Source organism: Chiayiivirga flava, from assembly GCF_014202825.1.
GTDB classification, from domain to species: domain Bacteria; phylum Pseudomonadota; class Gammaproteobacteria; order Xanthomonadales; family Xanthomonadaceae; genus Chiayiivirga; species Chiayiivirga flava.
Genome location: NZ_JACHHP010000003.1, coordinates 84,229 through 314,914 on the forward strand (window position 1 = coordinate 84,229; position 230,686 = coordinate 314,914).

The 230,686-nt window shown below is 68.7% G+C and carries 180 protein-coding genes, 6 tRNA genes and 1 pseudogene (1 of these 187 cut by a window edge); 93 read left to right on the top strand and 94 right to left on the bottom strand.

The features are described 5' to 3' along the window. Positions 1–275: 275 nt before the first annotated feature. Entirely contained in the window at positions 276–1,976 is a 1,701-nt protein-coding gene (locus tag HNQ52_RS08940; protein ID WP_183960799.1) for an AMP-binding protein, read from the bottom strand. Between the two features lie 126 nt (positions 1,977–2,102). On the opposite strand from HNQ52_RS08940, the gene HNQ52_RS08945 reads away from it, so the two are divergent. Then, positions 2,103–2,564, top strand: a complete 462-nt coding sequence (locus HNQ52_RS08945; protein ID WP_183960800.1) for a nuclear transport factor 2 family protein — start codon at positions 2,103–2,105, stop codon at positions 2,562–2,564. A 25-nt stretch (positions 2,565–2,589) separates the two neighbouring features. Here the strand turns inward: HNQ52_RS08945 and HNQ52_RS08950 are convergent, their stop codons facing one another. Next, positions 2,590–3,390, bottom strand: a complete 801-nt coding sequence (locus HNQ52_RS08950; RefSeq protein ID WP_183960801.1) for an MOSC domain-containing protein — start codon at positions 3,388–3,390, stop codon at positions 2,590–2,592. A gap of 106 nt (positions 3,391–3,496) precedes the next feature. Between HNQ52_RS08950 and HNQ52_RS08955 the strand changes: the two genes are divergently transcribed. Next, a complete protein-coding gene (locus HNQ52_RS08955; protein ID WP_183960802.1) occupies positions 3,497–4,570 on the top strand; it encodes a hypothetical protein in 1,074 nt (357 codons plus the stop codon). Further along, entirely contained in the window at positions 4,567–4,866 is a 300-nt protein-coding gene (locus HNQ52_RS08960) for a hypothetical protein (RefSeq protein WP_183960803.1), read from the top strand. The genes HNQ52_RS08955 and HNQ52_RS08960 overlap by 4 nt, the downstream gene beginning before the upstream one ends. Before the next feature lie 47 nt (positions 4,867–4,913). Here the strand turns inward: HNQ52_RS08960 and acnA are convergent, their stop codons facing one another. Continuing rightward, on the bottom strand, positions 4,914–7,748 hold the full coding sequence (acnA, locus tag HNQ52_RS08965; protein ID WP_425486487.1) for an aconitate hydratase AcnA: 2,835 nt from the start codon (positions 7,746–7,748) through the stop codon (positions 4,914–4,916). Positions 7,749–8,186: 438 nt separating this feature from the next. Here acnA and HNQ52_RS08970 point away from each other — a divergent pair, with 438 nt between their 5' ends. The 3 genes from HNQ52_RS08970 (at position 8,187) to acnB (ending at position 11,530) form a co-directional block, all read left to right on the top strand. Next, the gene (locus HNQ52_RS08970; protein ID WP_183960805.1) at positions 8,187–8,471 is read left to right on the top strand and encodes an AbrB/MazE/SpoVT family DNA-binding domain-containing protein; all 285 of its coding nucleotides are present in this window, start codon (positions 8,187–8,189) and stop codon (positions 8,469–8,471) included. After that, positions 8,468–8,869: a PIN domain-containing protein gene (locus HNQ52_RS08975; protein ID WP_183960806.1), complete on the top strand. Its 402-nt coding sequence runs from the start codon at positions 8,468–8,470 to the stop codon at positions 8,867–8,869. Before HNQ52_RS08970 ends, HNQ52_RS08975 begins: the two co-directional genes overlap by 4 nt. Positions 8,870–8,944: 75 nt before the next feature. Beyond that, complete coding sequence (acnB, locus tag HNQ52_RS08980; RefSeq protein WP_183960807.1) at positions 8,945–11,530, top strand: bifunctional aconitate hydratase 2/2-methylisocitrate dehydratase; 2,586 nt, start codon at positions 8,945–8,947, stop codon at positions 11,528–11,530. A gap of 97 nt (positions 11,531–11,627) precedes the next feature. On the opposite strand, the gene rapA is transcribed toward acnB, so the two are convergent. After that, positions 11,628–14,483 (bottom strand): RNA polymerase-associated protein RapA, encoded by a 2,856-nt coding sequence (gene rapA / locus HNQ52_RS08985; RefSeq protein WP_183960808.1) that lies wholly within the window; start codon positions 14,481–14,483, stop codon positions 11,628–11,630. 67 nt (positions 14,484–14,550) lie between these two features. Continuing rightward, positions 14,551–16,560: a M13 family metallopeptidase gene (locus HNQ52_RS08990; protein WP_183960809.1), complete on the bottom strand. Its 2,010-nt coding sequence runs from the start codon at positions 16,558–16,560 to the stop codon at positions 14,551–14,553. A gap of 276 nt (positions 16,561–16,836) precedes the next feature. Between HNQ52_RS08990 and HNQ52_RS08995 the strand changes: the two genes are divergently transcribed. Continuing rightward, positions 16,837–17,676 (top strand): outer membrane beta-barrel protein, encoded by an 840-nt coding sequence (locus HNQ52_RS08995; protein ID WP_183960810.1) that lies wholly within the window; start codon positions 16,837–16,839, stop codon positions 17,674–17,676. 94 nt (positions 17,677–17,770) lie between these two features. Here the strand turns inward: HNQ52_RS08995 and HNQ52_RS09000 are convergent, their stop codons facing one another. Together HNQ52_RS09000 and HNQ52_RS09005 are read right to left on the bottom strand one after the other, a co-directional pair. Beyond that, positions 17,771–19,396 carry a DUF11 domain-containing protein gene (locus HNQ52_RS09000; RefSeq protein ID WP_183960811.1) on the bottom strand — a complete coding sequence of 542 codons (1,626 nt, stop codon included), beginning with the start codon at positions 19,394–19,396 and terminating at the stop codon, positions 17,771–17,773. Positions 19,397–19,597: 201 nt separating this feature from the next. After that, complete coding sequence (locus HNQ52_RS09005) at positions 19,598–21,640, bottom strand: M13 family metallopeptidase (RefSeq protein ID WP_183960812.1); 2,043 nt, start codon at positions 21,638–21,640, stop codon at positions 19,598–19,600. A gap of 231 nt (positions 21,641–21,871) precedes the next feature. Between HNQ52_RS09005 and HNQ52_RS09010 the strand changes: the two genes are divergently transcribed. Next, positions 21,872–23,083, top strand: coding sequence for an endonuclease/exonuclease/phosphatase family protein (locus HNQ52_RS09010; protein WP_183960813.1), 1,212 nt, complete (start codon positions 21,872–21,874; stop codon positions 23,081–23,083). 42 nt (positions 23,084–23,125) lie between these two features. On the opposite strand, the gene HNQ52_RS09015 is transcribed toward HNQ52_RS09010, so the two are convergent. The 3 genes from HNQ52_RS09015 to HNQ52_RS09025 all read right to left on the bottom strand — a co-directional run bounded on the left by HNQ52_RS09015 (position 23,126) and on the right by HNQ52_RS09025 (position 25,629). Then, positions 23,126–23,416 (bottom strand): hypothetical protein, encoded by a 291-nt coding sequence (locus tag HNQ52_RS09015; protein ID WP_183960814.1) that lies wholly within the window; start codon positions 23,414–23,416, stop codon positions 23,126–23,128. Between the two features lie 22 nt (positions 23,417–23,438). Next, on the bottom strand, positions 23,439–24,638 hold the full coding sequence (gene purT, locus HNQ52_RS09020; RefSeq protein ID WP_183960815.1) for a formate-dependent phosphoribosylglycinamide formyltransferase: 1,200 nt from the start codon (positions 24,636–24,638) through the stop codon (positions 23,439–23,441). Between the two features lie 136 nt (positions 24,639–24,774). Next, the gene (locus tag HNQ52_RS09025; RefSeq protein WP_183960816.1) at positions 24,775–25,629 is read right to left on the bottom strand and encodes a hypothetical protein; all 855 of its coding nucleotides are present in this window, start codon (positions 25,627–25,629) and stop codon (positions 24,775–24,777) included. A gap of 199 nt (positions 25,630–25,828) precedes the next feature. Between HNQ52_RS09025 and HNQ52_RS09030 the strand changes: the two genes are divergently transcribed. Together HNQ52_RS09030 and HNQ52_RS09035 are read left to right on the top strand one after the other, a co-directional pair. Continuing rightward, complete coding sequence (locus tag HNQ52_RS09030) at positions 25,829–28,225, top strand: DUF1631 family protein (RefSeq protein ID WP_183960817.1); 2,397 nt, start codon at positions 25,829–25,831, stop codon at positions 28,223–28,225. Between the two features lie 161 nt (positions 28,226–28,386). Further along, positions 28,387–28,824: a phasin family protein gene (locus HNQ52_RS09035; RefSeq protein ID WP_183960818.1), complete on the top strand. Its 438-nt coding sequence runs from the start codon at positions 28,387–28,389 to the stop codon at positions 28,822–28,824. A 238-nt stretch (positions 28,825–29,062) separates the two neighbouring features. Here HNQ52_RS09035 and HNQ52_RS09040 read toward each other — a convergent pair whose 3' ends face one another. From HNQ52_RS09040 to trxB, 6 genes are all read right to left on the bottom strand, one after another. Beyond that, positions 29,063–29,692 (bottom strand): TetR/AcrR family transcriptional regulator, encoded by a 630-nt coding sequence (locus HNQ52_RS09040; protein ID WP_183960819.1) that lies wholly within the window; start codon positions 29,690–29,692, stop codon positions 29,063–29,065. A gap of 43 nt (positions 29,693–29,735) precedes the next feature. Continuing rightward, positions 29,736–29,993: an acyl-CoA-binding protein gene (locus HNQ52_RS09045; RefSeq protein ID WP_183960820.1), complete on the bottom strand. Its 258-nt coding sequence runs from the start codon at positions 29,991–29,993 to the stop codon at positions 29,736–29,738. A 216-nt stretch (positions 29,994–30,209) separates the two neighbouring features. Then, positions 30,210–30,428 (bottom strand): translation initiation factor IF-1, encoded by a 219-nt coding sequence (infA, locus tag HNQ52_RS09050; protein WP_183960821.1) that lies wholly within the window; start codon positions 30,426–30,428, stop codon positions 30,210–30,212. 127 nt (positions 30,429–30,555) lie between these two features. Next, complete coding sequence (gene aat / locus HNQ52_RS09055; RefSeq protein ID WP_183960822.1) at positions 30,556–31,287, bottom strand: leucyl/phenylalanyl-tRNA--protein transferase; 732 nt, start codon at positions 31,285–31,287, stop codon at positions 30,556–30,558. Continuing rightward, the gene (locus tag HNQ52_RS09060; RefSeq protein WP_183960823.1) at positions 31,284–32,435 is read right to left on the bottom strand and encodes a GNAT family N-acetyltransferase; all 1,152 of its coding nucleotides are present in this window, start codon (positions 32,433–32,435) and stop codon (positions 31,284–31,286) included. The genes aat and HNQ52_RS09060 overlap by 4 nt, the downstream gene beginning before the upstream one ends. Positions 32,436–32,669: 234 nt before the next feature. After that, entirely contained in the window at positions 32,670–33,623 is a 954-nt protein-coding gene (gene trxB, locus HNQ52_RS09065; RefSeq protein WP_183960824.1) for a thioredoxin-disulfide reductase, read from the bottom strand. 241 nt (positions 33,624–33,864) lie between these two features. Between trxB and HNQ52_RS09070 the strand changes: the two genes are divergently transcribed. The 8 genes from HNQ52_RS09070 to HNQ52_RS09105 all read left to right on the top strand — a co-directional run bounded on the left by HNQ52_RS09070 (position 33,865) and on the right by HNQ52_RS09105 (position 43,174). After that, positions 33,865–34,932, top strand: a complete 1,068-nt coding sequence (locus tag HNQ52_RS09070) for an alanine dehydrogenase (RefSeq protein ID WP_183960825.1) — start codon at positions 33,865–33,867, stop codon at positions 34,930–34,932. 410 nt (positions 34,933–35,342) lie between these two features. Beyond that, on the top strand, positions 35,343–37,703 hold the full coding sequence (locus HNQ52_RS09075; protein ID WP_183961174.1) for a DNA translocase FtsK: 2,361 nt from the start codon (positions 35,343–35,345) through the stop codon (positions 37,701–37,703). 617 nt (positions 37,704–38,320) lie between these two features. Further along, positions 38,321–38,986 (top strand): outer membrane lipoprotein periplasmic chaperone LolA, encoded by a 666-nt coding sequence (gene lolA, locus HNQ52_RS09080; RefSeq protein ID WP_183960826.1) that lies wholly within the window; start codon positions 38,321–38,323, stop codon positions 38,984–38,986. Between the two features lie 348 nt (positions 38,987–39,334). Further along, a complete protein-coding gene (locus tag HNQ52_RS09085; RefSeq protein ID WP_183960827.1) occupies positions 39,335–40,690 on the top strand; it encodes an AAA family ATPase in 1,356 nt (451 codons plus the stop codon). A 5-nt stretch (positions 40,691–40,695) separates the two neighbouring features. Beyond that, the gene (locus tag HNQ52_RS09090; RefSeq protein ID WP_221282031.1) at positions 40,696–41,082 is read left to right on the top strand and encodes a fluoride efflux transporter FluC; all 387 of its coding nucleotides are present in this window, start codon (positions 40,696–40,698) and stop codon (positions 41,080–41,082) included. A 118-nt stretch (positions 41,083–41,200) separates the two neighbouring features. Further along, positions 41,201–41,596, top strand: coding sequence for a DUF805 domain-containing protein (locus HNQ52_RS09095; protein WP_183960829.1), 396 nt, complete (start codon positions 41,201–41,203; stop codon positions 41,594–41,596). Between the two features lie 96 nt (positions 41,597–41,692). Then, a complete protein-coding gene (gene serS / locus HNQ52_RS09100) occupies positions 41,693–42,973 on the top strand; it encodes a serine--tRNA ligase (RefSeq protein ID WP_183960830.1) in 1,281 nt (426 codons plus the stop codon). 111 nt (positions 42,974–43,084) lie between these two features. Continuing rightward, positions 43,085–43,174: transfer RNA gene (locus HNQ52_RS09105), tRNA-Ser, on the top strand. Between the two features lie 41 nt (positions 43,175–43,215). Here HNQ52_RS09105 and HNQ52_RS09110 read toward each other — a convergent pair. From HNQ52_RS09110 to HNQ52_RS09170, 13 genes are all read right to left on the bottom strand, one after another. Further along, complete coding sequence (locus HNQ52_RS09110) at positions 43,216–43,527, bottom strand: hypothetical protein (RefSeq protein ID WP_183960831.1); 312 nt, start codon at positions 43,525–43,527, stop codon at positions 43,216–43,218. Between the two features lie 230 nt (positions 43,528–43,757). After that, positions 43,758–44,645, bottom strand: coding sequence for an exodeoxyribonuclease III (locus tag HNQ52_RS09115; protein ID WP_183960832.1), 888 nt, complete (start codon positions 44,643–44,645; stop codon positions 43,758–43,760). A 95-nt stretch (positions 44,646–44,740) separates the two neighbouring features. Next, positions 44,741–45,925 carry a CaiB/BaiF CoA transferase family protein gene (locus HNQ52_RS09120; protein ID WP_183960833.1) on the bottom strand — a complete coding sequence of 395 codons (1,185 nt, stop codon included), beginning with the start codon at positions 45,923–45,925 and terminating at the stop codon, positions 44,741–44,743. Between the two features lie 109 nt (positions 45,926–46,034). Next, positions 46,035–47,879 (bottom strand): glycoside hydrolase family 127 protein, encoded by a 1,845-nt coding sequence (locus HNQ52_RS09125; protein ID WP_221282019.1) that lies wholly within the window; start codon positions 47,877–47,879, stop codon positions 46,035–46,037. Then, positions 47,876–50,656: a ThuA domain-containing protein gene (locus tag HNQ52_RS09130; protein ID WP_183960834.1), complete on the bottom strand. Its 2,781-nt coding sequence runs from the start codon at positions 50,654–50,656 to the stop codon at positions 47,876–47,878. Before HNQ52_RS09130 ends, HNQ52_RS09125 begins: the two co-directional genes overlap by 4 nt. Further along, the gene (locus tag HNQ52_RS09135) at positions 50,653–52,809 is read right to left on the bottom strand and encodes an SUMF1/EgtB/PvdO family nonheme iron enzyme (RefSeq protein ID WP_183960835.1); all 2,157 of its coding nucleotides are present in this window, start codon (positions 52,807–52,809) and stop codon (positions 50,653–50,655) included. The genes HNQ52_RS09130 and HNQ52_RS09135 overlap by 4 nt, the downstream gene beginning before the upstream one ends. A gap of 216 nt (positions 52,810–53,025) precedes the next feature. Next, positions 53,026–53,970: a ribokinase gene (locus tag HNQ52_RS09140; RefSeq protein ID WP_183960836.1), complete on the bottom strand. Its 945-nt coding sequence runs from the start codon at positions 53,968–53,970 to the stop codon at positions 53,026–53,028. Beyond that, positions 53,967–55,241, bottom strand: coding sequence for a serine hydrolase domain-containing protein (locus tag HNQ52_RS09145; RefSeq protein WP_183960837.1), 1,275 nt, complete (start codon positions 55,239–55,241; stop codon positions 53,967–53,969). The genes HNQ52_RS09140 and HNQ52_RS09145 overlap by 4 nt, the downstream gene beginning before the upstream one ends. A gap of 86 nt (positions 55,242–55,327) precedes the next feature. After that, positions 55,328–57,517, bottom strand: coding sequence for a TonB-dependent receptor (locus tag HNQ52_RS09150; protein WP_183960838.1), 2,190 nt, complete (start codon positions 57,515–57,517; stop codon positions 55,328–55,330). A gap of 230 nt (positions 57,518–57,747) precedes the next feature. Continuing rightward, positions 57,748–58,632: a LysR substrate-binding domain-containing protein gene (locus HNQ52_RS09155; protein WP_183960839.1), complete on the bottom strand. Its 885-nt coding sequence runs from the start codon at positions 58,630–58,632 to the stop codon at positions 57,748–57,750. A gap of 55 nt (positions 58,633–58,687) precedes the next feature. After that, complete coding sequence (locus HNQ52_RS09160; protein WP_343059285.1) at positions 58,688–61,129, bottom strand: sodium:solute symporter family protein; 2,442 nt, start codon at positions 61,127–61,129, stop codon at positions 58,688–58,690. Continuing rightward, positions 61,126–61,965, bottom strand: coding sequence for an HpcH/HpaI aldolase/citrate lyase family protein (locus tag HNQ52_RS09165; protein ID WP_183960840.1), 840 nt, complete (start codon positions 61,963–61,965; stop codon positions 61,126–61,128). The genes HNQ52_RS09160 and HNQ52_RS09165 overlap by 4 nt, the downstream gene beginning before the upstream one ends. 116 nt (positions 61,966–62,081) lie before the next feature. Next, positions 62,082–62,408, bottom strand: a complete 327-nt coding sequence (locus HNQ52_RS09170; RefSeq protein WP_183960841.1) for a hypothetical protein — start codon at positions 62,406–62,408, stop codon at positions 62,082–62,084. Between the two features lie 74 nt (positions 62,409–62,482). Here HNQ52_RS09170 and HNQ52_RS09175 point away from each other — a divergent pair, with 74 nt between their 5' ends. From HNQ52_RS09175 to HNQ52_RS09205, 7 genes are all read left to right on the top strand, one after another. Next, positions 62,483–65,671, top strand: a complete 3,189-nt coding sequence (locus HNQ52_RS09175; protein WP_183960842.1) for a M36 family metallopeptidase — start codon at positions 62,483–62,485, stop codon at positions 65,669–65,671. An 81-nt stretch (positions 65,672–65,752) separates the two neighbouring features. Beyond that, positions 65,753–66,592, top strand: a complete 840-nt coding sequence (locus HNQ52_RS09180; protein ID WP_183960843.1) for an SAM-dependent methyltransferase — start codon at positions 65,753–65,755, stop codon at positions 66,590–66,592. 76 nt (positions 66,593–66,668) lie between these two features. Next, a complete protein-coding gene (locus HNQ52_RS09185) occupies positions 66,669–68,657 on the top strand; it encodes a choice-of-anchor Q domain-containing protein (protein ID WP_183960844.1) in 1,989 nt (662 codons plus the stop codon). A 123-nt stretch (positions 68,658–68,780) separates the two neighbouring features. Next, complete coding sequence (locus HNQ52_RS09190; RefSeq protein ID WP_183960845.1) at positions 68,781–69,350, top strand: hypothetical protein; 570 nt, start codon at positions 68,781–68,783, stop codon at positions 69,348–69,350. A 100-nt stretch (positions 69,351–69,450) separates the two neighbouring features. Further along, positions 69,451–70,050 (top strand): DUF1579 domain-containing protein, encoded by a 600-nt coding sequence (locus tag HNQ52_RS09195; RefSeq protein ID WP_183960846.1) that lies wholly within the window; start codon positions 69,451–69,453, stop codon positions 70,048–70,050. 218 nt (positions 70,051–70,268) lie between these two features. Next, positions 70,269–71,207 carry a hypothetical protein gene (locus HNQ52_RS09200; RefSeq protein ID WP_183960847.1) on the top strand — a complete coding sequence of 313 codons (939 nt, stop codon included), beginning with the start codon at positions 70,269–70,271 and terminating at the stop codon, positions 71,205–71,207. Between the two features lie 163 nt (positions 71,208–71,370). Beyond that, positions 71,371–72,513 carry a phytase gene (locus HNQ52_RS09205; RefSeq protein WP_221282020.1) on the top strand — a complete coding sequence of 381 codons (1,143 nt, stop codon included), beginning with the start codon at positions 71,371–71,373 and terminating at the stop codon, positions 72,511–72,513. Between the two features lie 40 nt (positions 72,514–72,553). On the opposite strand, the gene HNQ52_RS09210 is transcribed toward HNQ52_RS09205, so the two are convergent. Continuing rightward, positions 72,554–74,785: a ligand-binding sensor domain-containing protein gene (locus HNQ52_RS09210; RefSeq protein WP_183960848.1), complete on the bottom strand. Its 2,232-nt coding sequence runs from the start codon at positions 74,783–74,785 to the stop codon at positions 72,554–72,556. Between the two features lie 87 nt (positions 74,786–74,872). Further along, a complete protein-coding gene (locus HNQ52_RS09215) occupies positions 74,873–76,354 on the bottom strand; it encodes a tetratricopeptide repeat protein (protein ID WP_183960849.1) in 1,482 nt (493 codons plus the stop codon). A 346-nt stretch (positions 76,355–76,700) separates the two neighbouring features. Between HNQ52_RS09215 and HNQ52_RS09220 the strand changes: the two genes are divergently transcribed. Beyond that, positions 76,701–79,616 (top strand): extracellular catalytic domain type 1 short-chain-length polyhydroxyalkanoate depolymerase, encoded by a 2,916-nt coding sequence (locus tag HNQ52_RS09220; RefSeq protein WP_183960850.1) that lies wholly within the window; start codon positions 76,701–76,703, stop codon positions 79,614–79,616. A 209-nt stretch (positions 79,617–79,825) separates the two neighbouring features. On the opposite strand, the gene HNQ52_RS09225 is transcribed toward HNQ52_RS09220, so the two are convergent. Next, positions 79,826–80,812: an aldo/keto reductase gene (locus tag HNQ52_RS09225; protein WP_183960851.1), complete on the bottom strand. Its 987-nt coding sequence runs from the start codon at positions 80,810–80,812 to the stop codon at positions 79,826–79,828. A 181-nt stretch (positions 80,813–80,993) separates the two neighbouring features. On the opposite strand from HNQ52_RS09225, the gene HNQ52_RS09230 reads away from it, so the two are divergent. From HNQ52_RS09230 to HNQ52_RS09250, 5 genes are all read left to right on the top strand, one after another. Continuing rightward, the gene (locus tag HNQ52_RS09230) at positions 80,994–81,500 is read left to right on the top strand and encodes a DUF1993 domain-containing protein (protein ID WP_183960852.1); all 507 of its coding nucleotides are present in this window, start codon (positions 80,994–80,996) and stop codon (positions 81,498–81,500) included. 284 nt (positions 81,501–81,784) lie between these two features. Beyond that, on the top strand, positions 81,785–82,255 hold the full coding sequence (locus tag HNQ52_RS17655) for a DUF4236 domain-containing protein (protein WP_183960853.1): 471 nt from the start codon (positions 81,785–81,787) through the stop codon (positions 82,253–82,255). Positions 82,256–82,296: 41 nt separating this feature from the next. Continuing rightward, positions 82,297–82,875 (top strand): hypothetical protein, encoded by a 579-nt coding sequence (locus HNQ52_RS09240; RefSeq protein WP_183960854.1) that lies wholly within the window; start codon positions 82,297–82,299, stop codon positions 82,873–82,875. A 465-nt stretch (positions 82,876–83,340) separates the two neighbouring features. Further along, entirely contained in the window at positions 83,341–84,309 is a 969-nt protein-coding gene (locus HNQ52_RS09245) for a hypothetical protein (protein WP_183960855.1), read from the top strand. 70 nt (positions 84,310–84,379) lie between these two features. Beyond that, entirely contained in the window at positions 84,380–84,856 is a 477-nt protein-coding gene (locus HNQ52_RS09250; RefSeq protein WP_183960856.1) for a hypothetical protein, read from the top strand. A gap of 476 nt (positions 84,857–85,332) precedes the next feature. On the opposite strand, the gene HNQ52_RS09255 is transcribed toward HNQ52_RS09250, so the two are convergent. From HNQ52_RS09255 to ccmA, 12 genes are all read right to left on the bottom strand, one after another. Further along, positions 85,333–85,418: transfer RNA gene (locus HNQ52_RS09255), tRNA-Leu, on the bottom strand. 62 nt (positions 85,419–85,480) lie between these two features. Further along, complete coding sequence (locus tag HNQ52_RS09260; protein ID WP_183960857.1) at positions 85,481–86,053, bottom strand: cysteine dioxygenase family protein; 573 nt, start codon at positions 86,051–86,053, stop codon at positions 85,481–85,483. Positions 86,054–86,115: 62 nt separating this feature from the next. Continuing rightward, positions 86,116–87,228: a homoserine O-acetyltransferase MetX gene (gene metX / locus HNQ52_RS09265; protein ID WP_183960858.1), complete on the bottom strand. Its 1,113-nt coding sequence runs from the start codon at positions 87,226–87,228 to the stop codon at positions 86,116–86,118. Next, entirely contained in the window at positions 87,225–88,451 is a 1,227-nt protein-coding gene (locus tag HNQ52_RS09270; protein ID WP_183960859.1) for a c-type cytochrome biogenesis protein CcmI/CycH, read from the bottom strand. The genes metX and HNQ52_RS09270 overlap by 4 nt, the downstream gene beginning before the upstream one ends. Then, a complete protein-coding gene (locus HNQ52_RS09275; protein WP_183960860.1) occupies positions 88,451–88,897 on the bottom strand; it encodes a cytochrome c-type biogenesis protein in 447 nt (148 codons plus the stop codon). Before HNQ52_RS09275 ends, HNQ52_RS09270 begins: the two co-directional genes overlap by 1 nt. Positions 88,898–89,259: 362 nt before the next feature. Continuing rightward, the gene (locus HNQ52_RS09280; RefSeq protein ID WP_183960861.1) at positions 89,260–89,799 is read right to left on the bottom strand and encodes a DsbE family thiol:disulfide interchange protein; all 540 of its coding nucleotides are present in this window, start codon (positions 89,797–89,799) and stop codon (positions 89,260–89,262) included. Further along, on the bottom strand, positions 89,799–91,775 hold the full coding sequence (locus tag HNQ52_RS09285; RefSeq protein ID WP_183960862.1) for a heme lyase CcmF/NrfE family subunit: 1,977 nt from the start codon (positions 91,773–91,775) through the stop codon (positions 89,799–89,801). Before HNQ52_RS09285 ends, HNQ52_RS09280 begins: the two co-directional genes overlap by 1 nt. Positions 91,776–92,031: 256 nt before the next feature. Continuing rightward, positions 92,032–92,493, bottom strand: coding sequence for a cytochrome c maturation protein CcmE (ccmE, locus tag HNQ52_RS09290; RefSeq protein ID WP_183960863.1), 462 nt, complete (start codon positions 92,491–92,493; stop codon positions 92,032–92,034). After that, positions 92,490–92,681, bottom strand: a complete 192-nt coding sequence (gene ccmD, locus HNQ52_RS09295) for a heme exporter protein CcmD (protein WP_183960864.1) — start codon at positions 92,679–92,681, stop codon at positions 92,490–92,492. The genes ccmE and ccmD overlap by 4 nt, the downstream gene beginning before the upstream one ends. Then, complete coding sequence (locus tag HNQ52_RS09300) at positions 92,678–93,427, bottom strand: heme ABC transporter permease (RefSeq protein ID WP_183960865.1); 750 nt, start codon at positions 93,425–93,427, stop codon at positions 92,678–92,680. The genes ccmD and HNQ52_RS09300 overlap by 4 nt, the downstream gene beginning before the upstream one ends. Continuing rightward, on the bottom strand, positions 93,424–94,107 hold the full coding sequence (gene ccmB, locus HNQ52_RS09305) for a heme exporter protein CcmB (RefSeq protein WP_183960866.1): 684 nt from the start codon (positions 94,105–94,107) through the stop codon (positions 93,424–93,426). The genes HNQ52_RS09300 and ccmB overlap by 4 nt, the downstream gene beginning before the upstream one ends. After that, on the bottom strand, positions 94,100–94,753 hold the full coding sequence (ccmA, locus tag HNQ52_RS09310) for a heme ABC exporter ATP-binding protein CcmA (protein WP_183961178.1): 654 nt from the start codon (positions 94,751–94,753) through the stop codon (positions 94,100–94,102). Before ccmA ends, ccmB begins: the two co-directional genes overlap by 8 nt. A 189-nt stretch (positions 94,754–94,942) precedes the next feature. Between ccmA and HNQ52_RS09315 the strand changes: the two genes are divergently transcribed. The 6 genes from HNQ52_RS09315 (at position 94,943) to HNQ52_RS09340 (ending at position 106,469) form a co-directional block, all read left to right on the top strand. Then, on the top strand, positions 94,943–99,103 hold the full coding sequence (locus HNQ52_RS09315; protein WP_183960867.1) for a S8 family serine peptidase: 4,161 nt from the start codon (positions 94,943–94,945) through the stop codon (positions 99,101–99,103). Positions 99,104–99,113: 10 nt separating this feature from the next. Beyond that, entirely contained in the window at positions 99,114–100,262 is a 1,149-nt protein-coding gene (locus HNQ52_RS09320) for a pyridoxal phosphate-dependent aminotransferase (RefSeq protein WP_183960868.1), read from the top strand. 101 nt (positions 100,263–100,363) lie between these two features. Continuing rightward, positions 100,364–101,170 (top strand): amidohydrolase, encoded by an 807-nt coding sequence (locus tag HNQ52_RS09325; RefSeq protein ID WP_183960869.1) that lies wholly within the window; start codon positions 100,364–100,366, stop codon positions 101,168–101,170. Continuing rightward, positions 101,167–104,157 carry a ligand-binding sensor domain-containing diguanylate cyclase gene (locus HNQ52_RS09330; RefSeq protein WP_183960870.1) on the top strand — a complete coding sequence of 997 codons (2,991 nt, stop codon included), beginning with the start codon at positions 101,167–101,169 and terminating at the stop codon, positions 104,155–104,157. The genes HNQ52_RS09325 and HNQ52_RS09330 overlap by 4 nt, the downstream gene beginning before the upstream one ends. Positions 104,158–104,166: 9 nt before the next feature. Continuing rightward, positions 104,167–104,886, top strand: coding sequence for a CsgG/HfaB family protein (locus HNQ52_RS09335; protein WP_183960871.1), 720 nt, complete (start codon positions 104,167–104,169; stop codon positions 104,884–104,886). 155 nt (positions 104,887–105,041) lie between these two features. Next, positions 105,042–106,469 (top strand): hypothetical protein, encoded by a 1,428-nt coding sequence (locus tag HNQ52_RS09340; RefSeq protein ID WP_183960872.1) that lies wholly within the window; start codon positions 105,042–105,044, stop codon positions 106,467–106,469. 27 nt (positions 106,470–106,496) lie between these two features. Here HNQ52_RS09340 and rluB read toward each other — a convergent pair whose 3' ends face one another. The 4 genes and pseudogenes from rluB to HNQ52_RS09360 all read right to left on the bottom strand — a co-directional run bounded on the left by rluB (position 106,497) and on the right by HNQ52_RS09360 (position 110,775). Next, positions 106,497–108,101, bottom strand: coding sequence for a 23S rRNA pseudouridine(2605) synthase RluB (gene rluB / locus HNQ52_RS09345; RefSeq protein WP_183960873.1), 1,605 nt, complete (start codon positions 108,099–108,101; stop codon positions 106,497–106,499). Positions 108,102–108,115: 14 nt separating this feature from the next. Further along, a pseudogene (scpB, locus tag HNQ52_RS17430) lies at positions 108,116–108,964 on the bottom strand (SMC-Scp complex subunit ScpB); the annotation flags it as partial. 28 nt (positions 108,965–108,992) lie between these two features. Beyond that, a complete protein-coding gene (locus tag HNQ52_RS09355; RefSeq protein WP_183960875.1) occupies positions 108,993–109,913 on the bottom strand; it encodes a segregation and condensation protein A in 921 nt (306 codons plus the stop codon). 244 nt (positions 109,914–110,157) lie between these two features. Further along, positions 110,158–110,775: an L-threonylcarbamoyladenylate synthase gene (locus HNQ52_RS09360; protein WP_183960876.1), complete on the bottom strand. Its 618-nt coding sequence runs from the start codon at positions 110,773–110,775 to the stop codon at positions 110,158–110,160. A 110-nt stretch (positions 110,776–110,885) separates the two neighbouring features. Between HNQ52_RS09360 and HNQ52_RS09365 the strand changes: the two genes are divergently transcribed. Genes HNQ52_RS09365 through HNQ52_RS09375 form a run of 3 tightly spaced genes read left to right on the top strand, consistent with a single transcriptional unit; the run spans position 110,886 to position 112,293 of the window. After that, positions 110,886–111,185, top strand: coding sequence for a YciI family protein (locus tag HNQ52_RS09365; protein ID WP_183960877.1), 300 nt, complete (start codon positions 110,886–110,888; stop codon positions 111,183–111,185). Between the two features lie 8 nt (positions 111,186–111,193). Next, positions 111,194–111,457: a BolA family protein gene (locus tag HNQ52_RS09370; RefSeq protein WP_183961179.1), complete on the top strand. Its 264-nt coding sequence runs from the start codon at positions 111,194–111,196 to the stop codon at positions 111,455–111,457. Beyond that, positions 111,454–112,293: a peptidylprolyl isomerase gene (locus HNQ52_RS09375; RefSeq protein ID WP_183960878.1), complete on the top strand. Its 840-nt coding sequence runs from the start codon at positions 111,454–111,456 to the stop codon at positions 112,291–112,293. The genes HNQ52_RS09370 and HNQ52_RS09375 overlap by 4 nt, the downstream gene beginning before the upstream one ends. Positions 112,294–112,805: 512 nt before the next feature. Here the strand turns inward: HNQ52_RS09375 and queF are convergent. Then, complete coding sequence (gene queF / locus HNQ52_RS09380; protein WP_183960879.1) at positions 112,806–113,195, bottom strand: preQ(1) synthase; 390 nt, start codon at positions 113,193–113,195, stop codon at positions 112,806–112,808. A gap of 116 nt (positions 113,196–113,311) precedes the next feature. Between queF and smc the strand changes: the two genes are divergently transcribed. The 4 genes from smc to epmA all read left to right on the top strand — a co-directional run bounded on the left by smc (position 113,312) and on the right by epmA (position 121,318). Continuing rightward, a complete protein-coding gene (smc, locus tag HNQ52_RS09385) occupies positions 113,312–116,815 on the top strand; it encodes a chromosome segregation protein SMC (protein ID WP_183960880.1) in 3,504 nt (1,167 codons plus the stop codon). Between the two features lie 7 nt (positions 116,816–116,822). Beyond that, the gene (gene zipA / locus HNQ52_RS09390) at positions 116,823–117,596 is read left to right on the top strand and encodes a cell division protein ZipA (RefSeq protein WP_183960881.1); all 774 of its coding nucleotides are present in this window, start codon (positions 116,823–116,825) and stop codon (positions 117,594–117,596) included. Positions 117,597–117,937: 341 nt separating this feature from the next. Then, positions 117,938–120,328: an NAD-dependent DNA ligase LigA gene (gene ligA, locus HNQ52_RS09395; RefSeq protein ID WP_183960882.1), complete on the top strand. Its 2,391-nt coding sequence runs from the start codon at positions 117,938–117,940 to the stop codon at positions 120,326–120,328. A 27-nt stretch (positions 120,329–120,355) separates the two neighbouring features. Then, positions 120,356–121,318: an EF-P lysine aminoacylase EpmA gene (gene epmA, locus HNQ52_RS09400; RefSeq protein ID WP_183960883.1), complete on the top strand. Its 963-nt coding sequence runs from the start codon at positions 120,356–120,358 to the stop codon at positions 121,316–121,318. Positions 121,319–121,329: 11 nt separating this feature from the next. On the opposite strand, the gene HNQ52_RS09405 is transcribed toward epmA, so the two are convergent. Continuing rightward, positions 121,330–123,054 carry a sensor domain-containing diguanylate cyclase gene (locus HNQ52_RS09405; protein WP_183960884.1) on the bottom strand — a complete coding sequence of 575 codons (1,725 nt, stop codon included), beginning with the start codon at positions 123,052–123,054 and terminating at the stop codon, positions 121,330–121,332. A 135-nt stretch (positions 123,055–123,189) separates the two neighbouring features. Then, positions 123,190–123,984 carry a hypothetical protein gene (locus HNQ52_RS09410; RefSeq protein WP_221282021.1) on the bottom strand — a complete coding sequence of 265 codons (795 nt, stop codon included), beginning with the start codon at positions 123,982–123,984 and terminating at the stop codon, positions 123,190–123,192. A 106-nt stretch (positions 123,985–124,090) separates the two neighbouring features. On the opposite strand from HNQ52_RS09410, the gene mtnA reads away from it, so the two are divergent. The 8 genes from mtnA (at position 124,091) to HNQ52_RS09450 (ending at position 134,559) form a co-directional block, all read left to right on the top strand. Then, the gene (mtnA, locus tag HNQ52_RS09415) at positions 124,091–125,149 is read left to right on the top strand and encodes an S-methyl-5-thioribose-1-phosphate isomerase (RefSeq protein ID WP_183960886.1); all 1,059 of its coding nucleotides are present in this window, start codon (positions 124,091–124,093) and stop codon (positions 125,147–125,149) included. Continuing rightward, a complete protein-coding gene (locus tag HNQ52_RS09420) occupies positions 125,139–126,116 on the top strand; it encodes a glycosyltransferase family 2 protein (RefSeq protein WP_183960887.1) in 978 nt (325 codons plus the stop codon). Before mtnA ends, HNQ52_RS09420 begins: the two co-directional genes overlap by 11 nt. A gap of 1 nt (position 126,117) precedes the next feature. Then, positions 126,118–126,510, top strand: coding sequence for a GtrA family protein (locus HNQ52_RS09425; RefSeq protein ID WP_183960888.1), 393 nt, complete (start codon positions 126,118–126,120; stop codon positions 126,508–126,510). A gap of 246 nt (positions 126,511–126,756) precedes the next feature. Next, positions 126,757–128,391 (top strand): isovaleryl-CoA dehydrogenase, encoded by a 1,635-nt coding sequence (locus HNQ52_RS09430; RefSeq protein ID WP_183960889.1) that lies wholly within the window; start codon positions 126,757–126,759, stop codon positions 128,389–128,391. Further along, the gene (locus tag HNQ52_RS09435) at positions 128,388–129,596 is read left to right on the top strand and encodes a M23 family metallopeptidase (RefSeq protein WP_183960890.1); all 1,209 of its coding nucleotides are present in this window, start codon (positions 128,388–128,390) and stop codon (positions 129,594–129,596) included. The genes HNQ52_RS09430 and HNQ52_RS09435 overlap by 4 nt, the downstream gene beginning before the upstream one ends. Continuing rightward, positions 129,593–130,741, top strand: a complete 1,149-nt coding sequence (locus tag HNQ52_RS09440) for a DUF1615 domain-containing protein (RefSeq protein WP_183960891.1) — start codon at positions 129,593–129,595, stop codon at positions 130,739–130,741. Before HNQ52_RS09435 ends, HNQ52_RS09440 begins: the two co-directional genes overlap by 4 nt. Before the next feature lie 153 nt (positions 130,742–130,894). Then, entirely contained in the window at positions 130,895–132,145 is a 1,251-nt protein-coding gene (locus HNQ52_RS09445) for a PQQ-dependent sugar dehydrogenase (protein ID WP_183960892.1), read from the top strand. Between the two features lie 224 nt (positions 132,146–132,369). Then, positions 132,370–134,559 carry a M3 family metallopeptidase gene (locus tag HNQ52_RS09450; protein WP_183960893.1) on the top strand — a complete coding sequence of 730 codons (2,190 nt, stop codon included), beginning with the start codon at positions 132,370–132,372 and terminating at the stop codon, positions 134,557–134,559. A gap of 517 nt (positions 134,560–135,076) precedes the next feature. Here HNQ52_RS09450 and HNQ52_RS09455 read toward each other — a convergent pair. Next, a complete protein-coding gene (locus HNQ52_RS09455) occupies positions 135,077–136,456 on the bottom strand; it encodes a serine hydrolase domain-containing protein (protein ID WP_183960894.1) in 1,380 nt (459 codons plus the stop codon). Positions 136,457–136,725: 269 nt separating this feature from the next. Here HNQ52_RS09455 and HNQ52_RS17435 point away from each other — a divergent pair, with 269 nt between their 5' ends. From HNQ52_RS17435 to HNQ52_RS09500, 9 genes are all read left to right on the top strand, one after another. Next, positions 136,726–138,801 carry an amidohydrolase family protein gene (locus HNQ52_RS17435; protein ID WP_183960895.1) on the top strand — a complete coding sequence of 692 codons (2,076 nt, stop codon included), beginning with the start codon at positions 136,726–136,728 and terminating at the stop codon, positions 138,799–138,801. A 286-nt stretch (positions 138,802–139,087) separates the two neighbouring features. Then, positions 139,088–140,350 carry an AAA family ATPase gene (locus HNQ52_RS09465; protein WP_183960896.1) on the top strand — a complete coding sequence of 421 codons (1,263 nt, stop codon included), beginning with the start codon at positions 139,088–139,090 and terminating at the stop codon, positions 140,348–140,350. Positions 140,351–140,388: 38 nt separating this feature from the next. Beyond that, on the top strand, positions 140,389–140,796 hold the full coding sequence (locus HNQ52_RS09470; protein WP_183960897.1) for a hypothetical protein: 408 nt from the start codon (positions 140,389–140,391) through the stop codon (positions 140,794–140,796). A gap of 1,254 nt (positions 140,797–142,050) precedes the next feature. Next, entirely contained in the window at positions 142,051–142,401 is a 351-nt protein-coding gene (locus tag HNQ52_RS09475; protein ID WP_183960898.1) for a hypothetical protein, read from the top strand. A 282-nt stretch (positions 142,402–142,683) separates the two neighbouring features. Continuing rightward, entirely contained in the window at positions 142,684–144,492 is a 1,809-nt protein-coding gene (locus tag HNQ52_RS09480) for a restriction endonuclease (RefSeq protein WP_183960899.1), read from the top strand. Between the two features lie 178 nt (positions 144,493–144,670). Continuing rightward, a complete protein-coding gene (locus HNQ52_RS09485; protein WP_183960900.1) occupies positions 144,671–145,018 on the top strand; it encodes a hypothetical protein in 348 nt (115 codons plus the stop codon). A 7-nt stretch (positions 145,019–145,025) separates the two neighbouring features. Beyond that, positions 145,026–146,090 (top strand): hypothetical protein, encoded by a 1,065-nt coding sequence (locus tag HNQ52_RS09490; RefSeq protein WP_183960901.1) that lies wholly within the window; start codon positions 145,026–145,028, stop codon positions 146,088–146,090. A gap of 226 nt (positions 146,091–146,316) precedes the next feature. Next, positions 146,317–148,923, top strand: a complete 2,607-nt coding sequence (locus HNQ52_RS09495) for a hypothetical protein (protein WP_183960902.1) — start codon at positions 146,317–146,319, stop codon at positions 148,921–148,923. Positions 148,924–149,294: 371 nt separating this feature from the next. Beyond that, the gene (locus tag HNQ52_RS09500; protein WP_183960903.1) at positions 149,295–149,717 is read left to right on the top strand and encodes a carboxypeptidase regulatory-like domain-containing protein; all 423 of its coding nucleotides are present in this window, start codon (positions 149,295–149,297) and stop codon (positions 149,715–149,717) included. 45 nt (positions 149,718–149,762) lie between these two features. On the opposite strand, the gene HNQ52_RS09505 is transcribed toward HNQ52_RS09500, so the two are convergent. Together HNQ52_RS09505 and HNQ52_RS09510 are read right to left on the bottom strand one after the other, a co-directional pair. After that, entirely contained in the window at positions 149,763–150,338 is a 576-nt protein-coding gene (locus HNQ52_RS09505; RefSeq protein WP_183960904.1) for a cytochrome b/b6 domain-containing protein, read from the bottom strand. Continuing rightward, positions 150,335–151,000, bottom strand: a complete 666-nt coding sequence (locus tag HNQ52_RS09510; protein WP_183960905.1) for a dioxygenase family protein — start codon at positions 150,998–151,000, stop codon at positions 150,335–150,337. The genes HNQ52_RS09505 and HNQ52_RS09510 overlap by 4 nt, the downstream gene beginning before the upstream one ends. A 133-nt stretch (positions 151,001–151,133) precedes the next feature. On the opposite strand from HNQ52_RS09510, the gene HNQ52_RS09515 reads away from it, so the two are divergent. The 4 genes from HNQ52_RS09515 to HNQ52_RS09530 all read left to right on the top strand — a co-directional run bounded on the left by HNQ52_RS09515 (position 151,134) and on the right by HNQ52_RS09530 (position 156,549). After that, positions 151,134–151,694 carry an RNA polymerase sigma factor gene (locus HNQ52_RS09515; protein ID WP_183960906.1) on the top strand — a complete coding sequence of 187 codons (561 nt, stop codon included), beginning with the start codon at positions 151,134–151,136 and terminating at the stop codon, positions 151,692–151,694. Further along, complete coding sequence (locus HNQ52_RS09520) at positions 151,678–152,673, top strand: hypothetical protein (RefSeq protein WP_183960907.1); 996 nt, start codon at positions 151,678–151,680, stop codon at positions 152,671–152,673. Before HNQ52_RS09515 ends, HNQ52_RS09520 begins: the two co-directional genes overlap by 17 nt. A 783-nt stretch (positions 152,674–153,456) precedes the next feature. Next, positions 153,457–153,753 carry a hypothetical protein gene (locus tag HNQ52_RS09525; protein WP_183960908.1) on the top strand — a complete coding sequence of 99 codons (297 nt, stop codon included), beginning with the start codon at positions 153,457–153,459 and terminating at the stop codon, positions 153,751–153,753. Positions 153,754–154,626: 873 nt separating this feature from the next. Then, on the top strand, positions 154,627–156,549 hold the full coding sequence (locus HNQ52_RS09530) for an InlB B-repeat-containing protein (RefSeq protein ID WP_183960909.1): 1,923 nt from the start codon (positions 154,627–154,629) through the stop codon (positions 156,547–156,549). Positions 156,550–156,874: 325 nt separating this feature from the next. Here HNQ52_RS09530 and HNQ52_RS09535 read toward each other — a convergent pair whose 3' ends face one another. From HNQ52_RS09535 to HNQ52_RS09545, 3 genes are all read right to left on the bottom strand, one after another. Beyond that, positions 156,875–157,525 carry a hypothetical protein gene (locus HNQ52_RS09535; RefSeq protein WP_183960910.1) on the bottom strand — a complete coding sequence of 217 codons (651 nt, stop codon included), beginning with the start codon at positions 157,523–157,525 and terminating at the stop codon, positions 156,875–156,877. 181 nt (positions 157,526–157,706) lie between these two features. Then, positions 157,707–160,256 (bottom strand): hypothetical protein, encoded by a 2,550-nt coding sequence (locus HNQ52_RS09540; protein ID WP_183960911.1) that lies wholly within the window; start codon positions 160,254–160,256, stop codon positions 157,707–157,709. A gap of 156 nt (positions 160,257–160,412) precedes the next feature. Next, entirely contained in the window at positions 160,413–162,152 is a 1,740-nt protein-coding gene (locus HNQ52_RS09545) for a hypothetical protein (RefSeq protein ID WP_183960912.1), read from the bottom strand. Between the two features lie 313 nt (positions 162,153–162,465). Here HNQ52_RS09545 and HNQ52_RS09550 point away from each other — a divergent pair, with 313 nt between their 5' ends. Beyond that, positions 162,466–162,768, top strand: coding sequence for a hypothetical protein (locus HNQ52_RS09550; protein WP_183960913.1), 303 nt, complete (start codon positions 162,466–162,468; stop codon positions 162,766–162,768). An 85-nt stretch (positions 162,769–162,853) separates the two neighbouring features. Here HNQ52_RS09550 and HNQ52_RS09555 read toward each other — a convergent pair whose 3' ends face one another. Beyond that, the gene (locus HNQ52_RS09555) at positions 162,854–163,450 is read right to left on the bottom strand and encodes a DUF1579 family protein (RefSeq protein ID WP_183960914.1); all 597 of its coding nucleotides are present in this window, start codon (positions 163,448–163,450) and stop codon (positions 162,854–162,856) included. Between the two features lie 260 nt (positions 163,451–163,710). On the opposite strand from HNQ52_RS09555, the gene trmY reads away from it, so the two are divergent. From trmY to HNQ52_RS09570, 3 genes are all read left to right on the top strand, one after another. Next, positions 163,711–164,310 (top strand): tRNA (pseudouridine(54)-N(1))-methyltransferase TrmY, encoded by a 600-nt coding sequence (trmY, locus tag HNQ52_RS09560; RefSeq protein WP_183960915.1) that lies wholly within the window; start codon positions 163,711–163,713, stop codon positions 164,308–164,310. After that, the gene (locus HNQ52_RS09565; protein ID WP_183960916.1) at positions 164,307–166,004 is read left to right on the top strand and encodes an MFS transporter; all 1,698 of its coding nucleotides are present in this window, start codon (positions 164,307–164,309) and stop codon (positions 166,002–166,004) included. The genes trmY and HNQ52_RS09565 overlap by 4 nt, the downstream gene beginning before the upstream one ends. A gap of 187 nt (positions 166,005–166,191) precedes the next feature. After that, positions 166,192–167,016, top strand: coding sequence for a carboxypeptidase regulatory-like domain-containing protein (locus HNQ52_RS09570; protein WP_183960917.1), 825 nt, complete (start codon positions 166,192–166,194; stop codon positions 167,014–167,016). A gap of 56 nt (positions 167,017–167,072) precedes the next feature. Here HNQ52_RS09570 and HNQ52_RS09575 read toward each other — a convergent pair whose 3' ends face one another. Further along, complete coding sequence (locus HNQ52_RS09575) at positions 167,073–167,795, bottom strand: SEL1-like repeat protein (RefSeq protein ID WP_183960918.1); 723 nt, start codon at positions 167,793–167,795, stop codon at positions 167,073–167,075. Between the two features lie 123 nt (positions 167,796–167,918). Then, positions 167,919–170,111: an RCC1 domain-containing protein gene (locus HNQ52_RS09580; protein ID WP_183960919.1), complete on the bottom strand. Its 2,193-nt coding sequence runs from the start codon at positions 170,109–170,111 to the stop codon at positions 167,919–167,921. A 297-nt stretch (positions 170,112–170,408) separates the two neighbouring features. Between HNQ52_RS09580 and HNQ52_RS09585 the strand changes: the two genes are divergently transcribed. Further along, the gene (locus HNQ52_RS09585) at positions 170,409–170,846 is read left to right on the top strand and encodes a pyridoxamine 5'-phosphate oxidase family protein (protein WP_183960920.1); all 438 of its coding nucleotides are present in this window, start codon (positions 170,409–170,411) and stop codon (positions 170,844–170,846) included. A gap of 24 nt (positions 170,847–170,870) precedes the next feature. Here HNQ52_RS09585 and HNQ52_RS09590 read toward each other — a convergent pair whose 3' ends face one another. After that, the gene (locus HNQ52_RS09590) at positions 170,871–172,259 is read right to left on the bottom strand and encodes a S8 family peptidase (protein ID WP_183960921.1); all 1,389 of its coding nucleotides are present in this window, start codon (positions 172,257–172,259) and stop codon (positions 170,871–170,873) included. A 246-nt stretch (positions 172,260–172,505) separates the two neighbouring features. On the opposite strand from HNQ52_RS09590, the gene HNQ52_RS09595 reads away from it, so the two are divergent. After that, a complete protein-coding gene (locus HNQ52_RS09595; RefSeq protein WP_183960922.1) occupies positions 172,506–174,410 on the top strand; it encodes a tetratricopeptide repeat-containing diguanylate cyclase in 1,905 nt (634 codons plus the stop codon). A gap of 38 nt (positions 174,411–174,448) precedes the next feature. Here HNQ52_RS09595 and HNQ52_RS09600 read toward each other — a convergent pair whose 3' ends face one another. Beyond that, positions 174,449–175,849, bottom strand: coding sequence for a delta-60 repeat domain-containing protein (locus tag HNQ52_RS09600; protein WP_183960923.1), 1,401 nt, complete (start codon positions 175,847–175,849; stop codon positions 174,449–174,451). A 189-nt stretch (positions 175,850–176,038) separates the two neighbouring features. Here HNQ52_RS09600 and HNQ52_RS09605 point away from each other — a divergent pair, with 189 nt between their 5' ends. Beyond that, entirely contained in the window at positions 176,039–176,536 is a 498-nt protein-coding gene (locus HNQ52_RS09605) for a GNAT family N-acetyltransferase (RefSeq protein ID WP_183960924.1), read from the top strand. A gap of 46 nt (positions 176,537–176,582) precedes the next feature. Here the strand turns inward: HNQ52_RS09605 and HNQ52_RS09610 are convergent, their stop codons facing one another. Beyond that, positions 176,583–178,244 carry a proprotein convertase P-domain-containing protein gene (locus tag HNQ52_RS09610; protein ID WP_183960925.1) on the bottom strand — a complete coding sequence of 554 codons (1,662 nt, stop codon included), beginning with the start codon at positions 178,242–178,244 and terminating at the stop codon, positions 176,583–176,585. 125 nt (positions 178,245–178,369) lie between these two features. On the opposite strand from HNQ52_RS09610, the gene HNQ52_RS09615 reads away from it, so the two are divergent. The 4 genes from HNQ52_RS09615 (at position 178,370) to HNQ52_RS09630 (ending at position 185,554) form a co-directional block, all read left to right on the top strand. Further along, on the top strand, positions 178,370–181,315 hold the full coding sequence (locus tag HNQ52_RS09615; protein WP_246387759.1) for a ligand-binding sensor domain-containing diguanylate cyclase: 2,946 nt from the start codon (positions 178,370–178,372) through the stop codon (positions 181,313–181,315). Positions 181,316–181,418: 103 nt separating this feature from the next. Further along, positions 181,419–183,884: a winged helix-turn-helix domain-containing protein gene (locus HNQ52_RS09620; protein ID WP_183960926.1), complete on the top strand. Its 2,466-nt coding sequence runs from the start codon at positions 181,419–181,421 to the stop codon at positions 183,882–183,884. A 123-nt stretch (positions 183,885–184,007) separates the two neighbouring features. Continuing rightward, entirely contained in the window at positions 184,008–185,168 is a 1,161-nt protein-coding gene (locus HNQ52_RS09625; protein ID WP_183960927.1) for a hypothetical protein, read from the top strand. Between the two features lie 101 nt (positions 185,169–185,269). After that, complete coding sequence (locus HNQ52_RS09630) at positions 185,270–185,554, top strand: hypothetical protein (RefSeq protein ID WP_183960928.1); 285 nt, start codon at positions 185,270–185,272, stop codon at positions 185,552–185,554. A 66-nt stretch (positions 185,555–185,620) separates the two neighbouring features. Here HNQ52_RS09630 and mgtE read toward each other — a convergent pair whose 3' ends face one another. The 9 genes from mgtE to HNQ52_RS09675 form a co-directional block, all read right to left on the bottom strand. After that, a complete protein-coding gene (gene mgtE, locus HNQ52_RS09635; protein ID WP_183960929.1) occupies positions 185,621–186,982 on the bottom strand; it encodes a magnesium transporter in 1,362 nt (453 codons plus the stop codon). Positions 186,983–187,068: 86 nt separating this feature from the next. After that, positions 187,069–188,283 (bottom strand): acyltransferase family protein, encoded by a 1,215-nt coding sequence (locus tag HNQ52_RS09640; RefSeq protein WP_183960930.1) that lies wholly within the window; start codon positions 188,281–188,283, stop codon positions 187,069–187,071. Next, entirely contained in the window at positions 188,280–189,578 is a 1,299-nt protein-coding gene (locus tag HNQ52_RS09645; RefSeq protein WP_343059294.1) for a class I SAM-dependent methyltransferase, read from the bottom strand. The genes HNQ52_RS09640 and HNQ52_RS09645 overlap by 4 nt, the downstream gene beginning before the upstream one ends. After that, complete coding sequence (locus HNQ52_RS09650) at positions 189,575–190,684, bottom strand: hypothetical protein (protein WP_183960931.1); 1,110 nt, start codon at positions 190,682–190,684, stop codon at positions 189,575–189,577. The genes HNQ52_RS09645 and HNQ52_RS09650 overlap by 4 nt, the downstream gene beginning before the upstream one ends. Continuing rightward, positions 190,681–192,150, bottom strand: a complete 1,470-nt coding sequence (locus tag HNQ52_RS09655) for a GMC oxidoreductase (protein ID WP_183960932.1) — start codon at positions 192,148–192,150, stop codon at positions 190,681–190,683. The genes HNQ52_RS09650 and HNQ52_RS09655 overlap by 4 nt, the downstream gene beginning before the upstream one ends. 139 nt (positions 192,151–192,289) lie before the next feature. Continuing rightward, the gene (gene ptsP / locus HNQ52_RS09660; protein ID WP_183960933.1) at positions 192,290–194,017 is read right to left on the bottom strand and encodes a phosphoenolpyruvate--protein phosphotransferase; all 1,728 of its coding nucleotides are present in this window, start codon (positions 194,015–194,017) and stop codon (positions 192,290–192,292) included. A 7-nt stretch (positions 194,018–194,024) separates the two neighbouring features. Beyond that, positions 194,025–194,294, bottom strand: coding sequence for an HPr family phosphocarrier protein (locus HNQ52_RS09665; protein ID WP_183960934.1), 270 nt, complete (start codon positions 194,292–194,294; stop codon positions 194,025–194,027). After that, complete coding sequence (locus tag HNQ52_RS09670) at positions 194,287–194,679, bottom strand: PTS sugar transporter subunit IIA (RefSeq protein WP_183960935.1); 393 nt, start codon at positions 194,677–194,679, stop codon at positions 194,287–194,289. The genes HNQ52_RS09665 and HNQ52_RS09670 overlap by 8 nt, the downstream gene beginning before the upstream one ends. A 205-nt stretch (positions 194,680–194,884) precedes the next feature. Then, positions 194,885–195,193 (bottom strand): EF-hand domain-containing protein, encoded by a 309-nt coding sequence (locus HNQ52_RS09675; protein WP_183960936.1) that lies wholly within the window; start codon positions 195,191–195,193, stop codon positions 194,885–194,887. 329 nt (positions 195,194–195,522) lie between these two features. Here HNQ52_RS09675 and HNQ52_RS09680 point away from each other — a divergent pair, with 329 nt between their 5' ends. Both HNQ52_RS09680 and HNQ52_RS09685 read left to right on the top strand, forming a co-directional pair. Continuing rightward, positions 195,523–196,449 carry a M48 family metallopeptidase gene (locus tag HNQ52_RS09680; protein ID WP_183960937.1) on the top strand — a complete coding sequence of 309 codons (927 nt, stop codon included), beginning with the start codon at positions 195,523–195,525 and terminating at the stop codon, positions 196,447–196,449. 61 nt (positions 196,450–196,510) lie between these two features. After that, positions 196,511–197,029, top strand: coding sequence for a TFIIB-type zinc ribbon-containing protein (locus HNQ52_RS09685; RefSeq protein WP_183960938.1), 519 nt, complete (start codon positions 196,511–196,513; stop codon positions 197,027–197,029). 15 nt (positions 197,030–197,044) lie between these two features. Here the strand turns inward: HNQ52_RS09685 and HNQ52_RS09690 are convergent, their stop codons facing one another. Both HNQ52_RS09690 and HNQ52_RS09695 read right to left on the bottom strand, forming a co-directional pair. Next, positions 197,045–198,109: a DNA topoisomerase IB gene (locus tag HNQ52_RS09690; protein ID WP_425486488.1), complete on the bottom strand. Its 1,065-nt coding sequence runs from the start codon at positions 198,107–198,109 to the stop codon at positions 197,045–197,047. Further along, positions 198,096–198,365: a hypothetical protein gene (locus HNQ52_RS09695; protein WP_183960939.1), complete on the bottom strand. Its 270-nt coding sequence runs from the start codon at positions 198,363–198,365 to the stop codon at positions 198,096–198,098. Before HNQ52_RS09695 ends, HNQ52_RS09690 begins: the two co-directional genes overlap by 14 nt. A gap of 416 nt (positions 198,366–198,781) precedes the next feature. On the opposite strand from HNQ52_RS09695, the gene HNQ52_RS09700 reads away from it, so the two are divergent. Next, entirely contained in the window at positions 198,782–199,450 is a 669-nt protein-coding gene (locus HNQ52_RS09700; protein WP_183960940.1) for a superoxide dismutase family protein, read from the top strand. 99 nt (positions 199,451–199,549) lie between these two features. Continuing rightward, positions 199,550–199,969, top strand: coding sequence for a GFA family protein (locus HNQ52_RS09705; protein ID WP_183960941.1), 420 nt, complete (start codon positions 199,550–199,552; stop codon positions 199,967–199,969). Here the strand turns inward: HNQ52_RS09705 and HNQ52_RS09710 are convergent. Continuing rightward, positions 199,960–200,925 (bottom strand): LysR family transcriptional regulator, encoded by a 966-nt coding sequence (locus HNQ52_RS09710; RefSeq protein WP_183960942.1) that lies wholly within the window; start codon positions 200,923–200,925, stop codon positions 199,960–199,962. The two genes, HNQ52_RS09705 and HNQ52_RS09710, sit on opposite strands and share 10 nt — an antisense overlap. Positions 200,926–201,062: 137 nt before the next feature. Here HNQ52_RS09710 and HNQ52_RS09715 point away from each other — a divergent pair, with 137 nt between their 5' ends. From HNQ52_RS09715 to HNQ52_RS09750, 8 genes are all read left to right on the top strand, one after another. Next, positions 201,063–202,085: an aldo/keto reductase gene (locus HNQ52_RS09715; protein WP_183960943.1), complete on the top strand. Its 1,023-nt coding sequence runs from the start codon at positions 201,063–201,065 to the stop codon at positions 202,083–202,085. Between the two features lie 25 nt (positions 202,086–202,110). After that, positions 202,111–203,130 carry a zinc-binding alcohol dehydrogenase family protein gene (locus HNQ52_RS09720; protein WP_183960944.1) on the top strand — a complete coding sequence of 340 codons (1,020 nt, stop codon included), beginning with the start codon at positions 202,111–202,113 and terminating at the stop codon, positions 203,128–203,130. A 138-nt stretch (positions 203,131–203,268) separates the two neighbouring features. Beyond that, on the top strand, positions 203,269–204,708 hold the full coding sequence (locus HNQ52_RS09725; RefSeq protein WP_183960945.1) for a redoxin domain-containing protein: 1,440 nt from the start codon (positions 203,269–203,271) through the stop codon (positions 204,706–204,708). Further along, positions 204,705–206,540: an excinuclease ABC subunit UvrC gene (gene uvrC, locus HNQ52_RS09730; protein ID WP_183960946.1), complete on the top strand. Its 1,836-nt coding sequence runs from the start codon at positions 204,705–204,707 to the stop codon at positions 206,538–206,540. The genes HNQ52_RS09725 and uvrC overlap by 4 nt, the downstream gene beginning before the upstream one ends. 6 nt (positions 206,541–206,546) lie before the next feature. Then, positions 206,547–207,149, top strand: coding sequence for a CDP-diacylglycerol--glycerol-3-phosphate 3-phosphatidyltransferase (gene pgsA / locus HNQ52_RS09735; RefSeq protein WP_183960947.1), 603 nt, complete (start codon positions 206,547–206,549; stop codon positions 207,147–207,149). Between the two features lie 70 nt (positions 207,150–207,219). Beyond that, positions 207,220–207,295: transfer RNA gene (locus HNQ52_RS09740), tRNA-Gly, on the top strand. Positions 207,296–207,395: 100 nt separating this feature from the next. After that, positions 207,396–207,469 (top strand) — tRNA-Cys (locus HNQ52_RS09745). A gap of 87 nt (positions 207,470–207,556) precedes the next feature. Beyond that, positions 207,557–207,838 (top strand): DUF4326 domain-containing protein, encoded by a 282-nt coding sequence (locus HNQ52_RS09750; protein WP_183960948.1) that lies wholly within the window; start codon positions 207,557–207,559, stop codon positions 207,836–207,838. A 4-nt stretch (positions 207,839–207,842) separates the two neighbouring features. Here HNQ52_RS09750 and HNQ52_RS09755 read toward each other — a convergent pair whose 3' ends face one another. Continuing rightward, complete coding sequence (locus tag HNQ52_RS09755; RefSeq protein WP_183960949.1) at positions 207,843–208,154, bottom strand: (2Fe-2S) ferredoxin domain-containing protein; 312 nt, start codon at positions 208,152–208,154, stop codon at positions 207,843–207,845. A 150-nt stretch (positions 208,155–208,304) separates the two neighbouring features. Then, positions 208,305–208,619, bottom strand: a complete 315-nt coding sequence (locus HNQ52_RS09760) for a hypothetical protein (protein ID WP_183960950.1) — start codon at positions 208,617–208,619, stop codon at positions 208,305–208,307. 214 nt (positions 208,620–208,833) lie between these two features. Between HNQ52_RS09760 and HNQ52_RS09765 the strand changes: the two genes are divergently transcribed. Continuing rightward, positions 208,834–208,920: transfer RNA gene (locus HNQ52_RS09765), tRNA-Leu, on the top strand. An 88-nt stretch (positions 208,921–209,008) separates the two neighbouring features. On the opposite strand, the gene HNQ52_RS09770 is transcribed toward HNQ52_RS09765, so the two are convergent. From HNQ52_RS09770 to HNQ52_RS09780, 3 genes are all read right to left on the bottom strand, one after another. Then, a complete protein-coding gene (locus tag HNQ52_RS09770) occupies positions 209,009–210,139 on the bottom strand; it encodes a hypothetical protein (RefSeq protein WP_183960951.1) in 1,131 nt (376 codons plus the stop codon). 216 nt (positions 210,140–210,355) lie between these two features. Beyond that, the gene (locus tag HNQ52_RS09775) at positions 210,356–210,607 is read right to left on the bottom strand and encodes a hypothetical protein (protein WP_183960952.1); all 252 of its coding nucleotides are present in this window, start codon (positions 210,605–210,607) and stop codon (positions 210,356–210,358) included. 72 nt (positions 210,608–210,679) lie between these two features. Further along, on the bottom strand, positions 210,680–210,910 hold the full coding sequence (locus HNQ52_RS09780) for a hypothetical protein (RefSeq protein ID WP_183960953.1): 231 nt from the start codon (positions 210,908–210,910) through the stop codon (positions 210,680–210,682). Between the two features lie 213 nt (positions 210,911–211,123). On the opposite strand from HNQ52_RS09780, the gene HNQ52_RS09785 reads away from it, so the two are divergent. Then, positions 211,124–212,770: an FMN-binding glutamate synthase family protein gene (locus tag HNQ52_RS09785; protein ID WP_425486489.1), complete on the top strand. Its 1,647-nt coding sequence runs from the start codon at positions 211,124–211,126 to the stop codon at positions 212,768–212,770. A gap of 18 nt (positions 212,771–212,788) precedes the next feature. On the opposite strand, the gene HNQ52_RS09790 is transcribed toward HNQ52_RS09785, so the two are convergent. After that, positions 212,789–214,444 carry a DUF11 domain-containing protein gene (locus HNQ52_RS09790; RefSeq protein WP_183960954.1) on the bottom strand — a complete coding sequence of 552 codons (1,656 nt, stop codon included), beginning with the start codon at positions 214,442–214,444 and terminating at the stop codon, positions 212,789–212,791. 157 nt (positions 214,445–214,601) lie between these two features. Between HNQ52_RS09790 and HNQ52_RS09795 the strand changes: the two genes are divergently transcribed. Then, positions 214,602–214,676 (top strand) — tRNA-Val (locus tag HNQ52_RS09795). A 100-nt stretch (positions 214,677–214,776) separates the two neighbouring features. On the opposite strand, the gene HNQ52_RS09800 is transcribed toward HNQ52_RS09795, so the two are convergent. From HNQ52_RS09800 to HNQ52_RS09815, 4 genes are all read right to left on the bottom strand, one after another. After that, positions 214,777–215,367, bottom strand: coding sequence for a hypothetical protein (locus tag HNQ52_RS09800; RefSeq protein WP_183960955.1), 591 nt, complete (start codon positions 215,365–215,367; stop codon positions 214,777–214,779). Between the two features lie 63 nt (positions 215,368–215,430). Continuing rightward, the gene (locus HNQ52_RS09805; RefSeq protein WP_183960956.1) at positions 215,431–216,627 is read right to left on the bottom strand and encodes an MFS transporter; all 1,197 of its coding nucleotides are present in this window, start codon (positions 216,625–216,627) and stop codon (positions 215,431–215,433) included. Between the two features lie 117 nt (positions 216,628–216,744). Next, the gene (locus tag HNQ52_RS09810) at positions 216,745–217,971 is read right to left on the bottom strand and encodes a DUF4785 domain-containing protein (protein ID WP_183960957.1); all 1,227 of its coding nucleotides are present in this window, start codon (positions 217,969–217,971) and stop codon (positions 216,745–216,747) included. Between the two features lie 16 nt (positions 217,972–217,987). Next, positions 217,988–218,839 carry a hypothetical protein gene (locus HNQ52_RS09815; RefSeq protein WP_183960958.1) on the bottom strand — a complete coding sequence of 284 codons (852 nt, stop codon included), beginning with the start codon at positions 218,837–218,839 and terminating at the stop codon, positions 217,988–217,990. A 330-nt stretch (positions 218,840–219,169) separates the two neighbouring features. Here HNQ52_RS09815 and HNQ52_RS09820 point away from each other — a divergent pair, with 330 nt between their 5' ends. Then, on the top strand, positions 219,170–219,679 hold the full coding sequence (locus tag HNQ52_RS09820) for a hypothetical protein (RefSeq protein WP_183960959.1): 510 nt from the start codon (positions 219,170–219,172) through the stop codon (positions 219,677–219,679). Next, a complete protein-coding gene (locus HNQ52_RS09825; RefSeq protein WP_183960960.1) occupies positions 219,679–220,611 on the top strand; it encodes a glycosyltransferase family 2 protein in 933 nt (310 codons plus the stop codon). The genes HNQ52_RS09820 and HNQ52_RS09825 overlap by 1 nt, the downstream gene beginning before the upstream one ends. A gap of 232 nt (positions 220,612–220,843) precedes the next feature. On the opposite strand, the gene HNQ52_RS09830 is transcribed toward HNQ52_RS09825, so the two are convergent. The 9 genes from HNQ52_RS09830 to HNQ52_RS09870 all read right to left on the bottom strand — a co-directional run. Continuing rightward, positions 220,844–221,524, bottom strand: a complete 681-nt coding sequence (locus HNQ52_RS09830; protein WP_183960961.1) for a DUF2461 domain-containing protein — start codon at positions 221,522–221,524, stop codon at positions 220,844–220,846. Then, a complete protein-coding gene (sbcB, locus tag HNQ52_RS09835; RefSeq protein ID WP_183961195.1) occupies positions 221,521–222,951 on the bottom strand; it encodes an exodeoxyribonuclease I in 1,431 nt (476 codons plus the stop codon). The genes HNQ52_RS09830 and sbcB overlap by 4 nt, the downstream gene beginning before the upstream one ends. Continuing rightward, positions 222,948–225,557, bottom strand: a complete 2,610-nt coding sequence (locus HNQ52_RS09840) for an EAL domain-containing protein (RefSeq protein ID WP_183960962.1) — start codon at positions 225,555–225,557, stop codon at positions 222,948–222,950. The genes sbcB and HNQ52_RS09840 overlap by 4 nt, the downstream gene beginning before the upstream one ends. Before the next feature lie 117 nt (positions 225,558–225,674). Then, positions 225,675–226,889: a TraB/GumN family protein gene (locus HNQ52_RS09845; protein WP_183960963.1), complete on the bottom strand. Its 1,215-nt coding sequence runs from the start codon at positions 226,887–226,889 to the stop codon at positions 225,675–225,677. Beyond that, the gene (locus HNQ52_RS09850; protein ID WP_183960964.1) at positions 226,886–227,785 is read right to left on the bottom strand and encodes a carbon-nitrogen hydrolase; all 900 of its coding nucleotides are present in this window, start codon (positions 227,783–227,785) and stop codon (positions 226,886–226,888) included. The genes HNQ52_RS09845 and HNQ52_RS09850 overlap by 4 nt, the downstream gene beginning before the upstream one ends. A 528-nt stretch (positions 227,786–228,313) precedes the next feature. Further along, complete coding sequence (locus HNQ52_RS09855) at positions 228,314–229,342, bottom strand: agmatine deiminase family protein (protein WP_183960965.1); 1,029 nt, start codon at positions 229,340–229,342, stop codon at positions 228,314–228,316. A gap of 4 nt (positions 229,343–229,346) precedes the next feature. Beyond that, a complete protein-coding gene (locus HNQ52_RS09860) occupies positions 229,347–229,691 on the bottom strand; it encodes a hypothetical protein (RefSeq protein WP_183960966.1) in 345 nt (114 codons plus the stop codon). 322 nt (positions 229,692–230,013) lie between these two features. Continuing rightward, positions 230,014–230,139, bottom strand: coding sequence for a type B 50S ribosomal protein L36 (gene ykgO / locus HNQ52_RS09865; protein WP_091238229.1), 126 nt, complete (start codon positions 230,137–230,139; stop codon positions 230,014–230,016). Positions 230,140–230,223: 84 nt separating this feature from the next. After that, positions 230,224–230,686: the 3' portion of a DUF72 domain-containing protein gene (locus tag HNQ52_RS09870; RefSeq protein ID WP_183961184.1), read on the bottom strand. 317 nt of this gene lie beyond the right edge of the window; only the last 463 of its 780 coding nucleotides appear in the window; the start codon falls outside the window, past its right edge — the gene reads right to left on this strand; it ends in the stop codon at positions 230,224–230,226.

Consider the following 230,686-nt stretch of genomic DNA (forward strand, 5'->3'; position numbering starts at 1 on the left):
CAGAGCAGAGCAGAGCAGAGCAGAGCAGAGCAGAGCAGAGCAGAGCAGAGCAGAGCAGAGCAGAGCAGAGCAGAGCAGAGCAGAGCAGAGCAGAGCAGAGCAGAACGCGGTCGTATGCTGATCGCAGTATGGACGGTTGCCCCGCCCGCGCAGTCTTGCGACCGGCTCAGTAGTGGCGCTACGTCGAAGCGATCCTTCTCCCGCGCAGCGGGGGAAGGTGCCGGCAGGCGGAAGGGGGCCGCTCTTCTGTGTATCGACAACGCACCGCGCAGCAATCAGTGCGCGGCCGTCTCCACCTTTGCAGCGGTCGCGCTGTCGCGCAGTTCACGCCGCAGGATCTTGCCGACGTTCGATTTCGGCAGCTCCGACCGGAACTCGACGTAGCGCGGCTGCTTGTAGCCCGTGAGCTCCTGCCGGCAATACGCCTTGATCGCCTCGGCCGTGAGCGACGGGTCCTTTTTCACCACCACGATCTTCACCGCCTCGCCGGACTTGTCGTCCGGTACGCCCACGGCGGCCACTTCGAGGATGCCCGGCATCTGCGCGACCACGTCCTCGATCTCGTTCGGATACACGTTGAACCCCGAGACCAGGATCATGTCCTTCTTGCGGTCGACGATGTAGAAGAATCCGCTGGCGTCCATCTTCGCCATGTCGCCGGTGTGCAGCCAGCCGTCCGCGGTGATCACCTTGGCGGTTTCTTCCGGACGCTGCCAGTAGCCGGCCATCACCTGCGGACCGCGCACGCACAGCTCGCCGACCTCGCCCTGCGGCAGCTGCCTGAATTCCTCGTCCATCACGCAGCATTCGGTGGACGAGATCGGCAGGCCGATGGAGCCGTTGTACTCGGCAAGATCGAGAGGATTCATGCAGGCCGCGGGCGAGGTCTCGGTGAGGCCGTAGGCTTCCACGAGGGTGGAGCCGGTGACCTTCTTCCAGCGTTCCGCCACGGCGCGCTGGACCGCCATGCCCCCGCCGAGCGACATCTTCAGCGGCGAGAAATCGAGCTTGTCGAAACCGGGGGTGTTGAGCAGGCCGTTGAAGAGGGTGTTGACGCCGGTGATGGCGGTGAAGCGGCGCTCGGACAGCGCCTTGACGAAGCCCGGCATGTCGCGCGGGTTGGTGATCAGGTGGTTGAGCCCGCCGATGTTCACGAAGACCAGGCAGTTCGCCGTCAGCGCGAAGATGTGGTACAGCGGCAGCGCCGTGATGATCGACTCCTCGCCCAGCGCAAGCCCGGTGCCGAGCCACGCGCCCGCCTGCTGCATGTTGGCGATGAGGTTGGCATGCGTGAGCATCGCGCCCTTGGCCACGCCCGTGGTGCCGCCGGTGTACTGCAGGAAGGCGATGTCCTCGTGCCGGATGTCGACCGGCGGCAGCGTGTTCTTCGCGCCGCGTGCGAGCGCGTCGCGGAAGCGCACGGCATGTGCGATGCGGTAGTCGGGCACCACCTTCTTCACGTGCCTGAGCATGAAATTGACGATGGCGCCCTTCGGGAAGCCGAGCATGTCGCCGATGCCGGTGGTGATCACGTACCTGACCGGTGTGTCGGGCAGCACGTCGCTGACGACCTTGGCGAAGTTGTCCAGCACGAGGATCGCGGACGCACCCGAATCCACGAGCTGGTGCTTGAGTTCGCGCGCGGTGTACATCGGGTTGGTGTTGACCACCGTCAGGCCGGCGCGCAGCGCGCCGAACAGCGCGATCGGATACTGCAGCACGTTCGGCAGCATGATCGCGACGCGGTCGCCCTTCTTGAGCTTGAGGTCGTGGATCAGATAGGCACCGAAGCTGGCGCTGAGCGTGTCGATCTCGCGGTACGTGAGCACCTTGCCGAGATTCTCGAACGCGGGGCGATCGGCGAAGCGGTCGAGGGCGCCTTGCAGGATCGCGGGAATCGACGTGTACTGGTTGACGTCGATGGTCGCCGGCACGCCTTTCGGATAACTTTGCAGCCAAGGCCGATCCGCACTCATGCTCCGCTTCCTCCCTGTTCGTGTTTCGACTGCTTCTTTTTGAACGACCGCTGCGCGTGAAACGTGCGGAACGCGGCTTTTCAAGGATTGGAGCACACGCCCCCCACCCCTGCAAGGCGATCTTTCGTGAAAGACACGACCAATCGATGGCTCGGTGCGACGGGCCGCAGCGTCGCCCTCGTCGTGCTGTTGTGCATGCTGCTTGCCGGCTGCGGCAGGGCGCCGGCGGAGGAGCGCCTGCGCGATCGGTTCGAGGCCATGCGCACCGCGATGCTCGAGCGCAGGCCGGGCGATTTCATGGACGGCGTGGCCGAGGATTTCGTGGGCGAGGGCAATGCCGATCGTGCTGCATTGCACAACATCCTGCGCGCGCAGTTGCTGCGCAACAGCAGCCTGGGTGCCACGATCGGTCCGCTGGACATCGTCGTGGACGGCGACCGTGCCACGATGCAGTTCACGATGGTGCTCACCGGGGGCGCCGGCGGGTTCATTCCCGAACGCGCGAACGGCTGGTCGGTGAAGAGCGGCTGGCGCGACGGCGACGACGGCTGGCAGGTCTACTTCGCGCAGTGGGAACCGGTGTTGTAGCCGGACCGGGCGCGCGCGGCGCGGATCATGCCGGCTCCAGCACCTCGACCGGATCGCCGACGCGCACCGTGCCGATGCCGCGCGGGATGAGATTCTGGCCGAAGGTGACCCCACCAGGACTGCGGCGGTAGCCGACGAGCGTGCGCAGCGGTTCGCCGGCCGGGTCGCGCTCGCCGGTCGCGGGGTCGACGGTGGTGAAGACGCAGCGCGTGCAGGCCTTGACCACGTCGAACTCGACCGCGCCGATGCGGATGCGGCGCCAGCGGTCTTCCGCGTGCGGTTCGGTGTCGGACACGACGAGGTTGGGCCGGAAGCGCTGCATCGTCACCGGCGTCGCCAGTCTGGCGTTGAGGGCGTCGAGCGCGGCCTGCGAGAGCAGCAGCAGCGGAAAGCCGTCGGCGAAGCTCACCTCGTCCCCCGCGACGGCGTAGGCCGGATCGACCGGGCGCCGCGCGCCGTCGTCCATGAACACCAGACGCGCAGGCCGATCGAGCAGGCGGCTGATCCACGCGTCGGCGTCGGCATCGGCGGCGATCGCGTCCACCGTCGAACCCCAGACCGTCACGCGCGGACGCGGGGCGGCGTACTGCGGGTGGGCCCGGAGCGAGGTTCCGGAGGCGTCGAGCACCAGCACGTCACCCTCCGCATCGGCGCGCAACAGCACGAGCCTGCCGAGCTCGCGGCCGGTGAGAGCTCGCCCCGACATGTCGACGACCATCCAGCGGCGGTCCTGCGACAGCCCGCGGGGCGTCACGTCGACGGCATCGCACGCCTGCGCGGCGGCGGACTTGAGCGGGTAGCGGTACAGCGCGGACAGCCGGGCCATGGCACGTGTTCGGCAGATGGGGGCGCGCATGGTCGCACGATGTCCGGATTCGCGACGCTGTGCTGTTTGCTTCCGGTGTCCTTCCCCAGCACGAGGCTGACCCTCCATGTCCGGATTCCTGCGGTTGCTCTGCATCGCGGCGCTGGCGCTGACGTTTCCGGCGCAGGCCGCGCCCGTCGGCACCGCGTTCACTTACCAGGGCGAGCTGCGCCTCGCCAACGCGCCCGCCGACGGCACGTTCGACTTCGAGTTCGCCCTGTTCGACGCGCCCGATGCCATCGCACCGCTGGCCACGTCCGCTGCGCCCGACACGCCGGTGCAGGGCGGCCTCTTCACCGTGGCGCTCGATTACACCGACGTGCCGTTCGTGCAGGCGCAGGCCTATTTCCTCGAAGTCCGCGTGCGCTCCGGCAGCGACAGCGGCGGCTTCCAGGCATTGTTGCCGCGGCAGCCGATCACGCCGGTGCCCTACGCGATCAGCGCGCGCAGCGTGCAGCCCGGCGGTGTGGAGGCCGCGGCCATCGCGCCGCGGGCGGTCGGACAGGCGCAGCTTGCGGACGGCTCGGTCACGCTCGACAAGCTTGCGTTCGTGCCCGGCGACATCCAGGCAGTGGTTGCCGGCGACGGGTTGCTCGGCGGTGGCGGCAGCGGCGTCGTGGCGCTGACCATCGACCCGGCCTACACGCAGCGCCGCATCGGCAATGCGTGCGCACCGGGGTCGTACATCACCTCGGTGGATGTGCAGGGCGTGGCGACGTGCGGCGCGCCGAACGCGCAATCGCGCGTCGCAGGCACGCAGTTCATCGAGGAAAACTCGCTGATCGCGATTCCCTCGCAGCAGTTCGTCCAGCTCGCGCAGGTCGCGCTGCCGGCGATCGCCAGCGGCGCTATCGCCGTCACCGGGCACGTGCGTCTGGAGCATTCGGGCACGGCGCGCGAGTTGGTTCGCCTGACGATCTTTTCGGGCGGCTGCCCGCCGACATCGACGAGCCGCATCGGCGAGGCGCTGCACACCTTGCCGACCCGCGCGGCCGGCGCCGCGGACAGCCACCTAGTGTCGATGACAGGATTCCGCACGGGCAACTATTCGGGCGGCGGCGTGGTGGCGCTCTGCGCGTACCGCAACGGTGTCGCGGGTGCGGTGTCGGCGTCGACACGCGGCCTGGTGGTGCATTGGTGAGCGCCGTCCGTCGCTGGCGATGGGCGATGCTCGGCGGGGCGATCGCGGCCGTGTTGCCGATGGCGTGGCAGGCCGCGATCGCCGCCCCGTCTGTGGGCGACGTCTACGTGCTGCAGCCGTCGCGCCCGCTGGGCGGTGGCGGCGCGTCGGCGGGTGGACTCTACCGGTTGCAGGGCGCCGTCGCGCAGCACGACGCGTCGGTCACCAGCAGCGGCGGCGCGTACGCGGTGCACGGCGGCATCCGCCGTGCGCGTGCCGCGCCCGCGTCGGCGCTGTTCTCCGACGGCTTCGAATGAATTCCGTGCGGTCGGCCCGGTGACGGCGCCGACCGCACGACTGTGCGTCAGGCTGCCTTGCGCGTCGCCAGCTGCCGCAGCACGTAGTGCAGGATGCCGCCGTGGCGAAAGAACTCGACTTCCTTCGGCGTGAGGATCAGCACCTGCACCTGGAACTTCAGCTCGGTGCCGTCGCTGCGTCGCGCGCTGACCGTCGCATGCTTGGCGGCGCCGTCGTCGAGTCCGCCGATGTCGAAGATCTCGTCGCCCTTCAGGCCCAGCGTCTGCGCGTTCTGTCCGTCGAGGAACTGCAGCGGCAGCACGCCCATGCCGACGAGGTTGGAGCGGTGGATGCGCTCGAAACTCTCCGCAATGACCGCTTTCACGCCGAGCAGCAGCGTGCCTTTCGCGGCCCAGTCGCGCGAGGAGCCGGTGCCGTATTCCTTGCCGGCCAGCACCACCAGCGGCGTCTTCGTCGCCGCGTATTTCATCGCGGCGTCGTAGATCGCGAGCTTTTCCGGCGCGCCGCTGCCGCCGAAGTACAGCGTGTTGCCGCCTTCCTCGCCGCCGAACATCAGGTTCTTGATGCGGATGTTGGCGAAGGTGCCGCGCACCATCACGTCGTCGTTGCCGCGCCGTGAGCCGTACGAGTTGAAGTCGGCCGGCGCCACGCCGCGCGACTGGAGATACCGCCCCGCCGGCGAATCCTTCTTGATGTTGCCGGCCGGCGAGATGTGGTCGGTGGTGATCGAATCGCCGAACAGGCCGAGCACGCGGGCGCCCGCGATGTCCTTGATCGGTTCCACGTCCATCGTCATGCCGTCGAAATAGGGCGGGTTCTTGATGTAGGTGGAGCCGGCATCCCACGCGTAGATGGCGCCGTCGGGCGAGGCGATCTGCGCCCAGCGCGTGTCGCCGCGGAACACGTCGGCGTAATTGCTCTTGAACATCTCCGGGCCGACGGTCCTGGCGATGAAGTCGCCGATTTCCTTGTTCGTCGGCCACAGGTCGCGCAGGTAGACGGCGTTGCCGTCGGCATCGTGTCCGAGCGGTTCGGTGGTCATGTCGATGTCGACCGTGCCGGCGAGCGCGTACGCCACCACCAGCGGCGGCGAGGCGAGGTAGTTCATCTTCACTTCCGGGTGCACGCGGCCTTCGAAATTGCGGTTGCCCGAGAGCACCGACGCCACCGCAAGATCGTGCTGCGCGATGCCTTTGGACACGGCCTCGGGCAGCGGGCCGGAGTTGCCGATGCAGGTGGTGCAGCCGTAGCCGACGACGAAGAAGCCGAGCGCTTCCAGATCGTCGAGCACGCCCGCCTTCTTCAGGTAATCGGTTACCACGAGCGAGCCCGGTCCGAGCGAGGTCTTCACCCACGGCTTGGCCTTGAGGCCGCGCTTGACGGCGTTGCGCGCGAGCAGGCCGGCGGCGAGCATCACGGCCGGGTTCGAGGTGTTGGTGCAGGAGGTGATCGCGGCGATCACCACCGAGCCGTCGCACAGTTCCGCGTCTTGGTCGGCCACGCGGATCTTCGAGATCGGCTTGGCCGCCAGGTGCTCGGCCTGCGGTTGCGCGCCGCCTTCGTCGACGAACTTCGCCACCTCGCCGTTCTTGGGGACGCGGTTGGCGATGAGACTTTCGACGTTGGCGTGGAAGTTCGCCTTCACGTCCTGCAGCAGCACGCGATCCTGCGGCCGCTTCGGCCCGGCGAGCGACGGGCGCACGTCGTCGAGCGCCAGGTGCAGGGTCGACGAATATTCGGCCTCGATGTCGCCCGGCGCATGCCACAGCCCCTGTGCCTTCGCATACGCGGCCACCAGCGCGATCTGCTCCTCGCTGCGACCGGACAGGCGCAGGTAGGCGATCGACTCGTCGTCGATCGGGAAGATGCCGCAGGTCGCACCGTACTCGGGCGCCATGTTCGCGATGGTGGCGCGGTCGGCCAGCGGCAGGTGCTGCAGGCCGTCGCCGTAGAATTCGACGAACTTGCCCACCACGCCGTGCTTGCGCAGCATCTGCGTGACGGTGAGCACGAGGTCGGTCGCGGTGGCGCCTTCGGGCAGCCTGCCGGTGAGCTTGAAGCCGACCACCTGCGGAATCAGCATGGAACTGGGCTGGCCGAGCATCGCGGCCTCGGCCTCGATGCCGCCCACGCCCCAGCCCAGCACGCCGATGCCGTTGATCATCGTGGTGTGCGAGTCGGTGCCGAAGACGGTGTCCGGGTAGGCCCACTGCGCGCCGTCGATGGTGCGCGTGAAGACCACGCGCGCGAGATTCTCCAAGTTCACCTGGTGCACGATGCCCGTGTTCGGCGGCACCACCTTGAAATCGTCGAACGCCTTCTGGCCCCAGCGCAGGAAGGCGTAGCGTTCGATGTTGCGTTCGAACTCGATCTTGCCGTTGAGGTCCAGCGCCTCGGGCTTGCCGAACACGTCGACCTGCACCGAGTGGTCGATCACCAGCTCCGACGGGATCTGCGGATTGATCTGCTCGGGCCGGCCGCCGAGCTTCACCACGGCGTCGCGCATCGCGGCAAGATCCACCACGCAGGGCACGCCGGTGAAATCCTGCAGCACCACGCGTGCGGGCATGAAGGCGATTTCGGTATCGGGTTCGTCCGTGGGCTTCCAGCGCGCCACCGCCTCGATGTGTTCGGGGAGCACGGTGACGCCGTCCTCGTGGCGCAGCAGGTTCTCCAGCAGGATCTTCATCGAGTAGGGCAGGCGCTTGATGTCGAAGCGTTTGCCGAGCACGGGCAGGCTTGCGTAGGTGTAGGACGTGCCGTTGACGTCGAGCTGGGCGTGGGTGGCGAAGGAATCGCGCATGGAAGGCTCCTGTGGCTGTTGGGTGGCGGCCTCGACGGGCATGCGCAGATTCGCGCAACTGCAGCGACCTGCGGGCATTATTGCCTATTCGTTGCGGAACCGATCATTGTGGGTGGTGTGCAGGTTGCGCATGTGTCCGGGCGGTACGGTTTTTTTTGCGTTCTCCCCGTTCTCCGCTTTTCCCAGGCTCTGCGCCGCGGAACGGAGTTTTCCTTCTCCCCGCGGGAGAAGGTGCCGGCAGGCGGATGAGGGCGGCACGTTGAGGTTCTCCTCGCGCCTGCACCTCCGCGCCTTGGAGATGATTCCACCGATGCGGCTCGCTTTTTGCGACAGCTGAATTCATTCGTGTGGTGTCTGGGCAACCTGTTGCGTGACGCCCTCATCCGCCTGCCGGCACCTTCTCCCGACGGGAGAAGGAATGTTCCGTCCTGCGTCGCGGTCGCGAGGCGATCGGGCCGGCTTTGAGTATGCCTCTAAAGGTATGTACAATTCATGCATACTTCAAGGGTGCCCGTCATGGAAGCCACCGTCGCCGAACGCGGTCAGATCACGCTCCCGAAAGCCGTTCGCGATGCGCTCGGCCTGACCAAGGGCAGCGTGCTGAAGGTCGAGCTGGAGGGCAGCCGGATCGTCCTGCGCAAGAGCGTCGACGACGCGATTTCGCGCGCGCGCGGCCGCTTCAAGCTCGACGGTTTCGACACCACCGACGACGCCATGCGCGCCGTGCGCGGCCGTGCCCCCGGCGATCCGCTCGATCCGCCCGCCGCCGGGTCGGCCACGTCCGTCAAGCCACGCAAGTGATCGCGATCGATTCTTCCGTACTGGTCGACCTGCTCGCCGACGGCCCGCAGGCCGACGCGGCCGAAGCCTGCCTGCGCCAATGCCTGACCAGCGGCGCCGTGGTGCTGTGCGGCGTGGTGCTGGCGGAAGTCTGCAGCGCACTGAAGGACGGCGCCGACGTGCTCGGCGTGCTCGAGGACATGGGCATCCGCGTCAACGCGATGGAAGCGAAATCCGCTCTGCGCGCCGGCGAGATGCAGCGCCGCTACCGCCAGCGCGGCGGCGAACGCACCCGCGCGGTGCCGGACTTCCTCATCGGCGCACACGCGCTGCTCCAGTGCAACGGCCTGATCACGCGAGACGACCGCTTCTACCGCGACTACTTCAAGGGGCTGAAGCTGATCGTCCCGGCCGTTTGAACCGATCCCCTGCACGAATCGCCACTCCATCCCGAACCCCGCATCCCGCCCGCTTCCCAGCAAGGACACCCGCACATGCTCGCCGCCTACCGCACCCATGCCGCCGAACGCGCCGCGCTCGGCATCCCGCCGCTGCCGCTCACCGCGCAGCAGACGGCCGACGTCATCGAACTGCTGAAAGCGCCGCCGGCAGGGGAGGAGGCGTTCCTCGTCGATCTCATCACGCATCGCGTGCCGGCGGGGGTGGACGACGCCGCCAAGGTGAAGGCGTCGTATCTCGCGGCCATCGCGTTCGGCACCGAAACCTGCGCGCTGATCCCGCGCGAACGCGCCACCGAGCTGCTCGGCACCATGCTCGGCGGCTACAACATCCATCCGCTGATCGACCTGCTCGACGACGCCGCCGTCGGCAGCATCGCGGCCGAGGCGCTGAAGAAGACGCTGCTGATGTTCGACGCCTTCCACGACGTGAAGGACAAGGCCGACCGTGGCAACGCGAACGCGCAGGCCGTGCTGCGCAGCTGGGCCGACGCCGAATGGTTCACCTCGCGCCCGGAAGTTCCGCAATCGCTGACCGTCACCGTGTTCAAGGTCACCGGCGAAACCAACACCGACGACCTCTCGCCTGCACCCGATGCCACCACGCGTCCGGACATTCCGCTGCACGCGCTCGCGATGCTCAAGAACAAGCGCGACGGCATCGTGCCGGAGGAGGACGGCAAGCGCGGCCCGGTCGCCTTCATCGAATCGCTCAAAGCCAAGGGCCATCTCGTGGCCTATGTCGGCGACGTGGTCGGTACCGGTTCGAGCCGCAAGTCCGCGACCAACTCGGTGCTGTGGTTCACCGGCGAGGACATTCCCTTCATCCCGAACAAGCGTTTCGGCGGCGTGTGCCTCGGCAACAAGATTGCGCCGATCTTCTACAACACGATGGAAGATGCCGGCGCGCTGCCGATCGAACTCGACGTCTCGCAGATGCACATGGGCGATGTGATCGAGCTGCGCCCGTACGAGGGCAAGGCGCTCAAGAACGGCCAGGTCATCGCCGAATTCCGGGTCAAGTCGGACGTGCTGTTCGACGAGGTGCGCGCCGGCGGCCGCATCCCGCTGATCGTCGGCCGCGGCCTCACCGCGAAGGCGCGCGAGGCGCTGGGCCTGCCGCCGTCGACGCTGTTCCGCCTGCCGCAGAATCCCACGGACACCGGCCGCGGCTACACCCTGGCGCAGAAGATGGTCGGTCGCGCGTGCGGCCTGCCGGAAGGCACCGGAATCCGCCCGGGCACATACTGCGAACCGAAGATGACGTCGGTCGGCTCGCAGGACACCACCGGGCCGATGACGCGCGACGAGCTCAAGGATCTGGCGTGCCTGGGCTTCAGCGCGGATCTGGTGATGCAGTCGTTCTGCCACACCGCGGCCTATCCGAAGCCCGTCGACGTGAAGACGCACCACGAGCTGCCGGCCTTCATCAGCAACCGCGGCGGCATCTCGCTGCGACCCGGCGACGGGGTGATCCACTCGTGGCTCAACCGCATGCTGCTGCCGGACACGGTCGGCACCGGCGGCGATTCGCACACGCGCTTTCCGATCGGCATCTCGTTCCCCGCGGGCTCCGGGCTCGTCGCATTCGCCGCAGCCACCGGCGTGATGCCGCTCGACATGCCCGAATCGGTGCTCGTACGCTTCAAGGGCGCGATGCAGCCGGGCGTGACGCTGCGCGACCTCGTCAACGCAATCCCCCTCTACGCGATCAAAGCCGGCCTGCTGACGGTGGCGAAGCAGGGCAAGAAAAACATCTTCTCCGGCCGCATCCTCGAAATCGAAGGTCTGCCGAACCTGAAGGTGGAGCAGGCGTTCGAACTGTCCGACGCCTCGGCCGAACGCTCCGCCGCCGGTTGCACGGTGCGCCTGGACAAGGCCCCGATCATCGAATACATCAACAGCAACATCGCGCTGCTGAAGTGGATGATCGCGCAGGGCTACCAGGATCCGCGTTCGATCCGGCGCCGCATCGAGAAGATGCAAGCGTGGCTGGCCGATCCGCAGCTGCTCGAACCCGATGCGGATGCCGAGTACGCCGCCGTGATCGAGATCGATCTTGCCGACATCCACGAACCCATCCTCGCGGTGCCGAACGATCCGGACGATGTCAGGACGCTGTCGGAATGTTCTGGCGTCAAGATCGACGAGGTGTTCATCGGCTCGTGCATGACGAATATCGGTCATTTCCGCGCCGCGTCGAAACTGCTCGAAGGCAAGCGCGACATCCCGACGCGTCTGTGGGTGGCGCCGCCCACCAAGATGGATGCGAGCGAGCTGACCCGCGAGGGCCACTACGGCGTGCTCGGCGGTGCCGGTGCACGCATGGAGATGCCCGGCTGCTCGCTGTGCATGGGCAACCAGGCGCAGGTGCGCGAAGGCGCGACGGTGTTCTCGACCAGTACGCGCAACTTTCCGAATCGCCTCGGCAGGAACTCGAACGTGTACCTGGGTTCGGCCGAACTCGCCGCGATCTGCTCGCGCCTCGGCCGCATCCCGACCAGGGACGAGTACATGGCCGACATGGGCGTGCTCGACGCCAGCGGCACGGAGATCTACCGCTACATGAATTTCGACCGGATCGAGGAGTTCCGCGACGCGGGCGAACCAGCCGCGGCGTGACGGCACGCGCCGACAGACTGGCGCTGCCGCGCCAGCCTGCCGGCGGCATCGCTTGGAGCCCGCGCGCGGTTCAGCCCATCCGGCCCGGCGACGCGACTCAGCTGCGCAGCGCGAGAAAATCCGGGCTCGCCACCAGGCGAAGCGCATCGAGACGGGGACGCGCGGTGGGCAACACGGCCAGCAGCGCCTCGCGTTCCTCGCGCAGCGCCACGATTTCTTCCGGATGCACCGCAGGATTCACCCGCGCCAGCGCCTCCAGCCGCGCAAGTTCGTGGCCCAGCAGTTCGTCCGCATGCGCGAGCGCCTGCTCGATGGCCTGCTGCGATTCAGTCGCGGCTTCCTGGTTGGCGCGCTTGAGCATCGGCGGCAGCAACGCGGCGAGGATCTTGCGGTACTTCACCAGATCGATGGGGCGATCGTTGGAGCGCTGCAGCGCGCGCGCGCCGGGCACGAAATCCGGTCGCGACGTCAGTCGCGTGTCGATCACGCAGCGGATCGGCAGCGTCGGCAGATAACGCGCGACCTGCAGCCGCTTCTGCGCGACGCATTCGAGCACGAACACGCATTCGAGCAGCACGCTGCGCGGCGGCAGGTTGTCGTCGACGAGGAAGGCCGCATTGCCGGTTTCGCCCGACAGCAGCAGATCCTGCGCCGCCAGCAGCAGCGGATGATCGTCGCGCAGGTAGAGCACGTCGTCGCGCGCAAGCGCCGTGCCGCGGTCGGTCGTGGCCTGGCGCGGTCCTGACTTGAACTCCTCGAAGGCGTCGATGGTGAGGTATTCCGGATCGAGCAGGACGATGTGCGGCGACAGCGATTCGTGCTGCACGCCGAACTGCTCGAGCAGGCGCCACGCGAAGTCGTCGTTGGTCGCATTGCGGTCGTCGCGTGCGAGCGCGTCGCGCAGCAGGCCCTGTTCGGCGCCGCGACGGCTCGCGAGCTCGAGCAGGCGGTCGCGACCGCCGGCGATGAGCGCGCTCAGTTCGGCATGGGCGACGCGGGTGTCCTCGAGCAGTTGTTCGACGCGCGGTTCGCGCGACGACGCATCCTCCTGTGCGAGTGCCACCAGTGTTCCGCCGAAGCGGCGCATCAGTTCGCGGCCGTCGGCGCAGACCTGGGTGAACGCATCCAGGCCGTCGTCGTACCAGCGCAGCAGCAGCTCCTGCGCACTGTCGATCAGTGCCGCCGCATGGATGTGCACATCGCCGCGCTGGCCGATGCGGTCCAGGCGCCCGATGCGCTGTTCCAGCATGTCCGGGTCCAGCGGCAGATCCCACAGCGCAAGATGCTGGGCGAACTGGAAGTTGCGGCCTTCGGCGCCGATTTCCGAGGCGATCAGAAGCCGCGCTCCGTCCTCGACCTGGGCGAAGTAGGCCGCGTTGCGGTCGCGCTGCAGCAGGTTCATGTCTTCGTGGAAACGCGCCACGGCAACGCCCGAACGCAGCCGCAGCGCTTCTTCCAGCGCCTGCACCTTGGCGCGCGAGCGGCACAGCAGCAGCAGTTTCGCCGGCGCGATCTCGTCGAGCAGGCCAAGCAGCCAGTCCATGCGCGGGTCGTGCGTGTAGTCGTGCTCGGGCTCGATGTGACCCGGCGTGCCGACATCGGCATGGAACTCGGTCAGCAGGCGGCCGGGTCGCGACGGATCGTCGCCGACCGGATCCAGGCGTGCGAGGTGTTTCACGCGTTGCGGAAAACCGCCGACCGCGGCCCGGCGGTTGCGGATCATCACGCGGCCGGTGCCGTGGCGATCGATGAGCATGTCGATCAGCGCGTCGCGCGCGGCGTGGTTGCCGCTCTCGATGCGCGCCAGATGGGCGGGCAGGGCATCGGCATCGGGACCGAGCAGCGCGGCGAGCGTGTCGATGTCGTGCGGCAGCAGCGGATCGCCGTGCAGCAGTTTTTCCACCGTGCCCGACAACGCGACGAAGCCGTGCGTCTCGGCCTCGAACGCACGCAGATCGGAGTACCGTGCCGGATCGAGCAGGCGCAGGCGCGCGAAATGTCCGCCGAGGCCGAGCTGCTCCGGCGTGGCGGTCAGCAGCAGGGCACCGGGAATCTGCGCGGCGAGCGTCTCCACCAGCGCGTACTCCGGGCTGATCGCGTCCGCGGACCAGGCCAGGTGATGCGCCTCGTCCACCACGAGCAGATCCCAGCCGGCGTCGAGCAACTGGCGTCGACGTTTCGCATCGTTGGCGAGCCAGGACGTGGCGGCGATGACGCCCTGTTCGTCCTCGAACGGGTTGGCGTCCGGTTGCGCGGTTTCGATCGACTCGCAACGCTCCTCGTCGAAGATCGCGAACCGCAGGTTGAAGCGCCGCAACAGTTCGACGAACCACTGGTGCACGAGGCTTTCGGGCACGAGCACCAGCACCCGCGCCACGCGCGCGGACGCGAGCTGCTGCGCGATGACGAGGCAGGCTTCGATCGTCTTGCCGAGGCCGACCTCGTCGGCCAGCAGCAGGCGCGGCGGACGGCGTTCACCCGCGGTTTCGGCGGCGCGCAGCTGGTGCGGGATCAGATCGATGCGCGCGCTCTGCACGCCGGCGCCGGGATGCTGCTGCGCGCCGGCGCGGCGGCGCAGCAGTTCGAGACGGAAGTCGAACTGGTCGTTGCGGTCCACGCGGCCGCCGAGCAGGCGCGCATCGGCTTGCGAGACCGGCTGTTCGGCGTCGAGTTCGCCCTCGGCGATGGCGCGGTCGCGGCTGCGGTAGGTCAGCAGGCCGGCCGATGCGTCGATCGCTTCGACCTCGTACTCCTGCCCATGCGCACGAATGCGATCGCCGATTCGGAACTCGGCGCGCGCCATCGGCGCGGATTCCATCGCGTACTGGCGCACGACGCCCGAGCCGGTGAAAACGATCTGCACGCTGCGACCGGCCAGGCGCAGCACGGTGCCGAGGCCGAGTTCGGGCTCGGCGGTGGAGAACCAGCGCTGCCCGGGAACGAAAGGTGTCATCCGCGCATGTTAACGCGCGCAGCGGTGCGATGTCGCTGCGCGCTACGCGCGCAGCGACGCCCGACGATCACCACACCGACACGCGATCCTTCTCCGCGCGCAGCATCGACGCCTTGCCGACCTTGCACTGGAAGCTCTCGGCGAACGGCGTGAGATTCGACAACGGTCCGTTGACGCGATACTTCGCCGGCGCATGCACGTCGGTGGCGACGAGCAGCTGCAGTTCCTCGTCGGTGTAGTTGCGTCGCCACACCTGCGCCCACGACAACCAGAAGCGTTGCGCCGGGGTCAGTCCGTCGACTTTCTGCGTCCCGGGATTGCTTGCCTGGAACGCGGCCCACGCGGTCTGCAGGCCGGCGAGGTCGGCGATGTTGGACCCGAGCGTGAGGCGACCGCTGACCTTCACCGGGCCGAACGCCGAGTACGCGTCGTACTGCAGCTCCAGCGGCTTGGTGCGCAGCGCGTAGGCGTTCGCGTCGGCGGTCTCCAGCCACGGCGCGATCCTGCCGCCGGCATCGAAGGTGCTGCCGATGGTGTCGTAACCGCGCATCAGTTCGTGGCCGACCAGCGCGCCGAGTGCGCCGTAGTTCAGTGCGGCGTCGGCAGCGGGATCGAACAGCGGCGGCTGCAGGAATCCCGCCGGCAGCACCAGCTGGTTGCGCGCAGGGTCGTAATAGGCGTTGACCACGTGTGCCGGCTGCGGCCACTGCCAGTCCTCGCGCGGTTTGTCGACAGTCGCCATCAGGCGCTTGTGCACGTACGCGATGATGGCGAGCACATTACCGGCATAACTGTCGCGCGACAGCGTCAGTCCTTCGTAGCCCGGCCCGTGTTCGGGCGCGCCGATCTTCAAGTCGAGCGCATCGATCTTCGCCAGCGCCGCGGTGCGTGCCGCCGTGCCGAGCCACGGCGCCCGCTCGATCTGCGCGCGCTGCGCGGCGCGCACCGATTCGACCAGCGCCACCGCTTTCGCCTGCGCATCGGCCGGCAGGTACTGCTGCGCATAGCGCTGGCCGAGCGCGTACCCGAGCAGGGCGTCGACGCTGTCGCGCACCCGGCGCCAGCGCGGCAGCGCCTCCTTGGTGCCGCGCAGCGTGCGCAGATACAGCGCCTCGTGTGCCTGCACGAACGGCGACGAAAGATACGGCGCAAGCACATGTGCCACGTGGAAGCGCAGATACGCGCGCCACTGCTCGAGCGGCACTGCGGCGAGCGCGGCGCCGGCTTCGGTGAAGAACGAGACGTGCGCGAGCGACACGCTGTCGACCTTCCCCAGCCCTTGCGCCTTCATGAACTTGCGCCACTCGAACGCAGGGAAGGTCTTGTCCAGTTCCTTTACCGCGACCAGGCGGTAGGAATTGCCCGGATCGCGCAGCTGCAGCAGCGTGAGCGACTGGCGCGCGAGGCGCGATTCGATCGCCAGCACCGCATCCGCCTCCTGCGCGGGGTTTGCGCTGCCGCTCAGCGTGAGCAGGCGCTCGACGTAGGCCTCGTAGGCGGCGAGCAGGGTGCGCGTGTCGTTGTCCTCGCGCAGGTAATAGTCGCGGTCGGGCAGGCCCAGGCCACCCTGGGTGATGTAGGCGATGCGGCGCGAGGGATCCTTCAGGTCGTCGTTGATGCCGAAGTCGAACAGCAGCGGGAGTCCGCGCGCGTGCAGATCGGCGATGGCCGGGGCGAGATCCTTCGGCTTTCTGATCTTCGTGATGCGCTCGAACAGCGGCGCGAGCGGTGCGGCGCCGGCTGCCTCGACGGCGGTCTCGTTCATGCCGCTGGCGTAGAGATCGCCGAGCAGGCGCGTGGTGTCATCGTCGGCGGCGCTGGTCGCCGCCTCCAGCAGCGCGCGTTGCTGCGCGATGCCGCGCAGCTGCAGTTCCTCGAACGTGCCCCAGCTGCCGTGGCCCTGCGGCACCGGATTGGCCTTGAGCCAACCGCCGTTCGCGTACTGGTAGAAATCGCTGCAGGCCGCGACGTTGCCGTCCAGATTGCGCGCATCGAGCCCGCGCTCGTTGGTTTGCGCAGTTGCGGCCGCGGCGGCCGAAATCAGCAATGCGAATTGCAATGGGCGGAACACGCGCATGGACGCTCACGGAAGGGAAAGACGGACGATTCTAACAGGGCGCGTCGCCGTGCCCGCTTCCGTTCCAGACCCCGCTCGCGTAGGCCTGCACTGCTGGGGCGCGGCGACAGGCGCATTCGTGCCGCGGCAACGATGCAACGGACTTTCGCCGCCTCCGCGACATGCGGAATGCAAGCCGCGCTCGTCGCATTCTGCACGCGTTGCGTCGCCAAACGGAGTCTCTAAGATCGCCGCGATCGCGTGACCCCGGCGCGAAGAAGACTCAGGAGATCATGCATGCGTCCAGCCCTGTTACACGCCGCACTTGCACTGTCGCTCGGCGGCATCGCGACCGTCGCGTCCGCCGCCGACGACGACCGTTTCACCTTCCGCGCCAGCGCGTTCGACACCGATGCGAGCATTCGCGTCGGCGCCAACGGCACCGTCGGCAACGAGGACATCAACGCCACGTTCGACGACGTGGGTGTCATCGACGGCAGCGAAACGGCGCTGCGGTTCGAAGCCGTCTATCACCCCGCCGAACGGCATCGCGTGGCGCTCAACTACTACGACCTCGAGCCACGCGAGTCCTACGTGCTCGACCGTGACATCGGCTTCGAGGAGTTTCCCGAATACACCCTGCCGGCCGGCAGCCGGGCCGATGTCGGTATGGACTTCAAGCTCGCCACGCTGATGTACGAATACGCCTTCGTCGAAAGCGACACGTGGACGGTCGGCGGCCAGGTCGGCGTGCATTGGGCGCAGCTGATGGCGTTCGGCAGCGTCGACATCCCCGACATCGCCAGCGACCGCGTCGAATGGAAGCGCACGAAGCGGGCGATCGCGCTCGGTGCACGCGCGCAGTATCGGCCGAGCGACCGCTGGCGTTTCGGTCTGGAAGTGCAGGGCTACGACACCTCGTGGGGCAATTTCGTGTCCGAGAACGGACACTTCGAGCGCGCCGGGTTGCTCGCGGAATACCGCTTCACCGACACGTTCGGCGTGCATGTCGGCTACGACTGGTTCCGCCTGAAGCTGCGCGACGTGGCGGCCGACGAGGACGAGTACTACTCGGTGCTGCTCGACGGCGAACTGAAGGTGCACGGGCCGACGGCGGGACTCACGCTCGCGTTCTGAGCACGCGCCTCCGCGGCTTCGCCGATGCCCGAAACGCAACAGGCCCGGACGGTGTCCGGGCCTGTTGCGTCGAGCCGTGGCAGGTGCTGTGTCGTCAGTCTTCGAAGCTGTCGGAGAACAGCATGAAGTCGACCGACAGCACACTGTCGGCGCAGAAGTTGTTGCTTTCGATCGACTCGTTTTCCACCGCATTGTCCGGATCGATCATGCAGCCGCCCTGTTCGCGAGGATTGGTGTAGGACCCGAGGCTCTGCGGAAGGACCGGAAGGGTCACCGTCGCGCTTGCGCCCGGCATGAAGGACAGCGCGCTCGTCGCCGTGCAGACGAGATCGAAATTGGCGATCTGACACGATGCGGTGCCGCTTACCTCCGGACTGTTGCCTCCCGCAACCAGGCTCAAAACGGGCAGGCCGTAGGCGACATCGACGTCGGGAAGTCGGTCCAGCAATATGCGATCGCCGGGCGCGAAATCCGCGGGCGCGGTGGCGGCCGGGTCGTTGCGCAGCTCGATGATCCAGTTCCATCCGTCGATGTCTGCCGCCTCGTTGTCGGTGTCGTTGGTCTTTGAGATCTGAAGATCGCTGAGCAGAAGATTCACGCTGGTTGCAATGGTTGCGGTGTTGTTGCCGGGCGCGATGTCGGAGATGTCCGGCGAATCGACCGTCGCGCTTGCGACGACTTGCGGCGGAGACCCTGCGGCAGGAACGACGCGCAGCGAAACCTCCCGCATGGCCCCGGCCTCGATGTCTCCCAGATCGCACTCGGGATAACCGAGTGGGTCATTGACGCAGCCGATCGTTCCGACGACGTCGATGCCCGGAGCGAACGGGCTGAATTCGATCGAGGCGCCGGGCGCCGGTAGGGCGGACTGGTTGGACACGACGATTGTGTGATCCAGAGGCATCCCTTGCGTGACCGGATTCGGAGTCGATTCCATCGAAATGGACAGATCGGGATTCAACGCAGGACGGTTGATGGAGAATCGCACAGAGAAACTCAGGCTCTGGCCGGGCCCGAGCACACGATTGCTCCATTGCACGCCCGACGTGTAGTCGCTGTCGCCGGACGGCACCGAGCTCTCGAAATCGTCCAGGGAATCGTCGTCGAGCGCGAAGAAGACATCGTCAGGCCCGATGGTACGGATCGCGAAACGATCCGCGTCCTCCGCGTAGTAGTAACCTACGTCGCCGAATTCGTCGTCGAAACGCATCGTCGGCGTGTCCCCCGATGCGATGAGTTGGGCGGTGTCTCCCACACCGGATCCCCCGACATCCATGTCGATCACATGGAATACGTCAAGGGTCACGGGTTCGGACAGGCTCAGATTCTGTACCGTGAGCCGCATCACGACCGAGCCGGACGGCGATCCCGTGATGTTCTGGCCACCGATCACGGTGCTCGTCTCGACAGCGCGGAACAGTCCTCGTCCCGCGACATCGTTCCATTGCATTTCCGACACCGCGCCCTCGTACTGTTGGACGTCGGGCTTGGGAAGAAAGGTCTCACGCGTATCGTCGCCGACACGGAAGGCCCAGCCTGTCTGGTACACGTGATCGTTCGTGGGAGTCTGCGAGACGCCGGTCAGATCGGCTGCCGGCGTCGAATCCCATGGCGATTCGCCGCGGATGAACGTGGCATTCCCGTCATTGATCGCGCCTTGCGCGTGGACAAGGCCGGACGCTGCGGCCAGCAAAACGGCAACAAAGGATGCACGGTACATGGGCGACACTCCGGAATGAGGGCTTCCGGAAGACGTTCGGGATGCCAAGGGCCCAGGGGTCGCGCGTCGGACACCACTAGGCGGCGTCGATGCACCGCCGGTCGGGCGCGGCCCGTTGCTCGCCGCCAGTGACGGCAGGCAACGGAGGGCACGGGCACGCCGTGTGCGCGGCGTGCCGTTGCCCGGTTTTCGCCGCTTGTGCTACCAGATCAGGATCTGCTTGTCCCCGCCGCGCACCATCGGCTGCCCGGGCTTGCACGCGAACGCCTGCGCAAACGCGCCCATGTTCGACGGCGCGCCGATGGCGCGGAAGTTCGCGGGCGCGTGCGAGTCGGTCTTGAGGCGCACCTGCAGCTCCTCGGGCGTGAAGTGGCGGCGCCACACCGTGCCCCAGTTCATGAAAAAGCGCTGGTCCTGGGTGTAGCCGTCGATCATCGGGTCCTTGAAGTCCGGTCCCTGCGCACGCTTCATTGCATCGTGCGCGACCGCAAGACCGCCCAGGTCGGCGATGTTCTCGCCCAGTGTCAGCGTGCCGTTGACCTTCGCGCCGGGTGCCGCCTCGTAGTCGTCGAATTGCGCAACGAGTTTGGCGGTGAGTTCCTCGAAGCCCTTCTTGTCCTCGTCGGTCCACCAGTTCTCGAAGTTGCCGGTGGGGCCGAAGCGGCTGCCCTGATCGTCGTAGCCGTGGATCATCTCGTGTCCGATCACCGCGCCGATGCCGCCGTAATTGAGCGCGTCGTCGGCCTTCGGGTCGAAGAACGGCGGCTGCAGGATCGCCGCCGGGAACACGATCTCGTTCTGCTGCGGGTTGTAGTAGGCGTTCACCGTCTGCGGCGTCATGCCCCACTCGGTACGGTCGACCGGCTTGCCGATCTTCGCCAGGTTCCACTTGTAGTTGTATTCGATCGCCGCGGCGACGTTGTCGACGTAGCTCTCGCGCGAGGTCTTGAGGCCGGACCAGTCGCGCCACTTGTCCGGGTAACCGATCTTGGGCGTGAACGAAGCCCACTTCTCGAGGGCCTTCTTCTTGGTCGCGGGGCTCATCCACTCGAGATTCTCGATGCGCGTCTTGAGCGCGGCGCTGAGATTGCCGACGAGTTCCTCCATGCGCGCCTTCGATTCGGGCGGGAAGGCCTGCTTGACGTAGGCCTGGCCGAGCGCCTCGCCGGCCATGCCGTTGAGCGTGTTGAGCGTGCGCTTCCAGCGCGGCAGCTGTTCCTTCTGGCCACGCAGGGTCTTGGAGTAGAAGTTGAAGTTCTCCGTGGCGAACGCATCGCTCAGGAACGGCGACGCGTTGTCCACGGTCTGGAAGCGCAGGTAGGCGCGCCAGTGCGCGGGGTCCTCGTCCTGCAGCATGGTCGAGACTTCCTGGTGGAACTGCGGAATGGCAAAGGAGAACATCGCCGGCACCGCGACGCCCTGCGACTGGAAGAACGTCGTCCACGGAAAGTTCGGCGTGAGCTTGTCGGCTTCGGCCGGTGTGATCGGGTTGTAGAACAGCGACACGTCGCGCGAGAGTTCCTCGCTCGACTTGGACACCTTTGCCAGGCGCGTTTCGAACGCCATCACGTCCGTTGCCTGCGACGCGGCCTCCGCCGCCGGCACGCCGGACAGTTCCAGCACCTTGGCGATGTGCTTGACGTAGGCCTCGCGCTGCGCGGCCTTGTCTTCGTCGAAGTAGTAGTCGCGGTCCGGCAGGCCGAGTCCGGCCTGGGCGACGTAGGCGATCTGCATCGACGAATCCTTGAAATCCGCCGACGGGCCGAAGCCGAACAGGAAACCGCGGCCGCGCGCGTAGTTGGCGCGCAGCCAGTCAGCGATCTCCGCGCCCGAGTCGAGCGCGTCGATGGCGGCGAGATCGGCCTCGAGCGGTTCGATGCCGAGCGCGTTCGCGCGCGCCTCGTCCATGCCGGTGGCCCAGAAGTCGCCGACGATGCGGTCGATGCTGCCGGTTGTGGCGTCGCCCTTTTTCGCGATGGCCGCGGCGATTTCCGCCTGCACCTGCAGCGAGCGCTCGCCGATCACCTCGAAGCTGCCCCAGGTCACGCGATCGCCGGGAATCGGGTTGGCCTTGAGCCATTTGTCGTTGACGAAGCGGTTGAGGTCATCGCATGCGGCGATGTCGCCGTCGAGTTGGCCGGCATCGAAGCGGATCGGTTCGATCGCCGACGCCGGACTGGACACGCCGGCAGCGAGTGCGAGGCCGAGCGCGAGGCTCAACGGCGAGAGAAGCAGTGATTTCATCGGGTTCTCCAGGGGGAATCGGACGCGGCGCGTTAGGGGCCGAAGGGCAGGGCGTCGCGCGGGCACGACGCAAGGTGGCGGCATGCTAGTGGCGTGCCGGAACGGCAAGCAGTGTCGAAGGTCACGGGGGACGGGGGCCCAGGGGTTGGATCGGCGTCGATCGTTGCAGAATCGACGACGATCGCGACGCAATGTCGCAAAATTGCCCCATTGGCGTGGCACACTGGGCGCATGTCGCGCCTGTTCCCCATTCTACTGCCTGTGCTGCTGATCGCGCTTGCCGCGTGCGACGGCGGCGACCGCCAGGCGTCCGTTGCCGTGCGGGAGACCGCCATGCCCCCACCGGCCGTACCCGCGCTGCGGGTGATGACCTACAACACCTCGCTGTTCGACGCCACCGATGGCGCGCTGATCGCGCGTCTAGCGAGCGGCGACGACAATGCGCGCCGCATCGCGGCGGTGATCCAGCACCTGCGCCCGGACGTCCTGCTGCTCAACGAATTCGATCACGACAGCGCGGAGCGTGCGGCGGAACTCTTCCAGCGCGAGTACCTGGAAGTGCCGCAGGCGGGCCAGGCGCCGCTGCGCTACGACTTCCGCTTCAGCGCGCCGGTCAACACCGGCGTGCCGAGCGGGCTCGACCTCGACGGCGACGGCGCCTCCGACACGCCGAACGATGCCTGGGGCTACGGCAGGCATCCGGGGCAATACGGTCTGCTCGTGCTCTCGAGGTACCGCATCGACGCGGCGGCGGTGCGCAGCTTCCAGCACCTGCGCTGGGCCGCGATGCCGGACGCGCGCAGGCCGTTGCGCGAGGACGGCACGCCGTTCCACTCCGATACGGTCTGGCAGCAATTGCGGCTCTCCTCCAAGTCGCACTGGGACGTGCCGATCCATGCGCCCGGCGGCGTGCTGCATTTCCTCGTCGCGCATCCGACGCCGCCGGTGTTCGATGGCCCGGAGGATCGCAACGGGAACCGCAATTTCGACGAGATCCGCCTGTTCGCCGAGTACGTGTCGCCGGGCGAGAAGGCGTGGCTGTGCGACGACGCGGGCCGCTGCGGCGGTGTGCCGGCCGACGCGCGCTTCGTCATCGCGGGCGACATGAACGCCGATCCGTCCGATGGCGACGGTGTGCCCGGTGCGATCGCGCAATTGCTGCAGCATCCGCGCGTCGACGCCGGGTTCGTGCCGCGCAGCGCCGGCGCCGTGGCGCGCGCGCGCGGCTACGGGCTTGCGTTGCGTGGCGATGCGGCGAGCAAGACCGGCGACTATGGCCCGCGGACCGGCGTGCTGCGGCTCGATTATGTGTTGCCGTCGCGCGGATTCGTGGTGCGCGACGGCGGCGTGTTCTGGCCGACGGACGATGCCCGTGCGGCGGATTGGCTGACCGCGTCCGACCACCGCCCGGTGTGGCTCGATCTGGAGGTCGCCGGGCCCTGAGCCGGCAGCGCGCGCGCTGCGACCCTGCGACGCGATCCGCCGTCAGGTTGCAGGCGTCAGATGGCCGCGGAATCCGAACTGCGCGCCGTCGCCGCGCACCGAGACCACGAGCAGGATCATCGCCAGCGGCAGCATCAGCTCCACCTCGACCGCGTTGCCGCTTGCGTCCCGGCCCACGAGCAGCATCTCGCACAGCGCGCCGCCGGTATCGAGTTCGCTGCAGACAAGGTGCGGCGCGTGATCGCCCGGCGCCAGATAGGGCTTGATCGCCTCGCCCAGCGTCTCGACCGCCTGCGGGTGCAGGAACACGGCATACATCGGTTTGTCGCTCATGACGGGTCCCTGTCTGCGGCTGTCAGGCCGGTGGATCGAACGGGTCGAGGGTGATGCCGACGGCCGCGGCCGCGGCGCGCGCCTTGGCGCGTGCGGTGTCGATCGAGTCGCCGCGCGCCAGGGTCACGCCCACGCGGCGCTGGCCGTCCACGCGCGGCTTGCCGAACAGGCGCAGGCCGGTTTCCGGCGCCGACAGCGCATCGGGCACACCGTCGAAGCGCGGCACGCCATGGCCGTGCGCCAGCAAGGCACACGAGGCCGACGGACCCAGCTGGCGAACCCCGGGCACCGGCAGGCCGAGAATCGCGCGCGCGTGCAGCGCGAATTGCGACAGGTCCTGTGAGATCAGCGTCACGAGGCCGGTGTCGTGCGGCCGCGGCGACACCTCCGAAAACCACACCTCGTCCTCGCGGACGAACAGCTCCACGCCGAACAGCCCGTGCCCGCCGAGGGCGTCGGTGATCGCGCGCGCGATGTGCTGCGAGCGCTGCAGCGCGAGTGGACGCATCGGCTGCGGCTGCCAGCTCTCGCGGTAGTCGCCGTCGACCTGCAGGTGCCCGACCGGATCGCAGAAGGTGGTGCCGTTGCGGTGGCGCAGGGTCAGCAGCGTGATCTCGTAGTCGAAGCGGACGAAGCCCTCGACGATGACGCGGCCCTGCCCGGCGCGGCCGCCGCGCTGGGCGTGGTCCCACGCCGCATCGATGTCGGCGGCCTGCTTCACCAGGCTCTGACCCTTGCCCGACGAACTCATCACCGGCTTCACCACGCACGGCAGGCCGAGCGCCGCGACGGCGGCGCGGTAATCGTCGACGCTGTCGACGAAGCGGTACGGCGATGTCGGCAGGCCCAGCTCCTCGGCCGCGAGGCGACGGATGCCCTCGCGGTCCATCGTCAGCCACGCCGCGCGCGCGGTCGGGATCACACGCAGCCCGCGCTCGCGTTCGAGTTGCATCAGCGTCGGGGTATGGATGGCTTCGATTTCAGGCACCACGAGGTGCGGATCGACCTCGTCGATCAGAGCGCGCAGCGCGACCGGATCGAGCATGTTCAGCACGCGGCTGCGATGCGCCACCTGCATCGCGGGGGCGTCGGCGTAACGGTCGGCCGCGATGATCTCCACACCCAGGCGCTGCGCCTCGATCGCGACCTCCTTGCCGAGCTCGCCCGAGCCGAGCAGCAGCAGGCGCGTGGCGCCGGAGGTGAGCGGTGTTCCGAAGGTCATGGCGAGGCTCGTGGGTGGTGCTGCGGCATTCTAAAGCGCGGAGCGGCCGGGGGCGCGGCCGCGGCGTGCCCGAGCCCGTCGGCGGACGCCGCCGGTGCGGCACGCGATGGCGGTGGGCCCGCCGTGGGGCGTTGCGTCACTCTTCCAGCTGCGACAAGGCAAACGCGACATCGAGCTTCTCCATCGCGTCGCGCGGCTTGAGCTTGGCAGCCTTCTCGTACGCGGCGGCGGCCTCGTCCTCCTTGCGGTCGCCAAACAACAGCAACAGGCCGTTGCCGTATTCGATGTGCGCGATCGGCGAGGCCGGCGTCAGCTTCAGCGCGGTCTTCAGGTGCTCCTCGCCGGCGGCGGCCTTTGCGCCGTACGTGAGGCCGCCGATCATCGCGCCGACCTTGTTGATGATCTCGGCGTGGTAGAGCCCGAGCGCGGTGTGCGCTTCGGCGTGTTTCGGGGCGAGTTTGAGCGCCTTGTCCAGGCTTTGCTTCACCTTGCCGGCGAGTCCCTGCGACAAGGCCTTGGCGATCGAGATGCCCTGGCTGTAGCGGCCCAGCGCGAACGCGTGCCGGTAGTGGGTGTTGGCGTCGTCCGGCCAGGCCCTGGCCGCGGCGTCGGCGAGCGCTGCGAGTTGCTCGAAGCGCTTGAGCTGTTCCTTTTCGTCGTCCACGAGGTAGACCGCGTGGATCCCGCCGGCCTTCACCGCGACCGACGCACCAAGCGGGCCGAGCGCCGAGCCTGCCTCGAACGCGTCCTGGAAGTCGCCGCGGTGATGGCTGCGCCACGCGTCCTGCAGCTGCGCCGCGAGCTGGTCCGCCTGTGCGGCCTTGCCCAGGGCCGGAGTCTTCCGGATCGCGCCGGCAACGCGTGCGGCGTCGGGGAACGGTTCCGCATCGCCGCCGTGCAGCGTGTCCCACGCCTTGGCGAGTTTGTCGCCGCCGTAGTCGAAGGCCTTGCTCTCGTACGGAAACGCTGCCCAGCGCTTGCTTGCGGCCATCGTCGTTGTTCCCCCTGCGATCGAGCGTCGAGCTTCGCCCAGCGCTGCCGCGGTGGCAAGACGCGGCGCAGCGCATCGGCCTGCCGATGAGCTCCGGCACGCGGTTGCGGCGTATGCCCTCACGACGGCGAGCTGCGCTCGGGACGCGGCTCGGCGAGGACCTTGCGGGAACGGAACCCGCCATCGAGCAGGGAGCGCCATGGAAAGCCAGCACCGTCACGATCCGGCCCACGATGCGGGCACCGTTGCGGACACGCACGCCCGCACCGCCGCCTTGCTGTTCGCGCAGGTGATGCATTCGGTCACGGACCGACTCGAACCGGTGCTGGAAAAAGCGCTCGAACGTCTCGGCCGCCAGCTGTTCGCGCGTGCCGAGAGCGGGCGCGGCGGCGAGCAGCATGTCGCGCTCGATGCGCTGCGTCATCTCAACCGCACCCGTGCCGATCTGTTGCCGGAACTGCTGCGTGCCGTGCAGCACGCGGCCGACGCCATGCGCAATCCGCGCACGGCGCCCGACGCGCCCGGCGACACGCCATCCGACAGCTGGTGCCTGCTCGACAACGCCGTGGTGGAGGAGGCCGGGCTGATCGACAGCCTCGGCGGATGGCTCGAAACGCGACTGCATCTGCCGCTGCATCTGCTGGCCGAGCGCATCGGCGTCCTGTTCGGCCGCGAGGTGCCGTCGGCGCGTGCGCTCGCCTGCGGGCCGCACGCGCTGCTGTCGGCCACGCGCGCGGCCGCGCGTGCGCTCGACATGGGCTTCGAGGCGCGTTCGATGCTGCTGTCGCAGGTGGCGGCCGAGCTCGACGCAACGCTGCCGGCCTGCTACGACCTCGCGAATGCGCGTCTGCGCGCGGCCGGCGTGCTGCCCGACCTGGCCGGTTACCGGCCGAAGGCACGCATCGGCCGTCAGCGGACGACGGCCGGGTGTGGATCGAAGATGGATGCGGACGCACCTGCAGCGCCGCCAGTGACCGACACGTCCGCACGACCGCCACTCACCGGGCGGCCGCCGCTGCGGCCGTTCGCGGCGTGGCTCGATCTTGCCGACACCGGTGCCGTTCCCGCACCCGAGGCCGAGCGCACCATCTTCGACGTGATGCGGCATCTGCTCGGCGGACGGCGCGCCTTTCTCGGGCGCGGCGCCGACACGGGCGCGGTGCCGGCACACCGCGTCGACCCCGCGCAGGTGCAGGCCTCGTTGCGCGACCTGCAGCGCACATCCGCGCCCGGGCCGCAGACCCAGCCGCAGGTCGGCGCGCTCAAGCCTGCACTGATGCGGCGCCTGCAGGCCTGCATTCCGGACGGCATGGTTCCGGATCTGGACGCAGTGCAGGCGGACACCATCGAGCTCGTCGACATGCTGTTCGAGCATCTGCTGCACGACGTGGCGCCGCACGGCACCGGCGCGGCCCTGCTCGCACGCCTGCAGGTGCCGCTGCTGCGCGTCGCGCTGCAGGACAGCGGGTTCTTCACCCGCAAGCAGCATCCGGCACGTCGCATGCTCGACACGCTGGCCGACGCCGGCCTGTTCTGGCTCGACCCGGCGCACGATGGCGATGCGGCATTCGCGGCGGAACTCGACGCGCTGGTGGACGGCATCGCATCCGGCTTCGATGGCGACCTCGATGTGTTCGAGTCCGCGGCGACGCGGCTGCAGCGCCAACTGGACGAACGCGTGCGCCGTGCCGCACTGATCGAGCGCCGCCACGTGGAAGCCGAGCAGGGACGCGAACGACTGGAGCTGGCGCGTTCCGCCGCAACCAACGCCATCGCGATGGCGGTCGGCGCGCATCGGTTGCCGGCGCCGCTGCACGCGCTGCTCACCGGCGCATGGACCGATGCACTCGCGCTTGCGGCGCTGCGCGACGACCCCGGCGGCGCGCTGTTCGATCGTCGTGTCGCGGCCGCCGTGGCGCTCGTGCAACGTGCGCATTCCGCGCGTCCCGGCGTCGCGCCGGAGGCGGAGGCCGGAGGGGCCGCGCGGGCGGATGCGTCCACCCTGCGCGCGGTACTGGTCGAGGGCCTGCGTCAGGTCGGTCACCTCGAGGACGCTGCGGCAGCGCTCGCGGAGACCGCGCTCGCGCAGGCGACGGGCATGCCGGATGCCGCCTCGGGCGGCGCGGGGTCCGACACGGCGCAGGCGGAGCACGCACCGGACTTCGCGTCCGCGGCTCGCGTCTCCGGCGAGGCATCCGCTGCGGACGACGCAGCGCAACCCGTGCACGAGCGCGCGGCGTCGCCGCTGCCGCACCCGCCCGCCGCCGAAGCGGCGCTCGGCAACGAGGCCCGGCAGCATCTGGAACGCCTGCGTCGCCTGCCGTTCGGAACCTGGTTCGATCTGGACCTCGGCGACACCGCGCGGTGCCGCTGCCGCATGTCGTGGTTCAGCCCCGTCACCGGCCGCTGCCTCTTCGTCAACGCCCGCGGCCAGCGTGTGGGCGACCACACCCTCGCGTGGCTCGCGCAGGCGATGGCGGACGGGCGCGCGACCCTCGTGCGCGAGGCGCACGCATCGGTCGTCGATATCGCATGGCAGTCCATCCTCGGCGTGCTGCGTTCGCTCACCGGCGGACCGGTCGCAAGCCCGGCCTGAGCTCGCCCCGGCCACGGCGGCGGTCGTGACGCGACGCGAGCCGCCGTCGCTAGTGTGATTGCTCCAGCCTCGCTGCCTAGCATGCGTTCGGTCTTGCGACATCCCGCAGCACGGCCGGCCACGGACGGTCATCTCTCTCCCGATTCATCGAGGTAACGATCATGGTCAAGAAAGTCGTCAAACGTCCGGCGGCGACGTCCGCTCCCGCGCTCGACGCCCGCGATCTGTGGCTGGCGGGCCTCGGTGCCGTCTCCCTGACGCGCAAGCAGGGCATCCGCTTCTACGGCACCCTGCTCGAAGAGGGCCGGCAGTTCCAGGGTCGCGCCGAGGCCGCCATGGGCGATCTGCAGGGTCAGGCACGCGCCGGCGTGCAGCGCGTTCGCGCGCAGATGAACGCTGTCGTCGCGCCGCTGCGCGAGCGTGCGGAAGCGACGTTGAGCACGGTGCGGTCCGAAGTCGAGAGCCGCCTCGCGCCGGTGCTCGACAGGCTCGGCGTCAAGCGCAAGCCCGCCACGCGCGCGCGCGGCGGTGCCAAGCGCGTGGTCCGCAAGGGCAAGGCCGCGACCAAGCGCGCGGTACGCAAGGCCCGCGCCGCCTGATCGGTCGCCCGCGCACGCTGCCTGCGACGAACGCCCCGGCTTTGGCCGGGGCGTTCTGCGTTTGAGGGCCATCGATCCGTATTGCCGGCGACGCGAGACCGCGAGACCGCGAGGCCCGTTGCCTGCCTTCGATGCGGCTGCGCGAGCGCGGTCTCGCGCTCCGCGACACATCTAAGATCGGGGGCGCAAATGGAAACGCCTGCGCCGCGTCCGCATCGACACCGCACAGGCCGCGCGATCAGGGGCGCAGATACGCCTGCGCCAGCGTGTTGAGATGCAACCGCTCCGCATCGCGCAGGAACGGCGCCAGCAGCATCATCACCTGATGGATGCCCAGACGGATCGCTTCCTGCTCGTCGCGTTCGCCGCGCACGGCGCTGAAATTGAGCCAGAACGTCGCGATGACGAGGATGTTGTTGGCGGTGGCCGTGAGTTCGTCGTGCGACGCGCGCATCACGCCGGCCTGCACGAGGCCGCGCATCACCCCGGTGGCGTTGTCGGTGGCGCGCTTCATGATGCGCGCGAAGTGCATGCGCAGCTTGCGGTTGCGGGTCAGGATGTCGACGAGGTCGCGGTACAGGAAGCGGTATTCCCAGATGCACTCGTAGACCAGGTGCAACTGCAGCCAGATATCCTCCAGCCCGGGCAGGCGGTCGCGCGGTGCCATCAGCGCGCGGTCGATGCGCTCTTCGTACAGCGCGAAGAGCTGCTCGATGATGTCGTCCTTGTTGCGGAAGTGGTAGTAGAGATTGCCCGGGCTGATCTCCAGCTCGTCCGCGATGTGGTTGGTGGTGACGTTGGGTTCGCCGCGGGCGTTGAACAGCGCAAGGCTGGTCTCGAGGATGCGTTCGCGCGTGCGTCGGGCCATCGTGCGGAGCGGGGGCGTCGGCCTGCGGCGGGCGCGGCGCGGCTCAGCCGCGCAGCTTCTTCACGAGGTCGACGTACTTTTTCTGCGCCTCGTCCGGCGCGGTGCCCTTGAGCTTGCTCCAGGCCTCGTGCTTGGCCGTGCCGACGAAATCGAAAAAGCCGGGCTTGGGGCCGTTGACGTCGCCCTCGGAGCCTTGCTTGTAGAGCGCGTAGAGCTTGAGCAGGGTGTCGTTGTCGGGACGCTCGCTGAGGTCCTTGACGTCCTTGGAGGCTTGCTCGAACTGGGCTTTGAGATCGGCCATGACGGGCTCCGGCTGCGTGACGATGCGCCGACGCGCGGCGCTGCGACGGTTAGAGTACACGCGGGGCGCGCATCGGGGAACGGGTGCGGCGGGGCCGTTCTGCGGACGCGCGCGCGTCGCCGCGTACGGGGCGACGGTGCGTCTGCACAGAGGAGACTTGCGGCGACACGCCCCCCGTGTCGCGGATCGCCGGCGCGTCCGGCGAGGACGTGCCGCCTACTTCATGCGGTACGTGATCCGACCCTTGGTCAGATCGTACGGCGTCATTTCCACCTTCACCTTGTCGCCGGTGAGGATGCGGATGTAGTTCTTGCGCATGCGGCCGGAGATGTGTGCGGTCACTACGTGGCCGTTCTCCAGCTTCACGCGGAACATGGTGTTGGGCAGGGTCTCGAGGACCGTGCCTTCCATTTCGATCGAGTCGTCTTTGGACATTCGTGCTCGGGGCGGAGGCTCGGGATGGGCGGCAGGGCCGCAGATTGACGGAACATTATGCCACGTCGCCCGGTCCCAGACCAGTTCGGCGCCGCGCGGACCTACGCGCGGCACGCGGCGCGGCCGTTCAGGCGAGCGAGGCGGCGTCGAACGGCGCGATCGCGTCGCACCACGGCGCCACCGGCAGCCGTCCCGGCTCGGCGTGCCGCAGGTGGTGCAGGTAGCGCGAGCGCGCCATCGGTTGGGCGCCGAGGCGCGCGAGGTGCGGATTGGGGACCTGTGCATCGAGCAGGTCCACCCCGTGTCCCGCCAGCACGCGGCAGATCGCCGCAAGCGCCACCTTCGATCCGCCGCTGCGCGCGCTGAACATCGATTCGCCGCAGAACACGCCGCCCACCGCCACCCCGTACAGGCCGCCCGCGAGCTGGCCATCGGCCCAGACCTCGGCGGAATGCGCGTGGCCGAGTCGGTGCAGCGCGCCGTAGGCCGCCTGCATCGCCTCGGTGATCCAGGTGCCGCGCTGGCCCGCGCGCGGCGCGGTGGCACATGCGGCAACGACCTGCGCGAAGGCACGATCGAACGTCACCGTCCATGTCGATCCGCGCAGCGTGCGCCTGAAGCGACGCGGGAGTGCGAAGCGCCCGGTGTCGAACACGCAGCGCGGATCGGGCGACCACCACAGGATCGGCTCGTCGTCCGAGTACCAGGGAAAGATGCCGTGGCGGTAGGCGTTGAGCAGACGGCGCGGCTGCAGATCGCCGCCGAACGCGAGCAGGCCGTCGGGTTCGTGCAGTGCCGAATCCACCGGCGGAAACGGCGCGTCCGGATCGTCGGACAGACGCGGCAGGCGCAGGCTCACGGCGGGGCGGGCGTTTCGGCGCGGAACGGGGAATGCGCGAGCACAGCGTCGCGGTAGCGATGCACCGAGTCGCGCTCGTCCGCGCACCAGCCGCGCAGTGCGTCGGCGAAGTCGGTGTCGGCGATGAAGTGGCGGCTGTGGGTGAGCACGGGCAGGAAGCCGCGCGCGATCTTGTGCTCGCCCTGCGCGCCCGGTTCGAAACGCGTCAGGCCTTCGCGCAGGCAGTAGTCGATGCCCTGGTAGTAGCAGGTTTCGAAGTGCAGGCCGGGGGCCGCGTCGTCGCTGCCCCAGTAGCGGCCGTACAGCGTGTTGCCGCCGCGCAGGCACAGCGCGCCGGCCACCGTGCGGCCGTCGCGTTCGGCGAGGATCAGCACGAGCCGGCGCGGCAGCGTGCGGGCGAGGTGCCGCAGGAAATCGAGCGTGAGCGCCGGCGAGTTGCCCTTCTCGGCGAACGTCGTCAGGTAGAACTGGTGCATCGCGAGCAGGTCTGCGGCGGTGGCCTCATCGCCATGCACCACGCGGAAGCCGAAGCCGGCGCGGGCGACCTTCTCGCGTTCCTGCCGGATGGCCTTGCGACGCTTGTGCACGAACGCGTCGAGGAAGTCCGGGAAGTCGCGCCATCGCGGCGTGCCGTCGGCGCCGTTGCGCCAGTGGAACTGCACGTCGCAGCGCGACAGCCAGGCTTCGCCGGCCAGCGCGTCCTCGTGCGCGGGCAGGAAGTTGATGTGCGCACCCGACATCCGCGTGTGCGTGGTCTGCGATGCAAGCGTGTCGAGCAGGAGGCGTCGCGTCGCGTCGTCGCGCGCCAGCAGTCGCGGACCGGTGACGGGCGAGTAGGGCACGCCGAGCAGCCATTTCGGATAGTAGGCGCGACCGTAACGCTGCCACGCGGCGGCCCAGGCGTGGTCGAAGACGAACTCGCCGTGCGAATTCATTTTTTCGTAGCCGGGCACGGCGCCGATCAGCGCATCGCCGTCCCACAGCGTCAGATGCTTCGGCGTCCAGCCCCAGCCGGGGCGCAGGCAGCCGGTGGTTTCGAGGCCGGCGAGGAAGGCGTGTTCGACGAAGGGGTTGCTGCGGTCGTGCAGCGCGTTCCAGTCGGCTGCGGGAAGGTCTTCGAGAGAGCGGAACAGGCGCACGGTGGTCATGGCGTGCGGACGCCCCCTTCCGGCTGCCGCCTTCTTCCGCTGTGTGGGAGAAGGGCGCTTCGACGACGGCTCCGCAGGGGGGAGCCGTTGCCTGCTTTGCTGCGGGCGAGCGCGGAAAACTCGATGGCGGTTCCACAGACAACCTGTGCGGCCAAACTCGCCGCGTTGCACGCAATCGATGCAAGCGCGCATGTCTCGGCATGCGCGGGGCGCGACGGCGCGCGTGCCACGCGATCAGCCGTCCTTGTCGAGGAACTTCTCCGCATCCAGCGCCGCCATGCAGCCGAAGCCGGCGGAGGTGATCGCCTGGCGATACACCTGGTCCGCGACGTCGCCCGCGGCGAACACGCCCGGTACGCTGGTGGCGGTGGCGTTGCCGTCCAGGCCCGTGCGGATCGTGATGTAACCGTTCTTCATGTCGAGCTGGCCGTCGAACAGCGTGGTGTTCGGCGTGTGGCCGATGGCCACGAAGAACCCCTGCACCGCGATGTCGCGCGTGCTGCCGTCCTTCACCGAGCGGATGCGCATGCCGGTGACGCCGGAATCATCCCCGAGCACTTCGTCCACGGCGTGGTCCCAGACAAGCTCGATCTTGCCGGCCTGTGCCTTGGCGAACAGCTTGTCCTGCATGATCTTTTCGGCGCGCAGTTTGTCGCGGCGATGCACGAGATACACCTTGCGCGCGATGTTCGACAGGTACAGCGCCTCCTCGACCGCGGTGTTGCCGCCGCCGATCACGGCCACGTCCTGCTCGCGGAAGAAAAAGCCGTCGCACGTCGCGCAGGCCGACACGCCCTTGCCTTTGAACGCCTCTTCCGACGGCAGCCCGAGATACTTCGCCGTGGCGCCGGTGGTGATGATCAGCGCGTCGGCGGTGTACTCGCCGTTGTCGCCCTTGAGCCGGAACGGACGGCGCGAGAGATCGGCCGAGTGGATGTGGTCGAAGATGATCTCGGTGTCGAAGCGCTCGGCGTGCGCCTGCATGCGCGTCATCAGGTCCGGGCCGAGCAGACCGTGCGCGTCGCCGGGCCAGTTGTCGACCTCGGTGGTGGTCATGAGCTGGCCGCCCTGCTGCAGCCCGGTGATCATCACCGGCTTGAGGTTGGCGCGTGCGGCGTAGACCGCGGCGGTATAGCCGGCCGGGCCGGAACCCAGGATGAGGAGGCGGCAGTGCTTGGAGGCGCTCATGTATACTCGTGCGGTGGATTTTTCGGGAAGGGTGTTGCGGTTCGCCGCAGGCTTTCGATGCCCGGAAGGCACGCGCGGCGGCGAGGTTTCCAGCATGAGGGCCGACCTGATCCGAATCAAGCCGCAACACTCGGTTCGGTCGCGCCGCCACACACATCGATGTGCCACGCCCGCGCCGCGTCTGCGGCGTTTTTTCTGGGCGTGGCGCGTCGCAAAGACAATTCGACTGGGAGGTTGAGTGATGCGTATCGGTATTCCGCGTGAGACCAAGACTCTGGAAGGGCGCGTGGCGCTGGTGCCGGCGGCGTGCGGCGATCTGGTGCGGCGCGGGCACGAGGTGTGGGTGGAGAAGGACGCCGGCGTGAAGAGCGGTTTCTCCGATGCGCAATTCGAGCGCGTGGGCGTGAAGATCGCGCCGGACGCCGCCGCGCTGTACGAGAAGGGCGAACTCATCGTCAAGGTGAAGGAGCCGATCGCGGGCGACCTCGCGCTGCTGCGCAAGGACCATCTGCTGTTCTGCTACCTGCATCTGGCCGCCGAACCCGCGCTCACGAAAAAACTCCTCGACATCGGCCTGGCCGGTGTCGCGTTCGAGACTGTCGAGCTCGACAACGGCGACCTGCCGCTGCTGGCGCCGATGAGCGTCATCGCCGGCCGCATCGGTATCCAGGTCGGCACGCATCTGCTGCACCAGCCGATGGGCGGCAAGGGCAAGCTGCTCGGTGGCCTGCCGTCGACCGAACGCGGCAAGGTCGTGGTGTTCGGTGCTGGCCAGGCCGGCAGCAACTCGGCCGAACTCGCGGCCTCCGGCGGCGCCAACGTGGTGGTGTTCGAAAAGCGCCAGGACCGCATGACCGAAATGATGCGCCTGGGCCCGAACGTCACGTCGCTATACCCGTACGAGGAAGTGGTGGCGCGCGAGCTCGCGAATGCCGACATCGTCGTCGGCGCGGTGCTGGTCACCGGCGCCAAGGCGCCGCACGTGGTCACGCGCGAGATGATCCGCGGCATGGAGCCGGGCAGCGTGCTGGTCGACATCTCGGTCGACCAGGGCGGCTGCTTCGAGACCACGCGCCCCACCACGTGGAAGGAACCGACGTACGTGGAAGAAGGCGTGATCCACTTCGCCGTCACCAACATGCCGGGCGCGGTGCCGCAGACCTCGTCGCAGGCGATCTGCGCCGCGATCCTGCCGTGGGTGAGCAAGCTTGCGAGCGGGCAGTGGCGCGACAGCCAGCCGCTGATGCGCGGCATCAATGTGGAAGGCGGACGCCTGGTGCATCCGGCGTTGCAGGGGATGAAGCTCTGACTCCGCGCCGCGCGCTCCGCGACTGCAAATCCCGAAGCCCGCTCCTGTCCTTCTCCCGCCGGGAGACGGTGGCGCGGCAGCGCCGGATGAGGGTTCGGGCGGAGCGGCGCGCTGGCAATCGCCAAAATAGTGTTCCGTATGAGGCCGGTGTGGACGCGAAGCGCTGAAACGGAGACCCATCGAAACAGGCGACTCAAAGTGGGATACGACAGGTAGTAACCGCGGCTCGCAATAGGTGAGTTGCAACGTCGCAACCTTCGCCGGACCCTCACCCCAACCCCTCTCCCGGCGGGAGAGGGGCTCACGTTGCGGGTTTGGGTCGGGCGCGTTGCGGAGACGGCGAGAGGGGGCATACGCGCCGCCTCGTGTTCCAGCGACAGCAGTCCATCCAACCTGCAGTAACATCAGCAATTAACCGCAACAATCTGAGGTCCGGTCTCACGGTGGCACGCGCGCAGGGTGAAGTCAGGAAAGCAGCAGCAAATCCGCATCGACGCAGGGTCTGGCGCGAGAGCCTGATCCTGCTTGTGGTGCCGGTGCTGCTGTACCTGCTCGCATGCCTGCTGAGCTTCAGCAACGCCGATCCGGGCTGGTCGCATTCGGGCAGCGTCACCGGCGAGATCCAGAACTTCGGCGGCCTGGCCGGCGCCTATTTCGCCGACATCGCGCTGTCGTTCTTCGGCTTCGCCGCGTATGCGCTGCCGCTGCTGCTCGGCCTCATCATCTGGGCCGCGCTGCGCGGGCGCGAGGGCGACAACGAGACCGCGCTGACGCCCGCGTTGCGCCTCATCGGCGTGTTCGGATTCCTCATCGCCGCCTCGGGCATCGCGCACCTGCACCACAGTCCGGCCGGGGCGGATCTGCCGGTCGGCGCCGGCGGCCTGCTCGGCCAGCTTGTCGGTTCGCTGCTGCTGCGCGGCTTCGGCTTTCTCGGCGCCACGCTGTTCGTGCTGGCGCTGCTGCTGGTGTCGGTGACGCTCGCCACCGGCATCTCGTGGTTTGCCGTGATGGACCGCATCGGCCGCTTCGTGCTCTCGCTCGGCGGGGTGCTCGGCCGCAGCGCGAACAAGGCCGACGAATGGCGCGCGGCGCGCGCGGCCAAGGCCGAGCGCGAAGAAGTGCGGCGCGAGGACACGATCAAGCGCGCGAAGCGCGAGCCGGTGAAGATCGAGCCCAAGCTGCCGCCGCCGGAAAAAAGCGAGCGTGCGCAGCGCGAGCAGCAGATTCCGCTGTTCAGCGTCAGCACGACGGCCACCGGCCTGCCGCCGCTGTCGCTGCTCGACGATCCGAAGGAGCAGCCGAAGGGCTACTCGCCCGAGACGCTCGAAACGCTCTCGCGCCAGATCGAGTTCAAGCTCAAGGATTTCCGCATCGAGGCGCAGGTGGTCGGCGTCTATCCCGGACCGGTGATCACGCGCTTCGAGATGGAACCGGCGCCCGGGGTGAAGGGCAGTTCGGTGTCGAGTCTGGACAAGGACATCGCGCGCGGGCTCAGCGTGAAGTCGGTGCGCGTGGTCGACGTGATCCCGGGCAAGAGCGTCATCGGCCTGGAAATTCCCAACGCCAACCGCGAGATCATCTACCTCTCCGAGATCCTGCGCTCGAAGGAATACGACAAGGCCGCGAGCCCGCTGACGCTGGCGCTCGGCAAGGACATCGCCGGCCGGCCGACGGTGGCCGACCTGCAGCGCATGCCGCATCTGCTGGTGGCCGGCACCACCGGCTCGGGCAAGTCGGTGGCGGTCAACGCGATGGTGCTCAGCCTGCTCTACAAGGCCACGCCCGACGACGTGCGCATGCTGATGATCGATCCGAAGATGCTGGAGCTTTCGGTCTACGAAGGCATCCCGCATCTGCTCGCGCCGGTGGTCACCGACATGAAGGAAGCCGCCAACGGCCTGCGCTGGTGCGTGGCGGAGATGGAGCGGCGCTACAAGCTGATGTCGGTGTGCGGCGTGCGCAACCTCGGCGGCTTCAACAAGAAGGTGCGCGACGCGGCCGAAGCCGGCCAGCCGCTGATGGACCCGCTGTTCAAGCCCAATCCCGACCTCGGCGAAGCGCCGCGCGAGCTCGAGCCGCTGCCGTTCATCGTCGTCATCATCGACGAATTCGCCGACATGATGATGATCGTCGGCAAGAAAGTGGAAGAACTCATCGCGCGCCTGGCGCAGAAGGCGCGCGCCGCCGGCATCCACCTCGTGCTCGCGACGCAGCGCCCCTCGGTGGACGTGATCACCGGCCTGATCAAGGCCAACATCCCGACGCGCATTGCGTTCCAGGTATCGAGCAAGATCGACTCGCGCACCATCCTCGACCAGAGCGGCGCCGAGACCCTGCTCGGTCACGGCGACATGCTCTACCTGCCGCCCGGCACCGCGATGCCCGAGCGCGTGCACGGCGCATTCGTCAGCGACGAGGAAGTACACCGCGTGGTGCAGCACCTGCGCGAAAGTTCCGGCGGGCCGAAATACCTCGACGGTGTGCTGGAAGAAGTGCAGACGATGGCCGACGGCCAGGTGATCGGCGCCACCGGGCTGCCCGAGGCCGCGCCGTCGAGCGGCGATCCGGAAAGCGACGCACTGTACGACCAGGCCGTGCGCATCGTCTGCGAGACGCGGCGGGCGTCGATTTCCGGCGTGCAGCGCCGGCTCAAGATCGGCTACAACCGCGCTGCGCGTCTAATCGAGGCGATGGAGGCCGCGGGCATCGTTTCGCCGCCGGAGCACAACGGCGACCGCAGCGTGCTGGCGCCGCCGCCGCCGCGGGATTGATCGGGGCGTCGCCGCGGTCGCAAGCACAGCCGGTGACGTGGGCCGCCGGTTGTCGCTGATCCCGCCGCGTTCGATGTTGCGGCGGTTCGTGGCGTCTCACCGGCACGACCGCGTACCGCTGTCGGCAGCAACGCGCGCGCCCACCGCATCGCAGAGCGCGCCGATCCGTCCGGATCGAGCGCGTCGTCGCGACGCATCCTTGTCCACACATGCTGTGGACAACCCTGTGCGCCGGGTTGTGGACGCACGCCTGCAGGCAAGGCGCCATGCGGGCTTGCGGCATTTCGAGCACATGTTGATCGCCCCGATGCGCGCCCCGTTTCGAGACGGCGGCGCGCATTCCCCGGAGTGCGCCCCGCCTTGTCCACACAGTCTGTGGACAACCCTGTGCGCGGGCGTGTGGACGCGCGTCTGCGAGCGAGCCCGGGTGCGGGTTTGCGGCAGTTCGATCAATTGTTGACCACGCCGCATCCGCCCACCGATGAGCGATCCCGGGGCCTGTGATGCCGGACGCCCGGCGCGGAGAACCGCGCGGGCCGTCGCGGGCGCGCGTGTCGCCACGCCCGCGATTCATCGTGGCGATGGCACACTGCGCACCCCTTCCGAGGACGCCCTCCATGCGCACGTCGTCTCGCTTCCTTCTGCTCGCCGCGGCGCTGCTGGCCAGTACGCTGCCGGCCATCGCATTCGGCGATGCGCGCACCACGCTGCAGCAGTTCACCGACGGGCTGCAGGGCCTGGACGGCCGCTTCGTGCAGCGCGTCTACGATGGCGCCGGCCGCATGAACGAGGAATCGCAGGGGCGAGTCGCGCTGTCGGCACCGCGCCAGTTCCGCTGGGAATACGCCGATCCGTTCCCGCAGCTGATCGTCGCCGACGGCGACCACGTCTGGATCTACGACCCGGATCTGGAGCAGGTGCAGGTGCGCACGCAAAGCTACGAGGAGCAGTCGAGCCCGCTCGCGGCGCTGATCGATCCGGCCGAACTCGACCGTCAGTTCGACGTCTCCGACGGCGGCCCCGGCGATGGCGTGCAGTGGGTGGTCCTTGCGCCGAAAAGCGAGGACGCGCAGTTCGACAGCGCGCGCCTGGGCTTCGCGGGCGGTCAGCTGCAGCGCATGGAAATGCGCGACGGCCTGGGCCAGCGGACCGAAATCACGTTCGACGGCTGGAAACGCAATCCGTCCTTTGCCGCGGACACCTTCCGGTTCGAACCGCCGGCGGGCGTGGACGTGATCGGCGAGGTCAAGAGCGGCGCGGAAGTGATGCCGCTTGCCGACTGATCGGCGCTGCGCAGCGTCCCGTTTCATCCGCGTGGGAAGCAAGCACTTCCGTGATATGTCGGAACAACCGCCGCAATGGCGTTTCGGAACAGCCGCAGCCTCGCCAGCCTGGATTCCTTCTCCCCGCGGGAGAAGGTGGCGGCAGCCGGATGAGGGCGCCACTTCGCAAGCTCACTCAAACGTTCGAGCAGGAGGGCCAGAAAAATCGGATCCGCTGACAGGACTCCGAAATGCCACGCGTGGCGCCCTCATCCGCCCTGCCGGGCACCTTCTCCCGGCGGGAGAAGGATGTGCACCCCTTGGGGCGCGGCGACGTTGCGCAGAATGTATCGCCGCTAGAATGGCGGCATGAAGCGCAGACCCACGCCAGGGCCAACCATGTCCGAGCTCTTCGACGCCCCGGCCGCGCTCAAACCGCTGGCCGAACGCATGCGCCCGCGCATGCTCGACGACATGGTCGGCCAGCGTCGTCTCGTCGCACCCGGCAATGCACTGCGGCGTGCGATCGAATCGGGCAACGTCCACTCGATGATCCTGTGGGGCCCGCCCGGCTGCGGCAAGACCACGCTGGCGCTGCTGCTGGCGCAGTACGCGGACGCCGAGTTCGTCGCCATCTCCGCCGTGCTGTCGGGGCTGCCGCAGGTGCGCCAGGTGCTGGCCGAGGCCGAAACACGGTTCGCCGGCGGTCGCCGCACGGTGCTGTTCGTCGACGAAGTGCATCGCTTCAACAAGGTGCAGCAGGACGCGTTCCTGCCGCACATCGAGCGCGGCACCATCGTCTTTGTCGGCGCCACCACGGAGAACCCGAGTTTCGAGCTGAACTCGGCGCTGCTGTCGCGCTGCCGCGTGCACGTGCTCGAAGCGGTGTCGCAGGAGGACATCGTCGCGGCGATGCAGCGCGCGCTCGACGACGCCGAGCGCGGCCTCGGTGGCCGCGGCCTCCGTATCGATGCGGCCAATCTGGCATCGATCGCCCAGGCCGCCGATGGCGACGTGCGCCGCGCGCTCACGCTGCTGGAGATCGCCGCCGAGCTGGCCGAAGGCGAGGGCGGCGAAATCAGCGCGGCAACATTGTCACAAGTGCTCGCCGACCGCACCCGCCGCTTCGACAAGCAGGGCGAACAGTTCTACGACCAGATCTCCGCGCTGCACAAGTCCGTGCGCAGCTCCAACCCCGATGCCGCGCTCTACTGGCTGTGCCGCATGCTCGACGGCGGCTGCGACCCGATCTACCTCGCCCGCCGCATCACGCGCATGGCGGTCGAGGACATCGGCCTCGCCGACCCGCGCGCGCTGCCGATGGCGATCGACGCCTGGAACACCTACGACCGCCTCGGCAGCCCGGAAGGCGAGCTTGCGCTCGCACAGATCGTCATCTACCTCGCCAGCACGGCCAAATCGAACGCGGTCTATGCCGCGTACAACGCCGCGCGTGCCGACGTTGCGCAGCTCGGCACGCAGGACGTGCCGCTGCACCTGCGCAACGCGCCGACCAGGCTGATGAAGGAGCTCGGTTACGGCAAGGCCTACCAGTACGACCACGACGCCGACGGCGGCATCGCGCTGGACCAGACCGGTTTCCCCGATGCGATGGGCGAACGCGTCTACTACGACCCGCCCGCGCGCGGACTCGAAATCAAGCTCAAGGACAAACTCGACGCCTTGCGCGCCGCGCGCCGCGCCGCGCGCGAGGGCAAGGCGTGAACACGATGTGGTGGCAGCAGCTCGGCCTCGTGGCCTGCGGCGGTGCGCTCGGCGCCGGGGCGCGCTTCATCGTCAGCGGCTGGATGCTGCGCGCCGCCGGCACCGGCTTTCCGTGGGGTACGCTGGCGGTGAACCTGCTCGGCTGCTTTCTCGCCGGCCTGCTGCTGGTGTGGCTGGAGGAGCGCGGCCCGTCGGCGCTGTGGTGGCGCGCGTTCCTGATGGTCGGCGTGCTCGGCGGGCTCACCACGTGGTCGGCGCTCATCGTCGAAATGACCTTGCTCAACCGCACCGCCGGGCCGAGCTGGGCGGCCACGTATCTGGCCGCGAGTCTGGTCGGCAGCCTGCTGCTGATCTGGCTCGGGCTGCGCATCGGCAGCGCGTTGCGCGGCTGACGAGCCGCTTGGATGGTCGCTGGAGGTCTTGATTGTCCCGTGCCGTTGCCAGTTCGCGTTTAGTACCATTGTCGCGCGCTTCAACGGCGCGATAACGATAATCATCGGGGAGTACAATATGGATTGGGGAAAATTCCTGTTTTCGTTCAATGGTCGGATCAGCCGCAAGGCGTTCTGGATCTTTCTGCTCGTCATGATCGCGATACAGGTCGTGATCGCTTTCCTGTCGCCCGCTCCTGTAGTCGATCCAGCCAACACGGATCCGATGGCCGCGATGACGGCCGCCTACGCCGCCACCCCGTGGTGGAGTTGGCTGCTTTCGGTGCTGTTTCTGTATATCGGCCTGGCGGTCTACGCCAAGCGCTGGCATGACCAGGACCGCTCGGGCTGGTGGAACCTCCTGCTCCTGCTCACGCCGCTGCTGTTCATCGGACCGCTGATTCTCATCATCATGTGCGGCTTCATCGCCGGCACGCCGGGTCCGAACCGCTTCGGCGAAGCACCGATGGCGTAAGTCGCGTCGCGCGGGGACGGAGCGATCCGTTCCCGCGTTGCCACCGCGCGCCCGGGGCGCGGATAATTGGCGATTCAACGTCTCCCGGATGATTCCATGCTCGATCCCGCCCTCCTGCGCACCCAGCTCGCGGCCACCGCGCAGCGCCTGCGCGACACCCGCGGTTTCGACCTCGACACCGCCGCCTTCGAGCAGCTGGAGAATGAGCGCAAGGCGCTGCAGGTCCGCACGCAGGAGCTGCAGAACCTGCGCAACACGCGTTCCAAGGCGATCGGCATGGCCAAGGCCAAGGGCGAAGACGTGGCGCCGATCATGCGCGAAGTGGCCGGCATCGGCGACGAGCTGAAGACGAGCGAAACGCGGCTGGAGCAGATCCGCGCGCAGATCGACGCGATCGCCGCCGGCATTCCCAATCTCCCGCACGACAGCGTCCCGCACGGTGCGGACGAATCGGGCAACGTGGAACAGCACCGCTGGGGCACGCCGCGCACCTTCGACTTCGGGATCAAGGACCACGTCGAACTCGGCGCCCACCACGGCTGGCTCGACGGCGACGCCGGCGCCAAGCTCAGCGGCGCACGCTTCACCGTGCTGCGCGGCGACCTCGCCAGACTGCACCGCGCGCTTGCGCAATTCATGCTCGACCTGCATGCCGGCGAACACGGCTACCTCGAAACCAACGTGCCGCTGATCGTCAATGCCGACAGCATGGCCGGCACCGGGCAGCTGCCTAAGTTCGAGGACGATCTGTTTGCCACCCAGGTCGGCGAAATGAAGCGTTATCTGATCCCGACCTCCGAAGTGTCGCTGACCAACCTGGTGCGCGACGAGATCGTCGAGGACGCCACGCTGCCGCAGCGCTACACCGCCCACTCGATGTGCTTCCGCGCCGAGGCCGGCAGCCACGGCCGCGACGTGCGCGGCATGATCCGCCAGCACCAGTTCGAGAAGGTGGAACTGGTCAGCATCGCGCGCCCGGACGAGAGCCACGACGAACACGAACGCATGACGCGCTGTGCCGAAGTGGTGCTGGAAAAACTCGGTCTGCCGTACCGCCGCATGCTGCTGTGCACCGGCGACATGGGCTTCTCCGCGATCAAGACCTTCGACCTCGAAGTCTGGCTGCCGAGCCAGAACACCTACCGCGAAATCAGCTCGTGCTCCAACTGCGGCGACTTCCAGGCGCGCCGCATGCAGGCGCGCTGGCGCAACCCGGTCACCGGCAAACCCGAACTCGTGCACACGCTCAACGGCTCGGGCACGGCCGTGGGCCGCGCGCTGATCGCGGTGATGGAGAACTACCAGAACGCCGACGGCTCCATCACGCTGCCGGACGTGCTGCGCCCGTACTTCGGCGGTGCCGGACGCATCGCCTGACGCAGAAGCGCCGGCAAAAGCCCGCGCTTGAAGCTGACAGCGCCGGCGCAGGCGTGGACAATGGTCGCACGGCTACCACGCCGTGCCCGCCGCGACGGCGGGGAAGACACCGGAGAGATGGCCGAGCGGTTTAAGGCAGCAGTCTTGAAAACTGCCGTGGATTTGCGTCCACCGTGGGTTCGAATCCCACTCTCTCCGCCAGCTTCGTGCCGTCGATCGATCCGTGGATCGACCGATCGACGTCAGCGCGCCATCGACCCTGCCAGCGGGCGGCCGCGACGCGGCGGGTTGGTGCCCTTCCGGCGCGGCGGGGCGCGCGGGGGCAGTTGCGGTTCGATCGTCGTCGGACGCGCGAGCGCGAAACGCGTGGGCACGTACAGCGCCACGTCGTCGGCCTGACGCATCTTGTTGAGCGAGTCCATGCAGTCGGCATAGGTGCGGAAGCGGGCGGCGCTGAAGGCGACCAGCTCGCCCGATGCACCGCGGTAGCGCCACTGGAAGCCTTCCTCGCCGATCGTTTCGAAGATCTCGTAATGCGGAAAGTGTTGGTCCATTGCGTGTCCTCCTGTCTCGGACGATAGATCTGCTTCATGCAGACGCAATCTCTCACCGTGGTCAGCGCGGCGTCCGGTTGCACGAGGCGTCCATGCGCGCAGCATCCATCCGGCACCGTACGTGCGAGCATTCCAGAAAACGGGATAAAGATCATCCGTTTACGGACGAATGGTCATTTCGGTCACGCAATTTCGTGCAGTTTCGCCGTTTGTCGGCGGTTTTGATCCGTTCAGCTTCGCGGGGCCCGGCGTCGGTCTGGGCCTCGGGCCGGCGCGCGATCGCGTGCGGTCGCAGACCGCAGCCGGGCGCCGCCCGCCGGGGAACTGCGCTTCGCGGCCGCGGTAACGGGCGCCAGCGTGATCCAGGTCGGGGCATGGTCGCTGGCACCGGGTTCGCCGCGCACCCAGGTGTCGACGCCTGCGTCGCGCAGCCGGGGCGCGAGCACCGCGCTGAGCAGCAGGTGGTCGATGCGCAGGCCGGCGTTGCGCTGCCAGTGCTGGCGGAAATAGTCCCAGAAGGTGTAGATCGCGGCGTCCGGATGCGTGGCACGGATCGCGTCGGTCCAGCCCTGCGCGAGCAGGCGGCGGTACGCCTCGCGGCTCTCGGGCTGGAGCAGGGCGTCCTTCTTCCACGAGCGGGTGTCGTAGATGTCCGCGTCGGTGGGCACCACGTTGTAGTCGCCGGCGAGCACCACCGGGGCGCCGCTGTCCCAGAGCGTCTGCGCGTGCGCGATCAGGCGTTCGAACCAGGCCAGCTTGTACTCGAACTTCGGTCCGGGCTGCGGGTTGCCGTTCGGCAGGTAGAGGCAACCGACCAGCACGCCGTCCACCGCGGCTTCGAGGTAGCGGCTTTGGGCCGGGTCCGGATCGTCCGGCAGGCCGCGGCGGCTCTCCAGTGGCTGCGTGCCGCGCGCAAGGATGGCGACGCCGTTCCACGCGCGCTGGCCGTGCCACAGCGCGCCGTAGCCGGCGGCGTCGAGTTCCGCCGCGGGAAACAGCGCGCTGTCGGCCTTCAGTTCCTGCAGGCAGACCACATCCGGCGCTTCGCGCGCGAGCCAGTCGAGCAGCCGCGGCAGGCGCGAGCGGATGCCGTTGATGTTGAACGTGGCAAGTTTCATCGGCGGCTCCGGTGTCGGCGGAGGCGCAGTGTTGCCGTCGGCGGCGGAACCCGGGCGGAACGAGGACGCGTGCCGCGCGGCCGGATGCGCGCGGCTCAGGCCTTGCGCTTGCGTGCCACGGCGCTGTCGGACCAGTGCGTGCGTTCGGGCGCGCCGGCGTCGAGCACCGGTGCCGCGAACGGCGCCGGCCCGGGCGTGCGGCCGAACTTGATCGGATGCGCGACGCCGCGATAGCGCCCCACCACCGGATGCTCGAGCGTCGCGATCATGCCTTCGGCGAGCGTCTGCGGGTGCTCGAACATGTCCTCGATGCGCCGCGCCGCCGCGCTCGGCACCTCGTCGCCGAACAGCGCTTCCCATTCGTGCGCATCGCGCGCGGCGAGCGCGGCGTGCAGCGCGGGCACGATCTCGTGCGCCAGCGCGGCGCGTTTGCGCACCGTGTCGTAGCGTGCGTCGCCGGCCAGCGCATCGAGTCCGGTGCGTTCGCACAGCGCTTTCCAGAAGCGCGCGGTATTGGCCGAGATGTAGATGTAGCCGTCGCGCGTGGGATGGATGCCGGTGACGCCGCCCGAGCGCATGTCGCGGCCGATGTCGAGCGATTCGCCGTCGACCCAGATCATGCGTGCGGACTGCATCGTCAGCGCGCTGCGCAGCAGCGACACGCCGACGAACTGGCCCAGACCGCTGCGTTCGCGTTCGAACAGCGCGCTGGCGACGCCGGCGGCGAGCAGCGCGGCCGCGTAGTAGTCCACCACCGAGCCGTAGATCACCTCCGGCGGCCCGCCGCGCTTGCCCTGCAGCGCGCACATGCCGGTCATGGTCTGCAGCACCTGGTCGTACCCGGCCTTGTCCTTCATCGGGCCGTTTTCGCCGTAGCCGGTGACCGCGCAGTAGATCAGGCGCGGATTGAGCGGCGTGAGCTGCTCGAAATCGATGCCCAGCCGCGCCGGCACCGACGGGCGGAAGTTGTGCACCAGCACGTCGGCCTCGCGCACCAGACGCAGCAGCGCAGCGTGATCGTCGGCGCGTTTGAGATCGAGCACGATGCCGCGCTTGCTGCGGTTCACGCCGAGGAACGCGCGGCTTTCGCTCGCGAGCGTGGACGGATACTGGCGCAGGTTGTCGCCCGCGGGCGGTTCGATCTTGATCACGTCCGCGCCCTGGTCGGCGAGCAGGGTGCAGCCGTACGGCCCGGCGATATACGCGCTCAGGTCGAGCACGCGCACGCCGGCGAGCGGGCCGTGGCCGTGCGGCGGTGGCGGGGCGGGCGGAGAATCCATCGGGCTGGGCGGGTATCCGGTGAGCGCGTGTTTCACTCTGGGCGAAGCCGCGCCAAAGAAACAGGCGCGGGCGATATGTTCTGGCGCTACGAATTCTTGCGCCAGCCGGTCACGGTGGCGCGTCGTCGTCGGGGGCCAGCGCCATCCACGTCAGCCGCCACGCCCCGTCGACCCGACCGCCGGCGCGATACCACGGCTGGAACACCAGCGGCGCACGGCCGGGCGGTGCGAAGGCGATGGCGGGCGCGTCGTCCGCGTCGTCGGACGGCAGCAACGCGAGTGCGGTGTCGGCATCGGGCGGGGGGCGCACGGTCTCGGACGTCTTGTATCCGTCGACGAGTCCGGTGGCGTACACCAGCGGGCCGCGGCTGAGCGCGAGATAGTCGAAGCGCAGTACCTGCTGTTCCACCGCGCTGCCGTCCGGCGCGCGCGACACCTGCACGTTGCGTTGCGTGGCGCGATGCGTGCGGGGACGCATCGGCAGCACCAGCGTCACGGTCTCGCCGCCGGACCAGCGGCGTTCGATGTGCGCGTGCTGTCCCGCATCGATGCGTGCGTCCGCGGCTTGCCCGTCGATCTGCAGGGTGGCGCCGTCGGCCCACGCCGGGATGCGCACGCGCAGCGCGAACGTGGCCGCGCGTTCGACATCGATGTGCAGGTCGATCTCGCCGTCGGCGGGGTAGGCGGTGGTCTGCTCGATGCGGACGCGGCCGGCGGCGGCGGTGTCGAAGGTTGCGCTGCCGGGGCCGAGCAGGTTCACCGTCAGCGTGCCGTCGGACGCGCAGGCATAGGCGATCTCCGGCAATTCCTCGATCGCCATCGCGCCGCTCGACTTGCAGCAGCGCCAGTACGTGGTGTGCACGCGCCTGCCGTTCGGGAATACGTAGTAGCACCAGTCCTCGCCGTTCGGCGCCTGCGCGCCGAGCAGATCGTTGTAGGCGCTGCGTTCGATCTCGTCGGCGTACATGGCCTGTCCGGTGAGCCGCAGCAATTCGCGGTTGAGCTGGATCCATGCCAGCGTGGAACAGGTTTCCACGTAGCCGTGCGGATCGAAGACGCCGGCCGGGTTGAACACCTCGCGCGAGCGATGCGCGACCCCGCCCCACGGCCCGCCGCCGAGCGACAGATGCGCATCGCGGATGTTGCGCCACAGGTGCTCGACCGCGCTGCGGTACGCCGCCTCGCCGGTGACGCGATGCAACTTGGCCAGGCCCACCAGGTTCCACGCCAGCTGGTAGGCCTTGCCGGTACCGATCTCGGACGCATCGGCTCCGGCGAGCGCGCGCGTGAGCAGCGCGAGGTTCGGCTGGGTGTCGGCCTGCGCAACGATGGTCTGCGCAAGAGCGAGGTAACGCGGCTCGCCGGTGGCCTCGAACAGGTCCACCATCGGATCCATCAGAACCGTGGCCGACATGCCGAAGTGGTTGCCGAGTTCGGTGATGTCCAGGCCGTGTGCACCGATCACGCTGCAGCACAGGTCGCCGATGCGGCGCGCGGCGTCCAGCCAGCGGGGTCCGCCGAAGCGGCGATGCGCCTCGATCAGTCCGAGCACGAGATAGGCGTGCGTCCAGATGTCCCAGGTGCGCACGCTGGGCTCGCCGTTCCACGACACTGGCTTGGGCGGCTGCGGTCGCATGAAGCGGCGTTCGGGCGCATACGTGCCGAGGTAGCCGTCGTCCTCCTGCACGCGGACAAGATAGTCCGCGACGCGGTGCACGCTGGCGGTGAGCGCTGCATCGCCGCTGCGCGCAGCCGCCTTCGACGCGGCCACGAGCCACTTGCCCGCGTGCTCTCCATACCAGTCGCCTTCGACGTTGCGTGCACGCACGTCCGGGGCGAACAGCACGATGGCCGGGCTGGTTTCGTCGACGATGAAGTGCGACAGGCGGCCGCGCAGGTTGGCGTCGAGCGCATCCCCGAGCAGGCCACGCAACTGGATGCGGGGGGCGGTCATTGGAGGAACCTTGCGACGTCTTCGATCTGCTCGGCGCTGAGTCCGGTGGCGTGCACGCGCATCACGCCGTGCGTCAGCGCTTCGACGATGCGCGCGTGCGGGCGCGATGCGATCACGCTGCGCGGCGGGATATTGCCGACGGGATTGTCGTGGCAGGCGGCGCAGCGCTGGCGGTAGATGGCGGCGCCGTCGAGTCCATCGGCCGCGGGCGCCGCCACCGGCACGACGGCCGTCGCGCGCGTGCGGTGCGGCAGGCTGCGGCCACCGCTGCCGAAGGCCTGGATGCGATCGGTGCCGACGAACACCTGCCCGCCGCCGAAGCCGGGCGTGTTGTACTTGCCGCTGGTGAACAGCGCACCGGGCGCGCTTCGCCACAATACGCGCAGATCGTCGGCGGAAAATGCGTAGAGCACCGGCTGCGGTGCGTCGTCGCCCGCCAGCAGGGCGCTGCGCGGCGCGTTTTCGTCGAGCACCCACACCACCGCGTCGCGCGCGCCGTTGCTCGTGACCACCGGCGAGCCCGGGTTGCCGAACACCACCGTGTCGTTCGCCGCGGCGATGCGCAGATAGGGTGCGTCGGCGTCGCCGGCGACCTCCAGCCGGACGAGCGAGGGCGGGATGCTTTCGGCCGAGCCGGTGGCGCGTTTGGTGTTGCCCGTGACGAACAGGTGCAACCTGCCGTCCGCGGCGCGGAATGACGCCGGCACCGAGCGCGCACGCGCAAGATCGAGCGCGGCGTCGTCTTCCGAATACGGGCCGAACACATTGAGCGGTCCGCGCGTGCCGAACTGCGGCTGCGTCTGCGGCGGCAGCAGCGAGGCGTCGGTGGAGGCGTCCGTGGTACACGGCGGGCGGTGGTCGAGGCGGCCGGGCAGGCGGTCCGCATCGAGCAGGTAGACGTTGCCCTGCTTGCCGCCGACCGCGAGCAGCTGCATGGCGTCGTCGTTTCCCGACGGCAGCAGCATCGCGCCGCCCGCGCCGAGATCGATGTCCATCTTCGCCGAGGTGCAATGGTTGAACGGCGTGTAGGTGCCGCGCAGGGTGAAGCCGTCGGCGTCGTGCGTGAGCTGCAGCAGCGATTGCGTCCAGTCGTGTGCGGACTGCTGGTGGCCGTCGAAGCCGCTGCCGGTGACCACGTGCACGCGGCCGCGCGCGTCGACCGCCGGCCCGCCCGCGCCCCAGATGCCGCCGCTGCCGCGGTGCGGCATCGCGACCGCGGCGAAGGCGCTGGCAACGCGCGCCGTCGTGGTGTCCACCGACACCAGCCAGCCGGTTTCCGATTCGCCGAACACCACGTACAGCCGGCTGCCGTCGGGGCTCAGGTTCAGGGCGCCGCGCTGCACGCGGAAATCGAAGCGCCGCTTCGGCGGCACGCGCGTCGGGCCGGCGTTGCGGTTCAGGGTGTTGAAGGTGTCCTCGTCGAGCGTCACCGGCCAGCCGGGCAACACGGCGCCGCTGGCGATGTCGATCGCGTACGCCTGCCAGCGCGACACCGGATCGCAGTGCGTCACGTACAGCACGCCGCGGCCGATGTCGACGATCGGCGTGCTCAGGATGCCGGTGGGCACGCCGTCGAGCGGCGCGGGCTGCAGCCGGCACGCGTCGCCGAGCCGCGTGCGCCACAGGATGCGCCCCGGCGCGAGGTCGCCGCTGCGCGCCGCGTTCACGGCGATCACGTCGCCGTGGTTCGTGGCGGCGAACACCGCCGCAAACGTTTCGCCGCGATGCGGGCCCTGCGACATCGTGACGCCGTCGACATGCAGCGGCGAGGCATACAGCCGCGCCGGCGTGCCGTCGGCCCCGTCGAGTGGCGGCGATTCCCAGACCTGGCCGAAGTTCGCGTCGGCGACGATGTCGGGCGACAGCACGGTTTCGTCGGCATGCCAGCCGCTGCGCGCCCGATCGCCGTGGAACGTGGCGACGGCGCCCGTGCGCGCAGGCCGCGGCGCTGCGCGCGGCGGCTCGGCGCGCGCGGGCGCGGCGGCCCGCAAGCCGTATGCGGGCACTTCGCGTCGCGCGGTCCACGCCACGGCATTGAGCAGCAGCGTGCGCAGTCCCGGCTGATCGAACGCGGTGGAAAAGTGCGCGCCGGTGAACACGAATGCGCGGCCGCCGTCGTCGCGTTCGAATGCCCACGCCACCGGGTGGCGCTCGGCGACGTCGTCGAGCAGCGCATGTCCGTCGCGGAACTGCGGATGCAGCGTGGCCGACAGGATCGGCGTGGTCGGCCGCGCCGTGGAATCGCGCTGCACGGTCGGATAGAACTCGTCGCGATACTCGATGGCGCCGACGCCGCGCAGCAGCGGGTGCGTGGCCGTCGCAGCTTCGAGGCGGGTCCATTCGGTGGTGCGGTCGTACAGCCCGCGCCGCGCCGCGCCGAGCGCGCGCGGCACGCCGAGGTCGTCGTCCACCGGCACGGTCGAGGCCTGGTGCAGTGCGATGACGCCGACACCGCGTTGCAGTGCGCGCTCCCATGCCGCGCGGTGCGACGCGTCGCGGAGCGGGTGCGCGTTGTTGCCGTCGAAGTACCACAGCACCGTGTCTGCGGCATCGAGCGCGTGCGGGTTCTCCGGCCAGCCGTCCGGATAGGACGTGACGCGCAGATCGTGCGCGGCATCGGGCGAGGATTCGAGCAGGGTCTGCAGCGTGCGCACGCCAACGGGATAGTCGTGCCGGCCCGGACCTTCGCTCGCAGGGCCGCCGATCAGCACCACGGTCTGCGCCGACACACCGGCGCAGGACACCGCCGCCAGCAGGAGCGCAACGAGTCGACTCACACCGCGTCCTTCACGCAGCGGAAGCCGACCATGCCCGAGCGATCCTTGCACGGCGCCATCAGCAGGTACTTGCCGTGCCGGTCGAGGCGGTGCGCCTGCGGGAAATACCAGTGCGAGGTCTGCGGCCGGTACAGGCTGCCGCCGCGCAGCACGGCCGCACGCGTGTGGTCGTCGAGATACTCGTCGGTCCATTGCCACACGTTGCCGACGAGATCCAGCACGCCGAACGGGCTCGCGCCGGCGGGATGCGCGTCGACGTCGTCCGGCGCGCGCAGCGTGCGCGCGATGCACGGCGCCGGCACCGCATCGTCGCGCCAGGCATCGCCCCACGGGTAGCGGCGGCCATCGCGTCCCTGCGCGGCGTACTGCCATTCCCACTCGCGCGGCAGCCGTTTGCCGGCCCACGCGGCGTAGGCGCGTGCATCCTCGATCGACACCCAGCGCACCGGCTGCCGCTCGCTGCCGGGCGCCGGCGCGCCGTCGATCCAGTGCCGCAGGAAGTTGTGCGTATCGCGCGGTGCGTAGCCGCTGGCCGCGAGGAACTGCGCGAACTGCGCGTTGCTGACGTTGCACCGGTCGATGAAGAAGCGGCGCATTGCCATGCGGCGCCGGTGAGTGCGGCGCGGACTCGGTTCCCACGGATACTGCACGTCGACGCCATCCCAGCTCTGGCCCTCGATCGCGACGCCGCCGACGGCAAACTCGAAGTCGCCGGCGGGGATCTCCAGCATGCCGTCGGGTGCGTCGTCTGCCGGCGCGGTGGCGTCGATCGGCACCAGCGTCTGCGGAAGCGAACGCCATGTCGCGGACAACGATTGCAGCGGCGTTCGCGCGCGTTCGCGCATGGCGGACAGGAACGCGTCGAGGCCGTCGACACGCGCATCGGCACGCAGCGCGACCACGGCGCCGAAGCCGTGCGCTTCGAGCCCGAACGCGAGCACCGCGCGCCCGCCGTCGATGCGCGGCTCGAGTTCCACGCCGTTCCACGCATCGATGTAGCGCGTGCCGTGTGCGTGCGGGACGGCAAGCTGTTCGCCGTCGACAGCGGATTCGAAGCGGTTCACGAGGGTCCACAGCGTCAGCGTCGCGAGCGGAAAGCGGCTCGCGAACACGCCGGCCTGCAGCGTCTTCTCGTACGGCCGCCAGTCCATGCTGACGACGGCGTCGGGGAACATGCGGTAGATCGCCGCGATGCGGCGCAGCGTTTCCGCGTCGCGCGGCGTGAACTGGTTCCAGATGCCCCAGACGTTTTCCCAGGCGTTGTAGCCCACGCCGTTGAAGAAGCAGTACTGCAGATCATGGCGGCGATCGCGGCCCCAGCGGTTCTCGTAGTTGATCATGTGGCGCGGTTCGAGCCACTTGAACTTCGCCACCGGCGGCACCGGCTCGTTCGGCGCCTTCTTGCCCCAGCTCTGCACGTTCCAGATCAACTGCTCCTCGGCGCTGATGGTGGACTCGGGCTGCAGCACCACTGGGCATCCCGCGGCATCGCAGGCGTCGAAGAACGCACGCGGCACGCCGTTGTAGGTGTCGCCGTTGATGCCGTCGGCGCCGATGGCGACGACGAGTTTTGCCATCGTGCCCCAATCGGTGTCGTCGGGCGGGCGGGTGCCGTGGTCCCACGGCATCGTCGGCAGGAACACGCGCACGCCGCGCGCGTGGAACGCGTCGACGGCGCGCTTCACTCCATCGATGCCACCGGGAAGATCGTGGAAGTGATCGGTCTTGTTGCGGTCGTCGATGCCGATGTTGGGATAGACGAACCACAGCAGCACGCTGTCGATGCCGCCGAAGCGCGCCTGCAGATCGTCGAGGTAGCGATCGACCGTGTATCGGCCACTGACGGGATCGAAGAAGTGGCGGTCCTCGACCATCATCTGCGCGTGCACGAAGTTGCGCTGCGCCCACTGCAGCTCCGGGCGGCGGTAGTTGCCGTCGTCGTAACCGATGCGCACCAGGTGCTCGCGGCGCCAGTCGGCGAGTTCCGCGACCCAGTCGTCGGCGCTGTCGTTGGGGTCGATCATCCAGTGACCGATCTCGGCGAACGGCCAGCCCGGCGCGCCGCCCGGCGTCGGCAGGTAGCGACCGGTGGTGACGTGCGAGAACTTGTATTCGCGCTTCACCGCGGTGCGCTCGTCCTCGGACGGGAGCATGTGGGGCGACAGGTTTCGGGTGTCTTCAGGGATCATCGGTTCGTATCGGGCGCGCGCGGAAGGCGCGGATGGTTTGCTCATTTGCGAGGTTGTTCGCTCCGGCCACCGCGCACTCCGTCATGCCGGCGAAGGCCGGGGTCCGTTGCCCTTGTCTTCCGGCACGAGAGCAGGAAACCGGATACCGTCCTTCGCCGCGATGACGGATGGAAGGTCGCGTCATTCCGGAATGCCGCAGTAGTGCGCGAGATGCTGTCGACCGGTTGCAGTTGCGTCGACTGTCGCGAGCAGTGCATCGACCTCGCCGACGTTCGGAATGCTTGCCTGCGCACCGGCACGTGTGCACGCGATCGCACCGGCGGCGCAGGCACGGCGCAATCCGTCCTGCAGCGTCGCACCCTGCGCGATCGCCGCGGCCAACGTGCCGGCAAATGTGTCGCCAGCCGCCGTGGTGTCGACCGGCGTCACCGCGAACCCGGGCTGCAGCAGCCACGCAGCGCCATCGCGTGCGCAGCAGCCGAGGTGGCCGAGCGTGACGATGGTGCACGGCACGTCGAGCGCGGCGAGGCGCTGCGCGATGCTGCCGTCGTTGCCGGCGATGGCCGCGAGCTCGCCTTCGTTGACGATGAGCACATCGACGGCCGCGAGCAGATCCGGCGGCAGCGGCTGCGCGGGCGCGGCGTTCAGCAGCACGCGCACGCCGGCGGCGCGCGCGGCGCGTGCCCACGCCGTCACGCTGGACAGCGGCGATTCGAGCTGCATCAGCAGGCTGTGCACGTCGTCGAGCGCGGGCAGGTCGGCGGGTTCGAGTGCGAGGTTGGCGCCGGGCGCGACGGTGATCGCGTTTTCGCCGCTGTCGGCCACGCAGATGAAGGCAACGCCGGTCGGTTGCGTGGTGCAGCGCTTGATGCGGCAGTCCACCCCGGCCTCGCGCAGCGAGGCTTCGAGCGACGCCGCCTGCGCATCGTCGCCGAGCGCCAGCAGCATGCGCGTGCGTGCGCCGCCGGCGCGCGCCGCCGCGACGGCCTGGTTCGCGCCCTTGCCGCCGGGGAAGGTGGCCGAATCGCGCCCGAGCACGGTTTCGCCCGGCGCCGGCACGTGCGAGGCACGCACCACGAAATCGAGATTGGCCGAGCCCGCCACGAGCACCACGTTGTGCGTCATGGCAGCAGCGCCTGCGGCACGAGCGCCTGGAACCGGCGCGAGATGCGCGGCAGGTCGTCCGGCTTGCCGTTCGGAAGATGCTGCAGCAGCAGGATGGCAAGCAGTCGTTCCTGCGGATCGATCCAGTACGCGGTGGACGCGGCGCCGGTCCAGCCGAACTGGCCGGGCGAACCCGGCACGCCGCGTGCCGCGGCATCGATCACCACGTAACCGCCGAGGCCGAAGCCCTCGGACGCGCTGAACTGCGTGACCGGCGGATCGAGCATGGTCAGGTGGTTGCGCAGCATCAGCTCGACCGTCTTGCGGCCGAGGATGGATGCGCCATCGAGCGTGCCGCCGTCGAGCAGCATCTGCGCGAAGCGCGCGTAGTCGGCCGCGGTCGAATACAGACCGCCGGCACCGCTGGGGTAGGGCGTCAGCGCTTCGCCCGGCGCGCGTGCGCTGACGCCGTCGTCGAGCACGAGCGTGCCGTCGTCGCCCATCACGGTGATGTCCACCACGCGCTCGCGCTGCGAACGCGGCACGGTGAACCCGGTGTCGGTCATGCGCAGCGGCGTGAAGATGCGCGCCTGCAGGAAGCGGTCGAACGGTTCGCCGGACACTACTTCCACCACGCGTGCCAGCACGTCGGTGTTGGCGCCCTCGTAGCCGAAGCGGGTGCCGGGGTCGGCGGCGAGCGGGGCCTTCGCGAGCCGCTCGACCACGCCGCGCAGGTCCGTCGCGGCGCGTGTGTCGACGCGCTCGCGCAACTCGCCGGCAATCTCGTCGCCCGGGAGTCCCGCCGCGAATCCGGCGGTGTGCGTGAGCAGCATGCGCAGCGTGATCGGCGTTGCCGGCGCGCGCAGCACGGGCGTGTCGGCGGTACCGCCGTCGACCACCTGCAACACCGCAAGCTCGGGCAGATAACGCGTGACCGGGTCCTCGAGCCCGAGCCTGCCGTCCTCCATCAGCATCAGGACCGCGACCGACGTGATCGTCTTGGTCATCGAATAGATGCGGAAGATGTCGTTGCGCTGCATCGGTTGCGCGCGTGCAAGATCGCGGTGCCCGTATGCCTGCCAGTCGACGAGCCTGCCGCCGCGTGCCACCAGCGTCACGCCGCCGAGATAACCGTCGTCGTCGGTCGCCTCGCGCATGAACGCGTGCAGGCGCTCGAGCCGTGGTGCGGACATGCCCGCGTCCGCCGGATCGGTCTGCGGCAGCGGCGGTGCCGCGGTCGCGGAGCACGCCGCGAGCAGCAGCGGGAGAAGCCATCGGAATCGTGTCGGCATCGGAGTGTCGTGTCGGAAAAAAAACGACCGCGGCCAAGCCGCACCGCGGTCGGGGACAAGCATGCCAGTGCCGGATCAGCGCCGCATCAGAAATTGATCGTGTGCGACACGGAGAACACGCGGCCGCGACCGGCAAAGTAGTTGCGGTAGAAGTCGATCTGGGCCCAGCTCAGGATGTAGTACCTGTTGGTCAGGTTCTCCACGCCCACCTGCAGTCGGCCGTATTCGTTGAGATCGAAGTTCGCGGTGAGGTCGAACAGCGTGTAACCGGTGGTGTGTTCCTCGTTGCCGCGGCCTTCGTTGATGTCGCGGTCGAGCAGCATGGTGGCGCCGAGCACCACGTTGCTGCCGGGTGCGAACCGCCAGTCCACCGAAGCGCCGATCTTGTCCGGGCTGATGTCGTTGACGCCCATTTCGCGGATCAGCGGGCCGGTGCTGCCGTACGTGGTGAGTCCGCGGATGCGCGAATACAGCGCGCTGACCTTCCAGTCGTCGGCGAGGATCATTTCGGCCGTGGCCTCGTAGCCCTTGATCTCGGTGGGGGCACGCACGAGGATGAAGTCTTCGGTTTCCGGATCGACCACGAGCGAGGAGCCGAAGTCGGACTCGGAAATGTAGTGCGAGGCGCCGAACGAGAAGCGCTCGCCGCGGTAGTTGAAGCCCACCTCGCGGTTCTCCACCACCAGCGCCTGCAGATCGACGATACCGTCGACGCCGATCGGCGGATCGTTCGGGCAACCGTCCGGCTGGGTGCCGTCGGGGCTGTCGTTCGAGCACTGGATGTTGCGCAGCGGGATGCCGACGTTCGGCAGGCTGAAGCCTTCGCCGTACGAGGCGAACACGGTCCAGTCCTCGCCGATGCGGTAGATGCCGCCGAAGTTGAACAGGTCTTCCTTGTAGTCGAGCGTGCCGCCGCTGACGAAGCGGCGGTCGCGGAACCACGTGGTGGTGTAGTCGTCGACGGTGAGCTCGCCGTCCTCGCGGCGGTAGCCGCCGGAGAGCGTGAGGTTGCCGATGTCCCACGACAGCTGGAACCACGGCGCCTTGCTCTCGTAGTTCATCGGCGGCACCCAGATGCGGTTGGTGAGCGCCAGGCGCTGCTGTGCCTCGTCCTCGACGACGTCCAGGCCGGCGCGCAGTTCCAGACCTTCGGCGCCGAACAGGTCGTAGTAGGAGTACGAAGTCTTCACGCCGTTCTTCTTCGAGAAGATTTCCGACTGGTCGATGAGATCGCCGATCGGCGCGATGTCCGGATCCTGGCGGTCGCTGCCGTTTTCGGTCGGGTACCGCATCGCCTGGTCGGCGCGATACAGGTCCACGCGCAGCTCGCCGCCGGCAAGATCGTTGTTCATGTAGCGCAGCACGTACTGGCTGAAATCGTTGAACTCGGTTTTCGAACCCAGCGGCGGGATGCGCACCGCCTGGTCGGGAATGCCGAGCTCGCGGTTGCCCTCGAGCCAGGTGTAGTTGCCCTTGCCGGTGATGTTGAATTTCGCGCCGCTGAATTCGACGCGCTGCATCTCGTCTTCGCCGAAGTTGAAGCCGAGCTTGATGAAGAGATTGTCGGCTTCCGAGTCGTTGGTCGAGCCGCTCGCGTTCTGGCCGATGGTGTTGTCTTCGCCGTCGTAGGCGATGCCGCGGTCCAGGAACGAGGCCGCGCCAATCATGTCGAAGCGATCGTTCTTGTGGGTCCAGCCCAGGCCCACTTTCCACACCTCGCTGTCGTCCTCGAACTGGGTCGAATAGCGCGTGCTGAGCGTGCCGACGGTGCCGTCTTCGGTGGGCACCTTCGACAGATAGTTGATGATGCCGCCGGCGGCGCCGATGCCTTCGGACGCGGACGGCCCGTTGATCACCTCGATGCGCCCGACGATACCCATGTCGGTGAACGTGCCCTGGCGGTTGCCCTCGCGCAGCGGCGAACCCTGCGGGATGCCGTCGAACAGGCGCAGCGCGGTGCGGCCGCGCAGGGTTTCGCCGGCGTTGCTGAGCGACTGCGACGATTCGGAATAGCCCGGCACGGTGCGCGCGAGCACCGCCGTGGCGTCTTCGGTGAGCGCGAGGGTGCGCTGCACTTCGGCTTCCGAGACGACGGTCACCGCGCCCGGAATCTTGTCGACCGATTTGGGACTGCGCGTGCCGGTGACGACGATCTCGTCGAGGCGTTCGGCGTCCAGCCGCTCCTCGGCCGACGTGGCGGTGTCCTGCGCCAGCACCGGCTGCGCGAACGTGGTCAGCAACGCGAGTGCGATCGCGGCGGAAAGGGGTGTCTTCATGATCGGGTTGTCTCTCTGGTCCGGTGGTCCGGTGTAGCGGGCGTGCAGCCCTGGCGTCGTTCGATGCTGCGGCGTGGAGCCGGCATCGCGGCGTCTCCCGGCGCCGCCAACCCCCTGCGGGTCGAGGCCAGACTATGCGCACGCAGGCACGCATCAAACAGTTGCGGCCTATGTTCAGAGAGCAGGTTTTCTAACGACTCACGCAGCGAAAACTATGTTGCGCTGCAGCATCAGGCCGCGGCGTCGCTGCGCACCACCTTGCGCGCTTCCTGCAGCAGCACGTTCACCAGTCGCACGCGCACGCTCGAGCGCGACCACACCACGCCGATGCGGCGCGGTTCGGACGGCAGCGGCAGCGGCAGACAGACGAGCTTGAGACCCTCGGGCCACGGTCGCGCCCAGTCCGGCACGATCGACACGCCGAGCCCGCGGTCGACCATCACCGCGATCGCATTGAGCGCATTCACCTCGAAACGCTCGCGCGGCACGATGCCGGCGCGGCGCAGGTAATCGTCGGCCTGGCGTCCGCCCCACTGGTGCCGGTCGTAGCGGATCAGCGGCTCGCTCGCGAGCAGCTGGTGCGGATCGGCACCGGCCATGTGTGCCGGTGCGAGCACCACGAGCGGTTCCTCGCGCAGCAGCTTCCATTCGCAGGTCTTGGGCAGCGTGAACGGCGCCTGCAGCACGATCGCGGCGTCGAGGTCGTTCTCCTCCACCGCGCGGTACAGGTCGGCCGAATAGCCGGGCTTGATGAACACGTTGATCGACGGGAACGCGTCCACCATGCGCGCCAGCACGTCCGGCAGCATGCCGGCGAGCGCGGTGGGGCAGGCGCCCAGGCGCAGTTCGCCGGAGATGGCCGAATCGTTGGCGATGCTGCGCAGGTCCGCGATGCCGCGCAGCAGTTCGCGCGCGCGCTGCAGGATGCGCGCGCCTTCCTCGGTCACGCTCACGGTGCGGCCGACGCGCGCGATCAGGGGTGCGCCGAGCTCGCGTTCGATGGTGCGGATCTGCTGCGCCACGGCGGCCGGCGTGATGTTGAGCACGCGCGCGGCGGCGGCCATCGAGCCGCTGTCGACGACGGTGACGAAGGTGCTGAGGAACTGTGTTTCCACGGGAAGCTCGCAGGGGTCCGGTGCGTCGTGCCCGCGTGCGCGGACGCTGCCGAGTCTAGTCCGTTCCCGCGGCGCGGGGGGCGGACGCGGGCAGATCGCGGTAGATCGTCAGGCCGGCGAGCGAACGCGTCGGCGCCGGGAACAGCAGGCTCGCGAGATAGCCGATGACGATGCACAGCAGGATCGAGATCGCGAGGTAGAAATACGGATGCACGAGGTCCACCGCCCACGCGATCAGGGTCAGGCACAGGCTGCTGCCGATGCCGATGGCAACGCCGGGCGCGTTCGCGCGGCGCGTGAACATGCCCAGCGTGTAGGCGCCGGCAAACCCTCCGCCGAGCACGCCGAACAGCTGGATCGAGGTGTCGAGCAGCGAATGGATGTCGTAGCGCGAGAGCAGCAGCGCCACGCCGATGCCGAACAGGCCCACCATCACGCCGCTCCACTCGGCGAAGATCACCGCACTGCGCTCGCTGCGCCTGCGCCCGATGCGCTGGAAAAAATCGACCGAGAGCATGGTGGACACGCTGTTGATGATGCTCGACAGCGTCGACATGGCCGCGGCGAAGATGCCGGCGATGATGATGCCGGTGACGCCGCGGGGCAGCTCGGCGGCGATGAACAGCGGGAAGGTCGCGTCGATCGGCAGCAGCGGGTTCATCCGCTCGGGATTGGACTGGTAGTAGACGAACAGCGCGGTGCCGATGAGGTAGAACAGCACGCCGCCGGGAATCATGATGGCCGCGAACATCCACACCGAACGCCCGGCCTCGCGGTCCGAGCGCGTGGACAGCACGCGCTGCATCAGCACCTGGTCCTTGGGGAAGGTGAGCACCACATCGAACAGCACCAGGAAGACGAAGCCCCAGATCGTCGCCTTGGTGAGATCGAAGCTGAAGTCGAACAGGCGCAGCTTGTCCTGCGCCAACGCCGTGTCGACGAACTGCACGGCGCCGCCGTCGAGGTTGAACACGATGAACGCGACCGCGAACAGGGCGCCGCCGAACATCACGAACACCTGCGCGAAGTCGGTCCAGATCACCGCCTTCATGCCGCCGAGCGTGGTGTAGAGGATGGTGAAGCCGCCCATCAGCAGGATGCTCCACACCACGTCCAGTCCGGTGATGGTGGCGATGGCGAGCGAGGGCAGGAACAGGATCACGCTCATGCGCGCGCCGATCTGGGTGAGCACGCACAGCGCGCTCGCGATCATGCGGATGCCGGGGTGGAAACGCAGCTCCAGGTACGAGAACACCGACATCAGGTCGAGCCGGCGCAGCACCGGCACGATCCAGATCGCGACAAACATCAGTCCCAGCACCGCCATCAGGTTGTTCGACAGGTACTGCCAGTTGGTCTCGAAGGCCTTGGCCGGAATCGCGATGAAACTGATCGAGCTGACGTTGGTGGCGTACAGGCTGATGCCCGCCGCCCAGAACGGGATCGTGCGGCCGCCGACGAAGAAATCGTCGGTCGAGCCGCGCGTCTGGCGCAGGTAGAAATACAGCCCGATGCCGATCATGCCGAACAGGTAGACCGCGATCACCGTCCAGTCGAGCACGCTCAGCAGGTGCTTGCGTGCCTGCACCTGCGCCGCGACGAGCTGCGTTGCGCCGGCGGCGTCGCGCGCCAGCCACGCCACGCCGTCCGGCCACGGCAGCGAGGCGAGCGGGCTGTCGGGCACCGCGCCGGGCAGGGTGGCCCAGCTGCCGGTGATGGTCTGGAAGGTGGCGGCCACGGCGCCGCCGTCGGCGCCCTGCAGCAGGTAGAGGACGTGGGCCTGTCCGATCGCATGCCCGGAACCCGCCAGCACGCGGCCCGGCACCTGCGTGCGTGCGATCCAGCCGGTGTCGGCGGTCCAGCCCCAGATCGATTCGTGGCCTGCGTCCGCCACGCTCGCGTACAGGCCGCTGCCTTGTGCCGCGAGCGAGGTCGCGGGCGCCGCACCGGGCCAGACGGGCAGCGTCGTCCACGCCGGGGGGGTGGCCGAGGTGTCGATGCGGTAGAGGCGCGCGGCGTTGCCCGCGTCGCTCCCGGCGACGCTGACGATGCCGTTGCGGAGCGTGGCACGGGTCGCGCTCAGTGCCAGCGGCAGCGGCGGCAGCGGACGGCGCGCCAGCGCGTCGCCATCGAGCGCGACGTCAGCGAGCGCCACGGTCGTGTCGCGCCCGGCGCCGTCGTCGCCGAGCAGCACAAAGGCCCGGGTGTTGTCGCCGAACGCGCCGACGATGCGCGGCGGCGCCTCCGCACCGGCCCAGCGCGCGGCCTGCCACGCGCTGCCCCCTGCGGCGAGCGTGTGCGCGCCGCCGTCGGCATCGAAGGCCACCAGCGTGCGCCCGAGCGAGACCAGCATCGGTGCCGCGCCGTCGGTGCCGACGGGCGGGGCGGGCAAGACCTCGGCGCGCAGCGGCGTCAGTGCGTCGCCGCGCGCGGATGCCGGTGCCAGGACAGCCACGGCGCCGAGCAGCAGCGCGGCGACGGCGTGCCGGACCGTCACGGCGCGGCCGCCACCAGCGCCTGCGCGCGCTTGAGAAAGGGCAGGTCGACCATGCGCCCGTCCACGACGAACGCGCCGGCCTGCGTCCGCCCCGCGGCGTCGACGATGCGTCGCGCCTGCGCCAGTTCCGCGTCCGACGGGGCAAACGCCGCGTTCGCCAGCGGCACCTGCCGCGGATGCACGCAGGTCTTGCCGATGTAGCCCAGGCGACGCGCCATCGCCGCTTCGGCAGCGTACCCGTCGGTGTCGTCGAGCGCGGCCCAGGCCGAATCCATCGCGAACACGTCGGCGCGCGCCGCGGCCATGCGCAGCGCGAACATCGCGGCGTGCACGTTGGCCGGGTCGTGGCGCGCGATGCCGTGCGGTTCGAACATGTCGGCAAGGCCCAGCTGCAGGCCGGCCACGCGGGCACTGGCGCAGGCGATGTCGAACGCGTTGGCGAGCGCGCGCGGCGTCTCGATGTTGACCAGCAGGCGCAGCGGCGTGTCGACGCCGGCTTCGGCCTCGGCGCGCGCGATCACGGCCACCGCGGCACGCAGCGCCGCAGCCGTCTCGACCTTCGGAATGTTCAGCAGGCCGATGCCGGTGCCGGCGAGGGCGGCCACGTCGGGCCCGAACTGCGGCGTGTCGATGCCGTTGGTGCGCACGATGAGCACCTTGGCGGCCGCACGCGCGGCATCGGACGCGACGAACTGCGCCACCGCGCGCCGCGCCGCGTCCTTTCCGTCGGGTGCGACGGCGTCCTCCAGATCGAACGACAGCGCGTCGGCATCGCCGCCGAGCGCCTTGGCGAACAGCTCCGGGCGCGAGCCGGGGACGAAGAGCTTGCTACGCATGGTCGGAGGCCGTCATGCGCGGAAGTGTGACCGATGGGACACAAGCGATTCGATATGTCCGGCACTTTCAGTCGATAGCTTCGCTTCGTTTTCTGCGGTCCGGCGCGTGTCCGGCGTCAACCGCCGTTGGCGGCCGCGCGATGCGCTTCGCGGTTCCTGCGATTGTGGTCGAGCGTGGTGCGCAGTGCGGCGAGGGTGCTGTCGATCGCCTGGCGCGAGGCCGGCGGCCAGCCCTGCGACTGTCCGGCGAGCTGCTGCGCGATCTGCGCGATGGCCGTTTCGCAATGTTCGGGCTGGACGTGGGTGGCCAGAAGCGCGTGCACCACGGCATTGGTGGCGGTCTGGGTGCCGCGCAGGACGTCGATTTCGCTGCGCAGCGCCGCGATCAGCTGGCGGTTTTCGCTGGCGAGGCGGGCGGCGTCGGTCGGCGGGGTGGAGTTCATGGGCTGCCCTCCGTCGGGCGTGGGAGTGTCGGCCGCCCAGAGTAGCAACGACCGGCGCCGGTTCCGAGCGCCCGGTGCGCGATCCCCGCCTCGCGCGTCTGCGTATGTCGCGTTTCGTCGCCCGACAGCGTACTACCGAGCTGGTCTGGGACATTCTGGAGTGCGACATGGTCGGGTCGATGCGATACGGTCTGCTGAGTCTGGTGCTGCTGGCGGGATGGGCCGGGGCGGGGATGGCCGCCACGCAGGGGCAGGGGCGCGAGGATTACGACATCCGGCTCGACAGCGGCAAGTCGGCGTCCGGCCTGCGCGAGGCGTTCCGCGCCCGCGCCGGCAAGCGCGTGGAGGCCGATGCGCGCCGCGCCGCCGCGATCGACGCGGACCTCGCGCGCCTGCGCGCCGACGTGCCGTCCGGCACGGCCTCGTCCGCCGCGCCGGGCGAGGTGCCGCAGGTGATCGCGCGCCGCCCGGGCACGCGGCACTTCCTCACCGCGCCGTCGGACCGGCCACGGGTCGCGCTCTTGCGCGATTTCCTGCGGCGCTATCCCGCGCTGTATGGCCTGCAGTCGAGCCAGGTGGACGCGCTCGCGGTCGAGGCCGACTACGTCAACCCGGACGGGCAGCTTGCCTGGGTGATCCTGCAGCAGCGCGTGCACGGGGTGCCGGTGTTCCAGGGCGAGGTGCGCGCGGGTTTCACGGCGCGCGGCGAGCTGATCCGCACGGTGGCCTCGCTCGCGGCCGATGTCGACGCCGCCGTGCCGGACGCCTGGCACGATCCGGCCGATGCCGTTGCCGCCGCCGCGCGTTCGGTCGGCTACGAGGTGCTCGCGGGCCAGCTCGCGCGCGTGGCGCGCAGCGTGCATGCGGACGATGTCGCACGGTTCGAGCGCGGGCCGTTCGCCGACACCATCGAGGCCGAGCGTTTCTATTTTCCGATCGAGGCCGGCGTGCTGCGGCCGGCCTGGCGGGTGCTGCTGTGGGAAGACGTCGACGCCTGGTACGTGCTGGTCGACGCAGAGAGCGGCGCAGTGCTGTGGCGCAACAACCTCACCGCGTTCCAGACCCAGGCATCGACCTACAACGTCTATGCGAACCAGAGTCCGGCACCGCTCGAACCGCCGCCGACCTCTCCGAACGGCGCGCAGCCGGTCGGCACGCAGTCGCGCACGAGCTTCACCCTGATCGGCGCGCCGTTCGACAACCTCGGCTGGATCACCGACGGCAACAACACCACCGACGGCAACAACGTCGAGGCGGGCGTGGACCTGGTGGCGCCGAACGGCGTGGATCCCGGCGGCACCGCGACCGGCGTGCCGGCGCGCACGTTCAATTTTGCCTACGACCCGTACCCGGGCGGCACCGCACCGACCGATGCATCGCTGCGCAACGGCGCGGTGACCAACCTCTTCTACTGGGCCAACACCTTCCACGACCGCACGTACGCGCTCGGTTTCACCGAGGCGGCGCGCAACTACCAGAACGACAATTTCGGTCGCGGCGGCATCGGCGGCGACCGGCTCTCGGCGGAAGTCCAGGATTCCGCGACACCGAACAACGCCAACTTCTCGGCGCCTGCAGACGGCGGACGCGGGCGCTTCCAGGTCGGCATCTGGACCGGCACCACGCCGAGCATCGATGCGGCGCTCGACCAGGACGTGAGCCTGCACGAGATCAGCCACGGCATGACCCGGCGCCTGGTGGGCAACGCCGCCGGCCTGACCGGCGTGCAGGGCCAGAGCCTGGACGAAGGCTGGGCCGACTGCATGAGCATCCTGCTGCAATGGCGCAGCACCGATTCGCTCGACGCGGTGTATCCGATGGGCGAATACGCCACCGGCGGCATCACGCCGAACAACCACTACTACGGCATCCGCCGGTTTCCGTACGCGCGCATCGCGTTCCTCGGCGGGCCGATGAACCGGCCGCACAATCCGCTGACGCTGGCCGATATCGACCCGGCGCAGATCGCACTCGACGACGGCGCGTTCGCGCGCGGGCCGCTCGGGTCGCTCAGCACCACGCTGTCGCACAACAACGGCGAGATCTGGTGCTCGGCCCTGTTCGAGATCCACGCCCTGCTGCTGCAGGAGCACGGGTTCCCCACCGGCAACACGATCGCGCTGCAGGCGATGGTGGACGGGATGAAACTCACCCCGAACGCGCCGACCTTCCTGCAGGCGCGCGATGCCTTTCTCGACGCCATCGCCGCCACGCCCGGCGGCACCCTCAACGAGGCGCTCGCCTGGCGCGGATTCGCGCTGCGCGGCATGGGGCTGGATGCGAGCGTGAGCCCGACGCAGGCGGTGGTGGAATCCTTCGACGTGCCGCAGCTTGCGCAGACGCCCGCACTGAGCTTCACCGATCTCGCGTGCAACGCCAACGGCGTCGCCGAGCCCGGCGAAGACCTGCTGTTGTCCGTGCCGATCACCAACACGACCGGCAGCCCGATCACCGGCGCCACGGTGTCGGTCAATGGCGGCACCGCGGTGTCGTACGGCACCATCGCGCCGGGTGCGGTGCAGGCGAGCAACATCGGCGTGCACGTGCCGTCGAGCCAGGTGTGCGGCGTGCCGTTCGGTCTTGCGATCGCGATCGATTCGAGCGCCGGCCCGGTGCTCGCGGACCGGTCGCTGCCGATCGGCCTCATCGGCACGGTCGAGGCGAGCGACTTCGACAGCGCTCCCGCCGGCACCCTGCCGCCGGGCTGGAGCACGCTCGTCGGCGGCGCCGGCACGTTGTGGACCACCGTGGCCGGCAGTCCCATGTCGGCGCCGAACGCGGCCAGCGTCGCGCTGCCGGCCATGACCGCGAACAGCGACCTGGTCACGCGCATCTACACCGCCGCCGAGGGAGCGACGGGGCTGCGCTTCTCGCACACCTATGCGTTCGAATCGAATTTCGATGGCGGCGTGCTGGAGATCAGCATCGACGGCGGTCCCTTCTGGGACATCGTCGTGGCCGGGGGCAGCTTCGACACGGGCGGCTACGATCGCGTGCTCACGCCGTTCGGCAGCTGCGCGGCGACGCCGAACGTGCTCGGCGCGCGCATGGCATGGACCGGCAACGGCGCCGTGCGGACCACGCACGTGACCCTGCCGCCGTCGTCCGTGGGCCACGATGTGCAGCTGCGCTGGCGCGCCGCGGGCGACTGCAGCGTCGCGAGCGGCGGCTGGACGATCGACGATGTCGAGGTCGTCGGCGCGGCCGTGTGTGCGCCGGCCGCGTGCGGACCGGCAGTGTTCGAGGACGGCTTCGAGGATTGACTGCGGCACGGCGCACCGGTCGCGACGACCGGTGCGCCGTCGCCACTACACTGCGCGGCCGACCACAGACGGACCGTTGCCGTGCCCCGATACACCGGCCCCCTGCTGACCCTGCCGGAGCACGCGGCGCTGATCGCGGCGCGCGACCGTGGTGCGGCCGAGGTCGACTGCTCGCTGCAACTCGGCCGCAGACGCGACACGGTAGCGATCCGCGGCGACGGCTGGACCTGGAACGGCACGACCTACCCATACCTTGAAACGTGCAAGGACCGCACCGTCTACTACTGGGACGACGACGGTTTCGTCCCCGCATCCCGCTACGCCGGCGCGTTGATCAAGCTCGTGCCCACCGCCTGGGGACCACCGACGTTCGAGATCGACGGCATCAAGATGCTGCCCACGGCGAAGGTGTCGCCGCTCGCGGATGCCGAGCGCAAGGTCGGACTGGTCGAGCCGCGCGGCAAAACCGTGCTCGACACCTGCGGCGGGCTCGGCTACTTCGCCGACTGCTGCGTGCGCGCCGGGGCGCTGCGCGTGCTCTCGCACGAGAAGAATCCGGACGTGATCTGGCTGCGCGATCTCAATCCGTGGTCGCCGGATCACCACATCGCGTCGCCGCTGACCCTGATGCAGGGCGACGCGATCGAACACGTGGCGCGTCTGCCCGCGGCGAGCGTCGACGCCGTGCTGCACGATCCGCCGCGGTTCGGCATCGCCGGCGAACTCTATTCGCAGGCGTTCTACGGCGAGCTTGCGCGCGTGCTGCGTGCGCGTGGCCGGTTGTTCCACTACACCGGCACGCCCAACCGTCTCACCAGTGGCCGCGACGGGCCGAACGAAGTCGCAACCCGTCTGCGCCGGGCCGGCTTCGACACGCGTATCGAGGGTGACGGCGTGCTCGCGACGCGCAACGCACGCTGAGGCCGCCGGGTTTGCCGAGGATGATCCCTGGGCGCGCGGTTTTGCGTATGTACGGCACCTTCCAAGGAGCCCAGCCATGCGCAGCCCACGTCCGACCCGCGTCGCCCCGCTTGCCGCCGTCCTGGCGGCCCTGTTGCCGTTGTCCGCCGTGGCGGGCGGCGACAATGCCATCGTCGTCACCACCACCACCGACGCGGTCGACGCCTTCGACCAGCTGTGCTCGCTGCGCGAGGCGGTGCTCAATGCCAACACCAACACCCAGTTCAGCCCGGTCGACAACGAGTGCCCGGCCGGCTCCGGCGTCGCCACCGACGTGATCGTGCTCGAAGCGATGACCACCTATCCGCTCACCCGCGTCGGTGCCGACGACGAAAGCGGCGACATCGACATTGCCGACGATCCGGATCTCCCCGCCGGGATCGTCGACCTGCGGTTCCAGGGCGTGGGCATCGAGGAGATCGCGACCGTGTCGCAGACGGTCGCGGGCGAGCGGGTGTTCGAGATCGTGCAGGCCGACGTCGAGTTCGACGCCATCCTCGTGCGCGGCGGCGCCACCGCCGAGGCCGGCGGCGGCATCTACAACGACGGCGGCGCGCTGGTCCTGCGCAACATGGGCGTGGTCGAGAACGCTGCGGTCAGCGGCGGCGGCGTCTACAGCACCGGGCCGGTCACGATGCAGACCGCGAGCATCGTCTCCAACACCGCCGACCTGCTCGGCGGCGGCATCATGCAGGACGGTGCCACGCTGACCGTCACCGGCGGCGGTTTCGGCTACAACGAGGCCGTGACCGGCGGCGGCATCTATGCCGACGGCGCGGCGGTCACGCTGTCGGATGGGAGCGTGGTGGTGGAGAATCTCAGCACGTCCGATGGCGCCGGCATCATGCTCGTCGGCGAGGCAGATCTCGACATTTCCGACACGGTGTTCTCGGCCAACATCGCGGACGGCAACGGCGGCGCAATCCGGTCGCTCAGCGAAGCCACGGTCCACATCGACGACAGCGTGTTCGTCGGCAACGAGGCGACCAACGGTGGCGCGCTGCACTTCATCGGAGCCGCGAACACCATTCTCATCGCGGGCGGCACCTTCTTCGGCAACGCCGCCACCGCGTCCGGCGGCGCGATCAACGCGTCGACGACCATCGCCAACGACGCGCTGTTTGAAGCCAACACGGCGGGCACGGACGGCGGCGCGATCCTCGCGACGCTCTCGTTCAAGGCGACCGACGTGCGCGTGGTCGGCAACAGCGCGCAGAGCGGCGGCGGCATCCACGCGCAGCTGCTGACGATGGACCGCACCCGCGTCGAGGACAACGCCGCCACCGGCTCCGGCGGCGGCGCGTACGTGACCAACCGCGTGACCGTGGCCGATTCGCGCATCACCGGCAACACTGCCGGCGGCGACGGCGCCGGCGTGTACTACGACCAGTCGGAGTCGAGCCCGACCGCAGCGATGACGCGCAGTCTGGTCGCCGGCAACGTCACCCAGGGCGACGGCGGCGGGATCTGGGTCACCGGCAGCGGGACGTTTGTGCTCAGCAACACCACGATCAGCCAGAACCGCGCACCGAACGGCTCAGGCAGCGGGCTCTTCGTGGACACGGACAAGCTCGTCCGCATCGTCAACGTGACGCTTGCGGACAATTTTCCGGGCGAGAACGTCGCCAAATACGGCACGCTGGAGATGAAGAACAGCATCATCACCACGCCCGGCGGCATCGACTGCGTGGTGGCGCTGGACGATCCGCAGATCGTGTCGCTCGGCAACAACCTGGCCGACGACGACACCTGCATCGGCCTCGACGACCCCACCGACATGACCGAGGTCGACGTGCTGCTGGCGCCGCTCGCGTACACCAGCAGCACGATGCTCACGCACGCGCTGCTCGCCGGCAGCCCGGCGATCGACCGCGGCGACAACGCCGCCTGCAGCGCCGCGCCGATCGACGGCGTCGACCAGCGCGGCGGCGCACGCGACGTGGGTCTGGCCTGCGACATCGGCGCACACGAACAGGGCGCCGCGGTCTCGACCACCCTGTTCGGCGACGGTTTCGAAAGCGAGTGACGCGCCGCAGCTGACGGCCGTCCCGCAACGGCGGGGCGGCCGCACGTGCGCCGCGCGGTTCGCGCGCGGATCCGCCTGTGGCATCGTGCACACGGGCGCGAGACACGTTGCGGGAGGAAACGCGTGGATGCATTCCGGTGGATTTCCGTGGCGCTGTCGATGCTGCTCGGGCTCGGCGTCACGCGCCTCCTGTCGTCCGCGATCGCCGTCTTCCGCTCGCGGCAGCGGGCCACGCTGGACTGGGTGCCGCTGGCCTGGGCGGCGATCATTTTCCTCGAACAGCTGCAGTTCTGGTGGGCGATCATCGAGTTGCCGAGTCTCGTGCCGGTCTGGACCATCGGCTCGTTCCTGCTGCTGGTCTGCCTGACGCTGCTGCTTTACGTCGCTGCGGCGCTCGTCCTGCCATCCGCGGAACTGCAGCGCGGCGAGAGCCTCGGCGCGGAGTTCCGCCGCGACGGGCGCTGGGCACTCGCGGCGCTGAGCGTGTATTGCCTGCTGGCGCTGGTCGCGGACTGGTGGTTCTGGCGCGGGCACATGGATCCGCGCACCGCGCTGCTGATCGTTCCGCAGATCGTGTTGCCGCTGTTGTACCTGGGTCTCGCCTCGCGGCGCCTGCAGGTCGCCGTCACGCTGGTGTACGTGGCCAACGGCATGCTCGCGGCGTGGCTGCTGTCTCCGGCCGCCTACGGCTGACCGCTGCGCGGCCGATGCTGCGCAGCGTCATCGATGTGCCGTGGCACCGCCTTAGACTGGTCCGCACCAGGGGACCCCACTTCCAACCGAGGAAAACGGCATGTTCACGCAACGTCCGATGCACGCGCTGGCGCTCGCCGCGCTGTTGGTTTCACCGGCATTCGCCCAGAGCGGCGAAGCACCGCAGATGACGCCGCAGCAGCAGGCCGAGATGGAGGCCTACATCAAGGCCGGCACCCCCGGTCCCCAGCATGCGGCGCTCGCAAAGATGGCCGGCGACTACACCCTGGAGGTCCGCAGCTGGCACGCTCCCGGCGCCGAACCGACCGTGGAAGCGGGCACCGCCACCCGGCGCATGCTGCTCGGCGATCGCGTGATGGTGGAAGACGTCTCGTCGCAGATGATGGGTCAGCCGTTCACCGGGCACGGTCTGCACGGTTACGACAACACCAGCGGCAGCTACTGGTCGACGTGGAACGACAACATGAGCACCGGCCTCATGGTGAGCAAGGGCAGCTGCGACGCGGCCATGACCTGCAGCTACACCGGCAGCTGGATCGATCCGCTGACCAAGAAGGAGGTTAGCTCGCGCATGACCACGCGCTGGAGCAGCCCCACCGTGGAAGTGTTCGAGATGTACGGGCCGGGGCCGGACGGCAAGGAAACGAAGATGATGGAAATCACCTACACGAAGAAGTAGGCACGCCGCAGGCTCCGCGCGGATCGCAGGCCGATCCGCGCGGACCGGCCTGCATCCTCCGGGCGCGCCGGACGGACGCGTCGGCAATCGAAATCGCTCCAATTTCCCCGGTGCCGGACACCCGGCCGTGACCGCCCTGCGTGCGGCCATGACTTCCGTCACTGTTTAGTGTGTTGGTAAAGTAGAACACTACTTACCCACACCAACGGAGCACCGACATGAAAGCAAGGCTGTTGACCCTCGCCATCGTCGCCACCGGCATCGTCGTCGGCGGCAGCCCGATCCACGCCCAGGACGCCACCGGCCTCGCGCCTGCAGTCACCGCGACGGGCACGACGCTCGCCGCCGCGGCGTCCGGCATCGCCACCCCCGATCCGGCAGCGCAGATCGAGGAACTGGCCCGCCTGTTCCGTGCCGGCGATCTGGCCGCGCTTGCGCAGGCCTCGATCCCGCCGTCGCAGTGGCAGCACATCCGTGCCGCCTGGGACCTGGAGCGGCGCGAGCCGATCACCGACGCCGAGCGCGTCCGGTTCGCCGAGAAGTTCGCCAGGATCACCGCACCCGATGCAGTCGACCGGATCATGGCCGAGGTCGAACCGAAACTCGAAGAAGCGCGCCCGCAGGTGCCCGGTGCCATGCTCATGGGTTTCGGCGCGATGCACATGGCCATCGCCTCGCCCGACAGCGATCTCACCGACGCGCAGCGCACCGCGCTCGAGGCGGCGCTGCCCGGCCTGCAGCGCTGGGCCGGCGCGACCGATTTCCTCGACGCCGCCACGCTGCGCGACGCCCTGACCCTGCTCGTCGACGCCGTGCGCCGCAGCGGCGTCCAGAACCTCGATCAGCTGCGCGCGCTGTCGTTCGACGAACTGCTGCGTCGCGGCGGCGGTGTGCTGGCGGCCGCCAAGGACGCGGTGCAGCTGTACGGCGTGGACGTGGATGCCATCGCCGATTCGGTCCGCGTCGAGGTGCTGGAAAACGACGGCGAGACCGCACGTGTGCGCACCACGGTCACGGTGTTCGGCGCGCCGGTGTTCGGCGAGCACGACCTCGTGCTGGTCGACGGCCGCTGGTACGGCAAGCAGGCGGTCGTGCAGTGGTCGCATGATGATGCGGACACCGACACCGCGGGCGAGAACGAGCCGGTCGAAGGCTGAGCGCGGCTGCAGCGCGGGAGCGCGCGACGCGCGCTCCCGGGACCAGCCCGATCCCGTCCCGGAAGACAGGGCGGCAAGCTGACATCACGCTGACATGAAGGTGCGGAACACTGCCAGGCCGCGCGGCGCACACTGCCGCCTGCTTCCGATCGGACCTTCCGCCATGTTTCCGTCGCGTTTCCTCGTTCCGTTTCTGCCGTGTCTGTGTGCGTCGCTCCTCCTCGCCGCGTGTGCGTCCACGTCCCCGCGCTCGCACGGCGTCGGCGCCACCGCCACCGGCGAGGAGACCGGCCAGTCCGATGCCCCGGTCATGGCCATCGGCGCCGGCACGCCGGTCGTGCCGGCCGCCGAAACCGTCGCGGTCGGCACGCGCGATGCCGACGCGGCCGACGATCCGGCCATCTGGGTCGATGCCGCGGACCCCGCGCGCGTCGTGATCTACGGCACCGACAAGAAGGCCGGGCTCTACGCCTACCGGATCGACGGCTCGGTGCTGCAGCATCTGCGCGGCGGCAAGCCGAATAACGTCGATCTGCGCGACGGGTTCGTCGTCGACGGCCGTGCGCAGGTGCTCGTCGGCGCCAGCGACCGCAGCCGCGACCGCTTCGGCGTGGTCCTGTACCTGATGGATCCGCAGACGCTGGACACACGCTTTTGGGGCCACGTTCCGGTCGACCTGGTCGAGCCGTACGGCCTGTGTCTGGGACGCAGCGGCGCCGCATTCATCGTCGTGGTGAACAGCACCGACGGACAGGTGCGTCAGCTCGCGGTCTCTGCCGGCGCCGACGGCAAACCCGTCGCGGTCGAGCAGAAGCGGTATGCGCTGCGTTCGCAGGTGGAAGGCTGCGTCATCGACGATGCACGCGGCCATGTCTACATCGGCGAAGAAGCGCATGGCGTCTGGCGCTACACGCTCGACCCGGCCCGCGGCGACGAGCACATTCAAGTGGCAACCGCACCGGGCGAAGCGCTTGTCCCCGATGTCGAAGGCCTTGCGCTGCTGCACGATGGCACCGCGAGCTGGCTCATGGCGTCGAGCCAGGGCGACTCGGCGTTTGCGGTCTGGCGCGTCGATGGCGAACCGGTCTACCGCGGCCGCTTTTCGGTGGTTGCGCACGCGGGCATCGACGCGGTGACCGGCACCGACGGCATCGCGGCGCTGGCCGGACCGGTCGGACCGTATGCCGACGGCCTCGTGGTGGTGCAGGACGATATCGACGAGACCCCGGGCACGAGCGGCGAGCGGCAGAACTTCAAGCTCGTCGACTGGCGCACGATCCGCACGGCGCTGTCGCTCGACCGCTGACGCCGACGGCGCCCGCCCGCGCCGGTCCGGCGCGCGGCCGTCAGGGTTCGAATCCGTCGGCGTAGAACGGCGTCAGCACCTCTGCGAGCGAGGCATCGCGATAGCTCGCGACGGCGCTCCGGCTCTCGCCGGAGAGCACATCGAACGCGCCGCCCACGTGGATGCGCTCGCCCTGTGTGCGCACTGCCGCCACATGGCCGTCCGGCTGCGGATTCCACGTCGGGTCGACGCTGCCGGTGGCGTCGATCCGTGCCAGATGCTGGCGCGGCAGTCCGCCCACGGCGCCGAACGCGCCGCCCACGTAGACGCCGCGCGCCGCATCGATGGCGATGGCATCGACGTATCCGAACTCGGCGCCGGGGTTCCATCCGGCATCCAGCACTCCGTTTCGCCCGAGGCGGGCGAGGTTGGTGCGCGGTGCGCCGCCGAACAGCGAAAAATTGCCGCCCGCGTACACGTGCGCTGCCGTCAGCGCCAGCGTGCGCACCTCGCCGTCCGCGCCGGGGTTCCACGCCGGGTCCACCCCGCCCACGCCCAGCGCGGACACGCGCGCGATGTTGCTGCGCAGGCTGGCGCCGACGCTGTCGAAATACCCGCCCAGGTACACCGTCGAGTCGCGGTCGACCGCGATCGCATACACGGTCGCGCCCGGGTTCAGGGCCGGATTCCAGTCCGGATCCACCGCGCCGTCGCCGCTGGCGATGCGTACCACGCCGCGCCTGGGCTGTCCGCTGACGGCGCCGAAGTAGCCTCCGGCATACACGTGCGGACCGCGCACGGCGAGCGCCAAGACGTCGCTGTTGGGCATCGGCGCCCACGCCGCGTCGACCGCGCCGTTGGCGGCGATCTTCGCGAGGCCGACGCGCGCATGTCCACCGATCTGCCGGAACCGGCCGGCCGCATAGACGTTGCGCGCGGCATCGCTTGCGAGCGCCAACACCTCGCCGTCGGTGCCGGGGGTCCACTGCGAATCGAGCGTACCGTCGGGCCGCAGCCGCAGCAGGTTGTCGCGCCGCTCACCGTCGGCGCGGAAGAACGCGCCACCCAGCAGCACGCCTCCGTCGGCCTGCGTCTCGATCGCCAGCACGCGGCCCGCGCGCTCCACATCGAGCGCCGCGACCAGATCCGCCTCGGCCGACAGCAGGGCAAGACCGGCGCATTCCTGCGCGTCGATCGCGAGGAAGCGGCCGCCGGCCAGCAGCCGGCCCGCCGCGGACACCGCGAGCGCGTGCACCACGTCGTCGGGCTCCGGGCGCCACGACGCATCGCTCGCGCCGGTGCCGCTGCGCAGGATGCGCGCGAGGCGACGCTGCGGCACGTCGTTGACGGTCTGGAAGGAGCCGCCGATGAACAACGCGTCGTCCGTTGCCGCGATCGCATACACCGTGCCCTGCGCCGCGGGTGTCCAGCCCGCGTCGACCGCCGCGCTGCCGCCGGCCGCCACGCGCGCGAGGCCGCGATGCGCCTGCCCACCGATGGTGGAGAACTGCCCGCCGACAAAGATCGCATCGCTGTCGTCGACGGCAAGCGTCATCACCGAATCGTCCGGCGCGGGATTCCAGTCCGCATCGAGCACGCCGGTGCCGGCCGTCGACAGCTTCGCGAGGTTGGCGCGTGGCGTGCCGGCGACGCCGGACAGCTGCCCGCCGACATACAGCGACGCCGTGGCGCTGTCGACCAGCAGCACGAACGGAATACCGTCGACGCCGGGATTCCACTGTGCATCGACCGCTCCGCTGCTCGCCGACAGGCGCGCAAGTCCCGTGCGTGCGGTACCTCCGATCTGGTTGAACACCCCCGCCACGAACAGCGCGCCGTCCCCGTCGAGCGCGAGCGAGGTGACGCTGCCGTTGGTGTCGGCGCTCCATCCGGCATCCACCCCGCCGGTCGCGCCCGTGATCCTTGCGATGTTGTTGCGATACAGGCCGCCGACGGTCTGGAAGGTGCCGCCCAGGAACACCGCCCCCGTGCCTGCATCCGCCACGATCGCAGTGACGCTGCCGTCGCTCACGTCGGGATTCCAGAGCGGATCGAGCGTGCCGTCGGCCTGCAGACGCGCCGCGCGACCGCGCGGCACGCCGTCGACGCGGGTGAAGTCGCCGCCGATCAGCATGCGCCCATCCGGCAGGCGAGCGATCGCATTCACCGACCCGTTGATCGTCAACCGCAGGTCCGGCAGCGGTTCGAGCACCTGCGCGCGCAGCGCACCCGGGAGCAGCAGGCAGACGACGAGCAGCATCGGCAGCGAAAACCGAAGACAGGGGGCTGGCATGGAACATCCGTGGCAGTGGGCGTCACCGCGAACAACGCCGTTTCGCGGCGGCCTGCGCCATCCGGGCCGCGAACGGCTCGCGCAGCGTCACGCGGGGCGGCGTGCCAGCACCAGTTCGCCTTGTACCGGGTCGCCCGATTCCATCCGCAGCACCACCGTCTCGTGCACGATATCGACGAATCCTGTCTGCGCCAGTTGCGACACGATGCGTGCGGGACTGTGGCGGTAACGCCCCGTGCTTGGGAGTAGCTCCGTATCGGGTCCGTCGCTGCGCTCGACCGAGAACGCGAACACGCCGCCGGCGCTCACGCGTGCAAACACGGCGTCGAAGACCGGCGCCAGCGCTGCGACGTAGACGAACACGTCGGCGGCGACGACCAGATCCCACTGCGAGCGAGTGTCCCGCAGGAATACGAGGATTTCCGCGGCGTGCAGATCCCGGTACAGACTCTTTGCGCGCGCGTGCTCCAGCATGCGCGGCGACAGGTCGACGCCGTCGATGGCGCGCCCGGCGCGCGCAAGCGCGTTCGCCATCAAACCCGTGCCGCAGCCCAGGTCCAGCACGCTTGCGGCATCGGCGTTGCCACGCGCGGCGATGAAGCGCGCGAGACGCTCGGGCGTGGCATAGGCGAGCCGGTCGACGAGGGTGTGTTCGAAGCGATCGGCAAAGTCATCGAACAGGCTGCGGATGTAGTCGCTTTCGACATCGGCGGGCAGGACGCCGTGGACGGCGGCATGAAAGTGCGCGATCACCGCGTCCTCCGGGTCGCGGGCCTTCGCCGCGTCGAACGCGCGCCGCGCAGCGTCGCCGTTGCCGAGCTTGAGTTGCGCGCGTCCGAGCCAGCACCACAGTTGCGCGTTTTCCGCGTCGGCCCGCAGCAAGGTCTCGAAGCGCAGTGCGGCGTTTGCGCTGTCGCCGGCCTGCATCAGCGCAATGGCATGATCGCAGGCGACGTCCGGTGCCTGCGGCGCCAGTTGCAGGGCGCGCGTGCGGCTTTGCAGCGCGGCACCCGCCTGGCCGAGCGCCGCCTGCGCATCGCCCAGGCCACGCCAGGCGTCGAGCAGATCCGGAGCCTGCCGTGCCAGGGCCGCGAACGCGTCGAGCGCGTCGCGGTTGCGTCCGAGGCGGCGCAACGTCTGTGCGCGATGCAGACGCAACGCGCGCTCGTTCGGCGCGATGCGCAGACCCGCTTCGAACGCGGCAAGAGCCTCGTCATGGTCGCCGGTGTCGCGCGCTGCCAGTCCGAGCGCGTTCCAGGCGCTGGCACGCCCGGGCGCCAGCGTGCACGCGCGTCGCGCCGCGGTCAGTGCCGCTTCGCCGCGCCCGCTGCGGCGCAGCGCCAGCGACAGGTTGACGGCAAGTTCCGCATTGGACGGTGCGGCGGCGGCCAGCGGTTCGAGCACGTCGACCGCTTCGGCGTCACGGCCCTGCTGCAGCAGCAGCACCGCCAGCGCGGCGCCTGCACCCGACGCCTCGCTTGCGAGCAGCGAGCGGTAGGCGCGTTCGGCGTCCTGCGTGCGTCCGGCACGGTGCAGGGCCAGGGCGGCATCGAGCGGTGAGCTGGACATGTGCGGGGCGGGCTGGAGGACAAGCCCGTCATGGTAGCGGCAGCGGGGCGTTGGTCGTCGGCGGGCGGCCGACGGCGGCGAGCGGCCGATTCCGCTGCCGCCAGCGCATCGGGCGCAGCATACGAAAAATGGAACTGCGGGGGAGCATGCGTGCGCCATGCTGCACCGCAGCTTGCCCCAATGGACGATGGCCGCACCGCCCTGCGCGTGGGATTACTGCGACACGGTGCCGCCGCGAGCGCGGCCGTGCGTGGGGGCGCACGATGCACCGCCGCGGCGTCCGGGGTTCGGACGCGCGATGCGTGGCACGCCCGCGTGCGCACGCATCCCAGCCAGGAGTGCAGCGATGCGTTCGATCCGCGCCATCCATCCCGTCGTGGCCACCGCCTGCAGGCGCGCTGCGCGCCTTGCCGCGCTGGCACTGTTGCCGTGCATGGTCGCCGCGCCCGCGTTCGGGCTGAGCGAGGTCACCGGCTTCGGCAGCAATCCGGGCAACCTGAAGATGTTCACCTACATTCCGGCCGGCCTGCCGGCGAACGCGCCGGTGGTGGTGGCGCTGCACGGCTGCACGCAAAGCGCGGCGAGCTACGACGCTGAAACCGGCTGGCAGCTGCTGGCCGACCGCTGGAAGTTCGCGCTCGTGCTGCCGCAGCAGCAGAACGGCAACAATTCCAGTGCCTGCTTCAACTGGTTCGAGGCCGGCGACATCGCGCGCGGGCAGGGCGAGGCGCTGTCGATCAAGCAGATGGTCGATCGCACGCTCGCCGATCACGGCGGCGACACCGGTCGCATCTTCGTCACCGGCCTCTCCGCCGGCGCAGCGATGACGGCGGCGATGCTCGCCACCTACCCGGACGTGTTCGACGGCGGCGCCATCCTCGCCGGCATTCCGTACAACTGCGGCACCGGCACCACCGCAGCCTTCAGCTGCATGAACCCGGGCAGCGATCTTTCGCCGGCCGCCTGGGGCAACAAGGTGCGCGCTGCGTATTCGTCCTGGAGCGGGCCGTGGCCGCGCGTGTCGATCTGGCACGGCGATGCGGATTACACCGTGCGCCCGGCCAACGCCACCGAAGCGATGGAGCAGTGGACCAACGTGCACGGCGTGGACCAGACGCCGGACATCAGCGACACGCTCGCCGGCTATCCGCACAAGGTCTATCAGGATGCGAACGGCGTCGCACGCGTGGAAACCGTGCTGGTCACCGGCATGGGACACGGCACGCCGGTCGATCCGGGCACCGGCGAGACGCAGTGCGGCACCGCCGGCGCGTACATCCTCGACGTGAACATCTGCTCCAGCTACTACATCGGCCGCTTCTGGGGCCTGGACAACCTCGACGCCATCGCGCCGTCGGTGGCACTGACCGCACCCGCGAACGGCGCCAGCGTCAGCGGCAACGTCGCGATCACCGCGAGCGCGAGCGACAACGTCGGCGTCGCGCAGGTCGAATTCCTCGTCGATGGCGCGCTGCTCGGCAGCGACACATCCGCGCCGTATGCGGCCACATGGAATGCGGCGGGCGCGGCCAACGGTTCGCACGTGCTGCAGGCGCGTGCGACGGACCTCGCCGGCAACGTCGCGACCTCGGCCTCGCGCACGGTCAACGTGTCCGGCGGCATCGTCGACACCACGGCGCCGACGGCCGTGCTCGTCTTCCCCGGCAACGGCGCGTCGCTCTCCGGCACGGTGACGCTGTCCGCCGACGCGGGCGACGATTTCGGCGTGACCGCGGTCGATTTCCTCCTCGACGGCGCGCTGCTCGGCAGCGGCAACCGCAGCGGCCAGGCCGGCCCGTGGACGCTCGACTGGAACACCACCGGCGTCGCGAACGGCGCGCACACGCTCGCGGCGCGAGCGCGCGACGCGGCCGGCAACATCGGCACCAGCGCGAGCGCCGCGATCACGGTGAACCAGAACGTGCCGGCGCTCGGCGAAACCTTTTCCGACGCCAACGGCGACGGCAGCTATTTCGATGTCGCCGGCTGGAGCGGAGACTTCGTCGCCAACGCGCTCAACGCCACGCTCGGCGGCGGCGCGAGCCAGTCGTCGTACGGCGCGGCGTCGTCGGGCACGGGCTGCAGCGTGGGTCTGAAGACGAAGTTCCTCAGCCGCAGCGTCACGCTCGGGCCGGCGCCGCGCCTGTCGTACGCGCGCAAGCTCGACCTGAAGGCCAATACCAACAGCAGCTACAGCGCGTACTTCCGCGTGAAGATCGGCAACGTCACGGTCGACGATCGCACCGTCACCTACGCCGCGCATGTGGACGCGGACTGGGTGCGGCGCGAGGAGATCGACCTGTCCGCGTTCGCCAACCAGACGGTGACCTTGCGCTTCGAGGTCGGCGCCAATGCCAACGTGTGCCTGGAAGCGTACGCGCGTGCAAACGTGGATGACATCCGCATCGTCAACGCGCAGCAGGACGCGGACATCGTCGCGCCGGCGGTGAATCTGGTGGCGCCGGCGAACGGCGCCACGCTGTCCGGCAGCGTCGACCTCACCGCCAGCGCCAGCGACGCCAGCGGCGTCGCGAAAGTGGAGTTCTACGCCAACGGCAGCCTGCTCGGCGTGGACACCAACGCGCCGTGGACCTTCACCTGGAACACCGCCGCGATGGCCAACGGCAGCGTGGCGCTGATGGCCAAGGCCTACGATCCGGCCGGCAACGTCGGCAGCGACGACGACACCACCGTCACCGTGTCCAACGGTGGCGGCAGCACGCCCACGGTGGTCACGTTCGCCAACGAGGACGCCAACGACGGTTACCTCAAGGCCGCCGCCGACGGCAGCGGCGTGGCCATCGGCACGCTCGAATCGAGCATGGGACTCGCGCTCGGGCGCGGCACCGACGGCAAGTTCAACCGCGCGCTGCTGTCGTTCGACACCTCCGCCCTGCCGGACGGCGCGAGCATCGTCTCGGCCACGCTGACCGTGACCTACCGCAGCGCGTCCGGCAATCCGTGGGCGAATCCGTCGGCCAACACGCTGCTGATCGATGCGCGCAACGGTTGCTTCGGCGGCTGCGCGCTGGAGACGTCCGACTACGCTGCGGCAGCCACGGCAAGCGGCGTCGCCGACCTGCTGCGCTTCACCGGCGGCACGCAGGGCAGCAGTGCGTTCTCCGCGGCCGGCCTTGCGGCGATCAACCGCAGCGGACGCACGCAGCTGCGCCTGCGTTTTGCGGGCAATCCGACATCGACGAATTACGTGTGGATCGACAAGGGCGCGTCGGCGACATTGCGGATCGAATATCTGCCGTGATGCCGACGCATTTGCGAGATCAAAACCCACCCCCATCCCGGCCTTCCCCCGTCAAGGGGGAAGGAGACCAGCCAAGCAAGAGCATTTCAATCGCGGCCGCTTGAAGCCCTTCCCCCTTGACGGGGAAGGGTTGGGATGGGGGTGGCTGTTGCCCTGCTTCAGAAGCCGACGCCACACCACCCAGACAGCCGCCTTAACAAACCCACTCCTCAGCGCCGCACCAGCGCCAGATCCGCCGGCACATACCGCGCACCGCTCGCACCTGACGCGCCGATCGCGTCGAGCTCCGCGATCTCGCCCGCATCGAGCACCAGCGTTGCCGCCGCAAGATTGTCTTCGAGATTCGTACGCCGCTTCGTGCCCGGAATCGGCACCAGATACGGATCGCGCTGCAGCAGCCATGCCAGCGCCATCTGCGCGGCCGACACGCCGCGCGCGGCGCCGAGCTCGCGCACCCGCACCGCGAGCCGCAGATTGATGTCGAAGTGTTCGCCCTGCAGGCGCGGATCGCCCCACGACCGGTAATCGTCGGCCGGATAGTCCTCCGCGCGTTTCGCCGCCCCGGTGAGAAAGCCGCGACCGAGCGGACTGAACGGCACCAGCCCGATGCCCAGTTCGCGCAACACCGGCAGCACCTCGTCCTCCAGGCCGCGCTCCCACACCGAATACTCGCTCTGCAGCGCCGACACCGGCTGCACCGCATGGGCGCGGCGGATCGTCTGCGCATCGGCCTCGGACAGGCCGAAATGCAGCACCTTGCCTTCATCGATCAGGTCGCGCACCGTGCCGGCCACGTCCTCGATCGGTACGGCCGGATCGACGCGATGCTGGTAGAGCAGGTCGATGCGATCGGTCCGCAGCCGCCGCAACGACGCCTCGACCACCGTCCGGATGTGCGCCGGCCGGCTGTCGACGCCAACGCGCCGCCCGTTGTCGATCGCAAACCCGAACTTGGTCGCAATCGTCACGCGGTCGCGACGCTCCGCGAGGCAGCGGCCGAGCAACTCCTCGTTGTGGAACGGCCCGTAGACCTCGGCCGTGTCGAAGAAGGTGCAACCGAGTTCGAGTGCACGGTCGATGGTCGCCGCGGATTCGGCCGCGTCCGCGCTGCCGTAGGACTGGCTCATGCCCATGCAGCCCAGGCCGATGGCCGACACCACGAGGCCCTGGCGGCCGAGCGAACGGGTGGGAAGCATGGGGCACCTCGACGGACGGAGAAACGGGCATTATCGCCACCTGCCACGGGGCCGCGGTGGGAAACACAATCCCGAACCCGGTCCTTGTGCCGCGCCGCCGCCGTCCCGACAGCTCCGACACGGAGCCGTCCCACCGCACGCATCCCGCGTGCGGCACGTGTCTCCCACCAGGATGCCGACCATGACCGTTTCGATCTCCCGCCTCACCGTTCCCGCCTATACCCGCGGCCTGCGCGTCCTCTCGCGCTACCTCGACAAGGCGATCGAATTCTCCGCCGCCAACCCGTCCGCCCCCGCGCTGATCGACGCGCGCCTCGCACCGGACATGCTGACCCTCGCAGGCCAGGTCCAGCGCGCCAGCGACACCTCGAAACTCGCCATCGCGCGCCTGCTCGGCAGCGAGGCGCCGAAGTTCGACGACAACGAAACCACGCTCGAGCAACTGCGCGACCGCGTCGCCAAAACGCTCGCCTACATCGAAACGGCCGACAGCGCGGCGCTCGACGCCGCCGCCACGCGCGAAATCAACCTCACCTTCGGCCCGACCAAACACACCTTCGCCGGCGAAGACTTCGTCACCACGTTCGCGCTCCCGAACTTCTACTTCCACCTCGCCATCGCCCACGGCATCCTCCGCCACGCGGGCGTCGCGATCGGCAAGCTCGACTACCTCGGTGCAGCGGGTTGACGCGGCTGTTTCGCAGACAACAAAAAAGCCCGCATCGTTGCGGGCTTTTTTGTCCAAAGGGAGTTGGATGCCGCGCGCCAGTTCTTGCCAATACAGGCGCTATAGCCGACCGCTAATTGAGCGGTGCGAGTCCGCGTTTACCGTCCAAGAGAGGCCACTGAATCGCTCGAACGTTGCATTGGTTCACATTGTTCGATTGCGGAACGTGGGAGAAACCGCGCTCTCGCGGCACCTCTTGGCGAGCGCCGCATACACCAACGACAACGGCGTCCTTGGGGGATCGAGTGGGCCTGAGTTTTCGAAAAAGCGTGAAGCTGGGCGGCGGCTTGCGCCTCAACTTTTCCTCGTCGGGCGTGTCCCTGAGTGCTGGCATTCCAGGATTGCGCTTCGGGGTTGGGCCCCGCGGTTTCCGCGTGAGTGCTTCTGCCGGCGGCTTTCGCTACTCCGCGACGGCGCCGTTCGAACGGCGCGGAACCAGTAGCCGCAGTGGGTCGATCGAGTCTCAGGCCTCGCAACTGCCGAGTGCGGCCACGGGCGCGCCGGTCGCAATGACCGACATCCGCACCGAAAACATGCACGCGTTGGTCGACAGCTCCTCCGCAGAGTTTGTAGAGGAAATTCGGCGGCGCAACGCACGTCCCCGACTCTGGATTTGGGTGCCGTGGCTCGGATTGGTGGCGATGTGCGCAGTGGTCCACTTTGCATTGCCCCCATGGGCGTTGGGGGTGTGTCACTGGCTGCCGTTGGCGCTCTGACCGCTTGGGCTTACCAGAGTGACAGGTGGCGCAAGACCACCGTGCTCTTCTACGACTTGGCTGAGAATGCGCTTGCAAATTACGAGCGACTCGTCGCGGCCGCAGACGCCGTCGGGGCGTGCACGAAAAAATGGCGCATCGACGCCCAGGGTCGCGTGTCGGATCCCAAATACCACGCTGGCGCAGGACACTTGGTCAAGCGGAGCGCCACGTTTTTTGACCGACACCACGCGTTTCCCTATCTGGCGCTGAACGTGGATGCCCCCATGGCGCGCTCGGACAGCGCCCTCTTCGTCTTCTTGCCCGACCGCCTCTTGGTAAAGGAACGAGGGGTCATCGGTGCGGTGAGCTACGAGAATCTTCGCGCCTCCGCACGCGATGGGCGCTTCATCGAAGAGGAATCGGTTCCCTCAGATGCCCAAGTTGTCGGTCGAACATGGCGCTACGTCAACAAGCGCGGCGGTCCGGATCGTCGCTTCAAGTACAACCGACAATTGCCGGTTTGCGCATACAACGAGTTGGATCTGGAAAGCGATTCAGGACTCCGCGCGCGGTTTTCACTGTCGCGCGCTGGGGCAGCGCAGGCGCTGTCGGCGTGGCTGAACAGCCAGCGCGCATGAAAGCGGGCGGAGCGCTCGCGCCGATCGACTCGTGCGAGGCGTGGGCCGGTAGCATCGATTTCGATTTATTGGAAGCATATGCGTGTCCTCTGACCAGATAGGACCGCCACTGCGAGGCCACTCGCAAAGTGGCGAACGGTACTCGATTGGCGTGCCGGCCAGAGGACCGGTGAGCCTTGCGCCTCTCGCGCACCGCCCGCTGGGAACGGCGAGCAGGCCTTCCGAATGCCGGGCATGAAAACGCGCCAAGACGATAGGCGCGTTATGCGCCTTGTGACTCGGGACGCTAATCGCGGCCGCAGGTTTGGCTGCAACGCGGGCGTTATGTCCATGCATCGATCTCAGTGTCAACGCGAAAACGTGAAGTGCGAGCATTTGCCCCCGTCCACGTTACGCGCCGATCGTGGACGGTGAGAGTTTTAGCTTAGGCGTGGCAGCATTGCAGACACAGAACGAGGGGCCGCTGTGAAGAAGAACCAACGATCGATCAGATTCTTAGAGTTGAGGCTTGACCATGGCACCGATGCCAAGCACAAGCAGCAATGGGATCTGCGGGCAATGGCGCTCGACGCCGCGAACAACAACTACTATGCCAGAGCGCCACGAGAGGGGGCCGCTCGATCAGTACGTATAAGGCACTCCGCGCTATTTGATTATTCAGATCAGCCTTTCTTGGCCATCTTGCTTGTCCTGGCAGATGCCGAAGGCGTCAACGCAACCTACGAGAATATTCAGACGGGCGAGGCGAAAACTTTTGAGAAGGGCATCGACGAAGGAAATCGATCTGAAGCGCACCTTGTAGTTGCGCTCACACCAGAGATGAAGGGAACGAAACAGATCTACGCCGCAGCGCTGGAGGAATGTCCAGGGCTCACGCCGTCCCAGATCTATCCGCGGATGCAAACCGCGATCGCGGGCGCTGGCAAACGAAGTCAGGAAGTGCAGGGTGTTGTGTATGAATGGCGGCCGATTTTCGAGATCGACGGCTTAATGTCTCGTTCGCTTCTCACGGAAATCTCGTCGGGGCGGTTGCAGTCTTTCAGTCTCGTGCGAGAGTTCGACCAAAACAACGGGCTCGATGAGCCCAAGAGCCTCTCGAGACGGAGACTTGAGCTTCAACTTGAGATTCAAGAGCAGCCCGAGGGTAAGGTCGAGAAGGTCCTAGAACTGCTCCGAGGCGCGAAGAAAATTGCAGGCGAAGATCAGTTTGATAGCATGCGGATCGTCTATCAACAGCAGGGCGATAAACGTCCAAAGTCGGCAACGATCGATTTAGAGAAAGAAGATGTTGACGATGATGCATTCGAAAAATTTATTTCGCGCACTCGAACACTCAAGCTGGATGAGCCGATGCACCACAATCATACTGAGGTGCAAATAGATTTTTGCAAACTCCTAGCGAAGAAGTTGATAGACGAAAAAACTGGGGAATGATATGAAGCTCTTGGGGCAGCTCTTGACACCTGCGTCATATCTCCGTGTTCGCAGCGACTCCGTCGATAAGATGCTGCTGGACTACGTGCTACCAGGCGCGGCGACTTTGATCTTCAGCGTCGCTGTGTTTCAGGTGCCTGAGCTTTTGCGGCTCAACGACGCCGGGGGGCTTGTAACGAAGGTTGGCGGGTTGCTGCAGGTTCTCGTCGGCTTCTACGTAGCGTCACTCGCTGGTGTTGCGACATTTCCTTCGCGATCGCTTAGACAAGACGCGGCGGGGCTCAGGCTGGACGGCCAGCCGATCAGACGGCGCAAATTTCTCGCTGCCATCTTTGGCTACTTGGCATTTCTCAGCCTGCTTCTCTTCCTTGCCGGAATTTTCTGGCCGATCGCTTCGTTCATGGTAGCGAAAATTTCCAATGCCGAGACGCGTTTTTTTCTGCACGCCATCGGTGTGATCGTCTATCTGTTTGGTTTCTGGCAACTCGTGTTCATCACGTTATTTGGGCTCCACTATTTGGTCGATCGAATGCACCGCGCTGACTAGCCCCAGCCTCTAGCCGGCAGTCATGGAAGACCGTGTTGTGCGTGTCCTGCAACGACTTCTTCGACAGGAACGGAACGAAGATGTTGCTTGGAGCGAATGGGGTTGGCGCGGAGGCTTCGCCTACGATGGGAGCGCGCGGTCGAGCAGGCTGAACCCGGTTGCGGCGCCCTGAATGCATGCTCGGGCAGTCCGGCCAGAAGTTCGATATCACGTGGCGCCAGCACTAGATTGCAAGGAATAGAATTATCAGACATCACATTTTCATTCGCTAGGAGATCAGGCGCCGCGTGCAAAGCCACGGCATCTCCGGTGCGCGATCGTTACCGCTCGGCTCTGCCTATGCGACCCATCGCGCTGTGTGGCGCTTGAACAACTGCTGTCCGGATGGCGTCTGAGAGCATCGGACGAAATAAAACAAAAAGCCCACATTTCTGCGGACTTTTGTGGTCTTGCGCGGATTGCATCGCGAAACCCTGTGGTACCGGTGAGAGGACTCGAACCTCCACTCCATCGCTGGAAGCGGATTTTGAGTCCGCCGCGTCTACCATTCCGCCACACCGGCACAGGCAGGCGCGGAAGTATAGGGCAAAGCGCTCGCGGCGCAATGCGCGCGGGTGTGCGGGGTCAGCGGTCGAGGCCGAGGTGGCGGGTTTCGCGTTCGAACCAGCCGTCGGCGCGCGGCTGGAACACCGAGCAGGCCTTCATCGTGCCCTTGTAGATGTGCAGCGAGACGGCGATGGCGTCCGCGCTCGGGTTGCGGATGGTGTGGTACTCGTGCGGCGGGATCAGGCTGCCGGCCGAGCCGGTGCCGGCCTGCATCGAGCCGGCGGCGGCGAAGCGGGCGCGGTCGTCGGTGCTTTCGAGCAGCTGGTACTGGGTGATTTCCAGCGCGCCGTGCCACACGCCTTCCACGCACCACATGCCGCAGTGGTCGTGGATCTGCGTGCCCTGGCCGGGGCCCCAGGTCATCGCCACCACGCTGTAGCCGTGCGTGTCGCTGCTGTAGAGCTCGCGGCGGGCGTAGTGGTCGCCCACGGGTTCGTAGATGTAGTCCGGCAGGCGCACGTCGCGGTCGCGGATCATCGCGCACAGGGTGTCGCGCAGGCTATGCGCGATGGCGTGTTCGTCGGGCAGGGCGACCGCGGCATCGATGGCGGCGATGAGCTTGTCGGCGCCGGGAAAGGCGGGCGTGGCCATGGCGTGGTCGGTCGAAGCGGGAGAGGCAGCGATTCTACCGTCGCAGCGGCCTCGCGGCGACGTCAGAGCCGTGCGAGGAAGCCTGCGACGGCCGGTGCGAAGCGCTCGATGTCCACCAGGAACGCGTCGTGTCCCTGCGGCGACGGCAGCGCGAGGCAGTGTGCGTCGGCGCCGCCCGCGGCGAGCCCGCCGGCGATCTGCTCCTGCTGCTGCAGCGGAAACAGGATATCGGTAGCCACGCCGATGGCCAGCGTGCGTTCCACGCGCAGCGTGGCGAGGCCGGCGAGGATGTCGCCGCCGCCGACTTCGGCGAGGTCGAACCAGTCCATCGAGCGGCTGAGGTAGAGGTAGCAGTTGGGGTCGAACTGGCGCACGAAACGTCGCGCGTGGCCTTCGAGGTAGGACTCGACCTCGAATTCCAGCCCGAACGGATCGTCCTCGCGGCGTTCGCTGTCGAGCCGCACGCGGCCGAAGCGGCCGTGCCACTCGAGCGCGGAGCGGTACGTGACCACGCCGAGCTTGCGCGCGATGCGCATGCCGGCGTCCGGATAGTGCGTTTCGTCGTACCTGCCGAGGTTCCAGTGCGGGTCCAGGCGGATCGCCTCGCGCTGCAGCGAGCGGATGGCGATCGAGAACGGCAATGCCTGCGCCGCGCCGGACACATTGATGTGGCCGCGCGCGCCGTGCGGAAACTGCTGGATGTACGACAGTGCCGACATGCCGCCCATCGAACAGCCGATCACGCACGCGAGACGTTCGATGCCGAGCGCATCCACCACCGCGTGCGCGGCGCGGGCCACGTCCTCGATCGAAAGATCCGGGAACGCGAGGCGGTACTGTTCGCCGGTGGCAGGATCGATCGACGCGGCACCGGTGGAGCCCTTGCAGCTGCCGAGCGAGTTCACGCAGATGACGAACCAGCGCGTGGTGTCGATGGCCTTGCCGGGGCCCAGCATCGCTTCCCACCAGCCGGGTTCGGGATTGCCGTCGTTCGACGCAGCATGCGCATTGGGCGACAGGCCGGTGAGGATCAGCACGGCGTTGTCCGCGCCGGGCGCAAGCGTGCCCCAAGTTTCGTACGCGACGCGCGCGCCGTGCAACGCGCCGCCGCGTTTCATCGCGAACGGCAAGGGCAGGGCGCAGTAGCGGGTGCCGGGCGGCGCGAATTCGGTCATGGGACGACGCGGTCGATGGTGAGCACGACGGGTTCGCTGCGCGTGTTGGCGATCGGTTCGGAGAGCGTTTCCAGATCGCCCGATTGCGCAATAGCGTTGCCCGATGTCGAGATGCGCGCGCCGACGACCACCTGCGGCATCGACGAAAGCGTCATCGACGGCATCATGCTGGTGCTGTCGTCGAGCGTGACGGTGACCGGAAGCGTCGTGGCGTCCAGGCGCTGGATCGCGAGCGGCATGCGCGGCCCCTGCGCGGCGCGTGCGAACACGAACAGCACGTCGCCGGCGGCGATGCGCTCCTTCAGTGCCGGCGCGATGTCGACGGTGACGGTGAGGCGTGCGGCGGCGCTTGTCGCGGTGTCCGACGGCGGCGTGGCGGGCGGTTGCGTCGGCGTGGACGCGGCCGGGTCGAGCGGCGGCAGGTTCGCGCGCGAACGCGCAGCGTCGATGCGTGCGATGAGCGCGGCGCGCGGCGACGCATCGGCCGGCAGCAGTGTCAGCAGGCGTTCCCATGTGGCCGCCGCGGCGGCGTGCTCGTCGCGCTGGAACTGGCTGGCGCCGAGCAGCCACAGTCCGCGCTGGCTGTCGGGTTGCAGCGCGAGGGCCTTCTGCAGCAGCGCGAGCGGTTCGCCTTCGAAGCGGCGCGTGTCGGAGGCGAGCACCAGCGCTTCGGCGTAGTCGATGAGCACGTTCGGGTCGTCGGGCGCGAGACGGTAGGCGTTGGCGAGCGCGTCGCGTGCGGGTGCGAAGCGTTCCATCGTCTTGTACGCGCGGCCGAGCAGCAGCCAGCCGTCGAGATCGTCCGGCTGCTGCTTCAGGCGCTCGGCGAGGCCGGCGACGGCGGCGTCCATGTCGGGTGCGTCGTCGGGTGGTTGCTGCTGGCCCGCGAGTGCGGCGTTCATGGCTGCTGCGGTCGCGCTCTGCGTGCCGGCATCGAGCGCGCGCGGATCGCCGACCACGCGATAGCCGAGCACGGCAAGAAACGGAAGCAGCACTGCAATGGCGACGATCAGCGCGCGCGGGGCGCTGGCGGCGGCGGGCGGCGGCGGCAGCGCGGCGAGCTTGGCCCCGTATTCGTCGGCATCGATGACGCCGGCGCGGTGCGCCTGCAGCAGCGCGTCGCGCCGTTTTGCGTCCGTGCGCGTGCCGCGCAACAGCGGCAGCAGCACGCATGCCATCGCTGCGCCGAGCATCAGCGCGCCCGCGATCCAGAACATCGGCATCACCATTCGTCCTCGCCCGCGGGCAACGCACCGGCGGCGGATTTCGCGCGCCGCCGCACGATCACGGCGACCGCGATGCCGCCAGCCACCAGCACCAGCAGCGGGCCGAACCAGATCACGAACGTGCGCGCCTGCACCGGCGGTTTGTAGAGCACGAACTCGCTGTAGCGTTCGGTGAGGAAGCGCTTGATCTCGTCGTCGGACTTGCCGGCCTGCATGAGTTCGAACACTTCCTGGCGCAGATCGTGCGCGATCGGCGCGGTGGAATCGGCGAGCGACTGGTTCTGGCACATCACGCAGCGCAGTTCGGCGGCGAGGGCGCGGAAGCGGGCTTCCTCGGCGGCGTCCTTGAACGGAAGTGGATCGATGGCGAAGGCGCTGGTGCACAGGAGCAGCAGCGCGATGCAAATCGACGCCACCGTGCTCGCCTTTCTCCCTGCGATCATCGGTGTAGCCGCGCTTGCCCTTCTCCACGTGATCGATGATCTACGCACGCTTGACGCGATCGACGGCGCAGCCCTGCTTGCCCTTCTCCCTGCGGGAGAAGGTGCCCGAAGGGCGGATGACGGTTCGGGCGGAGCGGTGCGTCCGACATCTGCGAGGCGAGTGTTGATGTACTGCGCTGCTTCTTGCGCGATGCAGAGCGGGAGTAGTACGTGACGACTGCTCGGGTTGAATTCGCCCGGTCGCGAAAGCCCGGACCCTCTCCCCAACCCCTCTCCCGGTGGGAGAGGGGCAACTGCTCCCGGTGGGCGAGGGGCGATTGCTGCCGGTGGCATTGCGGCTGTCGGCGCTCGATTGTCGGACATCATGGCGCGGCCTTCGCTTCGAGCAACGGAAAAATCCGCTGCTCGACGATCTGCGGCGTCAACGCGCCGATGTGCTTGAACCGCACGATGCCCTGCGCATCGACGAGAAAGGTTTCCGGTGCGCCGTAGATGCCGAAATCGATCGCGCTGCGGCCGTCTTCGTCGGCGAGGATCAGCGCGTACGGGTCGCCGAACTGCTGCAGCCAGCGCTGCGCGTCGTCCGGCGCATCCTTGTAGTTGTAACCGACCACGCGCAAGCGCCCGCTGCGCGCCAGCGCATCCACCACGGGATGCTCGACGCGGCATTCGGGGCACCAGCTGCCCCACACGTTGAGCAGGAACGGCGCGCCGCGCAGGTCGTCCTGCGTGACCGTGCGCGACGGGTCGTGCAGCATCGGCAGCGAGAACGCCGGCAGCGGCTTGCCGATCAGCGGTGACGGAATCGCGTTGGGATCACGCACGCGATTGAGTTCGATGCCGGCGAACAGCAGCGCGGCCAGGGCGCCGAACAGGGCCAGCGGCAGCCAGCGTTTCCACATCAGGCGGTGCCCTGCGCCGGACGCAACGCGGGCGCATCGACGGCCTCGCGGTCGACGGCCAGCTCGCGCCGGAAGCGGCGATCGGCCGCGGCCACGAAGCCGCCGAGCATCATCATCAGCGCACCGAGCCAGATCCAGCGGATGAAGGGCTTGACGTAGATGCGCACCGCCCACGCGCCGCCGCCGCCGAGCGGTTCGCCCAGCGCCACGTACAGATCGCGCGTGAAGCCCGGATCGATCGCGGCTTCGGTCATGATCTGGCCGCCGCTGGCATAGCCGCGTTTTTCCGGATGCAGCGTCGCGATCAACGCGTCGTTGCGATAGACGTGCACGGTGCCGCGGTCGGAGGTGTAGTTCGGCCCTTCGTGGTGTTCGACGCCGGCAAACTCGAAGTGATACCCGCGCACGTCCGTGCTGTCGCCGGCGCGCATCGCCAGATCCTTCTCGATGCCCGTGCTTTCCACCAGCAGCACGCCGAGCACGAACACGCCCAGGCCCGCATGTGCGAGCACCATGCCGAGCATCTCGGGCGTGAAGCGGCGACCGCGCGGCGCCTGCGTCATGCGGCGCCACACGAAGAGCAGCGTGCCGGCGAGGATCCACACCCCGGCGCCGATGCCGAGCAGCGATTTCCACGTGAAGCCGTCGCCGAGCAGCCATGCGATGCCGACGCCCACCACCACCGCCGCGAGTCCGATGCGCAGCAGCGGCGCGAAGCGCGAGGGCTCCTCGCGCTGCCAGCGCGCAAACGGACCGAACGGGATCAGCAGCGCCACCGGCGCCATCAGCAGCATGAACTGCAGGCTGAAATACGGCGGGCCGACGGAAATCTTGCCGAGGTTCAAGGCCTCGAACAGCAGCGGCGACAACGTGCCGATCAGCACCATCGCGCAGGCCGCGCTGAAGAGCAGGTTGTTGAGCAGGATCAGCGTCTCGCGCGAGAGCGGCGCGAACGGCTTGCCGCCGGCCACCTTCGGCGCACGCAGCGCGTACAGCGCGAGCGAGCCGCCGATGGTGACGAGCAGGAAGACGAGGATGTACATGCCGCGCGCCGGATCGGACGCAAACGCGTGCACCGAGGTCAGCACGCCCGAGCGCACGATGAAGGTGCCGAGCAGCGACAACGAAAACGCCGCGATGGCGAGCAGCAGCGTCCAGCCGCGGAAGCTGCCGCGTTTCTCGGTGACGGCCTGCGAATGGATCAGCGCCGTGCCGACCAGCCACGGCATGAAGCTCGCATTTTCGACCGGATCCCAGAACCACCAGCCGCCCCAGCCAAGTTCGTAATAGGCCCACCACGAACCGAGCGCGATGCCGAGCGTGAGGAACCCCCAGGCCACGTTGGTCCACGGCCGCGACCAGCGCACCCAGCGCTGGTCCATCTCACCGCCGAGCAGCGCCGCGATCGCAAACGCGAACGCCACCGCGAAGCCGACGTAGCCGGCGTACAGCATCGGCGGATGCACGATCAGGCCGAAGTCCTGCAGCAGCGGATTGAGGTCGCGGCCCTCGGCCACGGCCGGCAGCAGTCGCGCGAACGGGTTCGATGTCCACGCGGTGAACAGCAGGAATCCCACGCTGACGATGCCGAGCACGCCGAGCACGCGCGCCACGACGGCATCGGGCAGGCTGCGGCTGAAGGCGGCCACCGCAATGGTCCACGCCGCGAGGATCAACACCCACAGCAGCAGCGAACCCTCGTGCGCGCCCCACACCGCCGAGAACCGGTACGGCAGCGGCAGCAGCGAGTTGGAATTCTGCGCAACGTACGCGACGGAAAAATCCTGCTGCACGAACGCGACGGTGAGGATGCCGAACGCGAGCGCGACAAAGACGAACTGGCCATACGCGGCGGGGCGCGCGACGGCCATCAGCGCCGGGTTGTTGCGCCACGCGCCGAGCAGCGGCAGCGTGGCCTGCGCGACCGCCAGCAGCAGCGCGAGGACGAGCGCGAAATTGCCGAGTTCGGGCAGCATCAGCGGTGCGCTCTGTCTGGCCCTTCCCCCTTCACGGGGGAAGGGTTGGGATGGGGGTGGCTGATGATCCTGGTTGGCGTTTTTCCGCTGTCGAAATGCATGAGATCACCAGCAAGGGCGAGATCGGGGGCGACCCGCATCCCAACCCTTTCCCCGTGAAAGGGGAAGGGCTTTCGAGCAAAAGCCACCCTCATTCCAACCCTTCCCCCGTCACGGGGGAAGGGCTCGAAAGCGCGTGGCGGACTGCACGTCGAGCTCACTGCTGCGTGCCTTCGGTCGCCGGCACGTTGTGCTTCTGGTGCGCGATGCCCATCTTTTCCGCCACTTCGCGCGGCATGTAGGTTTCGTCGTGCTTGGCCAGCACCTCGCTCGCGACGAACTGGCCGTCGACCAGCGCGCCGGTCGCGATCACGGCCTGCTTCTCGCGGAAGAGGTCGGGCAGGATGCCGCTGTAGCGCACGGTCATGTCGCCGTCGCCGTCGGTCACGACGAACTGCGCATCGAGCGTGCCCTCGGTGCGACGCAGCGAGCCTTCCTTGACCATGCCGCCGAGGCGGAAGCGTTGCTGGTCGCGCGCCTGCCCGCCGAGCACCTCCGAGGGCGTGTAGAGATACGACAGGTTCTGCTGCAGGGCGATGGCCACCAGCGCCACGGCGGTGCCGGACGCAAGCAGCAGCACCACGAGCAGCAGAAGGCGGCGGCGGCGGACGGGGTTCATGGATCGACGCTCTGGTTGCGGGTCTGTTTCTTCGCCGCATCGCGGCGGACGCGGCTGCGGATGTCGGCCAGCACGTGGCGCTTGCGCAGCCACGGCATCGCCAGATCCCACAGCAGCATCAGCACGAACACGGCGTAGCAGGTCCACACGTACGGGCCGTAGCCGTCCATCGCAAACAGCGCGCTCATGGCGCGATCCCGGCGCTGCGTCGCGCCCAGTCCTTGCCGCTTTCAAGATCCAGCATCGCCACGCGCGTGCGCGCCAGCAAGGACGCCACGAACCACAATTTGGTGCCGAAGGTCATCGCGAGCAGCGGCGCGATCATGCTGCTGTGCATCGTCGACTCGCGGAACAGGCGGATCGTGGCGCCCTGGTGCAGGGTGTTCCACCATTCGACCGAGAAGTGCACGATGGGAACATTCACCACGCCGATCAGGGCAAGGAAGCAGGCCGCACGCGCTGCCGCGCGGCGGTCCTCGATGGCGGCGTACAGGCCGATCACGCCCAGGTAGAGGAACAGCAGCACCAGCTCGGAGGTGAGGCGTGCGTCCCAGGTCCACCACGTGCCCCACATCGGCTTGCCCCACACCGCGCCGGTGATCAGCGTGACGAGCGTGAACGCAGCGCCGATCGGGGCGCAGCACATCGCCAGCGTTTCGGAAATCTTGATCCGCCACACCAGCGCGATGAACGCATTGACACCCATCACGCCGTAGATGAACAGGCTCATCCACGCCGACGGCACGTGCACGAAGAGGATGCGGTAGCTGTCGCCCTGCTGGTAGTCGGCCGGCACCGAGAACAGGCCCGCGTACATGCCCCACAGCAGCAGCGGCGTGGCCACGAGGTACAGCCACGGCGCCCAGCGCCCGGCAACGGCGTGGAACACCGGCGGCGAGCCGAATTGGTGGAACCAGCGCAGCAGTGGATTCATGGCATCGCGATCCGTAGCGCGGCCGCTGCGGCCAGCGGCGCGAGCACCGCGCCCAGCGCCAGTCCGGCGCCGAGCAGCAGCAGCGCGCCTTGATGGGGAAGACCCTGGGCCGCGGCCATCACGCTGCCGGCGCCGAAGATCAGCACGGGCACGTACAGCGGCAGCGAAAGCAGGGCGAGCAGCATACCAGAGCGCCGCATGCCGACCGTCAGCGCCACCACCACGGCCCCGATCAGGCTCAGCAGCGGCGTGCCGAGCGCAAGCGATGCCAGCAGCACCGGCAATTGCGCCGCCGGCAGGCCGAGCAGGGCGGCGAACAGCGGCGTCGCGACGATCAGCGGCAGCGCCGTGCTGAGCCAGTGCACGAGGATCTTGCACGCCACCAGCAGCGCCAGCGGCTGTGGCGCGAGCAGCAGCTGTTCGAGGCTGCCGTCGTCCAGATCGCCGCGGAACAGCGTGTCGAGCGACAGCAGGCCCGCGAGCAGCAGCGCCACCCAGATCACCGCCGGTGCGATGCGCGCGAGGATCGCGGGCTCGGGCCCCAGCGCGAACGGGAACAGGCTGATCACCAGCAGTGCGAACAGCACCGGGCTCAAGGCGTCGCCGCGGCGCCGCCAGAGCAGGCGAAGGTCGCGCTGCAGCAGCGCGCGGCAGGCCGAGGTTGCGGTGGCCTCACGCATGGGCCGCATCCAGGGTCAGGGTGCGGGTGCGGACCGCGCCGGTCGCGTAGGCGCCGTGGCTGGTGATCAATGCCGCGCCGCCTTTTGCGAGGTGACGTTCCACCAGCCGGTTGACCAGTCCGATGCCGGCCAGATCCAGGTTCGCGTACGGCTCGTCCAGCAACCACAGCCGCGCCGGCACCAGCAGCAGGCGCGCCAGCGCCAGGCGCTTGCGCTGTCCGGCGGAGAATTGCCGCGCCGGCGCGTCCTCGAACCCGGCAAGCCCCACGCTCGCGAGCGCCATGTCCACGGTGATGCCGCTGCGACAGCCGTAGAGCCCGATCGCGAAACGCAGGTTCTCGCTTGCGCTCAGTTCGCCCTTGTGCCCGAGCAGATGCCCGAGCAGGGCGCTCACCTGCGCGATGCGATCGCGCCCCGCGCGTTCGCCATCGACGAAGATCTGGCCCTGCGCGCCGTCGAGCAGGCCCGCCAGCACCCGCAGCAGGGTCGTCTTGCCGCTGCCGTTACCGCCGTGCACGAGCAGCGCCTCGCCGCTGCCGACCTGGAGGTCGAGCGGGCCGAAGACGGGGTCGTCGTTGCGGCAGAAGCGCAGTCCGCGGGCCTCCAGCAGCGGTGCGGGGGCGGGCGGATCGGAAAAGTCGGTCATGAGGCGCGGCATGCTACCGACTCGCCAAAACCCGGTCCATGCCGACGGGCGCTGGACCTTGCGCATCGCACGACGAATTCGCCGATGCACGGCGTGATCCGGACAGCGCTCACGCGGCGTATGTCCCTTCGTTGCGCCGGTGACCCCACTCGGTACACTGCCGCCTTTCCCGTTGTCGTGGAGCCGTTCATGCGCAGCACTCCCCTTGCCGTCGCGTTGTTGCTTGCCCTCGCCGGCGGCGCGTCCGCCGCCACCGATCCGCAGGCACTGCCGCACGCGGCAAAGACCGATGCAGCGCAGGTTCGCAGCCTCTACATCGTGCGTTTCGACGAGCCGCCCGTGGCGGCGTTCCGCGGCGATGCCGACCGCTTCCCGAAACTCGCCGGGCTCAAGGCCACCAGCCCCGCCGTCACCGGCGAACGCAAGCTCGACATGAACAGCGCCGCGACCAAGGCCTACCGCGGCGCCCTGACACAGCTGCGCGAAACGCGCCTGGCCAGCGCCGCCGTCGCGTTCGGCCGGCCGCTCGAACCGCTGTTCGTCTACGACGTGGCGCTCAACGGCGTGGCGCTGGAGCTGACCGCCGCCGAAGCCGCTGCGCTGACGCGCCACGAGGGCGTGGCCGCGGTCGAGAAGGAGCGCGTGCACCGCATGCACACGGACGCCGGTCCGCGCTGGATCGGCGCCGATGCGATCTGGACCGCGGCCGCACCGGAAGGCAACCGCGGCGAAGGCGTCATCGTGGGCGTGATCGATTCGGGCATCAATCGCACGCATCCCTCGTTCGCCGGCACCGGCCCGAACGACGGCTTCGTGCACGCCAATCCCGCGGGCGCGTTCCTCGGCCAGTGCGCGACGAACGCCGCGCTGTGCAACGGCAAACTCGTCGGCATCCACGATTTCACCGTCTGCACCGGCGTGCACAACAGCAGCGAGTGCGACGACCGCGAAGCCAACGACGGCAGCGACGTCGACGGCCACGGCAGCCACGTGGCCGGCACCGCGGTGGGCAACACGCTGACCGCGTCGTTCGATCTGGGCAGCGGCGCGACCACGCGCACGCTCTCGGGCGTGGCGCCGCACGCGAATCTCGCCACGTACAAGGCCTGCGAAGAGGAGGAAACCTGTCGCGGCACCTGGCTCGTCGCGGCGGTGAACCAGGCCACGGCCGACGGCGTGGACGTGATCAACTACTCGATCGGCGGCGCGCCGTACAGTCCGTGGGACGACGGCATCGCGCTCGCGATGCTGGCCGCGCGCGAGGCCGGCATCACCGTCGTGACCTCGGCCGGCAACGACGGTCCCGGCCCCGAAACCGTCAGCTCGTCCGGCAATGCACCGTGGGTGCTGGCGGTGGCCAATGCGACGCACGACCGCATCATCGCCAACCGTCTCGAAAGCCTCAGCGGCGGCGCGACGCCGCCGCCGTCCGGCGGCGTGCTGGTGGGCGCGGGTGCGACCGCGGGTGTCGGGCCTGTGCCGATCGTGTACGCGGGCAACTTCGGCTCGGCGCTGTGCGCCACCGGGGACCGGGTCGACGACCTGCCGCCGAGCACCGCCACCAACCCCTGGGCGACGCCGGTGTTCAGCGGCCAGATCGTGGTCTGCGACCGCGGCATCTACGCGCGCACGATCAAGGGCCTGAACGTGAAAAACGCCGGCGGCGCCGGCATGGTGCTGGTCAACGGCGCGGCCGACGGCGAGCTGGTGGTGGCCGACGAGCACGAACTGCCCGCCACGCACCTGGGTTTCACCGCCGGCACGGCGCTCAAGACCTGGCTCGCGAGCGGAACCGGCCACAGCGGCCGCCTGGGCGGCGCCACGATCGCCAGTCTTCCGAGCAACGGCAACGTGTTGAACGTGTCCAGCAGCCGCGGGCCGGTCGAACCGTTCGGCCTGATGAAACCCAACCTCACCGCGCCCGGCACCGACATCGTCGCGGCCGCCGGCAGCGGCAACGATTTCGCGTTCCTGAGCGGAACCTCGATGGCGTCGCCGCACGTGGCCGGTGCCGCTGCGCTGCTGCGCGGCGCGCACCCGTCGTGGGGACCGGACGAGATCACCACCGCCCTCACCACCACCGCGCGTCCGGTGGTGAAGGATTACGACGGCTCGCCCGCGGGCATCTTCGACCAGGGCGCCGGCGTGGTCGATCTGGCGCTGGCACTCGACAGCGGCCTGTCGTTTCCGGTGACCCGCGCGCAATTCCTGTCGGCCGACATCGGCAACATGTCCGTGTCGACCGAGCTGAACCTGCCGTCGCTGGTCGATCCGCTCTGTGTCGAGACCTGCACCTTCACCCGCACGGTCAAGGCGCTGGCGGCCGGCACGTGGCGTGCCGCAGCGAGCCTGCCCGGCGCCACCGTGAGCGTGAGCCCGAGCGAGTTCACCCTCGCCGCAAACGCGACGCAGCTGGTGTCGGTCACCGTCGACGTGCCGGTCGCGCGGCTCGGCGACACGCTCGAAGGCGGCGTGACCTTCACCCGCGACGGCGGCGGTGCGTCGGCCGCGCGCCTGCCGCTGGCCGTGGTGGTTTCGCCGGGCGTCGCACCGAGCCTCGTGCAGATCGACAGCGCGGGCGAATCCGGGTTCGAGGACATCGCCGTGTCCGAACTCGTCGGCCTGCAGGACGCGCGGTTCGCCGGCACCCGTCTCGTCGCGCCCACGCGCGCCACGCTGACGCTCAGGCAGGACACCACCTCGGACGATCCGTACAACGGCTTCCTGCCGATCGACGCGGGCGAGAAGTGGATCCTGCTGACCGTGCAGGAAGACGGCCCCGCGCGCGTGCTGGCGGACGTGACCTCGGCCACGGCCGACGACATCGACCTGTACGTCGGTTTCGACGCCAACGGCGACGGCTATCCGCAGGAAGAGGAACTGGTGTGCCGATCGGCCACCGCATCGGCCACCGAGCGCTGCATCGACGATCCGATCCAGGCGCAGGCCGGCGATCGCTTCTGGGTGCTGCCGCAGAACTGGCGCGTGCCCGGCGACACCACCTCGCCGATCACCACCGACGCGGTGCAGCTCTCGGCCGCCGTGGTCAGCCTCGTGCCGCACAACGGCGAACTGGTGGCGACCGGTCCCGGCCACAGCGAGACCAACCAGGACTTCGACATCCGTGCCGCATGGAACGTGCCGACGCTGCTGCCCGGCGACACGCGCTGGGGCGCCGTGCTGATGGCCGCCGAGCCGGGCCAGCCGGCGGGCGCGGGCAACATCCTGATCGAACTGCGCCGCGCGGCCAGCGGTGCATCGTCGCCGCAGGTGCTGGCGCCGGGCGCGACGCGCACCCTGTCGCTCGCCGCCGGCAAGGCGCAGGACAGGCTCTACATCGACGTGCCGCCGAACGCGACCGGCCTCACCGCGACCACGGCCGGCAGCGGCGAGATCGATCTGTACGTGGCAAACGCGGGCACGCCGTCGAGCCCGGCCATCGCCGCCGCGCCCGCGCGCGGCGCTGCGGCCGGCACGTCGATCCATGCCGGCGCCGCCGAAACCCTCACGCTGACCGGCGCCGCCCTCACGCCCGGGCGCTGGTACGTGACGCCGGTCAATGCCGGTGCCACGCCGGCCACGTTCACGCTCAAGGTGGACCTTGCCTACGGCAGCGCACGCCCGCAACCGGCGTTCGGCCCGTATTTCAACCCGGCGCGCTCCGGCGCGGGACTGTTCCTGTTCCCGTCGGGCGATGCCTGGGGCCTTGCGTGGTACACCTACCTGCAGGACGGCTCGCCGACCTGGTACCTCGGCGTGCTGACCGCGCCGACGGCCAACCAGGGCGTCTGGACCGTCGACCTGCAGCGCCAGGCCTGGAACGGCGAGGCCTCGAACGGCACCAAGGTCGGCCAGGCCCAGCTCGCCTTCACCGACGCCACGCACTTCACCTTCAGCTGGAACCTCGACGGCGAAAGCGGCAGCGAGCCGATGAGCTTCATCGACGGTGGCGACTGTCCGAGCCTGGACGGCAGCGTGGCGCCGCTGAGCGGCCTGTGGTTCTCGCCGGCACAGTCGGGCTACGGCTACAGCATCACCGCGTACCCGGGCCTGGAGAGCAACGGCGCATACTTCTACGACGATCTCGGCCTGCCGCGCTGGGCCATCGGCAACCGCGTGCCGTTCGAAGGCGGCGAACGCACGATGGCGCTGGTGCAGCAGAACGGCTTCTGCCCGCTGTGCACGTGGGCTGCGCCGACCAGCGTCGAGATCGGCACGCTCACCCGCACCTACACCGATGCCGCCAACGGCCGCATCGCGGTCGATCTGGAACTGGCGGCACCGGCCACCGGCACCTGGAGCGTGGACCTGCCGGTGACGCGCGTATCCAATGCGCTGACGTGCCAGTGACGCCTCGGGCATGACGATCGAAACCAAGCTGCCGCGTGTCGGCACGACGATCTTCACGGTGATGTCCCAGCTCGCCGCCGAGCATTCGGCGGTGAACCTGGGGCAGGGCTTCCCCGATTTCGAACCGCCGCAGTTCCTGCAGGATGCGCTCGCGCGTGCCATGCGCGAGGGCAGGAACCAGTACGCGCCGATGACCGGCATCGCGCCGCTGCGCCAGCAGATCGCGGCCAAGATCGCCGCGCTCTACGGGCGCCAAGTGGACGCCGACAGCGATGTCACCGTCACCAGCGGCGCCACCGAGGCGATCTTCGCCGCGGTGCACGCGGTGGTGCGCGTCGGCGACGAGGTCATCGTGCTGGACCCGTGCTACGACAGCTACGAGCCGGCGATCGATCTTGCCGGCGCCCGCGCCGTGCACGTGCCGCTCGTGGCGCCGGACTTCCACGTCGACTGGCAGCGGGTGCGCGACGCGGTCTCGCCGCGCACGCGGCTGCTGATCGTCAATTCGCCGCACAATCCCACCGGCGCGGTGTTTTCCGCCGCCGATCTCGACGCACTGGCGGCGCTCGTGCGCGACACCGGCATCCTCGTGCTCAGCGACGAGGTCTACGAACACATCGTCTTCGACGGCGCCGTGCACCAGAGCGTGCTGCGTCACGCCGAACTGGCCGAGCGCTGCTTCGTAGTGTCCTCGTTCGGCAAGACCTACCACTGCACCGGCTGGAAACTCGGCTACTGCGTGGCGCCGGCCGCGCTGTCGGCGGAATTCCGCAAGGTGCACCAGTACCTCACGTTCTGCACCTTCGCGCCGGCGCAGTGGGCGCTGGCGGAGATGATGGCGCACCATCCGGAGCATCACCTCGAGCTGCCTGCGTTTTACCGGGAAAAACGCGAAGGATTCCGTGCATTGCTGGCCGACACGCGCTTCGAGTTGCCGCCGGTGCAGGGCGCCTACTTCCAGCTCGCGGACTACTCGGCCATCAGCGACGACGACGACGTGACGTTCGCGCGCTGGCTCACCACGGAAAAAGGCGTGGCGTCGATTCCGCTCTCGCCGTTTTACCAGACGCCGCCGTCGGGGCAGCGCCTGGTCCGCTTCTGCTTCGCCAAGTCCGACGCCACCCAGCAGGCGGCGGCCGAGCGGCTGCGCCGGGTCTGAAACGTTGCAAAAATCCCGGATTCGCGGGGATTCCGTGGCGCATCCCCGCCGACCGCGTCGGTTAGAATGCCGACGTTCACCGGGGGCGGGGATCCGTCGACATGCGCGACTTGCGAGTTTCGTTGGTGCAGGCGGCCACGCTGTGGCATGACGCCGCGGCGAACCGTGCGCTGTACGGCGAACTCGTGCGTGGCCTCGCCGATCGCGGCGATCTGGTGGTGTTGCCCGAAACCTTCACCAGCGGCTTCAGCAACGATGCCGTCGGCCGCGCCGAGACGATGGAGGGCGACAGCGTCGCGTGGCTGCGTGCGCTCGCGCGCGAGGTTTGCAGCGTCGTCACCGGCTCGATGGTGGTGCGCGAAGGCGAGCGCGTCTTCAATCGGCTGCTGTGGGCGCGCCCGGACGGCAGCGTCGAGTGGTACGACAAGCGCCATCTGTTCCGCATGGCCGGCGAACATACGCGGTATGCCGGCGGCGAGGCGCGCCCGGTGTTCGAACTGCACGGCTGGCGCGTGCTGCCGCAGGTCTGCTACGACCTGCGTTTCCCGGTGTGGACGCGCAACCGCTTCGATGCCGCGTTGCAACGTCTTGACTACGACCTCGCGCTGTTCGTCGCCAACTGGCCGGCCGCGCGCCGCTACGCCTGGCGCACGCTGCTGCGCGCGCGGGCGATCGAGAACCTGAGCTACGTCGTCGGCGTGAACCGCGTCGGCATCGACGGCAACGAGATTGCGTACGCCGGCGATAGCGCTGCGCTCGATCCGCTCGGCCAGCCGCTGGTCGAACTCGGCGCCCAGGCGCAGACCGTGACGTGCACGCTGTCGGCGCAGGCGCTGCAGCAGCACCGCGAGCGCTTCCCCGCGCAGCTCGACGCCGACCTGTTCACGCTCGACACCGGCAGCCGATGAGTCGCTGGGGTCTGCTGCTCGTCGCGCTGGCGTGGCTGCCGGGGGCGGCGGCGCAGACGCCGCGGCCGCTCGACCAGTACACGCTCGAGCGCTGGGACACCTCCGACGGCCTGCCGCACAGCACCGTGCAGGCGATCGCACAGACCGCCGACGGCTACCTCTGGCTCGGCACGTGGGAAGGGCTGGTGCGCTACAACGGGCGCGAGATGCGCGTGTTCGACCGCGTCAACACGCCCACGCTCGGCGACAACGGCATCCGCGTGCTGCATGCCGCGCGCGACGGTTCGCTGTGGATCGGCACCGCACGCAACGGCGTGGTGCAGCTCGCCGGCAGCGAGTGGCGGCGGTTCGGCCGCGAGCAGGGTCTGCCGCTGGGCCAGACCGAGGCGCTCGCCGAGGACGCCCAGGGCCGCATCTACGTCGCCAACAGCAACGTGCTGCTGGCGCGCATCGAACGCGACGGCACGGTGCGCCGATTCGCGCTCGCGGGCGACGCGGCCGCGGCCGGCGTCGGCGCCGGGATCGCGGTCGATCGCGACGGCACGGTGTGGCTCGGCAGCAGCGCCGGCCTGCTGGCCCTGCGCAACGACGTGCTGGAGCAGGTGGGCATCCCGGGCGAGGCCGGCGCACAGGCCACCGCCGTCGGCACGGATGCGAGCGGCGCGGTGTTGGCGGTGGTCGGAGGCACGCTGTACCGCCACGACGCGCCGGCGTGGACGCGGCTGGTGACGCTCGATCGCGCCCTGGCCCGCACGCTGGAGACGGTGCATGCCAACCGGCGCGGCGAGATCTTCCTCGGGACCCAGAGCAGCGGGCTGCTGCGCCTGTGGAATGGCGCGCTGGAGCGGCTCGATGCCTCGCGCGGCCTGCCCAACGACCGCGTGCCGGCGGTGTTCGAGGACCGCGAGCACAGCATCTGGGTCGGCACCAACGCCGGGCTCGCGCGCCTGCGGGAAACCGCGTTCGCAAGCTACACCGAACGCAAGGGCCTGTCGGACGACTACGTCCGCAGCCTGGTCGAGCGCGCCGACGGCTCGCTGTGGATCGGCACCAGCCGCGGACTCAACCGGCTCGCCGACGGGCGGTTCACCGCGTTGTTCCGCGAGCAAGGACTCGCGAGCGACGGAGTGCTGTCGCTGATGGAGGATCGCGACGGAGCGCTGTGGGTCGGCAGCTACGATGCCGGCATCACCGTGCTGCGCGACGGCGCAGCGCCGCAGCGCATCGGTCCCGCCGACGGCCTGCCTGCGCCGCAGGTCCGTGCCCTGCTGCAGACGCGCGACGGCACGGTCTGGGCCGGCGGGCCGCGCGGCCTGGCACGGCGCGAGGGCGAGCGCTTCGTGCCGGTGCCGCTGGCCGACTCCGGTGCCCAGGTCTTCGTGCTGAGCCTGTACGAGGATGCGGCCGGAACGCTGTGGGTCGGAACCGTGCAGGGCGTGGCCCAGGTGATCGGCGGCACGCTGCGACGGTGGGACGGCGGCGCCGCGTTCGCCGCACAGGACGTGTTCGGCTTCCACGAGGACGAGCGCGGAGTCCTGTGGATCGCCGGCGACGACGCGCTCTACCGTGTGCGCAACGGCATCGTCGCGCGCCTGGACGAGGCCCGCGGCGTCCCGCATGTGCCGGTGTTCGGTGTGCTCGACGACGGTTTCGGCCGCTTCTGGCTCACCTCCAACCGCGGCGCGTTCCGTGCGCGGCGGGCGGCGCTCGATGCCGTGGCCGACGGCCTTGCGGACACCGTTGCATTCGAGGTGTTCCGCGAGTCCGCCGGCCTTGCCAGCAGCCAGTTCAGCGGCGCGGCGATGACCCCGCAACTGCGCCGCCGCGACGGCAGTCTGTGGTTCGCCACGGCCAAGGGCGTGGCGATGATCGATCCGAACGTGCCCGAGCCGGTGCAGCCGGACCCGCCGCCGGTGGTGATCGAGCAGGTGCTGGTCGACGGCCTGCCGGTGGATCCGACCCGCGACGTGCGCGTCGGCCCGGGCGTGCGCAAGCTCGAGATCCACTACGCGGGCCTGAGCTACGTGCTGCCCACGCAGATCCGCTACCGCGTGATGATGGAAGGTCTGGATCGGGCCTGGGACCTGATCGGCAACACCGGCTCCATGGTCTACACCGGCCTGCCGCCAGGCGACTACCGCTTCCGTGCCGAGGCCGACAACGGCGGCGGCAACTGGGGCGCGACCGGCGCCAGCCTGCAGCTGAACCTGCGCCCGCACGTGTGGGAACGGTCGTGGTTTCCACCGTCGGTGGCGGCGTTCGTGGTGCTGGCCGGGCTCTGGATCGCGCGTGCGCGCATCGTGCGCCTGCGCGCGCGCACCCTCGAACTCGAGCACGAGGTCGCGCTGCGCACCCGCAGCCTGCAGGACCAGGCCACGCGCCTGGAGCAGGCCGACGCGGAGAAGACCGACCTGCTCAACAAACTGCGCAAGCAGTCCGAAGCGTTTGCCCGGCAGGCGCAGGAAGACGCCCTCACCGGGCTGCCGAACCGCCGCAGTCTCGACTACGCCCTGAGCCGCCGCTTCGCCGACGCCTGTGCCGCCGGCGCACCGCTGAGCGTGGCGATCGCCGATATCGACCATTTCAAGAAGATCAACGACAATTATTCCCACGAAACCGGCGACCAGGTGCTGCGCGCGGTGGCGTCGATCCTGCGCGAAGGGGTTCGCACGGACGACGTGGTGGGACGGTACGGCGGCGAGGAGTTCCTGCTGCTGTTTCCGGGGCTGGGGGTGAACGAAGCTGCAACATTGTGTGAACGCTTGCGCCGACGGGTGGCCGGTTTCGACTTCGCATCCCGTTACTCGGGACTTGAAGTCACGGTCAGCATCGGCCTTGCGGACCATGCCACCCGGCCCGGGCACGAGGGCTTGCTGTCCGCGGCCGACGTGATGCTGTACGAGGCAAAAAACGCCGGCCGCAACCGCGTGTGCTGGCGGCGGGACACCGGAACCACAACAGACGCGCCAGGCGGCGCCGTTTCCTAGGAGAGCGTGATGAACAAGCGGATGTGGGGAGTCGCACTGGCCGTTGCCGGGGCATTGGGCACCAACGTCGTCATGGCCGCGGGCGACAAGCCCGTGGTGGCCGTCGGCGAATTCAAGAACGAGTCCGGTGCAGGCTGGTGGCGCGGCGGGGTGGGCTGGGAACTGGCCGGCATGCTGTCGAACGAGCTGGTCGCCACCGGCAAGTTCAAGGTCGTGGAACGCAGCAAGCTCGAGGGCGTGATGGAGGAGCAGAACCTCGCCGCGTCCGGCCGCGTGCGCTCGGGCACCGGCGCGAAGATGGGCCAGCTCACCGGCGCCGACTACCTGGTCTACGGCACGGTCACCGCGTACGAGGAAAACGTCGCCAGCACCGGCGGCGGCGTCAGCTTCAAGGGCATTTCGCTCGGCGGCAAGAAGGAAAACGCCTATCTGGCGGTCGACATCCGTGTGGTCAACGCGACCACCGGTGACGTCGACTACGTGCGCACCATCGAAGGCAACGCCAAGGGCGGCGGCATGAGCATCGGCCTGTCGCGCGGTGGCTTCGGCGGCGCGCTTGCCTCGGAGAAGAGCACCCCGGCCGGCAAGGCGATCCGCGCCGCGGTCGTGCTGACCACGGATTACCTCGAGTGCGTGATGGTGACCCGGGGTGGCTGCGAGGCCAAGTTCGAGGCCGCCGACGACCGCCGCCGCGCCAAGACGCGCGAGTCGCTGGATCTCGACGAATAAGCTGTCGACGAATTAAGTTAAGGCGTCATTGTTGAAATCGAAGCGGCCGCCTTGCGCGGCCGCTTTTTTTGTCTCCGATATGAGCTCCGGACGACGGTCTGGCGTATGCCTTGTTGAAGCGTCCACTGCGGACGCTCCCTTCGAGGTTCCAGACCATGATTCGTTATCCGCTGTGTATGCTGTCGCTTGTTGTCGCGGCGTGTCTGTCATGCGGCAACGTCCGCGCCGGAGACGGTGATCTCGATCCCCGCTTCGGGCCCAACGGCGACGGACGTCTCACGATCGGCATCGACACCGGCGCGGAAGATATCGCGGTGCAGGCGGTGCCTGCGCTCGACGGGTCGATCTATGTCGTCGGACGCACTTCGCCGGGCATCGGCATCGTGCGGCTCACGGCCGACGGGTTGCCGGATCCGCAGTTCGCACCGATGAGTTACCCGTCCGACACGTCCGAATACTGGCTCGGTGCCAGCGCCGCAGTGCAGGCGGCCAACGGTGATCTGATCGTCGCCGGCCATTACTTCGGTCTTCCGCAGATGGACGGCCCGTACTGGATCGCCTGCCGCTTCGACGCCGCCGGCGTTCCGGTAGGAGCGTTCGGCGACGGCGAGATCGCTCCGGGCTGTACCGACAAGTTCGGCGCGGGCGTGCGCAAGGAGGGCGAGATCCGCGATCTGCTGATCCATCCGGCCGGTCGCATCGTGTTCGCCGGCCACATCGTCGACGGCGCCGACAAGCGCCGCGCGGCGCTGAGCAGTCTCACCCCGGACGGCGATCCGGACCCCACCTTCGACGATGGCGTCGGCGAGGCGAACCTGGTGCTGCCGCACGGCAACGTGGTGCCCGAGTCCGAATACAACGCCCTCGCGCTCGGCCCCAACGGCACCCTGCTCGGGGCCGGCGAGTACATCGTCTCGCCGGACGACAGCGACGTGCTGGTGACGATGCACTTCCAGAACGGCACGGCATTCCAGCAGTTCGGCGCCAACGGCAGCGCGATCCATGCGCTCAATCTCGGGCCGGTCGGTGCGCGTCGCGACACGGCGCTCGGGATCGAACCGATGGCCGGAGGCATGTTCGGTGTGGTCGGTACGGCGCAGTTCTCGCTCGCCGGACACACCGGGGGTTTCGTGCTGTGGATCAAGCCCAACGGATCGCTGGAGACGTCGCTGGGCAACAACGGGCGCACCGTGCTGCAGGAAGACGGCCTGGACCTGCGCCTGTACGACATCGAGCGGACGCCGAAGGGGAAGGTCGTGATCGGTGGTTCGCTGATGCCGGTGGATGCGCCGGATGTGACACTGGCCACGGTGCTGCGGCTCGACCAGGCGGGTGACGCGGACCCGACCTTTGCCGCCGCGTCGCTCGCCGTGTTCGCCTTCTCCGACGACGCGACGCCCGACGAGTTCGATGACGAAACGATCCATCCGAGCGAGATCTTCGACCTCGCCATGCAGGGCAACAGAATCCTCGCCGCCGGTTACCAACTGCTTCCGCCCGAGGCGGGCGGCGCGGATTTCGGTCTCGCCCGTCTCGGCGACGGCCGCCTGTTCGGCGACGGGCTCGAATCGTTCGGTCCGTAAGGCCCGCGGCGACGGGCCCGTTCGAAGTCAGCGGTTGCCGGTCGGACCTTTCGGGCGCTGCTGGCGCGGCTTGCCGCCGGGCCTCGCGCCGCCGCCGTCCGCCCGTCCACCGGCATTCGGCCCGCGGTAGGGGTTGTTGCCCGGCGGACCGCCGGGGCGACCCTTGCCCTGGGAGCCTCCGCCGGGGCGCGATGCCCCTGCGCGGCCGCCGGACTTGCCGCCCGGGCCACCGGGACGACCGCCACCCGGATGTCCGTCCGTGCGCGCGCCGGGCGTCGGGCGACCGGTGCCGCCATACGCCGGACGGCCTTGGCCACGCGGAGGCGCGACGCGGCTTCCGGTGGTGACGCCTTCTGGCACATACCACGAGCGGTGCTCCGCCGGGTTGTCGTACCCCGGGCCGCTGCGCCGGTGCCCGGCGTGGGTCGGCTTGCCGCCGATCCGGTTGCCGATGTCGTCGGGAATGTGGGCCTGGCCGGCACCGAAGCCGCCGCCGCGAGGTCCGCTGTTGCCGCGCGACGGGCCGCCGTTGCCGCGGGGACCGCCGGCGCGTGCCCCGCCTGCGGGACGACCGGGGGCACCGCCCGTCTTGCCATAGCGGCCCCCCGGTTTGCCGCCCGGACGGCCCTTGCCGCCGCCCGGGCGGGCCGGGCGGTCTTCGCGCAGGTTGTCGAATGCGCGCAGTTCGCGGCCTTCGTCGGCGTAGCCGGTGCCCGTCCAGGCGCGCTGCTCGCGCGGCTCCGGACGGTACTCGGATGCCTTCGCGCGGCGCTGGCCGATGACCGGCTGCAGCGTCAGCACCGGTGCGGTGACCGGCAGGTTGACCGAGGCCTTCAGCGCTTCGACTTCGGCCGCCGGCACGTCTTCCCAGTGCCCGCGCTTGAGCAGGCGCGGCAACTCGATGCTGCCGTAACGCACGCGCTTGAGGCGGCTCACCTGGAAGCCGAGCGCTTCCCACATGCGCCGCACTTCGCGGTTGCGGCCTTCGTGCAGCGCCACGCCGAACCAGGCGTGGCTGTCGCTGGAGCCGATCCGTTCGATGCGGTCGAACTTGGCCGTGCCGTCGTCGAGCTGCACGCCGCGCGACAGCTGCTCGATGTGTTCGTCCGACACCTCGCCGTGGATGCGGCAGACGTATTCGCGCCGCACTTCGCTCGAGGGATGCATCAGCGCGTTGGCAAGGTCGCCGTCGGTGGTGAGCAGCAGCAGGCCGGTGGTATTGATGTCGAGGCGGCCGACCGCGATCCAGCGCGACCCCTTGAGCGGCGGCAGCTTCTCGAAGACGGTCGGGCGGCCTTCCGGATCCTCGCGCGTGGTCACCTCGCCTTCGGGCTTGTGATAGATCAGCACGCGCGGGGCGTCGGTCAGCGCGCTCGCGACGAATACCTTGCCGTCGACTTCGACGCGATCGCCGGTCTTGAGGCTGCTGCCCACCTGCGCGATCTCGCCGTTGACCTTGACCTGGCCGCCGGCGATGCGTTCTTCCAGCGCCCGGCGCGAGCCGAGGCCGGCCTGCGCCAGCACCTTGTGCAGGCGCTCCTCGATGCGCACGGCGGGCGCGGTGTCGCGTTTCAGGGACAGGGTGCGGCGCGGTGTGTTGTCGCCGGCGGGAGTGGTGGTGTCACGGGTCATGCAGTGCGCTCCGGTGCGGAATCGTCATCGGCACCTTCAGTGGATTCGTCGGCGGCGTCGCCGGGCGAGGGGAGGGGATCGGCATCGGCGTCGAGCGCCGCGGTGGCCGGGATGGACTCGGGCAGGGGCATGTCGTCGATGCCTTCGGCGACGGTGGCGGAATCGGCGTCCGGCGCGTCGGCGAGGCCGTCTTCGCCTTCGACGCGATCGTCTTCCGCTTCGCTGGCATCGATGTCGCCGTCGGGCGCGTCGTCGGGGGTGGTATCACCCGCCTCGGGCGCGGCGATGCCCCGGATCGGGCGCGGCCCCTCGAAATCGAGCTGCGGTTCGAGGTCCGGGATGTCGTTGAGTTCGGCCAGCGGCGGCAGCTGGTCCAGGCTCTTGAGGTTGAAGTAGTCGAGGAAGGCCTTGGTGGTGCCGAACAGCGCGGGTTTGCCCGGCACGTCGCGGTGGCCGATGACGCGGATCCATTCACGTTCCTCGAGCATCTTGATGATGTTGCTGTTCACCGCCACGCCGCGGATCTGTTCGATCTCGCCGCGCGTGATCGGCTGGCGGTACGCGATGAGCGCGAGGGTTTCGAGCGTGGCGCGCGTGTAGCGCGTCGGACGTTCGGTCCACAGCCGCGCGATCCAGGCGTGCACGTCGGCCTGCACCTGGTAGCGGAATCCGCTTGCCACCTCCACCAATTCCACGCCGCGGCCGTCGCAGGCGGCCTTCAGCGCCTCGATGGCCTGCTCGATGCTGCCGGCCGGTGCGGGCTGGTCGTCCGGAAACAGGCCGTAGAGCTGGGCCAGCGTCAGCGGTTGGGTGGAGGCGAGGATCGCGCCTTCGACGATGCGTTCGATGAGGGGTTGGTCCATGCGTTGGGCGGGTCTGAAAAGATCGGTGTCAGTCATAGTCGGAATCGACGCTGCCGGACGCATCGTCGTCGTTGGCGGCGGGCGTGCCGTCGTCGGCGGCGACCGCGAGCGACTTCACCCAGATCGGCGCCAGCGGTTCTTCCTGCACGATCTCCACCAGGCGTTCCTTGGCAAGTTCGAGCATCGACAGGAAGGTGACCACGACGCCGAGGCGGCCTTCCTCCACGGTGAACAGCGACAGGAAATCGTGGAACTGGCCGTCGCCGAGCTTCGCCAGCACCTCGCCCATGCGCTGGCGCACGCTGAGCGCCTCGCGCTTGATCGCGTGGTGGGTGAACAGGTCCGCGCGCTTGAGCACGTCGCGCAGCGCGAGCAACATTTCGCGCAGATCCACCGGCGGCGGGACGCGGATCGCCTGGCGGTCGGGCACGAAGGCCGACACCACGCTGGTGTCGCGATCCAGGCGCGGTAGGGCGTCGACATCCTGCGCGGCCTGCTTGAAACGTTCGTATTCCTGCAGCCGGCGCACGAGCTCGGCGCGCGGATCGGCCTCTTCGCCTTCGGCCCCGGGCGGGCGCGGCAGCAGCAGGCGCGACTTGATCTCGGCCAGAATCGCGGCCATCACCAGGTATTCGGCCGCCAGTTCGAAGCGCAGCTCGCCCATCACGCCGATGTAGTCGACGTACTGGCGCGTGATCTCCGCCACCGGGATGTCGAGGATGTCGAGGTTCTGGCGGCGGATCAGGTACAGCAGCAGATCGAGCGGACCCTCGAAGGCTTCGAGGATCACTTCCAGCGCGTCCGGCGGGATGTACAGATCCTGCGGGATCTGCAGCACGGGCTGGCCCAGCACCATCGCCAGCGGCATTTCCTGCTGCTGCGGACGTGCGGGGGACGCGGCGTCGGGCGCCGGGATGTCGGTCGCGGCCTGGGCCGGCTCGGTGATCATGCGGTACGCGGCCCCTCCGGACCGGTCCGGCGCAAAACGCCGGACTGCAGCTTCTTGAAACGGAATGGACGACCGGATCGACGGATCGATCGGGCCGGATCGGAGCGTGATCGAACCCGCAGACGGGTCAGTTGAAACCTTCGGATACCCGCGCGTGCCGCGCCTGCGGCCGGATGCGGAGACCCTGCATCGGAGGAACCTGCATCGGACCCGCTTCAGGGTCCGGGTCCCTGCCGCCGGACGGTCAATCCAGGTCCAGCGGGTGGAAGCCTTGACGCGTGACTTGCGGCGTGTCGCCGGTCAGATCGATGACGCTGGTCGGACCGGGCGGACAATCCCCGGCATCGAGCATCACGTCGACATGCCTGAGCATCCGCTCGGCCACCGCATCGGCGTCGTGGCTGTCCAGTTCCTCGTCCGGCAGCGCAAGGCTGGTGGACAGCAACGGGGCACCGACCAGTTCGAGCAGTGCACGCGTCACGCCGTGATCCGGGATCCTGCAACCGATGGCGCGCCGCTTGGACTGCTTCAACCGCCGCGGCAATTCGTTCGCCGCGGGCAGGATGAACGTGCAGGGACCGGGGATCAGCGACTTGATCAGACGGAACGCCTGGTCGCCCAACTTCGCCAGACTGCCGATCTCGCCGATACGTGCACAGAGTAAGGTGAAAGGATGCTTGCTGTCCAGCCGGCGCAGCTTCTGCACGCGCTGCTCCGCGTCGATCGCATCGATGTTCCACGCGAACGCGTAGCCCGCGTCGGTGGGCACCAGCGCAAGCCGGCCGGCCAGCAGCGCGTCGGCCGCCTGCTGCAGCAGGCGTTGCTGCGGGGTGATCGGATGCAACTGCAGACGCACGCTCATCGGGTCGAAGAGGTCCTGTGCTGGCGATGCCGCGGCCGGCGATGCCGGTTGGCGATGCGATGGAGGAGTGCCTATGATGCCGGCCCCTGCTCGATCCGGATACCTCTGCCATGTGGTTCGTCATTCACGCGCGCGACGTGCCCGGCACGCTCGCACGGCGCATCGCCTCGCGTCCGGCGCACCGCGACCGCCTCATGGCGCTGCGCGATGCCGGGCGCCTGCTGCTGGCGGGCCCGATGCCGGCGATCGAAGCCGAGGATCCCGGTCCGGCCGGCTTCGTCGGCAGCCTCATCGTGGCCGAATTCGACTCGCTCGATGCGGCCAAGGCCTGGGCGCAGGCCGATCCCTACGTGGCCGACGGCGTCTACGCCCACGTGGACGTGTACCCGTTCATCCGGGCGCTGCCGTGAACGGCCGGATGGAGCGGATCCGCGAACGGCTGACCGCCGCGCTCGCGCCGCGCGACCTGCGCGTCGTCGACGAAAGCCACAAGCATGTCGGCCATGCCGGCGCGCGCGACGGCCGCGGCCATTTTGCGGTCACCATCGTCAGCGCCGCGTTCGAAGGCCAACGCCCGCTCGAGCGTCACCGCCAGGTCTACGCCGCGCTCGGCGACCTGATGCAGACCGACATCCACGCCCTGTCCATGCAGGCGTACGCACCCTCGGAGATCTTGCAATGAAATCCACGAAGATCGCGCAAATCGTTGTTTTGGCGGCTCTTCTGCAGGGTTGCTCCGGCCAGGGCGGCAACGCCGGCGACGGCACGCGCGCGCTTCATAACCCGCCGGCCGGCGCCGCCGTGGTCACGGTCAACGGCGAAGTGGTCACCGAGCAGTTGCTCGGCACCTTCGCGCGCGGCCGCGGCCTCGACCCGGCGGACCCGGACCAGCGCCAGCGCGCGCTGGATCTGCTCGTGGACACGTTGCTCATGGCGCAGGACGCCATCGCCACCGGCGTGGCGGCGAAACCCGAAGTGCAGGCCGAAGTCGCGCTGGTCGGCATGCAGCAGCTGGCCGGCCGGGCGCTGGCGTCGTACCGCGAGGAGGTGGCAGTCGGGGAGCCGGAGCTGCGCGCCTATTACGACCAGGAAGTCAAACGCACCGGCAAGCAGGAGCTGCATCTGCAGCACATCCTGTTCGAGGACCAGGCCAGCGCGGCGGAAGCCGCTGCCGATGCCACGAAGCCGGGCGCGGACTTCGAGGCGGTCATGGGCGAATACGCGGCCAAGGGCGCCAAGCAGGCGAAGGATCTGGGCTGGGGCAACCTCGGCCAGTTCCCGCCGGAACTGGCCGAAGCCGCGCTCACGCTGCAGGACGGCGAGGTCGGCGCCACCCCGCTCAAGACCGACTACGGCTGGCACGTGTTCCGGCGCGTCGGCGCCCGGCCGTACACGCCGCCGTCGTTCGAGCAGGTGCGCGAGGGCGCGCGCAAGCAGCTGACCGAACAGGCGCTGGCGGACAAGGCCAAGGCCCTGCGGGAGAAGGCGACGATCAAGGCGGCTGCATCCGCGGGGTGATTGGTTTTTGCGGGTGATGTGGGTTGTCCGACGCGTGTAGATTTGGCGCGGTCCCGGTCGCTCGACGAACTGCCTCGGAGGGGTGCAGGTGGCGCCCTCATCCGGTGCTGCCGCACCACCTTCTCCCGACGGGAGAAGGAAGCGGGCAGTGCTGCAGAGTGGGGGGTTCTTCCGGGTATGGCGTCAAGCGTGCGACAAGCACACCAAGCCAGCCAGTGAGTCCGGAGTCAGCAGCCTGAATTCTGCTCCGTCGGGTGAAACGAGTCTGAAGTCGCCAGTCTGAATCCTTCTCCCGTCGGGAGAAGGTGCCGGCAGGCGGATGAGGGCGCCACCTCGCACGCGCCCCCGACCCGCCGCACGCCCAGCGCCATCGCAACTGAGCCTGACAACCCGCTCCAGAGCCCGCTGCCACCACTCGCCTTGAACAGCATCAGGCGAGGGCATCGACAATCTCAGGCCAACCCCAGCATCCTCCACTCCCTCGGCTGCAACTCAACCCAACCGCCCCAACCTCAAGGCAACTGCACCGCCACCGGCGCGGTCCAGCCATCCTTGCGATGCTCCGCAATCACCGTCGTGTAAACCCCGCCACGCACCAGGAATTCCGCCGTCAAACGCATGAACCGCGGCTGCGTGGCGCGGACCAGATCGTCGAGGATCTCGTTGGTCACCCGCTCGTGGAACGCGCCCTCGTCGCGGAAACTCCAGTAGTAGAGCTTCAGGCTCTTGAGCTCCACGCACGCCTGGTCCGGCACGTATTCCAGATGCATCACCGCGAAGTCCGGCTGGCCGGTCTTGGGGCACAGGCAGGTGAACTCGGGCGTTTTGATCCGGATGGTATAATCGCGGCCCGGCTGCGGGTTCGGGAAGGTTTCGAGCGTCTTGCTCGGCTTGGTTGTCATGGCCTGCAGCGTCCCTCGGTTCGTCAAACTTCGAAAATAGCCGATCAGGGTAACCAGCGCGTTGCCCCGCGGCAAGCCGCCGCGTCGCGCCGGCCAGAACAATCCACAGGCGTTCCATGCGACTGACCACGATCAAGCTGTCCGGCTTCAAGTCCTTCGTCGACCCGACCACCCTGCACCTGCCGACGAACATGACCGGCGTGGTCGGTCCGAACGGCTGCGGCAAGTCGAACATCATCGACGCCATCCGCTGGGTGATGGGCGAAAGCTCCGCGAGCCGCCTGCGCGGCGACAACATCACCGACGTGATCTTCTCCGGCTCCTCGGCGCGCAAGCCGGTGAGCCAGGCGACCGTGGAGCTGATCTTCGACAACACCGACGGGCAGATCGCGGGCGAATTCGCCGCCTACAACGAAATTTCGGTCAAGCGCCTGGTCTCGCGCGATGGCCAGTCGAACTACTACCTCAACGGCGCGCGCTGCCGCCGCCGCGACATCACCGATCTGTTCCTCGGCACGGGCCTCGGCCCGCGCAGCTACTCGATCATCGAGCAGGGCATGATCTCGCAGATCATCGAGGCCAAGCCCGAAGACCTGCGCACGCATCTGGAGGAAGCCGCCGGCATCTCGAAGTACAAGGAGCGCCGCAAGGAAACCGAAACGCGCATCCGCCACACGCGCGAGAACCTCGATCGCCTCAACGACGTGCGCGAGGAAGTCGAAAAGCAGCTCGAACACCTCAAGCGCCAGGCCCGCCAGGCCGAGCAGTACCAGCAGCTCAAGGCCGAGCAGCGCGAACGCGACGCCCAACTGAAAGCCCTCGAATACCGCCGCTTCGATGCCGAACTTACCGCCCTGCGCGAGCGCATCGGTCAGGAAGAAACGAAGCTCGAAGCGCTGGTCGCCGAACAGCGCAACGCCGAAGCGCAGATCGAGCTGTGCCGCGAGCAGAACCTCGAGGCCACCGAGCGCCTGCAGCAGGCGCAGTCGGAGAGCTACCGCGTCGGCGCCGAGATCGCGCGTGTCGAGCAGCAGATCACGCACCAGCGCGAGATGCGCACGCGCCTGGAACGCGCGCGGCAGGAAAACGACGAAGCCTTCGCCGAACTCGTCGAACACATCGAGACCGACGAAGCCCAGCTCGCCACCGTCAACGAGGAGATCGCCGAGCGCGAACCGCAACTCGCCGGCCTCGGCGACGACGACGGCGCGCGCCAGGAAGCGTTGCGCGACGCCGAAGCCGCGCTCGCCGACTGGCAGCTGCGCTGGGACGCGTATTCGCAGGCGCAGTCGGAAGCCGCGCGCCAGGCGGACGTGGAACGCACCCGCATCGAATATCTCGAACGCCAAGGCATGGACGCCTCGCGCCGCCGCGACACGCTCGCCACCGAACGTGGCACGCTCGACCTCGCCACGCTCACCGAAGCGCTCGACCGCCTCACCGAAGACCACGACGCGCAGCGCCAGGGCCTCGACGCCCTCGGCGACCAGCTCGACGAACGCAAACGCCATGTCGCCGCGCTGCAGGAACAGCAACGCGGCCGCCAGGCCGATCTGGCCGAGGCCCGCAAGCAGGGCCAGACCGCGCGCGGCCGCCTCGCCTCGCTCGAAGCGCTGCAACACGCGGCGCTCGGTCAGGAAAAGGGCGCCGCACAGGAATGGCTGCAGGCCAACGGCCTCGACCGCGCGCCGCGCCTGGGCGAATCGCTGACGGTCGAATCGGGCTGGGAAACCGCCGTCGAAACGGTGCTTGGCGCGTTGCTCGAAGCCGCCACCGTCGACGCACCGGAAACGCTGCTGCCGGCCGTCGCCGACTTCGCGCAGGGCCGCCTGGCGCTGGTCTCGAACGACGCCACGCCGTTCGACGTGCCGACCGATTCGCTCGCCGCGAAGGTGCAGGGCCCGACGGCCGCGCGCCGCTGGCTCGCACGCATCCGCGTCGCCGACGACATCGACGCCGCACGCGCGTTGCTGCCCACGCTCGGTGCCGGCGACGCCATCATCACCCGCGCCGGCGAATGGATCGGGCAGGGCTGGGTGCGCGTGATCCGCTCCGGCGAAGCGCAGCAGGGCACGCTCGCGCGCGAACGCGAAATCCAGAACGTGCGCAGCGAAATCGAAGCGCTCGGCGAGCGCGAAGCGCAGATCAACGAACAGCTCGCCAACCTGCGCGACCAGGTGCTCGAGGCCGAACAGCAACGCGAGGACGCGCAGCGCTCGCTCTACCTCGCGCACCGCGGCGTGGCCGAACTCTCCGGCCAGCTGCAGAGCCAGCAGGGCAAGCTCGAATCTGCGCAGACGCGCATCGCGCGCATCGACGCCGAGCTTGCCCAGCTCGGCCAGGTCCTCGACGATGCGCAGGGCCGCACGCGCGAATCGCGTGCCGGCCTCGAGCACTCGGTCGCGCGCATGGGCGAGCTCGAATCCGAACGCGTCGCGCTCGAATCGCAGCGCCGCAGCCTCAACGACGCCCTCACACTGGCGCGCAACATGGCGCGTGATGCGCGCGACACCGCGCACCAGCTCGCACTCGCGCTCGAATCGCGCCGCACGCGCGCCGCCGCACTGACGCAGAGCCTGCTGCGCGCCGGCCAGCAGCGCACCCAGCTCGAACAGCGCCGCAACGACCTCGCCGCGCAGCTGGCCGACGGCGACGCCCCGATCCGCGCGCTCGAATCCGAACGCCAGACTTTCCTCGACCAGCGCGTCGTCGCCGAAAAGGATCTCGCCGCCGCGCGCTCCGCGGTGGAAGGCGTCGATGCGGAGCTGCGCCGATTCGAGCAGATGCGCCAGCGCGCCGACCAGGCCGCGTTGTCGTTGCGCGAAGCGCTGCAGGCAAAGCGCCTGGAAGAACAGCACCTCGCCCTGCGGGCCGAGGCCATGGCCGAAGGCATCGTCGCGGCCGGCCTCGAACTGCAGCCGGTGCTCGACGCCCTGCCGCCCGAGGCCACCGTCGAGTCCTGGACGCGCTCCGTCGCCGACCTCGAAACCAAGATCCGCCGCCTCGAACCGGTGAACCTTGCCGCGATCACCGAGTACGGCGAACAGTCGCAGCGCAAGGACTACCTGGACGCGCAGCACCTCGACCTCACCACCGCGCTCGAAACCCTCGAAGGCGCGATCAGGAAGATCGACCGCGAAACCCGCAGCCGCTTCAAGGACACCTTCGACCGCGTCAACGCCGGCGTGCAGGAGCTCTACCCGCGCCTGTTCGGCGGCGGCCACGCCTACCTCGAACTCACGGGCGAAGACCTGCTCGACACCGGCGTCTCGATCATGGCGCGCCCGCCCGGCAAGCGCGTCACCAACATCTCGCTGCTCTCCGGCGGCGAGAAGGCGCTCACCGCGGTGGCGCTGGTCTTCGCGATCTTCCGCCTGAACCCGGCGCCGTTCTGCCTGCTGGACGAAGTCGACGCGCCGCTCGACGAGGCCAACGTCGGCCGCTTCAGCGCCATGGTCACCGAGATGAGCGAAAAGGTGCAGTTCCTGTTCGTGACCCACAACAAGGGCACGATGGAGGCCGCGCGCCAGCTTGCCGGCGTCACCATGCGTGAACCGGGCGTGTCGCGCCTGGTCTCGGTGGACCTCGCGGAAGCCACGCGCCTCGTCGGCGCGGCATAATGGCCGCATGAGCAACTGGAACCCCGACGTTGGAATCCCGCTCGCCGTCATCGGCGTCCTGATCCTTCTCGCGATCGCGTTTTTCGGACGCCCGCGCAAGCCGGATCAGGGCCGGCGTCTGGATGCAAGAACGTCCGGCAAACCCGGCGAACGGCGCGAACCGCGCCTGTCCGACAGCTTCGGCCAGCCGGCCGACGGCGACGATCTCGACGCCTCGATCCAGACCGAACTCGAAATGCTCGAACGCACCCTCGCCGGCGGCGGCGGGCACGACGACGATGCGCCCGAGGCGCCGCCGGTGCGCGCGGCATCCAGCGTCGGAAAACGTGTGGAAACGGGCTTCGACCGCATCGTCACGCTGTTCGTCGCCGCGCGCCCGGGAGAAACGATCAACGGCGCCGACATCGTGGTCGCTGCCGAAAAGGCCGGCCTGGCCTTCGGCGACATGAACATCTTCCACCGCCTGGTCGACAACCGGCCCGAAGCCGGGCCGATCTTCAGCGTTGCGAACATGATGAAACCCGGCAGCTTCGACCTGCGCCGCGTGCACGACATCGAAACCCCCGGCCTCACGTTCTTCATGACCCTGCCGGGCCCGCTGCCGGCGCTCGACGCCTGGGAAACCCTGCTGCCGACGGCGCAGCGCATGGCCGAACTGCTCGATGCCAGCGTGCTGGACGAAGAACGCAACACCCTCGGCCGGCAACGCATCGCGCACCTGCGCGACGAGCTGCGCGCGTTCGACCGCAAGCAGGAAAAACAGCAGCAGCGCAGCTGGTGAGGGCAGGGTGTGGTGCGTTCGCCCTGGCCCCGACGCTTCGCCCGGCGCACACCCGCTGCCGGCATTCCGTGCGCCGAGATCAAGTCGGGTAGCCCCTCTCCCCGTGGGAGAGGGGTTGGGGTGAGGGTCCGGCACGCCTCGCCGCCCGAGTCTCGCGCCGACGTCTTCAACCGTACTGCTTCGATCCCGGCGGGTGAAACGCTGATCCTACGCTCGTATAGCGTGATGAGTCTCCAACCCGCAGTCGCATCCCGAACCCTCACCCCGACCCCTCTCCCACGAGGAGAGGGGCTCACGCGGCGCGGCGCCATCGTGCACTGCGGACACGTGCAGGCCTCCGCATGACAAACGCCTCCCTCACCAAGCGCATCGCCGCGCTGCGCGAGAAAATCGACGACGCCAACCACCGCTACCACGTCCTCGACGACGCCGACATCCCCGACGCCGACTACGACGCGCTGATGCGCGAACTGATCGATCTGGAAGCCCAACACCCCGAGCTCGTCACCGCCGATTCGCCCACCCAACGTGTCGGTGCCGCGCCGTCCGGCGCGTTTGCCGAAGTGCATCACGCGATTCCGATGCTGTCGCTCGGCAACGCCTTCACCGATGCCGAAGTGGCCGACTTCGTCCGCCGCATCGAAGACAGGCTCGACCGCACGAACCCGCAGTTCTCGGTCGAACCCAAGCTCGATGGCCTCGCCATCAGCCTGCGCTACGAACACGGCCGCTTCGTGCGCGGCGCCACGCGCGGCGACGGCGCCACGGGCGAGGACGTCACCGCCAACCTGCGCACGGTCAAGGCCATCCCGCTCAAGCTGCGCGGCGACCACGTGCCCGCGGTGCTCGATGTGCGCGGCGAGGTCTACATGCCGCGCGCTGCCTTCGAGAAATACAACCGGAAGATGCGCGAGACGGGCGGAAAAGTGCTCGCGAACCCGCGCAACGGCGCCGCCGGTTCGCTGCGCCAGCTCGACCCACGCCTCGCCGCGCAGCGCCCGCTCGCGTTCTATGCGTACGGCGTGCACGCCTTGCCCGACACCGACGCCACCGCCCGCGACGAGGCCCAGGCCGACACCGCCGGTCCCTTCGAACGCCACAGCGACGCGCTCGCGCAGCTCAAGGCCTGGGGTTTCCCGGTCAGCGGCGAAAGCGGCACCGCCCGGGGTCTGGACGAACTCCTGGCGTACTACCGGCGCATCGGCGAAAAACGCGACGTACTGCCGTTCGACATCGACGGCGTCGTCTACAAACTCGACGACTACGCCGGCCAGCGCGAAATGGGCTTCGTCTCGCGCGCCCCGCGCTGGGCGCTGGCGCACAAATTTCCCGCGCAGGAACAGTCGACCGTACTGGAAGGCATCGACATCCAGATCGGCCGCACCGGCGCCGCCACACCCGTCGCGCGCCTGAAACCCGTGCAGGTCGCCGGCGTCACCGTCACCAACGCCACGCTGCACAACATCGAGCAGATCCGCCGCCTGGACGTGCGCATCGGCGACACCGTCATCGTGCGCCGCGCCGGCGACGTGATCCCGGAAATCGTGCGCGTCATCCTCGACCAGCGCGCACCCGGCGCACCTGCATGGACGATGCCGCCCACGTGCCCGGTGTGCGGCTCCGAACTCGTGAAGGACGAAGGCAGCCCGATCACGCGCTGCTCCGGCGAACTGACCTGCGCCGCGCAACGCAACGAAGCGCTGCGCCACTTCGCCTCGCGCCGCGCGATGGACATCGAAGGCCTCGGCGACCGGTTCATCGAGGACTTGAGCGACCTCGGCTACGTGAAAACCATCGCCGACCTCTACAAACTCACGCTCGACGACCTCGTTGAGATGAAACGCCGCGCCGACGAGCGCGACGGCACTACGCCGGAGACGGTGAAGGCCGGCAAGGTCGCGACGAAGTGGGCCGAGAACCTGATCGAGGCCATCGATACGAGCCGCAGGACCACGCTCGCGCGCTTCCTCTACGCACTCGGCATCGAACACGTCGGCGAAAGCACGGCCAAGGCGCTGGCGACGATGTTCGGTTCGCTGGCGACGATCCGCACGCTGCCGTGGCCGATCTTCACCCGCGTGCCGGACATCGGCGGCGAAGTCGCGCGCGCCATCGGGCACTTCTTCGACCAGCCCGGCAACCAGCAGGCGATCGATGCGCTGCTCGAGCGCGGCGTGTCGATCGGGGACGAAACCGCCCCGTCGCCGAAACTGCGCGCCAGCTTCGATCGCGCCGAGCTGCTGGCCTCGATCGGCATCCCGAAACTGACGCCGATCCGCGCGGTGCAGCTCATCGCCGCGCTTCCCGCGCGCGAAACGATACTCGCAGCAGAGCCCGACGTGCTCGACAGCGCCGGGCTCCCGGCCGACACCGCCGATGCATTCGTGCACTGGCGCGCCGTGGCCGCGAACCGGGCCCTGCTCGACCGCACCCTGCAGGCCTACGACACGCTCGACGCGCAGCTGCCACGCGGCGAACCCGTGTCCGCGGGGCCGCTCGACGGCAAGACCGTGGTGCTGACCGGCACGCTGTCGACGCTGAGCCGCGACGCTGCGAAGGAACGGCTCGAAGCGCTCGGCGCCAAGGTTTCCGGCAGCGTTTCGAAGAAGACCAGCTTCGTCGTTGCCGGCGAAGCCGCGGGATCGAAACTCGACAAGGCCGCCGAACTGGGCATCGAGATCTGGGACGAAGCGCGCCTGCTCGCCTTTCTCGATGTGCCGACGCCGTCGTGAGCGCCTCCGTCGCGTGAGCACGCAGCCATGAACCCGCAACGGCTGGCGGCGCTGCGCCTGCGCGCCGACGTGTACGCCACGATCCGCAGCTTCTTCGCCGCGCGCGGAGTGCTGGAAGTCGAATCTCCGATCCTGTCGGAGGCAGGCAACACCGATCCCAACATCGAAAGTTTCGCCACGCACTTCTCCGGTCGCAGCGACGCGGTGTCGAACGAACGCTTCCTCCGCACTTCGCCCGAGTTTCCGCTCAAGCGCCTGCTCGCCGAAGGCGTGGGCGATTGCTACGAACTCGGCCGCGTGTTCCGCAACGGCGAATGCGGCCGCCAGCACAACCCCGAATTCACCATGCTGGAGTGGTATCGCGTGGGCTGGGATCACGGCATGCTCGCCGACGAGGTCGGCGACCTGGTGACCGCCGTGCTGGCGCGCGTCGGACGGACCGTGCGGATCGAGCGCGTCGCCTACCGCGCGCTCTATCGCGCAGCGTTCGGCTTCGATCCGTTCACCGCCCCGATCGACAGCCTCCGCGCGCCGCTGCGCGAGCATCGCATCGACGCCGACGGCCTCACGCGCGACGACTGGCTGGACCTGCTGATGACGCACCGGCTGCAGCCGGACTTCGATCCGGACACGTTGTTGTTCGTCTTCGACTACCCGGCCACGCAGTGCGCCCTCGCGCGCATCCGCGGCAGCGGCGACGACGCGGTCGCGGAGCGGTTCGAGGCCTATCTCGGCGCGCGGGAACTGGCCAACGGCTACCACGAGCTCACTGACACGCGGGAACAGCGCCAGCGTTTCGAACTCGACAACGCGCGTCGCCGCGCCCGCCGGCTGCGCGAAGTGCCGCTCGATGCCCGGCTGCTCGCGGCGCTGGAGCGCGGGTTGCCGGCGTGCGCCGGCGTTGCGCTGGGCATCGAGCGCCTGCTCATGGCGCTGCTGCGCAGCGATGCGATCGACGACGTTCTCGCGTTCGGATTTGCCGGCGCCTGAGACGCGGCGCGCTACGCGATCTCGACGCGATTGCGCCCCGCGTTCTTGGCCCGATACAACGCGGCGTCGGCGGCCTGCACCAGGGCGCTGGCCGCATCGGCGTGCATCGGGCTCGCCGCGACGCCGATCGAGCAGGTGACCGGGCCCAGGCTGCGGCGCAGGTGCAGGATCTGCAGTTCGGAGATCGCGCTGCGGATCTGCTCGGCGCGGGTGCGCGCGACCTCGATATCGGCTTCGGGCAGGATCAGGATGAATTCCTCGCCGCCGTAACGGCAGGCGATATCTTCGCCGCGACACAGGGCGTCGAGCAGGCGCCCGACGTGGCCGAGCAGGGCGTCGCCTCCGTCGTGGCCGTGGGTGTCGTTGAAGCGCTTGAAGTGGTCGAGGTCGAGCATCATCACCGCCAGCGGCTGGTGGCGGCGGGCGCAGCGCGCCAGTTCGCGTTCGAGCGATTCTTCCAGGTAGCGGCGGTTGTAGAGGCCGGTCAGCGGGTCGCGGATGGACTGCACGCGCAGCGTTTCCTGCAGCTGCAGATTGGACAGTGCGAGCGAAAGCTGTTCGGCGGCCGCAAGCACGAGTTCGGCGTGCGCGGCGATGGTGTCGCGGCTGCCGGCCAGGTGCACCAGGCCCAGCGTTTCGCCGCGCGCCACAAGCGGAACGCACGTCGCGGCGAATGGGGCGGCATCGGCGCCGGCGGCGAGGTGGGCGCACAGACTCCCGTTGCGGCTGTCGTCGACGGTATGCGGCTGCCCGCGACGCACCGCCCAGCAGTCGTTCGGCGACATCACCTGCGCGCAGTCCGTCGGCGCGTCTCCCCAGTCGATGCGCAGTTCGACGAGGTTCTGCGAGGCCCGTGTCAGATAGATGCCACCGCCCAGATCCGGAAACAGGCGCGTGAACGTCTGTCGCGCGATGTCCATCGCTTCGTCGGTGGTGCGGCAGCTCTGAAGCATGCTCGCGCCGCGTTGCAGTTCGTGCAGGCGCGCGCCGGCGAGGCGGAGCGCTTCGACGCTCTCGGCCAGCTGCGCGCTGGACGAGGCTGCGCGCCGTTCGGCCAGGCGCCGCACGCGGTTCTCGCGCAGCATCAGCCAGAACACGATGCCGATCAGCGCCAGGCTCAGGCCGATGCCGAGCGCCGCGGCCCATTGCAGCCGCCACGCGCTGGCATCGGACGCGGTTTCGCGCTGCGCCAGCAACCGGCGTTCTTCCGCCTCCATTGCCCGCATCAGCTCCACCACGTGATCCATCACGCGCTTGCCGCGGTTGCTCGCCACCTCGCGCTGCGCGCTTGCCAGGCCTTGCTCCTGGTACAGCGCCGCCGTCTGTCTGGAAATGGCGACCCGTTCGACCGCGAGCGTGGCGATCTCGCGCGCCCGCGCGTGCTGGGCCGCGTTGTCGCGCACCTGGTCGATCAGGCCGCGTCCGAGCGCCTCGACCTCGGGAGCGCCGACCTCCAGCTGGGACAGGTAGTCGATATGGCCCGTGAGCAGGTAGCCGCGCTGTGCCGATTCAACATCCCTGATCCGTGCGTAGAGCCGGGAGATCTGCTCGATGGTGGCGTGGGTGTGGCCCACCCACCGCGTGTCCTGCACGAAGCGGCGCGCACCCGAGACCACGGTCGCGCCAACCGCCAGCAGCAACACGGTCGCCGCCACCAGCGATGTCCACACCGAGCGGCGCGGCAGGCGAAGCGGCTGGGTCAGGAGGTTCGACAGGCGTGAGCTCCCTGGCGGCATGCGTGCGTCGGGCGGGCCGGCAGATCGGCCGCGTTCGATGGGGTGCGGTACGGGCCGCGACCGATCGGCGGTCTCAGGATCGTCGGAGCGCATGGCTTGTTACGCGTGAGGCGTGGCGTGCGGATGCAGGCGCCGTCACGCGCCGGGCCGCAACGACAGCAACACGCTGCGGAACGGTCGCAGCGCCAGGCGCAGCGCCTCGGCGCTCCACGCGAACAGGCGGCGCTGGTCGATGGCGGTGAGTCCGCGCAACAGCTCGCCGAGGTTGCGCGCGCCGGTGCCCGGCAGGTTGCACAGCACCTGCGCGCGCTTGCCCACCGTGTAGGTGGTGGCGATCGCGGCGGCGATGTCGGACGCCACGCTCGCCAGCGGCAGCATGCGCGCGCCGACCAGCCGCAGATAGCCCGCGCCGAATTGCGCAAGGATCTGCTCCACCATCTGGTCCGACAGCATCTGCGCCCCGAGTTCGGCGCCGGTGGCGAGCAGCACTACGCCGCGCTGCTCGGCATCGCTCAGCTCCAGTGCATAGATGTCGAGCACATCGCGCACGAGCTGCTTCTGGATCGCCGGCAGCGAGACCGCATTGCCGATCGAACCGAGCAGCACCGGCGCGAGCCGCCCCAGCAGCGGCACTCTGGCGGTGATCGACGAAAACGCCGCGGCGGTGCCGGCCTTGAGGCAGGCGGTGTGCAACAGCAGGTTGAACCGTCGGTCACGTTGCGCGGGGGTGCGCTCGGCGCGTGACTCGGCAACGCGGCGGGGTGGCACGGCTTCCGCATCGCGCACCGTTGCGCGGCGTGTTTCCGTCGCGGCGGTCTTGCGGACCGGTGCGACCGCCTTCTTCGCCGCTGCGGGCGTGCGCGGCGCGCTGCCGGCGCCGCGGCGGGCGGCAGGCGTGCGGGCGGCTGGCGGCGCGGTGCGTTTGGCCATGGGCGCCAGCATAACGCGTTCGCCCGCAGCCGCGTTGCGGATCGAAAACCACGGGTCCATCCGGTAAAGTCCGCAGTCGTTTCCGCCGCGACGGCCGCCCGCTCCGATGATCGACTACTCGCGTTACGACCGCGTGCGCGCGGTGGCTTTCACCGGCAGCACGCTCGAACTGCTCGACCAGCGCCGTCTGCCGTTCGCGCAGGACACGGTGGTGGCGCGCGATGTCGATGCGGTGGCGCAGGCGATCCGCGATCTCGTCGTGCGCGGCGCCCCGGCGATCGGAATCGCCGCAGCCTGGGGCGTGGTGCTGGCCGGCGACGCGCTCGGCGACGTCGATGCCGACGCCGCGCGCACGGCACTCGAGCCCGCCATGGCGCGCCTCAACGCGGCCCGGCCGACGGCGGTGAATCTTGCGTGGGCGCTGCGCCGCATGCGCCGTGCGCTCGACATCGCCGGCGGCGACTGGCGTGCGCGCCTGCACGCAGAAGCCCGCGCGATCGAGCGCGAAGACCTCGCCGCCAACCGCCACATGGGCCACCTCGGCGCCGCGCTGATCGAGCCCGGCAGCGACGTGCTCACGCATTGCAACACCGGGTCGCTCGCGACTGCCGGTTTCGGCACCGCGCTCGGCGTGATCCGCGCAGGCGTCGCCGAACGGCGCATCGACAACGTCTACGCCTGCGAGACGCGGCCGTGGCTGCAGGGCGCGCGGCTGACGGTCTGGGAGCTGCAGCAGGACGGCATCCCCGCGACGCTGATCGCCGACTCGGCCGCGTCGTACCTGCTGCACGGCGGGCGGGTGAAGTGGATCGTCGTCGGCGCCGACCGCATCACCGCGAACGGCGATGTCGCCAACAAGATCGGCACCTACCAGCTCGCCATCGCGGCGAAGTACCACGGCGTGAAGTTCATGGTGGTGGCGCCGTCGTCCACGGTCGACATGGACACCGCCAGCGGCGCGCAGATCGAGATCGAACTGCGCGAGGCGAACGAACTGCTCGGCTACGCGGGTCAGCGCACGGTGGCCGAGGGCATCGCGGCATGGAACCCGGTGTTCGACGTGACGCCGGCCGAACTCGTCGATGCCATCGTCACCGAGCGCGGAGTGATCCACCGGCCGGACGCCGCTCGCATGGCCGAATGGATGCGGGCGCATGTCGGCTGAGCTTGCGCTGCGCACCTCGCTCGCGACGCGCCCGGTCGATGCGGGGGCGGCGCCGCGCGTCGCGGTCATCGTGCCGTGCTACAACGAGGCCGTCACGATCGCGGCCGTGATCGACGACTTCCGCCGTGCGCTGCCCGACGCGCAGATTTTCGTGTTCGACAACAACTCCAGCGACAGCACCGCGGCGATCGCGCGCGACTGCGGCGCGCGGGTGCACTCGGTGGCGCTGCAGGGCAAGGGCCACGTGGTCCGGCGCCAGTTCGCCGACGTGGATGCAGACATCTACGTGATGGTGGACGGCGACGCCACCTACGACGCAGCCAGCGCACCGCGGCTCGTGCAGCACCTGCGCGACGGCCGCTTCGACATGGTCGTGGCCGTGCGCCAGGCCAGCGGCGATGCCGCCTACCGCCCCGGGCATGCGCTCGGCAACCGCATGCTGACCGGTTTCCTCGCCTGGTTGTTCGGGCGGCCGTGCAGGGACATCCTCTCCGGCTATCGCGTGTTTTCGCGCCGTTTCGCCAAGTCGTTTCCGGTGTTGTCGTCGGGGTTTGAGATCGAGACCGAGCTCACCGTGCACGCGCTGGAGCTGAAGATGCCGATCGGCGAACTTGCGACTGCGTATGTGGAGCGCCCGGCGGGATCCTTCAGCAAGCTCAGCACCTGGCGCGACGGGTTCCGCATCCTGCGCACGATGCTGCGCCTGTTCAGCGCAGAACGACCGCTGACCTTCTACGGCGGCATGGGCCTGGGGCTTGCACTGCTCGCGGCATTGCTGGCCGTTCCGCTGTTGGTCACGTACCTCGACACGGGTCTGGTGCCGCGCTTTCCGACGGCGATCCTCAGCACCGGCCTGATGGTTCTGGCTGCGCTGAGCGTGTTCGCGGGCCTGATCCTCGATACCGTCACGCGTGGCCGGCGCGAGATGAAGATGCTTGCCTACCTGCGCGAACCCGGTCCGCACTGATATGCGGCAGCTCGTGCTGTTCTGCGTCGCGGGGACGTTGGGATTCGTCGTCGATGCGGGCGTGGTGTCGCTGCTGGTGAACGGACTGGGGTGCGATCCGTACCTCGGGCGGCTGGTGTCCTTCGTGTGCGCGGTGGTGGCCACGTTTGCGTTCAACCGTCGCTTCACGTTTGCGGCGACCGAGCCGCAGTCGCTGTCGACACAGTTTTCGCGTTATCTGCTGGCGATGACCGGCGGCTTCGTCGTCAATTACGGCGCGTACGCGCTGCTGGTGTGGCGCGTGGAGCTGGTGCGCGAGTGGCCGGTGCTGGGTGTGGCGGTGGGCTCGGTGCTGGGGCTGGTGGTGAATTTCCTGAGTTCGCGGTACTGGGTGTTTCGCCAGCGCGCGGGATGAAGGTTACGTTGCAGACGCACTCCGTTCCGCCTGCGTTCGGCCGGTGGTTACCGGCGTCACCCTTTCCCCCGCTGGACGGGAGAAGGACAGCTTCGACAGGTGTTTCGTGATCGTGAAGCGTCTCGGCATCCGGATTGAGAGGCGGAGGCATCGTTTGTCGCGCACTGCGGCGAAAGGCGCCGGCAGGCGGAAGGAGAACCAACCCGAGCCATCGGCTACCCTGCGCAGCAGCGCCCGGAGCACCGCATGCCCACGATCCCCGCCACCCACGTCGTCGAAAACCAGCCACCCCCGCTGCCGCACTACAACGCCTTCGCCACCGATGTCGCCCTGACCGACGCCATCGCGCGCGAAGGTGCCTCGGACTTCGTGCCGGCGCTCGACGCATACGGCCGGCTCGTCGGCGGCGAGATGCAGCAACTCGGCCACGACGCCAACCGCAACCGGCCGCTGTTCCGACCGTTCGACCGCTACGGCCACCGCATCGACGAGGTCGAGTTCCATTCCGCCTACCACGCGCTGCTGCAGCATGCGATCGCGCACGGCGTGCACGCGCTCTCGTGGCAGCAGGCGCGACCCGGCGCGCATGTCGCGCGCGCGGCGCTGTCGTACCTGCATCACCAGGCCGAAGCCGGCACCAGCTGTCCGCTGACGATGACGCACGCGGCGGCGCCGGTGCTGCGACGCTCGGCGGCGACGCACTGGTTCGAGCGCTGCATCGCTGCGTCCTACGACCGCCGCAACGTGCCCGCGATGCAGAAGTCCGGCGTCACGATCGGCATGGGCATGACCGAAAAGCAGGGCGGCTCCGACGTGCGCGCCAACAGCACCCGCGCGCATCCGGTCGGCGCAGACGAGTACGAACTCGTCGGACACAAATGGTTCTTCTCCGCGCCGATGTCCGACGCCTTCCTGGTGCTGGCGCAGGCGCCCGGCGGCCTCACCTGCTTCCTGCTGCCGCGCTGGCGGCCGGACGGCACGCGCAACGCACTGCAGCTGCAGCGGCTCAAGGACAAGCTCGGCAACTGGTCGAACGCGTCGAGCGAGGTCGAATTCGCCGGCGCGTGGGCGCAGCGCATCGGCGAGGAAGGTCGCGGCGTGGCCACCATCCTGGAAATGGTCGCGCTCACGCGGCTCGACTGCATGCTCGGCTCGGCCGCGGAAATGCGCCGCGCACTGGTCGAGGCGGTGCACCATGCGCAGCACCGGCGCGCATTCGGCAAACGGCTCGTCGAGCAGCCGTTGATGCGCAACGTGCTCGCCGATCTCGCGCTCGAGTCGGAGGCGGCCACCGCGTTTTCGCTGCGCGTGGCGCGTGCGGTCGACGCCGCGCCGCGCGATGCGCGCGAGGCGGCCTTCGCACGCATCGCCACGGCGGTCGGCAAGTACTGGATCTGCAAGCGCACGCCGGCCTTCGTCAACGAGGCGCAGGAGTGCCTGGGCGGCGCGGGCTACGTGGAGGAATCGATCCTGCCGCGTCTGTACCGCGAAGCGCCGCTCAATTCGATCTGGGAGGGCTGCGGCAACATCCAGTGCCTGGACGTGCTGCGTGCGTTCGCGCGCGAACCCGACACGGTCGATGCCGTCGGCGCGGAGCTCGACGCCGTGCGCGGCGCCGACGCCCGCCTCGATGCCGCGGGGGACGCGGTGCGCGCACGTGTCGCCGACGGCCGCATCGCCGAATCGGACGCGCGCCACGTGGTCGAACGGCTGGCACTGGTGCTGCAGGCCGCGGTGCTCGTGCGCGGCGCGCCGGCCGTCGTGTCCGATGCCTTCTGCGCCTCGCGGCTCGACGGCGGTCGCGGCCAGGGATTCGGCACGCTCGCTGCGGACACCGCGTTCGATGCGCTGATCCGGCGCGCGCTGCCGCCGCTCGCATGAGGCCGCGCCCGGACAGGTTGCGCGTTCTCGCCGCGCTCGCGCTCGCGGCGTGCGGCGCGGGCGCCCACGGCGCCGAACCGGTCGACGCGATCGACATGCGCATCCCCCACCCGCCGCACGCCGTGACGATCGAAGGCCGCTGCCGCCTGGCCTACGAACTGCACCTGACCAACTTCGGCGCCGAATCGCGCACGCTCTCGGCACTGGATGTCTCGACCGACGGCGCCGCGTTCGCGCACCTGGACCGCGCCGCCCTGCGCGCGGCGGGGCGCGTCCTCGGCCGCGACGCTGCCGATGACGCACTCCGTCTGCCTGCCGGCACGACGGCCGTGCTCTATCTGGAGCCGGACTGCGGCGCGCGCGTGCCCGAACACGTGCAGCACGCGCTGCAGCTGGACGGTGCCGGATCGTCCGTGGTCGGTGCGCGCAGCGAGGTCGTGCCGCAGGCGGCGGCGTCGCTCGGGCCGCCGCTCCGGGGCGGGCCGTGGGTCGCGGTCCACGCCGCGCACTGGCCGCGCGGCCATCGGCGCGTGTTCTACGCGATCGACGGTCGCGCTCGGCTGCCGGGGCGGTTCGCGGTGGATTGGGTGCGTGTCGACGACGACGGGCGCATCGCGCGCGGCGATGGCGATCGGGTGGACGCCAGCCTTGGGTACGGCGCCGCGGTGCTTGCCGTGGCCGACGCCCGGGTCGCTGCGGTGCGCGACGGCCTGCCCGAACCCGGGCGCATCTCCGCTGCGCGCAAGAACAGCCTCGACGCCGCTGCCGGCAACCACATCGCGCTGCAGCTGCCGGACGGTCGCTTCGTGCTGTACGAACACCTGCGGCCGCACAGCGTGCGCGTGCGCATCGGCGACCGCGTAAGGCGCGGCCAGCACATCGCCGATCTCGGTTTCACCGGCGATTCGACCGGTCCGCACCTGCATCTGCACGTGGCCGATTCGGCGTCGCCGCTGCTCGGCGAAGGCGTGCCGTTCGCGCTCGACGGCTTCGAGCTGCTCGGACACTACGACGATGCCGCCGGCATCGGCAAGACCCGCTGGCAGGCGCGCGCCGCCACGCTCGCGGCAATGCGGCGCGACGAGTTTCCCGCGTCAAACGCCGTGATCCGCTTCGCCACGGATCCACCGTCCGAGGGCGCGGACACCGCGGGCGCACCGCGTCGAAGCGTCGATGCGGAGCCACGTCCGGACACGGACGAATGAGCGCGCCGGCGAACAAGCCGATGCCACGCTATGCCGTCGCGGTCCGCGTCATCGCGCTCGCATCGCTGCTGGTGCTCGCCGCGTGCGCCACGTCGCCACCGAAGCCGCCTCTGCGCGAACCGTCCGACGTTCGCGCGCAGCTGGAGACGCTGCTGCCGGCCGACCTGCGCGACCGCAGCGGCTGGGCGACCGACATCCAGTCGGCGTTCCAGCTGCTCGACATTCCGCCCAGCACGGAAAATCTGTGCGCGGCGCTCGCCGTCACGCAGCAGGAATCCACGTTCACCGCCGATCCGGTGGTGCCGGATCTTGCACGCATCGCACGCGCGGAGATCGACCGCCGCGCGGCATCGCTGAAGATTCCGGCGCTGGTGGTTGCCGCCGCGCTGCGGCTCGACAGCGGCGACGGCCGCAGTTATGCCGAGCGCATCGCCGCCGTGCGCACCGAACGCGAACTGAGCGAGCTGTTCGAGCAATTCATCGGGCGCGTGCCGCTCGGACAGCGCCTGTTCGGCGGCGCCAACCCGGTGCATACCGGCGGACCGATGCAGGTCAGCATCGCATTCGCCCAACGCCACGCCGACGAACACGGCTATCCGTACGCCAGCGCCACCAGCATCCGGCGCGAGGTTTTCACGCGGCGCGGCGGCATGTACTTCGGCATCGCGCATCTGCTCGGGTATCCGAACAGCTACACGCGGCATCTGTACCGCTTCGCCGATTTCAACGCCGGCTGGTACGCGAGCCGCAACGCGGCGTTCCAGGCGGCGGTGACGGCGGTGTCCGGGGTGCCGCTCGCGCTCGACGGCGATCTGATCCTGCACGAGCGCGGTTTCGGCGGCGCGCGCGTCGGTGCCACGGAGGCGGCGGTGCGATCGCTGGCGCCGCAGCTGGGCATGAGCGAGCGCGCGATCCGCCGCGCGCTGGCGCTGGGCGACCGCCACGCGTTCGAAACCACCGATCTGTACGAACGCGTGTTCGCGCTTGCAGACGCGCGCAGCGCCACGCCGCTGCCGCGCGCCGTGCTGCCGCGCATCACCCTCGAAAGCCCGAAGATCACGCGCCGGCTCACCACCGCGTGGTTCGCCAACCGGGTGCAGGAGCGCTACCAGCGCTGCGTGAATCGCGCGTTTGCGGCGATGTGATCGCCACGGCAGGCGGCGGTATTCGTTACGTCGGTACGCACGCGGCGCTCCATCGCATCGCCCGCACGGCCCGTCGCAGTGCGGCGCGCGTCCTTGCGTTGCGTCACCGCAAATCCCGATAGCATCGGTGTCCACCCGCCACGGATCGCACCCATGCGCCGCACGACGCTTGCCCTTTCCCTCTCGCTGACGCTCGGTGCCTGCAGCGATCCCGCTCCCACGGCGTCCGACACGGCACCGGCGGCGGACGCTGCCACACAGCCCGGCGCGGCGGCGGCCGAGGAGTCCGCATCCGCGACACCGGTTGCGTCGTCGGGCGTCAGCGCACCGCACGGCGCGCCCGCACCGGCCACGCCGAGCCGCGTGGAGGTAACCGAGTTCGCCACCGGCCTGGAGAATCCGTGGTCGCTCGCCTTCCTGCCGGACGGCCGCATGCTGGTGACCGAACGCCCCGGCCGACTGCGCTACATCGCCGCCGACGGCACCTTGTCCGAACCGATCGCGAATACGCCGGCGGTGTTCGCGATCGGGCAGGGCGGCCTGCTCGACGTCGCGGTGTCGCCCGGTTTCGCCAGCGACCGGACCGTCTACCTCACCTACGCCGAACCCGACGCCAGCGGCAACAACGCCGGCACTGCCGCGATCCGCGCAACGCTCGTCGACAACGCGCTGCAGAACGTGCGGCAGATCTTCCGGCAGGAGCCGAAGCTCTCGCGCGGCGCGCACTTCGGCTCGCGCATCGTGTTCGACGGCAATGGCCACCTGTTCATCGCGCTGGGCGAAAACGGCGAGCGCGCCGCCTCGCAAAGGCTCGACCACCTGCAGGGCAAGATCGTGCGCCTCGCGCTCGACGGCAGCATTCCCGCCGACAATCCCTTCGTCGGACGCAGCGATGCGCGTGCGGAAATCTGGTCGTACGGCCACCGCAACCAGCAGGGCGCGGCGCTGCATCCTGTCACCGGCCAGCTGTGGACGCACGAGCACGGCCCGCGCGGCGGCGACGAAATCAATATCCCCCAGCGCGCCGCGAATTACGGCTGGCCGCTGGCGACCTACGGCATCAACTATTCGGGCGCGCCGATCCTCGAATCGGTGGGCACCGCCGTCGCCGGCACCGAGCAGCCGCACTACTACTGGGAACAGTCGCCGGGCGTCAGCGGCATGGCGTTCTACACGGCCGACCGGTTTCCGGCGTGGAACGGCAGCCTGTTCGTCGGCTCGATGGCGCAGCGCGAGCTGATCCGGCTGCAGCTCGACGGCGACCGGATCGTTGCGGAAGAACGCCTGCTGTCCGAGCGCCGGTGGCGCATCCGCGACGTGCGCCAGGGACCGGACGGGTACATCTATGTCGTCACCGACGAGGCCGACGGCAAGGTGCTGAAGATCGGGCTCGACGACGCCTGACGCCGGACGCGGCAGGGCGGCGCGCGATGCGTTCGTGACGCCCGTCGATGCGTCGCACGTGCGACGAACGGAGCCGTTCGTGCGGCATGCCGTGACGGCCGCGGCATCGCACCGATCATGACCATCGTCCCTTGCTCCGCACGCACGACGCGCACCTACAATCGACGATCCTTTCGACACGACAGCGGACCCACATGCCCACACTTCGATCCGGACTCCTGCCCATGGCGTCGCTGACGCTCGCCGCCTGCCTCGGTGCCTGCTCGGGCTCCGACCCCGCGCCGGCTGCCGATGCCGCCAGCACCGCGCCAACCGCCACACCCGCCGCGCCGGACGCACCGGCGGCGCCCGTGGCCGATGCCACCGCCAACCCGTTCATGGCGCCCAGCACGCTGCCGCTGCAGGCGCCGGACTTCGGCAGGATCCGCGAGGAGCACTACCTGCCCGCACTTACCGAGGGCATGGCGCAACAGCTCGCCGAAATCGAGGCCATCGCCAACAACCCCGATGCCCCGACGCTGGAAAACACCTTCGAGGCGATGGAGCGCTCCGGCGCGCTGCTCACGCGCGTGGCGCAGGTGTTCGGCAACATCGCCGGCACCGACACCACCGACGGCATCCGCAAGATCCAGTCCGAGATCTCGCCGAAGCTGGCCGCGCACCAGGATGCGATCCTGCTCGATCCCAAACTGTTCGCGCGCGTGAAATCGGTCTACGACGCGCGCGGCACGCTCAACCTCGACCCCGAAGCGCTGCGCCTGGTCGAACAGACCCACCTGCGTTTCGTGCGCGCCGGCGCGGAACTGCCGGAGGACGCGAAGGCGCGCGTGCGTGCGCTCAACGAGGAACAGGCCAGCCTCATGACCGCGTTCACGCAGGCGCTGCTCAAGCAGACCGAGCGCGCGGCCGTGCTGGTCGATACGCGCGAGGAACTCGACGGCATGTCCGAGGCCGACATCGCCGCCGCCGCGGAAGCTGCGAAATCGGCCGGGCACGAAGGCAAGTGGCTGCTGCGCATCACCAACACCACACGCCAGCCGGTGCTCTCGTCGCTGAAGAACCGCGCGTTGCGCCAGCGCGTGTGGGAAGCCTCGGCCAACCGCGGCTTCCAGGATGGCGACGGCGATACGCGCCCGATCGTGCTGCGCCTGTCGGAGCTGCGCGCCGAACGCGCCGCGCTGCTCGGCCAGCCGAACTTCGCCGCCTACCAGCTCGGCACCCAGATGGCCGGCACGCCCGACGCGGTGCTGAAGATGCTGACCGACCTCAGCCCCACCGTGGTCGAGAACGCGAAGCGCGAAGCCGCCGACATCCAGACGCTGATCGAGCAGCAGGGCGGCGACTTCGAACTGCAGCCGTGGGACTGGGAGTTCTACGCCGAGCAGGTGCGCGCCGCGCGCTACGACCTCGACCAGGCACAGGTGAAGCCCTACTTCGAACTCGACCGCGTGCTGAAGGACGGCGTGTTCTTCACCCTCAATCGTTTCTACGGCGTGAAGTTCAACGAGCGCAAGGATCTGCCGGTCTACCATCCCGACGTGCGCGTGTTCGACGTGATCGATGCCGACGACAGCCAGATCGGCCTGTTCTACGTCGACTACTTCGCCCGTCCGAGCAAGCGCGGCGGCGCGTGGATGTCCACCTTCGTCGGTCAGAGCGAACTGCTCGACCGCAAGCCGGTGGCGCTCAACGTGATGAACGTGCCCAAGCCGGTCGACGGCGAGCCGGCGCTGATGACGTTCGACGAAGTCACCACGATGTTCCACGAGATCGGCCACGGCGTGCACGGCCTGTTCTCGAAGGTGAAGTACCCGTCGCTTGCCGGCACGGCGGTGGCACGGGATTTCGTCGAGTTCCCGTCGCAGTTCGAGGAGGACTGGGCTAAGGACCCGGAAGTGCTCGCCAACTACGCGAAACACTACCGCACCGGCGAGCCGATCCCGCCCGAGCTGCTGCAGAAGATCCTCAAGGCGAGCAGCTTCAACCAGGGCTACGACACGCTCGAATACGTGGCCGCGGCGCTGGTCGACATGGAATGGCACACGCGTTCGCCGGACACGAAGGTGACCGACGTGGAAGCGTTCGAGAAGGCCGCGCTCGCCAAGTACGGCGTCGATTTCGCGCCGGTGCCGCCGCGTTACCGCAGCACGTTCTTCTCGCACGTGTTCGGCGGCGGCTACGCCTCGGGCTACTACGCCTACCTGTGGAGCGAGGTACTCGCCGCGGACGCATTCGCCCACGTGATGCAGAACGGCGGCCTCAACGGCGAAGCCGGCGAGAACTACCGCCGCAGCATCCTCTCGCGCGGCAACAGCGAGGACCCGATGCAGATGTACGTGAACTGGCGCGGCCGCCAGCCCGACCCGGACAACCTGCTGTACCGGCGCGGCCTGAAGGTACGCGGCGAAGAGTGATCGCCGCGTCGGCGTCGCGCCGCAAGCCCAACGCACGACGCACGCCATTCGACCAAGAGCCCATCTCCACGGGGAGAGGGGCTGCAAGCGCCCCCAAAAGCCCGTTCCCCATCGACGCGGAAGTTCGAGATGAGCGTGAACCCCCTCTCGAGGGGTAGCGATTGAACTCGCACAAAAGCCCTTCCCCCTTTGACGGGGGAAGGGTTGGGATGGGGGTGGCTGCCGCACCCTCACCCGGCGCTATCGCGCGAGCCCCGTTGTCAACCTGCATCACGGAAACACGAACCCGCGCCGACCCTGGTTCTTGCGCCCCTGCATCGACGATCCCCGCGTCGCGGCAGGAGGTCAAACCGCTCTCGGTCCACATCGTGCGGCAGCGTGCCAACTATCCGGCCAATCGCCGCCCACCGCGCAGGTTACGGCCTGCGCCGCAGTGCGACAAAAAACCCGGAAAATGGCGCCAAGGTCGGGGAAAACACCGCGCCCGGACCGCGGAATATCGCCAGTTCGGTCCGCATCAGTCGTCGCCCGCATCCGGCAAGACCGCACGCAACCGCCCCTGCGCATCGGTGATCACATCCCACACCTGGGTACGCCGCGCGAACGCGATGCGGTACGTGCGCCGCAGCGCACCTTCGTCGAGCGTGTGTTCGTCCAGCACGTGCACGTGCTGCGCCGGCCCCACGGCCACCAGCAGCGCCTGGCCAAAGTCGGACAAATACGCGCGCGCCCCGTCGCCGCGTCCCGGCTCGAACGCAGACGCATCCGGCGACGCGTGCACGGCACCGTCGAGCAATGCACGCAACGCCGCCGTCAGCGCCGGCCGCGTATCGTCGATCGGCGCGCGCAGCGAAGGCGCCGGCAAGCGTAGATCCGCGATCGCCTTCGCCAGCAGCGGATAAAACCGGCGCTGATTGCACAGCACGACCACCGTCAAGCCGCGTTCGGGCAAATGCAGCACGTCGGCCAGCGCCGGGCCGCCGGTGTGGCCGGTGGCCGTCTCGCCGCGATAACGGCCCACGGTCCAGCCCGCGCCGAAATCGCCGCGGCGCCCGTCGTCGAGCAGCGGCGCGTCCCACAGCAACGACGCGTGGCGGGCGTCGAGAAACCCGCCGCGCGCCAGCGCCACGAACAGCGTCGCGATGTCGCGCGCCGACGAAAACAACCCGCCCGCCGCATACGCATGCGGCGGATACAGGAACAGTTCCTCGTGCTGCACGCCGTCGCGGAATGCATACGTGTTCGCACGCTGCGGCACGATGCGCCCGGCGCGCACGCGTCCCGCATCGTGTTGCATCGAATACCCGGTGTGCGTGAGCCCGAGCGGCTGCGTGACTTCGCGCGCCAGCAACGCCGGCCAGTCGAGCCCGGTCGCGCGCTCCAGCGCCGCCAGCAGCACCACGTAATCGGTGAGGCCGTACCGCGACTGCGTGCCCGGCGCATACGCCAGCGGCCGCGCCGCCGCCCGCCGCACCATGTCGGCGGCGCTCGCGTCCGCCGGCGCCTCCGGCCGGTCCGCGAGGCCCGAGGTGTGCGTGGCGAGCCGCCCCAGCGTGATGTCCGCCCACGCCGTCGGTGCATCGTCCAGATACGTCGACACCGGATCGTCCAGCCGCACCACGCCGCGCTGCACCAGCCGCAGCAACACCACGCCGGCAAACAGTTTCGACACCGACGCGGTCTGGAACGCCGTGTCCGGCGTCACCGCGGCGGACCAGTCGAGATTGGCCTCGCCGTAGCCGCGCACGGTCTCGATGCGGCCGTCCTGCACCACGGCCACCGCCACGCCGGGGATGTGGCTCGCCGCCATGAACGTGCGCACCGCATCGTCCGTCGCATCGGCCGACACCTCCGCCGCGCCCGCACACACCACCAGCGCCGCCAGCGCCCGCCGCATCCACCCGCCATTCCGTCGCATGCACAGTTCCCGGTTCCGTCGAAGCCCGATGGGATGCGCCGACCGTGCCCGGCGTCGTGCGGAATCCGGCTCGCTTCGTCGCATCGCGCCACGCGGCATCGATCCCGGCACCCGCGCCGCGTCACACCGTCCCGCCCGCGTCCGACACCCACACGCGGGCCGCCGCAGCGTCCGCAACCCAACGCACCGCACAAATCCACCGCAACAAAACGCGCTAGCCTGCGCCCAACCACCCGGGGAGCCACACCATGCACCGCCTGCAACGCACCGCCCTCGCGCTCGCTCTGTTCCTGCCGTTCGCCGCCATCGCCGCAGACCCGCTGCGCTACGTCATCCTCGTCGACGGCGGCAAACAGGCCGGCGAACACGTCGTCACCGAACAGCCCGACGGCAGCATCAAGACCCGTTTCATCTTCAAGGACAACGGCCGCGGCCCCGAAGTGGACGAGGAATACAAACTCCGCCCCGACGGCACCTTCGAAAAATACAAGGCCACCGGCACCACCACCTTCGGCGCCAAGGTGGACGAACAATTCGAACGCATCGGCAACCGCGCCACCTGGAAATCCACCTCCGAAACCGGCGAGCAGACGGTGGACGGCGCCGCGCTCTACATGCCGCTCGGCGGCAGCCCGCAGTCGAGCTCCATCGCCATCGCCGCCGTCGCGAAACGCGGCGACGGCACCCTGCCGCTGCTGCCCGGCGGCACGCTGCAGCAATCGGTGGCGCAGGAACTCGAGGTGGAAGCCGACGGCGTCAAGCAGACCGTGCAGCTGCTGGTCCACACCGGCATCGGCCTCGCCCCGCAGCTGAGCTGGGCCACCAAGGGCAAGGCCGGCGAGGACCCGCGCCTGTTCGCCTTCATCGTGCCCGGCTACCTCGTCGCCATCGAGGAGGGTTGGGAGAAAAACGCCGAGGCCATGACCAAGGTGCAGCAGACCACCGAAACCGCCCTCGTGCGCGATTTCGCCCAGCGCCACTTCCAGCCGCTGGACGGCCTCACCGTCATCAAGAACGCCCGCATCTTCGACAGCGAACACGCCACGCTCGCCAAAGACCTCTCGGACGTGTACGTGCTGCGCGGCCGCATCACCGCCATCGTGCCGGCGGGCTCGCCGAATGCCGGCGTCGAAAACACCGTCGACGCCGCCGGCCGCGTGCTGCTGCCCGGCCTGTTCGACATGCACGCCCACGAATTCGACAAGTGGGGCGGGCCGCTGCACCTCGCGTCCGGCGTCACCACCGTGCGCGACATGGGCAACGACAATGCCTCGCTGCAGCAGCTCATCGACGCCAGCGCCCGCGGCGACGTGATGGAACCGAAAATCATCCCCGCCGGCTTCCTCGAAGGCGAGAGCCCCATGTCCGCGCGCAACGGCTTCGTGATCAAGAATCTCGACGAAGCCAAACACGCCATCGACTGGTACCACCAGCACGGCTACCCGCAGCTCAAGATCTACAACTCCTTTCCCAAGGAGATTCTCAAGGACACCGTGGCCTACGCCCACAGCCGCGGCCTGCGCGTGAGCGGCCACATCCCCGTCTTCCTGCGCGCGCAGGACGCCGTCGACGCCGGCTACGACGAAATCCAGCACATCAACCAGCTGATGCTGAACTTCCTCGTCAAACCCGACACCGACACCCGCACCCTGGAACGCTTCCGCCTGCCCGCGCACGAGGTGGCAGACCTCGATTTCGGCTCCAAGCCCGTGCAGGACTTCATCGCCTCGCTCAAGGCCAACAACGTGGCCGTGGACCCGACGCTTGCCACCTTCGACTACATCCGCCAGCGCCCGGGTGAGATATCCGCCGTCTACGCGACAGTACTGGACCACCTGCCGCTGGAACTGCAGCGCCGCTTCAAGGTGGCCGACATGGACATCCCGGACGACGCCACGGCGGCGCGCTACAACAAAAGCTACGAAAAGATGGTCCAGTTCGTGGGACTGCTGCACCAGGCCGGCATCACCGTGGTGCCGGGCACGGACGCGCTGCCGGGCTTCACCCTGCACAGCGAGCTGGAGTTGTACGTGAAGGCGGGGATGACGCCGGCGGAAGCGCTGCAGAGCGCGACGTGGACGTCGGCGGGCGTGGGGCGGGTGCAGCACGATCGCGGGAAGATCGCGGAGGGGATGGCGGCGGATCTGGTGGTCGTGGAGGGGGATCCGACGAAGGATATCGGTGCGATTAGGAAGGCGGTGCTGGTGATGGGGCAGGGGAAGGTGGTGTACCCGGCGGCGACGTTTGGGGGGATGGGGATTCGGGGGTTTGGGGAGGATTTGCTTGTGGACAAATCATCGCGTGACGACAGACGACTCCGCTAGGATTTTGCGCGGACGCGGGCGGAAACGCCGCAGGCCGGCGTGTGCGTGCAGGGGAAAATAACTGAAGAACGACAGTGGAGTTTAACGATCGCGACGGCGATCAAATGAAATATTTCGAGCGTGCTGACAAAGATCGGTGGTGATTTCGACGTCGGGTAATCTTGTCAGCGCAGCTCCGACCTGTGCACGGGGCCGAATTAGTGGCTGCTCTTTAGATTCAAGGTTGTGCAAAAGCGTTGCTTATTTATTTTTGTCCCAAAAATCAATCTGTATGCATGGAGTTGTCGTGGGTACCAAGTTAAAAGTTAATGATTTTTCTTCAATAAAGCAAGCCGAACTCGAGCTTGCTCAACTGACGATTCTCATCGGCCCATCGGCTAGCGGAAAGAGCGTTCTATCAAAGCTGATCTTTTTCTTCAATCACATTCTTGTTGAACAGATTGCAGTGCTCGAAGATCTAAAAAATATCGAGCATTTCAAAGAAGTAATTAAGACAAACTTCAAAGACTGGTTTCCAGTTGACGCCTGGGGGGGTGGGAAGTTTGTAATCGACTACGAGGCCGGGCTTTTTCAAGTAAAAATATCCCGAATTGAATATCGGAAGAAGTTGGGGGATAATATTCGAGTGTGGCTTTCGCCATTCTTTGAAGCCATGTTTAACGGAGCGCTTGAGTCGTATAAGTCGCTGCCGGCTTCCTCGCAGGCGGGTGATTATCCGTTCGACACGACTTGGCACCTTCGAAGGTCGCTAACAGAGGCGCTTAAAAAAGGGCTCAAGGACGACTACCATGAGCTCCAAACATTTATACCCGCGGGTCGCTCATTCTTCACTAGTGTTGGTAAAAGCATCGCAGCATTTGAGCACGGTCGAGTGCTTGACCCGCTCATTGTGCGGTTTGGCAAATTCTATGCCAATTTGCGCGAGCGAGAAAATTTCCGAGCCGTCTCCCGCCAGCAAAGAGACGCCGCTTGGAGTGAAGCGCTAGATAAGGTGATGGACGGCAAAATGGTGGCTGAGCGCTCCCGCGAATATCTTCAGACTCCGGACGGTAGGCGGATTCCGACCTCGGCTATGTCGTCAGGTCAGCAGGAACTGATGCCGTTGATTCTCGCAATTAGGAGTAGGTCGACAGTTTGGGAGCGTTATCAGCAGTTAATTTTTGTTGAAGAGCCGGAAGCTCACTTGTTCCCTTCATCGCAAAGCGCAATTATCGAAGTTTTTACTGCGATGCTGTCGTTGGCCAAAACAAAAATTCGTCTTGTGCTCACCACGCATAGTCCATACGTCTTGGCTAAAATCAACAATCTTATTAAGGCGAGGCAGGTTGCGGGTTCAAGAAGGAGCAAAAGATACGCAGAAGTGGCTAACGTAGTTGCGGAAAACTCGTGGATAGCTTCGTCGAGCGTGGCAGCTTATGCCATTAATTGCGGCGTGTTGCATTCTATCAAGGGCGAAGACGGTCTGATTGACGCTGAGTATATTGATGAGGTTTCAGGCGAGATGGCAAATGAATTTTCTGCGCTGCTTGGGATTGAGGTCTCCAAATGACATGCGCAGCCTGTCGCCAGTCCGTTAGGACTTCGCGTGTGAAAGTAGAGGAGGGGGCTCGGTCAGCGATTTTTTTAAATGCGGCCCGCGAAAAATATGTAAAGACGAAGGTTGACGGCTGCCTGCTCAACAACGTTCTTGCGGCCGACTTCGTTGTGACGCAAAGCGGAAAAGGAAGTGTCATCGTCGAGTTAAAGGGCACTGACGTAGAGCGCGCCGTGAAGCAAGTTGCTGCGACTATCGAGTTTTTTCAGAAGTGCGAAGCGGCTAAGCAAAAGCAAAAAATGGCGGGGCTTGTGGTTTGCTCAAGGTACCCGCGCTTCGATACTAAGCTGCAGCGGCTTTCCAGTGAATTCACAAGAAAGTATAAAGTGCCGCTGCACGTAGTTTCGAAGAATGATGAATTCGAGATGGACAGAGTGCTGTCTTTCGGTGGGCCTAAATAGGAGAAGAGCGGTTCCGGAGCCAAAACCCGGGTCCAAAACCCGGGTCCAAAACCCCAAAACCCGGGTCAGAGTGCAATTTTGTGAGTTGTTCTAGGGCGTGAGGTCGCGTCGACTTCTTCAGAGCGATGAGAATAGGTTATGGAAGGCCATTTGTTCGCCAGCGAAACCGGGGTCAGAGTGCAATTAACCCAGCGCGGTGGAAGCTTGCAAAACCCGGGTCTGCAAAACCCGGGTCAGAGTGCAATTAATGCCGTGAACGAGCAGAACAATGGTTCCAGGGTGACTTACGGAAGAGCGGTTCCGGAGTGAATTACGGGAAACCCGGGTCAGAGTGCAATCAAAACCCGGGTCAGAGTGGGGTTTTGGTTGTCAGTGTAGAATACGCTTCGGAGGCGTTTGAGTTGAAAGAGCCATATAAATCTAGGTATAGACTAACCTTCCTACTGAGCGTATTTCTGTTCGCTATAGCGTTTGCTTTCCGTGACGGATGGGTTGCGGATTTCTTGATAGTTTGCGTCGTCGTCGGTTGGGTGTACTTGCTAGTTTTGCTTTTTGCCGGTCGAACCCGTGGGCGCGACGCTTGAGCAAGACCCGGGTCTGAAAACCCGGGTCAGAGTGCAATTAGATCGCCCGAGTTGACGACGGACCGGGCGGGGGCGGCGTAGGGGTCAGAGTGATTCAATACTCTAGCCTTTCCGAGCGGTTCTGCAGTGGCTCGACAGAAGCTCGCAGGATCATTCATTCAGTCGCAGGAGCGACTCTGTAACCGTGTAGCGACAGCATGTAGGAGGCGTTGTGGGCCAATTGTTGATTCCTGTCTCTGTATTCCTTCTCTGCCTTGGGCCGGTTCAGAGTCACAATGTCAGTGTCGATGAGATCGCAGCAAGGGCGATTCTCGACCCGATTCCACTATGCGAGCCTGGGCGTAAGAACGCCTTGGTTGGAGGTGTGATGGCCGTAGATTCGGGGAAGAAAACCCGGGGAAGACCCGGGTCAGAGTGCAATTAATAAAACCCGGGTCAGAGTGCAATTAATGTCGTGAACGAGCAGGACAATGGTTCCAGGGTGACTTATGGAAGAGCGGTTCCGGAGTGAATTACGAGTGAATTAACGGGGCAGGTCCATGTTCAAGCTTGTCGGATGCAGAGTAGGGGTCTGAGTGCAAGCGGTCCTGTGCGGCTGACTTCGCTCCGGGCAAGGCATGGGGCTGGCAGCGATGATCTGTGTGGTAGCTCACTTACGAAGGAGAAGCTTATGCGCGCGTTCTTTGTGGTGGTGTTGGCCCTGTGCCTGTCTCTCTACGCCTGGGCAGGAGAGGAGCCCGCTTCTGCTCAAACCGGTGCCGAATCGTTGAATCTGCCGGAACTGATCACCGAGCCGGAAGGCTTGCCCAAATCTGTCGATCTGGGCGAATTTGTCCGCGTCAACGAAGCGCTTGGATCACGGCTCGATATTTTGCTGAAGGCAGCGAGCGTGGAAGGGGAGGTCAACGCGCAATGCGAGGTCACATGCGATCACGAAATCGGTGGCATTACATGCCCGGTCGGAAAGCAATGTTCCTGTGGCTGCCCTGGTGGCTACGCGTATTGCAGTTGCAGGAACTGATAAACGGCAAGAGGGGCTAAGCGCGAAGGGGTCAGATTGGTTCAATAGCTTACAACTGCGAGGCCTCGCTATAATCCTGGCCTGCAACCAAGGCACGGTCGAAAGCCCGGAGCGGAGTGCAATTTTGCCTCGTTAGTTGGATGGCACATGGAGACCACCTGCTAGGAAGGAAAAAATCGCGAGGGGGTCAGGTTCTTTCAGAAGTGGAAAGCGAATGGAACCCAGGTCAAAGTGAAATTGGCACAGATGGATGTTGGTAAGTTGGCTTTCAGGGGATGAGCGATGGGTCGCCGGACAAGTTTGATTGGTGTGCTGGTCACATCACATGCACGTGCTGTGCGTGAACAGAAGGCAAGGGAGCGTCATCGCATCGCTCAGGCCCGGCGCCACGAGCAGGCTCGCGCCGCAGCCGCGCGGGCCCTTGCCGCTGAGCATCGCGCCGTCGAGGCTAGCCACCGTGCGGCAGCAGCACAGGACGCGCGACTCGCAAAGTCGCGCGAACGCGCCGAAAAGGATGCGGAGCGTGCCAGGGCGCGCGATGAGAAAGAGGCAGAGCGACAAGCGCATATCGATGCCCAGGAATCCGCGGAAGAGCGCACTCTGGAACTGCAGGACCAAGTGTCCGAATTGCAGAGCGTGCTATCGCGCACCTTGAACGTCGATGACAGGATCGACTTCGATTCGTTGCGAATCGATGAGCCCCCGCCTTCGTTCCTGAAACCGAAGCTGTCGTTGCCAGCTTATGTGCCCGATCGTGACTTGGTCGACCCTCCGAAACCTGCTTCGCTGGAGGCGTTGACGGCCGCGAAGGTTCGCCCTGCTTCATTTTTCGAGCGACTTTTCCGGTCCACTCGCGTCGCGCGTGAGACGGCAGCTGTGGCAAAAGCGCACGCCGAGGCGATGAGCGACTTCGAGAAGGCATCGGCGCTGGTCGCTCGACGCCGACGGGAGCATCGTGCTGACTATGATCGCGCGTGTGCGTCGCTGACAGACGAGCATCTCAGGCGCGTCGAGGATGCACGGGAAGCGCACGATCGAGAAGTCGAAGCACATACCGAGAAGCGGCGCCAGCGCGATGCCGAGGTCACGGCATTGGAGCAGGCTTACGCAAGGGGCGATGTGGAAAGCGTCGTGCTCTACAACGAAATGGTGCTGGCTCGCTCCGACTACCCTGCGGGCTTCCCGGACCTGCGCCGCGCTGCCTACCAACCTGAAAGTAGGCAGCTTGTGATCGATTTCGAGCTGCCGACGGCGTCGATCGTCCCGGCAGTGGCCGAGTACAGGTATGTCAAAGCGCGCCGCGCGATCGAGGAGAAGCCCCGCAAACCTGCGGATATCAAGGCGATCTATCGCGAACTCGTTGCGCAGGTCGCACTCCGAACCATTCACGAGGTGCTGGAAGCCGATCAGGGGAATCACATCGACGCCGTCGTGTTCAGCGGTTACATCAACAAGATCGACGCGACGACCGGTTTGGACACGAGACCGTATTTGGTGTCCGTTCGAACCACTAAGGAAGCATTTCTGGCCATCAATCTCGCACGAGTCGAGCCGCAGGCCTGTCTGAAGAATCTCGGTGCCAACGTGTCGGCCAGCCCGGAAGAAGCGCGAGCCGTGCGCCCGGTCGTCGAATTCGATATGGTCGATCCACGTTTCATCGGCGAGACGGACGTCCTCAGCCAGCTTGATGCACGTCCTAACCTGATGGAACTGACGCCCTCCGAGTTCGAGGGCCTTGTCGGCAATCTCTTTACCCAAATGGGCCTAGAAACCAAGCTTACCCGATCGAGCAGGGACGGCGGTGTCGATGCAATCGCCTTCGATACACGCCCGATCCTGGGTGGCAAGGTCGTGATTCAGGCGAAGCGCTACCGGCACACTGTGGGCGTCTCAGCAGTCCGCGATCTGTACGGAACAATGCTCAACGAAGGGGCCAGCAAAGGAATCATCGTTACCACGAGCGGCTTTGGACCCGACGCTTACGCGTTCGCGAACGAGAAGCCGCTGGAAATGATCGATGGTGGCGGTCTTCTCTATCTGCTGGAAAGTGTAGGGCGGCCGGCACGCATCATCATGCCGTCTGATGTCTGAAAAGAAAAGAACGGTACAAAAATCGCTTGCAGGCGTTTAAATCGGAAGCAACGTCACTCTGAAATTATTATCGCTGTTACGAGTAGCGAGAGAGGCGGGTCGCGCCGTTTGCGTTCTTGCTTGCTTTGATTTCTTCCCAATAGGCACGTAATGTTAACTGGCGAACTAGAGGTGAATCGTGGAATACGACGAAAGCGGTGTCGATTTGGATGGAGTTGTCCTTGCAGTCGGCTGGCAGTATGGTGAGGTTGCTGAGTACCTCGGGGACTCAGTTGTCCGGCGCGTTGCTGAGGGGGCTTTGCGTGGTGAAGACGTCAACGAGATTCTCTCAAATGTTGAGGTCAGAAATGCGAATGAATACATAGATGCAGTCAGTCTTGTATTGTCGTTTGCTCAAACGTTTATAGCGCTGTGGGCTTTGCGAGTTGCAAACAAGGCGGAGTCGCGGCGCCTAACCAATGACGACATTCGCGAGATATCCGCCGAAGCTTCTCGTGCAGTCGGTGATGCGAACGACCCGAAGTGAGTCAAATGTGCAGCTCTTTCTCGATATAATTCGCGCCCATCCGATTGTCGCATTTTGCTGTGGCGCCGCGTACTTTTCCGGCGACCTTTTATATTTGCTCGTTCCCATTGCGGTTTCGTGCGGCGCATTCGGAATGTACTGGGTTGTTGTTTATCAGAATGCGACCGGTTCGGCAGATAACTTGCTCAAGGTGCTGCGTACGGGCGGGCGTAGTGCTCGGATCGTGAAAAGGGATTTTCCTGTGTTTCATTTGCCAGGTGTTCAGTTTATTTCCGTTGTGGGCAGTGCACGGGCTATGGATCAGGCCGTCGCAATGGATCTTCGATTTTTCGGCAAGGTGATAGCAGTTCCCCCAAGTTACGCTCAAGCCAAAGATATTCACAAGTTTGTTATTGCACACGAGCTGCGTCATGTGTCCCGGGCGCAGTCTCTACACGACTTGAGTATAAATTTAGGATGGATCGCGTTGCTTCCGATGTTGCCGGCAATATCAATTGTTTCATCTCAGTATCTTTTCGTGTTGTCTCTCTTCTTTATTTCTCGTGGCTGGCACGGCTTTCGTTGTTCCACGAACCATTTCAGTATGGCTCGCGAGGTTGACGCTGATATCGCCGGGCTGTTCTCGTTCCCGCCTGAAAAGCGGGCTGAGCTAAGCAGGAAAGTTGCGGCACTTTGGAGAATGTTCGCGCGGTCGGCCGATTCTAACGAGGCGAGGCGTCACAAGGCTGAAGAATGGAGGATTCGTGCTAGTGCGCTGGAAGCCGCCGGCACTGGGACGTTTAGGGGGCTGCGTGACTATCCAGTTCCGGTTCTGTATCACCCAGTAGTCGACTCGCTCCTCTGTATCGTTCTTGGCGTCTTCTTCGGAGCGATGGCCGAACCCATGGGCTGGCACGGACTATTTTGGGTGTGCCATTTTGCGATTATCGGTTTCGGCTTGCAGATATTTGCTGAACGTCAGAAATTCTCCAGGAGAAGGGACGAGCTGATCGGGTATGGTCTGCAGCCTATGTCGGGGAAGCTGGCGTGCAGTCAAAAACCCGAAAGGTCCACAAAAACTGGCTCAGAATAGAGCCCGGGCTTGCCAGGACGGTCTGCAAGAACGGCGAGAAACGGTTCCCGAGGACGTACGGTTGTTTGCTTCCCGGGAAAAGCCACTCAGGAGGCGTTTTTTGCGTGTCGTGCTGCGTGGCGCCGGTCGCATGTCCCACATTGTTTGGTTGCGCTTGAATCTGAGGTGGCCGACTGTCGTGGTATGCTCAGTGAAATAAGTTCTGCAGTTTCTTGCTGGAGGGTACGTGATTCTTCGCTCGGCCTTGTCTTTTGTTCTGCGTGCCGGTTCGGTCGTGGTCCTCGCCTTCTTGGCGTTTCAGGTGCGCGCGGTCGAGCCGCTGGACGACCCGCTTCTGGGGCTGCGCGTGCATGGCAGTGTGTATGCCGTTGCTAGGCAATCCGATGGCAGCGTCATACTCGGAGGCAACTTCACACGCGTTGACGGCGAGTTCCGATACAACCTCGCGCGTCTTCGCGTCGATGGCTCGCTTGATCCCGATTGGCGGGCGTCGACAGACAGGTCGGTGTATGAGCTCGCTGTCGACGACATGGGCCGGATCTACATCGGTGGCAGTTTCAGCGTTGTCGGCCCCGGTCCGGTGGTACGGCGACATGTCGCGAGGTTGAACGCCGACGGCACGCTCGATGCCGCGTGGGATCCATCCCCCAATGACGAGGTCACGACGATCCAGATTTCCGGCAACGGGAAGCTGTACATCGGCGGAAGGTTCCGTTATGTCGGCGGCGTCGCCCAGGAGTACGTGGCCCGCTTGCATGCGAATGGTGCGGTCGACACGGCGTGGGCTCCGGATGTCGATTTCTGGGTCCACCGCCTCCTTCTCGATGGCGACAACATCTACCTTGGTGGCGCATTCGACACCGTGAATGGTCTGGTGCGAAAACATGTTGCCAGGCTGTCGAGCCTCGGAAGCGGTGCCGTCGATCCGGCCTGGCATCCTTCGCCAAATGGCACCGTCGATGCGCTGGCCAGGATCGGAGCGCATCTGTATATCGGGGGCAGTTTCACGACGTTCGACGGTGTGCCCCACCGCAATCTCGCACGCGTCGACGCGTCCGGCACCCTCGATCGTGCCTGGGCGCCGGATCCGGATCGCTCCGTCAATACGTTGAGTTTCGATGGCAATGGGCGGGTGTATGTGGGTGGGTGGTTCACCAGGATGCGGGGACAGTCTTTTCCATTCCTGGCGCGAGTGCCGTTGAGCGGTACTGGCGCTCCGGATGCGACATTCGTTCCCGCGCCAGATGGCGCCGTCTTCGCCGTCATTCCCGACGAGGCCGACATCTATGTCGGCGGATTGTTCGGACGTGTGGGAACGACCTCGACGCTCGGGATGGCAAGGCTCGATCTGGCGGGCACGGTGGACGATGCCGTCGATGCCTCGAACGACGGGCGCGTTACTGTCGTCCTGCCGATCCCGGGCGGCGGCACCTATGTGGGCGGCTATTTCGACAAGGCTGGAGGTCTGCCGCGAAAAAATCTGCTGCGTCTCAACCCTGACCGAACGCTGGATGCCGGTTGGAGCGCAGATGCCGACAGCGACGTCCACGCATTGGCGTTGGCCCCGGACAGGAGCCTGTATGTGGGGGGCGGATCGACTGCCAACCCCACCTGGGGTTATGTGAAAAAGCTTCACGCCGACGGCACGCTGTCGTCATGGACGACAAGCATCGATGGGGCCGCGCTCGCGCTCGCCGTGGACACGGATGGCGCTGTGTTCGTCGGCGGCGAGTTCGGCACCGCGGGTGGTGCGGTGCGTGGTTCGATCGCGAAGCTGTCCGGCACATCGGGGCAGGCCGATGCGCTGTGGCGATCCGATGTGGACGGTGTCGTCCATGCCGTAGCGCTGTCGGCGACTGGTCATCTCTATATCGGCGGCGACTTCGAAACCGTCGGCACCGATATCGGAAACCTCGCAAGGGTTTCCGCGCGCGGTAGCGCGGCAATCGACGCGCAATGGCGACCACGTGCAGGCACCGTTCGTGCATTGGCGCTCGACGATGGCGCAGGCCAGTTGTATGTCGGCGGCTATTTCGACACGCTGGGTGGTGTGGCGCGGGCCAATATCGGCAAGATTTCGGCGTCCGGTCCGGCGGTCGTGGATCAGACCTGGAACCCCGGCGCCGACGGGGAAGTGAGGGCGTTGGCACTCGACTCCGATGGCGGGCTGTTCGCCGGCGGCGATTTCATTGAAATGGACGACCGTTACGCGGACCGCGTGGCACGACTGGAGGCGGACGGGCGGATCGATCCGCGGTGGTTTCTCGGGAGGAGTGCAACGGTGTCAGCGCTTGCGATCGACAGTGCCGATCCGTCGGTTCTGTTCGTCGGTGGCCGGTTCATCGAATACGACGCTCTCGAGGCTGGGCTTGTCGCGGTGCGGGCGCGGGGCACGCCGCGGACGAATGTCGGCGTTCACCTGAGCCAGCCGCGCAGCACCACCCGCCCCGGCGCGCGATTGCGCTACGACATTACTGTCGACAGCAGCGGCCTTGATCCCGATGTCGGCTCCTTGCTCAGGCTCAACCTGCCCGCAGGATTGACCGACGCTCAGTGGCGCTGCCTTGCGAATGAATCGACGGCCGCTTGCCCGGAGGGTACGAATTCCAGCGGCGTCGGAAGCTTGTTTTCCCGTTTCGATCTCGGCGTTGGGTCCATCCTCCGATTCGAATGGTCGGCCATCGTGAACGCACCCGGCGGGACATCGGTGACTGCGAGAGCAACCGTCAGCAGTCCCAATTCCTACGATGTCGATCTCGACAACAACCGTTCGGAGGCAAGTACATTGGTCGATGCCACGCTGATTTTTTTTGACGAATTCGAACGCGACTGAGCGCGTGGCGGCTAAATGTGACGAACGTCGGGAAAATTGAAGCGGATCTTGCGGCGCGCTTGGCGCACCTCCAGGCACTCGTCGGCTGACGAGAAGAACGTTGATCGCCGGCGGTGTGGACGTTGCGGAGTGTTGTGTTGCGAGCGCGCGCGGCAGCAGGCATCGCGGCAGCACGCGCGTGGCGGGCGCGGCGCACGGTTGCTTCGTGCGTCGATGAGCCATGCCGCGGCGACCCGGCAATGTGACAGCCGTCATCGCATCGTCATCGCACCGTTACCGCGTCCGTGGGAACGTCGGAGTACGATCGATGCAACGCCGATGCCGCGCGCAGGCGGACACCAACGGATCGCGATCGACGGGGAGGGGAGTTCATGCGTCATCTGGTTGCACTGGTTCTTGGATTGGGCGCGATGACGCTCGGCGGGTGTGCGTCGCAGCGTGGCGGCGATGCGATGTTGCCGGCGGCCTCCGCCGCGGTGGTCTCGCTGGACGGGACGCCGCTCGCGGGTGCGACGGTCCGGCTGGTGAGCCAGGCGTACCCGAACCAGTACGAGAAATTCCGCATGGCGGTGACGACCGATCGCGACGGCGTCGCGGCGTTTCCGCAGATCCGCAAATGGAAGGTCGAATCGCTGGGCATGCACGGCGAGGACACGTTCATCTGGAACTGGTGCGTGCGACTCGACGGCCATCTCACGGTCGCGACCTTCGACCGCGATGCGACCGACTTCGATCGGCACGCGCGATTCGTGATGTATCCGGGGGAATCGACGCCGTGCCCGGCGGGGCCGTGAATCGGGAGGGCCGGGCACGGCCCGTGCGGTCAGCGATCCGCAGCATCATCCACGCGCACGGACGTTCCGCGTTCGCCGACCGCTGACCGTGGATGTGGACACGCTGTTCTTCGCCCTCCGATGCCACGCGGCCGCAGCGACATGCATCGCGATCAGCGCCACAAGGAACCAGGCGCCATACACGTGGACGTACCACGCGATCGCCCGGCCGGTTTCGTCATCCGCCGGCGGCGTGAAGACACGCGGCATGTCGACGAGGCCAAGCAGCCGCAGGTCCTCGCCCATCCAGACGACGATGACGTAGCCCGCCGCGGGCAATGCCAGCAGCAGCACGTACAGCGACCCGTGCACGCATCGTGCGGCGATTCGCTGCCGGGGGTCGGCGACATGCACGGCAGTCGGGATGCGGCGCCACAGCCGCCAGCCCAGACGCATCAGCGTCAGTGCCAGCAGCACGACACCGAGCTGCACGTGCCAGGCCAGCGCCGCGTCGGCGATCTGTCTGCTGCTGGCACGTTCGGCGACGCAGCCGAGTACGAACTGCATCGGCAGCACAATCGCCACGATCCAGTGCAAACGTCGTGCGACGGGATCGTGGCGTGCCTCGACACTGCGGCTCACGGGGTGGGGCCATCGCGCTGCGGCGTGCAGTCGCGGTAGCCGTCGATGTTCCGGCCCAGCACGATGTCGCGCTGCGCTTCCCAGACCCCGTCGCGACGCGTCGGCGTGACGATGCCGTGTCCGCCGCGGCCGATGTCCAGCTCGCGCGCGAAGCGCGGCGTGAGGTGCGGGTCGTCGCTGAACATCACGTCGTCGATGTAGTACGTGGCGCAGCCGGGTTCGATCACGTGCAGATGGATGTGCTGCGGCATATCGCTGTCGGGGTAGCTGCCTGGGCGGATCGTGTGGAAGGTGTAGGCGCCGCCCGCGTCGGTCGCGGCCCACGCACGCAGGCGGCCGTGCTGTCGCGCGGCGTCGGTCGGGGCGTCGACGGCCGCGGGGTAGATGCCGGTGTGATCGGTCTGGTAGGCATAGACGATCACGCCGGCACGCGGGCGTTGCGCGGCGTCGCGCACGATGCCGGTGAGCCGCAGCGGCTCGCCGGGCTCGCCCGGCGGGGCCAGTTGTACGCTTGAGGCAGGTTGCGCGGGCATGCCGGCGAGTGCGGCGTCGCAGCCCTCGCAGGGCAGACCGACGACGGGCGTGTGCGCCGGAGTACCTGCAACCGAGTGGTGTGCGCCCGCGGCGAGGAAGAGGATGATGAAGGGCAAGGCAAGGCGCATGTGGGCGTGCTCCGGGTGTGGATGGGGTCATGCGGCAGGAGCGGCCGAAGGCGGCCACCGTTAACCTGCGGCCCGCTGTTAACACCTGCGCGCGCTGCGCCCTCTTGCTGGTGGAATGCCCGACAGGAATCGCATGCGGCCGCCCGTGACGCCGTCCGACATCGCAAGCCACGTCCGCGCGGCCGTCGCCGGTTCGCAGGGTGGCTACGCGTGGCTGTACCGAACGTTCGCGCCGCTGGTGCATTCGATCCATCTGGGCATGGGCACGCGCGCGCTGGCCGACGAGCTCACGCAGGAAACGTTCGCGCTGGCGTTCTCGCGGCTGCATGCCTTGCGCGAGACGCCGAAATTCGGACCGTGGATCGCGGCGATCGCGCGCCGCAACCTGCCGCGCACGCCGGCGCGCGAGGACGCCTTCGACGAGGAACACGAACACGCCAGCGAGACGAGCGGGCCCGATGCCTCGGCAGAAGCCGAGCGGGTGCTGCGCGCCATCCGCTCGTTGCCGGAGGCCTATCGCGAGACCCTGCTGCTGCGCCTGGTGGAAGGCATGAGCGGCCCGGAAATCGCCGCGTTGACCGGGCTCACGCCCGCCTCCGTGCGCGTGAACCTGCACCGCGGCATGGCGAAGCTGCGCACCGCGCTCGGCCTTGCGCCGGCGCCCGAGGAGATGTCCGATGTCGCTGCGCCCTGACTCGCTCTGGTCGCCGGACCCGTCGGCAAACGACGACGTGGCACGGCTCGAACGGCTGCTGCAGGTCTACCGGCACGTGCCGGCGGAGGGCGTCGTATGGACGCCGGTACGCCGCACGCCGCGGCGGCGCTGGCGTCTGCCGGTCGGCATCGCCGCCATGATGGCGACGGCCGCGATGCTGCTGGTGGCCGCGTGGTTGCCCTGGCGCCTGGCGTGGAGCGACGGTGCGGCATGGCGCGTATCGGGCGTGGCGCGGATCGATGCGCTGCCGGTGGGAGGCGCGCTGGCCACGGCGGCGGACGAACACGCACGCATCGACGTGGCGCGCATCGGCAGCATCGAGGTGTCGCCCGGCAGCCGCGTGACCCTGCTCGAAACCCGCGCCGGCCGGCATCGCATCGCGCTCGACAGCGGCCACATCCGCGCCCGCATCTGGGCACCGCCGGGCTACTTCGGCGTGCTCGGGGCGGCCTCGGAAGTGGTCGACCTCGGCTGCGAGTTCGATCTGTGGACGTCGGCCGACGGGCGCGGTCGCATGTCAGTACGCAGCGGCTGGGTGCTGCACTCGGTCGGCGGGCAGGACACCCTGGTGCCTGCGGGGTACGACATCGGCTTCGAGGCGTTGCGCGCCGGCATTCCGCGCAGCATCGCGGCCTCGGCGCAGTTCGGCGCGGCGGTCGACCGGATCGACGTTCAGCTCGCACGCGGGCTGCGCGATGCCGACGCCGAACGGCGCGTCGCGACGCTTGCCACAGCCGCCGACGCCGTCACCCTGCTCAGCCTGCTGACGCGCTACCCGGCGCTCGCCGACGGCCCGCTGTATCCGCGTCTGGCGACGCTGCTCGAGGTGCCGGCGACCGACGCCCGCCATCGCGCTGCGTGGGCTGCGGGCAGTGCCCACGCCATCGACGCCTGGTGGGACAGGGTTCCGCGTCCGCCGAAGCAGTGGTGGCGCCACTGGCGGGATGCGCTGGGCTGAACAGCGGGCGACGCGCCACGGCGCCAGAGGTGCCCACGCGGCGCAAGGTGCGGGTCATGGTGGAATCGAATCCATCTGCACGAACGCCTGCGTGGCGGACGGTCCGGTGTTTCCGCGTCCCCGCAATCCACGACAGTGCCTGCGGCTGTCCGGCCAACGCAAGTGTTCCCCTACCGTCGTCCCGGCGAACGCCGGGACCCAGTGACGTTTCGCGGTTCACGGTGGTTCGAACATGCCGAGCAACGCCGCTGGGTCCCGGCGTTCGCCCACTGCTGTCCGGTCAAAAATCGGTGCCATGGGCCGCGTTGTGCGTTGTGATGAGGCTTCCATCACAACGAAGCCGGAGCACAACTCGACGTCCGGACCATCCCATCCTCGTCGTCCCGGCTTTCGCCGGGACGACGGATGATGGGGCTTGGTTTTTCCCCGGACAGCAGTGGGCGTTCGCCGGGACGACGGGTCTGGATGTCTTCGCCAGGCCGAGCCGGCGAAGCGACGGTCGACTCGAGAGCCGAGCAGCGCCGGGCGTTTGACGGGATGCGCCGAAACGTCCCGCGAGGGCAGGAGGGCCATGCGGGAACGTCGGTGAAAAGCCGGGCGTGCTCGCGCAGGAATACCCCGCACGCCGATGCGTCGTGCGGCGCTTGTTCCCGTTTGTTCCCGCCACAAGGACGCCGGTCCCAGATGGCCCGCAAAACCGGCGCCATACCGCCCCCAGCGCCGCACGGACTGCCTAGGCTTCCGTCGCCCGCAATCCGCGGGATGCATGTCGACGGAGTCAAGATGAAAACCATCGTTCGTTCGCTGTTCACCGCCCTGCTGGCCAGTGCGCTTGTCTCGACGGGGAGCGCCGCACCGATCAACTGGCAGCCGGCCGATCCGGGGCCGCGCGAGCCCGATTTCGGGTATTTCGAAGGGCGCGTGCGGCAAATCAATCCGCATATGGGCCCCGGCGGCATGTACTACACCTTCAGCTACCACACGGTGTCCGGCACGACGATGGCGTACTGCCAGCAGCAGCTCACCATCTGGGTGCAGAACGGCGGTTCGGTGGTCGAGGATTGCGTGCGGGTGTATTGATGCCGATCCGGGGGACATAACCCCGGCGGTGCCAGTGAATCCGCGCGTCGAAGATGTTTGGGCATCGGACCGGGTCAGCCCGGTCCGATGCCTGTGTGGCAGATCGAATCCGCGCGAGATGGAAATCGTCGCCCCGCATCGGGGGAATCGCCGGGACGTCCGGGGCGCTCCGGCCCGGTGCACCGGGGCCGCGCGGCTTCGATGGCGGCGCGGAAACAGTGCCGACCGTGTTGCATCCGAGAGATGGCCGCGGACGCGGCGGTGTCGTCGTCGGCGACGATTCGCACACCAGTGCCTCCAGGCACGCCAACGTTACCCGCGGGGCGCCCCACCCGATTCCACTGCTCAGCGCTGAGCCGCACGGTGACAGGTTGTCCGCCCTTTTCCCGGTTGCATGGTCGAGACTCCGGCCGCAACATCGTGCCTGCGGGCGTTGTGCGGGGGCGCAATCCGATACAGGGGGCAGCATGAAAGAGCCAGCGTGGGATCCACCTGCGGGGAACACTCGTCTTGACGGGGCGATTGTCGCGGAAGGCGAGGGCGGGCAGGTCGGAATCGATCTCCGGCCTAGCGCGCGGATGTATGCCGCGTTTTCGCGGTCGATTCACGATCCGATGGATGCCGTGGGGCGAAGGAACATGGCGCCTGCGGGCGCGGACCGGCGCAGTGCGCCATGGATTGAAATCAATTCGACGAAGCCCGAGCGGCGGCGGAATGCCCCGCCCGATTCGGTGCGGTCGCTTGCTGTCTTGCCACGGAGTCCAGCCAATGTTTGATGCTTCCTTTCCCTGCGTCGGACCGACGCGCACCGCCTGCGACGCTTCGCTCTCGCGCATGCGCCGGATGTTGCGTTTGTTCGCCCTGGTCATACTCATGGCCGCCTCCGCGGGCCTCAACGCCGCGGTGCTGACCGCTGCCACCACGGCCGGCAACAACCACCGCGGCAACATGTTCGATCTGACCGTCAACCAGAACGTGGCCATCACCCAGTTCGACATCAGCCCGATGGGCAACATGCCGTACGAGATCCACTACAAGGAAGGGACGTGGAACGGGTTCGCGAACGACCCGCCCGCCTGGACCCTGATGCAGTCCGGCGAGGTGACGTTTACCGGAAGCTTCGTGCCCGTGCCGCTGGACGAACCGATCATCCTCACCCCCGGCCAGACGCACGGTTTCTACATCACGTCCGCCACCACGTCCGTGTCCGTCAATTATTCCGACGGCACCGGCGTGGGCAACGTGTTCTCGTCCGACGCCGTCATGACGTTCTACGAAGGCGGCGGCATGGAATATCCGTTCACCGCGGGCACGGGCGGCGTGTTCCAGCCGCGCGTGTGGAACGGCGCGATCCACTACGAGGTCATCGGCGCGGCGACGCAGTTCGCGATCACTGCACCGGCGTCGGTCAACCAGGGCGCGGCGTTCGACTTCGAGATCGTGGCGCTCGATGCCAACGGCTTCCGCGACCCGGGTTACTCCGGCACCGTGCATTTCACGAGCACGGACCCGACCGCGGACCTGCCCGCCGACGTTGCCCTGGTCGCCGGCCAGGGCACGTTCTCCGCGACGCTCAATGGCACCGGCGACCAGCAGATCACCGCGACCGATGCCGTCGCGCCGGCCATCACCGGCACGTCGGCGACGATCGACGTGTCGCCCGTGTACGTGGTGACCGGGATCGCCAGCCCGCTCGAGGGCGGCAGCGTGGTCTGCGATCCTGCCGCTGTCCTGGAAGGCGATACGAGCACCTGCACCGTCAGCACCAATGTCGGTTACACCCTCACCGACATCAGCGGGTGCGGCGGGACGCCTGGCATCACGTCGCCCTACACGACCGGACCGGTCACGGAGGACTGCGATGTCACGGCAACCTTCACGCTCAATACCTACCCGATCGACACGACGGTGAGCCCGGCGGGCGCCGGTGTGGTGAGCTGCACGCCCAACCCCGTCCCGCACGGCAGCGACAGCACCTGCACCGCCACCGCGAATCCGGGCTTCGTCTTCGAGACTTGGAGCGGCGACTGCGCCGGTGCCACCTGCACGCTTGCCGATGTGCAGGCCGCCGGGAGCGTGACGGCGCAGTTCCTGGCCACGCAGACGATCGTCCTCACGGTCCCCACGCCGCAGGCCTTCGTGCCCGACACGGTGCTCGACGTCACCGCCACGGCCAGCAGCGGCCTGCCGGTGAGTCTGGCCAGCAGCACGCCGTCCGTGTGCTCGGTCGACGACAACATCGTGCTGATCGTGTCCGCCGGCACCTGCACGCTGACCGCGGACCAGGCGGGCAACGGCCAGTACGCTGCAGCGCCGCAGGTCACGCGATCGGCCAGCATCGTGCCGATGGTGGACGTGAGTGTCGACATCGACGACGGCGTGCTCGGCCTGCCCACGGGCAGATCGACCGTGTATTCCGTGGTCGTCGCCAATGCCGGTCCCAGTGCAGTGACCGACCTGCGCATGACCAGCGACGTCATCGGCCTCGGCAATCTCGACTGGCAGTGCCTGCAGGCGGAGTCCAGCGCCACGTGCCCCGTGCCCGACGTGGGCACCGGTACCTTCGACCTGCTGCTGGCGATGGAGGCGGGCCACGCGATGCACTTCGAGGTGGTGGGCACGATGCTCGGACAGGCGGGCACGTTCGCGATCCACAGCGTGGAACTCACGCCCCCCGCCGGCACGATGGCGATCCAGACCGGCGACGATCAAGCCACCGACACCAACGTGGTCATCCCGATGCCGATCTTCTCGAACGGATTCGAGGCGCCGTCCGAGTCGACCTTGGAGCACTAGACAAGGTGTGTGGCGTCGGTGGCGCGTCGATCCGGCGCGCCACCGGCGTTGTCGCCGGCTGGCGGCACCACAGTCCCGGACACGCGTCACCGGTACTCGCGTACCGTGTGCCCGACGCAGTAACACACAGCAGCTGCCGCCTGAGCCGGTTCGGTGCGTGATGCGTCGTACTACCGATCAGGTTTGCAGATCTACTGGTCGGGGCGGGAACGCACCGATCTGCTTTTGGGCTCGTCCAGCGTGTGCGCCTGCTCGCTTTCTGGCGTAGCGCGACGCGTCTGCGCGAGGCGGTCCGCGCGACTCGATCCCCCTCCAGCCCCGGTCCTCATTGCTCGGGTGGCGCCTGTGGCGTGGGCGCGTCGTCCGTGGGCTCCGAAGACTCCGAAGGCTCGGGTGTCGGCGGAATGGCCGGTTTTTCTGCGGCTGGCGGCGGGTAGCTGAGCGTCGGAGCGGTTGCAGCTTCAGCGCCCTGATGTTTGTCGCCGAACAGTTGCGGTAGCAATGCGACTTCCTGGGCGATCAGGGGAGCCGCCAGCGTCGCGGCCTCCTGCAGCATCGTCATGTACTTGGCCTGATCGACAACGTCGTTCATCCACAGCTGGCATGCCTGGAATGCCATGTCGCGATAGAAGGCGAGGCCCTGTGTGCGATGCGCGATCGGGCTCGTGTTCACGGCCAGGCCGCGCGCAAATGCCGTCTGCAGCTCGGCGACATCGGCCTTGGAGGCGCCCAGCGAGGCACCGACGGACGAAGCGAGGCTGACCAGCGCATCCGGTGATGGCTCCGCGCACGCCCGGTCGCGCGCCGGAGAGACGAGAATGACACGGCGATCGGCGGTCGCCGCGAGCGTCTCGAACCTGTTGTCTCCCCATCCGATTCCGACTTCATGCTTGATGATCGGCCGTTCGGAAGGCGGCGTGAACACGGTGCATGCAGAGAGGAAAACGACTGCAATGCCCGCCGAAAGAGTGCGCATGGTGTTCCCCTTGTGTGGATACGAATCTCGCTCGGTGCTGTCTCCAGGAGCGACGATCTCTCACCCTCCGGGACGACGGACCCGTCCTGTCTGCCTCCGGACCGGTGGCACGGCTCCGGACACGCAACACGCGCGGCATGGCAAATGCGACAGGCCGCGAGCCGGCAACGTGAGGTGGCGGCTATCGATGCAAATTCTGGCTGCGTGCGGCCAGCGGCGTATCGGGCAGGCCGACGGCATCGCTTGCAAGTTCCTTCTCCAGCGTCTGCTGCAGCCTGCGGAGCTCCGCCTTCTGCAGTTGAACGCGCTGATACGCCCCGCACACCGTTTCGGGTTCCGTGTGTGCACTTTGCTGCGGGCAGCTGTAGGTGAACGTGGTGGACTTTCGCAGCAGCGATCCGAGCAGGCCGCCGATGGCGCCGCCGAACACATCGTTGTGTCCGGGCATGAACTTGTCCCCTCCGGAAATGACCCAGAGCGACGACGAGGATTGCGCCGTCTCGATCCGCGGCGCGTCGCAATTGCCCAGAGGGGCGTCCACCGTCGTGGCAGGAACGATCCACACCGCCTTCGTGCCGTCGTGCTCGGTGTCGGCGAGGTAGGAAAAGCTGGCGCCCGTGCCTGCCGAATGCGTTCCTTCGAGGGCGCGCAGAAAAGAGGCGGCGAACAGCGGGGCCGTGCCTTCGTTGCTTGCCTCCCCGAGCGCATCGTTCACGCAAGCGCGGTGCGAGAGTGCCGATGCGATCTGCGGCGCCGGCCTGCGCACGAGGTCGGCCTGCGGACCGAGATCCATCGGCCTGCTCGGGTCGTGGTCGTTGCCCGGTCGAGCGCGAAGACGCAGCGCGTCCCCGATCTGACCCGCCATGGAGAACAGGCGAGCAGTGGCGAAGTCGCCCGTGCTTGCAACCTGGATCATCATCGGCGAAGGCTCGTAGTGGCCGCCGACGAGTTTCTCCGCCGAGGTGTTCCAGCGTGCCATCGACTGGATCATCTGCTCCGCCCGGATGCCCTCGGTGGCCGGATTGACCATCAGCGCGACATCGGCAGGCGGACGCATCAGTTCCACGGTATCGAGCAGCAGTTCCCTGACGTACGTCTCGCTGTCCTCGGACTGTTTGCGGAAATTCTCCATCGATTCGAACGCGAATTCGCCGATGCGCTGCGTTTGGGCCGCCAGCGTCTGCCGCTGCTGGGCCAGCGCCTGCATTCTCGTCAGCAGGCGTTCGCGTGCGTTGCTGACACCGCAGACGGCGTCGAGCGCATCGTTCCCGTCGTCGGTCAACTGCTGCACGGTCGCTGCGAGGTCGTCGAAATTCACGGCGAGGGCGTTCCTGTCGCGCGCCAGCGATCTGTCGGGAAGCAGGCCGCGCAGTCGCGTCCGCTCGAACGGGTCGACGTCTTCCGACAGCTGCGCTACCGCGATCTGCAGCTTCCTCGTGTGCTCGCGCAATGTGCCCAGCTGTGCGCCGTCCAGCGACGGCAGGAAGGCCATGCCGGCGCCCTCGACCGTGCAGCCGGATCTGATCTGGTCCAGCGACGGTTTTTCGACTGCGCGCGCTTCAGCGAGCAACGCTTGCGAGCGTCGGTAGCTTGCGTCGGTGTCGCGCATGGACGCGATCACATCGGCGCGTCGTCCGCTCGGGTCGTTGGCTTCGAGCACGTCCGCCACATCGTCCAGCGCCATCCTGGTCTTGCGCCACTGGCGCTCCAATGCGTTCGACACCTCACGCAGCGCGTCTGCGTTGTAGGCTGCGGCAACCAGCGAATCGAGCTCGGCGTCGCTTTTGCCGGCGTTGTCAGCTCCCCCGAGCTGCGCCAGTTGCAGCTCCAGTTCGATGATCTGCCGGGCGACATTCGCCTGTTCGGCCCGCACTTGCGTGATCAGCCGCTCGATCGCGTCGATCATGGATGCCCGCGATTCCAGCACCCCGTCGATGCTGCGCACGCGCTGCGTCACGTTCATCCGCGTCGCCAGTTCCTTGCGACCGACAAGCACCTGTCCCATCGCTCCTTCGAGGAAGCGCGCACCGAAGGAATGTCCGATCAGCGCGATGCGCGAGGCATTGAGGAAGATCTCGTTGAGACTGGTCTCGCCTTTCAGGAAGCCCAGTCGGTCCCGGTCCTGCTGCGCGACCTGGCCGATGAGCGATGCGAGGACGTTCGAGGCCGGGATGTCGGAGCTGCGGATCGCTGCAGCCTTGCGATCCCAGAACGACAGGTTCGACACCGGGCCGTCGCCGAGCGAGTTGCCGCGCCAGGACAGGTAGAGACCAAAGATCGCGCACCCGTCCGAGGCCTGTCCTGCCTGCTTCCCCTGCAAGGCATCGCACACCGCTCCGCCGCGCAGCGACATCACGATCTTCCTGAACGAGCGGAAGTTGCCGTCGTCGGGATGGCCGCTGTGCTTCCACCCGTGGATGAACACGAGAAAGAGCACCTGCTTGTCCTTCAGGCGCGTGAGCGCGTCGCTCGCGCGCTGCAGCTGTCCCTGGTCCCACAGGTCGCCGAAGTCGTCGATCTCCACGGTTGCGATGGCGTAAGGAACCCCTGCATCGGGTTCGGAGACACAGCCGGTGGGCTCCCAGGACAGGCTGCGTCCGGACGAGCACAGTGCCGGCAGGTCCGCCGTCGCCGGGCACGCGCCGTCAGCGCATCCGGAGGACCGATAGGCGCCATGGTTGATGCTGCAGGCGCAAAGCAGAACCAGCGAAAACAGAATCAGATACTTCATGGATGCCCCCGCGTCGGCCGGATGAGCGCCCGCCACGACCCCGGCTGCGCTTCTCGCACAGGATGTGTCGCATCTTGCGCAAATCTCTCACCTGCCGGCCGACTGCCTGGCGGCCGCGATGCGTGCCGGCGCGTGCGCCGGCACGGGCTCACGACATCATTCGAACCCGTCGCCGAAGATCCGCGCCGGGCGGAACCGCACGCCGCCCGCGCCCCGGCCAGGCGTGCCGGCCTCCGGTGCCAGCTGCACCGCCACGGCGCTGCGCGTGGCGTCGTCGAACGGATTGCGTACGAAGACGGCCGGCACGGCGTCGGCTGCGCCTGCAAGTTCGCTGCTGCTGTTGCCGGTGAGGATGGCGAGCGAGCCGTCGGCGCTGACTTCGATGTGTTCGAAACCGGGGCAGTCGTCGACGGCGCCGTCGTCGCTGCAGCTGCTGCCGTTCACGCCTGGGGGAAGCTCGATTTCGGTCCAAGTCGCGTTCTCGTCGAACGGCGCACGCACGATGAAGGCGCGCGCGCGTGCGCCGGCGAACGCGGGCGGAAGCAGGAACTGCTGCCCGACGATCAGCGCCTGGCCGTCGGGCGATACGGCCATCGGGCCCAGGCCTTGCACGTCCGGCGGCGCGGGGATCTCGACGAACGTGCTGGCGGCGGAGAACGGCGCCGCCGTGGTGCGGATGGCGTTCACCGTCGGCTCGGTTTCGCTCAGCATGCGGGTGACGAACAGGCGCGTGCCGTCGCGCGTGAGCCGGCACATGCTGGGCGACGCCAGCACCGGCGGAAACGGCAGGGCGATGTCGATGGCGGTGTAGGGCGGGCGCAGCACGCTGACGCCGTTGACATGGCAGACGAAGGCGCGGCGGTCGGGCGCGAAATCGATCGCGGCCGTGACGAAGCCGCGCACGCGCAGGCCGGCGGGCATCGGTGTCACCAGCGGCGGATCGACCGAGAAATTAAGCACCACCGCTTCGCCGACCCGCTCCGCGCCATTGCTCTCGCCGATGCTCAGCGCATACATGCCATGCGGTTCCACGGCGAGGCTACCGTTGCCGTTGCTGCGCCCGGACAGCGCGATGGTCTGCACCGTGCCGGCGTCGTCAAGCGCCACGCGGAACAGTCGCGGTTGCGCGAAATCGGAGAACAGTGCCGAACGTGCACCGAGGAAGGCGAGTCCGTGCGGGCGGGCATCGACCGGCAGGGCCAGTGCGGTCTGCGCCGGCGACGGCAGATTGCCGTCGGGCGTTGGCAGCAGCAGCGCGAGATTGCCGTCCTCCAGCGTGCTGGCGATGGCGGGTTCGACCGCACCGGCGGCGTCATACTGCACGTGGTCGATTTCCATCACGGCGGCGCTGGTGAAGGCGATCGCGGAGATGCCGCCCGCATGGCGCGCACCGAAGAATCGGTCCTCGGCCGTGGTGCCCGAGATGGAGCCGTCGCCGAGCGGCACCGGCCCGACGCTGCCGAGCGATTGGCCGTCCGGCCCGAACGCCTCGAACGTGACGTCCGCCGCCGCGCCGTCGGTCCACACCATGCCTGCGGCGCTGGGCAACGGCTCGGTGAATCCGATGCGGATCGACGCACCGAACAGACTGGTGCCGCCGTTGCCGGAGCCGTCGATGGCGCCGTCGTCGGCGTCGACAGAATCGGTGATACCGCCGGGCGGCGTGATCGACGATGTCGACCGGACGAGCCTGGAATCGACGCTGCCGTCTTCGAAATCCTCGATCGCCATCGCACCGGACGCGAAGCCGTCGGGGGTGTCGGCAGCGGACAGATACGGCGTGGGGCCAAAGAAGACGGCGTCGGCGGCAAGGGCCGGGCAGGGCGCCAGCAGTGCAGGCGCAAGCAAGGCGAACGTGGCGGCGGTGGACCGCAGGAAGGCTGGCATCGGATGCATCGCGGACTCCTCGCAACACGACAGGATGGGACCAATCCAACGCACGGCTCGCACGCGCACGTTGAAGCTCCTTTGCTGTCACGGGAAAGATCGCGCGGTTTTGCCATCGACGAAGACGGGCAGTCGCCACCGTGGCCCGGCGCCGGAGCCCGAATCCACGCTAATCGACCCGTTCGTTCCCGCTGCACGGGTCCGTGTGCCCAGATGGTCCCGTCTTCGCGCGGTGTGCGGCGTCCCGCGGCGGCAGCGGGCGTCTAGGCTGCGGAGACCCGCATCGTCGCGGGCACAGTCACATCCGTTCGGGAGACCATCGATGAAAAAGACCACCCTTGCCGCCGCCGCCCTGCTGCTGGCCGGCACCGTCGTGCAGACTGCCAGCGCATTGCCGCTCAACTGGGAGCCGCGTGGACCGGGTCCGGTGGAGCCGACATACGGAATCTGGGAAGCGACGGTGCGCTACATCGCCCCGCACCACGCGCCGGACGGCACCTACCACACCTACAAGTACCACCACATCACGGCCACCTCGAACGCCAGCTGCGAGGCGCAGCTGGCGAACTGGTCCGGCGGGCTGAATGTCACGGTGATCGAGTTCTGCCACTGGACCGGCATCTGACGCCGGCGCGTCCGTCGATCGACCGGGCCGGCCGCGTGCCGGCCCGGTTCGTTTGTGGCGGTGCGTGCGGCCGCCGCGCCTGCGCTCAGCTGCTGCCGGTGTCCGCTTCGGTGCGACGTGTGAAGACGATCTTCACCAGCGGATGCGGATCGGGTTTGACGATGCCCAGCTGATAGAACGTGAACACGCGCTCGTCGCCGCGGAATTCCTCGGTGATCCGATAATCGACGAAGTGGCCCGCGCCGTCGTTGACCTTCGACGACCACACCATCGTCTTTTCGGCCGCATGCCAGTACCCGTGGTCGATCCGCACCGAGAGATCGTTGGTGTCGTTCCAGGTGCCGACGTAGGCCTTTGCGACCGTGTCGTAACCCCACACGCCGATGCCTTCGTACGGCGGCCGGCCGTCGCCCGCCGGAATGCGGAATTCGTTGACGATGCGGTGGCCGTTGGCCAGCAGCCGGTTGGTCTGCACGCCGCGTGCGTGGCCGGACGGTGCGTCGGCGGTGAAGAAGGTCACTTCGGCATCCCAGGTGCCGGCCTCCATCTGCAGCGGTGCGTGCACGTCCTCGGGGGCGGGCGCGGCGGCGGACGCGGACGCGATGCCGACGGCAGCGATCAACGGTGGAATCTGGCGCAGCAACGCACGTGCGATGCGTTGCGGTCGAGCCGGCAGGTGCATGCAGCCTCTCCTGGTCATCGGAAAACGCGGGATGCGTTCGCCGTGCTCGGACGCTAGCACGCTCGTCCGCGACGCTTGTCGTGCGTGCTCGACATCGGCATCCAATTCGCCACCGACGTCACGCATGCTTGCGCCGCGCTCCGGCGCTATCCTCGCGGTTGTCGCATGCCGGCCGTGCGGACCCGACGCGATGCCGCGCGTCGCCCGTTCGATGGCCGCCTGCGTTTTCTTCGACAGGACACCCGATGCCTCCGGCCACGATGCGAACCTTCGTCCTGCGTGCGCGTGCTGCCCCCACCGACAGCGCCCGGCTGCTGGCGGGCGTGGGCAAGGACGCGCACACCGAAATCCTCGCGCACACGCTGATGAACGCGATCTTCGTCGCGCAATCGCACCGGGCCGGGGTGACGGTGTACCTGGTGCTGGAAAGCACCCAGGATTTCTCCCGCACGATCCGCGTCGAGGCCGATGCGATGCGCGATGTCGGCGGCTTCGACGAACAGTCCCTGCTGCGCAAGGTGGCGCGGGCGCTGGACGTGTCCGCGGGCATGGCCAAGGAAGAAACGCGCGCGGTGGAGCCGGGCGTGACGGTGCGCACAGTCAGCTTCGAGCGGCTGGTGCAGGAGCTGTCCCGGACCCACGCGCTGTTCGTGATGGACAGGAAAGGCACGCCGATCCGCGAACAGGCGTTTCCGGACAATCCGTGCTTCCTGCTGACCGACCACATCCCGATGCCGAAGAAGACCTTCCACAGCCTGGAACGCCTGGGCGCGACGAAGATCGCGCTCGGCTCGACGATGCTGTTCGCCTCGCAATGCGTGGTGCTGATCCACCACGAACTGGACCTGCGCGGCGCATGACGCGGCAGGACGCAGCGCCGCGTGCGGCCGCGGAGGCGGAACGCCCCGCGGTGTCCACGCTGTCGCCGTTCCGCTATCCGGTGTTCCGCCAGATCTGGCTGGCGAGCATGGCGTCCAACTTCGGCGGGCTGATCCAGTCGGTGGGCGCGGCGTGGCTGATGCTGTCGATCGCCACCTCCGAACACATGGTGGCACTGGTGCAGGCCTCGGTGACGCTGCCGATCATGCTGTTGTCGCTGGTGTCCGGCGCGATGGCCGACGGCCTGGATCGGCGGCGCGTGATGCTGGCTGCACAGGCCTTCATGCTGCTGGTGTCGCTGACGCTGGCGCTGTGTACGTGGTTCGACCTGGTCACGCCGTGGCTGCTGCTGCTCTTCACCTTCCTCATCGGCTGCGGCGCGGCGTTCAACGCGCCGGCGTGGCAGGCCTCGGTCGGCGACATGGTGCCGCGCCACCAGCTGGCGTCGGCCGTGGCGCTCAACAGCATGGGTTTCAATATCGCGCGCAGCGCCGGGCCCGCGCTCGGTGGCGTCATCGTTGCGGCCGGCGGCGCGGCGATGGCGTTCGGCGTGAACGCGCTCAGCTACGTGGCGCTGCTGGTCGTGCTGGCGCGCTGGCGGCCGCCCGCGCAGCGACCGCTGTTGCCGCGCGAGACGCTCGGACTCGCGATCGCATCCGGGCTGCGCTACGCCGCGATGTCGCCGTCGATCCGCTTCGTGCTGCTGCGCAGCGTGGTGTTCGGCGTCGGCGGCAGTTCGCTGATGGCGCTGATGCCGCTGATCGCCAAGGTGCTGGTCGGCGGCGGTCCGTTGACGTACGGCCTGCTGCTGGGCGCGTTCGGCGTCGGCGCCGTGGGCGGCGCGGTGTCGAGCGCGTGGCTGCGGCGCAGGCTGGGCAGCGAGGCGATCGTGCGCGTTGCCTGTCTCGCGTTTGCGCTGGCCGCGGGCGTGGCGGGCGCGGCCGACATGCTGGCGCTCACGATGGCGGTGCTGGTGCTCGGCGGCGCGGCCTGGGTGCTGGCACTGTCCACGTTCAACGTCACCGTGCAGCTGTCCGCGCCGCGCTGGGTGATGGCGCGCGCGCTGTCGCTGTACCAGATGGCCGCGTTCGGCGGCATGGCGGGCGGCAGCTGGCTGTGGGGCGAGGTCTCGGCCGCGCACGGCATCGGCACCGCATTGCTGTGCGCGGCGGGCGTGCTGGTGTGCTGCGCTGCGCTCGGCCTGTGGTGGCCGCTGGCGCAGTCCGAGGATCGCAACCTTGCGCCGCTGCGCGAGTGGACCGCGCCCGCCACCGCCGTGCCGGTGGAGGCATCGAGCGGCCCGGTGGTGGTATCGATCGAATACCGCATCCGCGAGGACGACATCGTCGAATTCCTGTCCGCGATGGCGGACCGACGCCGCATCCGCCGTCGCGACGGGGCGTTGCAGTGGCGCCTGCTGCGCGATGTCGCCGATCCGATGCTGTGGATCGAGCGCTACAAGACGCCGACGTGGCTCGAATACGTGCGCCACAACAACCGCATCACGCTCGACGACGCACGCATCCCGCAACGGCTGCGCGAGCTGCACCAGGGCCCGGGCGACCCGCTGGTGCGACGCATGCTCGAACGCGAACCCAGCGTCATGCCGACCCGCCACCCGGCCGAACCGCGCGAACTGCGCGAGCCGCTGACCGATCCGACACGCTCGGCGTAAGGTGCGGCCGCGGCGCCGCCGCAGCCGTTGCTCAAACATCATGTTGGCGATGCGATCTGCGATCGATCGTGCCGACTGCTCGACTCGTCGCATCGCCCGGGTGCAGCCGATACGTCCGGCGCCGCTGCCGCGTTAGCGGATCCAGTCGTCCGTTCGACATTCCCCGCCGCCGACCGAAGGCTTCGCCATGCACCTCGTCAACCTCCGCGCACGCGTCAGCGGCGCGCTGCTGTTCCTCGCATGCGCCGCCACCGCGCCGGCGCAGTCGCCACAGCCCGGAAGCATGCTCGGCCGCGCCGTCGATGCGCGCGGTGCGCCGCTCGCAGGCGTGGAGGTCATCGCCGACAACACCCAGTTCTACGACATCAACGCCATCGGCGTGACGGACGCGGAGGGACGTTACGCGGTCGATACCCGCCATCCACCCGGCACATGGGTCGGCAGCGCGCGCATCACGCGCACCTACAACGGCAAGCGTTTCGTGCTCGAACTCGATCCGGATTCGGTGGACGCATTTGCCGGAAATGTCGGCGCGGTCCGCAACTTCACGTGGAAACTCAGCGGCGAGCGGCGCGATGGCCTGGGCACCTACGGCATGTCGGTGATCTACTACTTCGAGGGCTTCGAGGATCCGCAGTTTCCGGGCGAATTTCTCGACACCGATTTCGTCGAACTGACCCTGACCCCGGTGGGTCCGCTCGTCGACGGAAGCGTCGGTGCCGCCATCGTCGCACGCGGGGAACGCACGCCGGACGGGCCCGCGGTGCGCGACGTACCGATCGGCCGCTACACGATCACCGCGCGTTATCTTGCGCCCGGCTTGCCCGTGCGGCCGCTGCTGCTGCGCATCCGCAACACCGGCAACTACGTTCCCGCGCTGACGGCCGACTTCGACGAAGTGCTGGAAACGCTGTACCGCATCGAGATGGACGTGACCATCGACACGGCCTTCATCTTCGATGGTGATTTCGAGTCCGCGCCCGACGCGCCGCGGCTGCCGGCACCGGTCTGACCGATCGGCGCACCGCACGATCACTGCGCGGCACGCCTGCAGCGCGCGTCGGCGGGCTACGGCTCCGCGTTCGGGTCCGGACCGTCGTCGGCGATCGGCTGCCCCACCGAAACGACGCCGGCAGGAGGCCGCGCCCAAAGCCGGTCCTGCCACGCGAAATAGCGGTCCGCGTTCCAGAATTCCGTCGCCAGCACCTGATCGCGCGGCGCGCGGGCCCACAGTCCGGTGCCGGGCTCCACGACAAGGATCTTCAGTCCGCGCGCCACGACTCCGACGCGGCTGTCGGTGAAGGTGGTGCGCTTCTTGCGCAGCAGGTGCTCAAGGCGCGGTTTCGCCACCGCGTCGGCATGCTCGGCGAACACCGCCCGGCCGCGTTCCACGGCCGCGCTGCGCTCCGCCGGCGTGAGCTGCACCCAGTAGTTCTCGCGCAGCGCGACGAACGACGGATACCCGCGCTCGGCCGCCAGATCCATCCACGCATACGCGAGTGCGCGGTCGCGCGGGACGCCGTCCCCGCGCCAGTGCATCTGCGCGACCATCGCCTGCGACGGCTTGTCGGCATACCGCGACGCCCGCACGAACGCGGCATGCGCCTGCGGCAATTCCGCGTTGTCCAGATGCGCGAGCCCCTCGAGCCGGTACTTCAGATCGCGGTGATAGTGCAGGTAGTCGCTGCCCTGCATCACCTGCGATTCGACGCTCGACACGGGCCGCTGCGCGTGCGCCGCGCCGGACAGCAGCACGGCGAGCAGCAACCCGCGGATCGCAGGCGCGTTCATCGCTTGCTCGGAAGTGCAGAGGCAAAGGGCGCTGCCCCGCGAAGCCCGTGGCCGACCCGCGAGCGCCGTCGCGATCCCGCGGTGCGCGGGTCCCGGTGGCGCAGCACGAGTGTTCGCGCGGAATTACTCGAAACCATCGCGCAGCACCGTCGGCGAGCGTTCGACCGGTGACGGCACGAGAACGTAAGCGAACGCTCCGTTACCGAGCTGGCCCGATGCGCCGTCGCCCCAGCATTTGATCGAGCCGCCGGACCGCAGCGCGCAGCTGTGGAAGAACCCTGCAGTCAAGGCAATGGCATCGGTCACCCCTTCGACTTTCACCGGCACGGTCGCGTTGCGATAGTCCCCATTGCCAAGCTGCCCGCGGTGTCCGAATCCCCAGCATTTCACGATTCCGTCTTCGGACAATGCACACGTATGATCGACCCCTGCAGCGATCGCGCTCACCGCAGAGACTCCGTTGACGAGCGCAGGGAACAGATTGCTCCCACGGACGCCGGTGCCACCGCCACCGAGGCCCGCTCCCCAGCACATGACGCTGCCTCCATCCATGCGTGCACAGGTATGGGCCAGGCCGCCGGCAACGGCCGTGGCCCCTTCGACCCCGACAGCCACTCCGAAGTGTCCGACAACATCGCCGTTGCCGAACTGGCCCCAGTAGTTGTCACCCCAGCATCGCACGATCCCCGCGCCATCGACCGCGCAGGTATGCGTCCGGCCTGCACCCAGTGCCCGTGTGTCGTTCACGCCCGAAATGGCGACAACGCTTCCATCCACGATGCCGAGTTCGCCGGCGAAGCCCGCGCCCCAGCATTGCACGGCGTCGTTGGCATTCAGCACGCAGGTGTGATTTGCGCTGGATCCGGATGCAATCGCCACTGCGGATTGGATGCCGGGCACGGTCAATGGCACCGCAGTCTGCTGGTTGGGTGGCATTCCCAGCTGCCCTTCGTCGCCGAGGCCCCAGCAGCTGACGTGTCCGTCCGACTCCAGCCCGCACGAGTGGTTATGCCCGGCCGCGAAAGACACCGCCTCGATGTCGACCGCCTGTTGCGGCGTCGCGAGGTCCGGGGAACCACCGTTTCCGAGTTGGCCGAAGCTGTTGTCGCCCCAGCATACAAACGAACCGCCGGCGCGGATGCCACACGTGTGATGGCCCCCGGCAATCAGTCCGACGGCGTCGTCTATTCCGAGCACGTCCACTGCGGTAGCGGAGCCGCCGAAGTGGCCGGTCCCCAATTGACCATCGTACGCACTTCCCCAGCAGAACACCCGGCCGTCCGCAACTGCCGCGCAGCTATGTCCGCCACCGGTGGCGACGGAAACGGGCTGTCCGAAATCGATCACGGTGGTTGGCGACAGCGCGGGGGCGGTATCGTTTGTTCCGCTCTGGCCGTACGTGTTGCGGCCCCAACACCGGACGCGTTGTTCCGCGGTCGTGATGCAGGTGTGGCCAGCCGCTGACAAGGAGGTCGCTCCGTCGATTCCCGGAAGCAGGGTCGGCGCCTGAGTCGGATCCGTGTGGCCCAGACCCAGTTGTCCGGACGTATTGTCGCCCCAGCACATCACCTGCCCGTCATCGACGATTGCGCAGGTGTGATCGGTTCCGGCGCCGATGCCGCCGGCATCCGCGACTTGTGCGACAACCGCCGGCACGGCGCTGAATCCCTCTGTGCCGACACCGAGTTGCCCGGCATCGTTGTTGCCCCAGCACGCGACGGAGCCGTCGACTCCTACCGCGCAGGTGTGGCGCTCGCCTGCATCCAGCATCGCGACACCGGTCAACGTCGCAACCGACACCGGAACGGCGCTTCCTTCGGCCAGCCCGTCTCCGAGCTCGCCCGATTGGCCGCGCCCCCAACATTTGACCGCCCCGTCGGCGACGCGTGCGCAGGTATGCTCCTTGCCGGCGGTGATTGCCGAGGCGTCGTCGATCCCGACCACCGCGACCGGGGTGCGGCGTTCCAGGAATCCGCCGTCGCCAAGTTGTCCCGCTCCCCCGGAGCCCCAGCATCGAATGCTTCCATCGGAAAGCAGTGCGCAGGTGTGCGAGCCACCCGCCGCAATCGCCACCGCGTTTTCGATGCTCTCGATGACCACCGGGTATGCGCTGTCGGTGTAGGTGCCGTTCCCCAGGCTGCTGGAGATGCCCCAACACAGGACGTTTCCGGCCAGCGTGAGCGCACAGGTGTGCGACGTGCCCGCTGCGACCTCCGCGACACCTCGCAGCAGGAACGGCTGCGCATGAACCGCGCCGCTCGCGAGCCAGGCGCCGAGCAGCAGGAGACCTGCCCGCAGCCGCGAGCTGGACTTCATTCAAACCTCCGGATCATGCGGCGCCTCCTGCGAGACCGGCAACGGAACGATACTGCCGCGTGGGCGCGGAATCTCTCGTCGTTCGGGTCCGCATCATGCAATGAACCGCGGCCGGGCGTGCGACACGAATCCGGCGGGCGGCATCCGCGCCGGGTTTTGCACGAGGCACCTATCGCAGGCGCGACGCGCGATGCGGCAGAACGCAGCGTTCCCGTGCGACGCACGGACGAGAAGCGTGTCGTCGGCAGCGGCGCGATCCTTGCAGGAACGGACATGGTCCAGCCCACGGAGCCACCCATGCCCACGATGACCCTGCACGACCTGGCAAAGAAGATGCGCGACATCGATTTCACGATGCTGTTCACGCAGACCGATGGCGGCGCGATGGCCGGCCGCCCGATGAGCAACAATGGCGATGTGGAGTACGACGGCGACTCGTACTTCTTCACCTCCGAGCACACGCGCATGGTGCGCGACATCGAACGCACGCCGCAGGTGACGCTGTCGCTGCAGGGCAAGCAGGGGCTGCTCGGCAAGCCGCCGATCTTCATCTCGGTGCAGGGCGCGGCGTCGCTGCTGCGCGACCGTGCGTCGTTCCAGGCGCACTGGAACAAGGACCTGGAGCGCTGGTTCGAACAGGGCGTGGACACGCCCGGACTCGTGCTGATCAAGGTGCACGCCACGCGCATCCACTACTGGGATGGCGAGGAGAATGGCGAGGTGGCGGTGGGCTGACGCGCGCGGCGCAGCACCGCTCTCTCAGGGCGATTCGAAGCCGTCGGCGAACAGGTCCGCGTCGAGCCGGAGCAGGGCGTCGAGGCAATCCAGGCGCGGGAACTCCAGTCCGTTCTTCGGATCGATGACGCGCACGGGCGAAGCCTTCAATGCCGCCTCCACGGCCTGCGCGGATGCGCCCGGCACGTGCGCACGCAGCACGGCTGCGCAGCCTGCCGCGAGCGGCGAGGCCTGCGAGGTGCCGGTGAACGTCGAGGTGCCGCCGCCCAGGCCCGAGGACGTGGTCGAGGCGCCCGGCGCGTACAGGTCGACGCGTGCGTTGCTGTTGGTGAAACACGTCGGCAGGTCGGGCACGGTGGCGTTGTCGCCGCAGCCGAAGAAGTTGTAGAACGTGTCGCCCTGGGCCGAATCGTAGACCGCGCCGACGGCGGTGGCGCTCGCGACGCAGGCCGGCGCTGCGATCGATGTCGCCGAGCGCTGGTTGCCGCTGGACACGAACACCTGCGTGCCGTTGGCGACGAGATTGTCCACCGCCACCGCCAGCGCCTGGGTGAAGCCGGTGCTGGTGTCGCAGGCGTCGGCAAACAGCGCGGCGGTGCCGAGGCTTGCGTTCACCACCGTGGTGTCGGGGTGGTTGACGCGCACCCAGTCGAGCGCGGCGACCACGTCGGAGCTGCAGCAGAAGCTGTTGTTTTCGTCGAGCACCTTGAGCGCGACGATCTCGGCGGACGAGGCTGCCCCGCGCGCGGCGACCGCACCGCCGCCGGCGAAGATGCCGGCCACGTTGGTGCCGTGGCCGTGATCGTCCTGCGCCGCGCCGGCACCGGCCTGGGTGTCGAGCAGGTTCGGGCAGCAGCCGGCGCTGCCCGCCATGCCCGAACAGAAGCACTGTTCGGCGACGATGCGGCCGCTGAAATCGGGATGGGTGCGGTCGATGCCCGAATCGATCACCGCCACCTTGGCGCCGGCGCCGGACAGTCCGAGTGCGAACACGTCGCTGACGCGCGACAGCACCGCGGCCTGCGCCATGTCGCCGTGGCCGCCGGCGTCGATGTCGATGCGGGTCACGTGCGGATCGTTGCGCAGCGCGTCGAGGCCGGCCCGCGTCACCTCGGCGGCAAAGCCGGGCACGTGCACGAAGCTGCGCCGCAGCCGCACGTCCGCGGCGCCGGTCTTGCCCAGGACCATGCCGCGCAGCGTCGCGATCTTCTCCGCGTGCTCGGCGTCCGTCTCGCCGACGCGCTTGGCCGGCGGTGCGAACATCACCAGCACGCGCACCTGCGACGCCGTCGCCAGCGCGGTGTCGACATCGGCGCCGACCTTGGCATGCGGCGCCTGTGCGGCGAGGCCCGGCGCGGCGCCGAGAAGCAGTGCGAGCCACAGGCCGCGCAGCGAGAAGGAATCGATTCGCATGGTGCAAGGTCCGTCCGTCGTGGTGCGATCCGCCGCAGCGCAGGCGTGGCATGCAGCGGCGCGTGCCGGTGCGCAGGCGACCAACCCTACCCGAACGCTCCCAAGCGCGAAAGCGTGTCGCACCTGGACCGTCCGCAGCAGCTCCAGCCCGGAACCTACCTGCGTGACGCCGCGAGGCGCGCGTGGCACAGTGTCCGCAACACATGCGGCGCTGCGCCGCGGAAACCGGCACAGGGGCGGGTTTCGATGCGTCGTTCAACCGTTGCGGGCTTGGTCCTGTCGGGTGTGCTGCCGGTCTTGCAGGTCGCGGTCGCGGCCGGGCCGGACGGCGCGCTGCCGCTGACCGTCGACGAACGCAACGCGGCGTGCAGCCAGGCCGAGGATGCCGATCCCGAGCGCGCGATCGCGCTCGCGCAGAGCGTGCTCGACGAGGGAGCCGTCCTCGGCGCGATGCAGCGGGCGGACGCCCTGGGCTGTCGCGGCTGGGCGCAGGCCTGGCTGGCGCGCAAGGACGAGGCGCGGCGCGATGCCTACGCCCTGCGCGAGCTGGTGCAGGGCCTGGAACGCGGTGCCGAACGCGTGCGTCTGACGCGTCGCGCCGGCGGCATCCTGCACCGCAGCGGCGATCGCGTCGGCGCGCTCGATCTCTACGCCCGGGCCGTCGGCGACGCCGAGGCGCAGGGGCTTGAATCCGAGCGCATCCCGCTGCTGGCCAATCTGGGTGTGCTGCATTCGGAATTCGAGGAACACGCCCGCGCGCAGGTCAATTACGAACAGGCGCTGGCGCTGATGGAGCGCCTCGGCGATTTCCGCTACGAAGCGCCGGTGCGCTACAACCTCGGGCTCAATCTCACCGGGCAGGATCGCGACGCCGACGCGGTGCCGCATCTGCGGCGCGCGCTGGAACTGATCCGCGACACCGGCATGGGCGGTCCCATGCAGGAGCTCGGCGCCAGCATCGCGCTGGCCGGCGCACTGCAGCAGACCGGGCAAACGGTCGAAGCGCAGGCGCTGCTCGAGCGCGCGCGTGCGATCGACATGCCGGCGCCCGATCCGTCGATGGAGCTGCAGCTGCGCCTGATCGAAGCCGGTCAGCGCGCGGACGCGGGCGATGTCGCCGGTGCGCTGGCGCTGATCGATGCGGTGGAACCCGGCCCCCTGACCGAAATCCAGCAGTGGGACTGGCTCAAGCGGCGCGCCGATCTGCTCGAACGTCTCGGCCGGCATGCCGACGCCAACCGCGTGCTGCACGCGATCAACACGCTGCGCGAAACCTATCTGCGCCACCAGAACCACGAGCGCCTGGCCGCGCTCGACGCGCACATGCGCGACCGCGAGCAGCGCCTCGAAGTCGAGCGCCTGCAGGCCGCCGCGGACACGCAGGCGCGCCGGCTCGAAGTGCGCGATCGGCTGCAGGGCGCGACTGCGGTCGTCGCGGGTCTGCTGCTGCTGTTCGGCGGCGCGGTGCTGCTGTGGCAGCGGCGCATGAACCGCCGGCTCTTCCTGGCCAGCCACACCGACGCACTCACCGGTCTGTCCAACCGGCGCGCGATGACGCAGCGCCTGCGCGCGCTGGCGTTGCAGCCGCAGGGCGACACCGCGCTGCTGCTGATCGACCTGGATCTGTTCAAGCGCATCAACGACGAGTACGGACACGATGTCGGCGACCAGGTGCTCGTCGCCTGTGCGCGCAGGCTGCAGGGCGACGCCGGCGCGGACGCCATCGTGTCGCGCTGGGGCGGCGAGGAGTTCATCGTATTGCTGCCGCATTGCGATGCGCAGCGCGCGCGCGCCGCGGCCGATCGTCTGCGCACCGTGCTGGCGCAGCCGGTGCCGACCGACAAGGGGCCGGTGCAGACCGGCGCCTCGCTCGGCTACGCCAATCTGCCGCTGCCGGGGCCCTGCCACCCCGACGCCTGGCACGCGAGCCTGCAGTTGGCGGACAGCGCGCTGTACCTTGCCAAGCGCGCCGGCCGCGATGCGTGGGCGGGTTACTGGATCGAACACGCCATCGCCGACTGGCCGGCGGAGCGGCTGGGGCGCGAGGCGCATCTTGCGCGCTCGCTGCGCGTCATCGAGCCGCAATCGTCGCGCCCGCTGCGCGAGGCGGTGACACTGGTGGCGCCGCACGGCGCCCCGTCTCCCGGCTGAGTTTTCGTCGTCGCCGCGGCGGCGGTCCGGTCGCGCTCCTATTCCATGCCGTCGGCGAAGATGCGGGCGGACTGCAGCCGCAGCACCACGCTGGCGTCGCGCTGGTCCGGCGCGATGTAGGCCGGCATGACGCCCGCGACGACGACGCGGCCGTCGGAGAAGCCGATCGCGGTGGCGCGATCGTCGCAGATGAGGCAGTCCGGCACGTCCATCGCCACGCGCTTGACGCCGTTGCCGTCGAAGCTCGCATCGAGCGTGCCGTCGAACAGCGACCGCGCGAGGAAGATGTCGCGATGGTTGGCGCCGCCGTTCGGGTCGATCCAGCCGGCGGCGGTGATGCGCCGCGCCGCGTCGATCGCGAGCGCGTCGATCGAGGTGCCTTCCTCGCGACCGAGCGGAAGGAAGCCGCCGTCGCCGAACGTGGTGTCGAGTGCGCCCGTGCTGCGCACGCGCAGCAGCAGCGTGCCGGGCACCACGTCGGGCAGGTTGGAGACGTTGATCGACGCCACCTGCGAATCGTTGAGCGGATCGGACGCGAGTGCGCCGACGCTGTAGCTGCCGAGCAGATCGAGCATGAGCACACCGTCGTCGCCGAACGATGCATCGAGTTCGCCGTCGACGGTGGTGCGCACCAGCAGCGGACGCTGGCGTTCGCCGGGATCGGTGTAGGTTTCCTCGTGCCCGCCGAGCACGATGCGCCCGTCGCCGTCCACGCTTGCCGCCACCGCGCGCTCCACGCCCCATGAGCCGTCGCTGCCTTCGCGTCCGAAGCTGAAGTAGCCGGCGTTTCCGAAGCCGGCATCGAGCACGCCGTTGGCATCGAACCGTGCGGCCAGCATGTCGGGCAGGCCGCCGTGCCCGCAGCTGCCGCACTGCCCGGCGAGCACGATGCGCCCGCTGGCGTCGCGCGTGCTGGTGGTGAACAGCAGCTGGGCGCCGGACCACGGCTGGGTGGCGGTGACGCGCTTGCCGCCGCTGCCGAAGCCCGGATCGAGGTCGCCGGACGCGGTGAGCCGCGCGAAGGCCGGCCATTGCGACGGCGATCCGTCCACCCCCGCCACGCCCGCCACGAGCAGTCCGCCGCCGGGGGCGGGAAACACGCCGAGGGCGCGGTCGTCGCCGCCGGCCACCAGATCGAAGGCGATGACGACGAACCCGTCCACGCCGAACTGCGTGTCGATCTGGCCGTCGGCGCGGAACCGGACCAGGGCCATGTCGCGGTTGTTGTCGCCGCGGTCGGCGAACCCGGCGAGCACCACACTGCCGTCGGGCAGCGTCGCGAGGGCCTGTGTCTGGACCTGCACGAACTCCTGCTCCGGCCACAGCGCGGCCGCGCGGCCGTCGCCGGAGAAGGTCGGATCGAGGTTGCCGGTGTCGGCCTGCGCGGCAGGAAGCGCAAGCGCGAGCGGAAGGGCGAGGCGGCGCAGCGTCGTGGACATGGGCATCGGATCCTGCAGGGGGCGATGCCCGGAACAACGGCGGCCGGCGCCGCGCGGGGCCAGCGCCTGCCGTGCCGTCGGGCCTCGCGGACCGCCTTCGGCGCGCGCCATTGCAGACCCGCGCCGCGCGAGGCTGTATGCTGCGCGACCCTCCGGTCTTCCGCTCCGGCGCGCGCATCGGCAATCGCCGTGCCCGAGCCCGCCGCAGCCGCGCTCGCCGCGTTGCCGTACCCGGGGTCCACCCCGCCGGATCGCGCGCGCCGCGCGCGTCCCCATCACGGAATCCTTCGCTCCGATGTCCATCCAAAGCCGGGCACTGCCCTGAAACCGCAGGCCCTCACGCTCCGCGCCGACTGGCACTACGAAACGAGCGATCACCGCCGGCACTACGTGATCCGCGCCCTGGTCGACAACCGGATCGCCGGGCGCGCGCACGGCTGGTTCGAACCGGGGCGCCAGTTCGTGCTGGAGAAGATCGAGATGCACCGCTCGCAGCGTTCGCGGGGGTACGGCTCGGCGCTGATCGAGCAGCTGCGCCACAAGGCGCGCGAGAAGGGGTGCCGGGAGCTGGTGTTCCGCAGCGTGCGCGACAGCAACACGCGCGCGATCAAGCTGTACGCATCGCTGGGCGCGCGTCCGGTGCGGACCTCCGAGCACATGTGCGCCTTCGTGCTCACGCCGCCCTGAGTGCGGCGGCCTGCGCGGTGCAGGCCGCCGTTGCGGTCGCTGCCGCTCAGTGCACGCGCGAGCTCGCGACCGCGAAGTCGCCGGACACGCCGCCGGTGCCGCCGACGATCTCCCACTCGGGCGCAGGCGCGGACGAGGGCCGCACGATGAAGCGGCTCGCGCCCGGCGTGGTGCTCCCGCGCCAGACCGCATAGTCGGTGAGGCGGTCGCCGTCGTAATCGCCGCCGAGCGAGGTGTCGCCGGTGATGCCGAACTGCACCTCGGCGCCCGTGACGCCGGTGCCGGCGTCGCGCGTGAGGTGGAAGCGGTTGCCGCCGCTGGTGCGCCGCACCGTCGTGTCGAAGCGGGCATCGCCGCTGAAATTGCCCGGAATGATGAAATCGCTCGAATTGCCGAGCACGAACTGCGCGAGCTGCGCGCCGCTGCGGCCGTCGAGGATCGTGAAGCGGCCGGCCGAGGGCATGGTCGGATCGGCTTCCTGCACGCTGACGTCGGCGAGACCGTCGCCGTTCGTGTCGAAGCCCGAGGTGGCGAAGGCATCGCCGTCCACGCCGAAGCCGGTGAAGACCGTCGTGGCCGCGCCGCTTGCCGTGGCGCGGATGTGCACGGTCATCGGGCCGTCGCCGTCGCCGATCGGCGGTGCGCGGAACAGCGCGAGATCGTCGCGGCCGTCGCCGTCGTAGTCGCCCGATTGCGTCGGGTCGTCGCCGTCCTGGCCGAAGACGATGGACACCACCGGATCGATGCTGCGCGAGGAGCGGCGGATCTGGAACGTGCCCGTGGTCGGGGTCCAGACGGTGGGGTCGGCGATGCGATCGCCGTCGTAATCCAGCGCATCGATGAAATCGGTCGTGGGGTTGCCGAGCAGGAACGTGACGGCCTCCGCCTCGGCCACGGCCGTGCCGTTGCCGGTGTTCGCACGCACGCTCCACTGGATGTCGGCACCGACGCCGCGTGCGAGCACGTAGTCGCTGAGCCCGTCGCCGGTGAAGTCGGCGAAGACCTTGTTGGTGCAGTGCGACACGGCGAGCGAGCCCTTGGCCGTCGCCGCGGGACTCATGACGATGCTCTCGAAGCCGTCGCCGAAGATCTCCGGCGCGCTGTCCTCGATGATCAGTTCGGCGAGCGCCACCGTGCCGAGGTCGCCGCCGGCCGCGTCGCGCACCGTGAGCGTCCAGGTGCCGTTGGCTTCGGCGGGCACGAGGCCGCCGAACACGCCGGTGAGCGAGGTCGGGCAGCCGCCGTTGTCCGAGCGCCCGGGGGCGCCGGCGGTGGTGGCGCTGTACGTGCCCGGGGCCACCACGGCATCGGTGCCGGTGGCGGCGAGGGCCGCGGCCCACAGGTCGCCGCCGTCGTCGGCGAATTCGTAGGTGCCTCCGAGATTGGAGCTGTCGCCGTTGGTGGAGGTGCGTGCCGTTCGCACGCGCGAGAACACGGTCATGCGGGCGCGGCCATCGGGCGACACGAGCACGGCATCGAGATCGCCGATCCAGGTGTGCGTGATCTGCAGGCGCAGCCGCACGGTGCGCGTCGGCGTCGCGAGGCCGCCGACCTCGAACGGCACGACCAGGCCCGGCGTTGCGTTGTCGGGAATCGCGCCGGAACCGACCTGCCCGGGGAAGGTGAAGGTCGCGCCCCAGGCCTGCGGGCATGCGATGCACAGCAGCCATGCCAGCCGCATGGCGACCGAACGCGGGATCTTGTTCATGGATGTCCTCGTGATGTGGGTGCGGGGCGGATCTGATCGGATACGGCAGACGCCACCGGATCGGGACATCGCGCGGGCGGCCACCCGCAATCGACGCCACCGGCGGCTGCTACGATGGCTCGGGCTTGGCGACCGCCGCAAGCGACGGGCCGGATTTGCGCGGACATCGTGAACACAGGGGATGGAATTCGCTGCTGCTGGCGTGCGGCCTGCTGTGCTGCGCGCCCGTCTTCGCACTGGATCCCGAACGCGCCATCGGCCAGCTCACCCATGTCTGGTACGAGAACCAGCTGCCGCAGGGCACCGTGCTGTCGATCGCGCAGCGCGACGACGGATCGATGTGGTTTGCCACGTACGGTGGCCTGGTGCGCCACAGCGGCGCCGGATTCGACAGCATCGACCAGCGGGTCGCGCCGGCGCTGCGCAGTTCGGCGATCACCGCCGTGCATGTGGACCGCGCCGGCACGCTGTGGGTCGGCACGCTCAACGGCGGGCTCTACCGTCGCCGCGGCCGTGCGCTGGAGCCGATGCCGCTGCCCGAACGCATCGAGAGCGTGTTCGGCATCGTGCAGGACCGTGCCGGCGCGCTGTGGCTGACGACCAATGCCGGCGTGGCGCGCATGGACGCCGACGGCACCCGCCTGCTCGGCATCGACAGCGGCTTTCCGCCGCGCGGGTTCTATCGCGCGATCGTCGCCGATGCGCAGGGCGGCGTGTGGATCGCGGCCGATGGCCTCGGCGTCGTGCACTGGCACGACGGGGCGGTGGAGATTCTCGACACCGGCCGCGGCCTGCCGACCAATGCCGTGTACAGCCTCGCGATCGACGCGTCCGGCACGGTGTGGGCGGGCACGCAGGCCGGACCGGTGCGTTATCGCGACGGCGGCTTCGAGCGCGAACCGCGCGCCGCCGCGCTCGACGACAAACGCATCTACTCGCTGTTCGGCGACAGCGACGGGACGCTGTGGTTCGCGCCGCTCGGTGTCGGCATCTGCCGCCTCACCGCCTCGCGCTTCGATTGCGACGGCACGCTCGCCGGCATGCCCGGCGAAACCGTGCGCTCGATGTTCGAGGATCGCGAAGGCAATGTGTGGATGGGCACCACGTCGAGCGGTGTGCACCGCTTCAGCGACTCCAAGCTCGTCACGGTGACCGGCGCGATGGCCTCCAACGCGGTGCGCGCGGTGTACGAAGACGCGACCGGCACGCTCTGGGTCGGCACCGACGGCGCCGGCCTCGCGCGTTACGCCGATCAGGTGCTGCAGCCGGCCGACGGGATCAACGCACGGCTCCCGAGCAGGCTGGTGCGTGCGATCGAGGCCGACGCGGCCGGCAACCTGTGGGTCGGCGGCACCGAAGGTGCGAGCCGCATCGCCCCGGACGGCAGCGTGCGCAATTTCGGCATCGCCGACGGTCTGCCCGGCACCATCGTCTTCGCCTTCGCGCCGGCCCGCGATGGCGGGATGTGGGTCGGCACGCTGCAGGGCGTGGCGCGCATCGATGGCGACCGCGTCATCGGGATCGAGGGCACCCGTGGCGACGATGTGCGCGCGCTGCACGAGGACGCCGACGGGCGCCTGTGGATCGGCCTGCGCAGCGGCTTGCGCTGCCTCGCGGCCGGCGTGCTCGATCGCTGCGGGACGGACGGTTTGCCCGGCATGAGCGTGTTCGCGTTTCGTCCCGAAGCCGATGGCGATCTGTGGCTCGGCACCAGCATCGGCATGATGCGTCTGCGCGACGGCAAGGTGGCCGCGTTCACGCAGCGGGCGGGGTTCTACGGCGACGCGGTGTTCGCGATCCTCGACGACGACGACGGGTTCTTCTGGGTGAGTTCCAATCGCGGCATCGCGCGCATCGCCCGGGCCGATATCGAGGCGCTCGATCGCGGCGAGGTCGCGCAGATCGAGCCCGTCTGGTTCGGCAAGGACGACGGCATGCTGTCGTCGCAGGCGAACGGCGCCTCGCAGACGCCCGCATGGCGCAGCCGCGACGGCCGGCTCTGGTTCGGCACCGCCAACGGCGTGGTGATCGTCGACCCCGACCGGCTGCTGCGCAACGCGCTGCCGCCGCCGGTGGCGGTGGAGCAGGCGCTGGTCGACGGGCGCGACGTCGATCCGGACGATGTCGGCCGCATCGGGCCGGGCGTGGGCCGCATCGAACTGCGCTACGCGGCGATGAGCTACGTGGCCCCGGCCGCGGTGCGCTACCGCTACCGCATGCAGGGTTTCGATCGCGAGTGGATCGATGCCGGCACCGGCCGCTCGGCGGTGTACACCAACCTGCCACCGGGCCCGTACGAATTCCGCGTGATCGCAAGCAACAACGACGGCGTCTGGAACGACACCGGCGCCAGCGTGCGTTTCGCCATCGTGCCGAGCTGGTACGAAACATGGTGGTTCAGGGCGCTGGCGGCGCTGGCGGCCCTCGGCTTGCTCGCGGCCGTGTATCGCGTGCGGCTGTGGCGCCTGCACGAGCGCGAGCGCGAACTCACGCGCGAGGTCGCGCAGCGCACCGAAGCCCTGCGCACGGCCAACGCCCAGCTGCAGCGCCTGGCCTCGCTCGACGGCCTCACCCGCATCGCCAACCGCGGCGCGTTCAACGTGCAGCTCGCGCTGGCATGGCAGGCGCACGTCGCGCGCGGCGAACCGCTGTCGGTTCTGCTGTGCGACATCGATGCGTTCAAGGCCTACAACGACAGCTGCGGACACCTTGCCGGCGATGCGGCGCTGACCGCCGTCGCCGGCGCGCTGTCGGACGCGCTGCGCTCGCCCGCCGACCTTGCCGCGCGCTACGGCGGCGAGGAGTTCGCCGTGCTGCTGCCGGCCTGCGGCGTCGCGCAGGCGCACACGGTGGCGCAGCGCTTGCTCGATGCCGTGCGCGCGCTGCGCATCGATCACCCCGCGTCGGAGGCCGCGGCGCACATCACGATCAGCGTCGGTGTGGCGAGCACCGAAGGCCTCGCCGTCGATGCGTCCGACGACCTCGTCCGGGCCGCGGACCAGGCGCTGTACCGCGCCAAGGCCGGCGGACGCGACCGCGTCTGCGGTTCGGCGCAGGCGTCGCGCCAGTGACGCGCATCGCCGCCTTGCACGCATCCGCGGCGCGCCGCACCATCGCGGGCATGCATCGTGCTGGACACCCTGCGACCGATCGCGCAACGGCGCGCGCCGGTCGATGACGGACAACGTCGCCGGACCGGGCCGCGAGTATCGTTTCGGCGCCTTCGTGCTGCAGCCTGCGGCGCGCAGGCTGCTGCGCGACGGCGAGACCGTGGTCTGCCCGCGCCTGGTGTTCGACCTGCTGCACTACCTAGTCGAGCACCGCGAGCGCGCGATCGGCCGCGACGAACTCGCCGCGGCCGTGTGGCGCCGGCCGGACGTGGCGGACGTGCAGATCGGCCAGGTGGTGCTGCGCGCGCGGCGCGCGGTCGGCGACGACGGCAGCATGCAGCATTCGATCGCGACCGTGCCGGGGTTCGGCTACCACTGGGTCGCGGCCACGCAGGCGGTGCCGGATGCGACCCCGATGCCGGCCCGCGCGACGGTGCCGGAGTCCGCAACCCGGCACGAACCCGCGATGCCGGACGAGCCCGTACGCGACGCCGTCGGAGAGGCGCCGCCGCCGAATGTCGACGCTGCGGCTCCGCGCGGCGACACCCCGCGCACCGAGCCGGCAGGTGCACGCACCCGCGGCCGTCTGCTCTTCGCCGCCGCCGTCGTCGTCGCCGTGTGTCTCGCGGCCGCGCTGCTTGTCGCCCGGCAGGGGCGCGATGCGGCGACGCGCGATGCGCCGCCGCCCACCGTCGCCGCGACGCCCGCCGCGGCGTCGGGCGTGCTGCTGCTGCCGCTGCGCGTGCAGGGGCGCAGCGAAGACGCGTGGTTGCGGCTGGGCGGCATGGATCTGGTGGCCGATCGGCTGCGTGCCGCCGGCGTGTCGGTGCCGGCGAGCGAAAGCGTGCTGGCCGCGCTGCGCACCGTCGAGGGCACGCCCGACGCCGCACGCGGCGCACTGCGTGCGGCGTTCGGCGACCTGCCGGTGGTCGAGGGCGAAGCCGCGCGCGCGGCGGACGGAACGTGGACGGTGGCGCTGTCCGCGCGCTCGGCCGACGGCCTGCCGCGCAGCGGCACTGCGCGCGAAGACGATGCGGTGGCGGCCACCATTGCCGCGGCCGACGCGCTGGCCGCCGCGCTTGGCGGCACGCCGTCCGGCGATCCGGCGAGCGCGCTCGATGCCGACGCCGACTGGCGCCGTGCGCGCGCCGCGCTGCTGGCCAACGAAGTCGATGTGGCGCGCACCATCCTGACCACGTCGCGCTCGCTCGCCGCGCGCCCGCTCGACCGCGCCGTGCATCTGGCCCAGGTGGACGTGCGCGCCGGCCGTCTCGCCGAGGCCGAGACGGCCCTCGGCGCGACGCTGGCGCAGCTGCCCGCAGACGCCGCGACCCTGCGCGCCCAGGCGCACATCGTGCGCGGCTCCGCACGCGCGCGGCTCGGCCGGTTCGACGCCGCATGGCAGGATTTCGACGCCGCGCTCGCCTCGCTGCCGGCCAACGCCCCGCCGCTCGAACGCGCCCGCGCGCTATCGGGCCGCGGTTCCTCCGCGGTGCCGTCGGGCCGGTTTGACGACGCGTTCGCCGACATGGGTCAGGCCCGCAGCCTGTTCGCCGCCCTCGGCGATCCCTTCGGCACGGCCCGCGTCGACGCCAACCTCGGCATGCTTGAGCTGTACCGCGCGCGGCCCGCCGCGGCGCTGACCCACCTCGACGCCGCGGCCGCCGGGCTGCATGCCTTCGGCGCCGAGCACGAATGGCAGGTGGTGCTCACCGCCCAGGTCGAGTCGCATCTGGCACTGCTGCAGCACGACGCCGCCGGCGCCGCGGCCGAACGCGGCTGGTCGCGCCGCGCGCATGCGCGCGATCCCGAGCAACGCAGCGATATCGCGCTCAACCGGGCCGAGGTGCTGCTGGCCGGCGGCCGCCATCGCGAGGCGGCCGCGCTGCTGGCCGATCCGCAGCTCGATGCGGCGCAGGGAACGGTGCTGCGGGCGCGCGTCGGCAGCCTGCGCGCGCGGCTCGCGCTGCGGCAGCGGCGCTGGAAGGACGCGGCCACGCTGGCCCATGCGGCGCTGGCGGCATGGCCGGCGCAGGGCGCCGAGCGCGAACGCGAGCGGTTGGCGCTGGTCGAGCTGCGTGCCTGGATCGCGCTCGGCGAGGTCGCTGCAGCGCGCACGCTCGCACAGCGGCCGCCGTCGCCGTTCCTGCTGGCCGACGACCTGGCCTGGCGCGAACTTGCGCAGGCGGCCTGGCGGCAAGCGCAGGACAACAGGCGCGGCGAGCTCGACACGCTGCGCGCCGCCATCGCCGCCGCCGGCGAGAGCGGCGTGCCGGCCACGCTCGCGGCCGTCGCCGAAACTGCGGTCCCGGCGTTGCTGGAGCTGGGGCGGCCGGACGAGGCGCGCGCCCTGGCCGGTCGGGTGGCGTCCTTTGCGGCGAACGATTTCGATTGCGCGCTCGTTCAGGTGCGGGTGCTGCACGCCGACGGCGCAGTCGATGCCTGGCGCGCGGCGCTCGAGACCGCCCAGGCGCTGGCGGGCGAACGCGAGGTCCCCGCGGCGTTGCGGACCCCGCCTTCCGCGCGCTGACGCCGAATCTCACGGCCCTGTTGCGGATCGCGAACGCATCGCGAATGCCGTGGCCGGAGGCATGCTCCAGAGTGGGCGAGGCGGCGTCGTGACGCCGCCGCCCGTCCCGCTGGAGCCTTGTCGATGCGCCGAATCCTTGTTGTCTGCGTGTGGTCCTGTCTGACCGTCCTGCCGCTGCGTGCGGCCGAAGTGACCTTGGAAGAACTTGCGTCCCCGCCGTTCGCCGGCACCGCGGGTGTCTCGAACATCGCCGCCGACGGCACCGTGGTCGGCACCGGCTGGCCGGACGCGATGGTGGTGCGCTGGCAGCCGGGTCAGCCGCCCGAAAACCTCGGCGGCGACACCTTCACGCTCGAAAACATCCTGCCGCTGATCTCCGCCGACGGCGGCACCATCGCCGCAAACGTCTACGTGCCCGTGGAGCCGGGCAATCCGAAGGCCGGCCTCGTCGGCAAGGCAGCCCTCTGGCAGGGAGAAACCACCTGGGCGCCGATCGACGGCGCCGTGCTGGCGCAGGCGACGCCGTTCGGCCTGTCCGACGACGGCCGGTTCCTTGTCGGTGCCGGCTGGGTCGACGTGTTTCCGGACGAGGACGCGGTCGAGCATGCGTGGATCTGGTCCGCCGAGACCGGCCAGCAGCTGCTCGGTGCGGTCGACGGACTCTCCTGGGCCCAGGCATGGGCGGTGTCGAACGACGGCACGGTCGCGGTCGGTTTCGCCGACGCCGCGCCGGACGACTTCACCCGGCACGGCGTCCGCTGGGACGCCGGTGTCGCGCAGCGCATCCGCGACGCGCAGGACCGTCCCGTCGGGCAGGCCATCGCCTGCAACAGCGACTGCTCGATCATCGTCGGTGCCGGCTTCACCGCGGCCGGCGGATCGGGCCAGGCCTGGCGCTGGACGGCGGCCGGCGGCGTGCAGTTCCTCGGCGAGATTCCCGGCGCCCCGCCCGACATCACCTATTACGCCTTCGATCTCACCGAAGACGGCGCGATGATCGTCGGCTCGTACCCGGTGTTCGATCCGGTGCAGGGGTCGATCAACCACGGCTTCGTGTGGAGCGAGGCGAGCGGGCTCGTCGACATCGTCGATTTTCTCGCCGCGCACGGCATCGACTACGGCGCGGACTTCAACGAACTCGTGGTCAACGCCATCACCCGCGACGGCAGCAAGCTGTTGCTCAACGGCGGCAACGCCGACTATCAGCGCCAGCGCGCCATCGTGCACATCGCCCAGGCGCCGCCGCAGGTGTTCGCCGACGGCTTCGAGTCGCAGCTTCCGTAGCGCTGCGGCGCGCGCGCGGTGCCCGGATACGCGAGGTCCGGGCTTGCGTCGGGGCGCAGCATCGCGGTTTCATGCCCGGACACCTCCGACGGAAGCCGACCATGACGCACTACCGCACCGCGCGCGCGCTCGCCACATTCGTCGTGTGGGCGGGCTGGTTCATCGTCGGCATCTGTGCCGCGATCGCCGTCGCAAGCGTCGTCATGCGTACGCCGGCCGGTGCGCTGACGTTTTATCCGATGGCGGTGGGCGTGGTCGTTGCGCTGTTCGGCTGGCTGTGCCGCGCGGTGTTCGACATCGCCGACGCGGTGCGCAGCAAACCGACCGTGGTCTCGCAGGAGCCGCCGAGCCGTCCGTTTCCGCTCAGCGTCAGCGACATCGGTTGACGCTCGCAGCAGCGTCGCTTGCGGCCCGACGCGGCGGCAAGCGCCTCGCGATGCACGGCCGTGCGCTCAGCCCAGCAGGATCAGCGTCCCGAGGCCCAGGAAACTGACGAAGCCGATCACGTCCGTGGCGGTGGTCAGCACCACGCCGCCGGCCAGCGCCGGATCGAGGTTCAGGCGCCGCAGCGTGATCGGCGCCAGCACGCCGACCAGCGCGGCGGCGAGGAAGTTGCTCATCAGCGCGATGCCGATCACGAGCCCGAGTTTCCAGTCGTGGAACCAGGCCCAGGCCACGCCGCCGACGACGCTGCCGAGGATCAGGCCGTTGACGGAGGCCACGCGCACTTCCTTCCACACCAGCGCCCTGAGATTGCTCGCGCCGACCTGCCCGAGCGCGAGGCCGCGGATCATCAGCGCCAGCACCTGGGTGCCTGCGTTGCCGCCCATGCCGGCGACGATGGGCATCAGGATCGCGAGCGCCACCACGCGCTCGAGCGTCTGCGCAAACTGCCCGACCACGGCCGATGCGAGAAATGCGGTCACGAGGTTCACCGCGAGCCAGATCACCCGCCGCCGCACCGCGCGCGGCACCGGGCTGAAAAGATCCTCGTCCTCGCCCAGACCCGCGGCGCTCAGGGCCTGGTGCTCGGCGCGTTCGCGGATGATGTCGACCACGTCGTCGATGGTGATGCGGCCGAGCAGGATGTTGTTCTCGTCGACCACGGGTGCCGACAGCCAGTCGTGGTCGGAAAACTGGTTGGCCACCGTGCTTTCCGGCGTGGTGACCGGAATCGCGGCCTGCTCGTCGTCGATGAGCTCGTTGATCGGCGTCGCCGGCTCGTGCGTGACCAGCGCGCTCAGCGCCACACGGCCCAGATACTGGTGGCGGCGGCTCACGACGTACAGATGATCGGTGTGGTCCGGCAGTTCGCCGCGCAGGCGAAGGAAACGCAGCACCACGTCGACGGTGGTGTCGGCGCGCACCGTCACCACGTCCGGATTCATCAGGCGGCCCGCGGACTCCTCCGGGAACGACAGCACCTGCTCCAGCCGCTCGCGGTTGTCGCGATCCATCGACTTGAGCACTTCCTCGATGACCTGGTCGGGCAGGTCTTCGACCAGGTCGGCGAGGTCGTCGATGTCGAGGTCTTCGACCGCGGCCACCAGTTCGTCCGGATCCATGTCCGCGATGAGGCTTTCGCGCACGTCGTCGCCGACGTGCACCAGCACCTCGCCGTCGTCTTCCGGATCGACCAGGCCCCACACCACCTCGCGCTTGCCCGGCGGCAGCGATTCGAGCAGGTTGCCGATCTCGGCCGGCGACAGCGTGTTGACCAGTCGCCGCACCGGGCCGAGGCGGCCGCTGTCGAGCGCGTCCGACAGCAGACGCAGCTGGCGCGCGGTCTTGTCGTGACGGATGGCGTCGGCCATGGCGAGATCCGGTGAGGCTGCGGCGGGCGGGGTAGCGCGGCATTATCCGCGCTGCATCGTGCGCCGCGCCAGCGACGCGTGCGCGATCAGCGCGACGGCGTGGCGGTGGTCGCTGCCGGCTCGGCAACCGTGCGCGCGGGACGACGTCGCAGGCGCAGCATCGGCCGTTCGACCAGATGCCACGAGGCGATCGCAAGCAGCAGCGCGGCCGGGAACGCGAACAGGGTGATCTGCGTCGGCGTCGGGGCGCCGAACAGGTGCACCGCGAGCTGCTGCATCGGGAATGCCCACAGATACAGGCCGTACGAATAGTCGCCGGCGCGGTTGAACCAGAGCAGGTGCCGCGGCACGTACCCGAACCACAATGCGCCGTAGGCCAGCGCCGGAAGGAAGGCGTGCAGGTACCAGTCGGTGCCGTGCAGCAGCCATGCGATGCCGATCAGCGCGGCGAGGATCCACGCGTTCAGCGGCAGCGATTGTCGCAGCAGCCACGCCACGGCGCCGAGCGCGAACGCGCCCGCCATCGGCAGGAACGGTTCGAGCCGCAGCAGCGGCAGCGATCCGGGCCACAGCTGCGCGACCAGTGCCAGCAGCAGCAGCGCCGGCAGCGCAAAGCGCGCCCGCGCCAGCAGCCCGAGCGCGCCGAGCACGGCCAGCCACGCGTACACGCGCACCTCCGCCGGCAGCGTCCACAGCGAGCCGTTGACCGAGCGGCGCGGGTGCGTCTCGAACACGCCCGGCAAGGTCCATTGCATGTCGATCGGGAAGCGCAGGTTGTGGGTGATGTAGCGCCAGGTCTCGGCATGCGAGAAATACGCGCCGCGGTCCAGCGTGGTGACCGCGGCCCCGAGCACCAGCGCCGACAGGACGAGGCACGCCGCATACCCGGGCACGATGCGCAGCGCACGCGCCGCGAGGAACGCGCCCAGTTCGCGCCGCCGCAGCCAGCTGCCGGTGACGAGGAACCCGCTGATCACGAAAAACACGTAGACCGCGATGCTGCCGGCATAGACGCCCACACCGCTGCGCGTGATCAGGTCGACCGCGCCGGGCATGCCGCTGATCGCATGGCTGTGCGCGTACAGCACGAGCGATGCCGCGAGCATGCGCAGCAGCAGGAGGTTGTCGCCGGGTCCGGCCATCGCATCGGCCAGGCTGCGGTAGCGACCGGGCGCCGCCGGTTGCGCGCCCTCGACGACGGGCAGCGCCGCCACGCGCGGCCGCCGCCGCAGCGTGCGCACGCGCGGCGCCGCCAGCGCCAGTGCGCACAGCACCGCGATGACGATCTCGAACTCGCTCACGCCGCGCCGATGGACGCGTCCCGCACCGACGTCTGCGGCGCAAGCCCGGGACGGTGCGCGCATGCGATGTCGCGCTGCAGGGCAAACACCGCCAGCATGTGCGTGGGGGTGATGCGGCCGGCCTGCATCTCGGCCTCGTCGCGCGCATGCACGCGGTCGATGAAGTGGCGGTCGAAGACGTGCCCGGCATCGAAATGGTGGCCGAACCCGCGGTCGATGAACGGATCGATGATGTTGCCGAATCCGAGGAACACCTCCACGCCGAACCGCTCCAGCAGCAGCGGCAGCACGTCCTGCGCGCGCACGCCCTCGAAGCCTTCCACCGAACAGTCCCAGTCGAGGAAGTCGTCCTCCTGCCGCTGCAGCTGCAGGTTGTAGCGATACGACGGCGGCAACTGCTCCCAGAACTCGCGCACGATCGCGGCGGCCTCCGGCCAGCGCTGGTGGCCATTGCGGCCGATCATGTCGGACACGACGAAGCGCGCCTGCGGCTGCAGCGCCGCACGCACCGCATCGAACAGCGCCTCCAGCTCGAGCACGTGGTGCAGGCTCTGGTTGGCCATGATGCCGTCGTAGCGGCCCTCGGGCGTCCAGCGGTTGAAGTCGCCCTGCACCGGCAGCACGCGGCCTTCGAGCCCGGCTTCATGGGCCAGCGCCGCGCCGCGTTCGAGCATGGCCGGATTGATGTCCATGCACTCGAAGGTGAATTGCGTCAGGCCGCGCCGCACCAGGGCCTGCGCGATGCGGATCTCGGCATCGCAGTTGCCGCAGCCAAGGCTCACGAAGCGCGGCGCGGCGGCGCCGGTGTGCCGCGCCGAGAGAAACAGATGATGCGCGAGGAAATCCTCGGGGTGTTCGCAGTCGAACGCCTGCAGCATCGGACGCAGGTAGGCATTCGACCAGTAGTGGAAGATCGGCGGCAGGTCGTGCACCTGCACCTGATCGGCGAAAATGCGGGTTTCCTGTGCGATGCGGTCTTCGTAGCTTGGTGGCGCTGCGGCGGTGTCGGCGGTGTCGGCGGTGTCCGAGGTCTCGCCGCTCTCGGTGGGGATATCCACGGCCGGCGCTGCGGCCTCGCCCGCGCAGCTCGCGGGAGCCGCGACCGCATCCGCAGTTGCAGCGGCGGTCTCGGGCGCGGGATCGCTGTCCGACGCAGGCGGCGGTTCGGCGGCCGAGTGCGTGTCGGCGTCGTAACCGGGCAGTCGCCGCCACATCGCACGCAGTGGCTCGCGCAGCGCGGCGGGCAGCGCCGCCACCGCCGGCAGCACCATCGCCTTGAGCGTGTTGCGGTTCACGGCGTCGCCGGGTCGAGGATGTGGAAGTCGCCCACGGCCAACTCCTCGCCGGTCTCGACGTCGCGCAGGAACAGCGGCACCACGCGCGGCGATTCGATCAGCGCCAGCGGCACGCGCGCGGTGACGGCGGTGTCGCCGCGCGTGGCGCGCAGGCGGTCGTCGCCGAAGCGCAACTGCACGCGGCGCGGCGCGCAGGCAAGCTGGAACCACAGCCCGAGCGATCCGTCCGGCAGCGGATTGGCCGCGATGCCGGCGCGCGTGGAGGTCGGTCCCCAGCCGGTGACGGCGCAGAACACCTCCGAGCGGCTGCCGTCGGCGCGTTGCACGCGCTCGGCGCGTTCGCGCACCACCAGTTCGCCGATCGGCTGCGCGACTTCGCGCATCGGGTCGTAGAGCTCGATCGGATACCGCCCGGGTCGGGCCAGGATGCGTGTCTGCTGTTCGCCGAACAGGCCCGAGGTGAATCCGCTTTCCTGCACCTGCGTCGGTGCGGCGACGCCGTCGATGCGCACCACCGCCCAGCTCGGCACGCCCTGGGCCTGGAACCAGAGCCCGCTGTGGCCGTCGGGCTGCAGGTTGAACGGCATGTCCTGTTCGGTCGATTGCGGTCCCCATGCGGTGATCTGCGCGATCGCCGGTGCATCCGCATCCGTCGGGGTCTTCGGCGCCGGTTCCTCGTCGATTACCGTCGCAGGCGCGTCGCCGAGCGCGAGCCAGCGCAGGCCCGCCAGTTCGCATTCGGTGCGGCTCAGTTGCCAGCCCTCGATCTGGCACAGCGCCGCGTCGGCGAAATCCGCGGCGATCGCTGCGGCGATCCGCGTCTCGACCTGCGCCGTCTCGCCCGCGAGCGGGCCGATGCGCGTGTCGAGCGCCTGCGCGAGCGTGGATGCGGTCCATGCCTGCTCCTGGCTCGACAGCCAGGCCTGTCCGACCTCGGCCGTGCCGTCGAGTGCGCCGAGCATGGCGTCGAAGCCCGTCCCGAGCCCGGTCGCCGCCTGCCGGCTGCCCGACACAAGCGAGCCCAGCCGTTGCCACGGCAGCACGAAGGCGACCGCGGTGCCGCCCGCGGCGAGCGCGGCGACGAAGGTATCGCGACGGGTGATCATGCGGTCTCTCCCGCCGTTTGCCCGGCCAGGCGTTCGGCCATGCGCACCGACAGCGCCACCAGCGTGAGTGTCGGATTGGAATAGCCGTGGCGCGGAAACAGCGCGCTGCTGGCCACGTGCAGATTGGAAAGATCGAAGATGCGGCCGTGCGGGTCGGCGACGCCGTCGCGTTCGTCGCGCGCGAACCGCACCGTGCCCAGATGATGGTTGGCGCCCAGCACGCCGGCGCGCAGCGCCGGGCTGTCCTGCACCGTGCGACGCGAGCGTCCGAGCCCGAGGCGTGCGAGCGTGCGGCCGGTTTCGTCGAAGAAGGCCAGTGCCGAAGCGATGTCGCTCTCGTGCAGATGCCAGTCCAGGCGCAGGCGACGCAGTCCGAGCGCGCAACGTTCGTCCACCAGCGTGACGCGGCTGTCCTCGTGCGGGCGCGGCTCGACGATGGCCTGCACGGCGTAGTGCCAGTACTCGCCTGGCGAAAAGCCGAGCGCGCGCTGGCCGCCGTACCGCGCCAGCAGCGGTTCGGGCTTCGGCTGCGGATCGAGCATCATGCAGACGTTCTGGAAGCTGCCGTCGCGGATGCGGTCGGCGTGCGGTGCCAGCACCGGCATCACCGGCACGCCGTCGTCGCCGAAGCGGCCGTAGCGCAGGCCGGCCGGCGCCAGCAGCAGGCCCGGCCGCACGCCGTAGTGGTCGGCGAAGCCGCGGCCCAGATGCGGCGAGTGCAGGCCGACGCCGTCGTCGCTGCCCGCACCGCGCAGATTGAGCAGATGCCGGGTGGTCTCCAGGCCACCGAGCGCGAGCACGAACTGCGTCGCGCGCACCGTGCGGGTCGCGCCGTCGAGCGGTTTGACCGTGGCCGAGACGATGCGGTCGCCCTCGCGCCGCAGCGCCACGAGGTTGGCATGCAGCAGGCAGGTGAGGTTGGACTGGCGGTGCAGGTCGTCCTCGTACCGCGTGCCGAAGCGCGTCGGCGGACTGAAGCGGAACAGCCGCTGCGCCACCGCGGCATCGTCCGGCAGCGCCAGGCAGGCGCCGGGATGGCGTTGCGACAGCGCGGCCACGTCGTAATCGGTGGCGGGAATCTCGAGCCAGCGATGCGCGGCGTCGAGGTAGGGCGCGATCGTCTCCGGCCCGAACGGCCAGCCCGGTGTCGACCAGGCCGACGGCACCTCGAAATCGGTGGCATCGAACGGTTTGCACCAGCCGCCCCAGTGGCCGGACGTGCCGCCGAGCATGCGCCGGCGCGATGCCTCGATGGCGTAGCGCTGCGGCCCGACCTCGGCCCGGTACAGCTCCAGTTCGCGCTCGTCCGGCGTCGAGCGTCCGCCGCCTTCGAGCAGCAGGACGCGCCAGTCGGGCCGGCGGCGGGCGAGTTCGAGCGCGAGCGTGATGCCGGCAGGGCCGGCGCCGACGACGCAGACATCGGCGGCAAGGTCTGCAGTTGGGAGGCGTGCGATATCGTCGATCAAGTCCGTTCCCGGGACACAGGGCTGGTCGGTGCCCGGCGACACCCCTGCGCCGGTCGGCATGTGCTTCTGGATCCCCGGCATCGGCGCCGCGGGGGTCTGCACCTTACCCGACGCCGCGCCCCGCAGGCAAAACCGATGCTCAGTCCAGGCGCGCGAGCACCGCGAGAATGGCGTCGCGATCGCGCGCCCGCAGCAGCGCCGCGCTGCGCTTGCGCAAGGCGGCGTGCTCGCAGCCGCGCACCGCGTTGCGCACCTCCAGCATGGTGCCCGGATGCATGCTGAAGTCGGTCAGGCCCAGCGCCAGCAGCACGCGCGTGTAGCGGATGTCGCCGGCCAGCTCGCCGCACACGGCCACCGGTTTTCCGCAGCGTCGGCCGGTCGCGATCACATCGTGCAGCACGCGCAGGACGGCCGGATGCAGCGGCGAGGCGATGTCGGCCACCGCGTCGTTGCCGCGGTCGGCGGCGAGCAGGTACTGCACCAGATCGTTGGTGCCGATCGAGACGAAATCCATCGTGTCGATCATGGTCGGCAGGGCCAGCGCGGCCGCCGGGACCTCGATCATCGCCCCGATATCCAGATGGTCGGCGATCTCGAAACCTTCGGTGCGCAGGTCACGCGCGCAGTCCACCGCGAGCGCGCGGACCTGCAGCATCTCCTCGCGGCAGGTCACCATCGGCACGAGGATGCGCACGAAGCCGTAACCCGAGGCCCGCAGCATCGCGCGCATCTGGGTGCGGAACAGCGCCGGCCGTGCGAGCGACAGGCGCACGCCGCGCAGGCCCAGCGCCGGGTTGGGTTCGCGTGCCAGCGACACGCCGCTGGCGTCGGCCTTGTCGGCGCCCAGATCGAGCGTGCGCAGCGTCACCGGCCGGCCGTTCATGCCGAGCACGAGGTCGCGGTACGCGGCGAACTGCTCGTCCTCGGTCGGCAGCTCGCGCCGCTGCAGGAACAGGAATTCGGTGCGATACAGTCCGACACCCGCGGCGCCGAGGCGAAACGCTTCGGCCACGTCCTCGCGCGACTCGGCGTTGGCGTGCAGGTTGATCTCCACGCCATCGACCGTGCGCGACGGCGCGCTGCGCAGCCGCTGCAACGCACGCTGTTCGCGCTGCTCGCCGCGCCGCAGCCGGGCGAAGTCCTTGAGGTCGGCCGGGCCCGGTTCCACCACGACGCGGCCGCTGCTGGCGTCCACCAGCAGCGTGTCGCCGTCGTTGACGTGCTGCAGCGCCTGGTGTGCGCCCACCACCAGCGGCAGGTGCAGGCTGCGCGCGAGGATCGCGCTGTGCGACAGCGGGCTGCCCTGTGCCGCCACCACCGCAACGCAACCGCTCTCCACCAGTTGCGCCAGCTCCGCGGGCGCCACCGTGTCGCACACCAGCACCTCGCCGGCGAGGCCGTGCGCGGCGTCGATCTCGCCGCCGCCGTCGCGGTGCAGCGCGGCGTAGACGCGGCCGATCACGTGGTCCAGATCCTCGCGCCGGCTGCGCATGTACGGATCGTCCATCGCGTCGAACACCGCCGCGATGCGGTCGCGCTGCAGCTTCAGCGCGTAGCCGGCCGAATAGCGTGCGGTGCGGATCAGCTTGTCGAGACCGCCGATGAGCTCGGGGTCGTCGAGGATCAGCGCGTGCAGATCGAGGAACTCGCCGAGTTCCTGCGCCAGCGCGCCCTGCAGCTGTTCGCGCATGCGTCCGAGTTCGGCGCGCGTGGATTCCAGGGCCCGATGCAGCCGGTCGATTTCGCTGTCGACGGCGTCGGCCGCGATGCTCTGTTCGCCAAGGTCCAGCGCGTGCGGTTCGCGCACCCGCGCCCGCCCGATGGCAAGGCCCCGCGACGCGACCGCGCCGGTGAACTCCAGCCGCATCCGCGCGTCATCCCTCTTCGTCGAAACCGCGTGCGAACAGCGCCGTGGCGGCGTCGAGCGCATCGGCCTCGTCCGGACCGTCCACGCGCAGCACCACCTTCGTGCCGTGCGCGGCGGCCAGCAGCATCACCCCCATGATGCTTTTCGCGTTGACCTCGCGTCCGCGGCAGGCGAGGGTGGCGTTGGCGCGATGCCCCGACAGCAGCTGCACCAGCTTGGCCGCCGCGCGCGCATGCAGGCCGAGCTTGTTGACGATGGGCAATTCGCGCTCAAGCATGGTCGAGGATGACTCCGGTCTTGCCGCCCGAGACGGCGGTCTGTGCGAGCTGGTCCAGGCTCAGGTCCGGATAATTGCACACGCGCAGCACCATCGGCAGGTTCATCCCCGCGACGCGACGCGACGGCGTGCCGAGCTGGGTGAGCCTGGCGGCGAGATTGCTCGGCGAGGCGCCGTAGACGTCGGTGAGGATCAGCACGCCGTCGCCGCCGTCGGCGCGCCGCAGCGCTGCGCTGGCGCGCGGCAGTGCCGCGTCCAGCGGTTCGTCGAAGGCAAGTTCGAAGATTTCCAGGCGCAGGGGCAGGCGCCCGAGCAGCCGTTCGATCAGCGCGCCGTACTGGCTCGCGACACCGGGGTGTGCGACAAGGAGGAGTCCGACGCTCATGCAGCGATGGTACCGAATGCTGCAGTGCGGGAGTAGCGCGTCGTCGACGCATCCGGCCACGCCGCACAAAAGAACGGGCCCGGACGGTTTGCACCGTCCGGGCCCGGGCCCGACATTTGTCCTTGCGACACCGTTGGTGTGGTGCCGGACGCGATCGTGGGGTGGGGAGGGCCGATCGCGCCGGGACGGGTCGGGGGTTGCGGAGTTACTCGGCCTCTTCTTCCTGATCGCCGGTCGCGTAGGAGTCGAACTCGGTGCGGCTCAGCGACTCGCTCTGATCGGCGTCGTAGCTCGCGAACAGAGTGTTGAGCTCATGCTCGGCAGGGATCTCCGACTGCGAAATCGTGCCGTCCTTGTTGACGTCGAGCTCGTCGAACGTCGGCTGCACGGTCGTGGTCTGGGTCGGATCCATCACCGGCTGCGGCTCGCCGACGGGGGTGGTCTGCGCGTTGGCGGACGCGGCGAAGGCAAGGGCGATGGCCGAAGCGAACAGGGTGGCGGGAATCTTGCGCATGGGAAACCTCCAAATCGATCCATGAGTGGACGTCGAAGCCGTGGCTTCACGTGGAAGCCGTCGGGCTTCACGGGAGATATAGCACGCCGCGTGCCAATCTCTATTGCTCGGCAAGCATCTGAAAACGCTGATGTTGTGGGCGGTACAGCTGCGCGTCGCGCGGCGCGTCGCACGGTCGGCGATTCCACGTCGCGGCACGCTGCACGATCGCCGTTAGGACGACGTTAGCGCGCCGCGCGCCGACCGCGTGTCGCGCTTCACGCAGCGCGTCCGCACTCCGCTACCATCCCTGCGCCCGGACCGCGGGCGCACTGTCGGAGGATGCTGCCATGGGCCCGTTCGGTCGTCGTTCTCCCGCAGCGGCACAGGGCGCGCCGCGCCGCCGCGGAGGCTTTCGCTGGTGGGTGCTGCTGCTGTTCGCACTCTACGCCGGCTACTACTGGATCTCGAACCAGCAGGATGCCGCGTTCACCGGGCGCAGCCAGCTCATCGACAGTTCGGTCGAACAGGAAGCGGCGCTCGGCCTGCAGGCGTACGAGGAAGTGCTGGCGCAGTCGAACGTGGTCACCACCGGTGCGCTGCCCGGCCAGGTGCGCGAGATCATGACGCGCCTCGTGAACGTCGCGCCGCGCGTGGAGAACGATCTTGCCGCCGCACGCGGTGCGCAGCCGTCGACGCAGTGGGATGCGTTCGACTGGGACGTGAGCGTGATCGAGTCCGAGCAGGCCAACGCGTTCTGCCTGCCGGGCGGAAAGATGGCGGTCTACACCGGCATCGTGCCGATCGCGCAGAACGGCGATGCACTCGCGGCCATCATGGGCCACGAGATCGCGCACGCGCTGCTGCGCCACGGCGGCGAACGCATGGCGCAGCAGAAGCTCGCGCAGATCGGTTCGATCGCGGCCGGCGTGGCGGTGGGCGACATGCCGCCGGAGCAGCAGCGCATGGTGATGGCCGCACTCGGCGCCGGCGCGCAGTACGGCCTGCTGCTGCCGTTTTCGCGCGACCACGAATCCGAAGCCGACGAAGTGGGCCTGATGCTGGCCGCGGCCGCGTGCTTCGATCCGCGCGAAGCCGTCGGCCTGTGGGAGCGCATGGGGCAGGCCAGCGGTGGCCAGGCACCGCCCGAGTTCATGTCGTCGCATCCCAGCGGCGCCACGCGCATCGAGCGTCTGCAGCAGCTGATGCCGGCGGCGCTCGAACTGCGCCACACCTACTGCGGCGGCGCGCCGGCACCGACGGGGCCGGAGGCGTAGCGGGGCGACCGGCGCGGCGCCGAGGCGCGTCCTCGCCGGTCGACGCCGCACGGGCCACGCCATGCACCACGCCTGCCCGCGCCATGCGCTCGCGCTGATGCGTCATCGCATCGATGCGGCGGACACCTGGCGTTGCGAGACCTGCGACGGCCTGTGGCTGCCCGGCACCGTCGTGGCGACGGTGGTCGGCAATGCCCCGCGCTGGCCGGCGCGCGCCGCCACCGACGCCACCGCGCTGTGCTGCCCGGACGACGGCACGTCGCTGCGCGCGGTGGACGCCGACGGCATCGAGTTGGACCTGTGCGCCCGGTGCCACGGTCTGTGGCTCGATCGCGGCGAACTGGCCCACATCCTGCGCCGCGCACGCGGCGAGGACGATCCTGCCGAGCGACTCGCCGAGGCGCTGCTCGACGAACTCGAGTCCGGCAGCGCCGATGCCATCGACCGCGTTGCGACGCGCCCGGCGCGCCGACCCGGACGCGATACGGGCGGCGAGACCGACGGCGCAGATGTGTCCGACGTCGCGGGCGACGCGCTGTCGGCGGTGCTGGAGTTCATCGCGGATGTCTTCGGTGCCTGACGCGCAGGCGCGCGGTCACCGGCCGCGTCGGGCCCGGCGCAGGAAGCGTTCGGCCCAGCGTTCGACCTGCAGCGACGTGCGCGGTGCCGTGGCGGAAAAGCTGCGCTGCAACGCACCGCTGCGCCACGCCGAAAACACGATCGGATCGATGTAGGAATTGCGCGCCACCGCCGGCGTGTTGCCCAGCTGCGCGGCGATCTCGCGGACCACGCCCAGTTCGATGGACTTGAGGGCGCGTTCGCTCGCGGGCGTGGGCAGCGGCGTGCGCGCCAGCGCTTCGAGCGCGCCGCGCGTGGCGCGCCAGGTGCGGAAGTCCTTCGCGGTGTAGTCGCCGCCCATGACCTCGCGCAGGTAATCGTTGACCATCGACGAATCGATCGGCTCGTAGCAATCGCCGTCGACGCAGTACTGGAACAGCGCCTGGCCGGGCAGGGGATGGCAGCGGCGGATCAGCTTCACCACGCGCGGATCGTCGATCAGGCACTCGCGCACCAGCCCGCCCTTGCCGCGGAACCGCAGTTTCACGCGGTTGCCGCGCAGGATGCCGACGTGGCGCGAGCGCAGCGTGGTGAGGCCGAACGAGCCGTTGCTGCGCGCGTATTCGCTGTTGCCCACGCGGATCGAGGTGTCGGCCATCACCGACACCGCGGCGGCCAGCACCTTCTCGCGCGGCAGGCCCGGCAGTTTCAGGTCGCGTGCGAGGCGGCGGCGCAGCGCGGGCAGGGCGGCGGCGAAGCCGGCCATCGTCGCGTACTTGTCGCGGTCGCGCACGCGGCGCCATTGCGGGTGATAGCGGTACTGCTTGCGGCCGCGTGCATCGCGGCCCGTGGCCTGCAGGTGCGCGCGCGGGTGGGTGCTGATCCACACGTCGACGTACGCGGGCGGAATCGCGAGCTTGCGGATGCGCGCCAGCGTCTCGGCGTCGCGTACGGCGCGGCCGTGCGTATCGAGGTACGCGAACCCCTTGCCGGCGCGGCGGCGACGCAGCCCCGGATCGCTGTCGCGCACATAGACCAGCCCGGCCATGCGCGCGACGCGGGCTTCGTCCGGGGCGACGGCGTCGGCCTCAGCCGGCGTCACGGCGGGCCTGACGCAGGCGGCCGATCTGGCCGAGCACGGCGGTGATCACGAGCACGCCGTTGGTGAAGACGAACACCCAGTTCTCGACCAGCACGCTGTACACCACGAAGGCGAGACTTGCGACGATCTGTCCCACGAACAACCACGACGACAGCCGCGCCTGCGGGCCATCGCGCCACTGCAGTTGCACCTGCCGCAGCAGCGTCACCACCAGCACGGCCGACGCGCTCCAGCCGATCCAGTCCGCTGCATGCATCCGGTGCTCCGCGAGTGGGGTTGCGCGCGCCGCAGCAGGTTCCGTGCCACGGCCGCGCGGCTCGCACCGCCCTTCCGCATGCGGCCGTCTGCGCCATCGTCCGTCGCGCCCTCCTGCAATCGCTCGGACGGCATGCACGGCGTGCGCGTCCGGCATCGGCGGCGGGCACGCTTCGCGGACAGGCGATTTTCCGCGCGGTTTCCGGGCGATTTGCGTCGGGCTTGCGCGAATGTGCCGCAGATTGCACGTCGCATCGCGCGCCTGCGACGCCGCCGCTCGGCTTGTGATCGTCGGCGAAGCGCCGCTACCCTCGGGATCGCGCCATGCCTTCGGCTGCCTGCGCCCGCACCGCATGCCGTTGGCCCGTCCGATGCAGGACCTGTCGCCCCATCCCGCCCGCCGTCACGGAGATTCCCATGCGTACATCCCTGTTCCTCGCCGTCGCGCTTGCGCTGTCCGCCGCCGGGTGCGACCGCCAGACCCCCGCCGAGCCGCCCGCGCCGACCGCCGCGCCCGCGCCAGCCGCCACCCCCGCCGCGCCGGCGCCGGGCACGCCGGCTGCCACGACGCCCGCAGCCACACCCGCAACCACGCCCGCAACCACGCTCGCACCGGCAGGAACCGCAGGCGCCATGCCGCAGGCGCGCGTCGAGCTCAAGCCCACGCAGAACCAGACCGCTTCCGGCGGCCTCGTGCTCGAAAGCGACGGCAAGACCCCGGGCGTGCGCCTGCACGGCACCATCGAAGGCCTCACGCCCAACAGCACGCACGGCTTCCACATCCACGAAAACGGCGACTGCAGCGCACCGGACGGCAGCAGCGCCGGCGGCCACTTCAACCCGGACGGCAAATCGCACGGCGATCCGGCGAGCGAGGAGCATCACGTCGGCGACATCTTCGCGGTCACCGCCGATGCCAACGGCGTCGGTCAGGTCGATGCCCGCGCCGACCGTGCCACGCTCTCCGACGGCGCACCGACGGATGTGCTGGGCAAGGCCGTGATCGTCCACGAGAAGGCCGACGACTACAAAACCCAGCCCACCGGCGATGCCGGCGGCCGCATCGCCTGCGGCGTGATCCAGTAGCCGGCGGCGTCGATTCCCCCGTCTCCCGACGCGGGAGACGGGCCCTGCCTGCACACTGCGACAGTCCGGGCGGCAACCGCCCGGCGAGGAACCACGCCGATGCGCCGCACCTACCACGGCTCCTGCCACTGCAAGGCGATCGCCTTTGCCGTCGAACTGGACTTCGACGGCGGCATCCGCAAGTGCAACTGCAGTTTCTGCCGCAAGACCGGCTACCAGAAATCCTTCGCCGCCTTCGACGCGCTGACGCTCACGCACGGCCGCGACACGTTGCGCGAATACCTGCCGACGCCGTCGCACTGGCCGCCGGGCGACATTCACCACTACTACTGCCCCCACTGCGGCGTGCATCCGTTCTCGCACGGCGTGCTCGCGCAGATGGGCGGCGATTTCTGGGCGGTGAACATCGCCTGCCTCGACGACACGGACGAGGCCACGCTCGCCGCCGCGCCGCTGATCCACGAAGACGGCCTGCGCGACAGGCAGGACGCCGCACCGGCGATCACGTCCTATCTCTGATACGCGTGCGCGGACGGCGGCGGCACGCCGAGCTGCACCAGCAGGTCGCGGTCCCACGCCGGTTCGTCGGCGAACTCCTGCGCGAGGAAATCGACGAAGGCGCGCACCCGCGGAGGCACCAGGCGGCGCTGCGGCATCACGGCGTGGATGCCGGTGTCCTGCGGACGATGCTGCGGCAGCACGATGCGCAGGCGTCCGGCGCGCAGGTCGTCGCCCACGTGCCAGGTGGAATGCAGCGCGATGCCAAGGCCGGCGACGGCGGCGTCGCGCAGCAGTTCGCCGTAGTTGCTTTCGCAGCGGCCGCGCACACGCACCACGGTCTCGCCGCCGCCGTCGGGCGCACGCAGCCGCCACATGTCGTGGCGACCGGCGCTGCCGACCAGCACCAGGCATTCGTGCCGGGTGAGATCCTGCGGCGAGTCCGGGGTGCCGTGCGCGGCGAGATAGGACGGCGATGCGCACAGCACGCGCCGGTTCAGCGCAAGCCTGCGCGACACCAGGCTCGAATCGTGCAGATCGCCGATGCGGATCGCCAGATCGAAGCCTTCGCTGACCAGGTCCACCACCTGGTCGGTCAGATGCACGCTGACGCGCACGCGCGGATGGCGCGCGAGAAAGCGCGGCAGCAGCGGCGAGATGTATTGCCGCCCGAACGACGCCGACATCGTCACGCGCAAGGTGCCGGCCACGCCCGCGCCGGCGTCGCGCAGCCCGCTGCCGAGCGATTCCAGATCCTGCACCAGCCCGCGGCCCTGCTCGGCGAGCAGCGCGCCTTCGGGCGTGGCGTGCAGTCGGCGCGTGGTCCGGTGCAGCAGGCGCACGCCCAGGCTCGTTTCCAGTCGCTTGAGGCGCTGGCTCGCGACCGCGGTCGAGAGATCCAGGCTGCGCGCCGCGGCACTGATCGACCCCAGGTCCAGCACCCGCAGGAACAACGCGATGTCGCCGATGCGATCCATGATTGTCAACGAGCGGTTGAAAGTGAATCGCGATCCTGCGTGTTTTTCGCGTGGAACGCGAGGCCTATCGTGGCGGCTTCCGCTCCGCGGCACCCGCCGCGCGGCTCGCACACGCTGTTTCCCGCAAGGAGTCGATCATGGACCACCGTTTTCTCGGCGCATCCGGTTTCCGCGTGCCGGCCCTCACGCTCGGCACCGGCACGTTCGGCGGCAAGGGCCCGCTGTTCAGCGCATGGGGCAACACCGACGCCGCCGAAGCGCGTCGCCTGCTCGATATCTGCATCGACGCCGGCCTCACCATGTTCGACAGCGCCGACGTGTATTCGTCCGGGGCCTCGGAAACCATCCTCGGCGAAGCGATCCGCGGACGCCGCGACCGGGTGCTGATCTCGACCAAGGCCTCGTTCCGCTTCGACGATGGCGTCAACAGCATCGGTTCGTCGCGCTGGCATCTGATCCGCGCCATCGACGCCGCGCTCGCGCGCCTGGGCACCGACTACATCGACCTCTTCCAGCTGCATGGCTTCGACGCGCAGACTCCGGTGGAAGAAACGCTGTCCACGCTCGACGATCTGGTCCGGGCCGGCAAGCTGCGCTACATCGGCGTGTCGAATTTTTCCGGCTGGCAGCTGATGAAGTCGCTCGCGGTGGCCGACCGGTACGGCTGGACGCGTTACGTCGCGCACCAGGCCTACTACTCGCTGCTCGGGCGCGAGTACGAGTGGGAGCTGATGCCGCTGGCGCAGGACCAGGGCGTGGGTGCGGTGGTGTGGAGCCCGCTCGGCTGGGGCCGCCTCACCGGCAAGCTGCGTCGCGGCGCGCCGCTGCCGCCGACCAGCCGCCTGCACGAAACCGGCAACCTCGGCCCGCAGGTGGACGACGAGCGCCTGTACCGCGTGATCGACGCGCTCGATCGGGTCGCTCAGGACACCGGCAAGACCGTGCCCCAGATCGCGCTGAACTGGCTGCTGCAGCGTCCGACGGTGTCGACCGTGGTCATCGGCGCGCGCAACGAGGAGCAGCTGCGGCAGAATCTGGGCGCGGTCGGCTGGACGCTCGCGCCCGAACACATCGCGCAGCTGGACGCGGCAAGCGCGGTGACGCCCACCTATCCGTACTGGCACCAGCGCGGCTTCGAACGCAATCCGCCGCCGGTCTGAGCCGATGCCGATCCAGGAGACCCCGATGAAGGCCGTCGCACTGACGCGTTATCTGCCGATCGACGATCCGCAGTCGCTGCTCGACGTGGAACTTCCGCTGCCGACGCCGGAGCCGCACGACCTGCGCGTGCGCGTGCTGGCCGTGTCGGTGAATCCGGTCGACACCAAGGTACGCGCGCGCAAGCCGCAGGTGGAAGCCACGCCGCGCGTACTCGGCTACGACGCGGCCGGCGTGGTCGATGCGGTCGGCGTCGCCGTCTCGCGTTTCCGGCCCGGCGATGTCGTGTACTACGCCGGCGACATCACGCGCGCGGGGAGCAATGCGCAATACCAGCTCGTCGACGAGCGTCTGGCCGCGCTCAAGCCCGCGTCGCTCGACGCGGCGCAGGCCGCGGCACTGCCGCTGGTTGCGATCACCGCGTGGGAGCTGCTGTTCCAGCGCATGCCGTATTCGCCCGATGCCGGCGGGCAGGGCAAGACTCTGCTGGTGCTGGCCGGCGCCGGCGGCGTGGGTTCGATCGCGATCCAGCTGGCGCGCCGCGCGGGATTCACTGTCATCGCCACGGCGTCGCGTCCGGAGACCGTGGACTGGTGCAGGCAGCTGGGCGCGCACCACGTGATCGACCACCGCCATCCGCTGCCGCCGCAACTGGCGGCGATCGGGCACGCGCAGGTGGATGCGGTGCTCAACCTCGTCGACACCGATGCGTACTGGGACACGATCGGCGAGGTGCTGATGCCGCAGGGCCACGTCGGACTCATCGTGGAACCGTCCGGCGCGCTGAAGATCGGCGATCCGTACAAGGCCAAGTGCATCGGCATCCACTGGGAAATGATGTTCGCACGCGCCCGCTTCCGCACCCACGACATGGCCGAGCAGGGCCGCATCCTTGCGCGTGTGGCCGAACTGATCGACGCCGGCGAACTGCAGGGCATCCAGCGCGAGACCTTGAGTCCGATCAACGCGGCGAATCTGCGCGAGGCGCATCGCCGGCTCGAATCGGGCAGGACCGTCGGCAAGCTGACGCTGGCCGGCTGGGCCTGACGCGGCTGCCGACCCGCGTGCGCGCGACGCCCGCGCGGCCGGACCGCCGCGCGCGCCGTGCCGCCCTGCTCAAACGGCGTGGCATGGCGTCATAATGCGGTCACACCGGCGTCTGCGCCGTACGCGGTGATTGCCTGCATGAACGATGTCGCGCTCGCTCCCGAGCTGTCCGATGGCCTGGACTGGATCAACGCGCCCGGCCCGCGGATCGCGACGCTGCGCGGTCGCGTCGTGGCGCTCGGCTTCTGGAGCGCGGGTTCGGCGTATTGCCACAATCTGCTCGACGACCTGCGCGTGCTGCAGGGCCGGTTTTCCGACGGCCTCACCGTGCTCGGCATCCACACGCCCAAATTCGAGGCCGAGCGCGACCAGCGCACGGTGATCAAGGCCGTCAATCGCCTGCGTCTGCGGTTTCCGGTGGCGAACGACCCGGACTTCGTCACCTGGCAGCACTACGGCGTGCGTGCCTGGCCGTCGGTGGCGCTGATCGATCCGCAGGGGCAGCTCGTCGAGATCGTCGCCGGCGACCTGCGCCGCGGCGAACTCGAAGCGCGCATCACGCAGCTGCTCGACGATGCCGGCGACCGCGGCCTGCGCGTCTACGGCGCCCACGACGACACCGTCGCCGCGCAGGCGCGCCCCGAGCCGAGCATGCCGCTGCGGTTTCCGTCGGGCCTGGCGCTCGCGTCCAGCCATCTGTACGTGGCCGACACCGGCCACCATCGCATCCTCGAATGCAATCTCGACGGACGCATCCTGCGCCAGTTCGGCTCGGGCAATCCGGGGTTTCTCGACGGCGGCAGCAGCGAAGCGAGTTTCCAGTCGCCGCGCGGCCTCGCGCTGGTGCGCGACATGCTCTACGTCGCCGACGCCGGCAACCACGCGCTGCGCCGCATCCGCCTGCTCGACGGCGACGTCGACACCCTCGCCGGCAACGGCAGCGCGGGCCTGCCGCAGCCCAGCAGCGAGGCGCGGCCGGAAGACATCGTGCTGAACGCGCCGTGGGACGTCACCGGCAGCCCCGAGCGCCTGTTCATCGCAATGGCCGGCAGCCAGCAGATCTGGGAATACGATCTTGCCCGGCGCAGCTTCCGTGCCGCGGCCGGATCGGGCCGTCTCGCGCTCGCCGACGGTGCCGGCGCCACCGCCGCGTTCGCGCAACCCGCGGGCCTGGCGCTGGTGCAGCAGACCCTCTACATCACCGATTCGGCCGGTTCCGCCTTGCGCAGCCTGCATCTTGGCAACGGCACCGTGCAGACGCTGATCGGGCAGGGCCCGTTCGAATTCGGCAACGAGGACGGCAGCCGCGCCACGGCACGCATGCAGTACCCGCTCGGGCTCGCGCTCGACCCCTCGGCGCCGGTGCTGTGGATCGCGGACGCCTACAACGACTGCGTGCGCTCGCTGCGCCTGGGCGGCGGCGACCTGACCCGCGCCGACATTCCCTACCGCCTGCACCAGCCCGCCGCCGTGGCCGCGGGCGACGGCGTGCTGTGGATCGCGTGCGCCGGCGCGCACGAGGTGGTGCGTTTCGAACCCGAGTCCGGCAGCGTGCGTCGATTGCCGGTCGGCGAATGAGGGCAGGGGACGAGGCCGCGGGCTTCGACGGCAAGGAGTTCGCCCGTGCGCTCACCAACGCGCCGGGCGTGTATCGCATGATCGCCGCCGACGACAGCGTGCTGTATGTCGGCAAGGCCTCGTCGCTGAAGAAGCGCGTCGCGAGCTACTTCAACGTGGCCGAGCGCGGCCCGCGCACGCGCGCGATGCTGGCGCAGGTGGCGCGCATGGAAGTCACGGTGACGCGCACCGAAGGCGAGGCGCTGCTGCTGGAGAACCAGCTGATCAAATCGCTCAAGCCGCGCTACAACGTGCTGCTGCGCGACGACAAGAGCTACCCGTACATCTACCTCACCACCACCGATGCCGTGCCACGCATCGCGTTCTACCGCGGCACGCGCTCGCTGCCGGGCCGCTTCTTCGGCCCGTTCCCGAGCGCCTGGGCGGTGCGCGACACGCTCAACACCATCCACAAGCTCTTCCGCCTGCGCTCGTGCGAGGACACGGTGTTCCGCAACCGCAGCCGGCCGTGCCTGCAGTACCAGATCCGGCGCTGCAGCGCGCCGTGCGTGAACCTCGTCGATCCCGCCGACTACCGCGACAGCGTGCGCCGCACGCAGCTGTTCCTCGACGGCAACAACGATGCGCTGGTGAAGGAACTGGGCGAGGCGATGGAGCGCGCCAGCGCCGCGCTCGATTTCGAGCAGGCCGCGCGCCTGCGCGACCAAGTGGTCGGCCTGCGCAAGATGCAGGCGCGCCAGTACGTGGACGGCGACCGCGCCGACATGGACCTGCTCGCCTGCACGATGGAGCAGGGCATGGCCTGCATCGTGCTGCTGAGCTTCCGCAACGGCATGAACCTGGGCACGCGCAACTTCTTTCCGCGCACCAACGGCGTGGAGGACATCGGCGAAGTGCTCGGCGCGTTCGTCACGCAGTACTACTTCGAACAGCGCCCGCCGCGCGAGATCGTGCTCAGCCACGCCATCGCCGACCAGGCACTGATCGAGCAGGTATTCACCGAGCAGGTCGGCGCGAAGGTGCAGATCAAGACCGCGGTGCGGGCCGAGCGCGCGCGTTATCTCGACCTTGCGATGCAGAACGCGCGCCTCGCGCTTGCCGCGCAGATCGGCAGCAGCGCCACGCAGCGCGCGCGCGTCGCGTCGCTGCAGGACCTGCTGGCGATGGATGCGCCGCCGCAGCGCATCGAATGTTTCGACATCAGCCACACCATGGGCGAGGCCACCGTCGCCTCGTGCGTGGTGTTCGACGCCGAGGGCCCGGTGCGCGCGCAGTACCGCCGCTACAACATCGCCGGCATCACCGGCGGCGACGACTTCGCCGCGATGCGACAGGCCCTGGAGCGCCGCTTCCGGCGCGCCCAGGACGACGGCGTGTTGCCGGACCTGCTGCTGATCGACGGCGGCAAGGGGCAGCTCGCACAGGCCGTCGACGTGCTGCAGGAGCTGGGCATCGCCGGGGTGGAACTGGTCGGCGTGGCCAAGGGCGTGGAGCGGCGCGCGGGGCACGAGAGCCTGATCCGCCCGGACGGTTCGGAACTGCGCCCCGGGCCGGATTCCCCAGGCCTGCACCTGATCCAGCAGGTGCGCGACGAAGCGCACCGCTTCGCCATCACCGGCCATCGCGGGCGTCGCGCGAAGACGCGCGAACGCAGTCGGCTCGAAGATATTCCGGGCATCGGCGCCCGTCGACGCGCTATGCTGCTCAAACATTTCGGCGGTCTTGCTGCGCTCAAGCGCGCCGGCGCCGAGGAAATCGCCCGCGTCGAAGGCATCAATGCCGCCCTCGCACGCCGCATCTACCTCGCACTGCACGGATTGCCCGAGGAATAGACCCGCGTGACGCTGACCATTCCGACGCTGCTGACGCTGTTCCGCATCCTGCTGATCCCGGTGCTGGTGGTGGTGTTCTATCTGCCGTATCCGTGGACCAACTTCGCCGCGGCCTTCGTCTTCGCGCTCGGTGCCATCACCGACTGGCTCGACGGCTGGATCGCGCGCAAGTGGCACATGTACTCGGCCTTCGGCGCCTTCCTCGACCCGGTCGCCGACAAGCTCGCCGTCGCCACCGCGCTCATCCTCATCGTGCAGGGCCACCCGACGCTGTTCATGGCGCTGATCGCGGCGGTGATCATCGGACGCGAGATCACGATCTCGGCATTGCGCGAGTGGATGGCCGAGATCGGCCAGACCTCGCGCGTGCGCGTGGCCGCCATCGGCAAGATCAAGACCATCGTGCAGATGGTGGCGCTGGTGATGCTGCTCTACCGCGAGCCGTTGCTGGGCCTGCCGATCTTCCGCATCGGCGAAGGCCTGCTGGCCGTGGCCGCCGTGCTCACGCTGTGGTCCGCGCTCGCCTACCTGCGCGCCGCGTGGCCTGCGATGCGCGGCGACCATGCCAGGACCGGCGGCGGTTCCGGCGGCGGCCGCCGCGACGCATGAGCTTGGAGACGACATCGCACCGGCGATCTGTTGACATCGTTCGCCAGAAACGTAAAATGGACGGCTCAACGCGGGAATAGCTCAGTTGGTAGAGCACGACCTTGCCAAGGTCGGGGTCGCGAGTTCGAGTCTCGTTTCCCGCTCCAGATTCATGCCGATGTGCTCGATGTCGGCGCGCTTCAAGTCGAGACCCCGGTACGCCGGGGTTTCGTGTTTTCGGACCGGGGAATCGGTCCGCACGTCACCGGCCTGGTGGCAGAGTGGTCATGCAGCGGCCTGCAAAGCCGTGTACGCCGGTTCGATTCCGACCCAGGCCTCCAGCGACAGACAGCAAACCCGCCGCGGCGGGTTTTTTGTTGTCCGCCTCGAAGGTCGCCCCCGCACCGGAATCCACCTCCATGTCGTCCATGCCCGTTCGAGTGCAGTTGCGTCGCAGCCGCGGCTGGCGCATGCCGCCCGACACGGTGAAGGTCGACCGTTCCACGCGCTGGGGAAATCCGTTCCCGGCCGCGTCCGCGGCAGCGCGTGCGGAGGCCGTGGCGCGCTTCCGCGCCTTCGTCGCGGCACCCGGGCAGGCGGACCTGCGCGAGGCGATCCGGCGCGAGCTGCGCGGTCGCAATCTTGCCTGCTGGTGTCCGCTCGACGGTCCGTGTCATGCCGACGAACTGCTGCGCATCGCCAACGCCTGAGATCCTACGGCGGCGTGAGCAGCGGCAGCAGCGTCTCGACAGGCGCATCGTTCGGCAACACGCGCAGACCCGGTACGGCGCGGCCGATCTCCGCGCCCAGCGCCAGCGTCACGCCTTCGTCGGGGCACAGGTCGAGACAGCCGACGACGGCGACGCGGATCTCGTGCACGCCCGCGCGGCGCAGTGCGCGTTTCAGATCGCCGCGCAGCGTGTCGCGGTCCTGCCGCTTCATGCATTTGCCGCAGACCAGCACCAGCTGCCGCCATGGTGCGGGGGCCGTGCCGATGGTGTCGTGCGATGGGGGCGTTTTCGGCATCGGAGATTGGCCGGACCGGGCTGCGCCTCTGCGGCGCGATGCCGGCGACTGCAACGGTTCGCCGTTGCGGGCACACACGCAGCGGAGCGAAAGGGCATGACGACGCTGACGACGCGCCGCAGCGCGCCGCCATGCGTCGAACGCCGTGCGTCAGTCGTCGAACTCGATTTCGAGATCTTCCTCGCAGAAATCGAACGAGGTCGGGTCGGACACCGACTCGTCCGCGAACGTGGCGCGCACCTGCCATTCGCAACCCGAATCGTCCGTGCTCGAATCCCACACCACCTCGGTCGACGTTCCGGCCGGAATGCCGCGACCGATGTCGAAGTAGCCCCACGACCGCCCATCCTCGGACACTTCCACCCCGGTGATGCGGCTGCTCGAGCTGTTGGTGATGGTGAAGCTGTAGGCGTGGCTCACGGCCGGCAGGGCGAAAAGCGACAGGGCAAGCAGAACGGTGCGCATGATGTGATCCTGGGGTGCGAGGATTCGCGCCGCCAGCATAGGCGATCGATCGCCGCAACGGCGCGCGCATGCCTGCCCGCCACAGTGAAGAATCGCAACGCCGCACGATGCACCGCGTCGCCGGACCACTCGCGTCCGACGGTTGATCCGCTCCGGCCGGTCGCCGATCCGCTCCGTCCCGTCGCCCTGCGTCGGCTTGCTAGACTGCCACCGCGCCCGGATGGCGAAACTGGTAGACGCAAGGGACTTAAAATCCCTCATCCGCAAGGGTATGCGGGTTCGATCCCCGCTCCGGGCACCATAAAAAACTCAGAAATCTGCCCGAACGCGACGCTTGATCGCGAATCTGGCTGCCGACGCCGGCGCCCCTACAGTGCTCGCTGTGCGCCTCATAGTCCCATCGCGTCGAGCGCGGCGAGCGCTGCTCTTATGCTGCCGGCTACCTTGCACTGATATCGCGCGGCGCAGCCGTTCGGCTGATTCAGTTGACTCGCAAGGTGTGCCTCGGTGAAGAAGGCGTCGCAGTGTGGAAGTGCCGACGCCGCATGGTCCCAGTCATCCCAATCATTGGGCGTGAGACTCCGATGCGGATCGCCTACTTCGTAAAGGGCAAACAGATCCGCGAAGATTGCTGCGGAGGCTAGGTGCCCACCGAGCTTGCCCACCCTGAACTCATCAACTGCTCTATCAATGATGTCGCCAACCCAGCGGTTGATGTCATGAGGACTTGTCTTTGCACCAATCGCTTCGTAGTGCCGCTTCATTTGAGACTCGAAGGCAGCTGCGTAGTCTTTCTCCAGCGCAACTCGAAAAGCGATGACTCTGGAAGTCGAGCGTTTGAGCCCCTTCGCCTTGCTATCTTTCTTCAGCCTTTCCACTGTGGCAACTGTTCGGGCGTCAATTGATTCTGCGAAACATGAAAGATCGCCCAGGTCGCTTATCAGTCGAGTGAGCGAAGTTGTGTGTGCAGCGTCTGAGACACACTTGTAGAGCACGTCTCTTGTCAGCGCCGTCATCGGCAAGTCAATGTCAGGATAAGTCGACTTGAACATTTGACCCACGTGAGTCCAGCGGCCAACCTGACCATCGAATGGCACCCGCAGTGCCTCACTAGCGAATGACCACGCTTCGATCAGCCGCTGTTCCTCAGTGCTCGTCAGGCACACTCCTTCGCAAAGCTCATCGGCAATGGCCGCAATGGCGTGTAGCTTCGCCAAGTTCTGCTGTTTCGCAAATTCGGTGAATGTGCCACCGTGCAACACGCACGTTAGCCGTCGTTCCCTGGCGCCTGCCCGTAGCCGCCTTAGCAGACTGTCTCGCTCACTGGATCCATCTTCGCGCGCGTCGCGCAGCCAAACCCAGAAGTTTGTGTCAAGGAATATCTTTGGGATACCGGAGATGCCATTGAGAAGTACGCGGCGATAAAGCTCGTCGTACTCGTATGGACTGACGCCCGTACCTACGGTGTGATGGAACCTGACGAGAAAGGGCCCCTCAGGCTCGTCCATCAGGTGATGCATGGGGACTCCACGGTTCTCCGCTATCGTTGAGCGTCAACTAGTCGCGTAAAAAAACATAAAAAACCAATGCTTTGAATTGATTTCTTGATTGGGTGCCGATTCCTGTCAAGGCAACGAACAGCGAGCTTGCACGACGCGCCTGCGGTGCAGCCGTTGCTTCGCTTCCGTCGCGTGAGGGCGCGGCGCGCTGCGCAGCGTGCGCGTTGCACGCCGTGGCTATGCGCCCGACAACGCGTGTCGTCGTGGTCGATCCGGTTCCTCGTCCGGCAACGCGTCTGCGGCGCAGCACTGCTCGCAGCCTTCGCAGCGCGGATAGAGCACGCGTGCGTCGCAGATCGCGCGTGCTGCGCTCGGGAACGATCCCAGGTAGTGCGAGTGCGGCGGTGGCGGCGCGGCCGGGCAATCGGCGCAGTGCACTTCGAAGTGGCCGTTGGTGCGGCGGGATTTGGCGACCAGGAACAGCGGCATGCGGCGGGCCGGACAGGAGCTCGTCCCCGTACTGTCGCAAGCGGCAGGAATCTCTCACCTGCCGGGCTCCGCTCAGCGCAGGCCGCGTCCGCGCAGCCAGACCTCGGCATCGATGCCTGCGGCCTCGAGTGCGGCCGGCAGCAGCACCAGTGCCTCGAATGCGGCCTGCGCGCCGCCGCAGCGCAGCACCAGCGCGTCCCAGGCCGCGATCGAGTCGGGGTGGTGCAGGCTCACGGCCACGGTGCGGGGGACCGGCTTTGCGCCGATGTCGGCGGTGCGGGCGATGGCGGCGTTGCGCGGCATGGGCGGAATCCTCGGGTGCGGCGTCCACGATGACGCAGGCCTGCCGCGGCTCCCATCGGAATTCGACCGCGCGCCGCTACGAAATTTCCTAGCTCCGCAGTCAGGCCGGACACGCCTTCTGCGGGTGCGGCGCGGCGGGCGGGCCACTAGACTCGGACTCCGCCGCACGTCGTCGCGTGTTGGCGTCGCGACTTCCGCACCGGACCCGAGCCCATGCTGCCTTCACGCTACTCCGCCTTCGTCCTGGCCCTTGCGGGCCTCGCCGGTTCGCTGCTGATGCTGGGGCTCGGCGGCTGGGCGCCGCACTGGGGCTGGCTCACGCTGTTCGCCGTGAGCGCGGCGCTGAGCATCGTGGGGATCTGGGACCTGCTGCAGCGGCGCAGCACGTTGCGGCGCAACTACCCGATCCTCGCGCACCTGCGCTACTTCCTCGAATCGATCGGGCCGGAGATCCGCCAGTACTTCATCGAGGAAGACCACCAGGCCAATCCGTTTTCGCGGGCGCAGCGTTCGATCGTCTATCAACGCGCGAAAAACGCGCTCGACAAGCGTCCGTTCGGCACGCAGTTCGATGTCTACGCGCCGGAGTACGAGTGGATCAACCATTCCATCGCGCCGGCGCGCATCGATTCGCACGATTTCCGCCTCACCATCGGCGGCGAGCGCTGCACGCAGCCGTATTCGGCCAGCGTGTTCAACATCTCCGCGATGAGCTTCGGCTCGCTCTCGGCCAACGCCATCCTCGCGCTCAACGAAGGCGCCAAGCGCGGCAACTTCTATCACGACACCGGCGAGGGCTCGATCTCGCGCTGGCACCGCGAACGCGGCGGCGACCTGGTATGGGAGATCGGCTCGGGCTACTTCGGCTGCCGCAACGACGACGGCACCTTCAGTCTCGAGCGGTTCAAGGCCAATGCCTTGTCCGAGCAGGTGAAGATGATCGAGATCAAGCTCTCGCAGGGCGCCAAGCCGGGCCACGGCGGCGTGCTGCCGGGGGTGAAGGTGTCGCCGGAAATCGCCGCCGCGCGCGGCGTGCCGGTCGGGCAGGACTGCAATTCGCCGGCGCGCCATTCGGCCTTCGACACGCCCGCGGGACTGCTCGACTTCGTGCAGACGCTGCGCGAGGCCTCGGGCGGCAAGCCGGTGGGCATCAAACTTGCGATCGGACATCCGTGGGAATGGTTCGCGATCGCCAAGGCCATGCACCGCAGCGGCGTCCTGCCGGACTTCATCGTCGTCGACGGCGGCGAGGGCGGCACCGGCGCGGCGCCGCTGGAATTCACCGACCACGTCGGCGCGCCGCTTCGCGAGGCGCTGATGCTGGTGCACAACACGCTGGTCGGGCTCAATCTGCGCGGCAAGATCCGCATCGGCGCGGCCGGCCGCATCGTCACCGCGTTCGATCTCGCGCGCACCATCGCGCTGGGTGCCGACTGGTGCAACGCGGGTCGCGGCTTCATGTTCGCGCTGGGCTGCATCCAGTCGCAGAGCTGCCACACGGACCGATGCCCGACGGGCATCGCGACGCAGAACGAGACACGCCAGCGTGCGCTCGACGTGCCGGACAAGTCGCAGCGCGTGCACCGCTTCCACGAAAACACGCTGCTCGCCTTCAAGGAACTCCTGGCCGCCGCCGGACTGACGCACCCGTCGCAACTGGGGCCCGAACACATCGTGCAGCGCGTGTCGTCGAACGAGGTGCGTTCGCTCGCCGCGCTCTACGCCTGGGTGCGCCCGGGCGGGCTCATCGACGGAACCTCCGACCACGCCGTGTTCAAGGTGTTCTGGCAGCAGTCCGATCCGGACACATTCGTGGCGCCGCCTTCGGTGCTGTCGCTGCAGACCACCAAGCAGTGCTGAGCACGTTCTCCGATCGCCCTATTCGAAACTGTTGCCGAAGATGCGATCGACGATGAAATCGACCGGCACGGACACGCTGTCGCTGTTGTTGCCGCCCTGCGGATCGTCGATTTCGCTGTCGATGCTGGCCTGGCTGGCGAGCGCGCCTGCGCCGGTGTAGTCGATCGGCACGTTCACCGTCACGACGATGGCGGACGTGGTGCCGGAGTTCAGCACGCCACGGGTGCAGCTCACCGTCGCGCCGCCGGTCGCGCAGGTCCAGCCCGATCCGCTCGCATTCAGGACCGTCACGCCGGCAGGCAACGTCTGAACCATCTGCAGTGCCGTCGCCTGGTCCGGGCCATCGTTTTCCACCGTGATCGTGAACGTCAGCATGCCGCCGCGCGGCACCGGCGACGGGGTCGCAGTCATCCCGAGCGACAGGTCGGCCATCGGCACAGGCGCAGATGCATCTTCGTACACGAACCGCACGGCCGCGACATCGTCGGCTGCGAGCGTTGCGCCTCGACCGTCCGCGTGCAGCGACGCCCGCATGGTGGCCGCATCCGCGGTGGGGTTCGAGCCGCAGGAGGTTGGCACGTCGCTGCCGCACGAATGGGCGAAGCCGAGCGTATGCCCGACTTCGTGCACGAAGAATTCGATCCCGCTGCGGCCATCGTCGTCGTCGAAGAAGCAGCCGGCGCTTGGCTGCGTGACGAGCGTGCCGCGGAGCAGTCCGTACCACTGGACGCCGTTGTACGTGTGCTGCTGCGAGGTGGCCGACGAGCCGCCCGCGCCGAGGATGCCGCCGCCGCCGGGGCTGCAGTCGTAGTCGCCCGGGATCACGTTCTGCGGGTCGTTCCACGAGACGTTGGCGTCGCGCGCCTCGGTGCTGCTGCCGGTGCCGGCGTAGCTCATGAGGACCAGGCTGCCCGGATCGTCCACCCAGCCGGCAAGACCTGCGGCCAACTGTTCGAATTCGTTGCGCACCATGTTCTGCTGGCCGCCTGCGGGGGCGTACCAGCGCATCGTCGTGCCCTGTTCGAACTGGGCCCAGCGGCCGTTGCCGATGGGAAAGTTCGGGTTGTTGAAATTGATCCGGATGAGGTTGAATTTCGCGGCGTCCGTCGCGTCTGCGCGCAGATAGTTCTCCGGCGCCGCGACCCCGGCCGCGCGCCGCACGATCCAGTGTTCGAACGCGTCCGCCGCGCGCGGCAGTGCGAAGCGGGCGTTCTTTCCGCGCCCCAGATCGGTGCTGTCGTCGAGCACGCGTCGGTAGACGTCGCCGTGTTTGTCCGGCACGGGGAAAAACATTCCGAGCGTCAGCTGCGTCGCCTGCAGATCGCCGTCTCCGCGCTGCATGTAGAACAGCAACATGCGCTGGTCGACAGGCAGGGACGGGACCCCCGCGTAACGCAGTCCGCCGTCCTTGGTCCAGTACCCGGGCAACACCAGCGTCTGCTCGCGCCCGAGAATCTTGCCGGCGAGCTCGCGCACGATGCGGACGCGGTAGCGCGTCTCGCCGCGCTCCGGCGACGCGGAGGCTGCGCCGACCTCGACCAGCGCCACGCCCTGCGACTGCTCCAGCAGCGACTGGTCGGTGGGCATGGTGTAGCTGAGCGCGTGCGCCTGTCCGCCGGCCGCAATGGCGGCGATCGCCACGCACCGGATCACCCAGCGGCTGAGATACGACATGGTTCCCTCCAGGGAAATTGGACGCGCCCGCCCCGGACACGCGACGATTGTGCGTCCGCGTCTGGTCCGGGACAACCGTGGACCGTACCCGGCGACGATCGTGATCGCAGGAGCGTTGACCGGCCCTTGCGAGCACGTCATAATGCGCGGCCCGACCGGGCGGTTAGCTCAGCGGTAGAGCATTGCCTTCACACGGCAAGGGTCATAGGTTCGATCCCTATACCGCCCACCATCTCGATGCACGAAGGCCACCTCGCGGTGGCCTTTTTCGTTTCGTGCATCGGCGATGTTGGCGTCGCGCCCGTGCCACGCGTGCTCGGGGCACGGGGGAATCAGGTGTCGTAGTCGCCCGTCCACGGCGGGGTGAATGCCATGTAGTTGCCGGGCATCAGGATCACCGACGACAGTTCGATCTCCTCGTCGTCGTCGAAGTCGGCGTAGTCGTCGGCCGACTCGGGGATCAGGCCGAATTGCAGGCCATGGCGTTCGATCGCGAACGGCTTCGCGACGATGTCCTCGAGGCGCACCGGGCCGAGCGCGGCGAGATGGCGGTCGATTACAGCCTGCGACGCCGGGTTTGGGCCGGCCGCATTGCCGGGCAGTGCGCCGGCGCGTGCCGCGCCCAGGATCTCCAGGCGACTGCCGATGGCGTCGATCTGCGCGTCGATCAGGTCGCCGTCCGGGGCGAATCTGTAGAGCGCGACGAACTCGCGCGCCTTTGCCGGGTCGGGGTCCGCCACGTAAGGCGTGGTGATGAAGAACCCGTTGCCGTCGGCGCTGTGGCCGACGAGTTTGCCGTGGTGGTCGTCGTGCGGAATCACCAGACGTTCCGGTGGGAACCCCTCGACGACGGTGATCGTGGGTCCGCTCCCGGTCGACGTGTCGTCACTGCCGAACAGCCGATGGAACAGTACCTTGAGCATGGCGGTGCAACCTCGCGCGATCGCCGGGTGGAGGCGATTCTGCCATTGCGGGAAACGTGCGTGCTAGGGATCGGGCATCGGCTCGAGCGCAGCGACGGGGCGCGCGCTCCGTTGCGACCCATGCAACTGCAATGCAACCGGCAGGGCGACCAGGCAGGCCAACGCACCGAAAGCGAACGCCGCGAGTCCGGCACCCAGATTCCACGCGACACCGGCGCCGAGCGTGCCGACCACGCCGCCGAGGCCGCTGCCGAGCCCGTAGAGCAGCCCTTGGCCCTGGCCGGCGCTGCGGCCGCGGAATTCTTCGCCGATCAGCTGCATCGTGCAGGCGTGGAACAGCGCGAAGCTCAGCCCGTGCAGCACCTGCATCGCCGCCATCGCCGGCAGCGACTGCGGCCACGTGCCGATCACCGCCCAGCGCACGCAGCTCGCGCCGATGCATGCCAGCATCGGCACCAGGGCGCCGTACCGTGCGAGCACGCGTGGCGCCAGCAGGAACACGCCGATCTCGACGACGACACCCAGCCCCCACAGTATCCCGATCGCGCCGGTGCTGTGACCGTGGGCGCCGAGATGCAGGGTGTAGAAGACGTAGTACGGGCCGAAGCCGACCTGGACCAGCAACGCGATCAGCAGCAGGCGCCGCACCTGCACGCGACGCAGCGCGGCGAACAGGCCGGCCTTCGGTATGTCGTCGGCGTGCGGTGGCGTCGCGGGAGCGAGCAGGGTGCTGACCGCGATCCCGACGAGCAGCGGCAGCATCATCGCCGGCAGCCAACGCGCGCCGATGCGATCGATCGCGAAACCGTAGGCGGCCACGACCACGATGAAACCGATCGAACCCCATACCCGGATGCGGCTGTACTCGCCGCGCCGCGCGCCGAGCGTGTTGAGCGTCAGGGCCTCGTACTGCGGCATGATCGCGTTGCAGAAGAACGCAAAGCCCAGCATCACCGCGAGGATGGGCCACGCCTGCGTGGTGAACAGGAACCCGGCGAAGCACAGCACGGTGAGGACGGCGCCGGCGCGCAGCCAGCGCAGCGGATGCGTCGAGCGCGTGCTGGCCTCGCCCCATAACGGCGGCGCCAGCATGCGCGTGCCGTACCACAGCGCGAACACCGCGCTGATCAGCGTGGCGCCGAGCCCCAGCGCATCGAGCCAGCGGGCGAAGTAGGGCGTGAAGGCGCCGAGTGCGGCGTAGTACCAGAAGTAGAACGAGGAGAGCCGCCAGTACGGCAGCGCGGGGGCGGGTGCGGGCATGTCCAATGATACGGCGCGGACCGGCCGTTCGCCGATGGGTCCGCCGCGTCGTCTTGGCCCGCACGTGCCGGTGCGGTGCGCTGCGGCCCGGTCGCGACCGGGCCGCAGCGGGTGCCGTCAGCGCTCGATGCGCAGCGCGCGTGCGCGCGTCTCGAGCTGGCCCAGGCGTGCCTGGTCGTTGAGGCTCAGGTCGCGCAGTTCGTACGGTGCGCCGAGGCCGGCGGGCATCACGTCCGCGCCGAACGTCAGCGTGATGCTGCCGTGCCCGGGATCCAGCCAGCGCGCCGCGTGGGCGATCGCGAACGGATGCAGCGAGCCGTCCTTCGCCGAGCCGTACAGCACGCCGCGCACTTCGAAACGGCCGGCACTGGCCGCTTCCACCGGCAGCGTCACCGACACGCCGCTGTCTTTCGCGGCCACCGACGCCTCGTTGCCGAGGCGTGCCGTGGGCCGCGACACCGCGAAGCTCGTTTTCGCATCGCGCGCGACGAGGGCGCCGCCGTCCTTGGCCACCGCAAAGGTGTGCACTTCCCACAGCGCAAGACCGCTGCCGGCATCCTGCGGCAACGCCACGTCCGCGTGGTAGCGGCCGTCCTTGCCGCGCGCGAATGCCACGTCGATGCTGCGGCCGTCCGGCGAGGTCACCACGCCGCCGATGCTCTGCGGCACGAGCGTGCCTTTGGCGCCCTCGAACTGCGCGCTGAGCCGCACCGTGTCGCCGGCGAGCGCGCGATCGCGGTCCGCGCCGAGGGTGAGCGCTACCGCGCTGTCGGGCTCGAACACGTGCATCAGGTAACGGCCGCTCGCGGCCTTCGCCGCGAGCTCGACGCGGCCCGCGCCCGCCGCATGCGCAAGCTGGAAAACGAGCGTGCCGTCGCCGAAGTTTGCGCCGGCCGCCTTCAGCTGCTCGGCATCGGCGCTGTGCACGAACGCGGTGTCCGGATCGAGCGCGCGGCCATCGATGCGCACGCTGAGGTCGCGCGTGGCGAGCGCGGCGTTCTTGCTGCCGCCGGCCGGGCTGATGCGCACCAGTGCGCCCGGCGCGGTGGTCTGGAACGCGTAGCCCTTCTGCAGCGCGGCGCCGTCGATGGTGGTCCAGAACTCGCGGCTCGTGGCGACATACGGCGCCGTGGCATGCAGCGATTGCGCCGGATCGAGCGCCCACGCGAAGTCCACCGGCGCGCGTTCGATGTCGGCGGCGAGCGCGGATTTTTCCGCGACCAGCCGCGTCGGCACCAGGTCGCCGGTGGCGGCCGGCAGCAGGCGCGTGTCGGCGGCGTGCAGCGAGCCCGCGAACAGCGAGGTGGCCACGGCGAGGGTGAGGATTGCCTTGTTGCGTGTCATGTTGGTCGGCTCCGGCTCAGACATCGTTGCGAAGGATCACGTCCAGGCCGAAACACTTCTTGCGGCTCTGGTTGTGGCTGAGCGGCTCGTCGCCGTTGGTGCGGTCGGTGTCGTAGAACCACAGCGTGCCGGCACCGTTCTGACTGCTGCAGTCGAGAAACCCGTCCGAACAGCTCGACAGCCACGCCTGCGTGATTTCCAGGCCCACCTGCTGGGTGTAGCCGCCGCAGTAGCTGTCGCCGTCCCAGATCGCCGACTCCACGTCGCGGCCCACCACATTCCAGAACCCGCGCGGCAATGCCGGACGCCCGGCCGTGCCGTAGAGATTGTTGGCGTTGTACTGCGCCATCCAGCTCACCTGCTGCATGCGCACGGCGTCGTTCTTGTAGCCGAGCAGCCAGCCGAGCGCGGATTCGAATACGTTCCCGGCCATCACCGCGTCGGCGAGCGGCGTGCCCTTGGACGACGCGGCCAGCGCGTTGACCCAGCGGATTTTCGAGATGATGTTCGGATAGCGGCTGTCGTACGTCGGGTTGCTCATGATCCAGCGCATGACGTTGCCGCCGTTCGAATGCGTGATCACCACCAGATCGGTGATGCCGCGCGCGCTGATGAAACTCGACAGCTGCCCGGCAAGACAGCCGGCCGCGCGCGAATCCCACATGTACTGTTCGAAATCGCAGTTGATCACCGTGTAGTTGGCCTGGTTCGGCAACCCCTGGCGCACGGAATTGATCATGTCCGCGCCCCAGTAATCGTCGGTGGCGTTGGTGTGCTTGCTCGTGCCGTGCACGAACGCGACGCCGGTATTGGCATTCGCGAGCAACGGAACCGCGGCCAGCGCGAGGCCGGCGAGAATCTTGCGCATCGATTGGACTCCCTATGCAACGGACGACACGCGGGCGAACTCCCTTCGGCGCGCGGCATCCGGACGGCCGGCGTCCCCTCTCCCTACGCTGGCGTACGGAGAGCATAGTCAAGTGCGCCGCGGAAGGCTTGCTGCAACGCGCAAGGCGTTCGGCCTGGCCTCGGCGCATGTCGGCATCGATTCCAGCGCCAGCGCGGCCTCCCGGCGGAAGCCGGTCATCCGGCGGCGCGTACCGGCTGCATCGCGGCGATGACGACGAGCGGGCGCGCATTGCGGGACTTGCTGCCGGCACCGCAGGCGCACGATGCTTGCACCTTCGTGGAGGCAGCCATGCGCAAGGGATCGAAAATTTCCGTCGGTGTAGTGATTGCCGGCGTGCTCGTGGCGCTGCTGGTCGGTGCAATGCTGCTGGTGGGCAGCTGCACCGCGCTGCTGTGGAACACGATGGGCGGCGACTCCGCATCCGGGGCACGCCGCGATGCCCTGCGCGCGCAACATGCGGCGCTGCTGGACCGGTTGGAGCGCATCGGATCCGACGCCGACGATCTACAGGACGCCGCCCGGCATCTGCGCACCGTCGTGCTGCCGCCGCAAGTGCTCGGACTCGCGATCGCGCAGGCCGACAGCGACGACAACCGCGTCGTCGTGCTGCGCAACTACGAGGGCCGCCAGACCAGCCGCATCCTCGTCAACGGCGCCGGCAGCATTACCCTCGAGGCACGCGACGGCACGCGCCGCACCTTCGACCTGCTCGAAGTCGATGCGACGCTGCGTGATGGCACCGGCGTGGAGATCGAAGTGGTGCTGGCACGCGATGCGGTCGCGGCGGGCCCGGAGTGATGTCGCCGGCGGCGCGGCCGTTCGTCGTCGCATCGATCGTCAACTGGAACACGCCGCAGCGTACCCTGGCCTGCGTCGCCGCACTGCAGGCTTCGAGCTACCGTCGTCATCGCATCGTCGTCGTCGACAACGCGTCGCGCGACGACAGCGTGGCGGCGATCGGCAAGGCACATCCCGATGTCACGGTGCTGTGCGCCGGCAGCAACCTCGGTTTCGCGGGCGGGCATCGGCTGGCGCTGGAGCAGGCGCGCGGGTGGGGTGCGGACGCGCTCTGGCTGGTGAACAGCGACGCAATCGTCGAGCCCGACGCGCTGGCTGCGCTCGTCGCTGCATTCGCGCAGCATGGCAGCGCGATCTATGGCGGCATGCCGTTGTCACGCCGCGACGATGATGCGACGCTGTTCGACTTTCCCGCGAAGTATCTGGATCCGCACGGCAGACCGACCCCGTTCCTGCGCGACGCGGACGTCGTGTTCGACGCGACGTGGCGCCACCGCGCACCGATGCGTGTCGGCGCAGTGGCGGGCAGCACATTGCTGCTGCCGCTCGATCTCGTGCAGCGGCACGGCTGGCTTGACGAAAGCTGGTTCCTGCACTGCGAGGAAATCGACTACTGCTACACGCTGCGCGCGCACGGGGTGCCGAGTTATCTGGTGCCGGGAGCACGCGTATGGCACGAAGGCGGCGGCAGCGACGCCGGGCGGAGCGCGGTGGCCGACGTGGTGCAGTACTACCGCGCGCGCAACGAGATCGCGCTGGCGCGCAGACACGGACGGATGTTTTCGGCGTCCGCCATCGCACTGAAAAAAATGCTGCGCGCTGCGTGGCTGGCGCGTGCGGATCCGGCGCGTGCCCGGTTCGTGCTGCGCGGCGCGTGGCATGGATGGCGGGGCGTGACGGGGCGGACAGTTCTGCCGGACGACCATCTTTGAGCGACGGTTGCGCGTGAGGTGGAGTTCCTGCGTCGGGGACGCGGCCAGGCAGTCGACCCCCTTCCGCCTGTCGGCGCCTTCCCCCGCTGCGCGGGAGAAGGGATGCTGCGATGGAAACCGTGGCGATCGGGACTCCCAATCGCGTTCCCCAAGCCCTTCCCTCTCCCGCGCAGCGGGGGAGGGTGCCGAAGGCGGGAGGGGGTCGCTCTCGACTCGACCCCGGCGCGCCGCCTCAGAACTCCAGCCCCAACGCCGCGCAAAGATAATCGTTGAACGGCCCCAGCCGACGCAGATCGTCGATGACCACCTGCCGCAACCTCGCACCCAGCACCGTCGCATCGTCCAGCGCCCGCGAGGCGACAAAATCCTTGCGCTTGATGTCCTCGATCAGCGGATGCGTCGCGTCGTAACCGCGCGGTGGGCGCTGCAGCGTGTCGCCGTCGAGCTCGAAACGCCGCCGGAAGGCCGGCGCCGCCGACGCGGCGCGCCATGCCGACGGATTGGAGACGAGGAACTCGCGGATGCGCTTGAGCGCATCGGGTTCGGGATGCCACACGCCGGCGCCGAGAAAACTGTTGCCGGGCTGCAGGTGCAGATAGAACACGGGCGCCGTGGTCTGGCGCCCGCGTTCGTGGAACAGGCGCAGGCCGAGCCAGGTCTTGTACGGCGTCTTGTCGTTGGCAAAGCGCGTGTCGCGCTGGATGCGGAACAGCGACCCGCCGACGGTTCTCGTGTCGGCGCGGAAATGCGGGCTGATCGCGGCCAGCGGTGCGGAAAGATCGCCGATCAGTGCCAGCGCCGGATCGCGCACGTCGCGCTCGAAGCGCGGCTTGTTGGCATGGAACCACTCGCGCGAATTGTTGCGCGACAGATCGCGGAAGAATTTGAACGTGGCGTCGGTGAAGTACGTCATGCAAGCGCCTGCAGGCGGCGGCCCCAGGCATCGAGTGCGTCGAGGCGGGCGTGGGTGTCGGGCTCGTCGCCGCGCGCGATGCGCAGCGCGGCGATTTCGGCAAAATAGCTCTCGAAGCTGTATTCGGACAGGCCGATGTCGCTGTCCAGGCGTCGATGCCGGTACTCGGACCAGCGTTCGGCGTCGTCCGCATCGAGCGATTCGGGCCAGTTGCGCGCGCGGTAGCGGAACGCAAGCTCCTCGAACTTCGCATCCTGGAATCCGAACCCCGCGACCGGTGCGCGCGGGCCGGCGCGGCGCACCTGCACGAAGCGTGCGCGGTCGGCATCGCTGGCGAAACCGTCGTACAGCGCCTGGTCCGGATCGGTCTGCCCGGCGCTGCGCGGCCGCCCGTAGACCGCGCGCACGGTGTCGACGAGCGTATCGGAAGCGCGCAGCAGCGCGGCGTGGCGTTCGGCGCGTTCGAGGTCGATGCCGAAGCGTGCGCGTTGTGTTGCGTCCAGATGGCGCAGTTCGACCAGTGCCGGGCAGCGGTTGAGGTGCACTTCCTTGAGCGCGATGCGTTGTTCGCCCTCGGGCAGGTCGGCGGCGGGCGTGTAGAGCCGGTCGGCGATGTCTTCGGGCGAGAGCGTGAGCAGCGGCGTCGGGTCGGGATCGAGATCGGCGACGATGATGCGGTTGCCGATGTGCGGATGCGGCGCGAGCGGCAGCACCAGCGCGCCGCAGCCGCGCGACGCGGGGTATTTGCCCGAGACGTGCAGCACCGGCGTCTTTGCAATGTAGTCGAGCAGGCCCGCGGCGCGGCGCTTGTCGCGCAGCGCGAAGTAGTAGTCGAACAGCTTCGGCTGCGCGCCGCGCAGCTTCCGCGCAAGGCCGATCAACGCCTCCACGTCCGACAACGCCTCGTGCGCGCGCACATGCGTTAACCCGTTGGCGCTGGCGAGGTCTTCGAGGCGGAAGCTCGGCATGCCGTCCGGCCGCAGCGGCCATTCCATGCCCTGTGGCCGCAGCGCCCACGCAAGACGCATCAGGTCGAGCAGATCCCAGCGCGAGTTGCCGCCGCGCCACTCGCGCTCGTAGGGGTCGAAGAAGTTGCGGTACAGCGTGAAGCGCACGAACTCGTCGTCGAAGCGCAGCGAGTTGTAGCCCACGGCGCAGGTGCCGGGGCGCGCGAGGTGTGCGTGCATCGCGGAGGCGAACTCCGCTTCGGGCAGACCGTCGCGCAGAGCGTCCTGCGGCACGATGCCGGTCAGCAGTGCGGCTTCGGGCGACGGCAGCAGATCGTCCGCGGGGCGGCAGTAGAACGAGATCGGTTCCTCGATGACGTTGAGCGCAGCATCGGTGCGGATCGCGGCGAATTGCGCGATGCGGGTGCGGCGCGGGTCGCGGCCGTAGGTTTCGAGGTCGAACCAGAGAAAATCGCTCACCGCGCGATGATACCCGGGCTCCTGGAAGCGGTGGCGTCGACGCCGACGGCCGGCTGCACGCCGGTGACGTATTCGAGCGGTTCCAGCAGGTCCAGCCGCGGAATGCCGAGCACGAAGCCCTGCGCGTAGTCCACGCCGCATTCGTACAGCGCCGCGAGCGTCTCGCTGCTCTCGGCCCACTCGGCGATGGTGCGTTTGCCGGTGCTCTCGGCGATGGACGTGAGCGCGGCGACCACCGAGCGATCGAGCGTATCGTGTGGCAGTCCCTGGATGATGGAGCCGTCGATCTTCAGATAGTCCGCATCGAGCTGGCGCAGGTACGCGAACGTGGAGAAGCCGGTGCCGAAATCGTCGATCGCGATGCGGCAGCCGAGCAGCCGGAGGCGACGCAGCAAGGCGCGCGTGCCGACGATGTCCTCGATCGTGCGCGACTCGGTCACCTCGAAGATCAGCGCGCCCGGATCCACCTCGTAGCGCACGATGCGTTCGGCGATGAAGTCCACCAGCGAATCGCTGGCAAGGCTCTGCGAGGAAAGATTCATCGTCAGCGCGAACGGACGATGGTGGTGGCGGACCTCGCGCAGCGCCTTCATCGCGTGGTCGATCACCCAGCGGTCGATCTCCTCCATCATGCCGAAGCGTTCGGCCGACGGCAGGAAGGCGTTCGGCAGGATCAGCTCGCCGCGGCCGTTGCGCAGCCGCACCAGCACCTCGAACAGCAGCGGTTCGGACGGATTGCGCGCGAACTGGCGGCGCCAGAGATTGGCGGGCGTGGCGTCCAGGCTTTCGTTCTCGAGCCCGCGCAGCGGCACGATGGGCTGGAACATCAGCTCGAAGCGGTCGTGCCTGAGCGCTTTCTCCAGCCGAGCCGACCAGCCCAGGTCCGCTTCCATCGTGGCGAGGCTGCCGCTTTCGTGCGTGTACACGTGGCAGCGGTTGCGGCCGTCGTTCTTCGACTGATGACAGGCCACGTCCGCCTGCGCCATCGCCTCGGTGAGCGAGGCGGTGCGGCGGTCGAGCGCGGTGACGCCGATGGAAATCGTGATGCGGTACGTCTTGCCGGCATGCACGAACGGCACGTCGGTCAGCGCGGTGCGGATCGATTCGGCCAGGGACTCGATCTGCTCGCGCGGCACGTCGCGCAGCACGATGGCGTATTCGTCACCGCCCATGCGCGCGAGGTGGTCGGACGCGCGCATGCGCGAACGCAGGCGCCGACTGACTTCGATCAGCAGCTGGTCGCCGGCGCTGTGGCCGGCGGTGTCGTTGATGTACTTGAAGCGGTCCAGGTCGATGAACAGCAGCGCCGACACCGATTCGGTCTGCAGGCTGCGCAGGCGCTGGATCTCGATCTCCAGCTGCGCCTCGAACCAGCCGCGGTTGGGCAGCTTGGTGAGGCTGTCGTGTTCGGCCTGCCAGCGCAGCTGCTCCTCCAGCTTGCGCTGCGCCGAGACATCACGGAACGCCACCACCGATCCCCGGCGCTCGCCGTCCACGCGCAGCGGATACACCGTGCCCTCCACCGGAATCGGCTCGCGCGCGGAGGTCCAGAACACCGACTGCCAGTGCGGTACCTGATTGCCGTGCAGATAGCACTGGCTGAGGAACGACAGTTCAGGCGAGGCGCGCGATTGCGCGATCTGGCCCGGATGCACCGCTTCGGCGGCGTCGCGCCCGATGAGCGCGGCTGCGTCGGGATACCCCAGCAGCTCGAGCGCGGCCGGATTGACGAACTGGATGATGCCGTTGACGTCTACGCCGAACACGCCGTCGCCGACGGCGGCGAGGATGCCTTCGAGGCGACGGCGTTCCGCGTCGATCGCCTTGCGGTCGCGCACCGTCCGTGCGAGCGAGGCCAGGCGCGCGAGGAACAGCCCCTTGGCTTCGCTCTTGAACAGGCATTCCACCGCGCCGCTGGCGAGCGATTCGACGATCACCTCGTCGGCGTAGGTGCCGGTGATCATCGCGCTGAGCACGTGCTGGGTGCGCGGATCGCGGCGCAGCGCGGCGATCAGCGCGGTGCCGTTCTGGCCGGGCATGAAGTAGTCGACGATGGCGATGTCGAGCGGTTGCGCGGTGGCCTTGGCGAAGCCTTCCTCGACGTTGGACGCGGTGTCGACCTGGTAGCCGTGCTGGCGCAGCAGGCGCACGAAGGCGGCGCGGACGGTGGCCGAGTCGTCGATCAGCAGGATGCGCAGCGCCGAGGTGTCGACCTCGACCGCATCGTTGGCCGCGCGCGGCGGCGGGCGAAGCATGCGGTCGAGCGCCTCGTCGCATTCGCTGTAGTCCGAGCACAGCATCAGCGCGCGGCGCGGGCGTGCGCTGCGCCAGCGTTGCAGGGCATCGTTCGCGTCGCTGAGCAGCAGGACCGGCAGGTCGTCGCGCCCCTCGCGGTGGAGCAGGGCGAGCAATTCTTCGGTGTGCGTGTCGGCGGCGTCGGTGAGACCGAGCACCACGGCGTCGATGCGCGTGCCCGCGGCGCGCAGCAGATCCAGGCAGCCGGCCATGCCGTCCGGCGCGAGCACCCCGCAGCCGCGCCGCTCCAGCAGCGTGGTCAGCGCAAGCCGCCGGTTGGCCGAACCTTCCGCCAGCAGTACCGCCGTCACGTCGTCCCCCGGGCCGGGCCCCAACGATCAAGCGTAGCGCGCGGCGGCGGTGCCGCCAAGCGACGCGGCCCCCCCCGCGCGGGGGGATGCCGGGCGACCGCCGCGCCGGACACGACCTCAGAACAGGCGCGTGAGCATGCCCCAGCCGGCGAGCCACACGCCGATCGCCGTGCCGACGCTGGTCAGGAAGAAGTTGAGCAGGGTGCGCGTGACGCGGTTCTTCCACCAGCCGCGCAGCGAGGTGGCGTCGTCGCGCAGGCGCTCGAAATCGGCCACGGTCGGCCGTCGCACCCACGCTTCCACCAGTGCGCTGAGCGTGCCCGAGCCCAGCGCCGGATGCAGCGGCGTCAGCGGCGACACCGCGAACGCGGTGAGGATGCTGAGCGGGTGCCCGCCGGCGACGGTGCAGCCAAGCGCGCCGAGCAGGCCGGTGGCGAGGATCCACGTGACGACGAGATCCGTGCCGATGTCGGCACCCTGCGCGAAGCCATACGCGAAACCGCCGAGCACGATCGCGATGAACAGCGCGCCGAGCCACTTGCCCCAGTGTTTCGGCGGCGGCAGGGTTTCCAGTTCGCTGCGCGTGCCGGCCGGGTCGGTCTGCGCCTGCGTCAGATACTTTGCCAGGCCCTGCAGGTGGCCGGCGCCGACCACCGCGAGCACGCGCTGGCCCGGGCTTGCGTGCTGGCGCAGCGCGGCGGCCATGTAGCGGTCGCGTTCGTCGATCAGCGCGTTGTAGATCACGTCGTCGCGTTTGGCGAACTCGTGGAAGGCGCTTTCGAGCATGTCGCCTTCCTTGAGTTTCTCGATCTCGTCTTCCTCGACCTTGTCGTCGACGATCAGGCTCGCGGCCAGCCCGCTCATCAGGGTGAGCTTGCGCCAGAAGCCGACGGCCGCATACGTGCGGTGCAGCGTCTTGCCGACATCGCGGTCGATGCGCCACACCGGCAGTCCGCGCGCCTCGGCGGCCACCATCGAGGCGCGCATCTCGGCGCCGGGTTCCACGCCCAGCTGCTCGGCCAGACGCCGCTGGTAGGCCGACAGCGCGAGGTTGGCGGTGACAAGCCCGATCTTGTTTTCCCTGATCACGCGGAACAGATCGAGCTGCGCGAGCGCGGCGGGATTGTTCATCGCGTTGTAGCGGCCCTCGCACAGTTCCACGGCCACCGCGTCGAAAGTGCGGGTCGCGATCAGCGCCTCGGCCGCCTCCACGCTCGCGCGCGACACGTGCGCGGTGCCGAGCAGGGTGTAGGACACGCCGTCGCGTTCGACCTCGACGATCGGCTGGCCGGCGAGCGGATCGTGCGGTGCCACATCGGTCGCGGCGTTCAATCGCGGTACCGCCGCAGCAGGTCGCCGTAGGCGTCGATGCGCCGGTCGCGCAGGAACGGCCAGATGCGGCGCACGTGTTCGCTGCGCTGCAGATCGACATCGCAGACCAGCACCTCGGCGTTCTCGGTGTTCGCCTCGCACAGATATTCGCCCTGCGGTCCGAGCACATGACTCGATCCCCAGAAACGGATGCCGGAGGTTCCGAGCGGCGAATCCTCGTGTCCGATGCGGTTGCAGCTGAGCACCGGCACGCCGTTCGCGACGGCATGGCCGCGGTGGCTGAGGATCCAGGCCTGGCGCTGGCGGCTGCGTTCGTCCTCGCTGTCGTCGATGTCCCAGCCGATGGCGGTCGGATACAGCAGCAGTTCGGCGCCGGCCAGCGCCATCAGGCGTGCGGCTTCGGGGTACCACTGGTCCCAGCACACCAGCACGCCGAGGCGGCCGACCGACGTGTCGATCGGCTCGAAGCCCAGATCGCCCGGGGTGAAATAGAACTTCTCGTAGAAGCCCGGATCGTCCGGGATGTGCATCTTGCGGTACTTGCCGACGAGACGCCCGTCGCGCTCCAGCACCACCGCGGTGTTGTGGTACAGCCCGGCCGCGCGCCGCTCGAACAGCGAGCCGACGATGACGATGCCGTGCTTCTTCGCGAGTGCGCCGAGGCGTTCGGTGCTCGGGCCGGGGATGGGCTCGGCGCGGTCGAATTCGTCCACGGATTCGTGCTGGCAGAAGTACGCGCCGTTGTGCAGCTCCTGCAGCAGAACGAGTTGTGCGCCCTGCGCTGCGGCGTCGCCGACGCGTTGTTCGATGCGGGCGAGGTTGGCGTCGACGCTGCCCTGGTCGGCGTCCTGGATCAGCGCGACGCGCAGGGTGCGGGGCGTAGGGGTCTTGGTCATGGGTCCGTCGGATTGATTCGGGGAGCTGTTGGCCGGGCTGCTTCGCAGCCAAATGCGGCCGGTCGGGCCGGAAACAACCAATTTACCGCAACCTTGCCGGCGCGCGTGCCGCAATCGCGCGACAACGATTGCCTTTTGCAAGCGAATCCAACGCTGCATGGCGCGGAGAGAAGAGCAGCATCACCGTGCGCAGATCTCCCTCCGGGGCGACATCGGATCGCTTGTCGGGGCGGATATCCGATCGATCGCAAGCGGGCGCCGTGCCGTGAAGCTTCCTCGCATCGGGGCGGTGACGGACTCGACATCGCGGTCTTCCCCCAGCCGTCGTCCCGGCTTTCGCCGGGACGACGGTGTGGATCGAACTTTTCCGGACGGCGTCGGAGAACCGAGCGTTTCGCGACAGTCGTGCGCGGGCGCGAGGAATGCCTAGTTGCGGCGAGGGAACACGTCCGCGCACGCAATGTTCGGGCCTGCCTGCGGTTCGGAGCCGTGCGTTGCGGGCATTGTTGCGCGACGACAGCCCAACCCTCAGACCACGCCGCGCGGCAGCTGCATCGTCACGCAGTGCAGGCTGCCGTTCTGCCAGATCAAGGCGCGGCACGGCACCGACACGATCTCGCGATCGGGAAAGGCCTGCGCCAGCACGACGGCCGCGCCGGCATCGGCCGCATCGCCGTATGCCGGCATCAGCACCGCGCCGTCGACGATCAGGAAGTTCGCGTACGAGGCCGCGAGGCGGCGTCCGTCGTCGACGATCGGCTGCGCCCACGGCAGCGGGAACAGGCGGTACGGCGCGCCGTCGCGGGTGCGCAGTGCGGCAATGTCGTCGGCCATCGCGCCCAGCTCGGCGAAGTGCGGGTCGGCCGGATCGTCGCAGGCCTGGAACACGATGGCATCGGGGCCGGCAAAGCGCGCGAGCGTGTCGATGTGGGCGTCGGTGTCGTCGCCTTCGAGATAGCCGTGATCGAGCCACAGCACGCGGCCCTGGCGCAGCGAGCGCATCAGCACCACTTCGATCTCCGCCCGCGCCAGGCCGGGGTGGCGCTCGCTGAGGCAGCGCCACGTCGTCAGCAGCGTGCCGGCACCGTCGGTCTCGATGCCGCCGCCTTCCAGCGCGAAATCGATCGCCTCGGGCGAGCCGTTGCGGAACACGCCGCGCGCCGTGAGGCCTTCGACCAGCGCGTCGTCGCGCGAGGCGGCGTACTTGCCGCCCCAACCGGTGAAGCGGAAATCGAGCAGGCGGAACGCGCCGGCATCGTCGACCAGGGTGATCGGGCCGGAATCGCGCAGCCAGGTGTCGTCGTACTCGATCTCGACGAACCGCACGCGTCCGGCCGGCACGCCGGCGCGCTCGAGTTGCGCGCGCGCGCGCAGGTGCACGGACGCATCCGCCACGCACACGATGGCGGACTCGAAGCGGGCGATGGCCGACACCAGCGCCACGTAGGTGGCCTCGACCTGGCCGAGCCGCTCGGCCCAATCCGTGCCTGCGTGCGGCCACGCCAGCAGCACCGCGGACTGGGATTCCCACTCCGCGGGAAAACGCCACGCCGTCATCGAATCAGCGCACCGGCTTGGGCGCGATCTCGGTGGCGCTGGCCTTGCGCGCCACCACGTCGACGACGTGCGAGTGCTCGAAATAGACCGTGAACTCGGGGTAGACCCAGCGGTTGATCACCGGCCACTGCGGCTTCTGGCCACCGCGCGGATCCAGGCGCTGCATCGGTGCGCCCCAGCGCGATTCGACCTGCTGCATGCTGATGCCGCGCGCCGGCATGTCGAGGCTGCGGGCCTGTTCGACGCGGTCCACCAGCAGCGTATCGCCTTCCACCTCGCGTTGCGCGAATGCGAAGGAAGACGTCGCGAGCAGCGTCGCGGCCAGGGCGAGGCGTGAGGTACGGTGCATGCGGAAGCTCCCGAACAGGTCGTGGAAACGCCGGCATTATGCCGCAGAACCAGCCGTTTGCGGCGAATGGTTGCGAGGTCACGCGAAGCGGTGTGACACATGTGTCGCGGAGCAAGGAGGCGGGAGGGTACGGGTCTACCGGACAACGTCTCCGATCGAGTCCCTCTCCCGCGCAGCGGGGGAGGGTGCCGGCAGGCGGGAGGGGGCCCGCTGCCGCACGCACCGCACCCGCAAAAACAGACAGGGCCGCTTTCGCAGCCCTGTCGATGTCGAACCCTGGCCGATCAACCCGGCCGGCGCGGCCCTGCGGCCGCACCGTGTTTCAGCGCTGGCGCGCCTTGAAACGCGGGTTGCTCTTGCAGATCACGAAGACCTTGCCCCGGCGGCGCACGACCTTGCAGTCGCGGTGACGGGTCTTGGCCGACTTGAGGGAATTCAGGACTTTCATGACAACAACCTCGGGGACGGACGCACAAAGACCCGGGATTGTAAGCCGCGCGACGGCCTGCACGCAAGCCGGTGCGCGCAGGTCTCAGTCGCCGCGGGCGTGCCGCGACAGCAGTTCGCGCAACCGCAGGGCATCGGCGATCGCGTGGCCGTGCGCGGTGTTGTCGAAGATGCACCAGTGCGTCCGCCGCGGTTCGGCGGACACGGCGGCGGCGAACCGGGCCAGCGTCGCATCGTCGTAGGCGCTGTAGTACACCCGCGGGGTGCCGTGCCAGCGCCAGTAGCGTGGCGCGGCATGGCCGCCGGGCTGGCCGGCGGCCGCCACCGGTGCCGGATCGGCCGCGACCCGCGCGATGCGGTGCCGGCGCAGCAGCGCGTCCGCCGCCGGCTGGAACCAGCTCGCGTGCCGCGGCTCCAGCGCCACCGCGCCGGCGTGGCGGCGACGCAGCATCGCAAGGAAGGTGGCCGCCACGCGCGCATCGAATGCGCGGCTCGGTGGCAGTTGCACCAGCACGCAACCCAGTCGCGTGCCGAGGCCGGCGGTTTCG

What these genes read in the sequence shown, in the direction of transcription:
- mtnA (WP_183960886.1), top strand. Translation starts at nt 124,091, where the DNA reads ATGATCGACTACTCGCGTTACGACCGCGTGCGCGCGGTGGCTTTCACC.
- HNQ52_RS09540 (WP_183960911.1), bottom strand. Translation starts at nt 160,256, where the DNA reads ATGAAGTATCTGATTCTGTTTTCGCTGGTTCTGCTTTGCGCCTGCAGC.
- ccmA (WP_183961178.1), bottom strand. Translation starts at nt 94,753, where the DNA reads ATGACCGACTTTTCCGATCCGCCCGCCCCCGCACCGCTGCTGGAGGCC.
- rluB (WP_183960873.1), bottom strand. Translation starts at nt 108,101, where the DNA reads ATGACCCGTGACACCACCACTCCCGCCGGCGACAACACACCGCGCCGC.
- HNQ52_RS09120 (WP_183960833.1), bottom strand. Translation starts at nt 45,925, where the DNA reads ATGGATTCTCCGCCCGCCCCGCCACCGCCGCACGGCCACGGCCCGCTC.
- HNQ52_RS09810 (WP_183960957.1), bottom strand. Translation starts at nt 217,971, where the DNA reads ATGACACGCAACAAGGCAATCCTCACCCTCGCCGTGGCCACCTCGCTG.
- HNQ52_RS09430 (WP_183960889.1), top strand. Translation starts at nt 126,757, where the DNA reads ATGCCCACGATCCCCGCCACCCACGTCGTCGAAAACCAGCCACCCCCG.
- HNQ52_RS09110 (WP_183960831.1), bottom strand. Translation starts at nt 43,527, where the DNA reads ATGGACCAACACTTTCCGCATTACGAGATCTTCGAAACGATCGGCGAG.
- HNQ52_RS09320 (WP_183960868.1), top strand. Translation starts at nt 99,114, where the DNA reads ATGACGATCGAAACCAAGCTGCCGCGTGTCGGCACGACGATCTTCACG.
- HNQ52_RS09435 (WP_183960890.1), top strand. Translation starts at nt 128,388, where the DNA reads ATGAGGCCGCGCCCGGACAGGTTGCGCGTTCTCGCCGCGCTCGCGCTC.
- HNQ52_RS09805 (WP_183960956.1), bottom strand. Translation starts at nt 216,627, where the DNA reads ATGCCCGCACCCGCCCCCGCGCTGCCGTACTGGCGGCTCTCCTCGTTC.
- HNQ52_RS08950 (WP_183960801.1), bottom strand. Translation starts at nt 3,390, where the DNA reads ATGGCCCGGCTGTCCGCGCTGTACCGCTACCCGCTCAAGTCCGCCGCC.
- HNQ52_RS09375 (WP_183960878.1), top strand. Translation starts at nt 111,454, where the DNA reads ATGAAATCCACGAAGATCGCGCAAATCGTTGTTTTGGCGGCTCTTCTG.
- HNQ52_RS09725 (WP_183960945.1), top strand. Translation starts at nt 203,269, where the DNA reads ATGAACGATGTCGCGCTCGCTCCCGAGCTGTCCGATGGCCTGGACTGG.
- HNQ52_RS09030 (WP_183960817.1), top strand. Translation starts at nt 25,829, where the DNA reads ATGGAAAGCCAGCACCGTCACGATCCGGCCCACGATGCGGGCACCGTT.
- HNQ52_RS09800 (WP_183960955.1), bottom strand. Translation starts at nt 215,367, where the DNA reads ATGCTCAAGGTACTGTTCCATCGGCTGTTCGGCAGTGACGACACGTCG.
- metX (WP_183960858.1), bottom strand. Translation starts at nt 87,228, where the DNA reads ATGACCGAATTCGCGCCGCCCGGCACCCGCTACTGCGCCCTGCCCTTG.
- HNQ52_RS09045 (WP_183960820.1), bottom strand. Translation starts at nt 29,993, where the DNA reads ATGGCCGATCTCAAAGCCCAGTTCGAGCAAGCCTCCAAGGACGTCAAG.
- HNQ52_RS09205 (WP_221282020.1), top strand. Translation starts at nt 71,371, where the DNA reads ATGTTTCCGTCGCGTTTCCTCGTTCCGTTTCTGCCGTGTCTGTGTGCG.
- HNQ52_RS09215 (WP_183960849.1), bottom strand. Translation starts at nt 76,354, where the DNA reads ATGTCCAGCTCACCGCTCGATGCCGCCCTGGCCCTGCACCGTGCCGGA.
- acnB (WP_183960807.1), top strand. Translation starts at nt 8,945, where the DNA reads ATGCTCGCCGCCTACCGCACCCATGCCGCCGAACGCGCCGCGCTCGGC.
- HNQ52_RS08970 (WP_183960805.1), top strand. Translation starts at nt 8,187, where the DNA reads ATGGAAGCCACCGTCGCCGAACGCGGTCAGATCACGCTCCCGAAAGCC.
- HNQ52_RS09790 (WP_183960954.1), bottom strand. Translation starts at nt 214,444, where the DNA reads ATGTCGTATCTCAGCCGCTGGGTGATCCGGTGCGTGGCGATCGCCGCC.
- HNQ52_RS09025 (WP_183960816.1), bottom strand. Translation starts at nt 25,629, where the DNA reads ATGGCCGCAAGCAAGCGCTGGGCAGCGTTTCCGTACGAGAGCAAGGCC.
- queF (WP_183960879.1), bottom strand. Translation starts at nt 113,195, where the DNA reads ATGACAACCAAGCCGAGCAAGACGCTCGAAACCTTCCCGAACCCGCAG.
- ccmE (WP_183960863.1), bottom strand. Translation starts at nt 92,493, where the DNA reads ATGAACCCCGTCCGCCGCCGCCGCCTTCTGCTGCTCGTGGTGCTGCTG.
- HNQ52_RS09570 (WP_183960917.1), top strand. Translation starts at nt 166,192, where the DNA reads ATGCACCTCGTCAACCTCCGCGCACGCGTCAGCGGCGCGCTGCTGTTC.
- HNQ52_RS09225 (WP_183960851.1), bottom strand. Translation starts at nt 80,812, where the DNA reads ATGCTTCCCACCCGTTCGCTCGGCCGCCAGGGCCTCGTGGTGTCGGCC.
- HNQ52_RS09145 (WP_183960837.1), bottom strand. Translation starts at nt 55,241, where the DNA reads ATGCCGACACGATTCCGATGGCTTCTCCCGCTGCTGCTCGCGGCGTGC.
- HNQ52_RS09455 (WP_183960894.1), bottom strand. Translation starts at nt 136,456, where the DNA reads ATGCGGCGGGCGCTGGCGGCGCTGGTGGTGTGTGCGGGCGCGGCGGAG.
- HNQ52_RS09695 (WP_183960939.1), bottom strand. Translation starts at nt 198,365, where the DNA reads ATGCATGCAGCGGACTGGATCGGCTGGAGCGCGTCGGCCGTGCTGGTG.
- lolA (WP_183960826.1), top strand. Translation starts at nt 38,321, where the DNA reads ATGCGCACGTCGTCTCGCTTCCTTCTGCTCGCCGCGGCGCTGCTGGCC.
- HNQ52_RS09675 (WP_183960936.1), bottom strand. Translation starts at nt 195,193, where the DNA reads ATGCGCAAGATTCCCGCCACCCTGTTCGCTTCGGCCATCGCCCTTGCC.
- HNQ52_RS09445 (WP_183960892.1), top strand. Translation starts at nt 130,895, where the DNA reads ATGCGCCGCACGACGCTTGCCCTTTCCCTCTCGCTGACGCTCGGTGCC.
- HNQ52_RS09525 (WP_183960908.1), top strand. Translation starts at nt 153,457, where the DNA reads ATGAAAACCATCGTTCGTTCGCTGTTCACCGCCCTGCTGGCCAGTGCG.
- HNQ52_RS09590 (WP_183960921.1), bottom strand. Translation starts at nt 172,259, where the DNA reads ATGCGAATCGATTCCTTCTCGCTGCGCGGCCTGTGGCTCGCACTGCTT.
- HNQ52_RS08940 (WP_183960799.1), bottom strand. Translation starts at nt 1,976, where the DNA reads ATGAGTGCGGATCGGCCTTGGCTGCAAAGTTATCCGAAAGGCGTGCCG.
- ccmD (WP_183960864.1), bottom strand. Translation starts at nt 92,681, where the DNA reads ATGAGCGCGCTGTTTGCGATGGACGGCTACGGCCCGTACGTGTGGACC.
- HNQ52_RS09450 (WP_183960893.1), top strand. Translation starts at nt 132,370, where the DNA reads ATGGCGTCGCTGACGCTCGCCGCCTGCCTCGGTGCCTGCTCGGGCTCC.
- HNQ52_RS09095 (WP_183960829.1), top strand. Translation starts at nt 41,201, where the DNA reads ATGGATTGGGGAAAATTCCTGTTTTCGTTCAATGGTCGGATCAGCCGC.
- HNQ52_RS09090 (WP_221282031.1), top strand. Translation starts at nt 40,696, where the DNA reads ATGTGGTGGCAGCAGCTCGGCCTCGTGGCCTGCGGCGGTGCGCTCGGC.
- trmY (WP_183960915.1), top strand. Translation starts at nt 163,711, where the DNA reads ATGCGAACCTTCGTCCTGCGTGCGCGTGCTGCCCCCACCGACAGCGCC.
- HNQ52_RS09575 (WP_183960918.1), bottom strand. Translation starts at nt 167,795, where the DNA reads ATGAACGCGCCTGCGATCCGCGGGTTGCTGCTCGCCGTGCTGCTGTCC.
- HNQ52_RS09820 (WP_183960959.1), top strand. Translation starts at nt 219,170, where the DNA reads ATGCGCAAGGGATCGAAAATTTCCGTCGGTGTAGTGATTGCCGGCGTG.
- zipA (WP_183960881.1), top strand. Translation starts at nt 116,823, where the DNA reads ATGAGCAACTGGAACCCCGACGTTGGAATCCCGCTCGCCGTCATCGGC.
- purT (WP_183960815.1), bottom strand. Translation starts at nt 24,638, where the DNA reads ATGACCTTCGGAACACCGCTCACCTCCGGCGCCACGCGCCTGCTGCTG.
- HNQ52_RS09125 (WP_221282019.1), bottom strand. Translation starts at nt 47,879, where the DNA reads ATGACCGCCCCCCGCATCCAGTTGCGTGGCCTGCTCGGGGATGCGCTC.
- infA (WP_183960821.1), bottom strand. Translation starts at nt 30,428, where the DNA reads ATGTCCAAAGACGACTCGATCGAAATGGAAGGCACGGTCCTCGAGACC.
- rapA (WP_183960808.1), bottom strand. Translation starts at nt 14,483, where the DNA reads ATGACACCTTTCGTTCCCGGGCAGCGCTGGTTCTCCACCGCCGAGCCC.
- HNQ52_RS09630 (WP_183960928.1), top strand. Translation starts at nt 185,270, where the DNA reads ATGACGCACTACCGCACCGCGCGCGCGCTCGCCACATTCGTCGTGTGG.
- HNQ52_RS08990 (WP_183960809.1), bottom strand. Translation starts at nt 16,560, where the DNA reads ATGCGCGTGTTCCGCCCATTGCAATTCGCATTGCTGATTTCGGCCGCC.
- HNQ52_RS09610 (WP_183960925.1), bottom strand. Translation starts at nt 178,244, where the DNA reads ATGAACAAGATCCCGCGTTCGGTCGCCATGCGGCTGGCATGGCTGCTG.
- HNQ52_RS09585 (WP_183960920.1), top strand. Translation starts at nt 170,409, where the DNA reads ATGCCCACGATGACCCTGCACGACCTGGCAAAGAAGATGCGCGACATC.
- HNQ52_RS09355 (WP_183960875.1), bottom strand. Translation starts at nt 109,913, where the DNA reads ATGATCACCGAGCCGGCCCAGGCCGCGACCGACATCCCGGCGCCCGAC.
- HNQ52_RS09000 (WP_183960811.1), bottom strand. Translation starts at nt 19,396, where the DNA reads ATGTACCGTGCATCCTTTGTTGCCGTTTTGCTGGCCGCAGCGTCCGGC.
- HNQ52_RS09220 (WP_183960850.1), top strand. Translation starts at nt 76,701, where the DNA reads ATGCGTTCGATCCGCGCCATCCATCCCGTCGTGGCCACCGCCTGCAGG.
- HNQ52_RS09760 (WP_183960950.1), bottom strand. Translation starts at nt 208,619, where the DNA reads ATGCGCACCGTTCTGCTTGCCCTGTCGCTTTTCGCCCTGCCGGCCGTG.
- HNQ52_RS09500 (WP_183960903.1), top strand. Translation starts at nt 149,295, where the DNA reads ATGCGTCATCTGGTTGCACTGGTTCTTGGATTGGGCGCGATGACGCTC.
- HNQ52_RS09785 (WP_425486489.1), top strand. Translation starts at nt 211,124, where the DNA reads ATGCTGCCTTCACGCTACTCCGCCTTCGTCCTGGCCCTTGCGGGCCTC.
- HNQ52_RS09715 (WP_183960943.1), top strand. Translation starts at nt 201,063, where the DNA reads ATGGACCACCGTTTTCTCGGCGCATCCGGTTTCCGCGTGCCGGCCCTC.
- HNQ52_RS09625 (WP_183960927.1), top strand. Translation starts at nt 184,008, where the DNA reads ATGCGCCGAATCCTTGTTGTCTGCGTGTGGTCCTGTCTGACCGTCCTG.
- HNQ52_RS09195 (WP_183960846.1), top strand. Translation starts at nt 69,451, where the DNA reads ATGTTCACGCAACGTCCGATGCACGCGCTGGCGCTCGCCGCGCTGTTG.
- HNQ52_RS09775 (WP_183960952.1), bottom strand. Translation starts at nt 210,607, where the DNA reads ATGCCGCTGTTCCTGGTCGCCAAATCCCGCCGCACCAACGGCCACTTC.
- HNQ52_RS09250 (WP_183960856.1), top strand. Translation starts at nt 84,380, where the DNA reads ATGCTGCTGGACTACGTGCTACCAGGCGCGGCGACTTTGATCTTCAGC.
- HNQ52_RS09275 (WP_183960860.1), bottom strand. Translation starts at nt 88,897, where the DNA reads ATGATCGCAGGGAGAAAGGCGAGCACGGTGGCGTCGATTTGCATCGCG.
- HNQ52_RS09850 (WP_183960964.1), bottom strand. Translation starts at nt 227,785, where the DNA reads ATGACCAAGACCCCTACGCCCCGCACCCTGCGCGTCGCGCTGATCCAG.
- acnA (WP_425486487.1), bottom strand. Translation starts at nt 7,748, where the DNA reads ATGCCCGCAGGTCGCTGCAGTTGCGCGAATCTGCGCATGCCCGTCGAG.
- HNQ52_RS09770 (WP_183960951.1), bottom strand. Translation starts at nt 210,139, where the DNA reads ATGCATCACCTGATGGACGAGCCTGAGGGGCCCTTTCTCGTCAGGTTC.
- HNQ52_RS09230 (WP_183960852.1), top strand. Translation starts at nt 80,994, where the DNA reads ATGACCGTTTCGATCTCCCGCCTCACCGTTCCCGCCTATACCCGCGGC.
- HNQ52_RS09780 (WP_183960953.1), bottom strand. Translation starts at nt 210,910, where the DNA reads ATGCCGCGCAACGCCGCCATCGCCCGCACCGCCGACATCGGCGCAAAG.
- HNQ52_RS09340 (WP_183960872.1), top strand. Translation starts at nt 105,042, where the DNA reads ATGATTCGTTATCCGCTGTGTATGCTGTCGCTTGTTGTCGCGGCGTGT.
- HNQ52_RS09440 (WP_183960891.1), top strand. Translation starts at nt 129,593, where the DNA reads ATGAGCGCGCCGGCGAACAAGCCGATGCCACGCTATGCCGTCGCGGTC.
- HNQ52_RS09425 (WP_183960888.1), top strand. Translation starts at nt 126,118, where the DNA reads ATGCGGCAGCTCGTGCTGTTCTGCGTCGCGGGGACGTTGGGATTCGTC.
- HNQ52_RS09360 (WP_183960876.1), bottom strand. Translation starts at nt 110,775, where the DNA reads ATGAGCGTGCGTCTGCAGTTGCATCCGATCACCCCGCAGCAACGCCTG.
- HNQ52_RS09070 (WP_183960825.1), top strand. Translation starts at nt 33,865, where the DNA reads ATGCGTATCGGTATTCCGCGTGAGACCAAGACTCTGGAAGGGCGCGTG.
- HNQ52_RS09620 (WP_183960926.1), top strand. Translation starts at nt 181,419, where the DNA reads ATGACGGACAACGTCGCCGGACCGGGCCGCGAGTATCGTTTCGGCGCC.
- HNQ52_RS09270 (WP_183960859.1), bottom strand. Translation starts at nt 88,451, where the DNA reads ATGCCGATGTTCTGGATCGCGGGCGCGCTGATGCTCGGCGCAGCGATG.
- HNQ52_RS09285 (WP_183960862.1), bottom strand. Translation starts at nt 91,775, where the DNA reads ATGCTGCCCGAACTCGGCAATTTCGCGCTCGTCCTCGCGCTGCTGCTG.
- uvrC (WP_183960946.1), top strand. Translation starts at nt 204,705, where the DNA reads ATGAGGGCAGGGGACGAGGCCGCGGGCTTCGACGGCAAGGAGTTCGCC.
- ccmB (WP_183960866.1), bottom strand. Translation starts at nt 94,107, where the DNA reads ATGCGTGAGGCCACCGCAACCTCGGCCTGCCGCGCGCTGCTGCAGCGC.
- HNQ52_RS09410 (WP_221282021.1), bottom strand. Translation starts at nt 123,984, where the DNA reads ATGGCCAAACGCACCGCGCCGCCAGCCGCCCGCACGCCTGCCGCCCGC.
- mgtE (WP_183960929.1), bottom strand. Translation starts at nt 186,982, where the DNA reads ATGGCCGACGCCATCCGTCACGACAAGACCGCGCGCCAGCTGCGTCTG.
- HNQ52_RS09165 (WP_183960840.1), bottom strand. Translation starts at nt 61,965, where the DNA reads ATGCGTAGCAAGCTCTTCGTCCCCGGCTCGCGCCCGGAGCTGTTCGCC.
- HNQ52_RS09555 (WP_183960914.1), bottom strand. Translation starts at nt 163,450, where the DNA reads ATGCACCTGCCGGCTCGACCGCAACGCATCGCACGTGCGTTGCTGCGC.
- HNQ52_RS09580 (WP_183960919.1), bottom strand. Translation starts at nt 170,111, where the DNA reads ATGAAGTCCAGCTCGCGGCTGCGGGCAGGTCTCCTGCTGCTCGGCGCC.
- HNQ52_RS09680 (WP_183960937.1), top strand. Translation starts at nt 195,523, where the DNA reads ATGGGCCCGTTCGGTCGTCGTTCTCCCGCAGCGGCACAGGGCGCGCCG.
- smc (WP_183960880.1), top strand. Translation starts at nt 113,312, where the DNA reads ATGCGACTGACCACGATCAAGCTGTCCGGCTTCAAGTCCTTCGTCGAC.
- HNQ52_RS09550 (WP_183960913.1), top strand. Translation starts at nt 162,466, where the DNA reads ATGAAAAAGACCACCCTTGCCGCCGCCGCCCTGCTGCTGGCCGGCACC.
- HNQ52_RS09280 (WP_183960861.1), bottom strand. Translation starts at nt 89,799, where the DNA reads ATGTGGAAACGCTGGCTGCCGCTGGCCCTGTTCGGCGCCCTGGCCGCG.
- HNQ52_RS08955 (WP_183960802.1), top strand. Translation starts at nt 3,497, where the DNA reads ATGTCCGGATTCCTGCGGTTGCTCTGCATCGCGGCGCTGGCGCTGACG.
- HNQ52_RS09650 (WP_183960931.1), bottom strand. Translation starts at nt 190,684, where the DNA reads ATGATCACCCGTCGCGATACCTTCGTCGCCGCGCTCGCCGCGGGCGGC.
- HNQ52_RS09200 (WP_183960847.1), top strand. Translation starts at nt 70,269, where the DNA reads ATGAAAGCAAGGCTGTTGACCCTCGCCATCGTCGCCACCGGCATCGTC.
- HNQ52_RS09260 (WP_183960857.1), bottom strand. Translation starts at nt 86,053, where the DNA reads ATGGCCACGCCCGCCTTTCCCGGCGCCGACAAGCTCATCGCCGCCATC.
- HNQ52_RS09685 (WP_183960938.1), top strand. Translation starts at nt 196,511, where the DNA reads ATGCACCACGCCTGCCCGCGCCATGCGCTCGCGCTGATGCGTCATCGC.
- HNQ52_RS09085 (WP_183960827.1), top strand. Translation starts at nt 39,335, where the DNA reads ATGAAGCGCAGACCCACGCCAGGGCCAACCATGTCCGAGCTCTTCGAC.
- HNQ52_RS09815 (WP_183960958.1), bottom strand. Translation starts at nt 218,839, where the DNA reads ATGCGCAAGATTCTCGCCGGCCTCGCGCTGGCCGCGGTTCCGTTGCTC.
- HNQ52_RS09185 (WP_183960844.1), top strand. Translation starts at nt 66,669, where the DNA reads ATGCGCAGCCCACGTCCGACCCGCGTCGCCCCGCTTGCCGCCGTCCTG.
- HNQ52_RS09510 (WP_183960905.1), bottom strand. Translation starts at nt 151,000, where the DNA reads ATGCGCCTTGCCTTGCCCTTCATCATCCTCTTCCTCGCCGCGGGCGCA.
- HNQ52_RS09330 (WP_183960870.1), top strand. Translation starts at nt 101,167, where the DNA reads ATGAGTCGCTGGGGTCTGCTGCTCGTCGCGCTGGCGTGGCTGCCGGGG.
- HNQ52_RS09010 (WP_183960813.1), top strand. Translation starts at nt 21,872, where the DNA reads ATGTCGCGCCTGTTCCCCATTCTACTGCCTGTGCTGCTGATCGCGCTT.
- HNQ52_RS09855 (WP_183960965.1), bottom strand. Translation starts at nt 229,342, where the DNA reads ATGACGGCGTGGCGTTTTCCCGCGGAGTGGGAATCCCAGTCCGCGGTG.
- HNQ52_RS09700 (WP_183960940.1), top strand. Translation starts at nt 198,782, where the DNA reads ATGCGTACATCCCTGTTCCTCGCCGTCGCGCTTGCGCTGTCCGCCGCC.
- HNQ52_RS09420 (WP_183960887.1), top strand. Translation starts at nt 125,139, where the DNA reads ATGTCGGCTGAGCTTGCGCTGCGCACCTCGCTCGCGACGCGCCCGGTC.
- HNQ52_RS09140 (WP_183960836.1), bottom strand. Translation starts at nt 53,970, where the DNA reads ATGACGCACAACGTGGTGCTCGTGGCGGGCTCGGCCAATCTCGATTTC.
- HNQ52_RS09860 (WP_183960966.1), bottom strand. Translation starts at nt 229,691, where the DNA reads ATGCACCGTACCTCACGCCTCGCCCTGGCCGCGACGCTGCTCGCGACG.
- HNQ52_RS09755 (WP_183960949.1), bottom strand. Translation starts at nt 208,154, where the DNA reads ATGCCGAAAACGCCCCCATCGCACGACACCATCGGCACGGCCCCCGCA.
- HNQ52_RS09520 (WP_183960907.1), top strand. Translation starts at nt 151,678, where the DNA reads ATGTCGCTGCGCCCTGACTCGCTCTGGTCGCCGGACCCGTCGGCAAAC.
- HNQ52_RS09300 (WP_183960865.1), bottom strand. Translation starts at nt 93,427, where the DNA reads ATGAATCCACTGCTGCGCTGGTTCCACCAATTCGGCTCGCCGCCGGTG.
- HNQ52_RS09115 (WP_183960832.1), bottom strand. Translation starts at nt 44,645, where the DNA reads ATGAAACTTGCCACGTTCAACATCAACGGCATCCGCTCGCGCCTGCCG.
- HNQ52_RS09825 (WP_183960960.1), top strand. Translation starts at nt 219,679, where the DNA reads ATGTCGCCGGCGGCGCGGCCGTTCGTCGTCGCATCGATCGTCAACTGG.
- HNQ52_RS09600 (WP_183960923.1), bottom strand. Translation starts at nt 175,849, where the DNA reads ATGTCCACGACGCTGCGCCGCCTCGCCCTTCCGCTCGCGCTTGCGCTT.
- HNQ52_RS09210 (WP_183960848.1), bottom strand. Translation starts at nt 74,785, where the DNA reads ATGCCAGCCCCCTGTCTTCGGTTTTCGCTGCCGATGCTGCTCGTCGTC.
- HNQ52_RS09365 (WP_183960877.1), top strand. Translation starts at nt 110,886, where the DNA reads ATGTGGTTCGTCATTCACGCGCGCGACGTGCCCGGCACGCTCGCACGG.
- HNQ52_RS09315 (WP_183960867.1), top strand. Translation starts at nt 94,943, where the DNA reads ATGCGCAGCACTCCCCTTGCCGTCGCGTTGTTGCTTGCCCTCGCCGGC.
- HNQ52_RS09750 (WP_183960948.1), top strand. Translation starts at nt 207,557, where the DNA reads ATGCCCGTTCGAGTGCAGTTGCGTCGCAGCCGCGGCTGGCGCATGCCG.
- HNQ52_RS09515 (WP_183960906.1), top strand. Translation starts at nt 151,134, where the DNA reads ATGCGGCCGCCCGTGACGCCGTCCGACATCGCAAGCCACGTCCGCGCG.
- ptsP (WP_183960933.1), bottom strand. Translation starts at nt 194,017, where the DNA reads ATGCGGCTGGAGTTCACCGGCGCGGTCGCGTCGCGGGGCCTTGCCATC.
- HNQ52_RS09035 (WP_183960818.1), top strand. Translation starts at nt 28,387, where the DNA reads ATGGTCAAGAAAGTCGTCAAACGTCCGGCGGCGACGTCCGCTCCCGCG.
- HNQ52_RS09670 (WP_183960935.1), bottom strand. Translation starts at nt 194,679, where the DNA reads ATGAGCGTCGGACTCCTCCTTGTCGCACACCCCGGTGTCGCGAGCCAG.
- HNQ52_RS09135 (WP_183960835.1), bottom strand. Translation starts at nt 52,809, where the DNA reads ATGCTCCCGTCCGAGGACGAGCGCACCGCGGTGAAGCGCGAATACAAG.
- HNQ52_RS09830 (WP_183960961.1), bottom strand. Translation starts at nt 221,524, where the DNA reads ATGACGTACTTCACCGACGCCACGTTCAAATTCTTCCGCGATCTGTCG.
- HNQ52_RS08995 (WP_183960810.1), top strand. Translation starts at nt 16,837, where the DNA reads ATGCGTCCAGCCCTGTTACACGCCGCACTTGCACTGTCGCTCGGCGGC.
- HNQ52_RS09150 (WP_183960838.1), bottom strand. Translation starts at nt 57,517, where the DNA reads ATGAAGACACCCCTTTCCGCCGCGATCGCACTCGCGTTGCTGACCACG.
- HNQ52_RS09335 (WP_183960871.1), top strand. Translation starts at nt 104,167, where the DNA reads ATGAACAAGCGGATGTGGGGAGTCGCACTGGCCGTTGCCGGGGCATTG.
- trxB (WP_183960824.1), bottom strand. Translation starts at nt 33,623, where the DNA reads ATGAGCGCCTCCAAGCACTGCCGCCTCCTCATCCTGGGTTCCGGCCCG.
- HNQ52_RS09535 (WP_183960910.1), bottom strand. Translation starts at nt 157,525, where the DNA reads ATGCGCACTCTTTCGGCGGGCATTGCAGTCGTTTTCCTCTCTGCATGC.
- HNQ52_RS09595 (WP_183960922.1), top strand. Translation starts at nt 172,506, where the DNA reads ATGCGTCGTTCAACCGTTGCGGGCTTGGTCCTGTCGGGTGTGCTGCCG.
- ykgO (WP_091238229.1), bottom strand. Translation starts at nt 230,139, where the DNA reads ATGAAAGTCCTGAATTCCCTCAAGTCGGCCAAGACCCGTCACCGCGAC.
- HNQ52_RS09705 (WP_183960941.1), top strand. Translation starts at nt 199,550, where the DNA reads ATGCGCCGCACCTACCACGGCTCCTGCCACTGCAAGGCGATCGCCTTT.
- HNQ52_RS09710 (WP_183960942.1), bottom strand. Translation starts at nt 200,925, where the DNA reads ATGGATCGCATCGGCGACATCGCGTTGTTCCTGCGGGTGCTGGACCTG.
- HNQ52_RS09530 (WP_183960909.1), top strand. Translation starts at nt 154,627, where the DNA reads ATGGCCGCCTCCGCGGGCCTCAACGCCGCGGTGCTGACCGCTGCCACC.
- HNQ52_RS09405 (WP_183960884.1), bottom strand. Translation starts at nt 123,054, where the DNA reads ATGCCGCCAGGGAGCTCACGCCTGTCGAACCTCCTGACCCAGCCGCTT.
- HNQ52_RS09040 (WP_183960819.1), bottom strand. Translation starts at nt 29,692, where the DNA reads ATGGCCCGACGCACGCGCGAACGCATCCTCGAGACCAGCCTTGCGCTG.
- HNQ52_RS09170 (WP_183960841.1), bottom strand. Translation starts at nt 62,408, where the DNA reads ATGAACTCCACCCCGCCGACCGACGCCGCCCGCCTCGCCAGCGAAAAC.
- HNQ52_RS09480 (WP_183960899.1), top strand. Translation starts at nt 142,684, where the DNA reads ATGGGTCGCCGGACAAGTTTGATTGGTGTGCTGGTCACATCACATGCA.
- ligA (WP_183960882.1), top strand. Translation starts at nt 117,938, where the DNA reads ATGACAAACGCCTCCCTCACCAAGCGCATCGCCGCGCTGCGCGAGAAA.
- epmA (WP_183960883.1), top strand. Translation starts at nt 120,356, where the DNA reads ATGAACCCGCAACGGCTGGCGGCGCTGCGCCTGCGCGCCGACGTGTAC.
- HNQ52_RS09015 (WP_183960814.1), bottom strand. Translation starts at nt 23,416, where the DNA reads ATGAGCGACAAACCGATGTATGCCGTGTTCCTGCACCCGCAGGCGGTC.
- HNQ52_RS09720 (WP_183960944.1), top strand. Translation starts at nt 202,111, where the DNA reads ATGAAGGCCGTCGCACTGACGCGTTATCTGCCGATCGACGATCCGCAG.
- HNQ52_RS09060 (WP_183960823.1), bottom strand. Translation starts at nt 32,435, where the DNA reads ATGACCACCGTGCGCCTGTTCCGCTCTCTCGAAGACCTTCCCGCAGCC.
- HNQ52_RS09665 (WP_183960934.1), bottom strand. Translation starts at nt 194,294, where the DNA reads ATGCTTGAGCGCGAATTGCCCATCGTCAACAAGCTCGGCCTGCATGCG.
- HNQ52_RS09565 (WP_183960916.1), top strand. Translation starts at nt 164,307, where the DNA reads ATGACGCGGCAGGACGCAGCGCCGCGTGCGGCCGCGGAGGCGGAACGC.
- HNQ52_RS17435 (WP_183960895.1), top strand. Translation starts at nt 136,726, where the DNA reads ATGCACCGCCTGCAACGCACCGCCCTCGCGCTCGCTCTGTTCCTGCCG.
- serS (WP_183960830.1), top strand. Translation starts at nt 41,693, where the DNA reads ATGCTCGATCCCGCCCTCCTGCGCACCCAGCTCGCGGCCACCGCGCAG.
- HNQ52_RS09325 (WP_183960869.1), top strand. Translation starts at nt 100,364, where the DNA reads ATGCGCGACTTGCGAGTTTCGTTGGTGCAGGCGGCCACGCTGTGGCAT.
- HNQ52_RS09005 (WP_183960812.1), bottom strand. Translation starts at nt 21,640, where the DNA reads ATGAAATCACTGCTTCTCTCGCCGTTGAGCCTCGCGCTCGGCCTCGCA.
- HNQ52_RS09545 (WP_183960912.1), bottom strand. Translation starts at nt 162,152, where the DNA reads ATGCATCCGATGCCAGCCTTCCTGCGGTCCACCGCCGCCACGTTCGCC.
- HNQ52_RS09475 (WP_183960898.1), top strand. Translation starts at nt 142,051, where the DNA reads ATGCGCGCGTTCTTTGTGGTGGTGTTGGCCCTGTGCCTGTCTCTCTAC.
- HNQ52_RS09370 (WP_183961179.1), top strand. Translation starts at nt 111,194, where the DNA reads ATGGAGCGGATCCGCGAACGGCTGACCGCCGCGCTCGCGCCGCGCGAC.